The following is a 201,009-nucleotide window of genomic DNA, read 5'->3' on the forward strand; positions in this document are numbered from 1 at the left end:
TGCTGGTCTCGCACGAGTACATCATCGACCCGCAGAACGCGAAAGCGTTTTTGCAGGCCGTGCACGAGCTACGCCGGGTGCGCCGCCGCGCCGGGGCGATGAGCTGGGCGGTATACGAGGATATTGAGCGCCCCGGCCAGTTTATCGAGACCTTCCTGATGGGCTCGTGGATTGAGCATCTGCGCCAGCAGGAACGCCACACCATGAATGACCTCCTGCTGCAGAGCCGCGTTCTGGCTTTTCATCAGGGCACAACATCACCGGCTATTCGCTACCTGGTCGCGCCGGTATAACCACAACCATCACCTGCACAGGAACACACTATGGCAACGTTTAAGGCAAAAGACGGCACGCAGATTTACTACAAAGACTGCGGCGCGGGCAAACCGGTTCTCTTCAGCCACGGCTGGCCGCTGGACGGCGACATGTGGGACAGCCAGCTGAACTACCTGGCCGAGCGCGGCTTCCGCGCCATCGCCTTTGACCGTCGCGGCTTTGGCCGCTCGGATCAGCCGTGGAACGGCTACGACTACGACACCTTTGCGTCCGACATTAACGACCTGATCACCACCCTGGACCTCCAGGACGTGACGCTGGTGGGCTTCTCCATGGGGGGCGGCGACGTGACCCGCTACATCAACAACTACGGCAGCGCGCGCGTGGCCGGTCTGGCGCTGCTGGGCGCGGTCACTCCGATCTTTGGTAAATCTGAGACCTTCCCGCAGGGTGTGGATCAGAGCGTGTTCGACGGCATTCGCGACGGGCTGCGTAAAGATCGCGCCCAGTTCATCAGCGACTTCGCCACCCCGTTCTACGGCATCAACGCCGGGCAGACCGTTTCCGCCGGTGCCCTGACCCAGACGCTGAACATCGCCCTGTTGGCGTCCCTGAAGGGCACCATCGACTGCGTGACCGCGTTCGGCGAAACCGACTTCCGCCCGGATATGGCGAAAATCGACGTGCCGACGCTGGTGATCCACGGCAGCAACGACCAGATCGTGCCGTTTGAAACGACCGGCAAGCTGGCGGCAGAGATGATCAAAAACGCCACGCTGAAGGTGTACGACAACGCGCCGCACGGCTTCGCGCTGACCCACCAGGATCAGCTCAACGAAGATCTGCTGGCGTTTGTGAAGGTGCTGTAATGTCGTCCAGGGGCATGTTGATCCGGCATGCCCTTATAGATCACTGTTTTAGGTAGTTATTCACTCAGGCTTACAATCCCGTAAAATTCATTCGCCAGGTTACTGAAGCCTGTAATTTTACTGGAGAGCATATGGACGCAGTTGAGCAAGACGTCAGATTCGAATGGGCAGACTTTTATCAGGCTTTTGCCTCTCAGCTACTGACCTGGCGAAATCGAAGAGAGGAGTTGGTGGCGGGTATTCACCGCATTGCTGCTGAGATTGGTAGTATGTCACACCTACAGGACAAGCCCGCTAATGGCGTCCCCCATCCTTTGAAAGACATTTGTCCTTTCACCACTATGGGCTTGTTTAATCGCTCGCTTACCGTTACCAACCGAAGAAATATCGCAGCCAGCCTGGCAAAACTGATAGGCGTACGCGAAAAGGTTCCTGAATCGTTCGACGGTATTCCGCTACTGAACAATCAGAAATCATGGTTCTTTGGCTATGAGAAATCACGTAAGCCTGAAGACATCGATACGCTGTGGGAAATGTTTTCTCAGGCAATCTCCTTCGCCGACACCCCAAACGCCGATCCCGCTGACTTCCTCTTTTCTTATGACGCCGCATCTAACGTGCGCAATGTGGGCTGGAACCTGACGATGGGATTGTACTGGCTACGCCCCTGGTTCTACCCTACGCTGGATAGCCAGTCTCAGTACTACATCCAGAAAGTCCTGAACATTAAAATCATTAAAAAAGGTGCCAAAGGGCGCTGTAGCGGACACAACTATCAGACCGTAGCCCTGGCGCTCAAAAAGGCTTTTACCCAGCCAAACTATCCGGTTCACTCCTTCCCTGAACTCTCTCTGGCGGCATGGAATATCGATTTGCAACAGTCAAATGATGAAGTCGAGCGGCTGACATGGAAAGCGTATTTGCTCAATAAGATCAAGGTGCTGTGCCTACGAAAAGACAGCCCCTTTTTCTCTTTGAGGGAGTTAAAAGAGGCCTATCTGGATGAGATTAAGGCGGATTATCCCAATAACAATACTATTGAATCATCCATTTCATATTATCTGCAAAAACTACGTGACGATGATGAACTGGAGTTTCAGACCCCCGGCAATTATGAATACCTCAACTTCGATAAAGGTGAATTGCAGAGCATCACCGAGGAAACGGTTGAAGAGAACGTGCCCGCGGAAATCCCCCACAAGCCTTACACGATAAGCAATTTGATCGATGAGGGCTGCTTTTTAGAAGAGGAAAAAATCCAATTCATCCTTCAGCGGTTACAGGCCAAAAAAAACCTGATCCTTCAGGGCCCGCCGGGAACCGGTAAAACCTGGCTTGCGCGCCGTCTGGCGTATTGTCTGATGGGCGAGGAAACCTCTAAGCGCATCAGCGCGGTGCAGTTCCACCCTACCCTCTCCTACGAAGACTTTATTCGAGGCTGGCGTCCTAACAATGAAGGACGTTTAGCACTGGTAGACGGGCCTTTTCTCCATGCAATCGACAAAGCAGTAAACGATCCGACAACTAAGTACGTGGTCATTATTGAGGAGATTAACCGGGGCAATCCTGCGCAAATTTTTGGCGAAACGCTGACGCTGATGGAGGCGGATAAACGTACGCCGAACGAGGCGCTTGAGCTCTCATATCGATCTGATATGGATGAAAAAACCTACATTCCTGAAAACCTGTATATCATCGGGACGATGAATATCGCTGACCGCTCGCTTGCTCTGCTAGACCTGGCCTTACGGCGCCGCTTTGCGTTTATTGATCTAAAGCCCGAGTTTAACGACGCGTGGAAAAAATGGGTTAACCAACGGTTTAATGTGAGCCTGGAAACATTAGCCCTTATCGAATCCAAATTAACCGCGTTAAATGAAAAATTGTCCAGGGATGCGGCCCTGGGACCTCAATTTTGTATCGGGCATAGCTATGTTACCCCACCTGCGGGGTTGAAAATTGACGACGGGATGGCCTGGTACGAGCAGGTTGTCGAAACCGAAATCTGCCCTTTACTTGCCGAATACTGGTTTGATGCGCCGGAGAAAGTCCAGGATTCCAGAAAGGAACTTCTCAGCGTATGACCGATCTTGCTGAACGTGACGATACGCATGCTCGGGCAGCTGTTTCGCGTATTCCTTTGCGGAATATCTGGCTATTGATGCTGTACGCCTCCAGTCTGTTTCGCCACCACGGGCGCAGCATGGTTGCCGCTGAAAACAATCCGGAGGAGATCCCGGCGCTGGTGGCCAGGATCCTGCTTCACGAAGTGGAGCAGCGGCTGTTAAGGCATTTAAGTATGGGATACCAAACTCGCCGCGCCACGCTTAACAGGGTAAGGGGACGCATTGATGTTCTGCGCACAACCAGTCGACAATTGCTTGAGCGGGCACAGGTAGCCTGCCAGTTTCAGGAAATGACGCTGGACACACCACGAAATCGCTATGTTCGCTCTGCGTTAGAGCACCTTGTTCCGCTGCTCAGCAACGGCCCGCTGGCTGCGCAATGTCGCGCAATGGCAATCAATTTGCGTCGTCGTGGTATTGAGGGGGGTATGCCCAGTAAAGGTGAACTGCCGTCAATCACACGTTTTGGCCGCCACGATGCGGCGGATAAAGCCATGGTCGATGCCGCGAAGCTGGCATTTGAATTATGGCTACCAACCCAAACTGCGGGGCAAAAACTGTTGCCAACGCCGTCTAATGATCCTTACTGGATGCGCAAGCTGTTCGAGAAAAGTATGGCGGGTTTCTATCACTTCCATCTTCCCAAAAAAGACTGGACAGTCGCTGCCGGAAAAGAGTTGAAATGGGGATTAACGTCTCAAAGTGCAGGGAGCGAAAGTATTTTCCCAACCATGAACTCGGACATTATTCTTGAGCACAAGCAACCTGCACAGCGCGTCATCATCGACACCAAATTCAATAACATTCTGACTAAAGGCTGGTATCGCGATAAGAGCTTGCGCAGCGGTTATATCTACCAGATTTATACCTATCTGCGAACGCAGGAGAACCGAACAGATCCATTATCTCTCCGTTCAGCTGGATTATTACTTCATCCAGCCGTCGATGTAATGCTCTACGAATTCGTTGAGGTACAGGGGCATAAAATCCACTTTGCCACCGTAGATTTAGCAGCAGATGCCGCCACAATGACTCAGCAATTATTGAAATTAGCGCGTGATTGCTGTGGGATAACTGACGTGAATTAAGTTCTGAAGTGGACGCCTGCATGACAGGCGCCCATTTCTCTTAGTTCGCCGGAGCCGGACGCTCATTCTCTGCACGGCTATTTTCTACATGATGCCGACGCTCCGCCAGCAGCCGACAAACCTCCGCATGCTTCTCCTCGGTAAAGGTAAAGCGCGACATAAACCCCATTCGGATCAGCGAGCCTATCGCCGGTAACAAACAAATGCCGAAGAACAGCCCCGACAGCACGCTATCGCTCTGGGCCTGCGCCTGCGGCACATAGTCGATCATCGTCAGAAACACGCCGATTAACCCGCCGCCCACCGCCACCGACATCTTGCCGGTAAAGGTCTGCCCGGAGAAAGTGATCGCCGCGCAGCGCTTGTTAGTGTGGTACTCCGCGTACTCGATGGTGTCGGCAATCATCGACGAGGTGAGGATGTTAGTCATCATCACGAACAGCGTGCTCAGGCCGAGCAGAATAAACAGCATCGTCACCTGCTGATACCCGACAAACCACATCACCACGCGCACCGCTACGTCCAGCCCGCAGAGGATCATAAACAGCTTTCGCTTCTGCATCCGGCGCGTCAGCATCGGCGCGACCAGGCACAGCACCGCCGCCACGATCCCCATCACGCCAATCGCCATTTGCAGGCTGCCGTCGCCCATATTGTTGATAAAGAAGTAGATATAAAGACCGCCCGCCACGTTGTGGAACACGCAGAAAAAGAACGACAGCAGGACGATAAACAGCGGCTTGTTCTGGCGCAGGTTGTGGAAGGTGTCGCGGATGGTCACCTTTTCCGGGCTCGGCGGCACGCGCTCTTTGATCTGCATGAAGCCGTTAAGCATCAGCGGCAGGCCCACCAGCATCATCACCAGCGCCGCCATAAAGTAGCCTTTATCGTTGCTGTACTGGGCGAAGAACGCCGCCAGCTTCGGGAAGAAGATGTTGGCGCAGGCAATCCCCGCGTTCACCCCGAGCATCGCCGCCGTCACCGCGCGGGTGCGCTGGGCGGAGTCGTTGGTCATCACCGACGACATCGACCAGAACGGGATATCGGAGATGGCGTACAGCGTCCCCCACAGGATATACGTCACCCCGGCGTAGAGGATTTTGGTGGTCATGTCCGCTTCGATTTTATAGAACGACAGCAGCGTGACGCCGGTAATCAGCAGCGGCGCAATCAGTAAAAAGTGGCGAAACTTGCCGAACCGGCTGTTAATGGTGTCCATAATGCTGGCAAACAGCGGATCGTGAACCGCGTCCCACGCGCGGGCAATCAGGAAGATGGTACTGGCCGCCAGCGCCGAGATCCCCAGCACGTCGGTGTAAAAATAGTTAATAAACGAACCCACTAAACCAAAGCTAAAACACTGACCTAAACCATAGCCAAAATAAGACCACAGCTCGCGAGACGGTATTTTCATTGTCATTGCCATTGTTATATGCCTGCCTGGTTGCCCGGCGGTCGGCCGCCGGGTCGATATTATTAGTCCTGCGCCTGCGGGGCGATCTTGCGCAGCTGCTGCATCAGGGCGATTTCACGGCGCGAGAACGGAATGCCGTTCTCCTCAAACACGTCGTGGAACCAGAGGCGGCAGTAGTCCGTGGACTCCTTCATCACCACCGGCCACGGCAGCCAGGTCTGGGTTTTGCCGCGCACCAGCCCCCACTGGTACGGCGCGACCTTCGCCGCGTACATCAGCGGGAGCTGCTCTTCGATGGTGCTGCCCACGTGGCGCGCCAGCCATTCGGTGCAGAACAGCGGACGGCCAAGCTGTTGCAGCTGCTGAATAATCGCCGTCATGCGCCCCGTGTGGGTGTAGGCGTGGAAGCTCACCACGTCCGAGAGCGCCAGCGCGGTCTGGTCCAGCGGATGCTGGAAGAACGTCTCGCCCTCCTCTTCCGGCGGCAGGCGCCACGCGCAGACGGTGAGCGGCTGGGTCGGGTCCTCCTCACGCACCCACCGGAACGCCAGCTTCATCAGCTCATGGGCGCAGGTCTCCAGCTTCGCGTCGTACTGCACCTCCTGCGTGCCCGTCGCGAAAATGCCGCGGTTGCCCGGCTCGTTGTAGAGATCCCACAACAGCACGCGCTTATCGTCGCGGAACTGGCGCACAACGTCGCGGATATAGCGCTCAATCTGCGGCCAGCAGTCGGGATCGCACACTTTGTCGCGCCCCGGGCTCGCCGCCGCCTGGCTGTTGTGCTTGCCCGGCACGGGCGGCTTTTGCGGGCCGAGATACGGCTCGTCGCCGGAGAAGCCGCAGTCGTCCATCAGGGTCAGCATGGTGCTGAACCCGTGATCGTCGGCAATCGTTAAAAACCGGTCGATGCGGGCCATCAGCCCGTCGCGGTCGTGCTCCCAGACGATAAACGGCAGGTTGATGCGCAGGGTGTTGTAGCCCGCGTCCGCCGCCCAGCCCAGCTCGCGCTCGATGGTAGCGGCATCAAAGGTCTCTGCCTGCCAGATATCGGTCCAGTTCACCGCCGTTGACGGCAGATAGTTAAACCCGCACAGCCAGCCTTTTTGCTGATACCACGCCTGTGCCTGCTCCCTGCTCCACTGCTCTTTCATTACGCGTCCTCTTACTGATAATATTTAGCTAATAAATATTAGTTGCGGGATAAATGCGCAAATCACGGCGTTGAGAAAAGCGACGGCCCTCACAAAGTTCACGCTTCGATGATTGAGAAACGTGATCGACGGCGCTAAAGCGTGCGGTTAGGGTATGATGCGAAATCGCGAAAGGGAGAGGACGGATGAAGCGAAAAACGAAAGTGACGATGAACGATATTGCGCGGGCGGCAGGGGTGTCGCAGGCGACGGTATCGCTGGTGCTTAACCAGTCCCGCAACATCAAGCTCAGCGACGACACCCGCCAGCGGGTGATTAACGTCGCTACCGAGCTCGGCTACGACCGCCTCCCCGCCGTTCACGCCCCGCGCAACCAGGAAGAGATCGCCCTGCTGGTGAGCTCCATGCAGAGCTTCGACCCGTTTATCGACGCCATCAGCCAGGCGCGGGAGGCCGCGTGGCGCAATGAGACGTTGCTCACCGTCTACGACTACGGCGACGACATCGAGCTGGCGCTGAACATCATCCGCCAGCTGGAGAAGCGCAACTGCATCGGGATTGTCCTCGCCTCACCGGTCACCACGCTGGTGGACATGACGGCATTCCAGGACTGCACCCGCATCCCGCTGGTGCTGCTTAACCAGCGCGACCCCGGCTCGCCGCTGCTGCCGTCGTTTATCCCGGACGACTACGCCAACGCCTTCCAGGTGACTAAACACCTCATCGCCTGCGGGGCCACGCGCATCGCCCACATCACCGGCGAGAGCTGGATGGAGGCTTCCCGCCAGCGTCTGGCGGGCTACCAGGCCGCGCTGCAGCAGGCCGGACTCGCGTGCGACGACGGCCTGGTGCGCCAGACCAACTGGCAGTTCAGCGAGTCCTTTACCGCGACGGCTTCCCTGCTGGAACTGGCCGAGCGCCCGGACGCCATCTTCTGCGCCAGCGACTGGCTGGCGATTGGCTGCTATCAGGCGCTGGCGGTGAACGGTGTACGCATCCCAGAGGACATGCTGCTGGCGGGCTACGACGACCAGAAGATCTCCGAGCAGCTCACCCCGCCACTGACCAGTATTCAGCTGCCCTACAGCGAGCTGGGACGGCTGGCGGTGGAGTACCTGTGCAATCAGGAAGATGCCGCCACGCACGTGACGCTGGCGGGCAGGCTGAAGGTGCGCGCCTCAAGCCCCGTCTGAGGTAAACACCATCCCCGCGTAGGGCTTCTCGCGGCACGCCGCCAGCCGCGCGGCGAGGCTGCCCACGTGCAGCTCCAGCTTGTGCCCATCCGGGTCGAGAAAATAGAACGACGCCCCCTCGCTTTTGTTCTGCTTCCAGACGGTGACGCCCGCCTGCTCAAGCCTTTGCGAGAACGGTTCAAAATCCTCTTCCGCCACGGTAAACGCGTAGTGGGTGTAGTCGCTCTCCTGCGGCGGCACATACTGGCGCGCCTCATCGTACGACAGGCAGACCCACAGATCGCCACAGGTGAGATAGGCCCCGGTATTCCAGCGGGCGTGCAGCGCAAGCCCCAGCAGCTCGTGCCAGAAGGTGACGCTTTTTTGCAGGTCGCTGACCGCGAGGGTCAGATGGTTGAGTGATTGCAGCATGACGTGCCCTTTTGTTTTTCGCGCCGGACGTGGTACGGTAAAGAGATGAACATAAACCACGCCGTGCTCACCGTAAACCGCTGGTGGCTGCCTTCTTAAAGGCGGCACGGAGTAGTTTTCCCCATTTTCAGATAGCCGCCGAAAGGCGGCTTTCACTTTTCTAAGACCCCTTTCGGCAACTGCACATTAAGGAGTCTTTATGAACGCACCCACCATCCTCACCGGCGACCGCCCAACCGGCCCGCTGCACCTCGGCCACTTCGTCGGATCGCTGCGCCAGCGCGTAGCGCTCCAGCAGACGCACAGCCAGTTTGTGCTGATTGCCGACCTGCAGGGGTTGACCGACAACGGCAGCAACCCGCAGAAGATCCGCGACAACATCCCAGAAGTGCTGGCCGACTACCTCGCCGCGGGCATCGACCCGAACCTGACCACCATCTGCCTGCAGTCCGCCCTGCCCGCCCTCGCCGAGCTGACGATGCTGTATATGAACATCGTCACCGTCGCCCGCGTGGAGCGTAACCCGACGGTGAAAAACGAGATTGCGCAGAAGGGCTTCGCCCGCTCGCTGCCGGTCGGGTTTATGGCCTACCCCATCAGCCAGGCGGCGGACATCACCGCGTTTAAGGCCGAGTGCGTGCCCGTCGGCGACGACCAGCTGCCGATGATTGAGCAGACCAACGAGATTGTGCACAAGATGAACAGCCTGCTGCCCGCCCCGGTGCTGCGCCACTGCAAGGCGATGCTGAGCGACACCAGCCGCCTGCCCGGCATCGACGGCAGCGCCAAGATGTCGAAATCGCTGGGCAACACGCTGCACCTTTCAGCCAGCGAAGAGACCATTCACCGTGCGGTGAGCGCCATGTACACCGACCCGCACCACCTGAAGGTGAGCGACCCGGGGCAGATTGAGGGGAACGTTGTGTTTACGTACCTCGACGCGTTTCATCCGGACAAGGAGAAAGTGGCGGCGATGAAGGCGCACTATCAGGCAGGCGGGCTGGGTGACCGGGCGTGCAAGAACGAGCTGGAGGCGTGCCTGCAGGAGCTGATTGCGCCGATGCGGGAGCGCAGGGCGATGTATATGCAGGACAAGGGAGAGTTGATGGCGATGCTGAAGCGCGGGACCGAACGGGCGCAGGGGGTGACGCAGGAGACGTTGAGGGAGGTGAAGGTGGGGCTGGGGGTGCCGGTGTTTTGAAATAACGTCATGCAGCGTATATATTCAAATAATACATGCGCTGCATAATATTATTTATCGGCAATTCAGCGAATATTACATTTATAATTAACAGGAACCATTACTATCCCTACTTTAAAAGATGACCGATATCAATCTGGATATTTATTTCGGATTTTAGCCCGACTTATTAACCACTTTATGTATATTCGTCTTACACGCTAAAGCCTAGCATTGCTGCATTTACTCTTCTGCCCCTACAAGGAATTGTCATGCAGCTTTATACCAATGAATTTACCGCTGAATTAAAAGCGGAAATAGATCGTTCGCCTTTCTCCGATGAACAACTGGCCGCCATGCCCGAGGACGCGCGCGCCATTATTGCTGAACAGGAAGCCTTTCATCGACAACATCCCGTCACCGCCATCTGGCGGATCGCCACGGCTGGCAGCCAGACCCGAATGGGCGGCATGGTACTTCCCGTCGATCGTGAAGCCACAATGCTCATGGACGATGGGAGTTACACCAGCCTGATTGTCGAAGGAGACTGTGTGGCCTATCCGGATGGAACGCTCGCCACGATTATGACCTCATCAGGAACCGCTTTTACCTGGAAAGGACACGGCGTTGCCCTGGTAGGCAGCCTGCTTGATAACGATGACGAGATTATCAGCACACCGCTCGGCAGTACTTATCTGGTCACCCGCGAAGGGATTCCACCTCAAGAGGATTTCTTAACCTGGCCCGGAGAATAGGCCATGGGCTACCGTTCCACGAACTACGGCCGCGGTCAGGCGCTGCACGGCGACAGAACGACCACCGGCGCAATATGTTGTAGCACCCTGCCCAACTGCACCGAGCACGGGCGCGGCGTTATCCGCGTTGGCGATAAAACTACGGCATGCCCTAAATGCGGCAAACAGGGCGTTGTTGCAGACGGCGAACCTCGCGTTAACTGGATGGGACAAACCTCAGCCGTCGATGGTTCTGTCGTCATTTGTGGCTGCCCGCACGGAACCAACCGCGTGATCGCCACATCGGGAGAGTGGCTCGGCTCCGGTCCCTCTCCTGAACAGATCGCACAGGAAAAGCATCAGGCCATGCTCGCAGCACGCCGAAAAGAGCAAGAGGCCGAAGCGCAGCGACAAGCAGAAGAACGTGATCGCAACCGGGTCTTTGCGAAATCCTGCCTGCGCGGTGAAGGCTGTAACGATGCAGGCACCGGAAGTGAGCCGCACACCAACTTCGCTGAAATGGCATTTTACCAGGCCATGCCCACCGACACCCCGCAGCGCGCCCAGGCGGCAAAGCGTAAGGCGCTCCCAAAACCAAAGCAACGCAGCGCGCTTTATCTCTGGTGGAATGGGCATCACGAGGAGATGGACTATCAGGCTGCCGTTGCAGCCGATGAAAAGGCTTGGACCGCGCGGAACGCGATAGCCGATGCCAGCGAACTCGCACTGGTTAGCGGGCGTACTGTCATTTCCGGCACATGGGCCGTGCGCGGCGCTACACTTGGCGAGATAGCCACGGGAGGCCTTGGTGCACCTGTCGCAGGGCTGCTGATAGGGATGTATCCCGGCAAGCTGAACGACGGCGAGCAGGATTTTATCGACAGGATGCGCGCCGAGCAGATGCGGGAAGCCCCTACCCGCGTTCGCTTCACCTGGGAGAACGACGCCAGCGGCAACCCGACACCGCGAGGCTGGCATACGCCGCCCGGCAAAGACAGAGTGCGCGTTCGCAGGATGGAGTGGGATAGCCGACGCCAGGCTTACACCTTTACTACCGAAGAAAACCCCGGCATCACCCTCATCTGGACACCGGACCGCACCGGAGAGAGTAAGTCGTGGGATACGGGCAATCAGAATCCGGTACGGATACCGAACCCGGTTGTGGTTGATCCGCTGCCGGAGGATACGGGGATTGGTGCGACGACCAGCCCGACACCGGAAGAGAAGACGTTTGCGGATTATATTCTGATTCTGCCGGTGGGCGGGATGCCGCCGATTTATGTCTATATTAATTCAGATCACAAATACCATTCACCTCCTAAAGGAAACCCTCCTTTATCTGCATTTCCTGATGCTAAGAAAGCTCAAGCGAAAACACCAATTAAGGGGGGAGGAAAACTGCGTACCCGTTGGAAGGATTCAAAAGGTAAAATTTACGAATGGGACTCTCAACACGGTACAGTTGAGGTATATGATCGTTCAGGACGCAATCACCTCGGTGAGTTTGATCCCACTACGGGTAAGCAAACTAAACCAGCAGACCCAACCAGAAAGGTAGAAAAATAATGATCATTTACACAATTGATGCATACAGCAAAACAGATGAAGATTTGCTTTTCGAAATCGAAATACCTCATCAAAACCTCAATGATCTATGTATGATTATGGAGATGAATGCTGAAGATAGAAGCGATTTTTCGCATGGTATTGGCGTCTATAATATCAATGAGCATCAGGCACATCTTTTAGAAAGCCTTCTTGGAAGAACATTTTATTCTGATGATTTAACCTTTCAGCTTTCTGGAGGGGAAATTTAACCTAACTTTAGAATCAATAATTTAAAAAAAGAGGGCTGCCAGGGTTTGAAGATTAGATTGCAATGGTATGACATGAGGACTGAACTAGGTGAAGGTACAGAATTTTCTAACGATTTCGGCGAAAACATGGAGTTCATGACCATAGGTCTTCGTATACCGACTAAGAACAATGTGAATAATGGTTTTTTTGATGTTGAAGCCGAATGGATACCAGTTCTTCAGCCCCACTTATTACATAAAATAACCCCCACTGTTTATGACTATCAGGTTTCTTTCGACTATAGGGATAACTGGTGAGAGGCATTGCCCGATAATCGTATCGGGCATACTAAAAGATCTCATCTAAGATGAAAAAATGGATAAAATTGAAGATTACACAGAAGAAAAATTTTTGGAGTTTGTAAGAAAAATTTTTGATGTATCTGCCACCACTGAAGCTGAAGATATAAAAAATATCCTCGAATTCAAACGATTGACTGAGCACCCTGATGGTTCCGATCTTATTTACTATCCACGAGAAGATAGAGAAGACAGCCCCGAAGGTGTAGTTCAGGAAGTAAAGGAGTGGCGGAGGGAAAATGGTAAATCCGGTTTCAAACCATAGCAAAGATAATCATGCTTTCTGGACCAGTACTCTACTTCGCACCTTATCGAATAGCGGGTGACTGTTAAGTTCCGGAAAGCCAATTGAATCTAACGAATACGGAATATTTTGTAAATGGAACCTACTCTCGCACAAGTTATTGAGGTCGTACGTGAGTCATCTGGGATACATCGTAAACCTATAGATAGCAACACCTGGATTGAGGCCGATTTGCATATTTGCGGTATCGACGGTGAAGACCTACTGGAAGACTGCGAAGAAGCGTTTGGCGTTCAGCTTGCCACGGAAGAAGATGGCTATATGAAAACATTCTCTCTCGCAGAGAATGAGTATCTGTTTACGGGTGAAGGTATAGACTTTTTTGGCATCTGTCGGTTTATCCGCTGGGTACGTGGCATACCCGAACCTGTTATACGCGATTTAACCGTCGGCGAACTTCACGCTGTGCTGGTTAAGGTTGTGAAAGAGCAGATAAAGCACGAGTGATTTCTGAAGATTACGGGCATGGGATAACATGCCCGTATCGTTTTATTGCTTCAAGTATTACATGAGGTGGGAAGCACGGTTACTCGGACATCGCCTGCCCTGTTCCACGCTTAACAGCCGGTATATCGCCTGTATCATTTAACGCCCCCGGAAATGTCTTCAACCACTGCGCGACTTTCTGCTTATTTATATTCACCACGCTCATACCTTCCAGGCATCCCCATAATTCTCTTGTATGCTGGGGTGTAATCACAATGCAGTCTTTCATGGCGCTGATTTTTACGGGCATGCCGTTGATAAAGCCCGCGCGGGTTAACCAGTCTCCGCCCAGGAGAAGGTATTTCATATCTATGCGCGCATACAGCTCGCAGCAGGCCGCACTGTCCTGCGGCGTTTCCGCGCGGGGATGAACTGGCGCCGAGTTGGGCGGGTTGCCGTGCAGACGGCGGGCGCTGTTTTTGCGTACCAGCTCGCGGTTTTCAATCATGCCGGTGAAAGCGTCTGATTCTGTTTTGCAAACAGTAAACTCTGGCTTAAAATTCGTCGCAGCCATTTTCAACTCCTTTTCAGTTGCTAGTGGTTAGCGGTATGGGGGTGTTGCAGCACCTTCATATCGCGAATTCTTCTTTAAATTTTCTTTGATACTTCCTTTGCCGTTCGGCGTAATTTCTGGTGACCATTATACAGGGCTGAATATAAATACAGCGGTTTTGGGTGGGGGAAATTTGGAATTTGCGAGGGGGATTCAGGAAATCGCGTAGTGTGCGGTAAGGTCATGTTTTTGTTAGTTGCGGGTTGATTGATCTGAGTTTTGCGAGCATCATCGCAATTATTTACCTTCTTCCGTAACGCGATGGCTTCCAGCAAAACTCTCGCACAGGCAATTGCCGACATCACCTTCTGGCGCAAAGGCGAACAGCGTGCGCCGCATAAGCCTTTATTGCTTCTGTACGTGCTGGCGAACTATCAGCAGGGGCATGCGAGACTGTTTGATTACGGTACAGAAGTCCACGAGCAGCTGCTTAGCCTATTAGAACGCTTTGGCCCACAGCGGAAGGCGCATTACCCGAATATGCCTTTCTGGCGGCTTAAGGGGGATGGGTTTTGGGATCTGAAGAATACTGAGCTCTGTTCGACCACGGGTAGCAAACAGCCGCCCGTTAAAGAACTTGTGGAACATAACGTCGCAGGCGGGTTTGATGAAGAGCACTTTGCGCTGCTGAATAAGAACAAAAATCTGATCGGCTCGCTGGCGCAGCAGATTCTTGAAGCGCACTTTCCTGAAAGCATTCAGGAAGAGATCGCGGATGAGATGGGTTTTGATATTCAACAGATCCGTAAGGTTCGCGATCCGCTGTTCCGCCAGCAGGTGCTGCGAGCTTATAACTATGAGTGTGCAATCTGCGGGTTTAACATGCGACATGATAACTCCTCTGTTGGACTTGAAGCTGCACATATTAAATGGAAGCAGTTTGGTGGACCGTGTGAGATCCAGAATGGACTGGCGTTGTGTGCGATTCATCATAAGGCGTTTGATAAAGGATCGATTGGCCTAGATGAAAGTATGCGGGTGCTGGTGTCTGAGGCGGTGAATGGGGGCGGGATTGTTGGGCGGCTGTTCTGGGATTTTGCCGGGAAGCAGATTGCGCTGCCGATGGTGAAAGGGAATTATCCAAAGGAGGGATATGTGGAGTGGCATCGTAGGGAGGTGTTTAGAGGATGAGTGCGAAGGCCGGACTCGACAATAAACAGTAATCAACTGAATTTTAAGTGATTAATAACCAATGAGTTTCATATGTATACTCAGTTGTATACTCAACTACTTTTTTTGAAAATCAGCGAATAACAAAGTATCTGAATCAACTCAAAGATGATGCAGCGATTATACTGGGTAGCATCATTTCAGCCAGGGATGTTTTAACTATCGGGAGGATACCCGCAAGTTTCACATTGCTGCAGTGTGGTTGCAGCCTCGCAACAGCCCAATGTCCCGACGCATTCGCAGAATGTCTACAGCTCGCAAGTATGGAGATGGTTCCAACCAGCCAAACGCCCTGCGTTCGATACGAACCAGCTCGTACTTTTCCACCAAGAAGTTAACGGCATCAACGAGTGTAATACCGGACTCGATATGTCCCTGAATGACGCTTTCATCACCGAACGGTGTGTCGTTCAGCGCCAGCCCGTAGTGTTGTTCCAGTAAACGAGTTAGCAACGTTTGCCAGATAGTTACGGGCGACGGGCATAACTGAACAGCCCGCTGGTTTATTGCAGGTAAAGTATTCATGAGTTGTTCTCGTAAAAGTGAGTTCTAAAGTTAATTAGCGTTGAGTAGGATAAATGGAGATATAGACGTGACCACAGGAACCCAGCGTATCAGCTTCGCAGGTCAGCCCCTTTGCATAGAGGGTGACGCAATGCTGGTGTCGGGGATTCAGTTCGCCGCTGGTAAGCATGAGCTCCGCCAGCTTTAGCAGAACAGGAAATGCTTGGTCAAGGCGGAGCAAATCCGCTTTATTGAATAGGCCTATTATGCTGGCGCGGTCAGACAGGTAATGTAGGCGGTTACCTTCCTGGACCAGACGCGCACCAAAACAAGGAATGACATTACGATTCAGCCCCCACCAAAGCTCAGCGGTATCATCATTCACTGTCAGTGTCTTACTCAACATCTGAAGCTCCTTTAATAAGGTTAATTGAGAGTGACGCTGCCCAGAGAGACATACGGTCCGTTCCGGTCCTTACGTCGCTCGGCAAAGACAGCCAGAACACCCTTGATATCCGGAACTTCACGACCGTAGTAATGGCAGACGCTCCCGGACCAGCAATATTTCCCGTTACAGAATTGAAACAATCGGGATTCAGGATGCAGACGATAAATTGCCATCGCCTGACGCTTACTGATGATTTTCATTAGCCCTTCCTCTTCTTATAGCCATCCATGCTCAGCAAACGACAACGCTTCACCATCACCAATGATGAAATGATCCAGTAGCCGGACATCGACGAGCCCCAGAGCCTCTATAATCCTGAACGTAATGGCTCTATCAGCTTTACTGGCATCGGTAATGCCAGAGGGGTGGTTATGAGAGATGATTACCGCAGCTGCATTATGACGTAGTGCAGATTTCACAATTTCGCGAGGATGAATTTCGGTATGGTTAATCGTGCCGAGGAAGAGCGTTTCATGCTCCAGCAGACGATGTTGATTATCGAGATAGATAACAACAAAGATTTCGCGCTCCTGCTTTGCCAAATAGAGCTGTAACCATTTTTTCGCGAAACTAGCGGCTAGGAACGACTCACTGGGCTGCCGCTGATATTTCTCCAGTAATCGCAGGGCACGACGGATGGTACGTTGCTCATTCATCGGGAAGACCGAAGGTAAAATCAGTTCGGACATGGTGGCTCCTTAAAAGAAAAAGCCCCGTAACAACCAGCTACAGGGCTATAAACAAACACGGAGATATCGTTCATGAGGCGAGTTGCAGCATATTATCTGCCATCACCCACAGAGCTCGATTCAGCTTCACATCACCATCAATACCTTTAATTGCACGTGTATGTGTGCGTCCTCCTTTTGCATTGTGACCGTTCAAACCACCTTTGATTAGGTTCTCCTGAATACGCTGATAAGTTGTCCAGAGATCTCCGGACTCATCCTGCCAGCGACGAGGGGCCAATAGCTGTGATTCCGTCACAGGTTGATGCTCCTCGCCAAAGCGATATGTCAGTGCAGCTTTTGCCAGTGCCTGTTGTGCTGGTGGCGGAAGCATTAGTGACTGCATGGCGTCGCGTTTTTCCTCTACCCTGTCAAACACCCCAAGCACCTCGTAAGCCCCTTCGATAACCTTTTCCACCACGTTGCCCTTATGGGGTACTCGCACCTCTCCAAAGCTCTCGCCGCAAATCAGTCCGTTCTGACAGACCGAGCGGAACAGTCCCGGCAGCATCTGGTATGAACTAGAACCGTCATGGCTGTTAAGCAGGATAATTTCCGGCACCTGTTTACCGGTAATCTGCCCTTCGCGGCGCAGACGTAGCATATGTTTGGTGTGTTCCCGCTTGTCGGGGTTACGCACACGGGTCTGGCAGGCAAAGAACGGCTGAAAACCTTCGCGCTGCAGGTTATCCAACAGAGTGATGGTCGGGATGCAGGTATAGCGCTCGCTGCGCGATTCATGCTTTTCCTCACTGAACACGCTGGGAACATAGTGAGCAAGTTCATCACGGGTTAAGGGACGGTCACGGCGAACAAGGTTCACCGCACCAAAGCGGGATGCTAATCGCATAATTCACTCCTTTGTGTGTTTATCGGTATAAAAAGAAAAGGCCACGCTCCCGAAGGAACATGGCCTTTAACATTAAAAATGGCGTGGCGATAAGACGTTATTGCCCCATGTATTCAACCCTGGCACCGGTGGCCTTACCATCAGCACCAACGGTCACCACCACCTTATCGTAGGTACGATACCCGGCATTGTAGACCTCATAAACCACAGTATTTCCCTCCACTTTGTAGCTGCCAAAATCAGCGGCCTCAGCCGTGTCACGGTCATACTCTTTCGTGTACGCTTCTTTGGCCGCTTTCATGACTGAGCCTTTGTTAATCTCCGGCGCTCGACTCCCAGCACTGGCAGCAAGGCCAGAAACGTATTTCGGGCAGACCGTCATCATGTCCCCACGGGTGAATGTCAGTTGCGCACCAAAGACCTGAAGGGTCGATGTTTCCTGACCTGCAATCGAAGCAATTGCCTTTCTGGCGGCTGCAGGTGCCTGCCCACCTTCAACCTCAACAGCCTTAAATCCTGTTTGCTGGTTGCACAACTGAGATGTAGGTACCAGATTGCCGTTTACACTGATGCGACTCCCCATCAGCTCCTGCGGGCCATTGGGGCAGCCCTGCAACTGACCAAAGATGCCAATGGTGTTGTTTTTCAGCATCACCAGTGCCTGACCATTATCGGTCAGCGTCTGGCACCAGCCGTTTTTCACAGCCCAGTTACCCGCCTGAGCAGAAACCGAAATGGCTGACAAAACAAGTGCAATCACGGTCTGAATTTTCATATGTCACCTTATTAATGAATCAGAAGCGGCAACGGAGGACGCGGTACACAGAACCTGATGCATCTTTGTATCCGGACCATCACGTCAACGTCCCTGTTCGTCGTGCTCATGAACACTTTTGAGAAAGAAATATCCCTTTGCTTTGATAGGTAAAAGCGATCAATAGGGGGCTTATACATCGATATTTTAATAGATAAAAACGATCGATATTCTATTATCGATCGTTTTTACAGATCAATATACTGTTTTTTGAATGTGGTAATTGAGAGGGTAAAGCGGCGGATTTCAGCCAAATATTCGGTCCCATAATGCCGTGGTAAGTTGCACTAACTTCTGTCGGATACTCCTTAACAGAGCAGTCCAGACAGAAGGCAGGTGGTCAGGATTAATCACCGTGTCAAAAGCCTTACCCGCAGCCTCACCGAACTGCTGCCGTACAGCGGCGTCAGTGTCCGGGGTCTGATGCTCTGGTTTCAGCTGGCAATACACGGCACTGCTGGCCTGTACGGGCAAGGCATGCACAATCAACTCCACCAGGGCGGGCAGGTTATAGCCGGTATGTGCAGAGACAGCCATGACCGGGAAAGAGGACGGCAACTGACCGGCAACCTGCGCACTGACTGCAGCCAGTGAAAGGCATTGCTCAGAAGAAGGTGATGCCTGCCAGGGCTCACCATCCCTGAGGGGTGGAATGCGGTCGGCCTGAGTCAGTACAAACAGGAAACGTGAAGGGTCGGCACCGGCTTCCATCAGTGCCCTGTATGCCGTGATATCCGTTGCCCTGGCACGGTCATCGGCACGCAGTACCCAGATAATCAAATCCAGCTCTACCAGCAACGCCTTATAGAGCGCCAGATATTCCTCGTCGTATTCCGGTGTCTCGCCCACCCCAGGCAAATCCACCAGTGTCATGCTGCGCTCACCAACGGTGAGTAACAGACGCTGGGGTTCCCGGGTGCAGCCTAGCAAATTACTGGTCAGACAGACGGGTTGCTGAAAAAGCGCGTTGCATAATGAACTCTTGCCCGCACCACTTTTGCCCATGATGCCTATAACGGGTTCATAGTTAATCGCCTCCTTGAGGCGGGACAGAATACGTTCAGTAGCCTGCCGGGGTAAGAGATTGAGACAGGTACGCACCGCATCACTGGTATCCTGCGGATCGGGGATTTGAGGCATGATTTACTCCTGTGAAAAAACTATGCCGGGAAATTTTTCTCCCGGCGACTCACATGAGTAATGTAGGCGTTATATTTTTTGGAGTTATCGTTACCTATTTAGGATGGATTTTTGTAATCAAAAAGCTTGCTTTTATATCTTAGATACTCATCATGAATAAGTTTTTCAATAACTTTAATCTTTTTTTTATCAAGTGCCACTGCTAACTCAGATAATTCCTTGCTGGCTTTGGCAGAGATTGTCAAATCATTTTTTCCAGACCTTCTTTTTCGTTGCTTAAAGGAATCCCTCATATTTTTTAGAAGTGCATCTTTGTCATCCAGAAATTTTCTATAATTTCCCACATCCAATTTATTCGGGATAGCCCAGCAATCAATCGCGCCCATTACACCAATATATCGCTCATTAAGATCTGCTGGTTTGAACCATGACAGAACATTTCTTTTTATATCCTTTTTCTTTGACAAATATGACCACGCCCACTCAATGGCTTCGTTATCATTTTTCTTTAACCATTTGGGGCTTTGAACCTGACTATTAAAAACAAGCCAGATACCACGAATATAATCGAATGTTTTCTTACTTTGTTCTGGACTGAGGGAACAAGAAAGTTCATTCATGAAGGTAATAATCACCCGGCTTCTTTCAGCTGAACTAGTTGGATTACCAGGGAGTCTGAAAAAAGAGTATAAGTTTTCCTCTTTTCGATCCCATTCCGGAATTAACCCCGCAGTGTTTTCAGGTAAACAAAGCTCCCGCGCAGAGGCTTTTCGTATATACGCCCAAAACCAAAAAATAGCACGTGAATTAACCGCCCCCTTCAACCACTTTAAATCGACGTCTTGTAGACATGAAGAATCTCCACCATGAAGACTTTTACTTTTAACATTGCGTTTTTCCCCAGCCTGTATATTTTGCATCAAACGCTTAATAGCTTCATCAGCCCCAGTGGCGTTTTTGCTGCTTTCAGATATCGGATTGCCTGAGGCCGTTTCTCCTGTCCTGTCTTCAATATCACAATCCTCGGCTGCCTGCGCAGACTCGTCTTCTGGCAAAGAATCGACACTAAATTTGCTCTCAGGACTGGTGAAGCGGTTCCCTCCCTCATAAGGAGATTCTTCTTGCCTTGCTAATTCTTCAGCGCCCAGTTTACCAATCCTTTTTAGATAATAATTCTCATTATCGCTATCACTCACCGTTACCTCCTGTAGTAAAATCCACCATAAATAGTACTTACAATGAATCGATTATGAAGTAAACAAGTTTTTATTTTGAATGAAAATAGCTCGAAAATTGTAAGTTTTTTGTAAGAGTAAAATCGACGAAAACCTCTTAAAAAGGGATTTTCAGCGGTTTGCCAGGTAAAAATGATCATTCATAAAACTTGTACAGCATACAGAAATTTGTGGCAGGCATTCACTATGTTCTACATTGTCACATGCTCCGCGAACGTAGCTCACGGCAGTTCTGTTCTTATTATCAGACGTTACAGAGCTGGACACGTTGTGTCCTGACAGCACGACTAGCTGGTGAGAACCCGCTGATGTAATTTTCTACTCCTCAGCTGATGGTATGAGAAGGATGCCCGTTACTCCATCGATGGCAACAGGCCCTCTCCCGAACTCACACTAAATTGCGGGAGCATTACCATGACAAACAAAACTCATCCGATATCATCCAGCACCCAGACAACCACATCTTTACTGAATGATCAGCTCGTTGATATGACGTTCATCACTGGCTATACAAACATGACCGATAAATGGTTCTACCGATTAATTTCAGAAAATGCGTTCCCTGCACCAATTAAACTGGGTCGCAGTTCACGCTGGCTAAAAAGCGAAGTGGAAAAATGGGTGCTGGAAAGAATACAAGCATCCCGAGGTTAGAATCTTTAATATTGGTGTTTAACACAGGAAGGTTACGTAATTTAATATAGGTTTTTTAATATAATTACAGGCACTATCATTCCTTCGTACATTAACAGATATCACTAAGTATTATTAATATTTCCACTATTTATTTTCAAAATCCGAGCCCCTCGTAAACAATATTGCAGTAACCACCATCCACTTTTAAAAGTGATAATTATTTTATATATCAGCTTAATATCTTTTAAAAGCAAGGATACCTATGAAACTTTACTATCTTAGTGGTTGTAATGCCCCCCCCTTCATCATCTGCAGTGGAATAATCATGCTCAAAAATACCGTCAAAAACTTTAATGAAGACTGGTTTCTGGCTTCAGTTCTTAATGCACACATCGATGCAATGATAAACAGATACTCATGCCTTTTGGCATTACGTATGGATTTTTTCTACAAAAAGGAAAGTGCCAGGTATTCACACTTAAATCACCAAACACTTGAACATGACTTGCGTGTATTAATGGAGAAAATGACAAAAGAGAAAGGTGTGGTGGGCTATTTCTGGGTTGTCGAATGGACTGAACGACATAGATACCATGCGCATGTCGTATTCTGGCTGGACAGACAAAAAACACAGCACTCTTATCCCTTTGCCCTTACAGCAAATACATTTTGGGAGGAAATAACGCACCGGGACGGCGTATCGCACAGATGTGAATATCGGCCGCAGTATTCTAGAAATATCAATATACCTGTTCGGTATAATGATCCGGAAAGCATTAACAATATCCGTCATGTTCTGAGCTATCTGGCTAAGGAAGAACAAAAAGAAGGTTTGTGTGCATACGGCTGTAATGACGTTCCTCCACGATCAGCGGCAGGTCGTCCACGTAAGCCAGGCCCCTGATCCTACGGCTACGCAACTGGCTCTGCATCCTGTACAAACCCCGTTATTACGGCGACAAATAATGTCCTCGCAGTCGTGACTGAACCTGCCCCTGGAAGCCTGACGTTCCGACCTTTACTGAATCAACAATTCCACAACTCCATTTATACCCGGCAGCTTACCTGTCGGGTATTTCTCAGACCTGTCAAACAAGGGAAATCAAAAATGAAACAGCCAGAGAACATGATCGCGGTAAAAGTGGCGGAATACCGTTTACACATCACCCGGCTAAGGGTCTGCCAGGATAGCCTGGCTGGATGTTGCAGTGATGCCGAGCGGCGTGGCTGGCGCTTGAGAGCCCTTGGGCAGTTAAGTAAAGCCTCATCGCTTTACTGCCAACGGGCAAGTTCTGCCGATACCTGCAAGTTTCAACAGGCCTGTGAAGGTCTCCAGCAACACATCAGCAGAGTTTTACCAGAAGGCCAGTGGTGCGGTGATTTGCTTGGGCAGGGGATGCAGGCAAAATTTTGAGGTATCGATATGAAACAACAACCTGCTTAATGCGCGGTCGATGAATGGGGTATTGTCTACGATTGTGATGTCTGCCCACATTTACTTAAGGAAAGATTATCTTTGTTTTCAGTTGTTTCCTATGTTTTTCTTCACAATCAGTACATTTATCCATATAGATGTTATCTTCATGATTTTATAAACTATCTAATTAAGAATACCCCTTTCAGGAAATTGAACGATGTCTCGTTTCAGTAATGCTATTTTATGGTCAGGTCATGAGCACTAAAACCACCACGAGTGACAATCATTTAACGGAACCTCACGAGGCGGGATTTTGTTTCTATGAGTTTTTCGCGGGTGGCGGTATGGCCAGGGTCGGGCTGGGAAAACAGTGGCAATGCCTGTTTGCCAACGACATGGACCCGATAAAAGTATCGACCTATATCGACAACTGGGGAGATGAACATTTCGACACACGCGATGTACGCGAAATTGCCCCCAGTGATCTGCCGCACCATGCTGATTTAAGCTGGGCATCGTTCCCCTGTCAGGATTTATCGCTGGCCGGTAATGGCCTGGGGATCGGCGAAAAAGATTCCAGTATAGATAAAACCACGCGTTCCGGCGCGGTATGGCCGTTCCTCGATTTAATAAGCAGGCTCGGCGAGGAAAACCGTAAGCCGCCGATTCTTGTTCTTGAAAATGTTCTTGGGTTGCTGACGTTGGATCAAGGGAGCCACTTCGCCGCGATATGCCATCAGTTAAGTAAAACAGGTTACCGCTATGGCGCAATAATCATTGATGCAAAGCACTTTCTTCCACAATCTAGGCCCCGCGTATTTCTTGTGGCGATTAGTCGTCATGTTTCCATTCCTGCATGTTTAGTTTCAGAAGAACCTTTATCGCAATGGCATTCGTCGTCACTTCTTCGCGCCTGCGATGCGCTGGCGGAAGATGCCCGTAATGACTGGATCTGGTGGTCGCCAGGCAATATGCCAGACGCCAGAACGAAGGAGCTGGAAGACTTAATCGATTTTGAAGACGAAAACGCGTTATGGAATTCTGCCGATGAAACACGACGTCTCATCAGTATGATGGCACCGGCGAACCTAGCGCGTCTGGCGAACGCACAGGCATCCGGCGAGACAATAACAGGCAGCCTTTATTTACGTATGCGTAAGGAAAAAGGCATCAACAGGCAACGGACCGAAATTACGTTCTCCGCAGTTCTTGGTTGTCTGAGAACACCGAAAGGTGGCGCTTCTCGTCCTCGCATTATCGTCGTCAAGGGCAACCAGGTGAAAACGCGTTTGTTGTCGGTCAAAGAAGCGGCGGCGTTAATGGGGTTGCCGGATGATTTCATCCTCCCGACAGCGTATCAATCGGCATTTAAAGTGATTGGCGACGGACTTGCAGTTCCTTCCGTTCGTTTTCTGGCCGAACGTATTCTGGAGCCACTTGCGATGATCGCCCAAAACAATACCCACAGGACGGGGGATACACGCGAATGAACTGGACGTTGCTTGTTACGCCCGACTGCTGGGAAAAGAAACTGATTGATTATTTTCTCCGATTCGGTGCCAACGGCGACGCGCAGGATATTCGCTGGTTTGAAGTTACACCGGTGACGCTCGCTGAGGCATTCGCCGACAGCGGCGTTAGCGGGGATGAAGTTGAAGAGGCATTTCGAACCTACATGTCGAAAATACCGGACCTGCCGCAGCGCCTTGAAGGCGGGATGATGGAAAAGTCGACTCGTCGATCGCCTGGATATTTTACGTATCTGGTCATGACGTTGCTTATTAGCAGTCAATTCGACGTACAGGAAGAACGCAATGACTTTCGACTGAAACTACAGAGCTGGTTGCAGACCACGCATAGTTTTCAGAACTTATCCGGCGTCAACAAGATGTGGGAGGCATTAGCCGAATGGCTTAAACAACGCATCCACGAAGGCGAACCCTACAGGCGTCTTATCTTGCCGCCGCGGGATGGCTGGGTCCAGATCGGTCACACACTGCGATTGGCATTCCCGAATAAAGCCGATCTACGCCTGATGAGCGAATGTCTTGAAAGCTATCCACAAGCCGCCGCGAACCCACGCCAGTTAATTGAATACTTTCAAATCGTTATTCAGAGACACGGCGTTTCTCATCCTCTGAAGGAGGCTTTTGCCGAATTCAGAGACGCGTGGTTGTTGGGACGTCGCGCGCTGTTCGATATGCCTTTTTGGCGCTTGCGCCAACGAGCGATCCAGATATCGTCATGTGTAACACCACATCAGACCATCATAGATATGTACGTTGATTTCGATGGCTCGCGATGCTATTTCAGCGTCGCTGGCGAGAGCGACGAAAGTGTCTTTCATCCTACATTATCTGAAGCCCTTAGAGCCAGCGACGCAGGGAGCAGCGAAAATCTGGGGAAGGCGATGCAGATCGGCTTACTCTTTTTTTATGAGATCGGACACGGACGCTGGAGAACTAAGCCATCACCCGATGTAGACTCGCAACGGTTTCATATCGCTTTATCCAGTAAACACTCTGTACAGACGAGCAAGCGCCTTAACGAATATATCGCAGAGGACGAGTGGATTTTAACGGCACAACCGATGAACAGGGTTTCAGCGGTCGATATATTCCGCTCAGTAAGATCCTCTTCGGTTATTCAGGATAATGACGTTACGCGCCCTCAACTATACGGTGGAATACGCGTCCCCGGAGGATGGCTGGGATTACCGGCGTTTTTGCCTTCTGTTGAGTCAGATACGCGACGCTACAAAATATATTCATTCGGGAATGATGAAGCTGGAATCAATATTTCTGTAATAGATGGTCGGCTGAATTCTTCTGTGCCGCTTAACGGTGAATTTTTCATCGAGCCAGCCCTCGAGGCGGGTGAAAAAATGCCGCCGTGGCGGCGTCGCGCGCGTTTTTTCACCCACGCCATACCGCACCCAACTTTAGGCGAAAGCGCAAGATACCAGTTTGAGCCACTTTGCGATTGGTTGACGCCTTCACTAAAGGCACCGACGTTTAATTTAGAAGGACTGTTTGAGTGGGAAGATAGTGAAGCGTGTTGCGATCATCTTCTTGAAGCGATTTACGCGAGTGGTGCTAGCGGCTGGGAAGAGGCCGAGTTAATCGAGCTTCTCAGGCGTATGACCGGCGATATCAACGTATGGCATTTGATTCGGTGTTTACATCATGCGGGTCTAATCGAGCCACGCCTGCGCCCTGGGTGGAAAGGTCGGGCATGGACGCTGATTAAACCTTCATTACTTCATATTCGCTACGGAGAAAATTCTCTGGTCGTTGTGGAAGGCTCGGTCTGCGCCTGTCTGATGGATGATTTTCGAAAAGTGGTCGCCGGGCTGGGTGGAGAAAGTTTCCGTCGTCGCGGCGTAAGCCTCTGGTCGCCACCTGTATTTGGGGCCTTACTCACCAACCCTGTTGCGTTATCCCTGCGACTAGGATGGCCACTTATCGAAGCCCCATCGTCATCTGATACAACGCCGCTTGCACTAACCACGACAGAACACGCCGCTGAACTACACGAGTCAAAGGCAGTCTGGAATTGGCATTCAGGAAGATTTCAGCGACATGATACCCTAGATAAAAAATCTGCGTCGCTGTCACTTCATATTCATCCAGGTGGTCGAGATCATGATATCTATCGGGTCGTTTCTGGGAGAAAAACGACACATTATCTTTCCCGAACTGCCGCTATTATCGCCGCTAGCGCGAAAAACCGTACCCCCATATTTGAACTCGTCGCCAACAATCATTTGTTATGTCTTATCACTGATTGCGGCCTACCTGACGCGCTGGCCGCGGGAATACGGCGCCACACGCTCAGAAACGGAGGCCCAACGGATTCTGGTTATGTTTATCCTGTCAATGACGCCTCTTTCCTCTGGCTGAAATCGCTGCTTCCGGGGTGTATTTCTTCCCTCGTGCCGGACGGTGAGAGGGATGTAAGCAATCTGGTTTCCTCCGCTCGCCATTCCGGCGGGAAAATACGTTTGGCATGGCGAGACGGGCAACTCATGCTGGGTCCGAGATAATAAGGAAAAAAATAATGAGCGAAATTCCCTGGTATCTTGGTCAATATGACCGCAGAAATTATCAGTCCTACCTTAAAGCCGTCGCGCAGGAAACCCCGAATGGCTGGCGTACGATCGATTCTAAGAAGTTATTTCCTCGAACGGGAGAAGTTGAATTTAACGATGCTGACGAATTACGGCTTCGTAAAGGCGAATGGGCCGCTTTTCAGGTGGGTCCTGGCCCCCGCCGAAAGGTGCAGGCGAAACGCTCCCGTCGTATTTATCCCTATTACGATTTATCTTTCGGGCAGTCTCTATTGGAAGCACGTCGCCTATTGAGTTTCGAGGGCATAACGGTAGGCGGCGAACCAGGGCTATGGGCTATCCGCTTCGGGTCGGATGCGCTTATTCTGGTTAATCTGGCAGAATCGAAATCCGGGAGCCTTATCCTGTCCAGAAACCAGAACGTTTACGAATATGATTTCAACGAAAACGGCGTAATTATCGTATCCGACATGTCTGAGAGTGGAAAAGCGTTTTATATGCCTGATGTCGGTGCTTCGCCTGCTCAGATCCATGACTGGACGCCAGATAAGCAGTACATTGAAAACGTCATTCAGCGTCTTTCCTGCGCTAACTCAACAGCAATGGTCGCTGAATGGCTTCAGAAATATGCCGACGAACAAACCGGAAAATTAACCTCCGGCATCAACGACATGCTGACCGCCGCTCAAACACTCCGGGCAGGAGAGTTGGCGAAGACGTTGGAGGAGGAGGATTCTCTAGCCCGTCAGTTCGCTGAAGCGGCATTGAAGGACCATAATATCGCCGACCTGCTCGAACGACAGATACAAAATATCGCGGAAGAAGAGCGAGTAGCATTACGCGCCGAACACCATAAGTTGCTCGATAACGAGTTTTCTGCTGAACGCCAGCGACGTCGTGAAGCTGTTGAAACGGAAATAGCCGCTTTTGAGAAAACAAGGAAAAACGAGTTCGAAGAGGAGATCGCGCAATTACGGCAGCTCGAACAAGAAAAATTACACATTGATTTTACAGAAAAGCAAGCAGACATAGAACGAACACTTAAACAGGAAAAAGCGGATCTTGAAAGTGAAATTAATCGTCTGAAAGACGCTAACTCTGATTTATGCGCTCAGAACGAAAGACAGCGTCAAATACTGGCTTCCCTGACCTGCGAGCGTGAAGTGTGTTTGGCATCTTTAACAGATGTCGAAGAACGTACCGCCCAAGCACAAATTGAACTCGAAAAAATAAATATCGCCATTGCTGAGAAGACTCGTCGTATGACTTATTCAGCGCTCCCCGAAGTTCGTCTCCCGGCACAAGCGAGAGTTGTATCCTGCGAAGAATTCGGTCATATCGTCAGAGAGAACAAGTTGCTGACGCCTGACGGAAAGATACTCATGACGCAATTTCTGGCGTTGATGTTGGCAGGAGAATGTCCATTGTTATCTGGTCCTGAAACGCCGGACTTCCTTGCTATTGCCGAATCGCTAATTTCCTCAGGCCGCTCCATCCGACAGATCGCCGATCCAACGATGATTACCTGCGAAGATCTTTGGGTTCGTGCAGGAAATAATATGGCGACGCCGCTTTATCAGGGGTTATTGTTGAGCGAGGCCTCTTGTCCACGAACGATTCTCGCCATCATTGAACGTGTCGAATGTTCCGCTGCACGTTTCTGGCTGCCAGCGCTGAAAGGCCGATTACACGGCGGCGATTTGCCCAGACGATTTCTGATTTGCGGCACCATTGAAAACGAAGATTGTGAAGAAGCGGAGAAAATGAAGGAACAACATCTTCGCCTGCGGATGGAAAACGTCGTCATTCAGAATGCGATTGCGCTGTCCCCTTTGCATCTTTCCTCAGAAAATCATAGTGAACTGGATCCTGGCGTAGCATCGCAAGGTTCGCTACCGGATCAACTCGCTATCTCGGATAAAATGTCAGCCGGACGTTTGGATCTGGCAAATACCCTACGGGCGATGCGAACGGCACATGAAGTCGCGCCGTTCGACGATGAAAACAAAGCGACACATCAGAAGCGGTTAATCGACTTATACGCCGATTTACAGAATAACGAGCTATGCGCCCAATAGATTATAGGAGAGGGAAATCATGTTAGATCCCATTGGTGGTTTTCGCCGCATTCAGGACTTCTTCGTTTCATATATAGAAACTAACTTCCGCATCGCTGATCCTTCTGTTGCGACAGCGAGACGCGAGTTGCTTAACAGTAGTGGGGAGTTTGCCGCAGAGCCTTATATTGAACCTGTCTTACGGTATGAATCTTCAAATAAAACCCTCGAAGATCTGGCTGATATGGATGGTGGACCGCTGAATAGCCTGTCTCCTGAAGGTCGAAAGGCGTTTGTTGAACTAGCGTTGTCCGGCCTGTTCGATTCCAAGCCCGGCGATGCGGCTTGGCCGCGTCAGTCAGTTCATGCACCGTATAGCCACCAGACTCAAATGCTGGAGCGCGGCATTCGTCCCGGTTGCCCAAGCATTGTGACATCAGGAACAGGTTCGGGAAAAACGGAAAGCTTTATGTTGCCTATCCTGGCCGCATTATCGAATGAGGCCGTCCGTTGGGCCCGACCTGGCGGCGGCTATCTGCAAAACCGATGGTGGAATAGCTCAGAAACGAACTGGGTTTCTCGTCGCGAAGGCGAAGAACGCCCAGCTGCGGTCAGGGCACTGGTGCTTTATCCGATGAACGCTTTGGTTGAAGATCAAATGGCGCGTTTGCGTAAAACGCTGGATTCTGCTGACGCACGACAGGTTATGGAGGATCGTTTCGCCGGAAACAGGATCTTCTTCGGGCAATATACTAGCGCCACTCCGGTTACCGGCTACGCCAGCCATCCCCGTCTCTCCAAAATTAGTTCAGAAAAAAGCCGTCGCGTTCGTAATCTTGAGAAATTACGTAAGGCGTTGAACAGAATTGATAGTGATCAACAAGCAGCACGCGCATTCGACGAAAAAGAAAATCCTTCGGAAAAGACCCGATATATATTCCCTTCAGCGGACGGCGGAGAGATGGTTTCTCGCTGGGATATGCAGTCCGCCCCGCCTGATGTTCTCGTCACTAACGCCTCAATGCTGGGAGCAATGCTTTCGCGTGAAGTCGAAGACAAGATTTTTAGCGCTACGCATGACTGGCTCATGAACAATGATGACGCATACTTCTATCTGGTATTCGACGAATTGCATTTAATGCGAGGTTCCGCTGGCACAGAAACCGCTATGCTGATTAAGTCTTTGATTATTCGGCTCGGGCTGGATGATCCGAAACACCGCTACAAATTGCGTTTACTGGCATCTTCAGCATCGCTGCCGATGGATGGCGCGGATGGAGAGCAATCCCGGAAATACCTGCGTGATCTCTTTGCGCCCTTCGGCACTTGCTGCCATGCACTGGATCCCGGCAGCGATAAGCCGGATTTCTGGCATAACTGCGTCATTCAGGGAAAACCCTTCATACCTTTGAAGCCGTCAGGGAAAATCCCCGTGCGGCCTTTTGCCGCATTAATGCGCGCCGCCCTTGCAGACCAGGGCAATGTCGTCCGCAATCTGGATATGACGGAAGCTCTAAATCAGGCTTTACTTGATGTCTTCCAAGCTCTTGGCGTAAAAGAGCAAAATATCAAACAGGGCATAAAACAGGCAGCGGAAATCGCTGCTGCGTTATTGACAAACGCCTGTATTGAAAATGACGGCGAAATGCCACGGGCGATGCCGCCAGGACTTATCATCGATAAAGTCTTCTTGAAGGAGGAGCCAAGTAAACCGAGTGAGTCAGAACTGGCATTACGCGGATTAATGCTGACGCGCGCGCTGCCGGAGTCCGGGATAGATTGCGATAAGCCAACCAATGTTACACCAGCCTTTCGCGTGCATACTTTCGTTAGAAATATTGAAGGTTTCTTCGCTTCCGTATCATCGGGAGAGAGAAAGGCAAAATTCGCCGATTTTTGCCTTGAGCGAGGCTTGTCGCACGCGGCATCAACTCTAGACGGAAAACGCGGTCGCCGTCTGTTCGAAATGTTGTACTGCGAAGCGTGCGGCGAGTTACTGCTCGGTGGTCAGAAGGGACAAAATGAAGGCTCGACGGTAGAGCTATTGCCTTCAGCGACTAATCTGGAAAATCTTCCGGAACGCCCCGGCTCAGAATATTACGATGATATGACACTGGATGAGTTTGCGGTTTTCTGGCCTGTCGATATAGTTGATAAAAATCCAGCAGGCAGCGAAAAAGGTTGGGATGTATGGGAAAAGGCGACGCTTAATCCTGTTACCGGAATTGTGACTGTCGGACAAGACTCATCGGCGGCAAATGCCGATTCGGTTCGCGGATATCTCTATTTTCAGAAGCCGGCCCCGAGCAAAAAAGGCGAACCGGCGAAAAAACCTTCCGCGCAACCTTTTTGTTGCCCTAATTGCGGTATCGATTATTCCAGTCGACCAGCCAGCAATCGTTCCAGAACACCCATTCGCGCATTTCGTACTGGTGTGACTAAGTCATCCCAGCTGGTGGCGACAGAGTTATTTGAATTGCTACATGCGATCGGCGCGGAGGCCAAGAGTATTGTTTTTTCCGATAGTCGACAGGATGCAGCATCGATGGCGCTGGAAATCGAACGATTGCATTTACGCGACCTGCGAAGGGAAATTTTGGTCGCAGCCGCCAGAGAAATGCTCCGAGAGGCTGAAAGCGAGTATATTTCTGAAGACAGTATTAATGAAAAAATGGATTTAGCCCTACAAGCCAAAGACATGGATACGTTTGGTAAATTATATGAACTCAAAAAAAACCAAGCTGATATTGCTGACTTATGTAAGTACAGGCGAGTAAAAATTGATAAATTGCTGGAACCAGAAGGCGATTCTATCGGAAAAATATCGTCCGATTTGGCAGGACTGGGAATATCACCTTATAAATATCGCCCATGCTCTGATGGGGATGACAGCGACGTCTGGCACGCCAATTTTACAAAAGACAAGAACATCGTTAAATATCATGAGAAACTTTCTTCATCTGACCGATTGGTACTCAAAAAAAAGATATTTGATACCCAGTCCGAATTAATTGATGATGTCATTTTCGCCAACACCTTCTTCGCGCTGGAAGAGACGGGATTAGCATATCCGTGTGTTTCAGATAGAGAGGATACGAGCGAGCTCGATGCCTGGCTAAGGGTATTCGCTGGTGTTTATCGCGTCAAAGAAAATAAATATTTTGATCCCGAAAACTCTGTCGAATGGAAAACAGGGAAAGATGTTACCAAAGAAAAAGTAAAACGTATTGCTAAAGCTTTATTTGGTGAAAAAAATTATCTGGATAATTTAACACAAATCTTAGATCAATTCGCAACCCGAGGGCATTTAGCTGGTTTATTCAATATCGGTAAACTATTCCTCAAGGTAGCCAAACCAGGCGATCCTTATTGGCAATGCAGCAACTGTGAACGGATCCACTTACATTTAGGGTTTAAACGTTGTACCCGTTGCACGGAACTGCTTGATATCAAGCCCAGGGGTGTCGTTGAAACGCTATGGGAAGACAATTTTCTTGGCAAACGTATAGTGCGAGGCGAACGCGATGGCGTTAAACGCTTCCGGTTGAACGTCGAGGAGTTGACGGGACAGACAGATGATTTCTCCGATCGACTACGCAAATTCAAGGGGATCTTCGTCGATGAGATGAGCGAGCTTGAAAAACTTGATGCGGAAATCGATATGCTCGCCGTCACCACGACGATGGAGGTCGGTATTGATATAGGTTCGCTTCAGTCAGTTTATCAGGCCAACATGCCGCCCCAACGATTTAATTATCAGCAACGTGTCGGTCGTGCCGGACGGCGCGGCCAGGCATTTTCTTTTGTGATCACATTCTGTCGTGGACGTACTCACGATGCTTATTATTTTGCCCATCCTCATGCGATCACTGGCGATCCGCCCCCTCCGCCTTTCCTAGCGGTCGATCACGACGCTATTCCCAAAAGACTTTTGCGGAAAATCTGGCTTAAGAGCGCCTTTAACTATTTGCGCGAAGAATGTCACAAAAACAAAACGACTTTCCCTGGCGATAAGCTCGTTCCGCCTGATGTTCATGGCGAATATGTTTCAACGCATGATTACTACCATGATGATAAAGCGAACTGGGCCAAACTATTGTATCGCGCGCTAAAAGCAAATCAGGACATACGAGAACGCTTTATTGATGCAGCAACCTTTGATCCCGATCAGCGGCGACGCCTTTATTCCGAAATTAACGCCGAAAAAATAATTGAAGAAATTGGAAAACTAGGGCCTTCTGCGCCTGATGACAACACGGGACTTGCTCGCTTTCTGGCCGAGCGAGGTCTGTTGCCGATGTATGGAATGCCGACTCGGGTACGTAACCTTTATCTGGGGCTGCGCAAAACAAAAGGGCTAAATGGTCAGACTGAATACGAATGGTCAACAATGGACCGCGATCTTGATCTTGCGGTTTTTGAGTATGCTCCTGGTTCGGTATTAATTAAGGATAAAAAAAAGCATCAGGTGATCGGTTTCACAGGTAATTACCGAGAACCTCAACTTCGCGACAATCGAGTTTCTGATCTCTCAACTGCATGTTCATGGGATGAATCGAGCCACTACATTGCAACTTGCCAGTCATGCGGCTCCGCAAAACTTGAACAAAATAAACCTGTTAAAATGATTAATTGCGAGGATTGCGATACACCTATAAGTTCAGATGAATTCGAACTTTATATTACTCCTGCCGCTTTCCGTACGGATTTCGAGCCAAAAGATGACATGGACAGCTTCACTCGTATGTCGTTAAAAACTACGGCAACCGTATTGCATAAGGGTATCCCGGAAAATTGTGGACCTTTTAAAGTACGGCGCGGCGGCGTTACTATTTTGCGTCTTAATAATGGGCCGATTAACGGAGAGAAGGAAGGCGAACGTTTTACTGTTGATTTAGCGACGGACCAAAAGGCACCGATTCCATTAGCTACCTACTACTCGCCCATTAAAGGGGAGCAAGCGATTGATTCAAACTGGGCCGGATTACGCAATAACTTTAGATGGCGGTGTTCTGGCGAAAAGCAAAAGTTTGGACTTGTATCAAGCAAAGAGACTGAGTCGCTTCACCTAGAATTAATGCATTTTGATGCTCGCCTTAATCTGAATATGATCGCCAGATACGGCGAATATATGAATTTGCCTACACGCGCGGCGGCTGTTAGTGCAACACAGATATTGACGCATAAGGCTGCGCTCTATCTGGATGTTTCGCCAGATGAATTCGAAACGCTTGAGCCCCGACTACATCATGAGAAACCTATATTGCAAATCGCAGATGCGTTGATCAACGGTTCAGGGTTATGCCGACGGCTTGCCGAGCCAACCGTCGTTGGGGCCCCGCCTTTGATAGTCACATTATTACATGAGATTCTGGAGGATAAGCGCGCCTGGCCAATGGTTGATTTTCTTAAGAAGGATCATCCAGCTCAGTGTCAAACAGCCTGTTACAAGTGCATACAGCGCTATGGTAACCGCCGATATCACGGTTTACTTGACTGGCGTTTAGGAATGGCATATTTACGATCAATGGTTATGCCTGAATTTGCCTGCGGTTTGAACGATGATGACTGGAGTTATCCTGAAATGGTAGGGTGGCGAGACAGAGCATTTGAGCTGGCGGAAGACGTCGCGGCTTTAAGGCCAGGAACAATCAAATTATCAAAAGAGTACTCATTACCGGTTCTTACTGAAATTCAGGATGGAAAAGAGCTCTGGCGCGCAGCCGTTACGCATCCCCTTTGGCAATGGAGAGAACCTGAGCGAAACGCTCTGATTGACACCCTGGGACTAGCTGATGGAAGATCTTCGCTGCGATTCATCGATACATTTGAGCTGGAAAGGCGGCCATTGCGCGCGCTTGCCAATCTTAAACGGAATTAATGTGTCGCAATAATGCTGATAATTACTGGCTGATATTTTTTGCTGAATGCGCTTTCGGCTTTCGATACGAAAGCGCATTTACGCAATGACATGACATAGCAAGGTTTTATGATAGCTGCGATTACTCAAGTTCAACGAGGCTATGTGATATCCGGGATAAAAGGAAGAGATGCCTGTGCGGAACGAATTATCAGGAGTCTCGTCACTCATGCCGGATTTCGTTATCGTTTATGCGATCCGAGATCAACGGGTAAACGAGATTTAGTACTTTGGTGAAAATGTAAAGTTATCTTTGTGCATGGTTGTTTTTGGCATGGTCATGAGGAATGTCGGCGAAATAATATGCCAAAGTCAAACTAGGAATACTGGTTTGTTAAGTTGTGGAAAAACGAGGTCAGAGATGTTTTGCATTCATCAAAACTACATGAAATGGGCTGGAAGGTATTGGTGGTTTGAGAGAGCGGGATTAAAGAAACAGATATCCTTCTGGAAAAATTGAAAATATTCTTAGATAAATGATCGACAGAACTAATTCTACTAAAACGTTGCGCATTAATATAGATAAATGGTATTTTTGTAGAAACCTTCACATAAGATCAATTTGATGCATATTTTTGATAATAACGGCACCGAACTGAACGCAGAGTGCTCAGTCGATGAAGAGGATGGAGTTTATGGACTAATCCTTGAGTCTTGGGGACCAGCGCACAGAAACAAAGACTACAATATTGCCCTAGATTGTATCATTGAGCGACTGATTGATTCTAATATTGAAAATGTCGTTGTGTACCTTGCCTCATCGACAGCCAGAAAACATATGCCGTCCATAGCTCAAAGAAAAATCCATCCTGATGAGTACTTCCCTTTAGTGGGTAGTAGTACTCAGGATATTCGCAAAGTAATGTGTAGTTATCAGGCTCATTTCAGTCGTACAGGTAGAAAAGAAGTTCCTTCCGGTAACAGGACTAAACGAATAATAATAAGTGTTCCCCAAGTCAATAATGACAAATTTTGGGAACCTATAATACATGGAGAATCATCAGAACTCTTTCAACCAACAGTTGACGATAGTGTTCTGAATACAAGAGTTAGTAGATTAATAAAAAAAAATTTGAACGAGCCCAAAGGATGTAAAGCACCAGAGGCGGTAGAGCGACTTCAAAAGGCCTATATTAGAGATCCTATGGTGAAAGCATGGATCTTGCAGCAGAGTAAAGGTATTTGTGAAAACTGTGGTTCAAAGGCACCATTTTATTTAAATGATGGTAGTCCGTATCTTGAAGTACATCACGTGATACCTCTATCTTCAGCAGGTGCTGATACCATAAGCAACAGTGTTGCCCTTTGTCCTAATTGCCATAGAGCCTTACATTACAGTCACAATGCAAAAGAACTAATTGAGGCACTTTACATTAATATCGATAGGTTACAGAAGTGACAGAGTCCTTAACCCAGTACAGTACTAAATCATAGGCCTACATCTTTCTGGATATTTAGGAAAAATACAGCTGGAGCATGTCATTTAATGATGAATGATTAGCTCACTATCATAATGAGTAAACTCATCAGAGGAAAATATGCTTTGGTTAGATACAAATGGAAATATCACTTGATAGAAAATATATCTTGAGTGCATAAAGACTTAAGCCAAGTATAACTTGGCAGATAAACAGGAAGATGTAAAACAAGATTTATAAAATATATTTCATTAATAAAATCACGCTTGCCTTTCAAGAGAAACACCAATATCTGAAGCCATTTTTTGTATGATTTTCCATTCTAACGGCCATTCCTTCTGTAAAATATTTTTGCGTCTTTTAATCAGCCAATATACGAAAATGATAATACTCTGTTCATAGAAACTGCTTTTAGTTTTACCATCACGGATCAATGATTCCAGCTCTGGCATATCTTCAACAAATTTATATAAATTTCTTATAATGTCATCGTCAAGGACTTTTTTGAAGGTATCCAATATTAATATAGCTGATTTCTGATTGTTAGGCTTTTCTTTTATCAAGGTCATGTAAAGTTGGTCGAGAGTTTTCTGAGCTCCTGTATAGGCATCAGGTGAATTATTTAGGGCTTTCGCAACCGAACAAAAAAAATCATCAGTTGTTTCAATTAATGCCATACTTCTTGCTACCGTTCTATGTATATCAGGTTCAACGATAGTTTTAGCTTTATAAATAGCGTCATGCGTCAATTCTGCATAAGCATGCTGCAATAGAGTTCTCACCTGTATTTCACAAGGAATGCCTTCCTCAATGAATACTCCATTATGATCAAATGAACGTTTTGCTGTCACGATAAAATGGACAGATTGATATGTAAAGATTAACGGCGTATTTAGCCGTTCTTCGTCGTAATGCCTTGATGTCTTATAAATCCATTTATCACTTCTTTTTATTACATCGCATACATCATCTATATCTGATGTAAGCAATACAACAAATCTAACACCAACTTTATCCTCAATTTCCTTATAAGGGTCTTCATATGACTTTTCACGTCTATGAAAGGCTTTATCGATTAGAGATTCTTTTTCTTTAACTCTTGGAGTTGCTGGCTGTTTCAAAAAGCTTTTAAGATTGCGGCATTTGTTATCTACGAGTTCCGTACATATGCTGGAAACGACAAAATCCCCCCATGCTCTATACATAGGCTCCTCTTGGTTCCAGCGTTGCAAAAACTCTGATTCATTCATGATGTTATTCTTGAAGTATTATTTTATCTTTAATAAGAATAGTTGTCCATTCTGCAGGTTTTCCATCCTTATCTAGATCACCCGTGGCAGATTCAATAACTACATGATTCTTAAAAACTTCTGCTGGAGCCGTGATTTTTATGTTTTTGCTAAAATTTAGCTTTCTTGTTTTTAATTTACTTTCGATATGTTCATTATCCCTTGTAAATGATGTCTGCGGAATTCCACATTCGCTTGCATATTCAAGATAAATGTCTTTAACCTCATCGTCGAAAAATCTATCTGCATATTCTCTTGCTGAAATAACATCAGATTTTTCATGCTTTAAATAAGTAACTAATGCATTTTTCAAGTCATTTCTTTTTTCTGAGCTTATATCAAGTTCATTTAGAAAATCACTGGTTTTCTCATAGAAATTTTTTGTTGTGCGTGCACTTGTTTCAGGATATCCACAGCCTAAAAAATGTTGATAAAAATACTGAGCCGCAGCTTTACCATCAGCTTTACTTATTTGATAATCAGAGATCATAATATCCCATGATTTGTTCAAATCATCTTTTTCAGTAATATTAGTTGATTGAAAAAAACCTGCTGTCTTATAGAGTTTTGTTGAAGGTGTAAGAAGTATTTCCTCAACAAATTTTAAAGAAATATTACCAGTATTTGAATCAATAATTTTCTCGTATGCACTGTATATGTCAGCTTTAATTATTCCGATGAATTTTCTTTTATTTACACCATAGTCACCTGTAAATATAACAACAATGCCTCCGGGTATGGCTCTTCTTGTTTGGGCATCAGCTAACTTTTTTGCAATATTATAAGTTTCATCGATGTATTCATCACCTTCTTTACCAAATAAATTGGTTGCTATAAAAGGCACATATCCTTCGCCGTGTTCTATAATTTTCATCTTGACGGCTTTTGATCCATCACCTAAAGCGTCTATTACCCGAGATTTAAAGCCCTGCAAGGCCTCTTCATCAAATTTTATAAAAGACGAACCACGTGTAGGCTCAACTTTTAAACCTTCTTCATCTCGCTGGTGAACTTGATGTATAATTATTTTATCGATGTTCAACTTACTAATATTCATTGTGGTGTAGTTCCATCATTTTTATAGACTGAAAGATTGGTTTTACTTTCAATATATTCCCTATTGATATTACTCCATTCTTGACTATCTTTTTCCCAAATAGCTTTATATTCATTAAAAAGTTCATCTACATCAAGTTGATTTATATCTAATTTTATTTTTAAATAATTAACTTTGTTTTTTAGTTGATACATCGATAATAATGTAGCTTTTTGTCTAAACCATAATTTTTGATAATCAAATCTTGCAGTCCAGCCACTTGCCAATGTAAGCGCAGCGCTAAAAATAAGCGCAATGTTTTTTTGCGTTTTCTCATATCCGACAAAGTCAAAGGCCAATATCAATGTTGTTGTCGTACTGAAAAGTAGAGATATAAAGAAAAAGAACTTCAATTTTCTTTTATTACTCTTAGCCTTGATTTTTATTATTTCAATACTTTTATCTATTTCCTCTAATAAAAATCGCAAAGAAGTTTCTTTTGGCAATTATTTCACCTGAAATATTTCATAAGTAATATCATTTTAACACACCAACTGGTAGGAGCTCATACCAGTTGGTGTGTGGCATGGCTACCGCACTCAATACACTTGTACTCATGCATTGAGTTGCCCAGCTCAGCGAATCGTGGATTTTTTAAAAACTATAAATCATAAATGGCGGAAAATCGAGCATTCATATCAAAGCATATTCTCAAATATAAGAGAATAAAATCGTATAGATCAAGAAATTAGAAATGCTCGCTTTTGAAACCAGCATCGGGATGTAACTTCTACAAATCTCCCCCTACCACTGCATCATTTCACTTCTTTCATCCAGATATTGTACATGGCTTTAAGTACTACGAATTTAATTCTTATCCGCATGCGCTGGCTGTATTTCAATCCACGCCAAGTTAAAATGCTCTTCATGGGTAGTGGAAACCATGTCCTGTAACCCCCAGCAAGTCTATCCGCTGATTAACGCTTTCCCTTGAAATCAAATGCGCTAATCATTTTTTCCTTATTCGTATCTAAATAATCAGCCCACCACTGCAACATCAGCCTACGCTCGTCCAGATGCTCTGCTTTATGAATGTATGCTGCACGTACAGAGTTGCGCTCCATATGACTCATCTGCCTTTCGACAGCATCCCTGGACCACAGCCCTGATTCAATCAACGAGCTACATGCCATAGTCCTGAAACCATGCCCACAAACCTCTACCTTAGTGTCATACCCCATCAAGCGCAGCGCCTTGTTTACCGTGTTTTCACTCATCGGTTTACGAGGGTTGTGATCTCCAACAAAAACAAAATCGCGCTCGCCACTAAGCTTGTGAACCTGTTTGAGGATTGCTAGAGCCTGGTGAGACAATGGCACCAGATGAGGTGTGCGCATTTTAGAACCACGTTGAGAGTGCTTCACTCCTGCGATAGCTTCTCGTTCTGCCGGTATCGTCCACATTGCCGTATCGAAATCGATCTCAGACCAGCGGGCAAAGCGCAATTCACTGGAACGAATGAAGATTAACAAGGTGAGCTCAACAGCCAAGCGGGTCAAAGGGCGTCCCGTGTAACCGTCAATTCGGCGGAGCAGTTCAGGTAGGCGTTTCAGCTCAAGTGCAGGGCGATGGACACGGTTACTGGAAGCAACTGCACCGGCCATCTCTTGGGCTGGGTTGTAATCAATCAAGCCACTTTGGACGGCATACCGCATGATGGCGGTTGTTCGCTGCTGGAGACGAGAAGCAATTTCAAGGCGGCCTGTTGCTTCTACAACTTTAATAGGTGCAAGCAGGTCGCGAGTTTTTAGCTCTTCGATACTGCGTTTGCCAATTGCGGAGAACAGATTATCTTCCAGGCTTTTCAGCACCCGTCTGCTATGTTCTTCTGACCATTTTTTATTAGTGGCATGCCACTCTCTGGCAACTGACTCGAAGGTAATAGCCTCTTTCGCCTGTTCTTCTTTCACAACACGTTTATGCTCGCGAGGATCGATTCCTGCAGCAACAAGCCTTCTGGCCTCTTCTCTTTTTTGACGAGCATCAGCCAAGGATGTTTCGGGATAAACACCAAACGCCATCAGGTGTTGCTTACCGCCAAAGCGAAAGCGGAACCGCCAGTATTTTGAGCCGTTGGGGTGAATCAGCAAAAACATGCCATCCCCATCAACTAGGGTGTACTCCTTTTCCTGCGGTTTTGCAGAACGCACTTTGATATCTGTCAGAGCCATAACAGTTCTCCTTCCATGTGCCGCTGTGAGTATACAACCATTATCGAACCAGCATATATACTCGGTTCTATACTCACAAGCGACTTGATGTGGGTTGACTCAGATTGACTTCTGTTGAAAGGAAAATCGCGAAAAACCTTGTGTGGCGCGGATTTCATGCACAAAAAAAGACGTCCGTTGACGTCTATTGATGTTCCGATGGTGCGAAGGCCGGACTCAAAACGCACCATAATTAATTGATACAAAAGGATTTAATATTACAAACTCAAAAATATGCCCCTTTTTGTGCCCCCAGACATTTTGTTGCCATTGTATGGATAACGAGTTAAAGCATGTACCTTTTATGGATAGTTATTCTTAACCGGTTAGGTTCCGTCATACGGATCCTTACCAGAACAAAACTTAACAATCCATTAAGTTAAAAGCCGCCCTGATATAACTCTCTTCAGGTTTGAATCGTGACATGTGTCGCACGCAGATAACCGGGATCTTTCTACTGTTAAGATTGGCCATAAACGCGAAAGTAGTGTGGTAGCCTTTCGGCTGAGAAAATTTGAGAGTAGTTGCATCGCCAAAGTGCTTTAGCAACAAACTCGCGGCTGAGAGTGACTGTAGACTGTTGCTATATGCAACGATCAAATCTGGTTCGCTCAAATGGGCTGTTACATGCTCAAAAAATGCCATTGAGTTTGCTTCGATTTCATTCATTGTAGTGTGGTGACAAGCTGCCTCTTTTCTCAGGGTTGCAGCATTCTGAGAACACATCATTAATGCGTTGGTATAAATAACATCCTCCCAGCTATAACCGAGACAAGAAGGTATTTGCTGGAGTCTTTTAGCAAGATGAGTGATCCCCCATTTTCCTTGTATCCCTTCTTGGATACCTGAAATAAAAGGATGTTCATAATCTTGCAGAATAGACTGGCGGTTAGTCATACACGAATCAGCTAACGAGCCATTAAAGCCCATCATAATCAGCCTTTTTCTCGATGGCGTTGCAGCCAAGAGGCCAAAAGCGCAGTCATAAGGTCGACCAGGCAAATCAGCCAAGTCAAAGCGGGAGAGTCCTTCTAGAATGAAATCTCTGGTCTTATCCATTGTTTAAATTTTCTCATGAAGTTGCAAAGCAATATCATATGCAAAAAAAGTTTTTTTGCATTTAACTGTTCACACTGTTCACCTCCTAATTTTTCTTTTTAATATCATAATTATAGATGGTGATCAGTTGGTGAAGAGTGAACAGTCAACTCTTCACCTCAGCGTATTTCTGGCCTGTTTCCGGCAACCATCACCGTAATACGATGGTGATGAGGGGGGATGAAAAGTTTTTTTGGGTTTTACTGTTCACACTGTTCACCTTTGATTTTTTATCAATAATTTCAAAGCGATATAGGGTGAATATACGGTGAAGGGTGAACAGTGGAGTGTTCACCTTATGATAATGGTCGGAAAGAAAAAGACCGGCTGTAGCCGGTCTGGAGTGGGTTAAGTCGCTGCGGGTTCGTCACATTTCGGCAGCCAGTCGCCGTAGCTTTCCTCTTTCAGTGAAAGGTTAGTCTGTATCCCCTGCTTTGTGTGCCGCTTCTCATAATTCAGTCCGTACTCTTTTAGCATCATGGGCAGCCCCAGTCCGAACATTTTCAGGCTGAGCACGTTCCTGTATCCGTTAGCCTCCATATAGGCCAGATACGCGTGATAAAGATATTTACGGTAATTACGCGGGACGATGCTGGCATTACCCATAAACATCCCGTTGGTCTGCGGCAGCATTTCCAGATAACCGCAAAAATCAAACGTCGGGTCAGCATCGCGCTTGATGCTGAGCGCCTCGTCGGAATTCTGCTGCGACTGGAGCAGTGCGCGGGCGGTCATCGGGTTGCTGAATTTCTGCATAAGCTGGCGCACTATAACGGCCAGCTCGCGCGCAATTTTATCCCTGAGCTGCGGGTCGCGCTCTTCCGGGGCAATCTGCTCGGGGAAGTGAATAATTACCCGGCGGCGCGACACACCGCCGCTGCGGTCAGTGAAGCGCATCGGGTTATTGTTCACGGCCAGAATCACCGCCGGAATATGTGTTGAATACGGATTCTGGTATTTCGGGTCAACCGAAACCGCATCACCACCGGTAATGGCCTTCAGCCCTGCACCGTCACCGCTCCATTTTTCCTGGTCAGGCAGACGTATCAGCGAGAAGCCAATCAGGGAGGCACGCTTGCGCGGGTCTTCCAGCGTATCGATATCGGCCGACGTGGCGTTATCCTCTCCGGCGAGCAGGGTCGCAATTTCGGCCAGAATACTTTTGCCGCTCCCGCCGGGACCGGTGACTTCGAGAAAGAGCTGCCAGTCGTAGCGGTTCGCCAGCACCATAAAAAGCGCAGCCAGTATCACGTCGCGCTTTTGTGGATTTTTACCGGCCGCCCGGTCGAGCCAGCGCCAGAAGTTCGGCGCGTGAGTCCCCAGCGTTTCCCCCTCGACCGGCGGAGTAAAATCCACGTCGCACAGCGTGCGCAGCCAGTGCGATTTGCTGTGTGGGCTGAACAGGCCGCTCTGGGTATCGAGTACCCCGTTGCGAAAACCAATCAGACGGCGTGCCGGTGCCTCCTGCTGCGGAATAATCAGCTTCAGGGTTTCCACCACCGAGGCAATTTTCCCGGATGAGAACGGGGCGCGTAAGCGCTGGAATAAATCTGCCACATTCCGTGAAAAAGTGGCGGCAGGAATATTTTTCCAGATGCCGTTTTCATAGCGGGACAGGAGCTGGCCGTTCGCATCCACCGCCAGCGCTTCGCCGTAATGCTCATGCACCCGCAGAGCCTTGTCACTGGCGCTCATGGCGGTAAATTCCGCCTCGCTCATGGTATCAAACGGACTTTGCGCCGGTGGCCGGAGGTTGTCATAAATCGCTTTCCGCGTGGCCTCCTCGCCGTGCTGCATAAAAGCATCATTCCAGTCACCGAACACCGGCGGCAGGGCAACAACGCCCTCACAGGCTCCTGCGGCCGCAGCGGCTTTTATCTGACCATCGCCGTTAAGGTCACGGTCAGCTGCGAGGACAATCTGACAGGCCGGGTGTTTCTGACGGGCTAGGCTCGCCAGAGAAAGGAGGTTCACGGACGACAGTGCCACCATGACGGTTTCCCCGGTCAGGTGATGCACGGTGAGTGCGGTTGCATAGCCTTCCGCTATCCACAGCCGCTTTCCTGCCTCTTTTTTCCCTTCGAGGGTGTGACATGCCCCTTTAACCTGACCGCCTTTCAGGGTGCGTTTGAGACCGTCAGAACTGATAAGCTGAAGGTTTACCAGCGCGCCGGTATCGTCATACAGCGGGACAACCACATCCCCGGCGCGGAACGTCACGCCGCCGGTTTTGTGTGTGGCCGACAGTACCGGACATTCCCGGTCGGGGAAGCCCTTGCGGGTCAGGTAGGCGTTGCCGCTGGCCGGTCGGGTGTTCTCCATGAGCCTGACGGCCAGCGCGGCCGCAGCCTGGCGGTCAGCCTCCGTTTCGGCCTCTGCGGCCGCAATCACTTCCGGGGCAACCGGCGGCAGGTTGCCGGTCACGGCGTTCACCTTTTTGGCTGCCTCTGATGGTTTTACACCGAACACCTTTTCGACCAGTTTCAGGCCATCCCCCGCGCCGCACTGATTACAGAGCCACGTCCCTCGCCCCTCTTTATCGTCAAAGCGGAAACGGTCAGAGCCGCCGCACACCGGACAGGCCTGATGCCGGTTTTTCATGACCTTCACACCAAGCGCCGGGAGAATGCGCGGCCAGTGGCCGCACGCCTGTTTTACGGTTTCCGTTACGTTCATTTTCATCGTTATTTTCTCCCTCAGTGCACAACAGGCGATTGCAGGTGACGGGCGCAGAGTTCATCCATCACGGCCAGCCCGAGGAAGGACAGCGACGGCGCGGCTTTGAGTGGTCCGGCTTCCATTAAATCTTCCAGCAGTGCACAGGCAATCTGGCGGCCTTTTTCCTCGCCGTGCTGGCGCAGGTAGAAGCCCTCCAGCTCGGCGGCAATGGCGCTTTCCAGCGCGTCAAGGGTGAGGTGCGGATAGCGGTGCTGGCGTTCGCACAGGGTCAGCCATGCACAGGCCACGGCGCGCCGATATAGCGCGGCGCGTAATACGGGGGGTAATGGCTTTTTCATACGTTGCCCTCCCCGGTCAGCCAGCGCTGATTGCAGCGCTCTACCACGCCGTCGAGCTGGGCGGTCATAAGGTAAATCACGGAGGTGAGTTGCGACTGCTGCGCAGGGTCACGACGAACGGTGGCGCAGTCCTGCACCTGCATCAGCTCATTGACGAGCTGGCCGACGTTGCGCATATGCTCCAGACATTCGAGGTCACGGGCGGTAATGGTGGTATGTCTCATGCGCGCACCTCCGCAACCGGCAGACGGCCAGCAAACGAGAGGACGTAGTCGCGAACGAGCGACAGGCGTGCGGCGTGTTCATCACCGGCAACGGTGCGGAGCATACAGATACGGGGTTTACGGTCTGCACGACGAACGGCGGCAAACACAAAGACAAACTGCGGGTGTGACGGGGTTAGGGTAGTAGCCATGATGGCAACCTCCATTGAGTAGCGGTTATTGCCACCACCGGAGTTCCTACGCTCATGGGTGGTGACCCGGACGGGGGTAGGAATACCGGCCTCAATGAATACCGGCCAGCCCGAAGGCTGCCCCGCCCGGATCACCATTATCTGACAGGGGCTAAGGTATAAGCACCACAGCCCGAAAAATGGGTGTGCCTGAGCAACGACGTAAAAAAAGACGCATGGCGCGTCTGGTGTCGCCATTGAGTAACTCGGGTTCCTACGCCCGGCTGCCGATTTTGCGACAGCGTGAAAACTATACCTGGAAACGACGACAGGAAGCAAGCCAGAAAAAGGGGCTGAACGCTGAACGGTCATCATCATGCGTCATAGCCCCGGTTGCGTTCGGCAATGCGATCTGCCATCCATGCGGTGATTTCAGACTGCGCCCACGCCACGTTTTTGCCGCCCAGGCTGATTTGTTTCGGGAAGGCCTCGCGGCTGATGAGGTCGTAAATGGTTGACCGGGACAGGCCGCACAGATGCATCACTTCGGGCAGGCGGAGAAAGCGTTCCTGAACGGCATCAGAAACCGGCATCAGTGGGGTGGCAGGGGCAGAAGACGGGGAAGAAAAAGCGGTGTGCATCGGGCTACCTCATAAAGTCCATACAGTGCCGGTCATGTCCGTCCGGCTTCGGGTAGCTCCTTATTATGTCTATATTTTTCCTCAGGTCATGTGAGATTTTCGGGGAAACAAACATTGACTTTTCGCTCTGGCAAACAAAGGCAAACACTGGCAAATATATGCAAATCACTGCATTACAATGCAGCAATTTCTATTGCTTTTAGTTATACATTTTTCATTTTTAATCGAAATAAAATCTAAGTGGTTTGGACAGAGCAAAACAGGAGGGTGAACAGTGGTGAACAGAGGGTGAACAGTCATGCCCTCAACTGTTCACCCTTTATCTTACTGTATTACTTATATTTTTATTTTAGGTTAACAGTGGTGAATAGTTATAAGTAAAAAAACAAACGGTGAGTAAGGTTTTGCTGAGACCTTTCTCTGGCAAGCCGGGTTTTAAGTGCTGTTTGTGCCAGAACTGCCACAACTGCAATGAATCGAGATGTTGTGTGATGAAGGGCAGAATCATTTCAGGTTGAATAAACGGAGAGCCTGAACATGAAACCCGAAACACTCATCACCGTCCTGCAAGATGTTGCCGCTAGGCAGTCCGCAGAGAACAGCCAGCACATCACCGACAAGCTGAGCGCATTCACTGCGGCCAGAGACACCCACGCTGCCAGCATGCAGGTACTGAAAGAGATTAATAAGTCCATTGAACGCTGTAAGCAGGAGCGACAGACCGCCCTCAATGAGAGCGCAGAGGCTGAGCAGGACTGGCGCAGCCGCTTTCGCACCCTGCGCGGCAGTCTCACCCCTGAAATGAAAGCTGAGCACAGCAGGCGTATCGCCAGTCGCGAGCTGGCCGACGAGTTCACCGGCCTGATAGCGGAGCTGGAGAACGACCGGACACGCGCCATGCTGAATGCCTGCTCCACCGGCAATAAATACCTTTCAGCGCATGACGATGCCTTTACCGCTTACGCCGATGCTGAATGGACTCAGGCTGTCAATGCGGTTCCTGTCGCCCTTATCCGCGCTTTCCTGCTGCGTGTTCGTGCCCTCGAAATGAAGGGAGAAAGTGCCCCGCAGTCCGTGGCCATCAGTGAGCTACGCGATGCGCTGAGCCGTCAGGGCAGCCTGTATCACTTCGATATGACGCAGGAGCCGGTGTTGTCCGTGACGGGCATGCACCGACCGCAGATTACAGGCGTGGATACGGAGCTGTTACGCAGCCCTGCGAAGAGAATGATGCTCGCCAGAAAGCTGGCTGAAAATGGCGAGACAGAAGCGGAGGGGTAAGCATGTTTCACTGCCCGTTCTGCAAAACCAGCGCGCATTCCCGCACCAGTCGTTATCTGTCCGATAACGTCAAACAGCGCTATCACCAGTGCATGAACATCGAATGCTCGGCCACGTTCCGTACGCTTGAATCCATCGACGGGGTTATTCGTTCACCGGTGACAGAGCCGGTTATCCCTGTACCCGCACCGGCGGCCACCGTTAACCGTGCCGGTGCGTAAGCACGGCCAGTCATCAGGAGAAACATACGTGACAACACTGACGCTACAGAAAGCCTTTGAGGCCTGTCAGGCAAACAAATCCGCCTGGCTGCAACGCCGGGATGAACTGAAGCAGGCCGAGCAGGCATACCGCGAACAGCTTGCCGGCAGCGGCCACAGCGGCCGGAGCCTGCAAACGCTGCGCGAGATTATCGACGTGAAAAAGTGGGAAATTAATCAGGCTGCCGGTCGCTATATCCGCTCGCATGAGGAGGTGCAGCGCATCAGCATCCGCGACCGATTAAATGATTTTATGCAGGCGCACGGCGCGGAGCTGGCCGCCGCCCTCGCCCCGGAGCTGATGAATTATCCCGGGCAACACCCCGCCATTCAGCGCTGCGCCATACAGCACTCACTCGACTGTCTGCGTGAGGCGCTACAGGTCTGGCTGGCCGCCGGTGAAAAAATTAATTATTCGGCGCAGGACAATGACATTTTAACGGCCATCGGATTCAGGCCTGACGCGGCTTCGCGCGATGATAGCCGTGAAAAATTCACACCCGCACAGAACCTGAATTACTCCCGCCGCCGTGCAGAACTGGCCGTGCAGTAGTCCGCTTAAAAATCCCCGAAAATCCCGCCATTTTTACGTATAAAAGCCATGCATTCATAAGGTGCATGGTTTTGCATGCGTTTTACCGACGCTGGATCGCCCGCCAGCGCCAGCACTGGCGCACCCTGAGGCCGGTCATGCACCTGCATTAAAAGCGCCCCCTTAAGCGGGCAGGCGGGGCGGGGAGAGCATTGCGCGCTAAGTGAATCAAAAAAGTTTGCAAAACAAGGTATTGCAGGTGATATTCATAACCATAAAACTAACTCAAGGGGATCATGGTGAAAGTATTTATCGGAAAAATTCAACAAAAGGTTGAAACATCCAAAAGCGAATCCGACTTCACTTTCTTTTTTAATTTACTAGTTGCCGGTGAAGCAATTACAAAGCTAATAACATTATTAATCACTGCCAGCTTGAAAAATGATAAAGATAGACACCAGTATAGAATATTACACGGTTTAGTTCGTGCAAGCGGAATTGGTGAATGGAGTAGAGCCATAGATGACCTATTGATAGGAACAGCTTCGCAACACCTTCCTGAAGGAATGAGAGTATATCAAGCAGAAATCACAAAGAAATGCAACAATACCGAATGGCAATATAATGCAGTACAAGAATTATATACAGCGATGGCTTTTTTCAATCTGACTATAGATTCTAATACAGCAAAACGAGACCTAAAGTCGTGGTTTAAAGGATTTACTGAACTACGAAATAAAACCAGAGGGCATGGAGCGACCTTAAGTAAAGCCGCTTCAGCAGCAGCTCCACATCTAGAAAAAAGCATAAATTGCATCATTGAAAATCTGTCATTATTAAATATCCCTTCAGCTTATTTGAAAAGAAATATGAGCGGAAAATTCAGAGTGACAGCGATATCAAATCTAAGCCCTCAACTGGAAGAGCTAAAGAAAAAAGATACATATAACTATGAAGAAGGGATCTATTTCCAATTAGATAAGCCAATAATAATCCCACTTATTAAAAGCGATCCAGACTTATCAGACTTTTATATTTCAAATGGTGGTTTCACTAACACAAGCTATGAAATGCTTTCATATATTACAGATGACAAAATACATGTTGACAATAGTAGCTACACGGCTCCTAAGGGACAACTCCCCCCGAGTGAATCAGAAGGTTTGGGGGAATTAATTCCTTACGAAAACTGTTTTTCTAACGTACCAAGACTCACATATGATTATATAAACAGGAGAGATTTAGAGGATGAACTCTACGATCTTTTAATTGACGATAGACATATAGCGATTACACTTTTGGGTCGCGGTGGTATAGGGAAAACATCATTGGCTCTGCGCGTCATACCGCGCCTTTATGAAGTAAATAGATTTGATGCGATAGTTTGGTTCAGCTCTCGTGATATCGACTTATCATCCAATGGCGCAAAATTAGTTCATGCTAATGTAGTTACAAATAAAGATATAGCGAATTATTACTCTCGTTTATTCAAATCTACAGAAGAACTAAAAAAGAAAGATTTTGACTCCATTTCTTACTTTCAAAACCAATTAACGCAGTCTGATGCTGGCTCAACTCTATTTATTTTTGACAACTTTGAGACTGTCGATAACCCTATCGAAACTTACAAATGGGTTGATACTTTCATCAGAAGCCCAAATAAACTTTTAGTAACGACAAGACTTCGAGATTTCAAAGGAGACTATCCACTCCAAGTACAAGGAATGAGTCAAGAGGAGTCTATGGAGCTAATTGAGAAAACCTCAGACAACTTAAAAATAGAGCCATTATCGCTAGAAAACAAAGAAAGAATTTACAGAATTTCAGCAGGCCATCCATATATAATGAAAGTGTTGCTTGGTGATTTCTCTCGTAAAAAAATGAAAGGCAACATTGAGCGCCTTATTGCAGGCAGCGATGAGATTTTAGTAGCCCTATTTGAAAGGACTTACTCTGCTCTATCTCCATGTGCACAAAGAATTTTTCTCACATTATCATCATGGAATTCAGCAGTTCCCAGGTTAGGCTTAGAGTCGATACTCATGTATTCTTTAGATGATCCACTTGATGTAGAGAAATCTATAGAAACACTTATACAATACTCTATGATTGAAGAAATCAAGGGAGATGATGGACATTATTTCTTACAATTACCTTATGTAGCTTATGCCTTTGGTAATAAGAAGCTAAAAATAAGCCCTTTACAACACATTATTAGCTCTGATGTTTCATTGATGAGAAAATTCGGGGTTTCAAGTATTGACGACAAAAGAATATCCTTGAAACAAAACTTCACAAGATATATATCAACTATTTACCACAATGATGATTTTTTCAAAATTCATAAGATAATATTAGAGCGAATCTGTTATACCTTTAATGAAGGATGGCAACTGCTTTCCATATGGGCTCTAGAGGCAAACTCCGAGAAATTCAATAATTTCGCAGAGGACTGCATTAAACGCTACCTCGAAAATGAGAGATCTGAAAAAAATAAACGTAATGCTTGGAGCATTTTTACTACTATCTCAGAACGACTTGGTCACCCTTATGAGCAAATATTAGGCTTAACACAAATCGCATCTTATGAATCAATATCAATTGACGAATTATCTAACATAACGAATAAAATAAATCGTCTTTTTAAACTACATGAAGTATCTCTCGGTGAAAATATTAAGCAAGAACTACTAATTAAATTATTTAACGTAGTGTATGGCAGAAGAAATGAGGCGGATGCCAACGCTTGTTCAAGATTCGCATGGTTGGCGTTACATATTAACAAAGAGAATGAAGCAAAAACATTAGTCGAAATCGGATTGAAAAATGATCCAGAAAATCAATATTGCTTAGGCTTGAATAAGAAATTTGAAAGAAACTAAAACACAAACTTTAAAATAGAACGTTGGCAAGGATGCCAACGTTCTATTATGAGTAACAGACTCACAAGTTAAACCTCATAAATAATTACATTTAAGAAACCTTATAATTATGAATGAAGTTTCAAAACCAGATCTGCGATTACTACAATAAACAATATCAATGAAGACTAACTGTTTTTTGCAAACTCAAAAGCTGTTATATGTCCATGAGCATTGTAATCTAAATAGTCAGCCCACCACTGCACCATCAAACGACGCTCATCCAAATGCTCAGAAGTATGAATATAAGCCGCACGTACATTATTACGCTCTGAGTGGCTCAACTGCCGTTCTATAGCGTCATCACTCCATAATCCCGACTCACCTAAAGCCCCACGCGCCATCGTTCTAAATCCGTGCCCGCAGACCTCGGTTTTCGTGTCATAGCCCATCGCACGCAATGCACTATTTACCGTGTTTTCACTCATGACCTTAGTTGCATCATGATCCCCCGGGAACAGCAGCTCTTTATCACCACTAATCTGCTTAAGTTGCTCTAACAAAATCATCGCCTGTCGACTGAGAGGAACGATATGCTCCTCTTTCATCTTCATGCCACGGTATGAGTAACGCACGCCTTTAATTTCTTCTCGCTTTGCCGGTATACGCCAAAGAGATTTATCGAAATCAAATTCATCCCAACGCGCAAAACGTAGCTCACTGGAACGCACAAAGGTCAGTAAAGAAAGTTCGACCGCGATCCGTGTCATCACACGGCCACGATACGCCTCAAGACGAGCGAGGAACTCAGGGAACCGGCTAGAGGGTAGCGCTGGATAGTGACGCGCTTTAGTTGTCGACAACGCACCGGCCATATCACTCGCCGGGTTAGAATCGATGTAATCATTCTGAACTGCATAACGCATGATGCCGGTTACGCGCTGCTGAAGACGCTGCGCGACGTCATGCTTACCACTGGCATCAACTTTTTTAATCGGTGCTAACAGGTGGCTGGTTTTGAGCTGGCGAATGTCGGACGAACCGATATGAGGGAAGATATAAAGCTCAAGATAGCGTAGAACGCGCGAACGATGGTCTTCACTCCAGCGCTTGTTACTTGCATGCCATTCACGAGCAATGGTTTCAAAAGCGTATGCCCCCGAATTCTCGGCCTGAGCTTCTTTCTGTTCGGCTTTTGGGTCGATGCCCTGCACTAACAGCTTTTTTGCTTCATCGCGCTTTGCTCTTGCTTGAGCAAGCGTCACAGTCGGCCAAACACCAAAAGCGAGGCGATCCTCTTTTTTGTCAGAGGGGCGTCTGTACTTCATGCGCCAGTATTTAGAACCTTTTGCAGAAATCTCAAGATACAAACCACCGCCATCGGCCATTTTGTAGGTTTTGTCTTTTGGCTTTGCGGTCTCGACCTGTCTGGCGTTGAGCTTCATTTGGGGGGCACATTTCTAATCGAAGTTAAGATGCCCCCAATTATGCCCCCAATGACACCCGGATTTCAACGGACAACCTCGGACGACTCAGGACATAAAAATCGCTGTAAGCGTTGATTTTAAAGGGTTTAGTGGACTTTCTCGGATGGTCTGGGAAGAAGTCTTGGTGCCGAAGGCCGGACTCGAACCGGCACGTATTTCTACGGTTGATTTTGAATCAACTGCGTCTACCGATTTCGCCACTTCGGCACTGAAGGGGATGCGGAAACGTTGTGGATTATACCTGTCGCGCGCCGCCATGCAAGCGACGACGCGCTAAACCTGCGCTAAGTGCCCAAAAAACCAGCGCCCTTCGTCAGTCCAGCTCAGACACCGCCAGCCGAATCACCCTCGCCGCCTTCTGCTCCGGCAGCGCCAGCACCTTCGCCCACATCTCCTGCACCATATCGCAGGAGAGCTTCTCCTTGCCCACCGCCTTCTCCGGCATCTGCAACAGCTGGATGTCCTCGCCGTACTTATCGGCTAGTTGTTTCATAATCGGCCGCACATCCTCGACAGCCGCCTCGCGTTCGGCTTGCGTCACGGTGTGGCGGTTTTTGCCGTAGGCCGCACGCATCATGTCGGCATCGGCCTGCATGCGCCGCGTCATCAGGTCTTTATCCAGCATGCGCATCGGATTCACGCCGCCCTTCACCGTCGGGTAGAGGAAGCGGAAGCAGGCGTCGTCGCTCACCTTCTGGATGGCGGCGGTCTGCTCCATATTGATGGTCATGTAGTTCACCACGTTGGCGTCCGGGGCGTTCTGCAGGCGCGACATCTGCAGATGCAGGATCTGCGGCTGGATGGTGTCGATAATCTGCTGCTCCGGCTCGCCCGCTTTTTGCAGGGCGGCCATCTGGTCGAGGATGCGCTGATGCAGCGCGGGCTCCTGCTCCTTAATCACCTGCCAGGCGGGCATCGCGTTGAGGGCGTTATCCATCTGCCGTTCCGGGGCGCGCTGCCTGTCGAAAAACACCCAGAACGCCACGGCGGCAGCCGCAATGACGACAATCACAATACGGGTCCACGTTTTATTCATCTCGCATCCTTATCCTTGAGTTATGCCGGTTTACACCGGCACGCCGCTGTGGAAGCGAAACTCGTTGTCCGGTGTCGAGATAAGTGTGGCTTCAATTTCGCCAAAAAGCTTTATGCGCGGTGAGATATCGTCGTCGCTCACCTGCCGGGCGAGCGTCAGGTAGTCCTGATAGTGGCGCGCTTCCGAGCGCAGCAGCGAGAGATAGAACTTCTGCAAGTCGTCGTCGAGGAACGGGGCCAGCGCGGCGAAGCGTTCGCAGGAGCGGGCTTCGATGTAGGCGCCGCAGATGAGCTTGTCGATCAGGGTTAGCGGCTCGTGGGTGCGCACGTCCTTCAGCATCCCTTTGGCGTAGCGGCTGGCGGTGATTTTGACGTACGGAATGTCGCGGGCCAGCATCGCCTCTCGCACCTGCCAGAAGTGGTGCAGCTCCTCTTTAATCAGCAGCACCATGCTGTCGATGAGCGCCTGGCCCCACGGGTCGTCGGTTTTGGGCATCACGCTTTTGCCAATCTGCCTGTGCAGGGCGATGAAGTCCGGCTCCGGGCCGTCGCGGAAGGTGAACTGTTCGTAGGGTTTGAGCCAGTCGAGCAGCGCGTCGGCACCGCTTTCGTCGGCGACGTATTTACGTACCAGCAGCAGCGCGGTCTGGGCGGCCTTGAGCTCGCACACCATGTGGTCGGTGAGCAGCAGCGGCAGGTTCGCCGGGTCGCGGGCTTTATCAATCCATGCTTGCGGGGTCGGGCACTGGAGGAAGTTGAGTACGGGGGCGAGTATCTGCGGGTAATCCATGGTTCTGCCTTGAAAAAGCGGTGGCGCGCGCCACCGCCTGAAACGCTTAGTGACGCACGCCGTCGTCGTCTTCGTCGACGTAATCTTCGTCGTCGCCTTCTTCGCCGTTCGGATCTTCGAAGTAGGTTCCCCAGCCGTCGTATTCCACATCAAACTTCTCGGCCAGGTTCATCAGCTGTTCGACCTGCGCGTCGATCAGCTCCGCCTTCAGCGCGCCTTCGCTCAGGATGTCGCAGCAGATGACGGTGTCGCCCTCTTCCACTTCCAGCTCTTCCGGCTCGGTCACTTCGTAACCCAGCTTGAAGGCTTCCACGGCCATTTTTTCCAGCGCGTCGAAATCATCCGCAGAGAAATGGTGCTCGATGGTGTACAGCGCGTCCGGATCGCTACCGTCTTCCAGCAGCTCTTCAATAATCAGACGCGTCTCTTCGCGTTGCTCTTCCAGTAATTCCGGGTTTGCCATGGCTCAATCCTCTTTAAAGTGCGGCAGATACTTCTATTTTCACACACGGACGGGTTTGCCTCCACCTTTGTTGGAAAGATTTGTGAAACGGGGTTGCAAATGAATAATTACACATATAAAGTGAATTTTAATTCAATAAGTGGCGTTCGCCATGTGAGGATAAAATGTCTGATCTGTACAAGAAACACTTTCTGAAATTGCTCGACTTTACCCCTGCACAGTTCACTTCTCTGCTGACCCTTGCCGCACAGCTCAAAGCCGATAAAAAAAATGGCAAGGAAGTACAAAAGCTTACCGGTAAAAACATCGCGCTCATCTTCGAAAAAGACTCGACCCGTACACGTTGCTCTTTCGAAGTTGCCGCATTTGACCAGGGCGCACGCGTCACGTATTTAGGGCCGAGCGGCAGCCAGATTGGGCATAAAGAGTCAATTAAGGATACCGCGCGCGTGCTCGGGCGGATGTACGACGGCATTCAGTATCGCGGCCACGGCCAGGAAGTGGTCGAAACGCTGGCGCAGTATGCGGGCGTGCCGGTGTGGAACGGGCTGACCAACGAGTTCCACCCGACGCAGCTGCTGGCGGACCTGCTGACCATGCAGGAGCACCTGCCGGGCAAGGCGTTTAACGAGATGACGCTGGTTTACGCGGGCGACGCGCGCAACAACATGGGCAACTCGATGCTGGAAGCGGCGGCGCTGACCGGGCTGGATCTGCGCCTGGTGGCCCCGAAGGCCTGCTGGCCGGAAGAGAGCCTGGTGGCGGAGTGCAGCGCGCTGGCAGAGAAGCACGGCGGGAAAATTACCCTGACGGAAGACGTGGCGGCGGGCGTGAAGGGCGCGGACTTTATCTATACCGACGTGTGGGTGTCCATGGGCGAAGCCAAAGAGAAGTGGGCGGAGCGTATCGCGCTGCTGCGCGGGTATCAGGTGAATGCGCAGATGATGGCGCTGACCGGCAACCCGGACGTGAAGTTCCTGCACTGTCTGCCGGCGTTCCATGACGACCAGACCACGCTCGGCAAGCAGATGGCGAAGGAGTTCGATCTGCACGGCGGGATGGAAGTGACGGACGAGGTGTTTGAGTCGGCGGCGAGCATCGTGTTCGACCAGGCGGAAAACCGAATGCATACGATTAAGGCGGTGATGGTGGCGACGCTTGGGGAGTGATTGACTCCTCTGCGGTCTGGTGCCCTCACCCCGGCCCTCTCCCACGGGGAGAGGGAGAAAACCCTAAAAACGACAACAGCGTTATCGTCAGGCAGAAAAATTCATTTTAGTGATGCTTTCTCAGATAGGCATTAACCATAATAAGAATTTATGTTTTTATTAACCATTATTTACTGAGTAGATAATGGTTAATATCAGGTCATTATCAATTACAAAACACCGTATATTATCGGCGTAATATTTCCTTATTGCTGCATTTCGTTAATAAGGATTATTCATGTCATGGAATAAGCATGAAGCTGTGTCATACGCCCGTAGCCACGCACTAACCCATACTGGACACGATTGCGCTCGAGCAATCGCCGCCACCATTCGAGCCGGAGGGCTTAAAATCGAAGGGGCAAACCTATCGCCAACTCCAGCCAGCAATAACCTTATACAGGCATTATTAAAATGAATAAACTCATTTTTCTTGTGTTATTCAGCACAGCCGCATTGGGGGCCGAAGATTTTCAGATACCGATGCAGCGCGCCCTTGAATTCAATCGCTGGTACGTCAAACAAGTGAACAACGATCGTTATCCCATCCAACAGGGAAATGAAATCGATGAGTTCGTTACGGCCAGCACCATGAAAAAATTACGTCATGCAGCCGATCCCCGTTATGCCGACGCTGAATTTTACGAGGCTGATTTTTTTATGAAATCGCAATATATCGGCGAGGACTGGGCTGAGAATGTGGCTATTGATTCGTATGATTCAGACCCGGTCTGTGTAAACGTGAATATCACGTTTGGCAAAAAGACCCAGCACACAGTCATTGATTGCATGATTAATGAAGATGGGGTCTGGAAAATCCAGTCTGTCGCCGCTCGGGATAATAATTGATGTCCCCCGCTAACAATAATGTAGCCGCCTTTGTTGCCGGATGGCGCTGCGGCCTGATGCCCTCACCCCGGCCCTCTCCCACGGGGAGAGGGAGAACACCGGCTCCATTTCATTGATTTTTCACCCCGAAAAAGGTACGTTTTCGCCTTCATTCCAGCGTGGACATGCCAGCATTATGCCGATTATTCAGTCTGTTGAACGTGCGTTGCAGATCCTCGACCTGTTCAACGAGCAGGCCACCGAGCTTAAGATCACTGACATCAGCAAACTGATGGGGCTGAGCAAGAGTACCCTCCACTCGCTGCTGAAAACACTCCAGCTTCACGGCTATATCGATCAGAACCCGGAGAACGGCAAATATCGCCTCGGCATGAAGCTGGTCGAGCGCGGCCATTTTGTCGTGGGCTCCATCGATATTCGACAGAAGGCGAAAGGCTGGCTGGCGGAGCTGTCCCGGCGGACCGGGCAGACCACCCATCTGGGGATCCTGGACGGGAGTGAAGGGGTCTATATCGAGAAGATTGAAGGCAAGCTGGCCGCCATCGCCTATTCGCGCATCGGCCGCCGCCTGCCGGTTCACGCCACCGCCATCGGCAAGGTGTTGATTGCCTGGCTGGGCGAGGCCGAGCTGAACGCCCTGCTGGAGGGTTATCAGTACACCACCTTTACTCCCGCGACCCTCGCCTCTCGTGAAGCCTTAATGATCGCCCTGGCGCAGACCCGCGAGCAGGGCTATGCCCTGGACAGCGAAGAGAACGAGCAGGGCGTGCGCTGCGTGGCGGTGCCGGTGTGGAACCATGAATCCCGCGTCATCGCCGCCCTGAGCCTGTCGACCCTGACCTCGCGCGTGGACGACGCAGAGCTGGCTAATTTCCGCGAACAGCTTCAGCAGGCCGGGCTCGCGCTGTCACGCGCGCTGGGCTACCCGGCCTGAGCCGTTAAACCGGCTCGTAGGTGAAGTAGTCGAAGTCCGCATGACAGCCGTCACCGCTGATGTCCTCGCAGTGCAGCCCCACAAACGCGCCGGTAAAGAAGCCGCGCCCGCCGATGTAGTCATCCGACAGCTTCCAGGCCTCATACGTCACCGGCACGGCGTGCCACGTCTCGCCGTCGAACGAGTAGCTGTAGCGGTAGACCAGCCTATCCACGTCCACCCGGAGCCATACGCTCTCAGCACTCTCCGGCACGGGAATCGGCTGCTCGTGCAGCGGCCATGACGGCACGTTGTGGTCAAGCTGGATCACCTTAATCGTTCTGCCCTGCCCCTCCTCGTAATCCACAAAGCAGTAGCTCCAGTTTTTGCTGTTGTAGTAGCAGGTCAGCCCCGCGCTCTGCTGGAAGTGAACCGGCGAGAACTGCATCCGCGTCTCCGCCCGGAAGGTGAAGTGCTGCCAGCGGCGCGCCACGGTCGACTGTGTAAAGGTCGAGTTGAGCGAGTCGTTGCCGTACAACCGTAAGTAGCCCGGGCGCGCGGTGAGCGAGCCGAGGGTGTCGTCGAACGGAATGCGCAGGGTCTGCAGCTCTGGATCAAGCGTGTTGCCGTCGAAATCGTCCCGCCAGGTGGCCTGAACGGCTGCTGGCTGCTCGGCCATCTGCGGGCCGGGCACGGTCAGCTGCGCGTGCTTGCCGCCTTCCACGTACGGCCAGCCGTCGCGCCATTCAATGCGGGCGATGCCGGTCTCGCGGCCCAGCGGGCAGTAGCCGCGCCCGCCGGAGGCCAGCAGCGGCACGCCGGGCAGACGAAGCGGGCGGCTGGTGAGGTAGGCCATGTACCACTCCCCCGTGTGGGTCTGCAGCAGCGAGCCGTGGCCGCTCTTTTGCAGCGGGTTCTCCGGCAGGTGCCAGCTGGTCATCATCGTTACGTCCGGGTGCAGCTCGTACGGCCCGTCGATATTTTTGGAACGCAGTACCACGACGGCGTGCTCGTAGCTGGTGCCGCCTTCGGCCACCATCAGGTAGTACCATCCCGCGTGGCGATACAGGTGCGCCCCCTCGGTGTAGCAGAGCGGCGTGCCGGTAAACAGGGTTTTGCGCTCGGGCGAGAGCGTGCCGGTCTGCGGATCAAACTCCTGCATGACGATGGTGTTGTGCGGGTTGCTGTGGTGGCGCGGCCCCCACGGGCGGTAGAGGTAATATTTGCGGCCATTGTCGTCGTGGAACAGGGACGGGTCAAACCCGCCGTTGCCCATCGGGATCGGCTCGCTCCACGGTCCCTCAATGGAGGGCGCAGTGACAAGGAAGTTACGGCCGTTTTTCCACGGCGAGTCGACAATCTTCACGTCGGTGTAGAGCAGCCAGAATTTGCCGTCGGCGTAGCTCAGGCACGGCGCCCAGATGCCGCCGGAGTCCGGATTGCCCTTCATGTCCAGCATCGACACGCGGTCCAGCGGGGTGCTGACCAGCGACCAGTTTTTCAGGTCGCGGGAGTGGTAGATGCGCACGCCGGGGAACCACTCGAAGGTCGAGGTGGCGATGTAGTAGTCCTCGCCCTGACGGCACAGGGACGGGTCCGGGTTGAAGCCGGTCAGAATAGGGTTAGTGATTTCCATAGTGCCTCCGGTTAATGGGATGCGGCTGTCGCAGCGTCGGGAACGGCCTCGCCCTGCGCCGCGCGGTGCTTGATCAGCTGCTGGCTGATGGCCTCCACGCGGGCATCGGTGAGCTTATAGAACGACAGCATGATGAACATGCCCGCGTAGAGCACCACCGGCACCACGCAGAACAGGATTTTGATGGTGGTCAGCACCTCGACCGGCTGCACGCTGCTGCTGGCGGAGTAGTTCACGTACGCCAGGATCCAGCCCACCACCGCCCCGCCAATCGCCAGGCCAATCTTCAGGCTGAACAGGTAGGTGGAGAACACCAGCCCGTCGAGGCGGCGCCCGCTGCGGCTCTCCTCGTAGTCCACCACGTCAGAGGCCATAAGCCACTGCAGCGGCGTGGTGGTGTTAAAGACGAACAGGAACAGGATGTTAAGGGCGAAAATCAGGGCAATATGCTCCGCCGGGGTGACGAAAATCAGCAGGCTGATCAGCGAGTAGGCGACGATGATCCACTTGAAGGCGGTGACGCGATCGAAGCGGCCCAGCAGTCGGGAGGAGCAGAGCGAGCCAAACATGGTGGCGAGGCTGCCGTAGAGTAAGAACTGGGTCGCCATCTCCGGGTGATCCATCACGTATTTCACGAAGTAGAGCGTCGCCCCGCCGCGCACCACGTTGGAGCAGGTCGCCATCATCTTGAACGCGCACATGATCCGCCACTGGCCGTTGCCCAGCAGCAGCTTGAGGTCTTTCGCCACCGACGAGCCCGGCTGCACTTCAAAGGTGTAGCGCTCTTTGGTGGTGAAGAAGCAGACGTAGAGCAGCACCACGCCGGTCAGGCCCAGCACGCACATGGCACCGAAATAGCCCACCTGCTCGTTCCCCTTGCCGATGATGCTCACCAGCGGCAGCGCGATGCCGCTGATGGCGAGCGATCCCGCCGCCGCCAGGAAGAAACGCCACGACTGCAGGGCGTGACGCTCTTTCGGGTCGGCGGTAATGACGCCCGGCATGGCACAGTACGGCACGTTAACGAAGGTGTAGACCAGGGTCAGGAGAATGTAGGTCGCGCAGGCGTAGATGATTTTGCCCTGCGCGGAGAAGTCCGGCGTGTAGAAGGTCAGCACGCAGACGATGCCAAACGGGATGGCGCCCCACAGCAGGAACGGGCGGAACTGGCCGTGCCGCGTGCGGGTGCGGTCGACCAGCAGCCCCATCAGCGGGTCGGTCACGGCGTCGAGCACGCGGGAGACCAAAAACAGCGTACCCATAATGCCCGCCGACAGGCCGAAGACGTCGGTGTAGAAATAGGCCAGCAGGAACATCGTGGCCTGCCAGACGAAGCCGCAGGCGGTGTCACCCAGCCCGTAGCCAATTTTGTCTTTCATGGTTAATTGCGTCATCAGAATTACACCCTTATGTAGTGTGCTGAATTACAACATCGTGTTAATGGAGTGTAATGAGCTGTTCAATTAACCAGCAATGGTCATATCTTATTTCCGAATTACGTTATTTTGCTTTTGTGACGCCAACGATATATCACAACTTATTGTTTAAATTAGCAAATTACAGACATGCGAAAACCGTCCGCGGAATATTTCCCGCAGACGGTTTTATCTTAGAAAATAATTAAATGCCGAGCGCTTTTTTACCGGCGTTAATTACCTCGATAATTTTATCGGTGTCATAAATACAGCCTTTCCAGGTGCCGCCGCTCACCGACTGCAGCGCCGCCCACAGCCGGGTATCGTCCGGCAAAAAGTCGTGGGCGTGCAGGTCCGGGTGCGTCTGCCGCATTGCCAGCTCGCGTGCGCCCTCCTCCGGCGTCAGCGGGTTATCCGCGGTGCCGATAAAGTTCACGCTGCCCGTTAATGTCAGTCGGTCGACGGCTATCTCAATGATGTCGTTATCGCGCAGCTTGCCAATCGGCCCGCCCGCCAGCGCCTCCGGCGATACGTGGCCGAAGCAGGCCCCCGTCGACACGCCCGAGAATCGCGCATCGGTGATGAGCGATACCGTCTTGCCCCACGAGATATGCTTCAGCGCGGAGGTAAGCTGGTAGGTCTCTTCCATGCCGGTGCCGGACGGCCCGCCGCCGATCACCACCATGATATCGCCCTGCTTGATCTCTTCCCGCTTGATGGCCTTGATTGCCTGCGCTTCCGAGACAAACACCCGCGCCCGGCCGGTGTGGCGGTAAACGCCATCTTCACCGACGACCGACGGGTCGATCGCCGTGGCCTTGATCACCGAGCCTTCCGGCGCGATGTTGCCCGTCGGGAAGCAAACCGTTGAGGTCAGCCCTTTCGCTTTTGCCTTCTCCGGCGGCAGGATCACGTCATCCGGATCCACGCCATCCTGCTCGCGCAGGCACTGGCGGAAGCGCTTACGGCGCTCGGATGCCTGCCACCAGTCGAGGTTCTCGCCCACCGTCTGGCCGGTGACGGTCATGGCGTCCAGGTGCAGCAGACCGAGATCGCGCAGGTGGAGCATCACCTCCGGCACGCCGCCCGCGAGGAAGGCGCGCACGGTCGGGTGATAGTCCGGGCCGTTGGGCAGCACGCTGACCAGGCGCGGCACCTTACGGTTGACGCGCGTCCAGTGCTCTACGTCCGGGATCGTGCAGCCCGCCGCGTGGGCGATGGCCGGGATGTGCAGCAGTAAATTCGTCGAGCCGCCGAACGCCGCGTGGATCACCATGGCGTTTTCGATGGCTTTGTCGGTGAGGATATCGCGCGTGGTGATGCCGCGGTTATCCAGCTCGCTCACCGCCCGCGCCGACTGGCGGGCGATCTCCAGCCACACCGCCTGCCCGGACGGCGCGAGCGCGGAGTGCGGCAGCGCCAGACCCAGCGCTTCCGCCACTACCTGCGAGGTGCCCGCCGTGCCGAGGAACTGACACCCGCCGCCCGGCGACGCGCAGGCGCGACAGCCCAGCTCGGCGGCCTCCTGCAAGGAGAGTTCATGGTTGGCGAAGCGCGCGCCGATGGTCTGCACTTTGCCCGCGTCTTCCCCCACGGTCGGCGGCAGCGTCGCCCCGCCCGGCACCAGAATGGTCGGCAGGTCGTGCATGGAGGCCAGCGCGATCATGGTGGCGGGCAGCCCTTTATCGCAGGTTGCCACGCCGATCACCGCCCGGCGTGTCGGCAGGGAGCGGATCAGGCGGCGAAACACGATCGCCGCGTCGTTGCGGTACGGCAGGGAGTCGAACATGCCGTGCGTGCCCTGAGAGCGCCCGTCGCACGGATCGCTGACGAAGGCGGCGAACGGGATCCCGCCGTTGCGGGTGATCTCCTTCGCCGCCGCCTGCATCTGCATGCCGATCTCCCAGTGCCCGGTGTGGTAGCCCAGCGCGACCGGGCGTCCGTCCCCGGCGCGGATCCCGCCCTGGGTGCCGATAATCAGCACCTCTTTGCCGGTCAGCTTGTTGGCATCCCAGCCCATCCCGGCGTTCTGCGTCATGCCGAACAGGTTGCCGCTGGGGGATTCCATCAGCATCTGCGGGGTCAGCGGCAGCGCGCCCTGCGGCCCCGCCGCGTGGGTGATGACGGCATAAAACGCCTCGTCCTGCGGGGTGAAAATCTTCTCGATGGTCATGGTTATCGTCCGGCTCAGCAGAGCTTGAGCTGTTGCAGCAGGGTTTTCAGCTGCGCCTTGCGCGGCTCGTCCAGCGCAGAGGCGGGAGGCAGCACGTGCGTGGAAATCGGGCGGCCGCAGAGCACTATCGCCTCTTTAATCACATTCACAAACGGCGTATCCAGCTGATACATCTGCGGTATTTGCAGTAAGGTCTGATGATACTCAGCCGCTTTCGCCACGTCTTTATCCCGCCAGGCTTTCAGAAGATTCACCGACACCTGCGGGGCAAAGTTACCGCTCGCCGAGATCGCCCCGTCGCCGCCGAGCAGCAGGGTATTAAACAAATGATCGTCGTAGCCGCACAGCACGGTGAAGTGCGGATGGGCGGCTTTGACGGTGTGGATCATGCTGCGCAGGTGGGCGACGGAGTCGATGGTGTCTTTGATGCCGACGATGTTGCTGCGCGAGTCGGCGAGGGTTTTCACCAGCGCCGGGGTCAGATCCTGCCCGGTCAGCGCCGGGAAGTTATAGAGCATCACCGGCAGCGTGACGCTGTCGGCCACCTGCTCGAAATAGCGGATCAGGTTCGCTTCTGACACTTTCCAGTAATAGGGGTTGATCACCACGATGCCGTCCGCGCCCGCCTGCTGCGCGTGCTGGCTGAGCGCAATGGTTTCCCGGGCGTTGGTGCCGCCGGTGCCGATCAGGACCGGCACGCGACGATCGACATGATCCATCGCAAATTGGGCAATGGTTTTACGCTCTTCGGCGCCGAGCTGGGAGAACTCGCCGCCGCTGCCCAGGAAGAACAGGCCGTCAACGCCTGCTTTGATGAGATCGTCGATCAGCGCGGCGGTGCCCTGCTTATCGAGCTGGCCATCGGCAGTAAAAATGGTGGAGACAGGGGGAATGATACCCGTGAACAACGCGGACTGCGGCATGAGATCTCCTTGCTGAATCATTTTGTTCTACATTATAGAACAGCGTTCGTTAAATTAACGATCATACTATGACGCAGGAAAAGCGCAGGTAAATGAGAGATGGAGAGGGAGTGCGGGAAGTTTAAGCTGGATCACATTATGCGTGGGTGCGGTCTGGTGCCCTCACCCCGGCCCTCTCCCACGGGGAGAGGGTGTAAAAGTTCCCTCTCCCCGTGGGAGAGGGTTAGGGTGAGGGAAAATTACTCCACCAGCATTTTAACAACCACTTTCCTGACCTTAGCAGGTGCCCCCACCGCGCACAGCGGCTTATGCACCTCACCCGGCCAGAACACCACAAAATCCCCTTCGCTCAGCACCACGGTTTTCTCCTGCTCGCCTTCCGGCAGGAACGCGATGTCTTTGTCCGCCAGCCAGTCGGTGTCCGGCGTACCGTGCGGCAGGGTACTGAAGGTCATCCCTTCCTGCCCCTTCAGCACAATCTGAATATCCAGATAGCGTGCATGGTATTCAGCACGACGCTCGGCGAACGGCTGGGTCATGTCCTCCGAAACCAAATAAAACAGGCTGTTGCCGTTGATGTCGTGCTTGCCGGTCGGCGTCGCGTCGGTGACGTGGGCCTTAACGTGCTCAATGGCCTGACGCAGCTCTTCTGGCAGCCAGGACTGGAGATGATGAATATTGCCAATAATCATGATACAACCCTCAGATTAAAACATTGTTTCATTTTCATGTTTTATACGAGAATTGCTTCTTCCATACCAGCCCTTTTTTGACAAGATTTGCGTCAGCGCATGTTTATCGGGAAATGTGTTAATCCACTGTTAATTGCACACAGGCATTTATGCAGTGGTTATGCATAACCTCATTTCATGCACTTTGCACATAGGGTCTAACTCACTGAATTTAAAACGTAACTCACAAAACCTGTTGGCATATCACACTTTATCACTTTGGTTATTTCCTTTAAAAATCCATAATTATTTATTGATTTATCTTAAGTGAAAAATAGTTAACTGTCATTATTGCATAGCTATTCCCGAATCAACATTTTATCTATTAAAATCAACCATATAACTAAACATTTCAAAACGTGTAATTCTACAAAATAATAACAAACTCAAATATTGCCACCCGTTCCTGCTTAGCTATTCATCCCGTAATAATATGAAATTAATCATTATCTGATACGAATCATGCAATTGAAAACAAACTCATCAATATCGGTTTTCGCGTGAGCAATGTCACAATAACCATTATTTAAGCGCCTACTATAACTCACGAAATCTATTGAGCTTAGCCGCCATGAAATTAAACACCTCACATGGCGCATGCCCTTTTTATTCTGAAAAAAGTTAAAGGAATAATTATGGAAAAGCATTACGTCGGTTCTGAAATTGGTCAATTGCGTAGCGTTATGCTGCACCGTCCTAATTTAAGTCTGAAACGGTTAACCCCCTCAAACTGTCAGGAGCTGTTATTTGATGACGTGCTCTCGGTTGAACGGGCGGGTGAAGAGCATGACATCTTCGCAAACACGCTGCGCGAGCAGGGTGTGGAAGTCCTCCTGTTGACCGACCTTCTTACGCAAACGCTTGATATTGCGGAAGCAAAAGCCTGGCTTCTTGAAACACAAATCTCCGACTATCGCCTGGGGCCAACCTTCGCCGCCGACGTACGCGGCTGGCTGGCGGATATGCCGCACCGCGAACTGGCGCGCAGGTTAAGCGGCGGATTAACCTACGGTGAAATTCCGGCGGCCATTAAAAATATGGTGGTCGATACCCACACGGCAAATGATTTTATTATGAAGCCGCTGCCGAACCACTTATTTACCCGCGATACCTCCTGCTGGATATATAACGGCGTCTCCATTAATCCGATGGCGAAACCCGCCCGCCAGCGTGAAACGAATAACCTGCGGGCAATATATCGCTGGCATCCCGCATTTGCCGACGGCGAGTTTATTAAGTATTTCGGCGACGAGAATATTAATTACGACCACGCCACTTTAGAAGGCGGCGACGTATTAGTCATTGGTCGCGGGGCGGTATTGATCGGCATGTCCGAACGCACCACCCCGCAGGGCGTGGAGTTCCTCGCTAACAGCCTGTTTAAACACCGCCAGGCCGAGCGCGTGATTGCCGTTGAGCTGCCAAAACACCGCTCCTGCATGCACCTCGACACCGTCATGACCCACATCGACGTGGATACCTTCTCCGTCTACCCGGAAGTGGTGCGCAAAGACGCCCAGTGCTGGACGCTCACCCCGGACGGCCGCGGCGGCCTGCTGCGCACCCAGGAAACCGACCTGCTGCACGCCATCGAGAAAGCGCTCGGCATTAACCAGGTACGTCTGATCACCACCGGCGGCGATGCCTTTGAAGCCGAACGCGAGCAGTGGAACGACGCTAACAACGTCCTGACCATCCGCCCGGGCGTGGTGATCGGCTACGAGCGCAACGTCTGGACCAACGAGAAGTACGACAAGGCGGGCATCACCGTGCTGCCGATCCCGGGCGACGAGCTGGGACGCGGTCGCGGCGGCGCACGCTGCATGAGCTGCCCACTGGAACGCGACGGAATTTAAAGGAGCCATCATGGAACGTAAACCCACTCTGGTTGTGGCCCTTGGCGGCAACGCGCTGCTCAAGCGCGGCGAACCGCTTGAAGCGGACATCCAGCGCCAGAACATCGAGCAGGCCGCCCGCACCATCGCCGGCTTAACGGAGCAGTGGCGCGTGGTGCTGGTGCACGGCAACGGCCCGCAGGTCGGACTGCTGGCGCTGCAAAACAGCGCCTACGACAAAGTCACGCCCTACCCGCTGGACGTTCTCGGCGCCGAAAGCCAGGGGATGATCGGCTACATGCTCCAGCAGGCGCTGAAAAACAATCTGCCCCAGCGCGAGGTCAGCGTCCTGCTCACGCAGGTGGAAGTGGACGCCGCCGACCCGGCCTTCAGTAACCCGACCAAGTACATCGGCCCGGTCTACAGCGAAGCCCAGGCAAAAACGCTGGCCGCGGAGAAAGGCTGGGTGTTTAAGGCCGACGGCAGCTACTTCCGCCGCGTGGTGCCCTCTCCGCAGCCGAAGCGCATTGTCGAGAGCGACGCCATCACGGCGCTTATCCAGCGCGACCATCTGGTGATCTGCAACGGCGGCGGCGGCGTGCCGGTGGTGGAAAACGCCAACGGCTATCGCGGCATTGAGGCGGTGATCGACAAAGACCTCTCCGCCGCCCTGCTGGCGCGCCAGATCGAGGCCGACGCCCTGCTGATCCTCACCGATGCCGACGCGGTGTACCTCGACTGGGGCAAGCCAACCCAACGTCCGCTGGCGCAGGTGACGCCGGAGCTGCTCAGAGGCATGCAGTTCGACGCCGGATCGATGGGGCCGAAAGTAGCCGCCTGCCGCGAGTTTGTTGAGGCCTGCGGCGGCATTGCCGGGATCGGCGCGCTGAATGACGGCGCGGAGATCCTGGCGGGCGAGAAAGGCACGTTGATTCGTAACTAAACCCCTCCCCTCACCCTAACCCTCTCCCGGAGGGAGAGGGAATGTAAGCCCCCCTCTCCCCGTGGGAGAGGGCCGGGGTGAGGGCATCAGACAGCTAACAATTTAAAAAGGATTTCCCCATGACCATTAACCTGAAAAACCGCAACTTCCTGAAACTGCTGGACTACACCCCGGCGGAGATCCAGTACCTGATTGACCTCGCCATCGAGCTCAAGGCCGCCAAAAAAGCCGGGCGCGAGAAGCAAACCCTGGTCGGGAAAAACATCGCCCTGATCTTTGAAAAAACCTCCACCCGCACCCGCTGCGCCTTCGAAGTGGGCGCGTTCGACCAGGGCGCGCAGGTCACCTATCTCGGCCCAAGCGGCTCGCAGATTGGCCATAAAGAGTCGATGAAAGACACCGCCCGCGTGCTGGGCCGCATGTATGACGGCATCGAATATCGCGGCTACGGCCAGGCCATCGTTGAAGAGCTGGGCGAGTACGCGGGGGTGCCGGTGTGGAACGGCCTGACCGACGAGTTCCACCCGACCCAAATTCTCGCCGATCTGATGACCATGCTGGAGCACTCCCCGGGCAAAACCCTGCCGGAGCTGAGCTTTGCCTATCTCGGCGACGCGCGCAACAACATGGGCAACTCGCTGATGGTCGGTGCGGCCAAGATGGGGATGGATATCCGCCTCGTGGCGCCGAAATCCTTCTGGCCGGAGGCAGGCCTGGTTGAGCAGTGCCGCGCCATTGCGAAAGAGACGGGCGCGCGCATCACCCTCACCGACGACGTGGAAGAAGGCGTGCAGGGGACCGATTTTCTCTACACCGACGTGTGGGTCTCCATGGGCGAGCCGAAGGAAGCCTGGGCCGAGCGCGTCAGCCTGATGAAGCCATATCAGATTAACGCGGACGTGATGAAGGCCACCGGTAACCCGAACGTCAAGTTCATGCACTGCCTGCCGGCATTCCACAACGAGCACACTAAGGTGGGCCGCGAAATCGAGATGGCGTACGGGCTGAAGGGGCTGGAGGTGACGGAAGAGGTCTTCGAATCACCGAACTCCATCGTCTTCGACGAAGCAGAGAACCGCATGCACACCATTAAGGCGGTCATGGTGGCGACACTCGGCGACTAATCACCGCCCGGCGCGCCGCGGGGTGCGCCGGGTTCAGGAGAACATCATGGGCAAGTTCAAGTTTCCCTCCGCTTACACCATTCTCTTTTTTCTGATTGCCGTGGTTGCCGTGCTGACGTGGATTGTTCCGGCCGGGCAGTACCATATGGCAATGAACGAGGCGCTCGGTAAAGAAGTGCCGGTTGCTGGCACCTACGCGCACGTGGCAGCGCACCCGCAAGGTCTGGTCTCCGTGCTGATGGCGCCGATTGCCGGGCTGTACGATCCGGAATCCGGCCAGGCCGGAGCCATCGACGTGGCGCTGTTTATTCTGATCATCGGCGGATTCCTCGGGATCGTTACCAAAACCGGGGCGATAGACGCCGGGATCGAGCGCGTCACCACCCGGCTGCGCGGCCGCGAAGAGTGGATGATCCCGATCCTGATGGCGCTGTTTGCCGCGGGCGGCACGATTTACGGCATGGCAGAAGAGTCGCTGCCCTTCTATACCTTACTGGTGCCGGTGATGCTGGCGGCGCGGTTCGATCCGGTGGTTGCGGCCTCTACCGTGCTGCTCGGCGCGGGGATCGGCACCCTCGGCTCCACCATCAACCCGTTCGCCACGGTGATCGCCGCCAACGCCGCCGGGATTCCCTTCACCAACGGCATCATGTTGCGCATCGCGCTGCTGGTGATCGGCTGGATCATCTGCGTGGCGTGGGTAATGCGTTACGCCCGTAAGGTGCGCAAGGATCCGTCGCTGTCGATCGTGGCGGATAAGCAGGAAGAGAACCGCGCCCACTTCCTCGGCAACAAGGGCGAGCAGTCGCTGGAGTTTACCCCGGTGCGCAAACTCATCCTGGTGATCTTCGCCCTCGCCTTCGCGGTGATGATCTACGGCGTGGCGGTGCTGGGCTGGTGGATGGCGGAGATCTCGGCGGTGTTCCTCGCCAGCGCCATTATCGTCGGGCTGATCGCCCGCATGAGCGAAGAGGAGCTGACCTCAACCTTTATCAACGGCGCGCGAGATTTGCTGGGCGTCGCGCTGATTATCGGCATCGCGCGCGGTATCGTAGTGATCATGGATAAGGGCATGATTACCCACACCATTTTGCACAGCGCCGAGGGAATGGTCACCGGATTGTCGACGGTGGCGTTCATCAACGTGATGTACTGGCTGGAAGTGGTGCTGTCGTTTCTTGTGCCTTCTTCGTCCGGCCTGGCCGTTCTGACGATGCCGATCATGGCGCCCCTTGCCGATTTCGCTAACGTCAACCGCGACCTGGTGGTTACGGCTTACCAGTCGGCGTCCGGCATCGTTAACCTGATCACTCCCACCTCTGCCGTCGTGATGGGCGGGCTGGCTATCGCCCGCGTGCCCTACGTGCGTTATCTGAAATGGGTCGCGCCGCTGCTGGGGATTTTAACGGTGGTGATTATGGTGGCGTTAAGCCTGGGCGCTTTGTTGTGATTTGCCGGATGGCGCTGCGCTTATCCGGCCTACGGATCGGTGCGGTGCCACCGGTTATTTCGGGAACTGATATGGGAACTATGATGGATTACGAAGAGTACTCTCCCAAAGAGCAACTACAGCTAACGGTCTGCCAGCGTCTGATCGCGGAAAAGAGCTATCTCTCCCAGGAAGAGATCCGCCGCGACTTACAGGAGCGGGGTTTTGAGACCATCAGCCAGTCCACCGTTTCACGTCTGCTCAAGTTGCTTGGTGTCATAAAAATTCGCAATGCCAAAGGGCTAAAGATTTATTCGCTGAATCCCCAGCTGCGCCCGGCCCCCGATGCGGCGCGTACCGTCTCTGAAATGGTGGTGAGCGTGGAGCACAACAGCGAATTTATCCTTATCCATACCGTCGCCGGATATGGCCGCGCGGTGGCGCGTATTCTGGATTATCACCAGTTACCGGAAATTTTAGGCGTGGTGGCCGGAAGCAGTATTGTCTGGGTCGCGCCCCGCGTAGTGAAGCGCACCGCGCTGGTGCATAAGCAAATTAATTATTTACTCAGAACGCATTAATATTCACAAAGAACCGTTTGCATTGAGTAAAGCGTGCATTAAATCGCTTGATCCCAAAAGCGAGCTGCGTATAATGCCCGACAATTTGCCGGGAGGAAGCATGGTCAAGCGTGTACGACACAACGTCTTACCGCGTCTGAAATCAGACGCTGGCCTGCCGTTTTTCTTCCCGTTGCTAAACCTATTCCCAGAGCCCCTCATTTGAGGGGCTTTTTTTTGCCCGGCGTCAGGAGATAAACATGAATCCGCTTTATCAAAAACACATCATTTCCATAAACGACCTCAGCCGCGAAGAGCTGGAACTGGTTCTGGAAACCGCGGCAAAACTGAAGGCCAATCCGCAACCGGAGCTGTTGAAGCACAAGGTGATTGCGAGCTGCTTCTTCGAAGCCTCGACCCGCACGCGCCTCTCCTTTGAAACCTCCATGCACCGCCTGGGCGCGAGCGTGGTGGGCTTCTCAGACAGCAGCAACACGTCGCTGGGTAAAAAAGGCGAGACCCTGGCGGATACCATTTCGGTTATCAGCACCTACGTCGACGCGATTGTGATGCGCCACCCGCAGGAGGGCGCGGCGCGTCTGGCGACCGAGTTTTCCGGCGGCATTCCGGTGCTGAACGCCGGTGACGGTGCCAACCAGCACCCGACGCAGACCCTGCTGGATCTGTTCACCATTCAGGAGACGCAGGGCACGCTTGAGAACCTGAACATCGCCATGGTCGGCGACCTGAAGTATGGCCGCACCGTCCATTCCCTGACCCAGGCGCTGGCGAAATTTAACGGCAACCGCTTCTTCTTCATCGCGCCGGACGCGCTGGCGATGCCGCAGTACATTCTCGATATGCTGGACGAAAAAGGCATCGCGTGGAGCCTGCATGCCAGCATCGAAGAGGTGATGGGCAACGTGGATATTCTCTACATGACCCGCGTGCAGAAAGAGCGTCTTGACCCATCCGAGTACGCCAACGTGAAGGCGCAGTTCGTGCTGCGCGCCGGCGACCTCGAAGGCGCGCGCGACAACATGAAGGTGCTGCACCCGCTGCCGCGCATCGATGAGATCACCACAGACGTGGATAAAACGCCGCACGCCTGGTACTTCCAGCAGGCCGGGAACGGCATCTTCGCTCGCCAGGCGTTACTGGCACTGGTTCTGAATCGCGAATTAGCTCTGTAAGGGGAGACGACCATGACACACGATAACAAACTCCAGGTTGAAGCCATCAAGCGTGGCACCGTGATTGACCACATCCCTGCGCAGGTGGGCTTTAAGCTGCTGACGCTGTTCAAACTGACCGAAACCGACCAGCGCATCACCATCGGCCTGAACCTGCCGTCGGGCGAGATGGGCCGCAAAGACCTGATCAAAATCGAGAACACCTTCCTGACCGACGAGCAGGTTAACCAGCTGTCGCTGTACGCGCCGGACGCCACCGTCAACCGCATCGACGAGTACGACGTGGTGGGCAAATCCCGCCCAAGCCTGCCGGATCGCATCGAAAGCGTGCTGGTCTGCCCGAACAGCAACTGCATCAGTCATGCTGAGCCGGTTTCCTCCAGCTTTGCAGTGAAAAAGCGCGCCAATGACATCGCACTCAAATGCAAATACTGCGAAAAAGAGTTTTCTCATTATGTGGTGCTGGCCAACTAATTGAGGTTGGTAATGAAATCCCGGCTGTTATAATGGCCGGGAACATTCTTAACGCTGTAATTCTGGAGAAAAAATGAGCAAAGTACTCGCGACGGAAAATGCACCAGCGGCTATCGGCCCATACGTTCAGGGCGTTGATCTGGGCAGCATGATCATCACTTCTGGTCAGATCCCGGTGAACCCAAAAACCGGTGAAGTACCAGCCGACGTAGCGGCGCAGGCGCGTCAGTCGCTGGAAAACGTGCAGGCGATCGTCGAATCTGCCGGTCTGAAAGTGGGCGACATCGTCAAAACCACCGTGTTCGTGAAAGATCTGAATGATTTTGCGACCGTTAACGCTACCTACGAAGCGTTCTTCACCGAGCACAACGCCACCTTCCCGGCGCGCTCCTGCGTGGAAGTGGCGCGTCTGCCAAAAGACGTGAAAATTGAAATTGAAGCGATTGCCGTACGTCGCTAATTTATTACAGGAAAGAGAAGGCAGCTCAGGCTGCCTTTTTTTATTTCGACCATTTTTACTCTCTCCGGGAAATGACGCATCCGCCACTCCATTAATAGACTGACGCTGCCTTGCTCTATTCTAATTAATGGATGATGAATGAAACTCTCTAAAATTGCGCTGGCGGTTACCACATTAACGGTTGCGTCTTCCGCACTTGCACACGGATATATAGAATCCCCTGCCAGCCGCGCTTATATGTGTAAGCTCGGCCAGAATACTGACTGTGGCTCTGTACAATATGAACCGCAGAGCGTAGAAAAGACCTCCGGCTTCCCGACGGGTGCGATGCCGCCTGACGGCCAGCTTGCCAGCGCCGGTATTGCCAGCTACTCCCAGCTTGATAAGCAGAGCCTGAACGCCTGGACCAAAAATCCCATGACGGCAGGCCCGCATGAATTTGTCTGGCACCATACCGCGCCGCATAAAACCTCCAACTGGCGTTATTACATTACCAAACAAAACTGGGACCCCAATAAACCGCTGACCCGTGACCAGTTCGAATTAACGCCGTTCTGTACTATTAACGGAAATGGTCAGGCACCGGCGATGACAAAATCCATGACCTGTAATGTCCCGGAACGTACGGGCTACCAGGTTATTTATGGCGTGTGGGAAATTGCGGATACCGCAAACAGTTTCTATCAGGCCATTGACGTTGATTTCGGTAACGGCGGCAACGTCACGCCGGACGACACCCCAGCGGTGATATCCCAGTGGAGTAAAACCCTGAGCGGACAGATTGCCGGGAATAACCTGAACACGGGCGATAAAGTGATTGCACGCTTCTTCGACGCCAACGGGGAAGTTGCCGCCCTGCGTACCGAGCTGACCATCGGCTCCGTTGCCCAGGGGGATGCGAACCAGTGGTCCTACGATCTGGCGCAGAAGATCAACGCCGCGTACAGCGATGTGCGTGTCGGGGTGAAGGATGAAGCGGGCGAAATTAGCCCGGTTCACGGCGCGAACAGCGTCTTCGTCAAAGACGGCAGCGCCCTCCAGTCCGTTGCGATTTCGTACGAAGAGCAGAAGGCGGAAGTGAATGAAACCATCGCGGTATCTAACCTGCACTACAGCAAAATCGAGAATGGCAAGGCGTCCGTCACCTTCCACGTGAACACCAAAGGCGACGTGAACGTTGAAGCGCACGTGATGAACCACAGCGGTGCGGAAAAGGGGTATCTGAAGCAGGAGATGAATAACGCCAGCCAGGACGTGACCATGACCCTGACTGACGTCACGGCGGGTCACCATATGCTGAAATACTACGCCACCAACAAAGACGGCACCCTGTTCGCGCAGGACGTGCTGGATCTGATGCTGGAAAGCGACGCGGCGGACAGCAACGGCCCGCATGACTTTATCTTCCCGAATAACGTCGCGTCCTACAAAGCGGGCACCGTAGTGCTACAGCCGAAAGACGGTAAGACCTACGAATGCAGGCCTGTCCCGTTCAGCGGCTACTGCGTGCAGTACAGCCCAACCGCAAACCAGTTTGAACCAGGCGTGGGCGCGCACTGGAGAGAGGCATGGGTGTTGAAGGACTGAGTGATCTGATTCCCTCACCCTAACCCTCTCCCAAAGGGAGAGGGAATTTATACACCCTCTCCCTTTGGGAGAGGGCTGGGGTGAGGGTTCTTTACTACTGATTCCGCGTCGCGCGCAGCAGCGTTTCCAGCGGGTACACCGCCGCAATCACCACCTCGTCCTGAACCTTCGCCGCGTTATCCAGTTCGCTCTGGATCGACGCAATCTCTTTATCATCCAGCGTGCCCTGGCGCGCCACCAGATCCGTCAGCCTCAGGCCAATCGCGGCCAGCTTATCCACCTCCTGGATCACCGGCTTAATGGCCTTCAACTGATAGCTGTTTTCGCTTAGCGCCAGCGCGTCGCTGGTGTTGTTCTGCCAGCGGTTAAAGACGTGGCGCAGCGCGTCGGCGCTTTCCGTGTCTTCCGCGTCGCTCACCAGACGGTCCGCCCATTTATTCATCTGACGCCCGGTCGCACTTTCCGGGTTTAGCGCATCAGCGAGCCGGTTGAGCGGCTCAAACTGATGATAGTTTCCAGCCTGGAACTTAAGATGCTGGCGGGTGTAATACTGCGCCGGTTCAAGCGCCTGGGCGAGAATTTGCAGCGGCAGGGTATCCGCATTGTTGGCGAGGCGCGTGAACTGCACCTGCTGCTGGGTATGCTGCTGTAGTCCAACCGACACCGTCGACCAGCTGTCCATCGCCTGGAGCCGGGTATACATGTTGTCGATGTCGTTGACGTCCTTCGCCGACCATAGCCGCTCCGCCACCGCAAAGGCGCGCGGCCACAGACGGATATCCAGCACCGGCGCGACCACGTTTTCCGCCCACAGCGCGGCTTCACCGCCGAGCAGATTGGCCTCGTTCGCCGGGTCCGGCACCACCGGCGGTATGCCTTTTGGGACCGCGTCCAGACGCGTGCCGCTAATCGGGTAGCGGGCGTTACCCACCAGGAAATAGCCGCTGAGCTTATCGTTCTCAACAGAAACGACCGGACGCGTTTCACCCATCCAGGTATCAACGGTAAACGTTACCTGATTGTCGTCCCGCCATTGAATGTTATCCACCGCCCGACGCGATTTCCCGGCAAAATCAATAAATCCGCGCCAGCCAGCATCGCCTTTCACCAGCGTAAAGCTACCTTCCACCGGCTTGCCCTTCAGGCGCGGCATGGAGAAAGCCCAGCTCTGGACGCTGTCGGTGTCCGCTATCACATCCACGCCGTTCAGCCCCTGCGGCACAATTTCATTGCGGTAGTGGTAGGCGGTGGATTGCGGCTGATCGAGGTAGAAACCGGTTGAGAGAATGCCCTTATAGCCGTTCTGCGCCACCTGCCCCAGCGCGTCCTGTCCCTGCCAGGACTGGATCAGAATGCTTTTCGGCAGATCGGGATGGTAGATCTCATCCCAGCCAACCATCTGCCGGTGGTGCTTCTCAAGGATCGTCTCCAGCTTGCGGTTGAAATGCGCCTGCAACGCGTGGCTGTCCGCCAGTTTATTGTCGCGCATGAATCTCTGGATCGCAGCGTTCGCTTTCCACTGGCTGTCGTCAACCTCATCGCCGCCAATATGCAGATATGGATCCGGGAAGATCGCCACCAGTTCGCTGACCATCGCGTCGGCAAAGGTATAAGTTGCCTCTTTGGTGGGATCCAGCACTGGCTTCAGCACGCCCCAGTGGCGCTCCATGGCGTACGGCCCCGGCGCGCTCATCAGCTCCGGGTAGGCGACGGCAATCGCCGAGGCGTGGCCCGGCATATCAATTTCCGGCACCACGCGTATGCCGCGCTCGGCAGCGTAACGCACAATCTCGCGCATCTGCTCAGGGGTGTAGAACAGCCCGTCGCTGGCAAGCTGGGTCAGCTTAGGGTAGCGCTTTGAGCTGAAGCGCCAGCCCTGATCGTCGGTCAAATGCCAGTGCAGCACGTTGAGCTTCGCCGCGGCCATGCCGTCGATCTGGCGTTTAATATCCGGAATCGGGAGGAAGTGGCGCGCCGAATCGAGCAGCAGCCCGCGCCACGGGAAGCGCGGCGAATCTTCAATGGTCACCCACGGGATCGAGGTGTTTTCGGCGCCGTTCTGCATCAGCTGAAGCAAGGTTTCCATGGCGCGCAGCGCGCCGAAGCGGGTATTGGCGGAGATATTTACGCCGTTGGCGTCCACCGTGAGTTTATAGCTCTCATCGCTGTCCGGCAGCGGCTGCGGCTTCACCTTTTTGGCGATGGCGATGCGGATGGTCGGCTTGTCAGGTTTTTCGGCCTGCGGCTGTAGCGTCCAGCCGGTTTGAAGGGCGATGCGCTGGCGCAGGCGGTTGACCGCATCCCCCAGATCGTCGCCACTTACGCTCACGGTGAGTTGATTGTTAAGCTCCAGCGCGCCCTGAGTGGTCGGGCGTTCAACCTTCGCAGGCCAGGGCATTAAGGGAAGGTCGCCTGCCGGTGCGGCAAAGGCGGAGGCGCCGAGCATAAGCCCGGCGGTTAAGAGACTGTACCGTAACATGAATGTTCCTTATCTGACGGGCCAAATACAGGCAAAACATTCTGTTAACATGCGCTCAAATTGTCGTCAAGCGAATGCGCCGACGGAGATCACAGGTTGTTGAATTTGGGAGGAAAGCCAGCTGCCGGGTGGCGGCTTCGCCTTACCCGGCCTACGTTCGGATCGTAGGCCCGGTAAGCGCAGCGCCACCGGGCTTGCCGTTACTGCCACCCATACCGACGGCTATAAAACCCCTTCACCATCTGCGTCAGCACCATGTAACCCGCGAGGATCGCCACCAGCCATGGGAAGTAGCTCAGCGGTAGCGCCTGAAGTTGTAGGTAGCTTGCCAGCGGCGAGAACGGCAGCGCGATCCCGAGCGCCATCACAATGCCCGTCATCACAATCAGCGGCCACGCGGCACGGCTCTGAATGAACGGAATGCGGCGGGTGCGGATCATGTGCACAATCAGCGTCTGAGACAGCAGCCCCACCACGAACCAGCCGGACTGGAACAGCGTCTGGTGTTCCGGGGTGTTGGCGTGGAACACAAACCACATCAGGCAGAAGGTCAGAATGTCGAAGATGGAGCTGATCGGCCCAAAGAACAGCATAAAGCGCCCCAGATCGGCGGGGTTCCAGCGCTGCGGCTTCTGGATCTGCTCGTCGTCGACGTTATCAAACGGGATGGCGACCTGAGAGACATCGTACATCAGGTTCTGGATCAGCAGATGCAGCGGCAGCATCGGCAGAAACGGCAGAAACGCGCTCGCCACCAGCACGCTGAAGACGTTGCCGAAGTTCGAGCTGGCGGTCATTTTGATGTATTTGAGCATATTGGCGAAGGTGCGACGCCCTTCGATGACGCCCTCCTCCAGCACCATCAGGCTCTTTTCCAGCAGAATGATATCCGCTGCTTCGCGGGCAATATCCACCGCGCCGTCTACGGAGATACCGATATCCGCCGCACGCAGGGCCGGCGCATCGTTGATGCCGTCGCCCATAAAGCCCACTACATGCCCTTCGCGACGCAGCAGAGTGACGATGCGTTCTTTATGCATCGGCGTCAGGCGGGCAAACAGCGTGGTGCGCTGGGCAAGCTGCGCCAGTTCGTCGTCAGAAAGCGTTTCGATGTCGCTCCCCACCACCACGTCGCCTGCGTCCAGCCCCACTTCGGCGCACACTTTTGCCGCCACCAGCTCGCTGTCGCCGGTGAGAATTTTGACGGTGATACCGCTCGCTTTCAGCGCTTTCAGCGCAGGTGCGGTGGTCTCTTTCGGCGGATCGAGGAATGCGATGTACCCCTCGAGGATCAAATCAGATTCATCGATACGCTGGTAGTCCCCTTCCCGCGCGGGCAGGAACTTGCTGGCTACCGCCACCACGCGCAGCCCCTGGCGGTTCAGGTTATCGGTGACGCGTTTGATGCGGCGCAGCATGGTCTCATCCAGCGGCACGATCTCGCCGTTATGGCGCACCTGCGTGGAAACATTCAGGATCTCCTGGAATGCCCCTTTGCAGATCAGCTGATGCACGTCCGGCTGCTCGCTGACCACCACCGACATGCGGCGTCGTTCAAAGTCGAACGGAATTTCGTCCACCTTCTGCCAGCGCCCGGAGAGCATGCGGGCAGACTCTTCATCCACACCTTCCAGCACCGCCACGTCGAGCAGGTTTTTCAGCCCGGTCTGGTAGTGGCTGTTCAGCCACGCGCTGTACAGCACCCGTTCGCTGGTCTTTCCGGCGATATCGGTGTGGTTCTCCAGCACGATTTTGTCCTGGGTCAGGGTGCCGGTTTTATCGGTGCAAAGAATGTCCATCGCGCCAAAGTTCTGGATGGCGTCGAGGTGTTTAACAATCACCTTTTGTTTAGAGAGTTTAACCGCCCCGCGCGCCAGCGTGGAGGTGACAATCATCGGCAGCATTTCCGGCGTTAAGCCCACAGCCACGGAGAGCGCGAACAGCGCCGCTTCCCACCAGTCGCCTTTGGTGTAGCCGTTGATCAGCAGGACAATCGGCGTCATGACCATCATAAAGCGGATCAGCAGCATGCTGACGCGGCCAATGCCTTTCTGGAACGCATTCGGCTCGCTCTCCTGCTCGCTGACGCGTCCGGCAAGCTGTCCAAACCAGGTATTGCCGCCGGTGGCGGTGACAATCGCCTGCGCGGTGCCACTAACCACCGTGGTGCCCATAAAGCACAGGGTGTCGCACTCCAGCGGGTTCATCTGCTGCGGATCGCGGGTCCGCGCTACCTTCTCTACGGGCAGGGACTCACCGGTGAGTGACGCCTGCGCGACGAACAGATCCCGCGCCTGGATGATACGTAAATCCGCCGGGATCATGTCCCCCGCCGCCAGCTTCACCAGATCGCCCGGCACCAGCTGGTCAATGGGAAGCTCAATCCAGGCGTTTTCGCCGAGGTCGTTAATCACGCGCGACACGGTGGCGGTGTTGCTGACCATCGCTTTCAGCGCATCCGCCGCTTTGGTGGAGCGCGCTTCCTGAATAAAGTTCAGCAGCGTGGAGATCCCTACCATCAGGGCAATCACGCCTGCGGCAAACAGATCTTCAGTGGCGTAAGAGATAATCCCGAGCACCGTCAGCAGCAGGTTGAACGGATTGCGGTAGCAGAGCCACAGGTGGACCCACCAGGGAGAGGGTTTCTGCGCCGGGATCTGGTTATCGCCATGTTCCGCGCGGATTTTTGACACTTCTTGCGCGTTCAGCCCTTCCGGGTGGCCGCCAAAGGCGCGCCAGACTTCGTTTTCATCCATCGCCGCCACGTTCAGGCAGCGCTCGGTCAGGGAAGCGGGGATTGCCGCTCCCGCCATGGTGTTGGCATTTGGCAGCGGATCGCGCGCAATCAGGTGATGTGGCAGGTGACGGCTCAGCAGCGCTTGCAGCTGCCGGGTGATATTTTTCAGCATAGTCATTCCCCCGCATCCGCAAAGGCGGACGCAGTCTTTCCCGCAGGCGTGGCAAAGCCGTACCTGTCAGGCACTTAATTTATCAAGCAGGAACGTATGAACGTTGCTGCCTCACGCCGGTGAGACAGCAAAAAGCTGGCTTACCGGTAAGAAGGTTTTCTCCGGGTCAGGAGAGGTGTGGGATCGGGATCCATGTGGCCTCCGGTAAGTAAAAAGTTGGGTATCGGCGCGCAGTATAGAGATTTATCCATACCGTTTGTGACTAATCGGGCGGTATTATAACACCCTGCAAATAAACCGAACGTAAACCAGACTTTGCCCATAGCGAATTCGCAGGATAGCATTAGGCTCAATTGATGATTTTATCGTTGTTACAGGGAATACAGCATGCAGAACCGCCTTACGATTAAAGACATCGCGCGTTTAAGCGGCGTGGGGAAATCGACTGTCTCACGCGTGCTGAACAACGAAAGCGGTGTCAGCGAGCGCACACGCGAGCGCGTCGAGGCGGTGATGAATCAGCACGGTTTTTCCCCTTCCCGCTCCGCGCGCGCCATGCGCGGGCAGAGCGATAAAGTGGTCGCCATTATCGTCTCGCGTCTGGATTCCCTCTCCGAAAACCTCGCCGTACAGACGATGCTGCCCGCGTTCTACGAGCAGGGCTACGATCCGATCATGATGGAGAGCAAGTTCTCCGCGCAAATGGTGGAGGAGCATCTCGGTATGCTTCAGCGCCGTAATATTGATGGGGTGGTGCTGTTCGGATTTACCGGCCTAAAAGAGGACGTGCTTAAACCCTGGCAGCCGTCACTGGTGCTGCTGGCGCGCGACGCAAGCGGGTTTGCCTCTGTCTGTTACGATGACGAAGGGGCGATCGTGATCCTGATGCAGCGCCTGTATGAACAGGGCCATCGGCATATTAGCTATCTCGGCGTGCCGCATGCCGACATCACCACCGGCAAGCGTCGCCATGAAGCGTACCTGGCGTTTTGTAAAAAACACAATCTCCCCGCCGTGGCCGCGCTGCCCGGTCTGGGTATGAAACAGGGATATGAACAGGTCGCCAGCGTGCTGACGCCACAAACCACCGCCCTGGTATGCGCCACGGATACCCTTGCATTGGGTGCGAGCAAATATTTGCAGGAGCAGCGCATCGGGGAGCTGCAATTAGCGAGCGTGGGAAGCACGCCGCTGATGAAGTTCTTACACCCGGAGATTATCAGCGTTGATCCGGGTTACGCCGAATCTGGCCGGCAGGCTGCCGCGCAGCTGATAGAGCAGATCAACGGGCGCGCTGAGCCGCGTCAGATCGTTATTCCTGCCCGTCTCTCATAGTCCTTTCGCTTTCATGCGCAACAGCGATCGTTCCATGAATCACGGTACAGGATATTGCCTTCGGTATACTTCCAGGTAATTGCCTCATAGCGCAGCTCCAGCGTTTCCAGGTGGGTACTGGTCATACTGCCGGGGGAGAGATACGGCGCTACCGTTGTGAACTTGACGTTTTCCAGAATAATATTGAAATACTCAGCCTCAATCCCAGACTCAAGAATACGGTACATTTTAATTGTCGCCTTCTTCATGGTTCGCCCTTCGCAAACTGCCCGGTAAAGAAGCGGCGTTGTCTGATCAAATTCTTTGACTATTGTTATAGGCCGATGTACGCGTGTACCAGTGAGTTTTCCCCAGCTTGGGTCAACCGGAATAGTTACGCCATGGGAAAAGGATTTTAATTCAATAGATCCAAGACGCAGTGGCATTGCACAACAACCGACAATCGGCGAGCCATTCTCATCTTCAAGCCATAAATGTGCGGGAGCAGACATAGAAATACCTTATTAGTGGTTATCTTTATTGAAATGTTTGGCCTTTTACCATTTCACATAGCAGCCAAAAACAATCATGACCACAATGAAGAAAAGCCCAATTGGCCAGACAGGACTGCCGGGGAAGAAATGGGCCTGTATCAGGGCAAACAGGATTGTTAACGCGGCCGGGCCGTAGACCGAAAATATAATTCGCCCCTGCCAACGTAAAAAACGTTTGATGTAATTCATCATTGTTATCTGATCAACCTGGTGATGATATCCGCAATGTCGTCATCAGATGCCCATTGCGCACGTGTCGCGTCCGTCCTGCGAAACACAGGCTCAATGAGAAAATAAAGCATTTCAAGCCCTTGAGCATAAAGTGCCGAGTACCAGGCGGGAAATTCAACGTACAGACGATGCGCGCTATCGGCGGCTTGCTGTACTACCCCATACAGCCCAATAAAAGCAATACCTCGGGAAGCCCATCTTCCGGTAATGGCGTCGAGGCTGATATTTAATCCAAGGCGAACGCAGGCGGCAACGGCTAATGTAAACCCGGCACCGGTAAGGCTAACCGCAGCGATGTGGACATTTACAGCCATTAGCCGCTGTTTAATATACTCTAACTGTTTAGGATTTTTGTATTTGAAAACTTCCTCAAAATACAGTCTAAGCATTTCATAGACTACATCCACACCGCTTACTAATTTATAAACGGCATCTCTGAAGCGTAGGTCTTCGCTCTTCTGTCTCAGGCAAACATCATTGTATTCATCAGTGAAACATGAGGCGTAATACAACAGCCGAGTGGCGCCTTTCCCTATCATATTCACCTGTGTTTTGACGTTCTGGCCGACCGCAGTAACAGCATGGTCGAGTTTAAGCGCAAGTATTTTATTGGCCTGTAAATAACTGACGATCTCGTTGTTCCCGTACATTACTGCTCTACGTTTATTTCAGTATATGAAGACAAGCTTATGCCTGAAACCGACTGTAAAGTTCCGGCCAGATCATGTTTAAGATCTTCCCTGTATTTTTAAGATATTGACCTGATATTTTTTAAACACTCTTGAGAAGAAATTCATAAAAACTGCGAGTGAAATGCAATCCAGTGTGCCCTCACACAGCGGATTATTGTGATCTTCGCCCGATTTCGGGAACGTTCCCATTTTCGCCGTCACGTTGAAGGAGTAGGCTTGCGCACAGGTCATAACCCCTATCACCATCTGTCATGAGGTTTCATGATGAGTAAAGTCAAACAAACAGATATCGATCAGCTGATCGTCCTGGTCGGCGGACGCGACAACATCGCCACCGTCAGCCATTGCATTACCCGCCTGCGCTTCGTGCTGAACGATCCGGCCAAAGCCAACCCGAAGGCCATTGAAGAGCTTTCCATGGTTAAAGGCTGCTTCACCAATGCCGGGCAGTTCCAGGTGGTGATTGGTACCGAAGTGGGCGATTACTATCAGGCTCTGCTGGCGACTACCGGGCACTCTTCCGCAGATAAAGAGCAGGCGAAGAAGGCCGCGCGTCAGAATATGAAATGGCATGAGCAGCTGATTTCCCATTTTGCGGAGATCTTCTTCCCGCTGCTGCCAGCGCTGATCAGCGGGGGCTTAATTCTGGGCTTCCGTAACGTCATCGGCGATGTGCCAATGAGCGACGGCAAAACCCTGGCGCAGATGTACCCGGCGCTGCAAAGTATCTATGACTTCCTGTGGCTGATTGGCGAAGCGATCTTCTTCTATCTGCCGGTCGGGATCTGCTGGTCCGCGGTGCGCAAGATGGGCGGAACGCCAATTCTCGGTATCGTGCTCGGCGTGACGCTGGTCTCTCCGCAGTTAATGAACGCTTACTTACTTGGTCAGCAAACGCCAGAGATGTGGAACTTCGGCCTGTTTACCATCGCCAAAGTGGGCTATCAGGCGCAGGTGATCCCGGCATTGCTGGCGGGTCTGGCGCTGGGCTTTATTGAGACGCGCCTGAAGCGCATCGTGCCGGATTACCTGTATCTGGTGGTGGTCCCGGTCTGCTCGCTGATCCTGGCGGTGTTCCTGGCGCACGCCTTTATCGGTCCGTTTGGCCGCATGATTGGCGACGGCGTGGCCTTCGCGGTCCGTCACCTGATGACCGGCAGCTTCGCGCCAATCGGTGCCGCGCTGTTTGGCTTCCTCTACGCTCCGCTGGTGATCACCGGCGTGCACCAGACCACGCTGGCGATCGATATGCAAATGATCCAGAGCCTCGGCGGTACGCCTGTCTGGCCGATCATCGCCCTGTCTAACATTGCGCAGGCCTCGGCGGTAACCGGCATCATCATCGTCAGCCGTAAGCACAACGAGCGTGAGATCTCCGTTCCGGCTGCTATCTCCGCTTACCTCGGCGTCACTGAACCGGCGATGTACGGTATCAACCTGAAATACCGCTTCCCGATGCTCTGCGCGATGATCGGCTCCGGTCTGGCGGGCTTGCTGTGCGGCCTGAACGGCGTGATGGCAAACGGGATTGGCGTCGGCGGCCTGCCGGGGATCCTCTCCATTCAGCCCGCTTTCTGGCAGGTATTTGCGCTGGCGATGGCGGTGGCGATTATCATCCCAATGGCGCTGACTACCGTGGTTTATCAGCGTAAGTTCCGTCAGGGCACGTTGCAGATTGTTTAATTCTCTCTTTCGGGGCGCAGTTGCGCCCCTTCGCATTTGCAGGAACGCACTATGAATACCCTTCCTCACTGGTGGCAGAACGGCGTCATCTATCAGATTTACCCAAAGAGTTTCCAGGATACCACCGGCAGCGGCACGGGCGATCTACGCGGCGTAACGCAGCGCCTGGACTACCTGAAAACCCTCGGCATTGACGCTATCTGGCTGACGCCGTTTTATATCTCGCCGCAGGTGGATAACGGCTACGACGTGGCGAACTACACTGCCATTGACCCGACCTACGGCACGCTGGACGACTTTGACGAACTGGTTGCCCGGGCGCATGAACGCGGCATCCGCATCGTGCTGGATATGGTCTTTAACCACACGTCCACGCAGCACGCCTGGTTCCGCGAGTCGCTGGATAAAGCGAGTCCGTACCGCCAGTTCTATATCTGGCGGGACGGTACGCCGGATACGCTTCCCAACAACTGGCGCTCCAAATTTGGCGGCAACGCCTGGCGCTGGCACGCCGAAAGCGAACAGTATTATCTGCACCTGTTCGCACCGGAGCAGGCGGATCTCAACTGGGAAAACCCGGCGGTGCGCGCCGAGCTGAAAAAAGTGTGCGAGTTCTGGGCCGATCGCGGCGTGGACGGCTTGCGTCTGGACGTCATCAACCTGGTTTCAAAAGATCAGGATTTCCCGGACGATACCCTCGGCGACGGTCGCCGCTTCTACACTGACGGGCCGCGCATCCACGAATATCTTCAGGAGATGAGCCGGGACGTCTTTACCCCGCGTAACCTGATGACGGTGGGCGAGATGTCCTCCACCTCGCTGGAGAACTGCCAGCAGTACGCGTCTCTTGATGGCCGCGAGCTGTCGATGACCTTTAACTTCCACCACCTCAAGGTGGACTACCCCGGCGGCGAAAAATGGACGAAGGCAAAGCCGGACTTCGTGGCGCTGAAAACCCTTTTCCGCCACTGGCAGCAGGGGATGCACAATAAAGCCTGGAACGCGCTGTTCTGGTGTAACCATGACCAGCCGCGCATCGTGTCGCGCTTTGGTGACGAAGGGGAACACCGCGTGGCGGCGGCGAAAATGCTCGGCATGGTGCTGCACGGGATGCAGGGCACGCCGTATATCTACCAGGGTGAAGAGCTGGGTATGACCAACCCGCATTTCAGCCGTATCACCGACTACCGCGACGTGGAAAGTCTGAACATGTTCGCCGAACAGCGGGCTAACGGACGCGATACCGATGAACTACTGGCGATTCTGGCGAGTAAGTCACGCGACAATGGCCGCACGCCGATGCAGTGGGACGCCTCGCATAATGCGGGCTTTACCGAGGCCGAGCCGTGGATCGGCGTTTGCGACAACTACGAAACCGTGAATGTCCGCGCGGCGCTGGACGACCCCGATTCGGTGTTCTACACCTATCAGTCGCTGATTCGCCTGCGCAAAACCCTGCCGGTACTGACGTGGGGGGATTATGAGGATCTCCTGCCTGACCACCCTTCCCTGTGGTGCTATCGCCGCCAGTGGCAGGGGCAAACGCTGATGGTGGTGGCGAACCTGAGCCATTTGCCTCAGGAATGGCAAGCGGACGCTCTCAGCGGCGAGTCGCAGGTGGTGATAAGCAACTACCCCGCCCCTCAAACCTCAATGCTTCGTCCGTTTGAAGCCGTGTGGTGGCTAAAGCAGTAATTCCTCCGCCGGGCACGATGCCGTGTCCGGCTTACTTTGCTGTTTTTGTTGAATAATTAATCAGATTTTTCCTTCGCGTCTTTACAATTGCCCCAGCGCCCGCCGTTTGTACTCTCGTCTTTTTACTTTGTCCTGCATCAAAAAAATCGCAAACATGTTTGATGCAAATCACTATATGTAGCACTTAAAATGCACGCCGACCCAACATCTTGTATTTATCGTCTACTATTCCAACAACAAGACGGCGCTTACGCTGGCCGGAATTGTGGATAACACGGGCTGGGCACGCGGGAAGTCTTTGCCGCGGCGAGGAATACGCCCGGTGAATACTTCTCCACCTCTGTGGATAACCTGTTTTTAAAATGGAGTGATCATGACACCGCATGTGATGAAACGTGATGGCTGTAAAGTGCCGTTTAAATCAGAGCGCATCAAAGAAGCCATTCTGCGTGCAGCTAAAGCAGCGGGAGTCGATGACGCAGATTACTGCGCCACCGTCGCAGAAGTCGTTAGCAGCCAGATGCACGAACGCAGCCAGGTGGATATCAGCGAGATCCAGACCGCGGTTGAAAACCAGCTGATGTCTGGTCCGTACAAGCAGCTGGCGCGCGCCTACATTGAGTATCGTCACGACCGTGACGTCCAGCGTGAGAAACGGGGTCGCCTTAACCAGGAGATCCGCGGCCTGGTAGAGCAAACCAACTCGTCGCTGCTCAATGAAAATGCCAATAAAGACAGCAAAGTGATCCCGACCCAGCGCGACCTGCTGGCCGGTATCGTCGCCAAGCACTATGCCCGTCAGCATCTGCTGCCGCGCGATGTAGTCTCGGCGCACGAGCGCGGTGAGATCCACTATCACGATCTCGACTACTCGCCGTTCTTCCCGATGTTTAACTGCATGCTGATCGACCTGAAAGGCATGCTGACCCACGGTTTTAAAATGGGTAACGCCGAGATTGAGCCGCCGAAATCCATCTCCACCGCGACGGCGGTCACGGCGCAGATCATCGCCCAGGTGGCGAGCCACATCTATGGCGGCACCACCATTAACCGCATTGATGAAGTGCTGGCCCCGTTCGTGACCGAGAGCTTCAACAAACACCGTAAAACGGCGGAAGAGTGGCAGATCCCGGATGCTGACGGTTACGCCCGTTCCCGCACCGAGAAAGAGTGCTACGACGCCTTCCAGTCGCTGGAATATGAGGTAAACACGCTGCACACCGCCAACGGCCAGACGCCGTTTGTGACCTTCGGGTTTGGCCTCGGCACCAGCTGGGAATCACGCCTGATCCAGCAGTCTATTCTGCGCAACCGTATCTCCGGCCTCGGTAAAAACCGTAAAACGGCGGTGTTCCCGAAACTGGTGTTCGCCATTCGCGACGGCCTGAACCACAAGTTTGGCGATCCGAACTACGACATCAAACAGCTGGCGCTGGAGTGCGCGAGCAAGCGTATGTACCCGGATATCCTCAACTACGACCAGGTGGTAAAAGTCACGGGTTCGTTTAAAACGCCAATGGGCTGCCGCAGCTTCCTCGGCGTGTACGAGGATGAGAACGGCGAGCAGATCCACGACGGGCGCAACAACCTGGGCGTCATCAGCCTGAACCTGCCGCGCATCGCGCTGGAAGCCAAAGGGAATGAAGCGGCCTTCTGGACGCTGCTGGATGAACGTTTACAGCTGGCACGTAAGGCGCTGATGACCCGCATCGCCCGTCTTGAAGGGGTGAAAGCCCGCGTCGCGCCAATTCTCTATATGGAAGGGGCCTGCGGCGTGCGCCTGAAAGCGGACGATGATGTGTCGGAGATCTTCAAAAACGGTCGCGCGTCGATCTCTCTTGGCTATATCGGCATTCACGAAACGATTAACGCGCTGTTTGGCGACAAGCATATCTATGACAACGACGCCCTGCGTGAGAAGGGTATCGCGATTGTGCAGCGCCTGCGCGATGCGGTAGACCAGTGGAAAGAGGAAACTGGTTACGGTTTCAGCCTGTACAGCACGCCGAGTGAAAACCTCTGCGATCGCTTCTGCCGCCTGGACACCGCCGAATTCGGCATCGTGGAAGGCGTGACCGACAAAGGTTACTACACCAACAGCTTCCACCTCGATGTGGAGAAGAAGGTGAACCCGTACGACAAGATCGACTTCGAAGCGGCTTATCCGCCCATCGCGAACGGCGGTTTTATCTGCTATGGCGAGTACCCGAACATTCAGCACAACCTGAAGGCGCTGGAAGACGTGTGGGATTACAGCTATCAGCACGTGCCGTACTACGGAACCAACACGCCAATTGACGAGTGCTACGAGTGCGGCTTTACCGGTGAGTTCGAGTGCACCAGCAAAGGCTTCACCTGTCCGAAATGCGGTAACCACGATGCAGCCCGCGTCTCCGTGACCCGCCGCGTGTGCGGCTACCTCGGCAGCCCGGATGCCCGTCCGTTTAACGCCGGTAAGCAGGAAGAGGTGAAGCGCAGGGTGAAACATCTGGGGAATGGGCAGATCGGGTAAGTTCTGCGCAGGGTGTCCCCCTCACCCTACCCCTCTCCCTCAAGGGAGAGGGAACCGATCGAGCACATTGTTATTCCGGCCACCGGTGTTCTCCCTCTCCCTGTGGGAGAGGGCCGGGGTGAGGGCATCAGGTTAACGCTATGAATTATCACCAGTACTACCCCGTCGACATCGTCAACGGCCCCGGCACCCGCTGTACCCTGTTTGTATCAGGCTGCGTTCACGAGTGCCCCGGCTGCTACAACAAAAGCACCTGGCGCCTGAACTCGGGTATGCCGTTTACCGCTGAGATGGAAGACCGCATCATCAACGACCTGAACGACACGCGCATCAAACGCCAGGGGATCTCGCTCTCCGGCGGCGACCCGCTCCATCCGCAAAACGTGCCGGAGATCCTGAAGCTGGTAAAACGCATCCACCACGAGTGCGCGGGAAAAGACATCTGGGTCTGGACGGGCTATAAGCTGGATGAACTGAATGCGCAGCAGATGGAAGTGGTGGATCTAATTAACGTCCTGGTCGACGGCAAGTTCATGCAGGATCTAAAAGATCCTATGCTTATCTGGCGCGGCAGCAGCAACCAGGTTGTGCATCATCTGCGTTGAATGAAGGCGGATATCCTCTGTCCGCCTGAACGTCAAAACCGACTCAAACTCTCCATCGCCTCAGTCTTAAACGCCGCAAAATTCTCGCACTGGCACAGGCGCGCCATCGCGCGTTCACGCAGGAAAGTGACAAAGATGTCGTAAATCGCCATTGCCTCTTCGTACTCGCTTTTGCTGATGGCGAGCAGGAAGATGACATGGGCGGTTTCATCTCCCCACGGAATGCCCTGCGGCGCCAGCACGGTGTAGACCACCGTTTTTTGCGCCAGCAGGCCGAGGGAGTGCGGCAGCGCAATGCCGTCGCCGAGCATGGTGCTGACGATGGCTTCACGCTCGATAACCGAATCCAGAAACTCCGCACCGACAAAGCCCTCTGCTTCAAGCTGTTTACACAGCTCGCGGAACAGCGTTTGCTGGTCGACAGGCTTGTCGATAATGCGGAAATGGGCCGCGTCGAAGTATTTTTCCAGCATCCACGGCCGGGTGCGGTCCACCAGCACCAGCTTGCCGATCTGCTCTAACTGATAATCGGTCGGGAACGGGGCGATCATCACCACCGGTTTGGATTTTTCGCTCACACGGGCGGTGGAGATCACAAAGTCTTCGCCAATGGCATCGGCAAGCTCGTACTCGCGAAGGGTGAGCGTGCGCGTCACCTCAATCTGCGGGTATTTACGCTGAAGTACCGCCTCGATCATGCGCACCATCGCGTTACCTGCGTCGCATACCAGCAGCACCCGCGGCTGGCGCTGGTAGCCGATATTGTAATGGCGCTCCAGCCCGACGCCGATATGCAACACCAGAAAACCAATTTCGTTTTCGCTGATCACATACGGGGTGTATTTGCCCCAGCTCGACACCGCCGCGAGGGTCATATCCCACGCCATCGGGTAGTGCTGCTTGATGTTATCCAGCAACGGATTGGGGATCATGATTTGATACCGCACGCGGGTAATCATGGTTTTGATGTGCGTGAGCAGATCTGCATGCAGTTGCTCGTCGCTCAACAGGTTGTAGTTATAGTGGGTGTTGATGTAGCGCAGAATGTAGTTGACCAGGGCTTCGTCGTCGTCAGCATTAATGGCGCTCGGGGCGATCTCCTGGATCTGCCGCGCCGCAATGTGCACGCACAGCCAGCTCTCTTCTGACGGCGACAGCGCTTTGCCCGCCAGTTCCTGGATAGCCACCGCGATATCTTTCGCCGCCTCATGCACGTTCTCTTCCACGTCTTCCGCGTGGAATTCCGGCAGCGGATACCCTTCGCTGATGCGCCGCACCGACACCGCGCAGTACAGGCGCAGGAACAGCTCGCCTTCGTCGGTCAGGCGAATGTGATGGCGCGTCAGCGCATCGTGCAGCACCGGCACCATCTTTTCCGCCACGCCCGCGTTCAGCGCCACGTCGGTCACCAGCGGGTTCAGGCTGTCCTGCTGCGCCAGCTCCCACAGGAGGTCGGTCAGGCAGGCGCGTATCGCCATCTCGCTGCCAAACAGCTTCATGCCGTGGCGAGGGCGGGTTTCCAGCGTCAGGTTGTAACGGTGAAACCACTCGCGCACTTCCACCATGTCGCTCTGCAACGTGGCCCGGCTGACGAACCACTCATCGGCCAGATCCTCCAGCTTGATGGAAAAGGCTGACGTCAGAAAACGCACCACCAGATAGTGCACGCGCTCAGGTCCGGTTCGCGGAATACGCAGCGCGCGCGGGTGGGACGCCTGCAATTGCTGATAGCGCGCCACATCATTAATTTTGAGCTGATAGCCGTTGCCCCGGCTCAAAATGAACTGCGCGCCGTGGCTAGCCAGCAGCGCGTTCAGGGCGGTGATATCCGCCCGGACGGTTCGCGTGGAAACCGACAGCCGCTGCGCCAGCTCGTCCTGCGGCAGCGTCTCGTTTTGCAACAGATCGAAAAGTTGCGCTAAACGTTGGTTCGGAAATCGCACGTCGTTGTCCTCTTACGGCTTAAGGTGAAATGACCATCTGGGATGGGCTGCCGACCGGGGTATAGTCTGGCTCGGCGCTCAGCTTGCCGTCCGGCGCCACGCGGAAACGGGAAATGTTGTCGCTGCGCTGGTTCATGACGTACAGCCAGCGACCCTGCTTATCGAGCGTCAGGGTGCGCGGATAGTCGCCGCGCGTCCAGACATCATCCTGATGCGTCAGCGTACCCTCTGCCGTTACGGTAAAGTGCCCGATGCTGTTATGCAAACGGTTAGCGACATACAGCTGTTTCCCGTCGGCACTTAGCGCCAGCCCGGCAGCAAAACTGGTGCCTTTATAACCGTCCGGCAGGGCTGAAACCGTTTTACCCTCTTTCAGCCTGCCATTACTGTCCAGCGCATAATGGGTGAGCGTAGACGCCTCTTCGTTAATCAGCCACAGGGCATCACCTTTCGGCGTAAAGACGAAGTGGCGCGGCCCGGCCCCTTTTGAGGAGGCGCTGATAAGCGGCGGATCGTTCGGAGTCAGCTTCCCGGTTTGATCGTCAAAACGGTACTGATAGATGCGATCCAGCCCCAGATCGGTGGAAAAAACGTATTTCCCGCTCGGATCGGCGGCGATCATGTGCGCATGCGGGCCGTTATGATCGCTGATGGCGAAACTGCCCTCGACGGCAGCTTCCGGCTTCGCCGCGCCCGGTTCGCCTTTGTCCTGATGGGTGTCCGTAGCATCGCTCAGGCTGCCGTCTGCGTTAACGGGCAGCACCGCGACAGTTCCGCTGATGTAGTTTGCCACCAGCAGATGTTTACCGTTCGGCGTCAGGGAAAGATATACCGGCCCCGCGCCGCCGGAGGCCACCTGATTCAGCTCGCTCAGCGTGCCGTTATCGCCGATGCGCAGCGCCTGCACCACGCCCTGCTCCACTTCGCTTGCCAGATAGAGCGTTTTGCCGTCGTGTGAGACGGTTAACTGCGCGGCGTTCGGCAGCTTGCTCACCAGCGTTTTATCGTTCAGCGCACCGGTTTGCGGGTCGACGGTAAAGCGGTACAGCCCTTCGCCGTTGGGGTTGTAGGTGCCCACCCAGGCGTACTGGTTTTGAGCAATAGCAGAGGTAGCAAGTAAAGAGAGTGAAGCAACAAGCAGGGTACGGGTGTGCATGGTGGCTCCTTCGGGTGTGTGCGGTTTGTTTCCCCTCACCCTAACCCTCTCCCCAAAGGGGAGAGGGGACGATTACACCCTCTCCCCTTTGGGGAGAGGGCTGGGGTGAGGGGCAGGTTTTACTTCACCAGCTTCTTCGTCATCGCCAGCAGCGTGCGCACATCTTCTGGGCGCGTATCACCGCTGGTTTTATCGATTATCGAGCTGTAGATATGCGGGATGATTTTGCTCACGCCCGCATCCAGGGCGATCTGCAAGATCGCCTCGAAGTTCTCCAGATCGATTCCCCCGGTCGGCTCCAGCCAGAAGTCGTGACGGGCGCAGGCTTCCGCCACCGCCTGGTATTCGTCACGGCACTTCAGGCCGCCCATCGGGAAATATTTGATGGAGCTGCCGCCGAAATCTTTCAGCAGGGCAATCGCCGTTTCAACCGGCACGATGGCGTCCGGCGCTTTGCTGCTCAGCGGTCCGGTGGAGATTTTCACCATCCCGACGGTGCCGGTCGGAGAGACCAGACCGTTGACTACGGAGTCATTCTGCCCCAGCAGCGCGCGGCTGGTGGCCACGCCGGTAAAGACCTGATTAACGTGCTGCGGCTGCACCTGGCGGGAGATTTCACTCACCATCGCCGACTGGTTCGGATCGCCCGCGCCCAGGCCAACGGAGAGCGCGTTATCAATCAGCTTCGCGTATTCACGCATATCCGCGACCGCGCTCGCCACGTCCGGGTAATTTTTGGAGAGCACGCCCACCAGCACGTGGCCTTCCGCCGCCTCATAGATGGCGCTGGCGTTGGCCTTTGAGCCTGCCAGCACGTTCAGACAGACGCGGTCACGGTAAAAGTTGGGGGTCAGTTTCATGCGTTTTTCTCCTGTCCTAATACTTCACTAATGCGGCGGTACACAATGTTCAGCTGGTCAGCGTTTACGCTGCGCACGTCCGCCTCAATAATCCCTTCGTTGGCCTTGTAGCCACGGAAATAGATGGCGTATTCGCCCTGCTTGAGCGCATTCACCAGGTCACCCGTGCCGACGCCGGTGGTGGCTTCGTCGAACTTAATTTCGGTGCGGGCGATGTCGCGTCCGGCGCTGTCCCAGACCACGCGCGCGGTCACACCGTTAAGGGTGTTGAGCGCCTCGATAAACGGCGTCATTTTCGCCACCATCTCGGCGCCGCTCTCCTTGGTGGCCGTCAGGTAGTGTTCGATGGCGCAGGTCAGGCCAAGAATGCCCTCTTTGCCCACCTTCATCGCGCGGCCAATGCCCGCCGTCTGGCGCTTCACCCACTCAACGTACTGGGTTTTGCCAATCACCAGGCCGCTGGTTGGGCCTTCGATCGCCTTCGCGCCGCTGTAGATCACCAGATCGGCGCCGGATCGGTAATAGGTATGCAGATCTTCTTCCGCCGCGGCATCAACGATCAGCGGCAAGTCGTGTTTACGCGCGACAACCGCCGCCTGCTCGACGCTGAGCATGCTTTTCTGCACGCAGTGGTGCGATTTAATGTAGAGGATAGCCGCCGTGCGCGGGGTGATCGCCGCCGCCAGCTGATCGGCGGAACATTCGTTGGCGTAGCCCGCTTCCACCAGCTTGCCGCCGCCAAGCGCCACCATGGTGCCCACCGGCGCGCCAAAATTCACGTTGTGGCCTTTCGGCAGGACGATCTCGTTATTTTCAATCGGTGTGACGTGCAGGTTTTCCAGCAGCCAGTCGCTGTCTTTCACCAGCACAGCCGCCACGGACTGGGCAATGCCCGCCGACGCGCAGGAGACCACCGTCGCCCCTTCCACCTCCAGCAGCTTCGCGATGTATTCCCCGGTTTTATTGACCAGATCCTTCATCTCGAAATAGTGATTCATGCCGTCCATCGCCGCCTGCACCACTTCCGGGCGCGGCGTGGAGACGCCCAGCGCCGTCATGCGGCCAGAGGTGTTGATAACCTGCTTTAAGTTGTACTTCTCATAAATCGAAGGCATGTTCCGTGCTCCCTTGTTCGGTCATGTAGCCCTTGCCCGCGCGGATCGCGGCAAGCGGCACCAGAATGTGTTCAGCCTGTAGGCTGTCGTTTTCGGCATCCGTCAGCACCGTCGGCTGGCGCTTGAGGGTAAACAGCGTCAGATCGGCGTCGAGGCCAGGCTGAATGCGGCCTTTGCGCGTCAGGCGCAGGCCGTCGGCGGCGTTGGCGGTGACGCAGTCAATCACCTGCGGCAATGACATGCCGATGGCGAGGAATTTCGACATCACGCTTGCCAGCGAGCCGACCGGACCGTTGATGCGGTTGCGGCAGTAAATATCCGAGCTGATGGTGTGCGGCAGAATGCCCATCGCAATAGCGCGCTTCGCCACTTCAAAGCTGAAGCTCGCCGTACCGTGGCCAACGTCCAGACGCACGCCGCGCTTCAGGGCGGAGGTAATGGAGGCACGCAGCTCGCCGGAGGGCGTCAGGATGCGGTTTGGCTTGCCGTTGTAGCAGTGGGTAATGATGTCGCCGGAGCTCAGCAGCTCGGCGATTTCGTCGAGGTTCGGCGGGTTGTTGCCAATGTGCACCATCAGCGGCAGGTCGCCGTTCTCTTTCTGGATCGCTTTCGCGCGCGCCAGCGGGGTGATGCCGTTTTCACCGACCACGCTGCTGCTCATGCGCGCCTTCAGGCCGACGATAAAATCAGGATGGCGTTTCACCGCCTCTTTCACCGCGTCGGCGTCAATATTGGCCATATTGGCCAGCTCGTTCTGGGCGATCAGCCCCACGCGGGAGATGTTCAGCAGGGCAAACACCTCGGTGGAGGCTTTGCGGGTGATGGCGTAGAAATCGTCCACGTCGTCGGCCCCGGTGCTGCCCGCGTCCACCACGGTGGTGACGCCGGTGGCAATGCCCACGCTGTCCGGCTCGTCGTGGTAAATCGGGGAGTTCGGGTAGCAGTGGACGTGGGAGTCAATCCAGCCCGCGCTGACGAACACATCACCGTTAAGCTCAACCGTTTTACGGGCGGGAGCGTCAATTTCGCCCGTCGCGGCGATCTTCCCGTCCTGAATGGCGATATCGGTCAGGGTATCGTCGGCGAGGCGCGCACGGCGCAGGAGTAAATCAAACATGGGGTTCTCCTGATAGGGCGGGCGCCGGAGCGCCCGCGGGTATTAAAGGGCGACCGGGAACAGCCATCCCAAAATCATTGCGCCGAGGATGGCGCCACCGGTTATCGGCTTCTGCCAGATGTAGAACAGCAGCGCGCCTACCAGGGAACCGACGCCGATTGGAATGGAGGCGGTCATGGCGCTGAGGATAATCAACGGCCCGAGGAAGCGGCCGGAGGCGTTACCCGCGCCCATCATCACGTCTGCGCCGTAGGTGGAGTTGCTCTGGTTGATGGTGAACTTACGCGCCAGGATGATGACGTAGCCAATCGCCAGACCAATCACCAGGCCGGTAATCAGCGAGGCAATGAAGTTGGTCACCGGGAACATGATCCCCGCGCCCAGCAGCAGCGCCGGTACGCCGAGGCCCACGCCGGTCTGGATCGCCCCGCCGATATCAAGAATACCTACCAGCGACCCTTCGATAATTCGGGCGAACAGGAAGCTCGCGCCAAATGCCGCCACTGCGCCGTAAACGCCGGTATCAATGCCCGCTTTCAGCATCGCCACGAAGGCCACTTCGTTAAACGCGCCGATGCCGTAGAGGTAGTACATGTGCGTCCCGGCAAACACGCCGGAGGAGAGCAGGCCAACGAAGATCGGGAACGACCAGTCGGCATACCAAAAACCTTTATTCTGTTCCATGTCGAGGCTCCTGTTATTTACCGCTGAGCGAGTTGTGGATCATGTCGAGCCAGTTCGGCACGGTCAGATGGAAGGATTCGATCATCTTCATGTCGAAGCCGCGGAAGAAGCCGCTCAGCACGAAGAGCAGAACGATCGCCGCCATCATCACTTTGGTGACGTGGTTCCAGCCGCTCTCCTCCACGCCTTTACCGATCAGAATACCCAGTACCAGACCCGGTACGGCGTTACCCATGATCAGCTGTGCCGCGCCGCCAAAGATGGTGGCCCAGAAGCCCGATTTTTTACCCGCGTCGATGGCCGCCAGCCAGAAGATCACCGGCATCACGGTGTTGACCAGCAGGTTAGCCGCCGGTACAAGCACCTTCACGGCGGTGACCTGAAGCGCTGCGGGCACGGAGGAGGCGGTCAGGTTAAGGAAGGTCACGACAATCATGCCGATGATGCCGCAGGCAATCGCCATTTTGCGCGGGTCATGCAGCGTTTCACCGACATTACGGTTTTTGATCATCAGTGCAGCAGCACCCCAGTTCGGGATGATGCGGTGGTCAACGTCCTGTGTGAAGGCACCTGCGGCCACGGAAGAGGCCCAGGCGTTAAAGAAGAAACCTAACCCAAAAGAGAAGTGGGACGCCGGATCCCCTTCGCAGGAGTTCAGTTCCCCCAACGTACGAAACGCGCCCATACCCTGAGTGGTAGGCGCATGAAACATGCGTGCAGCCCCGGCCCCGACACCGACGCCTACCAGGCCGCCGATGATGAGCGATTTTATTAATATAATTAAGAACATCAGTCTGCCCTTTTATGAATAATCAGCGTTGCGTGACGAAATCCACCTGGTCGAGATTGATGGCTGTCACGTTGACGGTCACATCCAGCTCCACGCTGTAGGTGCGTCTTTCCCGGCGCAGAAAGAAGAACAGAAACGCTTCTTTTCGCACCGCTTCTTGCGCCTGAACGACCTGCACATCCTGTGGCTCAATACGCAGTAAGATATGCGGTGAGGTTTTCATCACCGCGGCCTGAACGTGGTTGAGCGCGTCGGCAAAGGCGCGCGCTTTGGCGTCGCCCTTCCCCTTCACTCTCACCGTGGTTGTGAACTGTTCTTTCATGCTTACGCGCCGTATTTCTTCTGCCACGCCTGTACCAGACGCTCGCCCAGCTCTTCTTTATCCATAAAGCCAAAGCCCAGCACGTTGCAGCCTTCGTTGATGGCGGTCACACCCTCATCCACGGAGCGCATTCCGTATTTGGCCTTGTAGCCATATTTGGTCTGAGCGGTGATGGCGCCCGCGCCGCCGCTGCCGCAGAAGGAGATGCCGAAGGTGGCGTTTTCCGCTTTCATCACGTCACCGAGCTTCATATCCGCTGCCATGCCCGGTACGACAACCGCGCGTCCGCCGGCTTTTTCCACACCCGCAGCCACTTTCTGACCTTTACCCAGGCGATCGCCAATCACGACTGTAATCTGTTCCATGTGTTGCTCCTTAAAGGTTGTCTTTCGCGACTTCGAAGTGAACGGAGAGCAGCCAGGCCTCTTCATCAGGAAGGTTGCCGAACTGCGCTACCACTTCACGGGCAAGTTGCATTGAATCTGGTGAAATTTCGTCGAACAGCTCTGCTTCAACCTCCGGCAGCGGCTCGCCGGTCACGGACCGGTGCGCCATTGCGCGAACGTGGGAGGTCAGCATCTGCTCCTGTACCGCGTTGGGGATGATGTTGTGCCGGGCCAGCAGGGCGTAGACCTGCTGAAGCATGGTGTTCGCGAGCTGTTCTGTTTGCACCGCCTGTTCCCCAACGTCGTTCATTACCGCTCCGTTAATCACTCGTCTTACCCCGTTAATGGCTCTGGAATAAAACTAACGTCGAGGGGGAATTGTTTGTAGCGAGTTGTTTTCCACTTCGAAGTGGAAAGGCGAGCAGCGGCAGTGATCTGTGCCACATAAATGCGGTGAATCTGTATAAATCGCTGGATTTACGTGATGAATATCACGCTATTACGCGGTATTAGACTGCTAAGCGGAGTGGAAAAGATTATGAGCAGGCTCGTAGAAATGTGACGTGGATAAGGTTTTCTTATGGAGATTCGCTAGAGTGGCGGCGGGTGCTTGAGACTGACCGTCTCAGGCATGGGACGGAAAGTGGAAAGCCCCGCCTGATAAAAAATCAGGGCGGGGGCTCGAAACGACACGTCACACCGTGGAGTTCGCTACCTCGCCCGCTTTAAAGCAAGGAGGCATCCATGAAACGCAGAAACCCAAGTATCGGGGTTTTGATGATTATTTCTTTGACAATAATCATCTTAACGCTGGTAACGAGGAAAACACTGTGCGAGATCCGTTTTCGTAATGGCTCGCTTGAAGTGACAGCGCGGATGGATTGTCGCTCCGGCAAGTAGGGAGCAACGATGCGGGGGCGCATCATACGCCTCCGCATACGGAGAGAGGACGTACAGCTCAGGCACCCAATTAACGATACTTCTTGTGATACGCGTTGCGGGTCGCCGCAAACTGGTCGGCTGCCGCCTGGGCTTCCTTCACTTTGCCTTCGTTCGCCAGCTTCAGCGCGCCGTCAATCTGGCCGACCAGCACGTCAAAGCCGTGGCGGTAGTCTTTCATCTCGGCGCTGTCTGCCGCTTTGCTTTCCAGCTTCGGCGGCGTCGCTTTTTGCGCATCCAGCGCAGCTTCACGCATCTTCGTCAGTGCGTCTTTCATTTCCGCCGCATTGTCGGTTTTCTGCACCACCTTCAGATTTTGACTGAGGATGTCCATGTTGTCTTCGAGATCGGCAGCAAACGCAGATGAGCCAAGAACCAGCGTTGAAGCCGCGACGATCGCTAACAGGTGTTTACGCATTGCTCACTTCCTTTTTTATTATTAATCACGCTTTTACGGGGATTATTGCCCGGCGATTTTCATCTCAGGCAGTAATACAGAACCACACTGAATATTGCTGCGTGTTTCAATATCGTTACCGACCGTAACAATATTGCGCCACATGTCCTTGAGGTTGCCGGCGATGGTGATTTCGCTCACCGGATACTGAATTTCACCGTTTTCGACCCAGAAGCCCGCTGCACCGCGAGAGTAATCGCCGGTGATACCGCTCACGCCCTGCCCCATCAACTCGGTGACCACCAGGCCGGTGCCCATCTCTTTCAGCATCTGTTCAAAATTCAGGCCCTGTCCGGCAATGCGCCAGTTGTGGATGCCACCCGCGTGCCCGGTGCTTTTCAGCCCCAGCTTACGCGCAGAGTAGTTGGTCAGCAGCCACTGGGTCAGAATGCCGTCTTTCACGATATCCCGGCGTTCCGTGCGTACGCCTTCGCTGTCGAACGGCGTGGAGGCCAGCCCTTTCAGCAGGTGTGGGTGCTCTTCGATGGTCAGCCATTCCGGCAGGATCTGCTTGCCCAGCGAGTCGAGCAGGAAGGTCGATTTACGGTACACCGAACCGCCCGCGATAGCGCCTACCAGATGGCCAAACAGACCGGTCGCCACTTCGTTGGCAAAAATCACCGGGGCTTTCATGGTGGAGAGCTTGCGCGGCGACAGGCGTGACAGCGTGCGTTCGGCGCACGCTTTTCCCACCCACTCCGGAGACTGCAAATCCCCCAGCGCGCGGCCAATGGTATAGGCGTAGTCGCGCTCCATGTCGCCGTTTTCTTCGGCGATGACACAGCTGGAAAGCGAGTGGCGGGTTGAGCAGTACCCCTGCAACATGCCATGGGAGTTACCAAACACTTTAATGCCGTAGTGGCTGTTAAAGCTGCCGCCTTCGGTATTGGTGATGCGTTTGTCAGCCTGCAAAGAGGCCTGCTCGGCACGCGCGGCCAGCTCAATGGCTTCGTCCGGCGTCACTTCCGCCGGATGGAACAGATCGAGATCCGGCGCGTCAAACGCCAGCAGCTCTTTATCGGCCACACCAGCGTAAGGGTCCGGGGAGGTGTACCGCGCGATATCCAGCGCCGCCTGCACCGTACGGGCGATGGCATCCGGGCTGAGATCGGTAGACGACGCGCTGCCTTTGCGATTCTGGTGATACACGGTGATCCCCAGCGCGCCATCGCTGTTAAATTCTACATTCTCCACTTCGCCATAGCGGGTGCTCACGCTAATGCCAGTGGTTTTGCTGACCGCCACTTCGGCGCCATCTGATTTACCTGAAGCGAGCGTCAGCGCGGTGGAGACGGCTTCTTCCAGGATCTTACGCTGCGCTTCAACTTGTGAGGTTACTTTCATCGCAAATGCCATACTGTAAGAGAGAGTTAAGTGAAGTCTAACAGAGAACCGTTTTTCAGTGCGCGTCTTAACTGGTAACATTAGCCTCTTTTTTTAAGGAGCCTGACATGACTAAGCAGCCCGAAGACTGGCTCGACGACGTTCCCGGTGATGACATCGAAGACGAAGATGATGAGATCATCTGGGTCAGTAAAAGTGAAATTAAACGTGACGCCGAAGAGTTAAAACAGCTTGGCGCAGAAATGGTAGAACTGGGTAAAAACGCGCTGGATAAGATCCCGCTCGACCAGGATCTGCGTGATGCCATTGAACTGGCACAGAAAATCAAGAAAGAAGGGCGTCGCCGCCAGCTTCAGCTTATCGGGAAACTGCTGCGTCAGCGCGATGTTGAGCCGATCCGTCAGGCGCTGGATAAACTGAAGAACCGCCACAACCAGCAGGTTGCGCTGTTCCATAAGCTGGAGCAGATCCGCGACCGTTTGATCGAGCAAGGTGATGACGCGGTACCTGAAGTGCTGAACCTGTGGCCGAATGCCGACCGCCAGCAGCTGCGTTCTTTGATCCGTAACGCGAAGAAAGAGAAAGAAGGGAATAAGCCGCCGAAGTCAGCGCGTCTGATTTTCCAGTATCTGCGCGAGCTGTCTGAGAACGAAGAGTAAACCCCTCACCCCAGCCCTCTCTCCAAAGGGGAGAGGGAGAAGAGATAATGTAGGCCCGGTAAGCGATAGCGCCACCGGGTCTTTTTTTACTCTGCGGCCGCGGCTTTCTTCGCCAGACCGTCCAGCAGCTTCTGATGGATCCCGCCAAACCCGCCGTTGCTCATCACCAGAATGTGATCGCCAGGCTGTGCGGCTTTCACCACCATATCCGCTAAGACATCCACGTCCGCACTCCAGTGCGCTGGCTGAATGCAGGCGTCGGCCACTTCGGCCACCTGCCACGGAATATGCTGCGGTTGCAGCAGGAAGACCTCGTCGGCACGCCCTAAGGACGGCGCGAGGTCGTCTTTGCAGATGCCCATTTTCATGGTGTTCGAACGCGGTTCCAGCACGGCCAGAATGCGCGCGGTGCCGCCAACTTTGCCACGCAATGCGGCAAGCGTCGCCAGAATGGCCGTTGGGTGGTGCGCGAAATCGTCATACACCGTCACACCGTGGGCTTCGCCACGCAGCTCCAGACGGCGACGGGCGTTGATAAACGTGCCCAGCGCATTGGCGGCATCCGCAGGCAGTACGCCAACGTGACGCGCCGCGGCGATCGCCATCAGGCCGTTGTGCATGTTGTGCTCGCCCACCAGGCCCCACTTCACCTCGCCCACTTTCTCACCGTCGAGCAGCACTTCCCATTCGGAGGCATCCGCGTTGAGCTTTTTCGCCTGCCAGTGCCCCTGCTCGCCAACCAGCTCCTGCTCGCTCCAGCACCCCATCGCCAGGGTCTGCTTCAGGTTGATGTCGTTCTCCGGCAGGATAATGCGGCCCTGACCCGGAACAATGCGCACCAGATGGTGGAACTGTTTCTGAATCGCTTTCAGGTCGTCAAAGATATCCGCGTGATCGAACTCAAGGTTGTTGAGGATCAGCGTGCGTGGGCAGTAATGCACGAATTTAGATCGCTTGTCGAAGAACGCGCAGTCGTATTCATCCGCTTCAATCACAAAGAACGGGCTGTCGCCCAGACGCGCGGAGACGTCGAAATTGCCCGGCACGCCGCCGATCACAAAGCCCGGCTTGTAGCCGCAGGCTTCGAGGATCCAGGTCGCCATACCGGCGGTGGTGGTTTTGCCATGCGTCCCGGCAACGGCGACAACCCAGCGGTCGCGCAGGACAAAATCATGCAGCCACTGCGGGCCAGACATGTACGGGATATTGCGCTCCAGCACCGCTTCAACGCATGGATTCCCACGGGTCATGGCGTTACCCACGATCACCAGATCCGGCTGCGGCTCCAGCTGGCTGGCGTCATATCCCTGAATCAGAGAAATTCCCTGCTTCTCGAGCAGCGTGCTCATCGGCGGATACACATTGGCGTCCGAACCTGTCACTTCATGGCCCAGCGAGCGCGCCAGCATTGCCAGTCCGCCCATGAAAGTGCCACAAATCCCCAATATATGAATGCGCATACGTCACTATCCTTCTTCAATGTGGCGCACATTTTACTCACATGTCAGCGGCTGTGAAACGCATTTCAGGTAAATCCGTATTTTGCTGGCGCGATTCACCTCTGCGCTAATATTTGAATGTTTGTTAAGATTGTTGGACATCAACCGCTTTACTCAACATAAGATGCAGGGAAAGTGTTATGAAAACGTTAGGTGAATTTATTGTCGAGAAGCAGCACGAGTTCTCTCATGCTACGGGTGAGCTCACTGCTTTGCTGTCGGCAATAAAGCTGGGCGCTAAGATCATCCACCGCGATATCAACAAGGCCGGTCTGGTCGATATCCTGGGTGCCAGCGGTGCCGAGAACGTTCAGGGTGAGGTTCAGCAGAAACTCGACCTGTTCGCCAATGAAAAACTGAAAGCAGCACTGCGCGCGCGCGACATCGTTGCGGGTATCGCCTCTGAAGAAGAAGATGAGATCGTCGTATTCGAAGGGTGTGAACACGCGAAATACGTTGTTCTGATGGATCCGCTGGACGGCTCCTCCAACATCGACGTTAACGTTTCTGTCGGTACCATTTTCTCCATCTACCGTCGCGTCACGCCGGTTGGCACGCCGGTGACGGAAGAAGACTTCCTGCAACCGGGCAGTAAACAGGTTGCTGCCGGTTATGTGGTGTATGGCTCGTCCACCATGCTGGTGTACACCACCGGCTGCGGCGTACACGCCTTTACCTACGATCCGTCCCTGGGCGTGTTCTGCCTGTGCCAGGAGCGTATGCGCTTCCCGGAGAAGGGCAACACCTACTCCATCAACGAAGGCAACTACATCAAATTCCCGAACGGCGTGAAGAAGTACATCAAATTCTGCCAGGAAGAGGATAAAGCCACCCAGCGCCCGTACACCTCACGCTATATCGGCTCGCTGGTGGCGGATTTCCACCGTAACCTGCTGAAGGGCGGTATTTACCTCTACCCAAGCACCGCCAGCCACCCGGACGGAAAACTGCGTCTGCTGTACGAGTGCAACCCAATGGCATTCCTGGCCGAACAGGCAGGCGGCAAGGCGAGCGACGGTAAAGAGCGTATTCTGGATATCGTGCCAGAAAGCCTGCACCAGCGCCGTTCGTTCTTCGTCGGCAACCGCCATATGGTGGATGACGTTGAACGCATGATCCGCGAATTCCCGGACGCGTAACGCACGAAAAGGGGAGCCCGTCAGGCTCCCCTTTTTTTCGTCATGCCGTTTGCGTCGTCAATTTGAAGGAGGCCATCGCTTCCATCAGCTCGCGAGACTGCTCCTCCAGGGAACGTGTTGCCGCAGATGATTGCTGGACCAGCGCCGCATTTTGCTGCGCCGTTTCATCCATCTGATTGACAGCGATATTCACCTGCTCAATACCGCGGCTTTGCTCCTGAGAGGCCGTCGCAATTTCACGCATCAGTTTGGTCATACGCAGTACTTCGGTGGCGATCTCGTCCATCGTCTCACCGGCCTGCTGCGCCAGCTCGCTGCCCTCGTTCACGTGGGTTTGCGAATCGCTGATAAGCGAGCGGATCTCTTTCGCCGCATCAGCACTGCGGCTGGCGAGATTACGCACCTCACCCGCCACGACCGCAAAACCTCGCCCCTGCTCACCCGCACGCGCCGCTTCAACGGAGGCGTTCAGCGCCAGAATATTGGTCTGGAAGGCAATGCCGTCGATGACGCTCAGGATATCGGCGATGCGTGCCGAGCTGCCGGAGATGTCGCGCATCTTCTCAATGACATAGCAGACCATTTCGCTGCCGTGATCGGCGGTATCGGAGACCGACTTCGCCAGCTGGTGCGCCTGCTCGGCGTTATCGGCGTTAAGTTTCACCGTGGCGGTGATCTCTTCCATGCTGGCGGCCGTCTGCTCCAGCGAGGTGGCGGTGGATTCCGTGCGCTGAGCCAGGTTCATATTCCCGGCCGTCAGCTCGCGGCTGCCGGTATCAATCTGCGAGCTGGCGTCACGCACCCGCAGAACGGAGTCCATCAGCGACTGGCGCATCCCTTCGATCGCCGCGTTAAGGCGATTAAATTCCTGGCTCGCCGGCGCGTTCAGGGTATGGGTTAAATCCCCGGCCGCCACATGTTCCAGCTGGGCAATCGAGGCTGAAAGCGGCTTGAGCAGCATATGGCGCAGAACCAGCCAGGCCAGCACGATAATGCCAGCCGTCAGCAGCGCCGCGACGATAATCAGGATCAGCACGCGGGTTTTACTCGCCTGCACGGCGCTCACCTCCGCTTTGCCGCGCGCCTCGCTCCATGCCTGGAACGCCTGCATATCGTTATCAAACTGCTTCGCCACCGGGACCAGCTTGTTTTCCAGCAGATCGTAATAGCTGTCCGCGCTTTGCTCGTTCAGGGCTTTCAGCATCGGGCTGATACCCTGCTGGTTGTACACCGCCAGGCTCGCGGCGACGTTATCCAGCAGCTTTTGCCCCTGCTCATCCGCCACGCCGCTGCCGATCACGCCCTTCAGCGTTTTCTGTGCCAGCGCCACTTCCTGGTTAATGGTTTTGACCGCCCTGGCCGCATCGTCCAGCAGGCCGACCTCCATCATGCGGACGGCCTGCCCCGCTTCGTTACGCGCGCGCAGGATCAGCGTATAGCCGGCATTCAGCTGCACCATCTGTTCACCCTGAAGATGATTGATGCGCTGGAGAGAAGCGGAACTTTGTGTAAGGGCATAAATGCCGATGCCGCTGACAATCAGCAGCAGAAGGGTCATAACGGCCAGTAAAGAGAGCAAGCCGGTACGAATCGATAGCGTTTTAAGCATGATGTTATTTCCGGTAGCGAGATATTTCTGGGCATAAAAAAAGAGTATCGGCCGCTACCGGAAAATGTTTAGAGTTTAAGCAATTTCAGCATGTTATCGCCCTGTTACAGAGGTATTCACCCGGGTAACAGGCGAGCTCTGGCGGTTCTCCCACAGCACCGTCAGGCCGCGCTGGAGCGCGATAAAAATAAACAGCAGAATGCCGATGGCGATTTTGGTCCACCAGGAGCTGAGCGTGCCGTCGAAGTTGATATAGGTCTGAATCAGCCCCTGGATCGCCACGCCAAACAGCGTGCCGAGCACCGTCCCCACCCCGCCGCTGAGCAGCGTACCGCCAATCACCACCGAGGCAATGGCGTCCAGCTCAACGCCCACCCCCGCCAGCGCATAGCCTGCCTGGGTATAAACCGAGAATACAATCCCCGCGAGCGTGGCCAGCCCGGTCGAAAGCATGTAGATGCGGATAGTGGTGCTGCGCGTGGAAATTCCCATCAGGTTCGCGGACGTGGCGCTGCCGCCAATGGCATAAACCTGGTTACCAAACCGGGTACGGTGGGCGAGGAAGATCCCGATCACCACCACGCCCAGCATCAGCAGCCCCATTGCGCTCAGGCGCCCCCCGCCGGGGATTTTCCACGCCAGGCTGGAGAGCGTGTCGTAGATCGGGTGGTTAATGGGAATTGACTCCTCCGACACCAGATAGCTCACGCCGCGCAGGAAGAACATCCCGGCGAGGGTGATAATAAAGGCCGGGATTTTCAGCGCATCGATCAAAAGCCCCATAAAGGCGCCGAACGCGCAGCCCATAACCAGCACCAGCGGAAAAGCCAGCAGCGGCGAAATGCCCCAAAAGCCAATCGCCTTGGCAAGGAACACGCCGGTAAAGGCGATCACCGACCCAACGGAGAGATCGATCCCGCCGGAGAGGATCACAAACGTCATGCCGACGGCGATAATGCCTAAAAAGGCATTGTCGGTCAGGATGTTGCAAATCACCCGCGTGGAGGCGAAGCCCGGGAACTGGGTCAGGCAGTAAAGGTATCCCAGCACGAACACGCCCAGCGTGATCATTAACGGCAAATTACGTTTTATCATGACCGCGGAACCTCTTAATGAGAGTGATAAAGCGCGGCGACTGCACGATAAGCACGATAAGCACCACGACCGCTTTGACGACCTGATTCAGCTCCGGCTGGAACCCGGAGAGCAAAATACCGGTATTCATACCCTGAATAATCAACGCCCCCACCACCGAGAGCAGCAGATTAAAACGTCCGCCCATCAGCGATCCACCGCCGATAACCACCGCGAGGATCGCATCCAGCTCGAGCCAGAGTCCGGCGTTATTGGCATCCGCTCCGCGAATATCGGCGGCCACGATCACCCCGGCAATCGCAGCACAGACGCCGCTCAGCACGTAAGTCAGCATCACCATCAGCCGCGTATTTACCCCGGCGTTTTTCGCGGCCCGAATGTTAATCCCCACCGCTTCGATGAACATCCCGAGCGCCGTTTTGCGGGTGAAAAGCCAGAACACCACCAGCGTCACCAGCGCGACGATCACCGGCGTCGGGAAGAACAGAAAATTACCGCTGCCGATCCACGCCAGGCTCGGGGAGTTAAAGGTGACGATTTGACCGGAGGTAATAAGCTGCGCCACACCGCGCCCGGCCACCATCAAAATCAACGTCGCGACAAACGGCTGGATCTTGAGCACCGCGACCAGAATGCCGTTCCACAGCCCGGCTAGCACGCCGGAGCCCAGCGCGGCCAGCAGAACCACCGGCAGGCTGTGCCCGGCGACGGTCATCGAGGCGGCGGTGGCGCCCGCAATCGCCATTACCGCACCGACGGAGAGGTCGATCCCGCCGGTGGCAATGACCAGCGTCATACCAATCGCCAGCAGCGCCACGGGCGCGGCACGGTTTAAGATGTCGATCGGGCTACCAAACAGGCGGCCATCCTGCACGACGATCTGGAAAAAATGCGGAGCCACCAGGCTATCCACCAGCAGCACCAGCAGCAGCGCCACGATTTGCGGCGTGCCGGTCGGCCAGGTGAAGCGGCGCTTCGCTTCGCCAGTTTGCGAAAGAGAACGGGACATCACATTTGACTCCTTACGCCGCGATGGCATTCATGATCGCCGGAACCGACAGTTTATCCAGCGGGATCTCTGCCACCTGCCTGCGATCGCGCATGATGATGACGCGATCGGCATAGCCGACCAGCTCCTCCAGCTCAGACGAGATCACCAGCAGCGCCAGACCGTCGGCGCAGAGCGTTTCGATAAGCCGGATGATTTCGGCGTGCGCGCCCACGTCGATACCGCGCGTGGGCTCGTCGAGGATCAGGAATTGCGGTTTGGTCAGCAGCCAGCGCGAGAGGAGAACCTTCTGCTGGTTACCGCCCGAGAGGAACTCGATGGGCTGTTCCGCGCTCGGGGTACGTATACCGAGCTGGCGGATGAAGCGCTCGGCAATCGCGTTCTGCTCGCGCTTAGGGATCGGACGCAGCCAGCCGCGCTGGGCCTGTAGCGCCAGAATGATGTTTTCCCGCACCGAGGCGGCGGCAATAATACCGTCCGTTTTCCTGTCCTCCGGGCAGAAGCCCACGCCGAGGCACGACGCCTGATGCGGTGAACGTAACGTTTGTGGTTTGCCTTTGATCAGCGCCGTTCCGCTGTCGGCAGGTTTGATCCCGAAGATCACTTCGGCGGTTTCGGTGCGCCCGGAGCCTAACAGACCCGCCAGTCCCACAATTTCACCGGGGCGTACCTCGAGGTTAAACGGCGCGATGGTCCCTTTTCTGCCGTAATCGTGAAACGCGGCGATCGGTTTTTCGCTCAGCAGCGTACGGCCCGCGCGCTGAAGCGCGTTGGTCTCCAGCTCGCGGCCCAGCATCATTTTGACCAGCTCTATCTGCGGCAGCTCGCGGGTTTCCCGGCAGCCGACAAAGCTGCCGTTGCGCAGCACCGTTATACGGTCGCTCACCTCGTAAACCTGATCGAGGAAATGCGTCACGAAAATCAGGCTAACGCCCTGATTACGCAGCTGGCGCATCAGGGTAAAAAGCATCTCCACTTCCTGGGTATCGAGGCTGGCGGTGGGTTCATCGAGGATCAGCACTTTCGCCGAGAGATCGATAGCGCGACAGATCGCCACGATCTGCTGCATCGCCACGGAGAAACGGTTCAGCGGTTCGCGCACGTCGAGAGAGAAGCCATACGATTCCATCAGCTTCGCGGCGCGCGCTTCCATCTCTTTGCGGCGCAGCAGGCCAAAACGTCTGGGCTCGCGGCCAATAAACAGGTTGTCCGCTACCGACATGTTTGGCAGCAGGTTCACTTCCTGGTAGACCGTGCCGATCCCCAGTTGCTGCGCATGCGCGGTGTTTTTGGGCGAAATGGCGTTACCTTCCAGCCAGATAGCGCCGCGATCGGCGTGATAGACCCCGGTCAGGGTTTTAATCAGCGTCGACTTCCCCGCCCCGTTTTCGCCGAGCAACGCCATGATCTCCCCCCGCCGCAGGCTGAAATCAACGTTATCCAGCGCCTTAACGCCAGGGAAAAATTTACTCAGGCCCTCTGTGCGAAGGATTTCCTGGTGTTGTTCGGTGGTCATGGTTTTCCCCTCACCCTGACCCTCTCCCCGGAGGGGAGAGGGGACTATGTCGTGCCCATCTTTAATTTTCTGCCCAACCCGCCCTTTTCCCTCTCCCCTCCGGGGAGAGGGCTAGGGTGAGGGGGCGAGGGCTTAGTAGCCCATATTTTTCTTCTTCTCTAACTCTTCTTTCGCCGTGTCCGGCAGGTAGAGCGTGGATTTGGTGATGGTCAACTTCTCAGGCTGGGTGCCGTCTTTCTTGAATTTCTCCAGCGCATCGAATGCCGGGCCCGCCATATTTGGCGTCAGCTCCACGCTGGCGTTCGCTTCGCCGTCAATCATTGCTTTGTAGATGTCCGGTACGCCGTCGATCGAGCCGGTGAGGATATCTTTGCCCGGCTTCAGGCCCGCTTCTTTGATGGCCTGGATGGCGCCGATCACCATGTCGTCGTTGTGGGCGTAAACCATGCAAATATTTTTGCCGTTATTTTCTGCCTTGATGAAGCTTTCCATGACCTCTTTACCCTTGCTGCGGGTGAAGTCGCCGGACTGAGAACGGATGATTTTGATGTTTGGTGCTTTGGCGATGGCCTCCGCGAAACCTTTCTTACGGTCGATAGCCACGCTCGCTCCGACGGTGCCCTGCAACTCAACCACGTTACACGGCTTGCCATCCACCTGCTTCACCAGCCAGTCACCAATCAGTTTGCCTTCCAGCACGTTATCGGCGGTGACGGTGGTCATATAGAGAGATTTGTCTTTTACGTCGATGGAACGGTCGAGCAGGAAGACCGGAATTTCAGCATCTTTGGCTTCCTTCAGCACCGGCTCCCAGCCCGTAGCGACAACCGGGGCAATAAAGATGGCATCCACGCCCTGAGCGATAAACGAGCGCACCGCTTTAATCTGGTTCTCTTGCTTTTGCTGACCATCGGCGATTTTCAGCGTAATACCGCGCTTTTCGGCCTCACTTTTCGCCACATTCGTTTCAGCGGCGCGCCAGCCGGATTCAGATCCGACTTGCGAAAATCCCACGGTTAAAGGTGCGGCCATCGCCATAGACGACATGGCTGCCGAAACTGCTGTAACAAGAAGTAAGCGCTTCCACATATGAACGTCCTCGTAGGGTAGGTTATTGTTGGTTAAAAGATGTTCCGCGGATGAACTATAGCCAATGGAATATGTTACGGATTGCGTTACATCACACTTCAGAAAAGTGAATAAAACGTTAATCACAAGTTTGTAATCGCTTTCATTTCAACATTTAAAATGCGGCTGAGTTTATGGATTATCCTGTCATGGAAACGGTCTGAAAAGTGAAGGCGCGAGGGAGAGAAGTCGAAAACAGGCGGAGACTTTCAGCGCCAGTTGGCTATAATACCTGCCACTTGTTTACCATCCATTTTAAAGGACACCGACATGAGCTTACTCAACGTCCCTGCGGGTAAAGAACTGCCAGAAGACATCTACGTTGTGATCGAAATCCCGGCCAACGCAGATCCAATCAAATACGAAATCGACAAAGACACCGGTGCGCTGTTCGTTGACCGTTTCATGTCTACCGCCATGTTCTATCCGTGCAACTACGGCTACATCAACCACACTCTGTCTCTGGACGGTGACCCGGTTGACGTACTGGTCCCGACGCCATACCCATTGCAGCCAGGCTCCGTCATTCGCTGCCGTCCTGTTGGCGTGCTGAAAATGACTGACGAAGCGGGTGAAGATGCGAAACTGGTTGCTGTACCGCACACCAAGCTGAGCAAAGAGTACGATCACATTAAAGATGTGAACGACCTGCCAGAGCTGCTGAAAGCGCAGATCGCCCACTTCTTCGAGCACTACAAAGATCTCGAAAAAGGCAAATGGGTTAAAGTTGAAGGCTGGGATAACGCAGAAGCGGCGAAAGCAGAAATCATCGCCTCTTTCGAGCGTGCTGCTAAGAAGTAATTCTTACTGCTGATACTAAGCCCCGCGCGTCGGGGCTTTTTTGTGCCTTTCGCTCCCGGTAACCCGTGCGAATGGGCGCAAAAAAACAACGCCACCTTACGGTGGCGTTGTCGTTTTTCAGAACTGGTCTCTGTCTAACCAGTTACCGCTTTCAATCAGCGTTAACCCGTCGACCGAACGTTGGTACACGTACATCCATGCACTGCCGTAAGGTGTCTGGATCAACTGGCGAGCGTATTCACCGCCCCTGGTGCGCAAGGCATCAAGTTCGGCCAGCGTGGCATTATCAATACGATAAACCTCACCCTGTACCGTTCCGTTCCCCGGAACTGCGCCTGGATAGTGGCCCAGACTGTACAACTGGTAGTTTTCGATTGTGTAATTTCCCAGCAACTGGGCGTTGGTCATCCAGTGGCTGTTGCCTTGCCTGGTTCGTAAACTGCCGTAAACAAATATTCGCATTGCTAAAACTCAAACTGATAGAGCAGATCAAGTGCCTGGTCTACGCCGGACACTGCTTCCAGATATAGCTTAGGCATCAGGCGATAACGTAACGTGAGTGTAGCCAGTGAGTCAAAGATCCCCACGCCATATTTTACCTGTAGACCCGGCAGTACATAGCCGCTGACCACTACCTGCGAAGAGTCACCCACGCCCTGAGTGTCCAGCGCCAGATTGCTTACGCCAAACGTCTCGCCGATTTTACCCACAACCTGACCACTTTGTGCAACCCCCAGACCGACTAACATTGATGTCATTGCCGCACCATCGCCCTGTTGGCTATCCAGACCCTGGCCGCGCAGCAGGTAAGAGAGCGCTTCCTGTTGCGACATGGCCGGGTCAGAGAAGATCTCTGCCTTAGGTTCATCGGCGGAGCCCGTCACGCGCACGCCCGCAATCACATCATCTTCGGTGGCTTCCGGGTTACGTATCGCTTCGATATTGAGTACCGGCTGATCCGGTGGACCGGAGAACAGCAGCTCGCCTTTACGCACAATCAAATCCTGACCGTAGGCATGGAAGCGCCCTTCAGGAATATTGATTTGTCCATTGAGGCCAAGCCCCTGTTGATCCTGCGCCACTTTCAGGTCACCTGTGAGTCTCGCCTTCAGCCCAAACGCGTCCAAACGCACGTTATTCCCCACGTGCACGATAAGATTACTATTGATCGGTATGCCCGCGCTCTTCTGTTCAACAGGTTTCAGATTTTCATTGAGCATAACTTCATCACTGGAGACGCCAACCGCGCTTTCCGGCACTTCGTGAACCACGATGCGCGCCCACGGTACGTCAACACGGCCGTCCAGGGTGAAGAGACTCGGCGTTGCCTCAAAGACCACGTCTGGCGACACGTCCAGGCGCACCATCGGCGGTACCGTGATACGCACCCTGCTGCCCTTGGCCGCAATACGGGCGCGCCAGTTGTCGAGCTGGCTCCAGTCTGCGTCACCGCTCAGGTTGATTTGTCCCTGCTGCGTCAGCACTGAGCCACTGAGGGTTGAGCTTTGGCCGTTAAAGTTCATCGTCAGCTGGCTTGGCTGCATATCGAACGGCATAAAGTTACCGTCAATGTCCACGCCGTTTAACCGCATCTGGCCAAACAGCTGCGGGCTTTGCGCATCCCCCGCCAGACGCAGGTTGGCGCTGAGCATCCCCGCCGCCTTTTCTCCCCGCGAGAAGATCGGATTCACCATCGCCAGGTTGAAGTTGCGAATATTGACGTTGCCGCCGAGATTGCGCCGCCCTTGCGGATCGGTAATTTGCACCTGTCCGTCAAACTGACCGTTGTTGGTCAGGCGGATCAGCCATCCCAGTTCAGCACGATTGTTACGCAGGTCAGCGTTCACATTCAGGGTGTCGAACGCTACCGGCAGCGGCGCGTCATTGACCTCCTGCGTCACCTTCACGTTACGCCCGGAGAGCGTAACGCTGCCCTGCGGCAGCCCCTCTTTGGTGGTGTCCCACGCGACGTCCGCTTTACCGCTGAAGACCCCGCTGGCCTGGGTGGTTTCCGGCATAAACGGTTTCAGCATCGCCAGGTCGAAACGGTTGAGGTTGATCTGCGCGCGTCCTTCCGCGCCCGCATCAATGGTCTGCGGCACACACAGCTCAGCATTCGGGTTGGTCCAGCAGTGTGGCCCAATGCTTAACTTTTGCTCCGCATTGCGGTAGTCCAGCGCGATGGATCGGGACAGCATCAGCGGGCCGACCGGCGTGCTGAAGCGGGTGTTATCCAGTACGCCCTTCCAGCGCGTTGCCTGGCGATCAAAACTGCCCGTCAGGTGCAGCTGCCCGGAGACCGGCTCGCCCTGCACGCGCAGCTGGAGATCGTGCTGCTTTTCGTTACCTTTTGCCGCCAGCGTGACCAGACTGATGTTCACGTCCGGCTGGGAGATACGCTCCACGCGCAGGTCCAGGCTTCCGCCGATCTGATCGGTGGATTTCACGTCCCCTTCGACGCGCACGCGGGCAATGGAAAGTTCCTGCCAGCGCAGGTTATTAGCGGTGATGTCCGCCAGCAGCTGCGGCGCCTCCACCGTACCGCGAACCTTCACTAACCCCTTCGCCGTGCCGCCAAGACCCGGCAGGGCGTTATCGAGATTTGGCGCGTCGATGGTGGCATCCAGATCGAGATCTTTCACCCCCAGCTCGCCTTTGATATCTGCCGTGTTGCGGCCCAGCGCCACGTGCAGGTCCGGGATCACCCACTGGAGATAGCTGTTGCCCTTAAGCGAGCCCTCTACGTTGACTTTGTTCTGCTTCACGTTGCCGGTGAGCTTGAGTTCCGGCACGTCCATCTGCCAGGTGCCACCGTACAGGCTACCGCGGGTTTTGATCAGGCCATCCAGTTTTGACGGCCAGTCCGGGACCTCTTTAGCGGTGTTGATCCCGGTCAGCTTCAGCTCGCCGCGCCAGCTGATCGCCTGCTGCCAGTCGAGCAGCGCGGTCAGCTCTGTTTTTCCTTCCAGCGCCGCCACGGTCAGCTTGTCGAGGTTAACCTGCAACTCGTTACCCTTCGCATCCAGGGTGATATCGGCGGGCGGTACCCCCTGCCCCTTCACTGCCGTGCGGAACGACAGCGTGTAGTCGGTCATTTTGCCACTCAGCTTCAGCTTCAGATCGTCAGCCTGGAACTGTTTTTCGCCGGTGAACGGCCAGTAAAGCTGCTTGCTGACAACCTCAAGGTTGAGCGGTAAACCGGCCTCTGCCAGCTGGGTTTGCCCGCGCAGCACCATATCCACCGCTCCGGAAAGGTTCACGCCGAACTCCAGCTTCTCACGCAGCGCGCCGCCGACCTTCACCTTCACCTTTTCGCCCTTCAGCGGATCGATGTTCAGGGCGCTGTTCAGCGTAATATCAACCGGCCAGTTGTCGCGCAGCTGCGCGTTGCCTGAGGCGTTCACCGAGCCCTGACTGGAGTCGATATCCAGCGCGTCGAGCTTCATGTTGCCGTCGATGCTGCTGACTTTAAGCAGCATGTTGAAGACTGTCAGATCGGTATCACCCGTCAGACGCAGCTGCTCGCCCTTAAACTCTTCGATATTGAGGTTCAGCGGCAGATGCACGTCGGTCATCTCCGGCAGAACCGGTTTCGAGAAGAGATCTTTCAGCGTTTCGCCCAGCGGTTTTTCTTCCGGCTGCGGGTTCTGGATCTTCGGCTCGACGATCTCTTCCTGCGCCACGTCGGCCACCTTCGGCAGCGCAATCAGCAGCCCTTGCAGGGAGGTTGGGGTCAGGGTGAGGTTTTTCTCCTGCCAGCGCAGACCGGAGGTGAAATCCATCACGGATACCGTCGTATCGTCGATTTTGATATTGACGTTATCCAGCGCAACCCGGTAGAGCGCAATCGGGTACGGCGTGGAGAGATTCAGCGGGCCGCTGTCCTCTTCTTCGACAGGCTCAGACTTCGGCATTTTTTTGGAATCTATCGCCACGTTAACGTCTTTTAGCGACAGATCGTTTACGCACAGTTGGCTGTCACGCAGGCAGCCGAGCTTGACCGCCAGATGAAACTCGCCCGCGTTCACCGCCACGCCGGGCTGTTCGTAACGGATATTTTTCAGGCGCAGATCGCGCCAGCCGCCCGTCACCTGGCCGATTTCCAGCCCCGGCACCCAGCGGTTCGCGGCGTTAAACAGCAGATGCAGGCCCGTGGTGGTGCCCACCAGAAACGCCACCGTACCGAGCAGTAATACGATAAAAATCAGCACCCCGAGGCTTATCTTCTTCCATAAACTCATAATTCAGGCCCCAGACCGATGTAAAACTGTAAACCGTGTTCGTCTTTGTCGCCCACCGGAACGGCGAAATCGAGCTTGATGGGCCCGACCGGTGACTGCCAGCGCACGCCTACGCCCGCGCCGGTTTTGAAATCGCTGCGGCGGATATCGTTCACCGCTTCACCGCCGTCAACGAACATCGCCCCCCACCACTTGCCGCTGACGTTGTACTGGTACTCCAGCGAGCCGGTCGCCAGTTTTGACGCCCCGGTCAACTGGCCTTTGTCGTTTTCAGGTGAGATCGATTTGTACTTATACCCGCGAATGCTGCGGTCGCCCCCGGCGAAGAAGCGCAGATCCGGCGGGACGCGTTCGAAATCACCGGTTTCGATCCAGCCGAGATTACCGCGCATCACAAAGCGGTGTTTGTCGTACAGCGTGCGGATCCAGACGTTTTGCGCCTGAAAGACGGAGAAGTCTACGTCGGAGCCCCAGGCAGTGTTGGAGTAATCGATGGAGTAGCGCTGAGAGTCGCCCCAGGTCGGCATCAGGCCACCGCGCGAGCGGGTACGGCTGATCATCACGCCCGGATAAAGCAGCATGGTGGTGTTAGTGACGTTTGCCTGGGTAAAGTGGTCGAGGCTCCAGCGCAGGTTAATGGCGCGCTGCCAGCCGCTGGAGAGATCCCAGAAGCGTGATACCGCAAGCGTCGTCGAGTCCTGCTCGGTATCGTTCAAATCGGTACGCTTAAAGCCGCCCTGCACGAGGTAGTATTGCTCAAGCGGATTTTTCAGCAGCGGCATTTTATAGCTGAAGTCCAGCTGCTGTTCAGGCGCAGACAGGCTCACGCTGGTGGTCAGGCTGTGGCCGTAGGAGTTCATCCACGGTTTTTTCCACGAGGCTTTCACGCGCGGGCCGACGTCCGTGGAGTAGCCGACACCGGTCTCAATGGTGTTTTCGGTGCGCGGAGAGACCACGCCATGCAGCGGTAACACTTTCGTTTTACGGGATTTATCAAATTCCGGCGCCACCACCACGGAGTTAAACCAGCCCGTCGCGGACAAACGACGGTTCAGCTCGCCCAGGTCGCTGGACTGGTAGTAGTCGCCCTTTTTAAACGGCACCAGGTTTTGCAGATACTCATCACGGATTTGCGATCCTTCGAAGGTCACATCGCCAAACCGGTAGCGCTCGCCGCTGTCGTAATCGATATCCCAGAATGCCTGACGTCGCTCAAGCGCAACGCCTAGCTGGCTTTTGTTGAACTGGCTGTCGAAGTAGCCTTTGCGCAGCGAAACGCTGGTTAATGATTTTTTAAAACGATCGTAATCCCCGTGATTGAGCACAGTGCCCACTTTCGGACGGGTGCTGAGCAGATCCAGGTAGTCACGATCCGTGCGCGCGCCGCCGCGCAGCACCACGTTCGTGCCGCCAATCAGGACGGGTTCGCCCGGCGAGACGCGGGCAATCAACACCTGACGTCCTTTTGCCGGCGGCGGGCGTAAATCGAAATCGATGGTGGGTTCGTAGTACCCCAACGCCTTTAAGCCTTCGCGAATGGCGTCATCCACGCGCGCGCGAAAACGCCGATCCGGCGTGACCTCATCGCTCTGGATAGTAGAAAGCTGCGCACGCACGTTTTTTTCCAGCGCCCCGGATAACCCCTCAACCTGCAAACGGACATTCGCCGCGCTGGCAATCCCGCTGGTCAGCAGTAAGCTGACTAAACATAACTGGCGGATCTTTGTCACGTTTTCTCCTGAATATCCCTGTTTCCACCCTGGAAGCAAATGCAGTGCCGCTCCGCGGCAAAATACGGCCTGAAAGCCAAAAACCCAAATTACGGGTTGAAAAAGGGTGTAACACCCAAATATTTCTTATGATTAAATCTAGACTCATTCATCGCATTTATTGTGTTCAATTAAACGCTTCGTGACAACCTTAACCGAAACAACGCTACCCCGGAGGCCCCACCGTGAGTTTATTTGATAAAAAGCATCTGGTATCACAAGCCGATGCGTTACCGGGACGCAACACCCCTATGCCAGTGGCGACATTACACGCCGTAAACAACCATTCAATGACAAACGTTCCTGATGGAATGGAGATCGCCCTGTTTGCCATGGGCTGCTTCTGGGGCGTAGAACGCCTGTTCTGGCAACTGCCGGGCGTGTACAGCACCGCTGCGGGCTACACCGGAGGATATACGCCTAACCCAACCTACCGCGAAGTCTGTTCCGGTGAGACCGGTCATGCTGAAGCGGTGCGTGTGGTGTATGACCCGAGCGTCATTAGCTATGAACAGCTGCTCCAGGTGTTCTGGGAAAACCATGACCCGGCGCAGGGCATGCGTCAGGGTAACGATCACGGCACCCAATACCGTTCGGCCATCTACCCGCTCACCCCAGAGCAGGAGGCCGCGGCCCACGCCAGCCTGACGCGTTTCCAGGAAGCGATGCAGGCGGCCGGTGATAAACGTCAGGTCACGACGGAAATCGCTACCGCGAAACCGTTCTACTATGCCGAAGACGACCACCAGCAGTACCTGCATAAAAATCCGTACGGCTACTGCGGCATTGGCGGCATCGGCGTCTGTCTGCCTCCACAACAGGACTGATTACGGCTTCAGCGCCACGCGAGCCGCGTGGCGCACAGCCTCTCCCTCCGGCCACTTTTTGCCGAAAACGTGACCTCTGGCAGGTTTACACGTCTTTACGCTATACTACCGCTGAAATAATCGGCTCAACGCTACGAGCTGACTTCAATGTGTCTTCACACGAATGGTATCAACTCCCCTTCTGAGGATCTGGCGAGAAGCCGGATAAACTATGTTAAACAGTATTTTAGTAATACTTTGTCTTATTGCCGTCAGTGCATTTTTCTCGATATCGGAGATCTCGCTGGCTGCCTCCCGTAAAATCAAACTGAAGCTGCTTGCCGACGAGGGCAACATCAACGCATCACGCATTCTGAAAATGCAGGAAAACCCCGGCATGTTCTTTACCGTGGTGCAGATTGGCCTGAACGCAGTCGCCATTCTTGGCGGTATCGTGGGCGATGCAGCGTTTTCTCCGGCGTTTTATGGCCTCTTTGTTAAGTACATGTCCGTAGAGCTGGCCGAGCAGTTGAGCTTCATCCTCTCCTTCTCCCTGGTGACCGGCTTGTTCATTTTATTCGCGGACCTGACCCCGAAACGCATCGGTATGATTGCGCCAGAAGCTGTGGCTTTGCGTATCATCAACCCGATGCGCTTCTGCCTTTATGTCTTCCGTCCGCTGGTGTGGTTCTTTAACGGCCTGGCGAACGTCATTTTCCGCATCTTCAAGCTGCCGATGGTGCGTAAAGACGACATCACCTCCGATGATATTTATGCCGTGGTGGAAGCCGGGGCGCTGGCAGGCGTGCTGCGCAAGCAGGAGCACGAGCTGATTGAGAACGTTTTCGAACTGGAATCCCGTACCGTGCCGTCCTCCATGACCGGCCGTGAAAACATCATCTGGTTCGATCTGCATGAAGACGAGCAGAGCCTGAAGACCAAAGTGGCGCAGCATCCACATTCCAAGTTCCTGGTCTGTAACGAAGATATCGACCATATCATCGGCTATGTGGACTCCAAAGACCTGCTGAACCGCGTGCTGGCAAACCAGAGCCTGGCGCTGAACAGCGGCGTGCAGATCCGCAACACCCTGATTGTGCCGGACACCCTGACGCTCTCCGAAGCGCTGGAAAGTTTCAAAACCGCCGGGGAAGACTTCGCGGTGATCATGAACGAATACGCGCTGGTGGTGGGCATTATCACCCTCAACGACGTTATGACGACCCTGATGGGCGACCTGGTCGGCCAGGGGCTGGAAGAGCAGATTGTTCAGCGTGACGAAAATTCATGGCTCATCGATGGCGGTACGCCGATTGAAGACGTCATGCGCGTGCTCGACATCGACGAGTTCCCGCAGTCCGGCAACTACGAGACCATCGGCGGCTTTATGATGTTTATGCTGCGTAAAATCCCGAAACGTACCGACTCGGTGAAGTTCTCCGGCTTCAAGTTTGAAGTGGTGGATATCGATAACTACCGCATCGATCAGCTGCTGGTAACGCGTATTGATAGCAAACCGACCGTGCTGGTGCCGAAACTGCCGGATGCGGAAGAGAAGGTGTCGGCGTAATCCTTTGTGTGCCCCACAAACATCAACGGCTCCCATCGGGAGCCGTCTTTTTAACTACTACTGCATAGCACGTTGGTTAAGCCATCTCAGTTTGCAGACGCATAACCTGACGGTTGACTTCGGACATCACAGACAAGTGCTGTTTGTCCTTCACTTTCGGGATAAGGATTTTGCCCTTATCGAACTCAAAAGCGCCAACATCCTTGATGTACAACCGTCCACGGAACAGGATCTTCACGTACTTCGCCACCTGAAGCGGGTTGTAGCGTTGGAAAATTTTCATTCTTGTATCTCCTGCGAATCATACGCTCTTGCGGTGCCACAATCGGCCCGACTGTCCTGAGCGCAAATTTTGATGCCCAATGACTATAGACCAGAACCTCGTACTTACCCAGTGTGCATAAGTTTATTTACCGTTTGATTACAATTATTCAGAATAATCTTTGCAAAGCGTGATACAGCGCAGTATATGCCGTCGTTTTTGCGTGGATATGTGCGTTCGCCCGCAAACTGGCATCGGGATTGCGGGAAAAGCCTATTGATCGCACTTATGATTAAAAGCGCATGACCAAGTGGTCGGATCACCTGCTAACAATAAGGAAACACCATGACCCTACGTAACCTCCTGGCAGCAGCTTGCCTGTTGCTGCCGCTGATGGCTTCCGCACACAACATTGAAAAAGGACAACGTGTCCCGCCGGTCGGGATTGCTGACCGGGGAGAATTGATTCTCGACAATGATAAGTTTAGCTATAAAGCCTGGAATAGCGCGCAGCTTGCGGGCAAAGTGAGAGTTGTACAACATATTGCCGGACGTACATCCGCTAAAGAGAAAAACGCTACCCTCGTGGAGGCGATCAAGGCCGCAAAACTCCCGCACGATCGCTACCAGACCACTACCATCGTGAACACCGACGACGCCATTCCCGGCTCCGGCATGTTTGTGCGCTCAAGCCTTGAGAGCAATAAGAAGCTCTATCCCTGGTCGCAGTTTATTGTCGACAGCAACGGCGTGACGCGTAAGGCGTGGCAGCTGGAAGAGGAGAGTTCAGCGATTGTCGTGCTGGACAAAAACGGTCGCGTAGAGTGGGTTAAAGACGGCGCGCTGACGCAGGATGAGGTGCAGCAGGTGGTTGCCCTGCTGCATAAGCTGCTGACTCAGTAAAGTGACACCCGGAAGCCCGGATTCAGGAATGACTCGCGCGGGGTGTAGTCCAGTGGCTTACCCTGCCAGTCATGCACATGCGCGCCAGCGGCCGCCGCCACCGCATGCCCTGCCGCCGTATCCCAGACGTTCGTCGGCCCGAAACGTGGGTACAGCTGCGCCTGCCCTTCCGCCACCAGACAGAACTTCAGCGACGAGCCAATCGACGTCGTCTGGTGTTCACCCAGCTGTTGCAGATACTCCTCCAGCTCGCTGTCACTGTGCGAGCGGCTGATCACCACCAGCGGAGGACGGGCATCACGCACCTGGATCTGCTTACGCACGCCGCACTCTTCCTTCCAGGCTTTACCTTCCGCCGCGCTGTACATCACCTTCATCACCGGGGCATAAACCACGCCCAGTACCGCTTTCCCGTTTTCAATCAGAGCGATGTTGACGGTGAATTCACCGTTACGCTTGATAAACTCTTTCGTGCCGTCCAGCGGGTCGACAAGCCAGTAACGCTGCCAGTGCTGACGTTCATCCCAGCTCTGGGGCGCTTCTTCAGAAAGGACCGGAATATCCGGCGTCAGGGCCTGCAAACCTTTCAGGATCACTGCATGCGCCGCGATATCCGCCGCCGTCACCGGGGAGTCATCCGCTTTGCTGACAACATCCATCGGTTTCGCACCGTCGTACACCTGCATAATGGCATCACCCGCATCCCGTGCGAGCTGACAAATTTTATCTAACATTCTCCACCTCTTCGTTAACGCAGTGGGCATAACTTATTGTTTTAGTTATATCGTAATGTGAACAATTCCGCTATCTGTGAAGCAATTCTGGTTTCAGCGCCCTTTTTTCTGGCAGCATTCACACTTCTGTAAGCAACAAATACTACATACATATTCTTTTGTGGCTTGGATCGAAAAAAGGACTCCTCAGATGATTAAGTTTAGCGCAACGCTCCTGGCAACGCTGATTGCGGCAAGCGTTCAGGCAGCGACGGTGGATCTCCGTATTCTGGAAACCACCGATCTGCACAGCAATATGATGGACTTCGATTACTACAAAGATACCCCTACGGAAAAATTCGGACTGGTACGCACGGCAAGTTTGATCAACGCCGCCCGCGGTGAAGTGAAAAACAGCGTGCTGGTTGATAACGGGGACTTAATTCAGGGCAGCCCGCTCGGCGACTACATGGCGGCGAAGGGGCTGAAAAAAGGCGAGATCCACCCTGTCTATAAAGCGATGAACACCCTGGATTATGCGGTTGGCAACCTGGGCAACCACGAATTTAACTACGGCCTGAAATACCTGCACGACGCGCTGGCAGGGGCAAAATTCCCGTACGTTAACGCCAATATCATCGACGTTAAGACGAAGAAGCCGCGCTTCACCCCTTATCTGATTAAAGAGACCGAGGTTGTCGACCAGGACGGTAAAAAACAGACGCTGAAAATCGGCTATATCGGTTTTGTACCGCCGCAGATCATGACGTGGGATAAAGCCAACCTCGACGGGAAAGTAACCGTCAACGACATTACCGAAACCGCGCGCAAATACGTGCCGGAGATGCGGGCGAAAGGGGCGGATGTGGTGGTCGTCGTGGCCCACTCCGGCCTCTCGGCCGACCCGTATCAGGTGATGGCTGAGAACTCCGTGTACTATCTCAGCCAGGTGCCGGGCGTGGATGCGATCCTGTTTGGTCACGCCCATGCCGTTTTCCCGGGCAAAGATTTCGCTGATATCAAAGGCGCGGACATCGAAAAAGGGACGCTCAACGGTGTGCCATCGGTGATGCCGGGCATGTGGGGTGACCACCTTGGCGTGGTGGATCTGGTGCTGAATAACGACAGCGGAAGCTGGAAAGTCACGCAGTCGAAAGCGGAAGCGCGTCCGATCTACGACGCAGCGGCCAAAAAATCTCTGGCAGGGGAAGATAAAAAGCTGGTCGACGTCCTGAAGCATGACCACGACGCGACGCGTGAATTTGTCAGCAAGCCGATCGGTAAATCGGCTGATAACATGTACAGCTTCCTCGCGCTGGTACAGGATGATCCGACCGTGCAGGTAGTCAACATGGCGCAGAAAGCCTATGCGGAGCACTATATTCAGGGCGATCCGGATCTGGCAAATCTGCCGGTACTGTCTGCCGCGGCGCCATTCAAAGTGGGCGGACGTAAGAACGATCCGGCCAGTTACGTTGAGGTGGAAAAAGGCCAGCTGACCTTCCGTAATGCCGCCGATCTCTACCTCTATCCCAACACACTCGTGGTGGTGAAAGCCACCGGGAAAGAGGTGAAGGAGTGGCTGGAGTGCTCTGCCGGACAGTTCAACCAGATCGATCCGCACAGCAGCAAACCGCAGTCGCTGATTAACTGGGACGGTTTCCGCACCTACAACTTCGACGTGATCGACGGCGTGGATTATCAGATTGACGTTACCCAGCCCGCGAAATATGACGGCGAATGTCAGGCCATTAATCCGCAGGCAGAACGCATCAAAAACCTGACCTTCAACGGCAAAGCGATTGATCCTAATGCCACTTTCCTGGTGGTGACCAACAACTACCGCGCCTATGGCGGCAAGTTTGCCGGTACGGGTGACAGCCATATCGCCTTTGCCTCACCGGATGAGAACCGTTCGGTGCTGGCGGCGTGGATCAGCGCGGAGTCGAAAAAGGCGGGTGAAATTCATCCGGCGGTGGATAACAACTGGCGTCTGGCACCGATCCACAGCGACACTAAGCTGGATATTCGCTTTGAGACATCTCCGTCCGATAAAGCAGCCGCGTTTATCAAGGATAAGGCGCAGTATCCGATGCAAAAGGTCGCGACGGATGATATTGGGTTCGCGATTTATCAGGTGGATTTGAGCAGGTAGCGATGATTGTGCCGGGTGGCGGCTTCGCCTTACCCGGCCTACCCGCAATCCTCGATCCCGTAGGCCGGGTAAGCGCAAGCGCCACCCGGCATTTCATGCCGCACGCTCGTCCCTATTCGCCATCACCTGCGGCGTATTGACCTCAATCCAGTCGGCCAGCGCGGCCACCTTCTCGCTTACCTCCCGCCCCAGCGGCGTCAGGCTATACTCCACATGCGGCGGTACGACCGGATACGACACGCGATCGACAAACCCATCATGCTCCAGCGCCTGTAAAGACTGAGCCAGCATCTTCTCGCTGACGCCGCCCATCTTGCGGCGCAGATCGCTGAAACGATGCGTCCCCTGACGTAACGCCACCAGGATCAGCACGCCCCAGCGGCTGGTTACGTGTTTGAGCACCTCCCGTGACGGGCACTGTTCCGCAAAGAGGTTGCCATCGCGCATTTGCTCGCTGAGCGTCGGTATTGTTGTTTTCATACTTACCTTTTTGTACGTACTTACTAAAAGTTAGTTATGGTGATAGTGTGCCACAACACCAGACAAACACGAAGGAGATTCATCATGATCGCGATTACCGGCGCAACCGGCCAGCTTGGCCAACATGTTATTGAAGAACTGCTGAAAACCGTTCCGGCCAGCCAGATCGTGGCTATTGTGCGTAACCTGGCGAAAGCCGAAGCGTTGCGTCAGCAAGGGGTCGTTGTGCGTCAGGCGGATTACACCGATGAAGCCGCATTTACCACCGCGCTGAACGGCGTGGATAAACTGCTGCTCATCTCCTCCAGCGAAGTGGGCCAGCGCGCCGTACAGCACCAGAACGTGATAAACGCCGCCAAAGCCGCCGGGGTGAAATTCATCGCCTATACCAGCCTGCTGCATGCTGACAAATCTCCGCTGGGTCTGCACGTTGAGCACGTCGAAACCGAAAATGCCCTGGCGGCCTCCGGCGTGCCTTACGCCCTGCTGCGCAACGGCTGGTACACCGAAAACTACCTGGCAAGCGCGCCGCCAGCGCTGGAACACGGCGTATTTATGGGGGCCGCAGGCGAAGGCAAAATTGCCTCTGCGACCCGTGCGGATTACGCGGCGGCGGCAGCGAAAGTGATTTCTGAAGAGGGTCATGCCGGCAAGGTGTATGAACTGGCGGGTGATAATGCCTGGACGCTGAGCGAACTGGCTGCGGAACTGAGCAAGCAGAGCGGTAAGCCGGTAACGTATCAGAACCTCAGCGAAGCCGATTTCGCCGCTGCGCTGAAGGGCGTTGGTCTGCCTGCCGGGCTGGCGGAAATGCTGGCGGACTCCGACACCGGCGCGTCCAAAGGCGGCCTGTTCGACGACAGCCATACCCTGAGCAAGCTCATTGGCCGCCCAACCACACCGCTGGCGGAAAGCGTCAAAGCCATCCTGTAGTTGTTAAAAATTGGTTATTTTTTGTGGCGTCCCCTCGGGTCATCTCTGATAATGAAGCGATGACCCACAAGGAGGCTCACTGTGCAAGGCGTACCGGAACAGTTCACTGATGAGAGAGACAGCGCGCGCTTTCGCCATCTGGCGCAGCTGCCGGGCCTGGAGCTTTATCACGCCCATATCTCTGACTACGCCTTCGAGCCGCACACTCATGAAGCCTTCGGTATCGGCACCATCGAAACCGGTGCCGAACGCTTCCGCTATCGCGGTACCCAGCATCTTGCCGCGGAAAAATCCGTCGTGACCATGAACCCGGACGAGATCCACACCGGGGAATCCGCCACTGAAGGCGGCTGGCGCTACCGGATGGTCTACATCGAACCCGACCTGCTGGAAGAGGTCACTGGCCTGCGTCACTGGTGGTTTAGCGACGTCACGCGTCACGATCCGCTGCGCTCGCAACAGATAGGCCAGTTGATTTATGGCCTGTGGCACACGGACGATCCGCTGACGCAGAAGGGGCTGCTACTGGATTTGATTCAGACTTTTCAGCCGCTGGCCCACCATGCGCCGGTGGTGCAGGAGGCCACGCACCGCTTCGAACGCGTTCGCGACTACCTGCACGACAACTATATGCGCTCGCTGACCCTGGACGAGCTGGCTAACGTTGTCTCGCTCAGCCCGTACCATTTTCAGCGCCAGTTCAAAGCCCATTTCCACGTTACGCCCCACCAGATGCTGATGGCCATCCGGCTGTGGCGCGCCAAAGCATTCCTCACCCATGGCATGCCTGCCGCCGAGGTGGCCGCCGCGACCGGGCTGACCGATCAGTCGCACCTGACCCGCGCCTTCACCCGTCGCTACGGCATCACACCCGTGCGCTACCAGAAACAGGTTATGCCGCGCTAATGCGCAACCTCATACAATACGCGCCCGTTTTGCCCTCCTACACTGAGCGCAAAGTGAATCAAGATGGATGGAAAAATGATTAGCGGCGTGTTGTATGCCCTGCTTGCGGGTTTGATGTGGGGGCTGATTTTTGTCGGCCCGCTGATTGTGCCGGAGTACCCGGCAATATTGCAGTCGACCGGACGTTACCTGGCGCTGGGGCTGATTGCCGTGCCGCTGGCGTGGCTGGGGCGCACGCGTCTGCGTCAGCTGGGCCGCCAGGACTGGCTCACCGCGCTGGCGCTGACCATGATGGGTAATCTGATCTACTACGTCTGTCTGGCGAGCGCCATTCAGCGCACCGGTGCGCCGGTGTCGACCATGATTATCGGCACGCTGCCGGTGGTCATCCCGGTTTTCGCGAACCTGCTTTACAGCCAGCGTGACGGAAAACTGGCGTGGTCAAAAATGGCGCCGGCGCTGGTCTGCATTGCCGTGGGGCTGGTGTGCGTGAATATTGCCGAGCTTCGCCATGGTCTGGAAAATTTCAGCGTGTGGCGTTACGGTTCAGGGATCTTTCTGGCGTTTATTTCGGTTGTCTGTTGGGCCTGGTATGCCCTGCGCAACGCACGCTGGCTGCGGGAAAACCCGGATAAGCATCCGATGATGTGGGCCACGGCGCAGGCGCTGGTCACCCTCCCTGTCTCGTTGCTGGGCTATGTGGGCGCGTGTGTCTGGCTGGGTAGCCAGCAACCGGCATTTACCCTGCCCTTCGGACCGCGCCCGTGGGTATTCGTCGGGTTAATGGTCGCCATTGCCGTGCTCTGTTCGTGGGTGGGCGCGCTGTGCTGGAACATTGCCAGCCAGAAGCTGCCGACGGTGATATTAGGGCCGCTGATTGTCTTTGAGACACTGGCCGGGCTGCTCTATACCTTCCTGATGCGCCAGAGCGTGCCGCCGTTGCTAACGGCCTGCGGGATCGCGCTACTGGTCGTTGGGGTGGTGATTGCGGTGAGAGCGAAGCCGGAAAAACCGATGGTCGTTCCGGCGTCGGAGGGGTGAGCTTTTCGCCCGGCGGCGCTTCGCTTGCAGGGCCTACAAAACCGTAGGCCGGGTAAGCGTCAGCGCCACCCGGCACAGTATCAGAACGTTTCCCAGTTCGCTTCAGACGCCGCCGCGACGGGCTGCGCTTTAGGTGCATAGGTCTTTACCGGCGCGGCTTTCACCGCCTGATTGCGGGTGATCTTAAACACTGCCACCGCGTCGTTCAGGCGTGCAGCCTGATCTTCCAGCGCCGCCGCCGCCGCCGCAGACTCTTCCACCAGCGAGGCATTCTGCTGGGTGACGCGATCCATCTCCGCCACCGCCTGACCCACCTGGTCGATACCGCGGCTCTGTTCGTCGGAGGCCGACGCAATCTCACCCATGATGTCCGTCACGCGCGTAACCGCATTGACGATCTCCGCCATCGTCGCGCCCGCCTCATTCACCAGCTGAGAGCCCGCGTTAACACGCTCGCCGGAATCATCGATCAGCGCTTTGATCTCTTTCGCCGCCTGCGCACTGCGCTGGGCAAGGGTACGCACCTCGCCCGCGACAACCGCGAAGCCACGTCCCTGCTCGCCCGCGCGCGCCGCTTCTACCGCCGCGTTCAGCGCCAGAATATTGGTCTGGAAAGCAATGCCGTCGATCACGTTAGTAATTTGCGCGATTTTGCTGGAACTGGTGGCGATTTCGTCCATCGTCCGCACCACGCCTTCCACCACGTTACCACCCTTCTTCGCGGTGGAGGAGGCGTCCAGCGCCAGGCGTGACGCCTGACGCGCGTTATCGGCGTTTTGCTTCACGGTAGCGGTTAACTGTTCCATGCTGGCTGCCGTCTCTTCCAGAGAAGCGGCCTGCTGCTCGGTACGGGAGGAGAGATCGTTGCTGCCCGCCGAGATTTCACCCGCGCCGGTGTAGATGGTATCTGCGCCTTCACGCACCACGCCCACCGTGTTGGCCAGCGCAGTCTGCATCTCCTGAACGTTGCGCGCCAGGATCGCCATTTCATTTTTACCCTCAGCCTGAATCGGCTGGGTTAAATCCCCTGCGGCAATGGCGCGGATATGGTTGATCACCTCTTCCAGCGGCAGCAGCAGCACGCGGCGCATCGCAATCCAGCTGGAAATAATCACCGCGATCACCAGCAGCATCACCGCAGAAAGGATCCACAGAATGCGTTTGTAGTCGCTTTCATTGTCCTGGATACCTTTGGCGGTCAGCGCGGCCTGCGCCTCACGCCACTCGCGATAAACCTTTTGCATCGCGGTCTGCTTCTGTTCGGCATTTTGTTTGAACATATCTTCCAGATTGCCCTGCCCCAGCAGAACGTTCATTTGCGTCAGCGTGGCGGAGTAGACGCGGTACTGCTCTTCCAGGCGATCGGCCAGGTGCTCGTCCATACCCGGCGTTTCCGGCAGCGCATAGTATTTATCGTAATGGGTCTGGGCATCGGCCAGCAGGTTTTTCGCGGTATTGACCAGCTCGTTCAGCTGCCCGCCGTTAATCTGCGACGCCATGCTGCTTTGCAGGCGCAGCATGCCGCGGTTGAGGGTGACGCGCGCCTGGTTCAGGCTGATCCAGGCGTCGGTAAACTCAGCGACGTTCTGGCTGGAAAGCTGAGAAACGGTGAAGTTCTCTTTATCGTTATTGAGTGCATTAATGAAAATGCCAGCGGAGATCAGCTGCATGATGCCGAGCACAAGCAGCACCGAAATCAAAAGAGTAATGACTTTTATACGTTTAAACATGCGTTGCCTTTTTTATATACAGGTATTGTCTGACCTGTATCTATCGGCACGCGCGGCGGGTTGTTTACTGTTTCTCCACCTTTAAAAACTTTCGAAAGCCCTTTTCTGCATTCAATCAGCAAGTTAAAAGCATGCTTTTTTTGTGATCCCTTTCTCGTTTTCACCCTTGCCTCTAAAGGGTTATAGTATCCACTTAAAGATGCATTTAAAATGCATCTTATATTTCTGATGATGAGGTAACTGCTATGGCCTTCCGCGACCAACCCTTAGGCGAGCTGGCGCTCTCCATCCCTCGCGCTTCTGCGCTGTTCCGTAAATATGATATGGATTACTGCTGCGGCGGTAAGCAAACGCTGGCGCGCGCAGCGTCGCGTAAAGAGCTGGATGTAGAGGCTATCGAAGCGGAGCTGGCTCAGCTGGCTGAACAGCCCGTCGACAAAGACTGGCGCACTGCGCCGCTGGCTGAAATCATCGACCATATCATTGTGCGTTACCACGATCGTCACCGCGAGCAGCTGCCGGAGCTGATTTTACAGGCGACCAAAGTTGAACGCGTTCATGCCGATAAACCTTCCGTACCGCGCGGCCTGGCGAAATACCTGACCATGCTGCACGAAGAACTTTCCAGCCACATGATGAAAGAGGAGCAGATCCTCTTCCCGATGATCAAACAGGGCATGGGCAGCCAGGCCATGGGGCCCATCAGCGTGATGGAAAGCGAACATGATGACGCCGGCGAACTGCTGGAAGTGATTAAACACACCACCGACAACGTCACACCGCCGCCAGAGGCGTGCACCACCTGGAAAGCCATGTACAACGGCATTAACGAGATGATCGACGATCTGATGGAACACATCAGTCTTGAGAATAACGTTCTGTTCCCGCGTGCATTAGCGGGGGAATAAAAAAGCCCGGCGGCGCTAGCGCTTACCGGGCCTACAACGTCCGCGAACGTAGGCCGGGTAAGCGTCAGCGCCACCCGGCAACATGCTTAACGCATGCCCGCCATACGTTTCTTACCGATAAACAGCCAGCCCAGCCCCAGCGCAATAAACCACAGCGGCGTGACGATCAGCGCCTGGCGGGTATCTTCTTCCAGCGTCAGCAGCACCAGCACGAAGACGAAGAACGCCATGCACACCCAGCACATCAGCTTGCCCAGCGGCATCTTGTAGATCGACTTCTCATGCAGGTGTGGACGCTGTTTGCGGTACACCAGGTATGAGCAGAGGATAATGGTCCAGACGAACATGAACAGGATCGCCGACACCGTAGTGATCATGGTGAACGCGCCGATTACGCTCGGGTTGACGTAGAGCATCACCACACCGCCCAGCAGACAGATGCAGGAGAAGGTCAGCCCTTTCGCCGGTACCGCGCGTTTAGACAGTTTGGCAAACGCGCTCGGAGCAACGCCCTCCTGCGCCAGACCGAACAGCATACGGCTGGTGGAGAAGACGCCGCTGTTCGCGGAAGAGGCCGCAGAGGTCAGCACCACGAAGTTAATCAGGCTCGCGGCAGCAGGCAGCCCCACCAGCACGAACAGCTCGACGAACGGGCTCTTGGTTGGCACCACCGAACTCCATGGCGTCACGGACATAATGACGATCAGCGCGAACACGTAGAACATGATGATACGCAGCGGAATGGAGTTGATCGCGCGCGGCAGGGATTTCTCCGGATCTTTGGTTTCCGCCGCCGTGGTACCGACCAGCTCAATCCCGACAAACGCGAACACCGCAATCTGGAAGCCGGCAAAGAAGCCGCTGATCCCTTTCGGGAACCAGCCGCCGTCATTCCACAGATGGGCAAACGACGCCTGTACGCCGGTTGGCGACTGGAAGTGCGTCAGCACCATCACCAGCCCGACGACAATCAGCGCGATGATGGCGACGATTTTGATCATCGCGAACCAGAACTCCATCTCACCGAACATTTTAACGGTGGCGAGGTTCAGGCTCAGCAGCAGGACAATCACCGCCAGCGAAGCCACCCAGTCCGATAGCCCTGGGAACCAGAATTGCGCGTACGCCGTGATGGCCACAACGTCAGCCATGCCGGTGACCACCCAGCAGAACCAGTAGGTCCAGCCGGTAAAATAGCCCGCCCACGGGCCGAGCAGGTCTGACGCGAAGTCGCTGAAGGATTTGTATTCAAGATTCGAGAGCAGCAATTCACCCATTGCACGCATCACGAAAAAGAGCATAAAACCGATGATCATATAAACGAAGATGATCGACGGGCCGGCAAGACTGATGGTTTTGCCCGAGCCCATAAACAGCCCTGTGCCGATGGCTCCGCCAATGGCAATAAGCTGAATGTGACGGTTCGTGAGATTTCGCCGTAGCGACTGTTCAGACGTCGCCTCTTCTGCGGCGGCGACTTTGACCTGATCTACCATGTGATATTTTCCTGTTTATGCCTGTCTGTGTTGTTAAGGCTCTTCTGGCCTTTATTTACGCCAAATAAATGACGGCCCCTGTGTAAGGACTAATCGATAGTAGGTAAGAATCGGCGGGATGAATACTATGATTTGAATATTATGTTAATAATATGTTGAAAGTGAGTGTCATATCACTCATACAGCGCGAAACAGCTCACAAAAATACACGTAACAGTTTCGTTTGCAATACAAAATGTTGATTCCGTCGTAACTCCGGGTTTTATCGCTATTTTCCTCTCCCCGATCGGAGAGAGGAAAATAAGAAAAACCGATTACAGGATTTCCAGCAGCTCGACTTCAAACACCAGGGTGCTGAATGGCGGAATGGACGCGCCAGCGCCACGCTCGCCGTAAGCCAGGTTGTGCGGGATAGTCAGTTCCCATTTGGAACCTACTGGCATCAGGGTCAGGGCTTCGATCCAGCCTGCGATAACGCCGTTGACCGGGAACTCAGCCGGTTCGCCACGCGCGACGGAGCTGTCGAACACGGTACCGTCGATCAGCTTACCGGTGTAGTGTACGCGAACGTGGTCGGTACGCGCCGGGATTGCGCCATCACCCTGATTGATTACGCGGAACTGCAAGCCGGACTCGGTGCTGTTCACGCCTTCACGCTCACGGTTCTCTTCCAGATATTTCACGCCTTCTGCCGCCATCTCTTCGAAACGCGCGCGACGCACGGCGTCAGCACGTTCGTGGATTTCACGCAGCGCACGGTGCACAACGTCAACCGGCACAGCGGGCTGCTTGCCTTCCAGCGCGTCAGCGATACCCGCCACCAGCGCTTCCGGTAACAGACCTTCCAGGCCGGATTCGCTCAGCTGCTGTCCTACCTGCAAGCCGATGCCGTAGCTTGCCTGCGCTTCGATAGTGTCAAAAGTCGGGGTGGTCATGGGTTTTCCTTCCATCACATTTAAAGTAGCGGGCAGCATATCAGCCATGCCCTTATGGGTAAAACTTTGTCTTAAGTAAAGGTGACAAACTGCGACGAAACGGAAACAATAGTAGCCGTCAGGATTTTCCCTAATATATGTCACGAAAGCTGGCTTTGTTACGCCCATCAGGCAGTTAGCAAACTACACTTCTCAGGACAGGATAAAAAGACGCGGAGCAGGAGGAGAGCCATGCCCGGGCGATTTGAACTGAAACCTACCCTGGCGAAAATCTGGCATGCGCCGGATAACTTTCGCATCATGGACCCGCTGCCGCCTTTGCATCGCAGAGGCATTATCATCGGCGCGTTGCTGATCGTCATCGGCTTCCTGCTTCCTTCCGGCAGTGACAACGTTGATACCGCGCCGGTCAGCCGGAATGCTGAGCTGGATATCCAGTCGCAAAGCCAGCCGCAGCCTGGTTCACAGCCGATGCAGACGCAGCTGGTCACACCGTCTAACGATCCGGGCCAGGTTGCGCCGGTTGAACCTGAACCTGTTCAGGAAGATCAGGAGCAGGCCGCCGCCCCTTCAGAGCCACAGGCGCAACAGCCCACCGGCATTGAGCAGCAGTGGCGTTCGTATCGCGTAGAGCCTGGGAAAACTCTTGCCCAGCTGTTCCGCGACCACAATTTGCCAGCAACGGATGTGTATGCCATGGCGCAAGTCGAGGGGGCAGGCAAGCCGCTCAGCAACCTGCAAAATGGTCAGATGGTGCAGATCCGTCAGAACGCCAGCGGCGTGGTGACCGGGTTAACGATCGATACCGGAAACGGGCAGCAGGTACTGTTTACCCGCCAGCCGGACGGCAGTTTCATCAGAGCACGTTAATGGCCCAGGCCGGGTAAGGCGATGCCGCCACCCGGCACTTTTGTTCTCAGGCACGCCGTTTATTCACCCACCAGATCCCCGAGCAGACCAGCACCAGCGCAATCGCGTATTTGATGTCCAGAATGTTTTCGCCGAGGAAGATGGCGGAGAGCACCGTCCCTGCTACAGGTATGACAAAGTTGAACGGGGCAATCATACTCACGCGGTTTACTTTCAGCAGCGCGCTCCACAGGGCGAACGCCACGGATGAGAGCAGCGTCAGATACCCCAGCACGGCGACGGCTTTCATGCTGTGCACCTCCAGCGTCCCGCCCGTGGCATAGCCTCCCGCAACCAGTGCCGCCCCGCCTATCCCCAGCTGCCATCCCGTCATCACCGTCGGGTCAACGGTCTGGGAAATGCGTTTCCCGTAAAGCGTGGCCGCAGAGAGAATAAAGGCGGCCAGCACCACAAATCCGTCACCTTTCCACACAAACTGGAACTCACTTAACCCGCTGTGGAAGTTCACCAGCATCACCCCGGCAAAGCCCAGAACACACCCCAGCGTTTTGTTATAGCTGAGTTTGTCGTTGTGGTAGATAAAGTGCGCCAGCAGCACGCTGAAGAAGGTCCCGGTGGCATTCATGATGGAGCCGTTCACCCCGGTCGTGTAGGCCAGGCCGATATAAAAGAAGGTGTACTGGAGGGAGGTCTGGGTCAGTCCGAGGATCGTGAGCTGGCCAAACTGCGTGGGCGTGAGCCTGCCAATCGGTTTTCGCTGGGCCAGGGCAAAAAGCAGCAGCAACGCGCCGGCAAACAGAAAACGGTATCCGGCAAAGACGACTTTGGAGGGGATATCATCGGTCGCGATCTGAAAGAGTTCGTAGCCACTTTTAATGGCCGGGTACGAGCTTCCCCAAAGCAGACAGCAGAGCGTGGCGCAGGCATAGGCCACATTTCGACGGGCAAAGACGGGCGTGGGCAGAGCAGTATCCATGACAAATCTCATAAATAAAATTGCGTTTCAATTTATTATCAGAGAATGCGTCAGGAATAGCGACCTTACAAGAGCAAAAGATGACGCAGGGTCACGCTAAAAAGCAAAACGCCGGCACAAGGCCGGCGCTTCGACGCGAGCAGAGTAAAAAATTACTCAGCTACTACGTTAACAACCAGTTTAGCGAACACTTCGCTGTGAACCTGGAAGTCAACTTCGTGCTCACCAGTGGTACGCAGAACGCCGTTCGGCAGACGAACTTCGCTCTTAGCCACTTTAACGCCTGCCGCAGTAACTGCATCAGCGATATCGCGGGTACCGATGGAACCGAACAGTTTACCTTCGTCGCCAGCTTTGGACGCGATGGTAACGGTGCCCAGTGCGTTGATTGCTTCAGCGCGAGCGTTAGCAGCCGCCAGAACGTCAGCCAGTTTGGCTTCCAGTTCAGCACGACGTGCTTCGAAAAACTCTACGTTTTTCTTAGTAGCTGGAACAGCTTTACCCTGTGGAACCAGGAAGTTACGAGCGTAACCCGCTTTAACGTTTACCTGATCACCCAGGCTGCCCAGGTTTGCTACTTTATCAAGCAGAATAACTTGCATTACCTTATCCTCTTAAAGTCGTATTAATGGACCGTGCCCGATTACTGATGACGATCAGTGTACGGCAGCAGAGACAGGTAGCGAGCGCGTTTGATAGCGCGAGCCAGCTGACGCTGATATTTTGCACGAGTACCGGTGATACGGCTTGGGACAATCTTACCGCTTTCGGTGATGTAGTTTTTCAGCGTTGCGATATCTTTATAGTCGATCTCTTGAACGCCTTCCGCGGTGAAACGGCAGAACTTGCGACGACGGAAATAACGTGCCATATGGCTAGTCTCCAGAATCTATCAAATCAATCTGCTCGGCATGCAGAACCATTTTGCTCAGGCCGTTCTTTGCCTTGTGGCAAGAAATGAACCCCTGAACGATTACTGCGCTACCGACCGTTAAACTGTGAGTAATGGCCTGGTTTTCGTGTCCGCTAATAATTACGGGCATTTGGCACCACGCCTGCCGGTGAAACCCGGCTTCCTCTTGCACAGAACGATGCTCAAGCACGAACTGGCAATGCGGAATTCCTGATGGGCTGACCTTTCGAAGGGGGGTCCTGCACACGGTGCCGGACAACACCAGACGGTTGGTCATCAGAAATTACTCTTCAGAATCCCCAGCATCAGAATCATCTGCGGTTTCGTTTGCGAAATCATCGCGACGCTCACGGCGCTCGTCTTTCGCTTTAACCATCGGAGATGCTTCGGTCACTGCGTGTTTGGTACGCATAACCATGCTGCGGATAACGGCATCGTTGAAGCGGAAGGTAGTTTCCAGCTCATCGATCACTTCCTGCGGAGCTTCAACGTTCATCAGAACGTAGTGTGCTTTGTGCAGTTTGTTGATCGGGTAAGCCAGCTGACGGCGGCCCCAGTCTTCCAGACGGTGGATCGTGCCTTCTGCACCAGTGATGGCAGCAGAGTAACGCTCGATCATGCCCGGAACCTGTTCGCTCTGGTCAGGGTGGACCATAAAAACGATTTCGTAATGACGCATCGAATTGCTCCTTACGGATTATTCAGCCTCCTGTCTGGGTCAGCCGAGGCCCGGGGAGGCAAGGAACGTGTTAAAGGTCGGCTGAAAAATTGACGCGTCATAATACTTGCGCCCCCCAGGAAACTCAAGCTGATTGCACAAATAATTCGCACAAAGGGTAAAGCTGTTCTAAGTGGGTGATTTAAAATCGCACTCATCAGAAGCGCTGTTTTTTTGAACAACATCATCAGAAATGGTCACCCATCCCAACCCGGGTAGCGATTACACTTTAATCAGAAACCCTGAACAGAGAAGGAGAGCATTCCCCCGTATCACAGCACGCAGTCGTGGAGCGCATATCATGAAAAGAATCGCAATCGCCATTTTGGCTGCGCTTTTGCTCAGTGCAAACGCGATGGCAGCCATCAGAATAGACAGCCAACAGGCCAGAAACATGGATGATGTGCAGAGCTTAGGCGTTATTTACATCAATCATAACTTCGCCACTGAAAGTGAAGCAGATCAGGCGCTTAATGAAGAAACCGATGCGCAGGGCGCAAAATACTATCACGTCATGCTGACACGTGAGCCCGGCAGCAACGGTAATATGCACGCCAGTGCAGATATTTACCAGTAACGCTTTATCGCTAGCACCAGGAAAGCCAAAGAAAATCAAAGGCATATATAATTTGCCCCCTGCCCGGGGGCTTTTTTATGAATGGCTCCGGAATACCACCGGTTACAACTGTTTCGGTATTCCAGAGCACTTATTCACTTCTGCCCGTAATAAGCATTCGGGCCGTGCTTACGCATGAAATGCTTGTTCATCAGATAATCATCAATGCCCTGAAGCTGTGGGTTAATGCCGCGCGCAATCCACGCCATTCTGGCCACCTCTTCCATCACCACCGCGTTATGCACGGCGTCATGCGCATCTTTACCCCAGGAGAATGGACCATGCTGGTACACCACAATACCCGGCGTATGCAGTGGTTCCGTCTCACCCAGCGTTTCGATAATGACCCTGCCGGTGTTAAGTTCGTACTCGCCTTCGACCTCAGTCTGCGTTAACGCCCGCGTGCAGGGAATATCACCGAAGAAGTAGTCCGCGTGCGTTGTACCCAAAGCAGGGATCGCCAGCCCGGCCTGTGCCCAGGCGGTGGCGTGCGTGGAATGGGTATGTACAATCCCCCCCAAGGACGGGTAACGCTGGTACAGCGCCAGATGGGTTGCCGTATCAGAAGAAGGACGCCATTTGCCTTCAACGACCAGTCCTTCCAGGTCAACCACCACCATATCGTCCGCTTTCATGGCGTCATAGGCCACGCCGCTCGGCTTAATCACCACCAGCCCCTGCTCGCGATCGATGGCGCTTACGTTGCCCCACGTAAACGTCACCAGTCCATAGCGCGGGAGATCCATATTGGCTTCAAAGACCTGCTGTTTCAGCTTAAGCATGTTCCGCCTCCATCAGTCCTGCCCGCGCCATGCGCTCGCACACCCAGTCCCGGGCTTTCGCCACTTCTGCCGCCGGATCGTCCGCGGTTTCGCTCCACATCTCAATCAGGTAAGGCCCGCAATAACCTGTCTGTTTGAGCGTCTGGAAGCACCGTTCGAAATCCACCACCCCGGTGCCGAACGGTACGTTTTTAAACACGCCGGGACGGGTATCTTTAACGTGCACCGCCACGATATGCCCGATGCCCGCCTGAAGCTCCATCTGTACGTCGTTATCCCATGCCGACAGGTTGCCGATATCCGGATAAAGCTGGAACCACGGGTTATTCAGATAGTGCGCGTAGCCCAGCGCCTTGCTGATGGAGTTCATCAACGGATAATCCATGATCTCCATCGCCAGCGTCACCTGCGCACGGCTTGCCATCTCAACGCTCTCTTTCAGGCCGTCACGGAAACGACGGCGCGTTTCATCATTGGCTTCCTGATAGTAAACATCATAACCCGCCAGTTGGATCACGCGGATGCCGACATCCTGTGCGAAGCGAATAGCTTTACGCATGATCTCCAGCCCTTCGGCGCGTACGGCATCATCTTCGCTGCCAAGCGGAAAACGACGATGAGCGCTCAGGCACATGGATGGCACGCGCACGCCGGTTTCGGCAATGGCGCTCACCAGCGCCAGACGCTGGTCGCGGCTCCAGTCCAGGCGAGCAAGACGCTCGTCCGTCTCATCCAGCGACATTTCGACAAAATCGAAACCCAGCTGCTTCGCCAGCTGTAACCGCTCCAGCCAGCACTCCCCCGCAGGGAGTGCCTTTTCATAGATGCCAAGCGGGACCTGTTTTGACAACATACCCGCTCCTTAACCCCAAAGCTGAGCGATTGAGCGTTTAAACTGACGCGCCGCTTCCACCGGAGATTCCGCATCGCGAATGCTACGACCGGCAATAAAGACGTGAATTGGAATCCCCTTGAACAGCGGCAGATCTTCCAGCGCCAGGCCACCGGTTACGGTCACTTTGAAGCCCATATCGGCCAGACGTTTGATCGCGCTGATATCGGCTTCACCCCACGCCACGCCTGCGGCCTGCGCATCACGGCTGCGGTGATAAACCACCTGCTGGATACCTGCTTCGCGCCACTCCTGCGCCTGCTCCCAGGTCCAGAAACCGGTCAGTTCAATCTGCACGTCGCCATTGAACTCCTTCGCCACGTCCAGCGCGCCTTTCGCAGTGTTGATATCCGCACAGCAGATCACGGTGACCCAGTCGGCGTTGGCTTCAAAGCACATGCGAGAGAGAATTTTGCCCGCATCGGCGATTTTGGCATCCGCCAGCACGATTTTATGCGGATAGAGCGCCTTCAGGTCACGAACCGCACGAACGCCTTCGCCCACGCACAGAATGGTGCCGACTTCGATGATGTCCACTTCTTCCGCAATCAGACGGGTGGTTTCGTAAGCGTGAGACAGAGTCTGGTTATCCAGCGCGACCTGCAACATTGGTAATGACATTTTAAATTCCTCTTAAACGGCCGCCGCAGTGGCGTTATCAATTAAATCCAGCACGTCCTGCGCGGTACGGCAGGCGCGTAAACGGTCAAAATTAGCTTCATCATCAAACAGATTGACGATCTGCATGATGCCCACCTCCTGGTGGGTATTGGCATCGACAGCCGCCATAGTGATAAGGATGTCGACCGGGTCGTTATCTTCGTGGTTAAACACCAGCGGCGTTTTCAACGTCACCAGCGCGAAGCCGGTTTTCTTGACGCCCTCTTCCGGGCGGCCATGCGGCATCGCCAGGCCTGGCGCAATCACAAAGTAAGGGCCATGCTGCGCCACGCCATCCAGAATCGCCTGGTAGTAACGCGGCTCGACAACGTCAGCCTTAACCAGCAGATCCACGCTCAGCTTCACCGCTTCCTGCCAGGTGCTGGCTTCGGCCTGTAAAAGGATGGAGTTATTCTCTGCCAGCGAATCACGTAGTTTCATGTGGCATCCTTACTTCACGTCTTGTGGGAAGTGTTCTTTGATCACTTCCAGCAGCTTTGGTCCGAAATCCGCAGGCGACAGCATGTTGCGTACGCCTACCACGTATTTGTTGCCCGACACGCTAATCTCGCCGGCAATGTGCGTTGAGGCGATGATGATGTCCGCGCCGTTCAGTTCACTTTTGTATTCACCCACTGCGCAGCTGTTCACCGTGTGGTCAATGTTTGACTGGGTTAAAAACTGGTCCACTTTCATCTTCATGATCATGGAGCTACCTTGCCCATTGCCACACACAGCCAGGATACGTACGGTCATAATCGAAACTCCTTAATGAGCAGACACTTCTGCTGTTTGTTTTTCTGCATCTTCTTCAGCCCGCAGCGAACGGCCAGCGAAGAACATATAAGCCAGGGCAATCAGGATGATGACGGCCATAAAGACCAGCCCGACGGACGCAAAGCCCTGCATCATCGGCGGCGCCAGAATTGACCAGTCCGCCATGCCCATCCAGGCGCTCATGCCGGTGAGCTTGACCGCCCACACGCACCCGAAGATTTCAACCATGCCCATCACCAGGCAGATCTTGAGCGCTGCGCGCCATCCGCCGAAGTGGTTAGCAAACACGCCGATAGTGGCGTTGGAGAAGAACATCGGGATAAAGCCAGGAATAATCAGGATTGAGGAGCCACAGCCCACCAGAATGCCGACCGCAATCAGCTGGCCGATGGTGCCCCACATAAAGCCCCAGACAACGGCGTTTGGCGCAAAGCTATAGATAGCCGCACAGTCAATCGCCAGCACCGCGCCAGGGATCAGGCGCTGGGAGATGCCATTAAACGCTTCCGACAGTTCGGCGACGAACATACGCACGCCCTGGGTGATGATGAAAATAGCAACAGCGAAGGAGAAACCGGTTTGCAGGATATAGACCGTCCAGTGGGTTTTACCCGCCATCGCCTGCACCACGTCAATGCCAAAGGAGAGCAGGATAGCGCCGAAGAAGATGGTCATCACAATTGCCGTGGAGACGATGTTGTCGTGGAAGATATTCAGCCAGCCAGGCAATTTGAGATCTTCAACACTCTCCTCTTTTTTGCCCAGGTACGGCGCGACTTTGTAAGCAATCCAGGAGGCGAACTGCTGCTGGTGACCGATGGAGAAACCGCAGCCGTCCGTAACGTCCTGCGTTGGCTTATACATCATGTTGGAGGTGATGCCCCAGTAAAGTGAGACCAGCACTGCCGTGCAGATGACCGTGGTCCACATTGGGTAGCCGAAGATATAGAGAGAAACGGCAATCAGACCCGCCTGCTGGAACATGATGTGCCCGGTGAGCATGATGGTGCGAATACCGGTGATACGGCGCAGGAGCACGTAAATGATGTTCAGCGCCAGCGCGAGCAGTACCGCATACCCAACCCAGCTGTATGCATCTCCCATGCGATCGATGGTGGCCATCATGGACGCGTAAGTGTCAGAGATGGCGCCGTTAATGCCGTACACCTCTGACATTTTGGCAACAACCGGCTTAAACGTGCTGGTCAGAATGCCAGACCCCGCCTGCAACAGCATAAAACCAATGATGGTTTTGATGGTGCCTTTGATAATCACGCTGACGCTTTTGCGCAGCAGGATGTACCCCAGGCACGTCACGATACCCAGCAACAGCGGGGCGTTGGTCATTACCTGATTAAAGAAAACGGTAAAGACGTTGTAGAGGATCTCCATAACTCTCTCCAGAAAATGAGAACACGAGGGGCAATCCCTGTGTGGTTGGTGTCATCACTCTATTAATCACAAATAATCATCACAAGATTGCATTTGATTATTTGTGACGGATCACGCAATTTATTTCCATGGCGTTAGTAATGATTTTCACTACCGAACCAATCCAATAAATAAATTCTTAATTTTCAGTATATTAATCATTTATAGCGGTTATCTTATCAACGTCATGATGTTTTTTCTGTGATGTGACGAGGGGAATTTTCCGTAAATAAGCCATTGCAAATCGGTTTAAACAGTGCCAGCATTAATCACAACAAGTCACAGTATGATTAATTTTGATTAAAACCAGGAGTCAAACGATGAGTAAAGTGAAAACCATCACCCGTGAATCATGGATTCTGAGTACCTTTCCGGAGTGGGGTAGCTGGCTGAACGAAGAGATCGAGCAGGAACAGGTTGCTCCTGGCACATTTGCGATGTGGTGGCTGGGCTGCACCGGGATCTGGCTGAAATCAGAAGGCGGCGCCAACATTTGTGTTGATTTCTGGTGCGGCACCGGCAAACAGAGCCACGGCAATCCACTGATGAAAAAAGGCCACCAGATGCAGCGTATGGCCGGCGTTGAAAAGCTCCAGCCGAACCTGCGCACCACGCCTTTTGTGCTTGATCCTTTTGCCATTCGCCAGATCGACGCCGTTCTCTCTACCCACGATCACAACGATCATATCGACGTGAACGTGGCGGCAGCGGTAATGCAAAACTGCGCGGACGACGTACCGTTTATCGGGCCGCAGACCTGCGTGGATTTGTGGATTGGCTGGGGCGTGCCAAAAGAGCGCTGCATCGTGATGAAGCCGGGCGACGTGGTGAAAATCAAAGACATTGAGATTCACGCGCTGGATGCCTTTGACCGCACCGCGCTGATCACCCTGCCTGCCGATCAGAAAGCCGCAGGCGTACTGCCAGACGGGATGGACGAGCGCGCAGTGAACTATCTGTTCAAAACGCCTGGCGGTTCCCTGTATCACAGCGGTGACTCCCACTACTCCAACTACTACGCGAAGCACGGTAACGAGCACCAGATTGACGTGGCGCTTGGCTCTTACGGTGAAAACCCGCGCGGGATCACCGACAAAATGACCAGCGCGGATATGCTGCGTATGGCCGAAGCGCTGAACACCAAAGTGGTGATCCCGTTCCACCATGATATCTGGTCAAACTTCCAGGCCGATCCGCAAGAGATCCGCGTCCTGTGGGAGATGAAAAAAGACCGCCTCAAGTTTGGCTTCAAGCCGTTCATCTGGCAGGTTGGCGGCAAGTTCACCTGGCCGCTGGATAAAGACAATCTTGAGTATCACTACCCGCGTGGTTTCGATGATTGCTTTACGATTGAACCCGATCTGCCGTTCAAGTCCTTCCTCTGATACCGAGGCCCAATCGCCAGACCCTGCGTCTGGCGATGTCATTTTTATTTTAGTAATTTCACGCTATTTCAAATATCATCTTTTCAAATCAATTCTTATCGGAATAGCTCATGACGGAAGCGCAACGGCATCAAATTTTACTGGAACTCCTGGCGCAAACAGGGTTTATCACCGTCGAGAAAGTGATCGAACGTTTAGGGATCTCCCCCGCTACCGCGCGACGGGATATCAACAAGCTGGATGAGAGCGGCAAGCTGAAAAAAGTCCGCAATGGCGCAGAGGCCATCAGCCAGCAGCGTCCACGCTGGACGCCGATGAACATCCACCAGGCGCAGAATCACGATGAAAAGGTGCGGATTGCCAGAGCGGCGTCACAGCTGGTGAATCCCGGGGAGAGCGTGGTGATCAACTGCGGTTCGACGGCGTTTCTGCTGGGCCGTGAAATGTGCGGCAAGCCGGTGCAAATCATTACCAACTATCTGCCGCTGGCCAATTATCTCATTGACCAGGAACATGAAAGCGTGGTGATCATGGGCGGCCAGTATAACAAGAGCCAGTCCATCACCCTGAGCCCGCAGGACAGTGAAAACAGCCTCTACGCCGGGCACTGGATGTTTACCAGCGGCAAAGGCCTGACGGCGGATGGACTGTATAAAACCGATATGCTCACCGCAATGGCAGAGCAGAACATGCTTAACGTGGTGGGCAAGCTGGTGGTGCTGGTCGACAGCAGCAAGGTCGGTGAACGCGCCGGCATGCTTTTCAGCCGCGCCGAGCAAATCAGCATGGTGATCACCGGCAAAAACGCCAACCCCGAGATCCTCAGCAAGCTGGAGGATCAGGGTGTCACGGTGCTGCGCGTTTAAAGGTGCTGGCGGAAGAATTCCACGGTTGCTTCCAGCGCGGCCGGGGTAATACGGTGCCGGACACCCGCTCCCCACAGGCAGGTCAGATTACTGTCCAGCCCTTCGCGCTGTAGCGCCTGTTGCAGGCGGAACGTTTCACCGGGCGGTACGACGTCGTCGGCATCCCCATGCCACAGCAGCAGCGGACGATCGGCCAGCTGCGAAAGCGCATGGCTGACGTCCCATTCAGACAACAGGGTCTCAATCTCCTGAGGGGCCTGCGGCGGGAATAGCGTCTTTGCCAGCGACGTAAAGTAGCCCGATCCCATCAGGCAAGCCACGGACGTCACCTCCGGATGCCTGGCCATGATCCCCAGCGCCGTCATTCCGCCCATTGATGCGCCTGCGACCGCCAGCCGTTTCCCCTCCACCAGCCCGGCCTGCAAGAGCGCGTCACGCAGCCCGGCGAACTCGGTCAGATTGCCGTGCAGCGTTTGCCAGAACAGCCCCAGCCGCGCCTGCTCATCGCCCGTAAAGCGTGCCCCATGATTCGGCGCATCAGGCATGACCACCCGGAAACCGGCCTGCGCCAGCGCGACGGCAAAATAGCTGTAGACCAGCTTCGAGGAGAGAAAGCCATGATAGAAAACTACCGTCGGCAGCGGCTGTTCACCTTTACCAGCCGGAAAAGCATGGATGATTTCATGCTCACTCAGCTGGCGAGTTTCAATTTCAATCATTGTCGATCCTGTGCTGATGAATGATTCATAATGTTGAGAGCTGGATTACGGTTTCACGATATTTTCATTCGAAATCTACGTCCCAGATAACACTTCGGGAACATTCCCCCAAAACTAAATTCGCAGACAACTACACTATGGCTATCAGGAAAAGAGACAGGTTTATGCGCAGGCTTACCGCTTTATTGCTGGTCTCGCTGCTCAGCGGATGTTCCGTATTGCAGGGTACGCCAGAACCGGCGCCGCCGGTTACCGATCATCCTCAGGAAATTCGTCGTAATCAGACGGAAGGATTACAACGCCTGGGTACCGTATCCGCGATGGTTCGTGGTTCCCCGGATGATGCAGAAGACGCAATTGAAGCGCAGGCCGTTGCCGCAAAAGCAGATTATTACGTCATCACGATGATTGATGAAACCATTATTACGGGACAGTGGTACGCCCAGGGCATTTTGTACCGTAAGTAAGCATCATCATTTGAACGACTTTTACACTGCTTTGCGTCCGTAGACATTTTCCTGTCCACAATAAACTCCATGCCAGCAACAATGGAAATGAGTTTATTCGCGAAGGATTGCCCGGCGGATACCGGAGACACGTGAAAAGGAGCTGACGATGAAACGAACCCTTGCTTTAACGACGCTATTGCTTTCAGCGGGCCTGCTGAGCACCACGGCGCAGTCGGCCGAATTTGCCAGCGCGGATTGCGTCACGGGCCTGAACGAGATTGGTCAGATCTCCGTCAATAATATCACGGGGAGTCCGCAAGACGTTGAACGTGTCGTCGCTCTGAAGGCCGATGAACAGGGCGCATCCTGGTATCGCATCGTCCAGATGCAGGAAGATCACCATGTTAATCACTGGCGCGTGCAGGCCATTCTTTATGCCTAATCCCTTCCGATAAAAGCCACTTAATTTTAGTGGCTTTTCACTTTTGCAAATTTTTTATCTTTCCCAAAACCTAACGAAAACAAACATGTAACATTAGGTTACATTAAAAAGGTAAACGTTATCTCTGCTCTGCCGTTGAACAGCCATCACTTTTCAATAATGAGCAATTTATGATCACCTTTTTCCGCCGGGCAGGTCTGGGCACGAAGCTATCGCTGCTAACAGGTGCCAGTGTCGCCACGCTTTTTTTGCTGTTCACTTTTCTGTTGAGCCACAACGCCAGCCAGCAGCTTGAAGATCTTGCGGTTGAAGACCTGCATAACCAGTCTACCGGCATGGTGGATATGGTAGAGATGTTCAACACCAGCCTGAGCGAAGAGGTCGAGAGCTATACCCGCCTGTTCACCACCTTTTTGCCACAGCCATTGAACAGCGACAGCAGCCAGAGCCGCACCATTAACGGCCTTACCGTTCCTCTGCTGAAGGGCGGTGAAACGGAGTTGCATGAAAACAATACGCTTTCTGATGACTTCCTGAGCCGAACGGGGGCCATCTCGACGCTGTTTGTCCGCAGCGGTAACGATTTTATCCGCGTGGCCACGTCGCTGCGCAAAGAGAATGGCGACCGCGCCATCGGAACCGTTCTTGATAGCACCAGCCCGGCATTTGCGGCTGTCACCAAAGGGGAGGTCTATCGCGGCCTCGCGCTGCTGTTCGGCAAGCGCTATATCACGCAGTACCAGCCTGTTAAAAATGCGGAAGGCCAGGTTATCGGGATTATCTTTGTTGGCGTCGACATCACCCATTCCTGGAACGTCATGCGCGAGAAAATCCTTAACCGTCGTCTGGGCGAGAGCGGTCACTTCTTTGTACTGGATCGCAGCAGCGGTAAAACGCGCGGACAGTATCTGTTCCATGCCAGCGAAGAGGGCAAACTGCCCAACTGGGACACGGCGACACAGCAGCAGCTTCTGAGTGATAAAGCCGGCACGCTGGAACGCGTGAGCGCGGATGGCCGTACGCTCAAAGTCGCCTACACGCCGCTGCCGGGCTGGAACTGGACCATCGTGGGTGAAGTGGATAAAGCCGTACTGCTTTCAAGCGTCACCACGCTGCGCGATCGCTTCCTGATGGCGGGCGTGGTGCTATCCGCGCTCTTCGCGGGCCTGTTCGTTATCCTCATTCGCCGGATGCTAACCCGCCCACTGCGCGCAGTGATCGCGCTTGCCCGGCAGTATGCCGCAGGCGATCTGCGCGCCAGCCTGCCGGTAACCCGCCAGGATGAAGTCGGCCAGCTGATTGATGCCATCAATGGGATCGGGGGCGGCCTGCAAAAAATTGTGTTGCAGGTCCGCGAGGCCGCAAGCGAAATCCATCTGGGGACTAACGCGCTGGCTTCAGATACCGGCGAGATCTCTGAACAGATCAACAAACAGGCCAGCAGCGTTGAGGAGACCTCCGCCAGTATGGAGCAATTAGCCGCCACCGTGCAGCAAAATGCCGCCAACATGGAGCAAACTCAGCAGCTGGTGGGGGAAACCTCGCGCGCGGTGCATCAGGGTGGAGAGACGGTGACCCACGCAGTTTCCACCATGGATGATATTCGTGATGCATCGAAACGCATTGAAGACATCACCCGCGTGATTGAGTCCATCGCTTTCCAGACCAATATCCTGGCGCTCAATGCGGCGGTTGAAGCGGCGCGGGCGGGCGAGCACGGGAAAGGTTTCGCAGTGGTGGCGCAAGAGGTGCGCGCCCTGGCCGCACGCAGCGCCAACGCGGTAAAAGAGATTGAGCAGCTGATTGGCGACACGCTGAACAAGGTGAGCGAAGGCCATGCGCTTTCTGAGCAGACGCGTCTGGCGATGGATGCCATCATTGTTCATATCGATAACATCAGCCAGCTTGTTACCGAGATCAACCACGCCTCCCGCGAGCAGTCTGCGGGGATTGGTCAGGTGAATCTGGCGATGACGCACATCGGTGAGGCATCGCACATCAATGCCGATCGTATCTCACGCAGCGAGCAGACGGCGCAGACGCTGCGCGAGAAGGGTTCACATCTCACCCGGCTGGTGAGCCTGTTCCAGCTTAAAGCTTAACCGACCCGGCCCGTGGCGCGCAGCAGCAGGTCGTTTTGCACCTGTTCGCTCATCAGCGTGCCGCCCCGGGTATCCAGCATCATGCGGCACCACGCCTGCGCCACGGGCGGCGTTGCGTGCCGCAGCATCTGGCTTCCGGCCCCGAGTAAAAAGAGCTGCCGCGCGATCTCCCTGCCCTGCGCTTCCTGCGGTTTACGCAGCTTCTGCTGTAGCTGCCGCCAGCTGCGATCGAAGTGCCTGTCCTGGCCTTTTACCTGCGCGAAATCATCGGCGAGCAGGTCGAGAATGCCCGACTGCTTCGCCAGTACGCGCAGTACATCCAGGCACATAATATTGCCAGAGCCTTCCCAGATGCTGTTGACGGGCATTTCACGGTACAACCGCGGAAGCTCACTCTCTTCGCAATAGCCTGCACCGCCCAGCACCTCCATTGCCTCTGCCACAAACGGTATGCCCGCTTTGCAGACGCTGTATTTTGCCGCCGGAGTGAATAGCCGCGCCCATGCGGCTTCCTGCGGGTCGGTGCGGTTATCCCACGCCCGGGCGAGTCGGAACAGCAGTGCCGTGTGTCCCTCCAGCACCAGCGCCATACGGCTTAGCACGTCGCGCATTAACGGCTGGTCGATAAGATTTTTGCCGAAGGTCTGCCGCTGATGGGCATGATAAAGCGCCACTGAGAGCGCACGGCGCATCAGTCCGTGGCTGCCAAGCGCACAGTCAAAGCGCGTCAGCCCGCCCATCTTCAGAATTTGCCGGACACCTTCACCCTCTTCGCCCAGCAGCCAGCCGTAAGCATCAAGGAACTCAGCCTCACTGCTGGCATTTGAACGGTTACCGAGCTTGTCCTTCAGACGCTCAAGGCGCACGGCATTGCGTTGCCCGTCGGGTAAGAAACGCGGGACAAAAAAGCAGGACAACCCGCCCTTCGCCTGTGCCAGCACCAGATGCGCATCGCTCTGCGGCACGGAGAAAAACCATTTGTGCCCCACCAGCCGGTAACTGCCATCACTGCATTTCTCTGCTTTGGTGGTATTACTGAGTACGTCCGAACCGCCCTGCTTTTCCGTCATCCCCATGCCGATCAGCAGGCCGCGCTTTTGCGCCCCCGGTGCGAGATGGGGATCGTAGCGATCGCTCATCAGCGGCGTTAACCAGTCGTGAAACGGTTTGGGCAGCGACTGTAGCAACAGCGGCGTGGCCGCAAAGGTCATGGTCACCGGACATAGCGTTCCCGCCTCCACCTGAGCATGCAGCACAAAACGCGCGGCCCTGGCGACGAACGATCCTTTCCGCGCCTCCTCCTCCCACGCCAGGTTGTGCACCCGGTTGGCGCAAAGCCCCTGCATCAGAAGATGCCATGCCGGATGAAAGCGGACGTCGTCCAGCCGCACTCCCGTGGCGTCATAACGCAGCAGCTCCGGCGGATTAACGTTCGCCAGCCTGCCCAGCTCCAGCGACTCCGCCGTACCCAACTGCTGTCCGATGCTGGCAAGAAGATCCACATCCCACTCAGCCCCTTCGCGCGCTACCGCATCGCGCAGGGCGCAATCAGAGAGAAAAAGGTTGCTGTTCGATAGCGGTGCAGGTTGATTAAAAACGGTATGTGTCTGCCAGTGCATGCTGTCTCCCTCCTTTCATTGGCAATAAAGGTAAGTATGGACAGAGGGCATGCACGCTGCATGGGAGGGGGGTCACACGATGACGATCGTGTTGATATCATTCGTGAAATAGCTCACAGAACATAAGAATAAACTATTTCATTACTTCACTAATGCTGAATAATTTATTCTTACCCCGTTTTTGTGAGGATCGTTATGCAACAGGATGCGCACAAGCGTGCATTAATTGCAGGCTCCATCGGTAATTTCATCGAGTGGTATGAATTTGCGGTCTACGGTTTTCTGGCAACGGTGATTGCCAGAAACTTCTTCCAGCTTGAGGGGGAAGCGGAGCTCACCAGCCTGATCCTTACCTGGGCCTCGTTCGCCATCGCTTTCTTCTTCCGTCCGCTGGGTGCGGTGGTCTTTGGCCGCATTGGCGACAGGATTGGCCGCAAACCGACGCTGATTATCGTGCTGGTATTGATGACGCTCGCCACCGCTGCCATCGGTATTGTGCCGGTCTACGCCAGTATCGGGATTGCCGCGCCGCTGATCGTTACACTCCTGCGTATTCTGCAAGGACTGTTCGCGGGCGGTGAGTATGGCGGTGCGGTCTCATTGATGACGGAGTTCGCCCCGCGCGGCAAGCGCGGTCTTTACGGGGCATGGCAGTCCTTCACCGTGGCGCTCGGGCTGTTAGCGGGAGCAGGCATTGTCGCGTTGCTCTCTGCCCTGCTCTCCCCTGAAGCCTTGCACGACTGGGGCTGGCGCATTCCGTTCTTCCTGGCGTTGCCGATGGGTGCGGTCGCGCTATGGCTGCGGGTGAGCATGGAAGAGACGCCGAGCTTTGTGCAGCAACGGGAAAAACCGGTTGTTACTCAGGCCACCACCGCCGCCACGTTCAAAACCATCCTGATGGGCATTGGCCGCGTGATGGTCTGGTCTGCGGCGGGCTATACCTATCTGGTGATTATGCCGACCTATCTGCAATCTGCGCTGCACACCGGTTTTAACCAGGCGCTGCTGATTGCGGTGATTTCTAACATTGGGTTTGCGCTCACGATCATTCCGTCGGGCATGCTGAGCGACAGGATCGGGCGGCGGACGGTGATGATTATCGCCACCGTGCTCCTGCTGATCCTCGCCCTGCCGCTGCTGAAAATTTTGCAGGCGGAGTCCAGCACGCTGGCGGTTAAAGCGATTGTGGTGCTGATTGCGGGAGGTCTGGTTGGGATGCTGGCAGGGCCGGGGCCGGCAATGCTGTCTGAGATGTTCCCGACGCGCGTGCGTTATACCGGGCTGGGGCTGGCCTATTCTCTGTCGAATGCGATCTTCTCGGGCTGCGCGGGGCTGATCATTACCGGGCTGATTAAAGAGACGGGCAATCTGGATATTCCGGCGTACTACGTGATGGCAACGGCGGTGGTGAGTATTTTCGCGCTGATGACGCTGAGGAAGGATGACCATTTACGGTCGTTAGAGGAGTGAGATTGTTGCCCGGTGGCGCTGCGCTTAGCGGGCCTACGTTACCATGCTTTTGTAGGCCGGGTGAGGCGAAGCCGCCACCCGGCACAACAGGCTACCCGCGCTGACGCACCGCTTCGAACAGGCAGATACCCGTCGCAACAGAAACGTTCAGGGACGACACGCTGCCTGCCATCGGGATGCTGATCAGCTCGTCGCAGTGCTCGCGCGTCAGACGACGCATGCCTTCACCTTCTGCCCCCATCACCAGCGCCATGCGGCCGGTCATTTTGCTCTGATACAGGGTGTGATCCGCTTCACCGGCTGTGCCGACGATCCAGATATTCTCTTCCTGCAACAGACGCATGGTGCGCGCCAGGTTAGTCACGCGGATCAGCGGAACGTTTTCCGCCGCGCCGCAGGCAACTTTTTTAGCGGTAGCGTTAAGCTGCGCGGAACGATCTCTTGGCACAATCACCGCATGCACGCCTGCTGCATCGGCGCTACGCAGGCACGCGCCCAGGTTATGCGGGTCGGTTACGCCATCAAGGATCAGGAAGAACGGGTTATCCAGCTCAGCGATCAGATCCGGCAGATCGTTCTCCTGATACTGACGGCCTGGCTTCACGCGCGCGATAATGCCCTGGTGTACAGCTCCTTCGCTTTTCTCATCCAGATACTGGCGGTTCGCCAGTTGGATCACTACGCCCTGCGCTTCCAGCGCGTGGATCAGCGGCATCAGACGTTTATCTTCTCGCCCTTTCAGAATAAAAACTTCCTGAAAACGCTCCGGCGCGCGCTCCAGCAGGGCCTGCACCGCGTGGATGCCGTAAATCATTTCACTCATTGATGGTTCTCGTAATAAATATTTTCCCTCTCCCGTTGGGGAGAGGGTCAGGGTGAGGGGAAATTACTCCGCCTGCTGTTTCTTCGCCGCGCGCTTCGCTTTGGTCGCGGCCGCTATTTTTTGGGTCTTGGTCGACGGTTTTTTCGCTTTACGAGCGTCTTTTTTTGCCGCCTTGGGCTTCTGTTTCTTCTCGCCACGGAAAGCGCTGTCTGGCTCAAAGTTTACTCTTTTACCTGCCTGACGTCGCTTGCCGCCCGCTTTACCGTTGCCACCTTTTTTCGCTTTCTCACGCTCGGTTTTCCCGACGTTACGCGGAGCACGCTCGCTGGAGATGAGGCTGAAGTCGATTTTACGGTCGTCCATATTCACGGCTTCAACCTTCACTTCCACCCGATCTCCCAGACGGTAGGTCTGGCCGCCGGATTCGCCGATCAGACGTTGTCCGACCTGGTCGAAGCGGTAGTAATCGTTATCGAGGCTGGAAACGTGCACCAGACCGTCGATAAACAGCTCATCCAGACGCACGAAGAAGCCAAAGCCGGTGACGCTGGCAATCACGCCTTTAAAGATATTACCCACCTGATCCAGCATAAAGTCACACTTCAGCCAGTCCGCCACGTCGCGCGTTGCTTCATCCGCACGACGCTCGGTCATGGAACAGTGCTGGCCCAGTTGCAGCATCTCTTCCATGGAGTAGTGATACCCTCCGGTTTCGGTCGTATTGCCTTTATGACCCTGCTCGTGCGCCAGCAGATACTTGATCGCACGGTGCAGGGACAGATCCGGATAACGGCGGATCGGCGAGGTAAAGTGCGCGTACGACTGTAAGGCCAGGCCAAAGTGGCCCCGGTTTTCCGGATCGTAAATCGCCTGCTTCATGGAGCGCAGCAGCATGGTTTGCAGCATTTCCGCGTCAGGACGATCGCTGATGGATTCCAGCAGCTCGGCGTAATCGCGTGGCTCAGGCTTATTACCGCCAGGCAGCTCCAGGCCGAGTTCAGCCAGCACGGAGCGGAACGAGGTTACGGCTTCCGTGGTTGGCTTGTCGTGAATACGGAACAGCGCAGGCTCTTTGGCTTTCTCAACGAAACGTGCCGCCGAGATGTTTGCCAGGATCATACACTCTTCAATCAGCTTGTGCGCATCGTTACGCTGGGTCTGCTCGATACGCTCGATACGACGCTCAGCGTTGAAGATAAACTTCGCTTCTTCGCTCTCAAAGGAGATCCCGCCGCGCTCTTCGCGCGCCTGATCCAGCGTTTTGTAGAGGTTGTGCAGCTCTTCGATGTGTTTGACCAGCGGCGCGTACTGTTCGCGCAGATCCTGATCGCCCTGCAACATATGCCAGACCTTGGTATAGGTCAGGCGCGCATGGGAACTCATCACTGCTTCGTAGAACTTATAGCCCGTCAGACGTCCCTTGCTGGAGATGGTCATTTCGCAGACCATACACAGGCGGTCCACCTGCGGGTTGAGGGAACACAGGCCGTTGGAGAGCACTTCTGGCAGCATCGGTACAACCTGCGACGGGAAGTAGACCGATGTACCGCGGCTGCGCGCTTCGTTATCCAGCGGCGTGTGTGGACGTACGTAGTAGCTCACATCCGCGATAGCCACCCACAGACGCCAGCCACCACCACGTTTTTTCTCACAGTACACGGCATCATCGAAGTCACGGGCGTCTTCACCATCAATGGTGACCAGCGGCAGATCGCGCAGATCCACGCGGCCTGCTTTGGACTCTTCCGGCACTTCTTCACGCAGGTTTTCGATCTGGTCTTCAACCGCTTTCGGCCAGACGTACGGAATTTCATGGGTGCGCAGCGCCATATCGACGGCCATGCCGGTGCCCATGTTATCGCCCAGCACTTCAACGATTTTACCCACCGCTTTGGTACGGCGGGTCGGGCGCTGGGTGAGTTCAACCACCACCACAAAGCCCATGCGTGCGCCCATTACCTCTTCAGGCGGGATGAGAATGTCGAAGCTCAGACGGCTGTCGTCCGGCACCACAAAGCCTACGCCCGCATCGGTAAAGTAACGGCCAACGATCTGGCTGGTTTTCGGCACCAGCACGCGGACCACGCGCGCTTCGCGGCGGCCTTTACGGTCTGCACCCAGCGGCTGCGCCAGGATCTGGTCGCCGTGAATACACATCTTCATCTGTTCGGATGAGAGGTACAGGTCGTCTTTACGGCCTTCCACGCGCAGGAAGCCGAAGCCATCGCGGTGACCAATAACGGTGCCTTTCAGCAGGTCGAGGCGTTCTGGCAGCGCGTAGCACTGGCGACGAGTAAAGACCAGCTGCCCGTCACGCTCCATGGCGCGCAGGCGGCGGCGAAGGGCTTCAATTTGCTCTTCACCTTCAATGTTTAATTCAACGGCAAGTTCTTCACGATTGGCGGGTTTTTCGCGTTTTGTTAAGTGTTCAATGATGAACTCGCGGCTGGGGATAGGATTCGCGTATTTTTCGGCTTCGCGTTCCTGGAAAGGATCTTGTGACATGTCGGTTCCTCCGTTGTCAGCTCCGGTGGAAATTTTCTTCATTCCACCAGCAATAATTTATAAAGCGGTTGATTCTCTTCAACCAAATCGGCCAGCGTGTAGTTATCCAGTTCCTTGAGAAAACTTTGCACGGCCTTTGAAAGCGCCTGCTTCAGGCGGCAAGCGGGCGTAATGTGGCAGAACGCGCTGCTACAGTTCACCAGAGAGAGCGGCTCCAGTTCACGTACCACATCGCCAATACGGATACTCTGTGCCGGTTTACCGAGACGGATCCCTCCATTCTTCCCGCGGACGGCAGCAACGTATCCGGCACGACTAAGTTGATTGATTATTTTGACCATATGATTACGGGACACACCGTACACCTCTGTGACTTCAGAGATGCTGGTCATCTTCCCATCGGGTAACGACGCCATGTAAATCAGCGCGCGTAAGCCGTAATCGGTGAAACTTGTTAACTGCACATCAACCTCAGGAAAAAGGGAAAACGCGGTTAAACCGCAGAGATATTCATTAATGATGATAAACCAGCCAGATAGTTAGCGGCTAATTTATTTGACAGACGGGGCGAAAAAGCGGAGATCCAGGAGCGGTCGCCGGATGGCGCTGCGCTTATCCGGCCTACGGGTTTCCCCGCAGGCCAGCAGTCACGAAGATTATGCGTCGAACGGGTCGCGCAGGATCATCGTTTCAGTACGATCCGGGCCGGTAGAAATAATATCGATCGGCACTTCGGTCAGTTCTTCAATGCGCTTGATGTAGTCCAGCGCGGCTTTTGGCAGGCCACTACGCTCTTTCACACCGAAGGTGGTCTCAGACCAGCCCGGCATGGTTTCGTAGATTGGCTCAATGCCTTCCCAGTCGTCAGCAGCCAGCGGAGTGGTGGTCACTTCGCGGCCATCTGGCATGCGGTAGCCTACGCAGATTTTCACTTCTTTCAGGCCGTCCAGTACGTCCAGCTTGGTCAGGCAGAAGCCAGACAGGGAGTTGATCTGCACTGCGCGACGTACGGCAACGGCGTCCAGCCAGCCGGTACGACGACGACGACCGGTGGTCGCGCCAAACTCGTTACCCTGCTTGCACAGGAACTCGCCGGTTTCATCAAACAGTTCGGTCGGGAATGGACCCGCACCCACGCGAGTGGAGTACGCTTTGATGATGCCCAGAACGTAATCCACATAACGTGGACCCAGGCCAGAGCCGGTCGCCACGCCACCCGCGGTGGTGTTAGAGGACGTAACGTACGGATAGGTACCGTGGTCGATGTCCAGCAGCGTACCCTGCGCACCTTCGAACATGACGAAATCGCCACGCTTGCGCGCCTGGTCCAGCAGATCGGACACATCAACAACCATACCGGTCAGAATGTCTGCAATCGCCATGACGTCATCCAGCACTTTCTGGTAGTCAACAGCGTCAGCTTTGTAGAAGTTCACCAGCTGGAAGTTGTGATATTCCATCACTTCTTTCAGTTTTTCAGCGAAGGTCGCTTTGTCGAAGAGGTCACCGACGCGCAGACCGCGACGAGCCACTTTATCTTCGTATGCCGGGCCGATGCCACGACCGGTAGTGCCGATCGCTTTCGCGCCACGCGCTTTTTCACGCGCCACGTCCAGCGCCACGTGATAGTCCAGGATCAGCGGGCAGGCTTCGGAGAGCAGCAGACGCTCACGAACAGGGATACCACGGTCTTCCAGACCTTTCATCTCTTTCATCAGCGCAGCAGGAGACAGCACAACGCCGTTACCGATGATGCTGGTGACGTTTTCGCGAAGAATGCCTGATGGAATAAGATGGAGGACGGTTTTTTCACCGTTGATTACGAGAGTATGGCCTGCGTTGTGACCGCCCTGGTAGCGTACAACATATTTAGCCCGTTCAGTCAGAAGATCAACAATCTTCCCTTTACCTTCGTCACCCCATTGGGTGCCCAGTACGACGACGTTGTTACCCATTTTTTTCAAAATCACCGTTTGCTTAAAAATGGATTCTACCATCGCTTTTTCAGATATACAGCACTTTTTGACCCTAAAATATGCCAATTGCGGTTAGTTTTTGATCAGCCAATCGTTTTCCTCAACATGTAGTAGATAACGATACCAGCAACCACAAGACCACCGCCAAAACGACGCAAAATATTATCCGGCAGTTGGCTCATGGTGGCGATCATCCGGCGCCATGCGCGCGGATAAAGCATCGGGCCGAGGCCTTCCAGCACCAAAACCAGGGCCAGCGCGAGCCAGATCGTTGAATTCATTTTTGTTCCTTATAAAAGAAAACCACCGCTCCGTGAAGAGCGGTGGTTTGAATACTCAAACGAGCCTGAGTTTATCGCGTTGCGTTGGTCGGCGTCTTCATATAACGGAAGAAATCGCTGTCCGGGCTGAGCACCATCACATCCTGGTTGCTCTTGAAGCTATTCTCGTAAGCGCGCAGGCTACGAATGAAGGCATAGAAGTCCGGATCCTGGCTGAATGCATCAGCAAACAGTTTCGCGGCTTCGGCATCACCTTCACCGCGCAGGATACGACCCTGGCGCTCAGATTCCGCCAGCGTCTTGGTGACTTCATAGTCCGCTGCCGCGCGCAGTTTTTCCGCTTCTTCCTGACCCTGTGAACGGTGACGACGGGCTACCGCTTCACGCTCGGCGCGCATACGGTTGTAGATCGCCTCGGACACTTCCGCTGGCAGGTTGATCTGCTTGATGCGCACATCAACCACTTCGATGCCCAGCGCCGCCATACTGTTCGGGTTGATCACCGGCACTTTACCGTTGGTTTCAGCCTGAACACGTTCAGCCGCTTTGGCAATCGCATCGTCTGCCGCCGGGGTTTCAACTTCATCCTCGGTGCCCGCAGAGCCGGAGTTCAGCGCATCACGCACTTCCAGCGTCAGACGACCACGGGAGTCGGTCACAATATCTTTCACATCCAGACGACCAATTTCAGAACGCAGACGGTCAGAGAACTTACGTTTCAGCAGCACTTCTGCCTGAGAAACGTCGCCACCCCCGGTTGCCAGGAAGTAGCGGCTGAAATCGCTGATGCGCCATTTGATATAGGAATCAACGATCAGGTCTTTCTTCTCTTTGGTCACGAAACGATCGGCCTGGTTATCCATGGTCTGGATACGCGCATCGAGCGTTTTCACTGACTGAATGAACGGGATCTTAAAGTGCAGACCCGGCTCATAAATCACCGGACGCTTGTCGCCGTCACGCACGACGCTGCTGAACTGGAACTTGATCCCACGCTCGCCCTCTTTCACCACAAAGATGGAGGTGTAGAGCACGACCAGTACAATGATGATGATCGCAATAACTGACTTACGCATCCTTATTCCCCCTGACGCTGGTAGTCGTTACGCTGCGCGTTGGCACGGCGTTGGTCCATAATGTCACCATCGTTCGAAGAAGGCGTTGTGTTCGCGCTGGCGCTGCCAGACGAGGCCGGTGGCAGACGCAGCAGGTTGTTCGCACCGCTGTTGTCTTTTGCTGCCGGTGCAGAACCGCCTTTCAGCATCTGATCCAGCGGCAGGACCATCAGGTTTCCGCCTTTGTTGTCGTTAACCAGCACTTTACGCGTATGGCTCAGCACTTTTTCCATGGTCTCGATATAGAGACGCTCACGGGTAATTTCCGGCGCGGCTTTATATTCCGGCAGGATCTTCGCGAAGCGAGCCACTTCACCCTGTGCTTCCAGGATGGTCTGGGTCTTATACGCACGCGCTTCTTCCAGAATACGCTGCGCCTGACCGTTTGCACGCGGCTGAACTTCGTTGGTGTACGCTTCCGCTTCACGGATGTACTGCTGTTCGTTTTCACGCGCGGCAATCGCATCGTCAAAGGCGGCTTTCACCTCTTCCGGCGGACGTGCAGCCTGGAAGTTGACGTCCAGCAGGGTGATACCCATGTTGTACGGACGGATGGTCTCTTCCAGCTCACGCTGGGTATCGCTACGAATAACGGTACGACCTTCGGTCAGGATACGGTCCATGGTGTATTTACCGATCACACCACGCAGGGCGCTGTCGGTCGCCTGACGCAGGCTGTCATCGGCGCTGGTCACGCTAAACAGATAACGTTCCGGATCGGTCACGCGGTACTGTACGTTCATCTCAACGCGCACCACGTTCTCGTCAGAGGTCAGCATCACGCCAGAGGCGGCCAGTTCACGGACGGACTCCACGTTAACCGCGGTCACGTCATCAATGAAGGTCGGCTTCCAGTTCAGGCCCGGTTCAACCAGATGGCTGAACTTACCGAAACGGGTGACCACGCCGCGTTCTGCTTCTTTAATGGTGTAGAACCCGCTGGCTGCCCAGATGATTACTACCGCAGCGGCGACAATGCCCACCACGCGGCCACCCATTGGCGGGCGCGGACTCTGAGTGGAATTGCCACCCGAGCCAGAACCTTTTCCTCCGCCAAGGCCACCAAGCTTTTTGCTCAGTTTGCGGAAGATATCATCCAGATCCGGCGGCCCCTGCTCGCGACCACCTTTGTTGCCATTTCCCCCAGAGTTGCCGCCTTGATTATTGCTGCTTCCCCACGGGTCGCGGTCTTGTCCGTTATTACCGGGCTGATTCCACGCCATGTATATGCTCCATATTTGTTATGCAAGGGCGAATTTTTCAGGCTTCCCCTTTCTGATCAGACGATATAGTCCGCCAGCGCAGGTTCTTGTTTACAGAGGCGACGCCAGTCAACGATCGGCATACGCACCTGCATCCCCACGCTGCCGTCATCCTCCATCCACTCTTTTTCTATCGCCTGAAGCTGATAAAACCGGCTGCGCAGCCTGCCTTCCTGTGGCGGCAGTCGCAGCGTGTGCTGAGCTACCTCACCGGAAAGACGTTCTGTCAAAGCCTGGAAAAGCAGTGGCACACCAATCCCGGCCTGAGCAGACAGCCAGACCCGAATCGGTTTGTTCTCTTCGTCTCGGTCAATACGCGGTTCAAAATCGTCCAGCATATCGATCTTGTTCATCACCAACAGGGTAGGAATTTCGTGGGCGTCGATCTCTTCGAGCACCACGTTCACCGCGTCGATGTTCTCCTGCACGCGTACGTCAGCCGCATCAATCACATGCAGTAGCAGGGTCGCCTGACGCGTCTCCTGCAACGTCGCTTTAAACGCCGCGACCAGATCGTGCGGCAGATGGCGAATAAACCCTACGGTATCCGCCAGCACAGTTTCACCCACGTCTGCGACGTCAATACGGCGCAGGGTTGGGTCCAGGGTCGCAAACAGCTGGTCTGCGGCATATACCTGGGCCTCGGTTATCTGGTTAAACAGGGTGGATTTACCGGCGTTGGTATAACCCACCAGCGACACCGTTGGGATATCGGCTTTCGTTCGCGCCCGACGCCCCTGTTCGCGCTGTTTCTCTACACGTTCCAGACGTGAAAGGATCTGGGTTATACGCCCACGCAGCAAACGGCGGTCGGTTTCGAGCTGGGTTTCACCCGGGCCGCGCAAACCAATCCCGCCTTTTTGTCTTTCAAGGTGTGTCCAGCCACGCACCAGACGCGTCGCCAGATGGCGCAACTGCGCCAGCTCAACCTGCAACTTACCCTCGTGGGTACGCGCACGCTGAGCAAAAATATCTAAGATCAACCCCGTGCGATCGATAACACGGCATTCGCAGAGAGCTTCCAGGTTACGTTCCTGAGCCGGAGACAGCGCATGATCAAACAGCACAACGGATGCGCCGGTTGCTTTTACGGCATCCGCAATTTCAACTGCTTTACCTTCACCAACAAAATACTTCGGGTGCGGCGCTTTACGGCTACCGGTAATCACCTGCATTGCTTCGACACCGGCGGAAGAGACCAGAGATTCAAACTCCTGGAGGTCTTCCATATCTTTGTCTTGCGAAAAATAGATGTGTACCAGCACCGCCTGCTCACCGGCGTCATAACGGTCAAACAAGCGTAAACCTCTCTAAAAAGATCAGCGGGGAACGCAGGATCCCTGGCTCCCCGTGTGGAAAACAGCCCAAAACCTTATTCGGTTTCTTCGCTGTCCTGCGCTGGTGTTGAAGAACCCTGCGCGTTGCTGCCGTGATGGTAGTTACTGCCAGTGCCGCCGCCAGCGTTATTGCTGTGATGAGATACCGGACGGGACGGAACAACAGTAGAAATCGCGTGCTTGTAGACCATCTGGCTGACCGTGTTTTTCAACAGGATCACGAACTGATCGAAAGACTCAATCTGACCTTGCAGCTTAATACCATTCACCAAATAAATAGAAACTGGAACACGCTCCCGACGCAATGCGTTCAGGAACGGATCTTGTAAAGATTGCCCCTTAGCCATTCTATCTTTTCCTTATATGCTTGTTTTGTACTTAGAACCTTGCGATTCTGAAAAATTGCGCACGATACGGCTTAATTGTACACATTCAGTCAGCGATATCACCAATAACCTCAATCACTTCGTTTAACGCCTGTTGTGGTTTTTCACTGTCTAACCAGTGAACCCCCTCCCAACCGCGTAACCAGGTGATCTGGCGCTTCGCTAACTGTCTCGTGGCGCAAACACCTCGATAAACCATTTCATCGTATGAAATCTCGCCTTCAAGATACGACCACATCTGGCGGTATCCCACACAACGAATGGAAGGCATGTCCGTATGCAAATCTCCACGGGCAAAAAGCGCCCGCACTTCTGCTTCAAAATCTGAAGCCAACATCTGATGAAAACGCTGCTCAATTCGTTGATGGAGCAGTTCACGGCTCGCCGGGGCGATGGCGAACTGATGCACCTGATACGGCAGAGCGTCTCCTGACGTTTGCGTCAGTTCCGTTAAAGTTTTACCCGAAATGAAAAAAACTTCCAGTGCCCGGGAAAGCCTTTGCGGATCGTTTGGGTGGATCCGCGCTGCGGCAACCGGGTCAATCTCTTCCAGTTGCCTGTGCAAAACGTCCCACCCCTGCTCTGCCGCCTGCCGCTCAATCTTCGCTCTCACTTCCGGATCGGCCGATGGCAGAGGCGATAACCCCTCCAGCAGCGCCTTAAAGTAGAGCATCGTGCCGCCAACTAACAGCGGTATGCGTCCCGCGGCGGTAATCTCGGCCATCTCGGCTAAGGCGTCGCGGCGAAAATCTGCCGCGGAGTAAGCCTGTGCCGGGTCGAGAATATCCAGTAAACGGTGCGGTGCCGCACGCAGTTCGTCTGCGTTGGGCTTCGCCGTGCCGATGTCCATCCCTCGGTAGATGAGGGCTGAATCAACGCTAATCAACTCTACTGGCAAAACTTTACGTAACTCAATGGCTAATGCCGTTTTACCGGAGGCCGTTGGCCCCATTAGAAAAATCGCCTTTGGCAGGCTCGCCTTACTTACATCAGTCATGTTTCAGGGCGGTCATCGCCGTTTGTAAATCAACAGGTTGTAACAAGCCACCTGGAGGCGCTTTCACCAGCTGTGGACAGAGGCGCTCCACCTCCGCCAGAACGGTAATCGCCTGCGCCATACTCCACGGTGCATGCTCGCTGGCCAGATGGCGGGCGATCCACTGCGCGGTATCGGCGGCATCAAACGTCGTTTGCTGCGCCAGGTAGCCTATCAGTTCAGGAATCAAGTTTTGTAAATTTTGTTGGCGTAAGGGTAAAGGCACTGCGCGAATTGTCACATGCTGCGCGTCCAGTACGATTTCAATCCCCATTTCGGCCAGTTGCGTCTGCACGCGCCGCAAAACCCCTGTTTCTTCAGGGGATATTTTCAGGCGAACGGGGATCAACAGCGGCTGCGCGCAGGCGGCATTCACCCCCGGGGTTAACTGCGCCTGTTTGAGCCAGCGCTCCGCCACGGAAAGCGCCAGCAACAGAAGTTTACCTTCGCGTTCAAGCAACGCCATGTCGGGAGCAATAATGGTCAATACCCGACCAAAACTCTGGCTATGCCCATCCAGAGAGGGGGTTGAAACCGTGATGTGATCTTTATGCTCCACCGCCGGCGTATCCAGCAGTTTGCGGTACAGCGCCCCCTGCTGTTTGTGGTAGCCCGGCTGAGCGTTGGGATAGTTGGCACCGGTTGGTCGCGGCGCGTTGCCCGCCGGGGATAAACGTGGAGCAGCCGGCTCGCGCGCGACCGCCGGTTCGGCAAAATGGTTACGCCCGGCCGCCACGCGGTTTTCCGGCAGTGGGCGCGGCGCGGGCTCTTCTTTTGCCAGCGGCAACTCTGGCTCTGCCTGCTGCTGCAATACAGCGGCAACGCCCTGGTAGATGAAATCATGCACCAGGCGCGACTGGTGGAAACGCACCTCGTGCTTGGCGGGGTGCACGTTAACGTCAACCTGGTGCGGGTCGATCTCCAGATAAAGCACAAAGGCGGGCTGTTGATCGGCGCCGAGCTTATCTTCGCAGGCCTGTCGAATAGCGTGGTTAATCAGGCGGTCGCGCATCATGCGGCCGTTGACGTAGCAATACTGAATTTCTGCGAACGCGGCGCTGCTGGCGTTCGGATCGGCAACCCAGCCACGCAGGGCCAGATCGCCATGCTGCCACTCAATGGCCAGCGCCTTTTCCAGAAACGGTGTGCCGCAGATGGCGCCCAACCGACGCTCCTTTTGTCCACCCTCCGCCACCGCGCGATACTGGCGCATCACCTTACCGTTATGGCTGAGGTTGAGGGTGACATCAAAGCGCGCCAGCGCGATGCGGCGGATGATCTCGTCGATATGTCCGAATTCGGTCTTCTCGGTTCGCATAAACTTGCGCCGGGCGGGCGTGTTATAGAAGAGATCCAGCACTTCAAGCGTGGTGCCTACCGGGTGCGCCGCAGGTTTAACCGTGACGTCCATATCGCGCCCTTCGGCGTAGGCCTGCCAGGCTTCCTGCTGGTCGGCCGTGCGGGAGGTCAACGTTAAGCGGGAAACGGAGCTGATACTGGCCAGCGCTTCGCCGCGAAAACCCAGGCTTATAATCGCTTCCAGATCGTCAAGTGAGGCAATTTTACTGGTGGCATGACGCGCCAGCGCCAGCGCCAGTTCGTCCTTTTTGATGCCACAGCCGTTATCACGAATGCGAATAAGCTTTGCGCCCCCGCGTTCGATATCGATATCAATGCGGGTCGCCCCTGCATCGAGGCTGTTTTCCACCAGTTCCTTCACCACCGACGCAGGGCGTTCCACCACCTCACCGGCGGCGATTTGGTTCGCGAGCTGCGGCGGTAGAACCTGAATCGGCATGAACTCTCCTTAATTAGTCGCGGTCATTTCACCCGGCAGCGCGGCGCTTGCCGTCTGGGCTGCCCCGCCCTGCGGCGCAGACTGAAGCGGATGCGCGTCAAAGTATTTACGCAGACCGTTATAAATCGCTTCGGCAATTTGCTGCTGATAGCTGTCGCTTCCCAGTAAACGCTCTTCACCATGGTTACTGATAAAGCCCGTCTCTACCAGAATCGACGGGATATCCGGCGAACGCAGGACACCAAGGCTTGCATGCTCCGGGCGACGCTTATGCAGCGATCCAATGCTTTGCAGCTGGCTCAGTACGTTAGTGGCGACATCATACCCGACGCGCTGAGAATGACCGAACTGTAAATCCAGTACCGCCTGGCTGAGATACGGATCGGCCTGGCTGTTTGCCAGCACATCGCCTGCCCCGCCTAACAGTTCAGACTGCTTCTCGTGCTCTTCAAGCCAGTTCGCCATTTCACTGTTGGCTCGACGGTTCGACAGCACCCATACCGACGCGCCGGTGGCGTTACGGTTCGGCGCAGCATCCGCGTGAATCGACACCAGGAAGTTGGCGTTTTGCTTACGCGCCACATCCGAGCGTCCCATCACTGAAATAAAGTAATCTCCGTCGCGGGTCATGACCCCTTTAAACATCGGATCGTCATTCAGAAGCGCACGCAGCTTACGGGCAATGGCGATAGTGACGTTTTTCTCCCGCGTGCCGCCCGGGCCAATCGCGCCAGGATCTTGCCCGCCGTGTCCGGCGTCGATGGCGATAATCACTTTGTCGCCACTGACCGGTGTTCGCCGCGCGCTGACCGCCGGACGCGTCACCGTGTTGCTGCTGGTCACGGCGGTAAGTCGGTCATTTTGTGATTTAAACGGATTACGGGCTGGCTCAGACGGCCTTGGGGTATAAACCGGCGCTTCCACGCGTTTTGCTACAACAGGTGCAGGCGGTGGCGGCGGCGGCGGAACATCAGCATTAATGGTAAAGACCACCGTATAATTGGCGCCGTTTTGCTGCTTAACCGCCTTCGTTTTGCCCTTTTCAGTGAGATCGACCACCAGACGCAGAGACTGCGTATCCTTCGGCGTTCCCGAACGGATGCTTTTCACCAGATTGTTGCCGCTGAACTGGAGCGGCAGCCCCTGGATCACCCCGGTCTGTTTAATATCGAGCGCCACGCTGCGGCTGTCGATTTGTGAGAAAGCATATTCAGGATCGCCCATAAAGCTGAACGTAATGCGGGCCTGGCTATCGCCATTCGACACCTGAATATCCGAGAGGCTGGCCGCCCCGACCTGCGCGCACAGCAGGACCGTGGCAGCCAGCACCCAACCTTTAACGCGATTAATCATCCCGTTATCCCTACGCTCAACCGGCTAAACGCGCCAGTAAGGAACAGCCTGATGAGGAAACCGCACTGATGCGTGCCTCACGCCCTTGTGCCTGGTAATCTAAGTGAATTTCGACATCCGGGTCAGGCAGCACACCCGCACCTTGTTGCGGCCACTCCACCAGGCAGATGGCGTCGTTGGCAAAGTAATCGCGGATCCCCATAAATTCCAGCTCCTCCGGGTCCGCAAGACGATATAAATCAAAGTGGTACACCATGATATTTTCAAGCGTGTACGGTTCCACCAGCGTGTAGGTCGGGCTTTTTACGTTCCCGTTATGGCCTAACGCCTGCAAAAAGCCACGGCTGAAGGTTGTTTTACCCGCGCCTAAATCACCATACAGATAAATGACGGTCGCCCCCTGACAGGCCTGCGCCACGCGCTTGCCGAGATCTAAAGTGGCTTGTTCATCAGGTAAAGGAATCGCTCGATTAGTCATTTTCTACGTCAATCACATCCGGGTTAACAACACGCCGCAGCGTGCAAAAAAGATCGGTGGCCAGCATACCGCGCGTTCCGTAACGAGCAGCCAGCCTGTCAGCCGCCGTACCGTGGGCCACGCAGCCCGCACAGGCTGCATCATAAAGGGGAAGTTTCTGTCCGAGCAATGCGCCAATGATGCCAGAGAGCACATCGCCCATGCCGCCGCTCGCCATGCCTGCATTACCGGCATCAACGATGCCCATCGCATCATCGCTGGCGATAACGGTTCCCGCCCCTTTCAAAACGGCAACACCTCCGTAACGTTTTACCAGACGTTGGGCTGAAAGTAAGCGATCGCTTTCAATTTCTGCCACGCTACAGTTAAGCAGCCGTGCGGCTTCGCCGGGGTGCGGCGTCAGAATGCGATTGTGACGCTTATCCGGGTTTATTGCCAGAAGGTTAAGCGCGTCGGCATCCCAGAGCATCGGTTTACGAAAATTCTCGGCCTTTTGCAGGGCCTGTTTACCCCACTCCTGCTGACCCAGGCCCGGACCAACGACCACCACGTCCGCCCACTCAAGACCCTTTTCAATCGCCTGCGGGGTAAGCTCGTGGACCATCAGCTCCGGCCGCGCGGTAATAATGGGCGGAATGTTTTCGCTGCGGGTCAGCACGCGTATTAATCCGCCGCCGCTGCGCAACGCGGCCTCTCCGGTCATTCGAATCGCACCTGCCGTGCCATGATCGCCACCAATAATCAGCAGTCGGCCATGGTCACCCTTATGGGAGGTGGGACGACGCGGCGGTAGCCACTGTGCAAGCTGGGAGGCATCAAAGCGGGTGATGTGGGTATCCTGTCCGATCAGCCAGTTTTCCAGCCCCAGGGCGTTGTGGTGTAACGTGCCCACGACATCCCGCGCTTTCCCGGTAAGCAGCCCCGGCTTCAGGGCGATAAAGGTCACGGTGTGCGCCGCCTCAATCGACACGCCCGGCGTCGCGCCGGTTTGCGCCATCAGGCCGGAGGGAATATCCAGCGCTACCACCGGGGCGGGGTGCGCATTAGCGCGCGTAATCAGCGCGGCGACGTCATCGCGAGGCGCGCGCATCAGTCCCGTCCCCAGCAGACCATCAACAATCACGTCGACATCCTCGGGCCAGATAATATCAGGCGCATGAATAATGCCCCCCGCATTCAGCCAGGCCTCTCTCGCCATGCCAGCCTCTTCCGGTAGCGGCTTGTCGCTCTCCAGCGCCATCAGGGTGACGCGCAGCCCCGCCGCCACCGCAAGACGAGCCACCACATAGCCATCGCCACCGTTATTGCCGTGCCCGCACAGGATCAGATAGTGCGAGGCATCCGGATAAGCCGTGCGCGCCACGTTAAACGCCGCCTCGCCCGCGCGCTGCATCAGTTCGTAAAGGGTAATGCCGAGGCTATCTGCGGCCTCTTTCTCGGCCCGACGGAGGTCATCCGCATGCCAGATGGAATGTGGTATACTTGCGAGGTTTTTCTTCACAGTATGGTCCGTCATGTCACAGCCCCTCGATCTCAATGAATTAGCGCAAAAAATAAAACAGTGGGGTGCTGAACTGGGCTTCCAGAAGGTCGGTATTACTGACACCGACCTCTCTGCCAGTGAGCCTAAGCTCCAGGCATGGCTGGATAAACAATACCACGGCGAGATGGAGTGGATGGCGCGTCACGGTATGATGCGTGCCCGCCCCCACGAGCTGTTGCCGGGTACGCTGCGCGTTATTAGCGTACGCATGAACTATCTGCCTGCTAACGCGGCCTTTGCGCGCACGCTAAAAAATCCTTCGCTGGGTTACGTCAGCCGATACGCGCTGGGGCGTGATTACCATAAACTTCTACGCAACCGTCTAAAAAAGCTCGGGGAAACCATTCAGCAGCACTGTGTTTCGCTGAATTTTAGACCCTTTGTCGATTCTGCGCCTATTCTTGAGCGCCCGATCGCCGAAAAAGCCGGGCTCGGCTGGACAGGTAAGCACTCACTTATCTTAAGCCGCGACGCGGGCTCATTCTTTTTCCTGGGTGAACTACTGATTGATTTACCTCTGCCGGTAGACAGTCCGGTGGAAGAAGGTTGTGGTCGCTGTGTGGCCTGTATGACCATCTGCCCGACGGGCGCGATTGTCGAACCGTATACCGTTGATGCGCGCCGCTGTATCTCTTATCTCACTATCGAGCTGGAAGGCGCTATTCCAGAGAAGTTTCGTCCGCTTATTGGCAACCGCATCTACGGCTGTGATGACTGTCAGCTGATTTGTCCGTGGAACCGTTATTCACAGTTGACGGACGAAGAAGACTTCAGTCCGCGCAAGGCGTTACATGCCCCGCAGTTGATCGAACTGTTCGCCTGGAGCGAAGCCTGGTTCCTGAAGGTGACGGAGGGTTCCGCCATACGTCGTATCGGCCACCTGCGCTGGCTGCGTAATGTGGCCGTTGCGCTGGGGAATGCCCCGTGGGATGAGGCAAATCTTCAGGCGCTCGAAAGCCGTAGAGGTGAGCACCCACTTCTTGATGAGCACATAGAATGGGCGATTGCGCAGCAAATTGAGAAGCGAAATGCCGGCGTGGTTGAAGTGCAGTTACCGAAGAAACAGCGCCTGGTCAGGGTGATTGAAAAAGGACTGCCGCGGGATGTGTGATATATTCACAGGCTGTGAATAAAAATAAGAATTCAGGCGCCATCAGCTCTGGCAAACAGGTCAAGTGATCTCAATAACATTTTGAAATCAAATTTTCTTCATAAATTACAGGTAATTACGAAGATATTATTCACCCTGCTAACATTTCGTAGAGACTGGTTTTATCACGGTTTCTGTGGATAACTCTGTTCACAAGAGTATTTCAGACATAATAGAAAACGTCCCCAACGAAGCACTTCGCTGTGGATAATCTGGAGATGAAGAAGAATTTGGAGCGGGAAACGAGACTCGAACTCGCGACCCCGACCTTGGCAAGGTCGTGCTCTACCAACTGAGCTATTCCCGCTTGGGTGTTCTGGTGCTATGCGTATCTTGCGATACTTTCAAATTTTGGAGCGGGAAACGAGACTCGAACTCGCGACCCCGACCTTGGCAAGGTCGTGCTCTACCAACTGAGCTATTCCCGCTTGGGTGTTCTGGTGCTATGCGTATCTTGCGATACTTTCAAATTTTGGAGCGGGAAACGAGACTCGAACTCGCGACCCCGACCTTGGCAAGGTCGTGCTCTACCAACTGAGCTATTCCCGCTTGGGTGTTCTGGTGCTGGCGTATCTTGCGATACTTTTCAAATTTTGGAGCGGGAAACGAGACTCGAACTCGCGACCCCGACCTTGGCAAGGTCGTGCTCTACCAACTGAGCTATTCCCGCTTGGGTGTTCTGGTGCTGGCGTATCTTGCGATACTTTTCAAATTTTGGAGCGGGAAACGAGACTCGAACTCGCGACCCCGACCTTGGCAAGGTCGTGCTCTACCAACTGAGCTATTCCCGCAAATCTGTACTGCTTTTGTTGCTGTCGTAACGTGTAATTCTCTGTCGTTACGGGAGGCGCATTATACGAGAAATCCGTTTAGCTGCAACCCCCCTCAAAGCGATTTTTTTGAAATTCAGTTCAAGTGCTTATTTAATCGGCAAGCTGAACAATTTAGCGACAAAAACCCGGCCACGCAAGGCGCCGGATCGCAAAATCAGAGCTTAATAAAGTTTTCGCGATAGTACGCCAGCTCCGCAACAGACTCACGGATGTCATCCATCGCCTGGTGCGTCCCCTGCTTTGTGAAGCCGTCGAGAATTTCCGGTTTCCAGCGGCGGGCCAGCTCTTTCAGGGTGCTCACATCCAGATAGCGGTAGTGGAAGTAGGACTCCAGCTCCGGCATGTACTTAAACAGGAAACGACGATCCTGACCAATGCTGTTGCCACAGATAGGCGATTTTCCTGCCGGCACCCACTGCTTCAGAAATTCAAGCGTCGCCAGCTCCGCTTCGCGGTCGCCCAGGGTGCTGGCCTTCACGCGTTCCACCAGCCCGCTGCCGGTATGGGTACGCACGTTCCACTCATCCATCAGCGCAAGCTGGTCATCGGACTGGTGCACGGCAATCGTTGGGCCTTCCGCCAGAATATTGAGGTTGGCATCGGTGACCAGTGTGGCGATCTCAATAATGCGATCGCGCTCGGGATCAAGGCCGGTCATCTCCAGATCGATCCAAATCAGGTTGTTTTCGTCCGCGCTCATGTTATTTTCCACCCTTCTCGCATAACCGGCAGTAGCAGGTTAACTAGTATTAATTAGAGTGTATCATAGAGGTTTTGCCCGCTACGGGCGACCAGGAGCCAGCGCGATTGAGTAAAAATAAACTCTCCAAAGGGCAGCAGCGCCGCGTGAATGCAAATCACCAGCGCCGTCTTAAAACCACTACGGAGAAGCCCGATTACGACGACAACCTGTTTGGCGAAGCGACAGAAGGCGTTGTGATTAGCCGCTTCGGCATGCACGCCGATGTCGAATCTGCCGACGGGGATATCCACCGTTGCAATATCCGTCGCACCATCCGTTCCCTGGTGACCGGTGACCGCGTGGTCTGGCGTCCGGGCAAGGAGGCGGCGGAAGGGGTAACGGTTAAAGGCATCGTTGAAGCCGTGCATGAACGCACGTCGGTTCTGACCCGTCCGGATTTCTACGACGGCGTGAAGCCCATTGCCGCCAACATTAACCAGATCGTGATCGTTTCGGCGATTTTGCCTGAGCTTTCACTCAACATTATTGACCGTTATCTGGTGGCCTGCGAAACGCTACAGGTTGAGCCGCTTATCGTGCTGAATAAAATCGATCTGCTGGATGACGAGGCCATGGCCTTTGTCAATGAGCAGATGGATATTTACCGCAACATTGGCTATCGCGTGTTGATGGTGTCCAGCCGCACCAAAGACGGCCTGAAGCCGCTGGAAGATGCGCTAACCGACCGCATCAGCATCTTTGCAGGGCAGTCCGGCGTGGGTAAATCCAGTCTGCTTAACAATTTGCTCGGCCTTCAGCAGGAGATCCTGACCAACGATGTGTCGGACGTCTCCGGGCTGGGCCAGCACACCACCACCGCCTCACGTCTCTATCACTTCCCGCACGGCGGCGATGTGATTGACTCCCCGGGCGTGCGTGAATTTGGTCTCTGGCACCTCGAGCCGGAACAAATCTTTAACGGATTTGTCGAATTCCATGACTATTTAGGCGCTTGCAAATACCGCGACTGTAAACATGACAACGATCCGGGCTGCGCCATCCGCGAAGCGGTGGAGAACGGTGAAATTGCGGAAACCCGTTTCGAAAATTACCACCGCATTCTCGAAAGCATGGATCAGGTAAAAACGCGTAAAAACTTTTCTGATTCTGATAACTGACAACTAAGCTAAGCGTCGCTAAAATCGTCCCCTTTTTTCAGGTTCCGGCAGCGTAATGCCGGATCAGGAACGACAAAACAATGGCCTGGAGGCTACCTTGTTAAACTCATTTAAACTTTCGCTTCAATACATTCTGCCGAAACTGTGGCTCACTCGCCTGGCGGGCTGGGGCGCGAGCAAACGAGCGGGCTGGCTGACCAAACTGGTCATCGACCTGTTCGTGAAATACTACAAGGTCGACATGAAAGAAGCGCAGAAGCCGGATACGGCAAGCTATCGTACCTTCAACGAATTTTTTGTGCGTCCGCTGCGCGACGAAGTGCGCCCGCTGAATACCGACCCGAACGTGCTGGTGATGCCAGCGGACGGCGTGATCAGCCAGCTGGGTAAAATTGAAAACGACAAAATTTTGCAGGCGAAAGGCCATAACTACAGCCTGGAAGCGCTGCTGGCCGGTAACTACATAATGGCCGATCTGTTCCGTAACGGGACTTTCGCGACCACCTATCTCTCCCCGCGCGATTACCACCGCGTGCATATGCCGTGTAACGGTATTCTGCGCGAGATGATCTACGTGCCGGGGGATCTGTTCTCCGTCAATCACCTGACGGCGCAAAACGTTCCTAACCTGTTTGCCCGTAACGAGCGCGTCATCTGCCTGTTTGATACTGAATTTGGCCCAATGGCGCAGATTCTGGTGGGTGCTACCATTGTAGGCAGCATCGAAACCGTCTGGGCGGGCACCATTACTCCGCCACGCGAAGGCGTGATCAAGCGCTGGACCTGGCCTGCCGGCGAAGAAGAAGGTTCTGTGGCCCTGCTGAAAGGTCAGGAAATGGGCCGCTTCAAGCTGGGCTCAACGGTCATCAACCTGTTCGCTCCGGGCAAAGTTAACCTGGTCGACGAGCTGGAAAGCCTGTCCGTGACCAAACTCGGCCAGCCTCTGGCAGTATCGACGGAGGTCTTTGCAACACCAGACGTTGCGCCAGCCCCGTTGCCGGAAGATGAGATCAAAGCCGAGCACGACGCCAGCCCGCTGGTTGACGACAAAAAAGACGAAGGCTAACAACAGAAGGATCGCTGACGTGCGCCCGATTATCGTATTACTGATGGCCTGGTGCCTCAGCATGGGGGCGTACGCAGCGACGGCCCCCGACGCCAAACAGATAACCCAGGAGCTGGAGCAGGCAAAAGCGGCAAAACCCGCTCAGCCGGAGACCGTTGAGTCACTCCAGTCTGCACTGAACGCGCTTGAGGAACGAAAGGGTTCCCTTGAGCGCGCGCAGCAGTATCAACAGGTTATCGACAATTTCCCCAAACTCTCTCAGACCCTGCGCTCGCAGCTAAACAACCTGCGCGATGAACCACGCCAGGTCCCCGCGGGGATGACGTCCGAGGCGCTGAATCAGGAGATCCTGCAAGTCAGCAGCCAGCTGCTAGAAAAAAGCCGTCTGGCGCAGCAGGAGCAGGAACGGGCGCGTGAAATTGCCGATTCCCTCAGTCAGCTTCCACAGCAGCAAACCGATGCCCGCCGTCAGTTAAATGAGGTGGAACGCCGCATCGGGACGCAGACGGGCAGCACACCGCAGAATCAGGCGCAAAATCTTGGGTTGCAGGCGGAATCCGCCAGACTAAAAGCCCTGGTTGATGAACTGGAGCTGGCGCAGCTTTCCGCTAACAACCGCCAGGAGCTGTCGCGGATGCGTTCCGAGCTGGCGCAGAAGCAGAGCCAGCAGCTGGATGCGTATCTCCAGGCGCTGAGAAATCAACTCAACAGCCAGCGTCAGCGTGAAGCTGAACGTGCTCTGGAAAGCACAGAGTTACTGGCCGAAAACAGCGCTAACCTGCCCGACAGCATCGTCGCCCAGTTTAAGGTTAACCGCGAGCTTTCTGCTGCGCTGAATCAGCAGGCGCAGCGCATGGATTTGGTGGCCTCGCAGCAGCGTCAGGCTACCAATCAAACCCTTCAGGTTCGTCAGGCACTCAACACGCTGCGTGAACAGTCCCAGTGGCTTGGCTCGTCTAACCTGTTGGGCGAAGCGTTACGCGCGCAGGTGGCCCGTCTGCCAGAGATGCCAAAACCACAGCAGCTTGATACGGAGATGGCGCAGCTGCGTGTTCAGCGTCTTCATTATGAAGATCTCCTCAACAAGCAGCCGCAAATCCGCCAGATCCGTCAGGCTGACGGACAGCCGCTCACCGGCGAGCAAAGTCGTATTCTGGAAGCGCAGCTGCGCACCCAACGCGAACTGCTCAATTCCCTGTTGCAGGGGGGCGATACGCTGATCCTTGAGCTGACCAAGCTGAAAGTCTCGAATAGCCAGCTGGAGGATGCGCTGAAAGAGGTCAACGAAGCCACGCACCGTTACCTTTTCTGGACGTCCGACGTGCGGCCGATGACCTTCGCCTGGCCGATTGAGATCGTGCAGGATCTGCGCCGCCTCATTTCGCTGGACACCTTTAGCCAGCTGGGCCTCGCCAGCGTAATGATGATAACCAGCAAGGAGACTATCTTCCCGTTGCTGGGGGCGCTGATTCTGGTGGGCTTCAGTATTTATTCCCGTCGTCACTTTACCCGTTTCCTTGAGCGCTCCAGCGCCCGAGTGGGAAAAGTAACCCAGGATCACTTCTGGCTGACGTTGCGTACGGTGTTCTGGTCAATTCTGGTCGCGTCTCCGCTGCCGGTGCTGTGGATGACGCTCGGATACGGACTGCGTGAAGCCTGGCCCTACCCGCTTGCCGTCGCGATTGGCGATGGCGTGACCGCCACCGTCCCGCTGCTGTGGGTGGTGATGATTTGCGCCACGTTTGCGCGGCCAAATGGTCTGTTCATCGCTCACTTTGGCTGGCCGCGTAATCGCGTTGCGCGGGCGATGCGTTACTACCTGATGAGTATCGGGCTGATTGTGCCGCTGATTATGGCGTTGATCATGTTCGATAATCTCAATGACCGGGAGTTCTCCGGCTCGTTGGGACGGCTGTGCTTTATGCTGATCTGCGGGGCGTTAGCGGTAGTGACGCTCAGCCTGAAACGCGCCGGGATCCCGCTCTATCTCGACAAGACCGGCAGCGGCGATAACATGTTAAACCGTCTGCTGTGGAACCTGCTGCTCAGCGCGCCGCTGGCGGCGATGCTGGCGGCAGCGGTCGGTTATCTCGCCACGTCGCAGGCGCTGCTCGCCCGACTGGAAACGTCGGTGGCCATCTGGTTCCTGCTGCTGGTGGTCTACCATGTTATCCGCCGCGGCATGCTGATCCAGCGTCGTCGTCTGGCGTTTGACCGTGCTAAACATCGTCGCGCAGAAATTCTGGCCCAGCGCGCGCGGGGTGAGGAAGAGCCAAACCACGTCAACAGCACCGAAGGGACTACAGACGCTGATGACGTCGAACTGGATCTGGATGCGATAAGTACTCAGTCCCTGCGGCTGGTACGCTCAATTCTGATGCTGGTTGCCCTGCTGTCGGTGATCTACCTGTGGTCAGAAATCCACTCCGCGTTTGGCTTCCTGGAGAACATCTCTTTATGGGATGTGACATCCACGGTGCAGGGAGTCGAAAGCCTGGAGCCCATCACCTTAGGGGCCGTGCTGATTGCGATTCTGGTGCTGATCATCACCACCCAGCTGATACGTAACTTCCCTGCCTTGCTGGAGCTGGCGCTGTTGCAGCATCTGGATTTAACCCCAGGCACAGGCTATGCCATCACCACCATCACCAAGTATTTAATCATGCTGTTTGGTGGGCTGGTCGGCTTCTCGATGATTGGTATCGAATGGTCAAAACTGCAATGGCTGGTTGCCGCCCTGACCGTAGGCCTGGGCTTTGGTTTACAGGAGATTTTTGCCAACTTCGTTTCTGGTCTGATCATTCTGTTTGAAAAGCCGATTCGAATTGGTGATACGGTGACCATCCGCGATCTCACCGGCAGCGTCACCAGGATCAACACCCGTGCCACCACCATCAGCGACTGGGACCGTAAAGAGATCATCGTCCCGAACAAGGCATTTATCACCGAGCAGTTTATCAACTGGTCGCTGTCCGACTCCGTCACGCGTGTGGTGCTGACCGTACCCGCTCCGTCGGATGCCAACAGCGAAGAGGTGACGCAGATCCTGTATACGGCTGCTGAACGCTGTTCGCTGGTAATCGACAACCCACCGCCGGAAGTCTTCCTGGTTGATTTGCAGCAGGGGATCCAGATTTTCGAGCTGCGTATCTACGCCGCCGAGATGGGACACCGTATGCCGCTGCGCCATGAGATCCACCAGCTGATTCTGGCTGGCTTCCGCGAGCACGGAATTGATATGCCGTTCCCACCGTTCCAGATGCGTCTGGAAACGCTGGACGGACGTAAGACGGGAAGAACGTTGACGTCAGCGGCGCGTACGCGCCCGGCGGGAAGTTTGTAATCCTTTCCCCCTCCCCATCGGGAGGGGGTCAATCCTTTATGCCACTTCTGCTACACAGGCCGTCGAGCGACGACGGTAATGCTCATAAATCCCCATTGCCAGCAGCGAGAAGAAGATCGGTCCGCCAACCATCCACAGCGTGCTGTTCCAGTCATTTGCCTCAACAACGGGCTGAATGACGGTAAAAATGTTAGCGAACGCGACGACCAGCACCACAACAGTGGTCGCCAGCAGCGTCGCCGCACGGGTTTTGAAGATCACAAACGGTCGTTCCAGATCCTGCTTCGCCTTAAAGAACGGGAACGCCAGGCTCAGGAACAGATACGGAAGCGTCATCGATACGTTTGCCATCAGGGTCAGCTTGTTATAGAACGCCGACGCGGTATCACCGCCGAAGGACACCAGCAGAATGAACACGCACACCAGCATGCACTGCATCCACATCGCGTTGGCAGGCATACCGGCAGCGTTCAGCTGAGTCATACGTGCAGGCCACAGCGCCTTTGGCGTCCCCTGAATAATCGCTTTCAGCGGCGAGTAGATCAGCGTGAAGAACGCGCCAGTATAGGCGAGGAACATCGACAAACCGGTAATCCGCGCAAACCAGATCCCCAGGGTGGCCGACGTTTCCGGCGCGAGATCCATGGCGTTGCCCAGCGTCACCCCCAGGCTTTTCATCAACACGTAGGTAATGTTGCCGAGGTTGGTAGTGTTATTGCTCAGTACCTGCTGCCAGTTGGTGCTGACGCCCCAGAGGAAAATCGCCAGTGAGTAGCCAATGGATATGACGATGGCGGCAAAGATAATGCCTTTGGCGAAGTTCTTTTCCGGATTTTCGGTTTTGTCGACCAGGCCGCCCACGGCTTCAATTCCACCGTAAGCAAAGATGGCAAACACCACGAAGGAGAGCATGGCCAGTCCGGACTGGTAACCCGGATTAGGCGATGAAACGAAGTTGACTTCCTGTGCGAAATGCCCGCCGTTCAGGCACAGAATGGCGATGCTGACCAGCAGCAGCACCAGGTTCAGGCACATCACGGAAATACCGCCAACGGCAGTGATACGGGCAATTTTGTTGATGCCTTTCGAGGCCACCAGCGTGACCACCACCATCCAGCACACCGCCAGAATACCGACCACCTGCGTGGAGCTCAGCCCCGCCAGAGACCAGACCTGCGTTTTATCCGCACCGAAGAGAAACGTTGAGAACGGCACCCAGACCTTGGCCGCCGTGCTGACCATCCAGACGACGTAGGATGAAAACCACATGAACGTACCGATAAACGCGTAACGGGGGCCGACGCCGTTGTTCATCCACGAATAGATGCCACCCTCTTCTTTCCGGTACGCCGAGCCCATCTCCGCCATCATCAGCGCAAACGGGATAAAGAAGAACAGAGCGGAAACGATATAAAACGGCGTCGCGCTGTAGCCCATCAGATAAAACGCGGACGGGCTATTGGCAAAGCCAAAGACTGACGTAAAAATCATCAGAATGAGCCCGGTAAGGGTCATTTTTTTGAGTGAGTGAGACATATAACCATCCGAAACGGAATTAAACTGCGCGGATGGTAGCAGATGACCAGACAAATATTGTGGCTATCCGAGTCAATTTAAGAAAAAGACCCGTGCATAGCGAAAAGAGCAGTTTTTAATGTGGCAGAGTTAAATGACCGAGTAGGCCGGGTAAGCGACAGCGCCACCCGGCATTTTTTCAGGCGCGATCGACCGTAAAGGCAATCACATCGCCCAGTTGCTCGGCACCCAGCGCCAGCATGACCAGACGATCCACACCCAGCGCCACGCCGGAGCAGTCCGGCAAACCGGCCTTAAGCGCTTCCAGCAGGTTGGTGTCAATCGGCTGCTGCGGCAGACCGCGCGCGTTGCGCTTGCGGTTATCCTGCTCGAAACGCTGCTGCTGTTCGCGCGCGTCGGTCAGCTCGTGGAAACCGTTCGCCAGCTCAATGCCTTTGAAGTACACCTCAAACCGTTCCGCCACGCGGTGATCTTCGGTGCTGATCTGCGCCAGCGAGGCCTGGCTGGCCGGGAAGTGATAGACAAACGTCGGGCGATCTTTACCAATTTGCGGTTCAACGCCAAAGGTGAACAGCAGTTGCAACAGCGTGTCGCGGTCCTCTTCGTTATCCGCCACGTTGCTCAGATCCAGTTTTGCCGCCACTTCACGCAGCTGTGTTTTATCAGCCGACAGCGGATCGATTTCCAGATGGCGCTGGAAGGCCTGCTGATAGGAGAGCGTTTCAGCTTCCGCGCAATCCAGCACCTGTTGCAGCAGATCGTCGACTTCGTTCATCAGACGATACATGTCGTAGTGCGGGCGGTACCACTCCAGCATGGTGAATTCCGGATTATGGTGTCGGCCCATCTCTTCATTACGGAAGCTACGGCACAGCTGATAGACCGGACCACACCCGGCCGCCAGCAGACGCTTCATATGGTATTCCGGGCTGGTCATCAGATACAGATTCATGCCCTGAGAGTGGCCTGGGCCAACAAAACGGGTTTCAAACGGGACCAGATGAATATCCGTGACCGTCGCCTGACTCATGCACGGCGTTTCCACCTCCAGGACGCCGCGGTCGGCAAAGAAACGGCGGATCTCCGCCATAATTGCTGCGCGCTTTAGCAGGTTTGGAATGGATGCGCTCGGCTGCCAGGTGGCCGTTTCGCTCATGAGTTATTTCTCCGTTTTCAGACAAGGGCACGAAGTCTACTCGTAAGCCGGGGCAGAGACAAATTTTGCACAGTAAAAGTCCCTTTTCATTGCACAGAGAAATACTGTGACGCCATTCATTAATCACGATGATAAATCACCGCACAGAACAGCAAAAAAATCGAACACGTCAAATTTCCCTCCCTTCTACGCGGTTATACTGTTTTACCCATAAAGGAGCAGTGGAATCGCTTCCGCAATCGCCCGTTCGGGCAGGTGAACGTCCTTTAGTTCATCGCGTTGCGGGAAAACAAAAATCTGGAGGAATGTCGTGCAAACTTTTCAAGCCGATCTTGCCGTAATAGGCGCTGGCGGGGCTGGATTACGGGCTGCAATTGCTGCGGCACAAGCCAATCCGAACGCTAAAATCGCATTGATTTCAAAAGTCTATCCGATGCGCAGCCACACGGTAGCCGCAGAAGGAGGATCCGCTGCCGTCGCGCAGGATCATGACAGCTTTGAATACCATTTCCACGACACGGTTGCAGGGGGCGACTGGCTTTGCGAACAGGATGTCGTTGATTACTTCGTGCATCATTGCCCAACGGAGATGACCCAGCTGGAACAGTGGGGATGCCCGTGGAGCCGCCGTCCGGACGGGAGCGTCAACGTCCGCCGCTTCGGTGGCATGAAGATCGAACGCACCTGGTTTGCCGCCGATAAGACCGGCTTCCACATGCTGCACACCCTGTTCCAGACCTCCCTCCAGTTCCCACAAATCCAGCGCTTTGACGAACATTTCGTTCTCGACATTCTGGTCGACGACGGTCATGCGCGCGGACTGGTGGCGATGAACATGATGGAAGGCACGCTTGTCCAGATCCGCGCTAATGCGGTGGTGATGGCAACGGGCGGCGCGGGCCGCGTATACCGCTACAACACCAACGGCGGCATCGTCACCGGTGACGGTATGGGCATGGCGCTCAGCCACGGCGTCCCGCTGCGTGATATGGAGTTCGTCCAGTATCACCCAACCGGCCTACCGGGCTCCGGCATACTGATGACGGAAGGCTGCCGCGGCGAAGGCGGAATTCTGGTCAACAAAAACGGCTATCGCTATTTGCAGGATTACGGCATGGGTCCGGAAACCCCGCTTGGCGAGCCGAAAAACAAATACATGGAACTCGGCCCACGCGACAAAGTCTCTCAGGCTTTCTGGCACGAGTGGCGCAAAGGCAACACCATCTCAACGCCGCGCGGCGACGTGGTGCATCTCGACCTGCGTCATCTCGGCGAGAAGAAACTGCTGGAGCGTCTGCCGTTTATCTGCGAGCTGGCGAAAGCGTATGTGGGCGTCGATCCGGTGAAAGAACCGATCCCGGTGCGTCCAACCGCGCACTACACCATGGGCGGCATCGAAACCGATCAGCAGTGCGAAACCCGCATCAAAGGGCTGTTTGCGGTGGGCGAGTGTTCCTCCGTCGGTCTGCACGGCGCAAACCGTCTGGGCTCGAACTCGCTGGCTGAGCTGGTGGTCTTTGGCCGCATGGCGGGCGAACGTGCGGTGGAGCGTGCCGCAACGGCAGGTGAAGCTAACAGCACGGCGCTGGATGCGCAGGTTGTAGACGTCGAAAAACGCCTGAAAGACCTGGTGAACCAGGAAGGTAACGAAAACTGGTCGAAGATCCGCGACGAAATGGGGCTGTCGATGGAAGAAGGCTGCGGGATCTACCGTACGCCAGAGCTGATGCAGAAAACCGTCGATAAGCTGGCGGAGTTGCAGGAGCGCTTCAAGCGCGTGCGTATCACCGACACTTCCAGCGTCTTCAATACCGATCTGCTTTATACCATTGAACTGGGCCACGGCCTGAACGTCGCAGAATGTATGGCCCATTCCGCCCTGGCGCGTAAAGAGTCCCGCGGCGCGCACCAGCGTCTGGATGAGGGCTGCACTGAACGTGACGACGTCAATTTCCTTAAACACACTCTCGCCTGGCGCGATGCGGATGGCACCACCCGTCTGGACTACAGCGACGTGAAAATCACCACGCTGCCACCGGCGAAACGCGTGTACGGTGCAGAAGCAGAAGCCGCCGATAAGAAGGAGAAGGCGAATGGCTGAGATGCAAAAACTGAAAGTTGAAGTGGTGCGCTACAATCCGGAAGTGGACGCCGCGCCGCATAGCGCTTTCTATGAAGTCCCTTACGACGAGCAAACCTCCCTGCTGGATGCGCTCGGCTATATCAAAGATAACCTGGCCCCAGACCTGAGCTACCGCTGGTCCTGCCGCATGGCAATTTGCGGCTCCTGCGGCATGATGGTCAACAAGGTGCCAAAGCTGGCGTGTAAAACCTTCCTGCGTGATTACACCAAAGGCATCAAGGTTGAAGCGCTGGGCAATTTCCCGATTGAGCGCGATCTGGTGGTCGACATGACCCACTTTATCGAAAGCCTCGAAGCGATTAAGCCGTACATCATCGGCAACCCGCGCACACCGGATCAGGGGCCAAACACCCAGACGCCCGCGCAGATGGCGAAATACCATCAGTTCTCCGGCTGCATCAACTGCGGCCTGTGCTACGCCGCCTGTCCACAGTTTGGCCTGAACCCTGAGTTTATCGGCCCGGCCGCCATTACCCTGGCGCACCGCTATAACGAAGACAGCCGCGACCACGGCAAAAAAGAACGTATGGCCCAGTTGAACAGCCAGAACGGGGTCTGGACCTGCACGTTTGTCGGTTACTGCTCCGAAGTCTGTCCGAAGCATGTCGACCCGGCCGCCGCCATTCAGCAGGGTAAGGTGGAAAGCTCGAAAGACTTTCTTATCGCTACCCTGAAACCACGCTAAGGAGTGCATGATGACGACTAAACGCAAAGCCTACGTGCGACCAATGCCGTCCACCTGGTGGAAAAAACTGCCGTTTTATCGCTTCTATATGCTGCGTGAAGGCACGGCAATTCCCGCGGTCTGGTTCAGCCTCGAACTGATGTACGGGGTGTATGCCCTCAAGCACGGCCCGGAAGCCTGGGCCAGTTTTGTGGGCTTCCTGCAAAACCCAATCATCGTAGTACTGAACCTGATTGTGCTCGCCGCCGCGCTGCTTCATACCAAAACCTGGTTTGAACTGGCGCCAAAAGCAGCGAACATCATTGTAAAAGGCGAAAAAATGGGGCCAGAGCCGGTCATTAAAGGGCTCTGGGCAGTGACAGCAGTTGTCTCTGTGGTCATTCTGTTTGTCGCACTGTTTTGGTAAGGAGACTACTGTGATCAATCCAAATCCTAAACGTTCAGACGAGCCGGTTTTCTGGGGGCTGTTTGGCGCAGGCGGCATGTGGAGCGCCATTATTGCCCCGGTCATTATCCTGCTGGTCGGGATCATGCTGCCGCTGGGGTTGTTCCCGGGCGATGCGCTGAGCTATGAGCGCGTACTGGCCTTTGCGAGCAGCTTTATTGGCCGCGTGTTCATCTTCCTGATGATCGTCCTGCCGCTGTGGTGTGGTCTGCACCGTATCCACCATGCGATGCACGATCTGAAAATCCATGTGCCAAGCGGTAAATGGATCTTCTACGGTCTGGCGACCATTCTGACGGTCGTCACGTTGATTGCCGTGGTCACCATCTGACTGAACAGGCCCGCCATCCGGCGGGCTTTTTACTTTTTCATCTTCTCCACCAGCCACCGGGAAAATTCGCGCATGGCTGGCGTTTCTGCCCGGGACTGCAATCGGGTCAGCCAGTAGCTGCCGAGCTCAATCTGCGTCGCAAAGGGCTGTACAATGCGCTCGCTGGCTAACAGATGGGTAAACATATCGACAGGCGCAATGGCAATGCCCACCCCTGCCTGAGCGGCCTCCAGCATGGTCACGGACGAATCAAATACCATCACGCGGTGCGTTGGCGAAGGGGGATGCTCGCCGGCCGCCTGCATCCACGCGGTCCATTCATCGCGTCGGTAAGAGCGCAGCAGCGTAAACCTGAGGATGTCGGCCGGACTGTGCAGACTGGCGGCGATATCGGGCGTACACAGCGGCGCGAGCGGCGCATGACAAAGGAATTCAGCCTCGGTGCCGTGCCACGCCCCGCCACCGTAGCGGATCGTATAGTCAAGCCCTTCGGCAGCCGGATCAACGCGGTTGTTATGGGTGGAAAGCTGAAGATCGATGTGCGGATAGCCACGGCGAAAATCCTCCAGCTGCGAGAATAAAACCCCGGTGGCAAATGTACCCACCACGCCGATTTTCAGCTTCTCCTGCGCACGATGGTTAGCGAAGCGATCCAGCATTCCGGCTATACGATCGAAAGAATCATTCAACACCGGCAGTAAATTTTCACCCTCGGTAGTCAACATCAGCCCGCGCGACACGCGAACGAACAGCTGACAGTTCAGGTGCTGCTCCAGCGTTTTCACATGCTGGCTAATGGCTGAATGGGTCACGTTCAGCTCAATGGCCGCATGCGTAAAGCTGAGATGTCTCGCGGCGGCTTCAAAAGCTCGAAGCGAATTGAGGGGGAGATAGCTTCGCGTCATGGTCTCTTCCGTTAGAAAAATTAACAGCTAATGCTAAATTTAACCGTTTGTCAGGCACAGTCAAATCCAACAGACTACGCCTGTCTGATGGGCCCGGACACCCCCTTGACTCGCTATTACGGAAGATTACTGATGATGAAAAAATCCCTTTGCTGCGCCCTGCTGCTGGGCCTCTCTTGCTCTGCTCTCGCCGCGCCAGTGTCAGAAAAACAGCTGGCGGAGGTGGTCGCGAATACGGTTACCCCGCTGATGAAAGCCCAGTCTGTTCCAGGCATGGCGGTGGCCGTTATTTATCAGGGAAAATCGCACTATTACACGTTTGGCAAGGCCGATATCGCGGCGAATAAACCCGTTACGCCTCAGACCCTGTTCGAGCTGGGCTCTATAAGTAAAACCTTCACCGGCGTTTTAGGTGGGGATGCCATTGCTCGCGGTGAAATTTCGCTGGACGATCCGGTGACCAGATACTGGCCACAGCTGACGGGCAAGCAGTGGCAGGGTATTCGTATGCTGGATCTCGCCACCTACACCGCTGGCGGCCTGCCGCTACAGGTACCGGATGAGGTCACGGATAACGCCTCCCTGCTGCGCTTTTATCAAAACTGGCAGCCGCAGTGGAAGCCTGGCACAACGCGTCTTTACGCCAACGCCAGCATCGGTCTTTTTGGTGCGCTGGCGGTCAAACCTTCTGGCATGCCCTATGAGCAGGCCATGACGACGCGGGTCCTTAAGCCGCTCAAGCTGGACCATACCTGGATTAACGTTCCGAAAGCGGAAGAGGCGCATTACGCCTGGGGCTATCGTGACGGTAAAGCGGTGCGCGTTTCGCCGGGAATGCTGGATGCACAAGCCTATGGCGTGAAAACCAACGTGCAGGATATGGCGAACTGGGTCATGGCAAACATGGCGCCGGAGAAGGTTGCCGATGCCTCACTTAAGCAGGGCATCGCGCTGGCGCAGTCGCGCTACTGGCGTATCGGGTCAATGTATCAGGGTCTGGGCTGGGAGATGCTCAACTGGCCCGTGGAGGCCAACACGGTGGTCGAAGGCAGCGACAGTAAGGTAGCGCTGGCGCCGTTACCCGTGGCAGAAGTGAATCCACCGGCTCCCCCGGTCAAAGCGTCCTGGGTCCATAAAACGGGTTCTACCGGCGGGTTTGGCAGCTACGTGGCCTTTATTCCTGAAAAGCAGATCGGTATTGTGATGCTCGCGAATAAAAGCTATCCGAACCCGGCACGCGTTGAGGCGGCATACCATATCCTCGAGGCGCTACAGTAAAACATTGCCGGGTGGCGCTGCGCTTACCCGGCCTACACAACGCGTGAACTTTGTAGGCCGGGTAAGGCGAAGCCGCCACCCGGCAAAACACCCTACACAATCTCCCGCATTTTCCCTGCTGTCATCTACACTTAACAAAAAACAGTAAGGAAACTCCTATGCGCATTCTGCCTGTTATTGCCGCAGTAACAGCCGCGTTTTTAGTGGTTGCTTGCAGTTCCCCTACTCCTCCGCCTGGCGTCACGGTAGTCAGTAATTTCGACGCACAGCGCTTCCTCGGCACCTGGTATGAAATCGCCCGAATGGACCATCAGTTCGAACGGGGCTTAGAAAAAGTCACGGTCAACTACAGCGCGATGGATGACGGCGGGATCCAGGTCATTAACCGCGGCTATAACCCGGATCGCCAGATGTGGCAGCAGTCAGTTGGTCAGGCCTATTTCACCGGCGCGTCTAACCGCGCGGCCATGAAAGTCTCTTTCATCGGCCCATTCTACGGCGGGTATAACGTCATTGCGCTGGACAGAGAGTACCGCCATGCGCTGGTGTGTGGGCCGGATCGCAACTATCTGTGGATCCTCTCCCGCACGCCAACGATCCCGGCGGAAATGAAACAGCAGATGCTGGACATAGCGACCCGGCAAGGGTTTGACGTGACGAAATTACTCTGGGTAAAACAGCCGCATTAGTGGGTACTGAGTTTTAACCCGATGATACCCGCGACGATTAACGCGAGGCTGGCGATGCGCGCCAGGCTCGCAGACTCCCCCAGCAGCAGAATACCGGTAATGGCAGCCCCTACCGCGCCAATTCCCGTCCAGACAGCGTAAGCCGTTCCGACTGGCAAGCTTCGCATCGCCCATGACAACATGACGATACTGACAATCATTGCGGCGATAGTGATGACGCTGGGCGTCAGGCGGGTAAAACCATGGGTATATTTCAGGCCAATTGCCCATACCACTTCGAGCAAACCGGCAATAACAAGAACGATCCAGGACATATCAGGCTCCTTAACTTAACGACAAGTTGGGGCCGTCCCCGATGAATGAAGCGCTTACGGGTCGTCCCGCAAGGCTGAGGTTGCGCCTTATATTTTGGTTAGCATGGAATTTTTTTTCAAACTTTTTCTGCTGAACATGTTAAGGCAAGAAATAGCCTCAGTAAGACACGGAGTTCAGGCATTTATGACTCATCCGACTTCTCTATGATGATAGGCTTTCTGATGGCAGGAAGCCAAACCACTAGCCGACTGCGAAAATTTTATGTTTAAAATTCTTTTGATTGACCGTTGTCACTTCACCCGCACGGGATTTGAAGCCTGGGTCAATCATTCAGACCTGTTTTCGGGTCATTTCGTCGTAACCGGGGTAAATAATCTTTTCCTCGCCAGAGAGCATATCCTGCAATGGAAACCTGCGCTGGTCATCGCTGATTTATCTGGCTTCCGGCAGGATTTACATCATTTTCAGCAGCTATCCTCCCTGCTGATTGCCAGCGAAACATTGCCTTTTATTATGCTGCAATCAGGCCAGGAGCAAGAGATGACAGATTATCTGGCGCAGTTCCCGATATGGTCTTCTCTTTCCAAAAATACCGATCTGGAAAAACTGGCGGCGGTGATAAATGACGCGCTAACGTCATGCGCAAGCGCGGAGCTTCCGGAGATAGCAGCACCGTTACTGACGCGTCAGGAAGAGAGAGTTCTTAGCCTGTGGATGGATGGCGCGAGCAACCAGAAAATTGCCAGCAATCTGCGCATTAACGGAAAAACGGTGTACACGTACAAACGCAATATCCGCATGAAGCTACATATGGATACGCGCTACTCCCCGTTTTTATCGCTACAGGAAGTGGAGAATTGACGGTACGGTGAAATGACCTGCCGTACCGTCGCTTTCATTAGTTCTGAGCTTTAGTTGCTGCGCCAGAAATCGCGTTACCACCGTCGGAGATATCTTCCCCTACGCCACGGGTGGTGTTACATGCAGTCAGTACCGAAGAAAGCACCAGAACAGAAAAGATCGCTGCAATTGTTTTCTTAACCATAATATCTTCCTTTTATAGCCAAAGTTATTTTGTGTATAGCAACTTAAGAATAGACAAGATCTTGTCGTTTGACGGAAAAGGAAGAATTTTTAGGAAAATTAGACGGAATTAGCTGGCCGCATGGGAAATGATATGGCCGAGATCCTGGATATCTTCACCCACGCCACGCGCGGTGTTGCAACCGGAGAGAATTGCGCTGGAGAGCGCTAACAGAAGCAGAATTTTAACGGTACGTTTCATCTTCCCTGCCTGCAAAATCAGGCGCAGCGGGCGCTGCGCCTTACATCATGACGTAAATTACTTCACGCGGGATACGTATTCGCCGGAGCGGGTATCCACTTTGATCACTTCACCGATCTGTACGAACAGTGGCACTTTCACCACAGCGCCGGTAGACAGGGTGGCAGGCTTGCCGCCAGTACCTGCGGTATCACCTTTCAGACCTGGATCGGTTTCAACGATTTCCAGCTCAACGAAGTTCGGAGGCGTAACCGCGATAGGCTGACCGTTCCACAGGGTCACGATGCACTCAGCCTGATCCAGCAGCCACTTGGCGTTGTCACCAATCGCTTTTGCGTCCGCAGACAGCTGCTCGAAGGTTTCGTTGTTCATGAAGTGCCAGAACTCACCGTCGTTGTACAGGTAAGTCAGGTTCATATCGACAACATCAGCGCCTTCAGCGGAGTCAGTAGATTTGAAGGTTTTCTCAACACGGGTACCGGTCAGCAGGCGGCGCAGCTTTACGCGTGCGAATGCCTGGCCTTTACCTGGTTTAACGAATTCGCTGGCTTCAACCGCGTACGGTTCGCCGTCCATCATGATTTTAAGACCAGCACGAAAATCGTTGCTATAGTACGTTGCCATAAGGCCCTCTAAATTTGTTAACTGGTAGCTAAGCCACAAAATGGCGCATATTGTAACCCTAAACACCCCGTCCAGAGAAGATTGGTTATCGCAACTTGCCGATGTAATCACCAGTCCTGATGAATTGCTGCGTCTTTTAGACCTCGAACAGCACGAAGCGTTGCGTGCAGGTCGTGAGGCGAAACGCCTTTTCGCCCTGCGCGTTCCCCGCGCGTTTGTTGCCCGAATGGAAAAGGGTAATCCTGATGATCCGTTATTAAAACAAACGCTTACCTCTCAGGATGAGTTTATTACCGCCCCCGGCTACAGCACCGATCCGCTGCAAGAGCAGAACAGTGTCGTACCGGGTTTGCTGCATAAATACCGCAATCGTGCCCTGCTGCTGGTTAAGGGCGGTTGCGCGGTAAATTGCCGCTATTGCTTCCGTCGCCACTTCCCGTACGCCGAAAACCAGGGCAATAAGCGCAACTGGCAGGTGGCGCTGGACTACATCACGGCGCACCCGGAACTGGATGAAATCATCTTTTCCGGCGGCGACCCGCTGATGGCAAAAGATCATGAGCTGGACTGGCTGCTGACTCAGCTTGAGACCATCCCGCACATTAAGCGTCTGCGCATTCACAGCCGTTTACCGATCGTCATCCCGGCGCGTATCACCGACGCCCTGGTCACGCGCCTGGAGCAGTCCCGTTTGCAGGTGCTGCTGGTGAATCATATCAACCACGCGAATGAAATTGACGCGGACTTTCGTGCGGCGATGGCGCGTATGCGAAAGGCAGGCGTGACGCTGCTCAACCAGAGCGTATTACTGCGCGGCGTGAACGACAGCGCCCGCGTGCTGGCCGATCTCAGCAATGCCTTATTTGATGCGGGCGTTATGCCCTATTACCTGCATGTTCTGGATCGCGTCCAGGGCGCGGCGCACTTCATGGTGACAGATGAAGAGGCCCGGAAGATTATGCGCGAGCTGTTAACGCTGGTTTCAGGTTATATGGTGCCGAAGCTGGCACGTGAGATTGGCGGAGAGCCGAGTAAGACGCCGCTGGATTTGCAGCTGCGTCAGCAGTAAAAAGGCAGGTGGCGCTACGCTTACCTGCCCTGGAGATAAAGCGGCAGCGCCATCAAACGGTTATATCAGTTCGGGCACTTATAGACCTGGCCGTTCATCTGGCTGGCGGTTGGCACAAAGCTGGACAGCATCCCCTGCGTCGGGCTGCTTACCCCGTAAATCACGTTGCCGCCCATTGCCGCAGCCTGATTACGCAGGGCATTGGCCGCACCGCGCATAGAGCCGCCCTCTTCGCCGTGCTGCCCCGACATCCAGTTGCTTTGCTCGCCAGTGGCGGTGCCTAACAGCTGGCATTCGCTGCCCGGCTTATCTTCCACAAAGCGAACGCTCTGGCCCGCTGCCGTCAGCTCATTGCTGGTGCTACAACCCGCCAGCAGCAATGCTGCACCTACAATCCCTGCACAGACTTTTATGCGCATGTTATTCCTCGTTTTCAATAAGCTGGACAGTAGTTGTCCGCGTGTAAACCTTATACTAAAAAGATGACCAAAAGAAAAATGCTGAGCATTTCTGCGAGCCAGATTCCGCTGGCACTCCTCCGACATCTTAAATGAATTCTGATAATAACCTTTGGGATATCGTGTTTTAGCCCCCGATCGTTTTTAGTGATGCGACGTACAACTTTTGTACGCGACTCAAAAAAGGGGGTTTCATGAGTGCATCATCCTCAGGAGAGGAAAAAGTAACCTGGGTGGGCTATCTGGCGTTCGTGCTCACCATCGTATTTTTCTCAGGTTTTTTCGCCAAAAGTACCGAATGGTGGCGCGTGCTGGATTTTACCGTCCTGAACGGCAGCTTTGGACCGGTGAACGGTGCGCTGACGTTTCGCGGCGAGGGCGGCACGGGAGCGAAAGATGGTTTTTTGTTTGCCCTTGAACTGGCGCCCTCGGTCATTTTATCGCTCGGGATCATTGCCGTTACCGAGGGGCTGGGCGGGCTGCGCGCCGCACAACAGCTTATGACGCCCATTCTGCGCCCGCTGCTCGGCGTGCCGGGCATTTGCTCTCTGGCGCTTATCGCCAACCTGCAAAATACTGATGCTGCCGCAGGGATGACCAAAGAGTTGACCAAAGAAGGGGCAATTACTGACCATGAGCGCGCCATTTTCGCCACCTTCCAGACCAGCGGTAGCGCCATTATTACCAACTATTTTTCTTCCGGCGCCGCACTCTTTACCTTTATTACCGTCCCCGTAATCACGCCGCTTGCCGTCATTCTGGTGTTCAAATTTGTTGGCGCGAACTTTCTGCGACTGTGGATCGCCCACATGGAAGTTCGCTGCGCTCAGGAGGAAAAATGATCGCCCGGTCGCGTAAAAATATCATGGACTTGTTTATCGATGGCGCCCGCCGCGGCTTTACCATCGCCACCACCAGCCTGCTGCCGAACGTGGTCATGGCGTTTGTTATCATTCAGGCGCTCAAGGTAACCGGCCTGCTGGATATTGTCGGCAGGGTATGCGAGCCCATCATGGCTCTGTGGGGACTTCCGGGTGCGGCGGCAACGGTTCTTCTGGCCTCGGTGATGAGCATGGGGGGCGGTGTGGGGGTCTGCGCCAGTCTGGTCGCTGCCGGCACGCTCAACGGTCACGATGCCACCATCCTGCTGCCCGCCATCTATCTGATGGGTAATCCGGTGCAAAACACGGGTCGTTGCCTTGGCACCGCAGGCGTCAACCCGAAGTATTATCCGCACATCATCGCTGTCTGCGTCATTAACGCCCTGCTCTCAATGTGGGTGATGCAACTACTCTTCTGAGGAGATAAAAATGGATTTTTCAGTGCTGGAACCGCACCTTTTCCGCAATGCGCAGCTTTACGCTCCCGAGGATCTTGGGCATTGCGATCTGCTGATTGCCGGAGGAAAAATCGTCGCAGTCGAAAAAGCGGGCCACGCCACAATGAGGCCAGACTGTCCTGAAAGCGATCTCGCCGGAGCGGTGGTTTGCCCGGGGTTTATCGATCAGCATGTACACCTGATTGGCGGCGGCGGTGAAGCCGGTCCCCACACCCGGACGCCAGAGGTACGATTGTCTGCGCTGGTGGCGGCTGGCATCACCTCCGTTGTAGGCCTGCTGGGCACCGACGGCGTGACCCGCCATCCCGAGTCGCTGCTGGCGAAAACGCGGGCACTTGAGCATGAAGGGATCAGCGCATGGATGCTGACAGGCGCGTATGGCCTGCCTTCTCCGACGATCACTGGCAGTATCGAAAAGGATGTGGCGCTAATTGATAAAATCATTGGCGTGAAATGCGCGATTTCTGACCATCGCTCTTCCGCACCGGCAGATGACCAGCTCGCGAATATGGCCGCCCAGTCACGCGTCGGCGGGCTGCTGGGCGCCAAAGCGGGGATATCCGTATTTCACCTCGGCAACAGCCCTAAACTGCTGGAGCCACTGCTTAACATCCTGAATAACGCCGACGTGCCTCGCACGAAGCTGCTGCCAACCCACGTCAACCGCGCCCAGGCACTGTTCCACGCCGCACTGGACTATGCCCGCGAAGGGGGGTACATCGACATCACCACCAGCATCAGTGAGCCCATTGATGCCGCTACCGCCATCGCGACGGCCCGTGACGCGCAGGTGCCGTTTAACCGGCTCACGCTCAGCTCGGATGGCAACGGCAGCCAGCCGAATTTTGACGCAAACGGTAATCTTGTTGGCATTGGCGTGGCGGGTTTTGAGTCCCTGCTTGATACGCTACAGCAGCTGGTCGGCCGGTATCACCTGCCTCTGGAGGAGGCACTTCTGCCATTTACGCGTAACGTGGCGGAGTTTCTCGGTCTGGAGCATAAAGGGCGGATCGCGCCCGGATGCGATGCCGATTTCCTGGTGCTGACGGATGACCTGAAGCTCCGTGAGGTCTGGGCGAAAGGCCGCCAGATGGTGCGTGAAGGCGTGGTGTGCGTGAAAGGCACGTTTGAGTAGAAGATAATAAAAAACCCCGGGCATTGCTGCCCGGGGCTCGTTCTGAGAGGTTCAGAACAGCATGATTACATCATGCCGCCCATGCCACCCATGCCGCCCATACCACCAGCAGCACCTAAGTCAGGCGCGTCGCCTTTAGGCAGGTCGGTCACCATGCACTCGGTCGTGATCATCAGGCCAGCTACAGATGCCGCGTATTGCAGAGCAGAACGGGTCACTTTAGTTGGATCCAGGATACCGAAGTCGATCATGTTGCCGTATTCTTCAGTTGCCGCGTTGTAACCGTAGTTACCTTCACCCGCTTTCACCTTGTTCGCAACCACAGACGGCTCTTCACCGGCGTTGGACACGATCTGACGCAGCGGAGCTTCCATTGCGCGCAGCGCAACTTTGATACCCACGTTCTGGTCTTCGTTCTGAGCAGTCAGGCCAGCCAGTTTAGCGGCTACACGCACCAGCGCGACACCACCACCAGCAACCACGCCTTCTTCTACCGCAGCACGGGTCGCGTGCAGGGCGTCGTCAACGCGTGCTTTCTTCTCTTTCATTTCAACTTCGGTAGCCGCACCGACTTTGATTACCGCTACGCCACCTGCCAGTTTCGCTACGCGCTCCTGGAGTTTTTCACGGTCGTAATCGGAAGTTGCTTCTTCGATCTGCTTACGGATCTGACCAACACGGCCCTGAATAGCGGCTTCTTCACCCACACCGTCGATGATGGTGGTGGTGTCTTTGTTGATCACAACGCGTTTCGCCTGGCCCAGGTCTTCCAGAGTCGCTTTTTCCAGCTCCATACCGATCTCTTCGGAGATCACGGTACCGCCGGTCAGGGTAGCGATATCCTGGAGCATCGCCTTACGACGATCGCCGAAGCCAGGTGCTTTAACCGCTGCCACTTTCACGATGCCACGCATGGTGTTAACCACCAGGGTCGCCAGCGCTTCGCCTTCAACGTCTTCAGCAATGATTACCAGCGGCTTGCCTGCTTTCGCAACGGCTTCCAGCACTGGCAGCATTTCGCGGATGTTGGAGATTTTCTTGTCAGCCAGCAGGATGAACGGGCTTTCCAGCTCAACAGCGCCAGTTTCTGGCTTGTTGATGAAGTATGGGGACAGGTAACCGCGGTCGAACTGCATACCTTCAACCACGTCCAGTTCGTCTTCCAGACCAGTACCGTCTTCAACGGTGATCACGCCTTCTTTACCGACTTTATCCATCGCTTCAGCGATCAGTTTACCTACGGTTTCGTCGGAGTTAGCGGAGATAGTACCAACCTGAGCAATGGCTTTAGAGTCAGAGCACGGTACGGACAGCGCTTTCAGTTCTTCAACAGCGGAAGCGACGGCTTTGTCGATACCACGTTTCAGATCCATTGGGTTCATGCCCGCAGCAACGGCTTTCAGGCCTTCGGTGATGATCGCCTGCGCCAGTACGGTCGCGGTGGTGGTACCGTCACCGGCAGCGTCGTTCGCTTTAGAGGCAACTTCTTTCACCATCTGTGCGCCCATGTTTTCGAACTTGTCTTCCAGCTCGATTTCACGTGCAACAGAAACACCATCTTTGGTGATGGTTGGCGCGCCGAAGGATTTGTCCAGCACTACGTTACGGCCTTTCGGGCCGAGAGTGACTTTCACTGCGTCTGCCAGTACGTTTACGCCGCGGAGCATTTTTACACGAGCGTCGTTACCGAATTTTACGTCTTTAGCTGCCATGTTCTTATTTCCTCAAATTCGTACAGTTTTCGTGCGTTAATTACGCTTCAACAATTGCCAGAATGTCGCTCTCGGACATGATCAACACTTCTTCATTGTCGATCTTCTCGGATTTCACGCCGTAGCCATCGTTGAAAATGACGATGTCACCAACTTTAACGTCCAGTGGCTGCACAGTTCCGTTTTCCAGGATGCGGCCCTTACCGACAGCGATGATTTCGCCACGCGTTGATTTTGCTGCTGCTGAACCGGTCAGAACGATGCCGCCAGCAGACTTGGTTTCAACTTCTTTACGTTTGACGATCACACGATCATGTAACGGACGAATACTCATTGATAGCTCTCCTTTGAGAAAGTCATTATCAGTTATGGATGACGCCGGCCCGCATGCGGTTTTCCGGCTAGTGCCCTGAGAGATGGGGATAGCTTTTTACCCCTTCAAGGGGTAATCGAAAAAAAATTTGCGAAAGTGTTACCATCCACTCTCTTTTGATGGTGGCGGGACGAGGTAAATGAGTGGACTCAGGCAGGAGTTGGGGCTGGCGCAGGGCATTGGCTTACTCTCAACGTCTTTATTAGGCACGGGGGTATTTGCGGTTCCCGCGCTGGCGGCGTTGGTTGCCGGCAATAACAGTCTTTGGGCATGGCCGGTGCTGATCGTGCTGGTGTTTCCGGTGGCGATTGTCTTTGCCATACTCGGGCGGCACTTCCCGAGCGCAGGCGGCGTAGCGCATTTTGTCGGCATGGCGTTTGGGCCGCGGATGGAGCGTGTCACCGGCTGGCTATTTTTGTCGGTGATACCCGTTGGCCTTCCGGCAGCCCTGCATATCGCAACCGGCTTCGGACAGGCGCTGTTTGGCTGGCACGATGAACAACTGCTGCTGGCTGAAATCGGTACGCTGGCGATTGTCTGGTGGGTTGGCTCGCGAGGGGCCAGTTCCAGCGCCAATCTGCAAACGCTGGTCGCCGTGTTAATTGTCGCGCTGATCGTCGCCATCTGGTTTGCGGGTGACATTACGGTGGCGGATATCCCTTTCCCCGCGATTAACGACATCGACCACGCACAGCTTTTCGCTGCACTATCCGTCATGTTCTGGTGTTTCGTCGGTCTGGAGGCGTTCGCTCATCTGGCATCCGAGTTTAAACAGCCCGAGCGTGACTTTCCCCGCGCTCTGATGATTGGCCTGCTGCTGGCGGGCACCGTGTACTGGGCCTGTACCGTACTGGTGCTGCACTTCAACGCGTTCAGTGAAGAGAAAGCCGCCGCCGCGTCGCTGCCGGGCATCGTGGTGCAGCTGTTTGGTGTTAAAGCCCTGTGGGTAGCCTGCGTGATTGGCTATCTCGCCTGCTTTGCCAGCCTCAACATTTATATTCAGAGCTTCGCCCGGCTGGTGTGGTCTCAGGCACTTTATAAACCGGATAGCCCCCTCTCACGCCTGTCAAAGCGTCAGCTTCCGGTGAATGCGCTGAATACCGTACTGGGCTGCTGCGTGGTGAGTTCCCTGGCCATTTATCTCCTCGACATCAACCTTGACGCGCTGATTGTCTACGCCAACGGTATTTTCATCATGATCTACCTGCTGTGCATGCTGGCGGGCTGTCGGCTACTGAAAGGACGCTTTAAGGCGCTGGCGGCTGTCGGGTGTGTCCTGTGCCTGATGCTGCTGGCGATGGTGGGATGGAAGAGTGTGTACGCCATCGTCATGCTGGCGGGGCTGTGGGTGTTTTTACCGAAGCGGCAAGCTCCGCAGGCCCGGTGAGCGAGCGCCACCGGGCCAGAAACTCACCGATCGTCTTTATGATCTAACCGGTCGCGCTGCTCATCCTTACGCTGGTATTCCCCTTCAAAGGTATCCCCCGGGCCGGTGCTGAAACCACCGCCTGGCATACGGCTGAAACGCAGATGCGGTAGCAGCTTCATGGTCAGGTGCTTCTGCACCGGAGGCAACAGCAACAGCAGGCCGAGGAAGTCTGTAAAGAAGCCCGGCAGGATCAGCAGCAAACCAGCAATAATCAGCGACACGCTTTTGATCATCTCGGCGGCCGGGCTTTCGCCTGCGGCCATCTTCTGCTGCATTAACAGGAAATTTTTGAAACCCTGATTGCGCACCAGCGACATGCCGATGACGGAGGTGAAGATCACCAGAATCAGCGTCAGCAGGACGCCCAGCACATGGGCAACCTGGATGAAAATCGAAATTTCAATGTAAACATAAAGAAAGAAAGCAATAAATGGTATCCAGCGCACTGGCATCTCCTGTATGGCAGGTGCCTTCTGGCCCCTGACTGAATGTGTTCGCGAAGCGCGTAGATAAGAGATGGCGACGGTTAGCCAAATTTCAATCGGTTTGCACGGATATTTTTTCTGGAAATATTAAAGCGGTGACATATTTCACAGATTAATAATTATCATGAAATCGGGTCGATAATAAGTGATCCAGCTTACGGCAATTCGCTATCATCAGCATATGATCTCGAACATCTGGCCGATTGAGGGAATAATCGTCGGTCATAAAATATTCAAAACCACATATATACTGTGTGTTTAGTACAATCCATCGGCAGCTTGAAAAGAAGGTTCACATGTTAAACAACATTCGTATCGAAGAAGATTTGTTGGGTACCAGGGAAGTTCCAGCGGATGCCTACTATGGTGTTCACACTCTGAGAGCGATTGAAAACTTCTACATCAGCAACAGCAAAATCAGCGACATCCCTGAATTTGTGCGTGGCATGGTGATGGTAAAAAAAGCCGCGGCTCTGGCGAACAAAGAGCTGCAAACCATTCCTAAAAGCGCTGCAAATGCGATTATCGCCGCGTGCGATGAAGTGCTGAACAACGGCAAATGCATGGATCAGTTCCCGGTCGACGTCTATCAGGGCGGCGCGGGCACCTCTGTCAACATGAACACCAACGAAGTGCTGGCAAACATCGGCCTGGAGCTGATGGGTCATCAGAAAGGTGAATACCAGTACCTGAACCCGAACGACCACGTTAACAAATGTCAATCCACCAACGACGCCTACCCAACCGGCTTTCGCATCGCGGTGTATGCCTCTGTCGTCAAACTGGTCGACGCGATTAATCAGCTGGGCGATGGCTTCCAGCGTAAAGCCGTTGAGTTCCAGGACATCCTGAAAATGGGCCGTACCCAGTTGCAGGACGCGGTGCCAATGACCCTCGGACAGGAATTCCACGCGTTTAACGTGCTGCTGAACGAAGAGACGAAAAACCTGCTGCGTACGTCCGAACTGCTGCTGGAAGTGAACCTGGGCGCAACCGCCATCGGTACACGCCTGAACACGCCAGATGGCTATCAGCAACTGGCGGTACAGAAGCTGGCTGAAGTGTCCAACCTGCCGGTTGTGCCTGCGGAAGACCTGATTGAAGCTACCTCAGACTGCGGCGCCTATGTGATGGTGCACAGCGCCCTGAAACGTCTGGCGGTGAAACTGTCCAAAATCTGTAACGACCTACGCCTGCTCTCCTCCGGTCCGCGCGCTGGCCTGAATGAAATCAACCTGCCAGAGTTGCAGGCGGGTTCATCCATCATGCCAGCTAAAGTGAACCCGGTGGTGCCAGAAGTGGTGAACCAGGTTTGCTTCAAGGTTATTGGTAACGATACGACCGTCACCATGGCCTCCGAAGCCGGTCAGCTCCAGCTGAACGTGATGGAGCCGGTGATTGGCCAGGCGATGTTTGAATCTATCCATATTCTGACCAACGCCTGCTACAACCTGCTGGAAAAATGCATTAACGGCATCACCGCGAATAAAGAAGTGTGTGAAGGCTACGTCTATAACTCCATCGGCATCGTCACCTACCTCAACCCCTTCATCGGCCACCACAACGGCGATATCGTCGGGAAGATTTGTGCCGAAACCGGTAAGAGCGTACGTGAGGTGGTTCTCGAGCGAGGATTGTTGACCGAAGCCGAACTGGACGATATCTTCTCCGCCCAGAACCTGATGCACCCGGCATATAAAGCGAAACGATATACCGATGAAAGCGAACAGTAACCGTTCAGGCTAAGCTTCCGAAAGGCACGTCACTTGTGACGTGCCTTTTTTCTTTATGGGCGTTACCAAAACACAACAATTCAATATCAACTTGTTAATGAGCAAGGCAGGTCTTTATGTTTGGAGCAGAACTCGTCATCGTCCTGTTGGCGATTTATTTGGGCGCACGACTCGGGGGAATCGGCATCGGTTTTGCTGGCGGTCTCGGAGTGCTTGTTCTTACCCTGATCTTTCAGATTAAACCCGGCGCAATCCCTTTTGACGTTATCGAAATCATCATGGCGGTTATTGCTGCTATCGCGGCCATGCAGGTCGCTGGCGGTATGGACTACCTGGTGAGCCTGGCGGAGCGTATGCTGCGTCGCCATCCGAAATACATCACCTTCCTTGCCCCGCTGGTGACCTGGTTTATGACCATTCTCGCCGGTACTGGCCATACTGCCTTCTCCACGCTGCCGGTCATCACCGAAGTGGCGAAAGAGCAGGGTATTCGCCCGTCTCGCCCTCTTTCTATTGCCGTGGTCGCCTCCCAGATTGCGATTACCGCCTCGCCTATTTCCGCGGCGGTGGTCTTCTTCGCGGGCATCCTTGAGCCAATGGGCGTAAGTTACCTGACGCTGCTGGCAATCTGTATTCCGGTCACGTTGATTGCGGTAATGATCACTGCCGTGCTGTGTAACTTCCTCGGTGCCGAGCTGAAAGACGATCCGGTTTACCAGGAGCGTCTGGCAAAAGGTGAAGTGAGCCTGCGCGGTAGCCAGGTCTTCGAGCTGAAGCCGCATGCAAAACGCTCCGTGCTGCTGTTTCTGATTGGTATCGTCGCCGTGATGTTCTACGCGACCGCCATCAGCGACACGGTAGGTTTGATCCAGAACCCGGTTCTGCCGCGTAACGAAGCCATTGTGGTGTTTATGCTGACCATCGCGACGCTGATCAGCATCACCTGTAAAATCGACACCAGCGAAGTGCTGAACGCCAGCACCTTCAAATCCGGTATGAGCGCCTGCGTGTGCGTGCTGGGCGTGGCGTGGCTCGGTGATACCTTTGTGAAAGCGCACATCAGCGATATCCAGACCGTTGCAGGCGACCTGCTGCACAACTATCCGTGGCTGCTGGCAGTAGTGCTGTTCTTTGCCGCGACGCTGCTGTACTCCCAGGCTGCGACCACCAAAGCGCTGATGCCTGCGGCACTGATGCTGGGCGTGACGCCGCTGACGGCGATTGCCTCTTTTGCAGCGGTTTCCGCCCTGTTCGTGCTGCCAACCTACCCAACCCTGCTGGCCGCAGTTGAGATGGATGACACCGGCTCAACCCGTATTGGTAAGTACGTGTTTAACCACGCGTTCCTCATCCCGGGCGTGGTGGCGATTACGCTCTGCGTGATCCTCGGCTTTATCATCGGCGGCATTGTGCTGTAAACGATTAGCCGTTGTAAAAATAGTTAAAAACGGGCCGCTCTGCGGCCCGTTTCATTAATGACCAACCGCCTTGCGTGATATAGTGAAGACTTTCGTGATGAGGAGGTCGACTTGTGAACACGCCTGATGCTGTTGTTGTACTGTGCACCGCCCCTGATGAAGCTTCTGCCCAGGATCTGGCCGCCAAAGTGCTGGCCGAAAAACTGGCTGCCTGTGTCACGCTTCTTCCCGGCGCCACCTCCCTTTATTACTGGGAAGGCAAGCTGGAGCAAGAGTACGAAGTCCAGATGTTGCTCAAAACCAACCTGACAAACCAGCAGGCGCTCCTCGACTGCCTCAAGTCTCATCATCCATACCAAACCCCGGAGCTGCTGGTGCTGCCAGTGGTCCACGGCGATAACGATTATCTCTCATGGCTCAACGCTTCATTACGCTGATCCTGCTGCTGTGCAGCACGTCAGTTTTTGCCGGGTTGTTTGACGCACCCGGCCGTTCGAACTTTATTCCTGCCGACCAGGCATTCGTTTTCGACTTTCAGCAAAACCAGCACGATCTCCGTCTCACCTGGCAGATGAAAGAGGGTTACTACCTCTATCGCAAGCAGGTCAGCATCACGCCGACAAAGGCGAACGTCGGCGCATTGCAGATGCCCGCTGGCGTGTGGCACGAGGACGAGTTCTACGGTAAGAGTGAAATTTATCGCCAGCGCTTAAGCGTGCCCGTCACGGTGAACCATGCCGATAAAGGTGCCACATTAACGGTCACCTATCAGGGCTGCGCAGACGCCGGATTCTGTTACCCACCTGAAACAAAGGTCGTTCCGCTTAGCGAAGTGAAAGGCGCTGCCTCCCCTCTCCCATCAGGGGAGAGGGCCAGGATGAAGGGTGAAGGCGCAGGCGAAGCCACTTCAGACCTTCCGTTCTCAGCACTTTGGGCGTTATTGATTGGTATCGGCATCGCCTTTACGCCCTGCGTACTGCCTATGTACCCGCTTATCTCTGGCATCGTGCTGGGCGGTAAACAACGCCTTTCCACCGCCCGTGCGCTGTTGCTGGCCTTTATCTATGTACAGGGCATGGCGTTAACCTATACGGCGCTCGGCCTAGTGGTCGCCGCTGCCGGGTTGCAGTTCCAGGCCGCCCTTCAGCATCCTTATGTGCTTATCGGACTGTCAGCGGTGTTTATTCTGCTGGCGCTGTCGATGTTTGGCCTGTTCACCCTGCAACTGCCCTCTTCCCTGCAAACCCGTCTGACGCTGATGAGCAACCGTCAGCAGGGTGGCTCTGCGGGCGGCGTGTTCGCCATGGGTGCCATCGCCGGGCTGATTTGCTCCCCCTGCACCACTGCGCCGTTGAGCGCCATCCTGTTATACATTGCTCAGAGCGGCAACCTGTGGCTCGGCGGCGGCACGCTGTACCTCTACGCGCTCGGCATGGGCCTGCCGCTGATCCTGGTGACGGTGTTTGGCAATCGTCTGCTGCCGAAAAGCGGCCCGTGGATGGAGACGGTGAAAACCGCGTTTGGTTTTGTCATTCTGGCGCTGCCGGTATTTCTGCTGGAGCGCATCATCGGTGATGTATGGGGTACACGTCTTTGGGCGATGCTCGGCGTGGCCTTCTTCAGCTGGGCGTTTATCGTGAGTCTGGGGGCGAAGAAACCGTGGATGCGCCTGCTACAGATCCTTCTGCTGGCGGCCGCGCTGGTGAGCGTCCGTCCGCTACAGGACTGGGCGTTTGGCACCCCGGCAGGTCAAACACAGGCTCATCTGAATTTTATACAGATTAAAAACGTGGATGACCTTAACCACGCCCTGGCGCAGGCGAAAGGCAAACCGGTCTTGCTCGATCTCTATGCCGACTGGTGCGTGGCCTGCAAAGAGTTTGAAAAATACACCTTCAGCGATCCGCAGGTACAACATGCGCTGAGCGATACCGTTCTGCTCCAGGCGAACGTTACCGCCAACAGCACGCAGGATAAGGCTCTGCTGAAGCAACTTAACGTGCTCGGGTTGCCTACCATCCTGTTCTTCAATGAACAGGGGGAAGAACAGCCGACGCAGCGTGTAACCGGGTTTATGGACGCGACGGCATTCAACGCGCATTTGCGCAATCGCCAACCGTAAACAACACTTTAGACGGGACAAACCGTTGGGAATAGCGGAGGAGATAACCGTGCAACGCGAAGACGTACTGGGACAAGCCCTGCAATTGCTTGAGATTCAAGGGATCGCCAGCACCACGCTTGAGATGGTCGCCGACCGTATCGATTACCCTCTGGATGAACTTAAGCGCTTCTGGCCGGATAAAGAGGCGCTGCTGTACGATGCCCTGCGCTATCTCAGCCAGCAGGTGGATATCTGGCGCAGGCAGCTGATGCTGAATGAAGAACTGACCACCGAGCAAAAGCTGCTGGCGCGCTATACCGCACTGACGGAGTGTGTTACCAACAACCGTTACCCAGGTTGTCTGTTTATCGCCGCCTGCACCTACTATCCGGATCCTGGGCACCCCATCCATCAACTGGCAGATCAGCAAAAACGAGCCGCGCACGAGTTCACACATGAGCTGCTGACCACACTTGAAGTGGATGATCCGGCAATGGTCGCGAAGCAGATGGAGCTGGTGCTGGAAGGTTGCCTGAGCCGCATGCTGGTGAACCGTAGCCAGGCGGATGTGGATACGGCGCACCGTCTGGCGGAAGATATTTTGCGGTTCGCGCAGTGTCGTATGGGTGGTGCACTGACCTAAGCCAGCATTCCCATCCAGGCGGAAATAAACAAACACAGCGCCATCGCGCGCTGAAATCGCACCATCGCCACGGTGGTGCGGAAAATCCGGTTCACCGCCTTCCCCAGCCACGCCCAGCACAACAAACAGACCACGGAGATCGCCAGAAACCATAGCGCCATCAGCGTAATATCCCGTAATGCATGGTCGCTTGCCGGAGCAAACAGGCTGACAACTGCCAGCGCCATCATCCATGTTTTTGGGTTTACAACCTGTAGTAACGCCGCCGCCCGCGCGGTAAATCGGACGTGACTTCTGGAGGAGAGATTCGCGGCCGGGGCGCTAAACAGCTGCCAGCTCATCCAGGAAAGCCACAGCACACCCGCCCAGCTCATTACCTGACGTATCAATGGATACTGGCGTAACACTTCTCCTGCCCCAGCGCCTGAAACCAGAACAATAGCGCTGGCGGCAATACACCCGCCCAGGATCGCAGGAACCGTATTTTTTACGCCAAAGTGCTGACTGTTAGCCAGTACCAGAATGTTGGTTGGCCCCGGTGTAATCGAGGCGACAAATGCAAACAGCAGGAAGGGTAATAAATTCACAGGTGACTCCTTTTTTATTAGAGCCACGAATGTGCCGTTATTTTCTGGAAACGTCTGGAAGGTTTGTGCACAACCGGCGGTAGTGTGCCGGAGAAATACGGTATGCACGCTGGAACCAGCGACCAAGATGGCTTTGATCGGCAAAACCCACTGCCGTCGCAACATCAACAGGCAGTTCCCCACACGCCAGCATCTGTCGGGCCTTTGCCAGTCGCAGCTGGATAAGCCAGGCGTGCGGTGCCAGGTGAAATTCGCGTTTAAAACAGCGGGTGAGGGTAAAGCGATCCGTACCCGTCTCGCGGGCAAGGTCTGATAGCCCCACGTTCTCGCCGATATGCGCATAGAGATAGTCGCGGGCACGATGCGCCACAGCGGAGCTTTGTAATTGCGACGGGAGTTTCTTACGCCAGTGGCAGTGGGTAGTTATCTGAGAGAGCAGGTTATCCATTGTGCTCTGTTGGACGATCTTCATCTCATCGTTATGCAACGAGGCAAATGTATCACCGATAGCGCGCACCAACTGAGGCTCTCGCGTCAGCGTTTGGGCAAAGTGGAGAGTGTAACTCCCGGGAGTAGAGTCATACAGGCCTTGAAGCGTATGGGTGAGCCAGTGTTCATCCAGATAAAAGGTCAGATAAGTAAAGCCGCCCTCTACCGGCGCATCACCGTCATGGATCTCCCCGGGCTCAAGTAAAAAAGCATCGCCCGGCTGGCTACGGTGGCGTTCACGGCGACAGTGGAACTGCTGCGTACCGGAAAGGGTTATTCCGACCAGATAGCTATCATGCCAGTGGGGATCAAAGGCATGTCCTTCGAAATGCGCCTTAATTGTCTCAATACCTGTTTCTGCATGCTGACGCAGCTCAAGCCAGTCGTTTGCCATACTGCCCTCCTCTTACCGTCAGCATCGTCACATCTTGCCTGAACTGTCTGGAAGATTAGTGCAATTCCAGGGCACAAACGGACAGATTGCCGCAAACTTAAGCAGTTGAACAGCTTTTCCCGAAATAATGTTGACGATCGCGCGCGATTGCGGTTTAATGCGCTCCGTTGCCCGGATAGCTCAGTCGGTAGAGCAGGGGATTGAAAATCCCCGTGTCCTTGGTTCGATTCCGAGTCCGGGCACCACTATTTAAAGAACCCAGCCTATGGCTGGGTTTTTGCTTTTCTGTCCCCGCTACGCATTGAATTTTCCCTTCTGTCAGGTAATAGTGATTTTTTTTCCTGACAATGAAAATGATATGACCTTATCTGCTTTAAAAGCCGGGTCACTGCTCCTGCTGATGATCCTGTTTTATACCGGCCTGTTCACGAGCGATCGCGTCACCTGGTTGATGGAGGTGACGCCCGTCATTATCATCCCACTTCTGCTTGCCACACACCGGCGATACCCTTTGACTCCCCTTCTCTATACTCTGGTTTTCTTCCACGCCATCATTCTGATGGTTGGTGGAATGTACACCTACGCAAAGGTTCCGGTTGGTTTTGAGGTTCAGGAGATGCTCGGGCTTAGCCGAAATCCGTATGACAAGCTCGGTCACTTCTTCCAGGGGCTGGTTCCCGCACTGGCAGCGCGAGAAATTCTGCTGCGCGGTGGGTATGTTCGTGGACATAAGATGACGGGGTTTCTGGTGTGCTGTGTTGCTCTGGCCATTAGCGCCACCTATGAACTCATTGAGTGGTGGGCTGCTTTGGCGATGGGACAGGGTGCGGATGATTTTCTGGGGACGCAGGGCGATCCATGGGATACCCAGTCTGATATGTTTTGCGCGCTGCTTGGTGCGTTAACGACGGTGCTGATCCTTGGGCGTTTCCATCAGCGGCAATTGCGTCGTTTGAATGTGGATAGTGCGCTCTGAGTTGCCGGATGGCGGCTTCGCCTTACGGCCTGCCGTTTTTCAGCAAACAAACGCAAAAAGGCCATCCTTGCGGATGGCCTCTTCACTTGTTTGATGC

At 54.6% G+C, this 201,009-nt stretch carries 189 protein-coding genes, 7 tRNA genes and 2 pseudogenes (1 of these 198 cut by a window edge); 88 read left to right on the top strand and 110 right to left on the bottom strand.

The genetic code is table 11. The features are described 5' to 3' along the window. From ACOTZD_RS08325 to mcrC, 4 genes are all read left to right on the top strand, one after another. A protein-coding gene (locus tag ACOTZD_RS08325) for an MFS transporter (protein ID WP_174402436.1) crosses the window boundary here: on the top strand, positions 1-293 show its final stretch. 1,327 nt of this gene lie to the left of the window's left edge; only the last 293 of its 1,620 coding nucleotides appear in the window; the start codon falls outside the window, past its left edge; it ends in the stop codon at positions 291-293. Between the two features lie 30 nt (positions 294-323). After that, a complete protein-coding gene (locus tag ACOTZD_RS08330; protein WP_003863045.1) occupies positions 324-1,145 on the top strand; it encodes an alpha/beta fold hydrolase in 822 nt (273 codons plus the stop codon). Positions 1,146-1,276: 131 nt separating this feature from the next. Beyond that, entirely contained in the window at positions 1,277-3,229 is a 1,953-nt protein-coding gene (locus tag ACOTZD_RS08335; protein ID WP_022650329.1) for an AAA family ATPase, read from the top strand. After that, positions 3,226-4,359 (top strand): 5-methylcytosine-specific restriction endonuclease system specificity protein McrC, encoded by a 1,134-nt coding sequence (gene mcrC / locus ACOTZD_RS08340; protein WP_129329723.1) that lies wholly within the window; start codon positions 3,226-3,228, stop codon positions 4,357-4,359. Before ACOTZD_RS08335 ends, mcrC begins: the two co-directional genes overlap by 4 nt. A 40-nt stretch (positions 4,360-4,399) precedes the next feature. On the opposite strand, the gene ACOTZD_RS08345 is transcribed toward mcrC, so the two are convergent. Together ACOTZD_RS08345 and ACOTZD_RS08350 are read right to left on the bottom strand one after the other, a co-directional pair. After that, positions 4,400-5,785 (bottom strand): MFS transporter, encoded by a 1,386-nt coding sequence (locus tag ACOTZD_RS08345; RefSeq protein WP_174402437.1) that lies wholly within the window; start codon positions 5,783-5,785, stop codon positions 4,400-4,402. A gap of 50 nt (positions 5,786-5,835) precedes the next feature. Then, positions 5,836-6,924 carry a cellulase family glycosylhydrolase gene (locus tag ACOTZD_RS08350; RefSeq protein WP_174402438.1) on the bottom strand — a complete coding sequence of 363 codons (1,089 nt, stop codon included), beginning with the start codon at positions 6,922-6,924 and terminating at the stop codon, positions 5,836-5,838. A 185-nt stretch (positions 6,925-7,109) separates the two neighbouring features. On the opposite strand from ACOTZD_RS08350, the gene ACOTZD_RS08355 reads away from it, so the two are divergent. After that, entirely contained in the window at positions 7,110-8,117 is a 1,008-nt protein-coding gene (locus tag ACOTZD_RS08355; RefSeq protein ID WP_174402439.1) for a LacI family DNA-binding transcriptional regulator, read from the top strand. Here ACOTZD_RS08355 and fosA read toward each other — a convergent pair. Further along, positions 8,103-8,528 (bottom strand): FosA/FosA2 family fosfomycin resistance glutathione transferase, encoded by a 426-nt coding sequence (gene fosA, locus ACOTZD_RS08360; RefSeq protein WP_040020209.1) that lies wholly within the window; start codon positions 8,526-8,528, stop codon positions 8,103-8,105. The genes ACOTZD_RS08355 and fosA overlap by 15 nt on opposite strands. A gap of 199 nt (positions 8,529-8,727) precedes the next feature. Here fosA and trpS point away from each other — a divergent pair, with 199 nt between their 5' ends. The 7 genes from trpS to ACOTZD_RS08395 all read left to right on the top strand — a co-directional run bounded on the left by trpS (position 8,728) and on the right by ACOTZD_RS08395 (position 13,349). Beyond that, positions 8,728-9,729 (top strand): tryptophan--tRNA ligase, encoded by a 1,002-nt coding sequence (gene trpS / locus ACOTZD_RS08365; RefSeq protein ID WP_174402440.1) that lies wholly within the window; start codon positions 8,728-8,730, stop codon positions 9,727-9,729. Positions 9,730-9,980: 251 nt separating this feature from the next. Next, entirely contained in the window at positions 9,981-10,463 is a 483-nt protein-coding gene (locus ACOTZD_RS08370; RefSeq protein ID WP_148769085.1) for a hypothetical protein, read from the top strand. Positions 10,464-10,466: 3 nt separating this feature from the next. Next, complete coding sequence (locus ACOTZD_RS08375) at positions 10,467-12,008, top strand: colicin E3/pyocin S6 family cytotoxin (RefSeq protein WP_174402441.1); 1,542 nt, start codon at positions 10,467-10,469, stop codon at positions 12,006-12,008. Continuing rightward, the gene (locus ACOTZD_RS08380) at positions 12,008-12,259 is read left to right on the top strand and encodes a DUF7683 domain-containing protein (RefSeq protein WP_047056623.1); all 252 of its coding nucleotides are present in this window, start codon (positions 12,008-12,010) and stop codon (positions 12,257-12,259) included. The genes ACOTZD_RS08375 and ACOTZD_RS08380 overlap by 1 nt, the downstream gene beginning before the upstream one ends. A 45-nt stretch (positions 12,260-12,304) precedes the next feature. Beyond that, positions 12,305-12,556, top strand: coding sequence for a colicin E3-like toxin immunity protein (locus ACOTZD_RS08385; RefSeq protein WP_395306230.1), 252 nt, complete (start codon positions 12,305-12,307; stop codon positions 12,554-12,556). A 58-nt stretch (positions 12,557-12,614) separates the two neighbouring features. Then, positions 12,615-12,863 carry a bacteriocin immunity protein gene (locus ACOTZD_RS08390; protein WP_163278557.1) on the top strand — a complete coding sequence of 83 codons (249 nt, stop codon included), beginning with the start codon at positions 12,615-12,617 and terminating at the stop codon, positions 12,861-12,863. Between the two features lie 114 nt (positions 12,864-12,977). After that, the gene (locus ACOTZD_RS08395; protein ID WP_174402466.1) at positions 12,978-13,349 is read left to right on the top strand and encodes a hypothetical protein; all 372 of its coding nucleotides are present in this window, start codon (positions 12,978-12,980) and stop codon (positions 13,347-13,349) included. Positions 13,350-13,428: 79 nt separating this feature from the next. Here the strand turns inward: ACOTZD_RS08395 and ACOTZD_RS08400 are convergent, their stop codons facing one another. After that, on the bottom strand, positions 13,429-13,902 hold the full coding sequence (locus ACOTZD_RS08400) for a SymE family type I addiction module toxin (protein WP_174402467.1): 474 nt from the start codon (positions 13,900-13,902) through the stop codon (positions 13,429-13,431). A 300-nt stretch (positions 13,903-14,202) separates the two neighbouring features. Between ACOTZD_RS08400 and ACOTZD_RS08405 the strand changes: the two genes are divergently transcribed. Continuing rightward, entirely contained in the window at positions 14,203-15,072 is an 870-nt protein-coding gene (locus ACOTZD_RS08405) for a phosphorothioated DNA-binding restriction endonuclease (RefSeq protein ID WP_174402468.1), read from the top strand. A gap of 222 nt (positions 15,073-15,294) precedes the next feature. Here the strand turns inward: ACOTZD_RS08405 and ACOTZD_RS08410 are convergent, their stop codons facing one another. From ACOTZD_RS08410 to ACOTZD_RS08445, 8 genes are all read right to left on the bottom strand, one after another. Then, entirely contained in the window at positions 15,295-15,636 is a 342-nt protein-coding gene (locus ACOTZD_RS08410; protein WP_117103321.1) for a TA system toxin CbtA family protein, read from the bottom strand. A gap of 34 nt (positions 15,637-15,670) precedes the next feature. Further along, positions 15,671-16,021: a type IV toxin-antitoxin system YeeU family antitoxin gene (locus ACOTZD_RS08415; protein WP_117137821.1), complete on the bottom strand. Its 351-nt coding sequence runs from the start codon at positions 16,019-16,021 to the stop codon at positions 15,671-15,673. A 20-nt stretch (positions 16,022-16,041) separates the two neighbouring features. Further along, positions 16,042-16,263 (bottom strand): DUF987 domain-containing protein, encoded by a 222-nt coding sequence (locus ACOTZD_RS08420; RefSeq protein WP_117103319.1) that lies wholly within the window; start codon positions 16,261-16,263, stop codon positions 16,042-16,044. A gap of 15 nt (positions 16,264-16,278) precedes the next feature. After that, on the bottom strand, positions 16,279-16,752 hold the full coding sequence (gene radC / locus ACOTZD_RS08425; RefSeq protein ID WP_117103318.1) for a RadC family protein: 474 nt from the start codon (positions 16,750-16,752) through the stop codon (positions 16,279-16,281). A gap of 70 nt (positions 16,753-16,822) precedes the next feature. Next, on the bottom strand, positions 16,823-17,644 hold the full coding sequence (locus ACOTZD_RS08430) for a DUF932 domain-containing protein (RefSeq protein ID WP_174402473.1): 822 nt from the start codon (positions 17,642-17,644) through the stop codon (positions 16,823-16,825). A gap of 94 nt (positions 17,645-17,738) precedes the next feature. Beyond that, entirely contained in the window at positions 17,739-18,416 is a 678-nt protein-coding gene (locus ACOTZD_RS08435) for a hypothetical protein (RefSeq protein WP_085017549.1), read from the bottom strand. A gap of 285 nt (positions 18,417-18,701) precedes the next feature. Continuing rightward, positions 18,702-19,595, bottom strand: coding sequence for a GTPase family protein (locus ACOTZD_RS08440; RefSeq protein WP_117137829.1), 894 nt, complete (start codon positions 19,593-19,595; stop codon positions 18,702-18,704). 98 nt (positions 19,596-19,693) lie between these two features. After that, entirely contained in the window at positions 19,694-20,791 is a 1,098-nt protein-coding gene (locus tag ACOTZD_RS08445) for a hypothetical protein (protein ID WP_117137830.1), read from the bottom strand. 453 nt (positions 20,792-21,244) lie between these two features. On the opposite strand from ACOTZD_RS08445, the gene ACOTZD_RS08450 reads away from it, so the two are divergent. From ACOTZD_RS08450 to ACOTZD_RS08490, 9 genes and pseudogenes are all read left to right on the top strand, one after another. Continuing rightward, on the top strand, positions 21,245-21,484 hold the full coding sequence (locus ACOTZD_RS08450; protein WP_050870304.1) for a helix-turn-helix transcriptional regulator: 240 nt from the start codon (positions 21,245-21,247) through the stop codon (positions 21,482-21,484). Between the two features lie 307 nt (positions 21,485-21,791). Next, a complete protein-coding gene (locus ACOTZD_RS08455) occupies positions 21,792-22,370 on the top strand; it encodes a rolling circle replication-associated protein (RefSeq protein ID WP_174402474.1) in 579 nt (192 codons plus the stop codon). Between the two features lie 204 nt (positions 22,371-22,574). Beyond that, on the top strand, positions 22,575-22,880 hold the full coding sequence (locus ACOTZD_RS08460; RefSeq protein ID WP_117103312.1) for a hypothetical protein: 306 nt from the start codon (positions 22,575-22,577) through the stop codon (positions 22,878-22,880). A 257-nt stretch (positions 22,881-23,137) separates the two neighbouring features. Beyond that, positions 23,138-24,373, top strand: a complete 1,236-nt coding sequence (locus ACOTZD_RS08465) for a DNA cytosine methyltransferase (RefSeq protein ID WP_117103323.1) — start codon at positions 23,138-23,140, stop codon at positions 24,371-24,373. After that, positions 24,370-26,928, top strand: a complete 2,559-nt coding sequence (locus ACOTZD_RS08470; protein ID WP_174402469.1) for a hypothetical protein — start codon at positions 24,370-24,372, stop codon at positions 26,926-26,928. Before ACOTZD_RS08465 ends, ACOTZD_RS08470 begins: the two co-directional genes overlap by 4 nt. 14 nt (positions 26,929-26,942) lie before the next feature. Continuing rightward, a complete protein-coding gene (locus ACOTZD_RS08475) occupies positions 26,943-29,030 on the top strand; it encodes a hypothetical protein (protein ID WP_174402470.1) in 2,088 nt (695 codons plus the stop codon). A gap of 19 nt (positions 29,031-29,049) precedes the next feature. Continuing rightward, positions 29,050-34,890: a DEAD/DEAH box helicase gene (locus ACOTZD_RS08480; protein ID WP_174402471.1), complete on the top strand. Its 5,841-nt coding sequence runs from the start codon at positions 29,050-29,052 to the stop codon at positions 34,888-34,890. Between the two features lie 108 nt (positions 34,891-34,998). Further along, positions 34,999-35,250, top strand: a pseudogene (locus ACOTZD_RS08485) (hypothetical protein). A gap of 244 nt (positions 35,251-35,494) precedes the next feature. Then, on the top strand, positions 35,495-36,328 hold the full coding sequence (locus ACOTZD_RS08490) for an HNH endonuclease (RefSeq protein ID WP_174402472.1): 834 nt from the start codon (positions 35,495-35,497) through the stop codon (positions 36,326-36,328). Positions 36,329-36,607: 279 nt separating this feature from the next. On the opposite strand, the gene ACOTZD_RS08495 is transcribed toward ACOTZD_RS08490, so the two are convergent. The 10 genes from ACOTZD_RS08495 to ACOTZD_RS08540 form a co-directional block, all read right to left on the bottom strand. Next, positions 36,608-37,597, bottom strand: coding sequence for a GTP pyrophosphokinase (locus ACOTZD_RS08495; protein WP_117103307.1), 990 nt, complete (start codon positions 37,595-37,597; stop codon positions 36,608-36,610). A 4-nt stretch (positions 37,598-37,601) separates the two neighbouring features. After that, complete coding sequence (locus ACOTZD_RS08500) at positions 37,602-38,693, bottom strand: nucleoid-associated protein (RefSeq protein ID WP_117137782.1); 1,092 nt, start codon at positions 38,691-38,693, stop codon at positions 37,602-37,604. Then, entirely contained in the window at positions 38,690-39,178 is a 489-nt protein-coding gene (locus ACOTZD_RS08505; RefSeq protein ID WP_117103305.1) for an SLATT domain-containing protein, read from the bottom strand. Before ACOTZD_RS08505 ends, ACOTZD_RS08500 begins: the two co-directional genes overlap by 4 nt. A 471-nt stretch (positions 39,179-39,649) precedes the next feature. After that, entirely contained in the window at positions 39,650-40,903 is a 1,254-nt protein-coding gene (locus ACOTZD_RS08510; protein WP_117103304.1) for a tyrosine-type recombinase/integrase, read from the bottom strand. A gap of 402 nt (positions 40,904-41,305) precedes the next feature. Beyond that, a complete protein-coding gene (locus tag ACOTZD_RS08515; protein WP_126497761.1) occupies positions 41,306-42,001 on the bottom strand; it encodes a hypothetical protein in 696 nt (231 codons plus the stop codon). Between the two features lie 387 nt (positions 42,002-42,388). Beyond that, positions 42,389-44,722, bottom strand: coding sequence for a primase-helicase zinc-binding domain-containing protein (locus ACOTZD_RS08520; RefSeq protein WP_174402498.1), 2,334 nt, complete (start codon positions 44,720-44,722; stop codon positions 42,389-42,391). Between the two features lie 14 nt (positions 44,723-44,736). Further along, positions 44,737-45,057 (bottom strand): DUF5375 domain-containing protein, encoded by a 321-nt coding sequence (locus ACOTZD_RS08525; protein WP_174402499.1) that lies wholly within the window; start codon positions 45,055-45,057, stop codon positions 44,737-44,739. Then, on the bottom strand, positions 45,054-45,281 hold the full coding sequence (locus ACOTZD_RS08530; RefSeq protein ID WP_017692848.1) for a hypothetical protein: 228 nt from the start codon (positions 45,279-45,281) through the stop codon (positions 45,054-45,056). The genes ACOTZD_RS08525 and ACOTZD_RS08530 overlap by 4 nt, the downstream gene beginning before the upstream one ends. Beyond that, a complete protein-coding gene (locus tag ACOTZD_RS08535; protein ID WP_174402500.1) occupies positions 45,278-45,829 on the bottom strand; it encodes a host cell division inhibitor Icd-like protein in 552 nt (183 codons plus the stop codon). The genes ACOTZD_RS08530 and ACOTZD_RS08535 overlap by 4 nt, the downstream gene beginning before the upstream one ends. Continuing rightward, positions 45,826-46,092, bottom strand: a complete 267-nt coding sequence (locus ACOTZD_RS08540) for a helix-turn-helix transcriptional regulator (RefSeq protein ID WP_023323954.1) — start codon at positions 46,090-46,092, stop codon at positions 45,826-45,828. Before ACOTZD_RS08540 ends, ACOTZD_RS08535 begins: the two co-directional genes overlap by 4 nt. A 537-nt stretch (positions 46,093-46,629) precedes the next feature. Here ACOTZD_RS08540 and ACOTZD_RS08545 point away from each other — a divergent pair. The 4 genes from ACOTZD_RS08545 to ACOTZD_RS08560 all read left to right on the top strand — a co-directional run bounded on the left by ACOTZD_RS08545 (position 46,630) and on the right by ACOTZD_RS08560 (position 51,047). Further along, complete coding sequence (locus ACOTZD_RS08545; RefSeq protein ID WP_126545570.1) at positions 46,630-47,373, top strand: capsid protein; 744 nt, start codon at positions 46,630-46,632, stop codon at positions 47,371-47,373. Positions 47,374-47,375: 2 nt separating this feature from the next. Further along, on the top strand, positions 47,376-47,594 hold the full coding sequence (locus ACOTZD_RS08550; protein ID WP_015570058.1) for an ogr/Delta-like zinc finger family protein: 219 nt from the start codon (positions 47,376-47,378) through the stop codon (positions 47,592-47,594). A gap of 28 nt (positions 47,595-47,622) precedes the next feature. After that, positions 47,623-48,186 carry a phage polarity suppression protein gene (locus ACOTZD_RS08555; RefSeq protein WP_174402200.1) on the top strand — a complete coding sequence of 188 codons (564 nt, stop codon included), beginning with the start codon at positions 47,623-47,625 and terminating at the stop codon, positions 48,184-48,186. 275 nt (positions 48,187-48,461) lie between these two features. Next, positions 48,462-51,047 (top strand): NB-ARC domain-containing protein, encoded by a 2,586-nt coding sequence (locus ACOTZD_RS08560; RefSeq protein WP_174402199.1) that lies wholly within the window; start codon positions 48,462-48,464, stop codon positions 51,045-51,047. A 167-nt stretch (positions 51,048-51,214) separates the two neighbouring features. On the opposite strand, the gene ACOTZD_RS08565 is transcribed toward ACOTZD_RS08560, so the two are convergent. From ACOTZD_RS08565 to rraB, 5 genes are all read right to left on the bottom strand, one after another. Further along, on the bottom strand, positions 51,215-52,471 hold the full coding sequence (locus tag ACOTZD_RS08565; protein WP_089617699.1) for a tyrosine-type recombinase/integrase: 1,257 nt from the start codon (positions 52,469-52,471) through the stop codon (positions 51,215-51,217). Between the two features lie 164 nt (positions 52,472-52,635). Continuing rightward, positions 52,636-52,720 (bottom strand) — tRNA-Leu (locus tag ACOTZD_RS08570). A gap of 106 nt (positions 52,721-52,826) precedes the next feature. After that, a complete protein-coding gene (locus ACOTZD_RS08575) occupies positions 52,827-53,549 on the bottom strand; it encodes a topoisomerase II (protein ID WP_174402198.1) in 723 nt (240 codons plus the stop codon). Positions 53,550-53,579: 30 nt separating this feature from the next. Further along, complete coding sequence (gene miaE / locus ACOTZD_RS08580; RefSeq protein ID WP_174402197.1) at positions 53,580-54,338, bottom strand: tRNA isopentenyl-2-thiomethyl-A-37 hydroxylase MiaE; 759 nt, start codon at positions 54,336-54,338, stop codon at positions 53,580-53,582. A 46-nt stretch (positions 54,339-54,384) separates the two neighbouring features. After that, positions 54,385-54,801, bottom strand: coding sequence for a ribonuclease E inhibitor RraB (gene rraB, locus ACOTZD_RS08585; RefSeq protein WP_023315306.1), 417 nt, complete (start codon positions 54,799-54,801; stop codon positions 54,385-54,387). Between the two features lie 99 nt (positions 54,802-54,900). Here rraB and argL point away from each other — a divergent pair, with 99 nt between their 5' ends. The 4 genes from argL (at position 54,901) to xynR (ending at position 57,792) form a co-directional block, all read left to right on the top strand. Beyond that, complete coding sequence (gene argL, locus ACOTZD_RS08590) at positions 54,901-54,996, top strand: putative translational regulatory protein ArgL (RefSeq protein WP_213014347.1); 96 nt, start codon at positions 54,901-54,903, stop codon at positions 54,994-54,996. After that, positions 54,966-55,970 carry an ornithine carbamoyltransferase gene (gene argF, locus ACOTZD_RS08595; RefSeq protein ID WP_010427327.1) on the top strand — a complete coding sequence of 335 codons (1,005 nt, stop codon included), beginning with the start codon at positions 54,966-54,968 and terminating at the stop codon, positions 55,968-55,970. Before argL ends, argF (ACOTZD_RS08595) begins: the two co-directional genes overlap by 31 nt. 453 nt (positions 55,971-56,423) lie before the next feature. Beyond that, a complete protein-coding gene (locus ACOTZD_RS08600) occupies positions 56,424-56,858 on the top strand; it encodes a DUF3828 domain-containing protein (protein ID WP_045350679.1) in 435 nt (144 codons plus the stop codon). Positions 56,859-57,033: 175 nt separating this feature from the next. Further along, the gene (gene xynR, locus ACOTZD_RS08605; protein ID WP_174402196.1) at positions 57,034-57,792 is read left to right on the top strand and encodes a DNA-binding transcriptional repressor XynR; all 759 of its coding nucleotides are present in this window, start codon (positions 57,034-57,036) and stop codon (positions 57,790-57,792) included. Between the two features lie 4 nt (positions 57,793-57,796). Here xynR and ACOTZD_RS08610 read toward each other — a convergent pair whose 3' ends face one another. The 5 genes from ACOTZD_RS08610 to ACOTZD_RS08630 form a co-directional block, all read right to left on the bottom strand. Next, positions 57,797-59,407: a glycoside hydrolase family 43 protein gene (locus ACOTZD_RS08610; protein ID WP_174402195.1), complete on the bottom strand. Its 1,611-nt coding sequence runs from the start codon at positions 59,405-59,407 to the stop codon at positions 57,797-57,799. An 11-nt stretch (positions 59,408-59,418) separates the two neighbouring features. Continuing rightward, the gene (locus tag ACOTZD_RS08615; protein ID WP_023324072.1) at positions 59,419-60,801 is read right to left on the bottom strand and encodes an MFS transporter; all 1,383 of its coding nucleotides are present in this window, start codon (positions 60,799-60,801) and stop codon (positions 59,419-59,421) included. A gap of 226 nt (positions 60,802-61,027) precedes the next feature. Further along, on the bottom strand, positions 61,028-62,995 hold the full coding sequence (gene yagF / locus ACOTZD_RS08620) for a xylonate dehydratase YagF (RefSeq protein WP_023324071.1): 1,968 nt from the start codon (positions 62,993-62,995) through the stop codon (positions 61,028-61,030). Positions 62,996-63,009: 14 nt separating this feature from the next. Beyond that, positions 63,010-63,918 (bottom strand): 2-keto-3-deoxygluconate aldolase, encoded by a 909-nt coding sequence (gene yagE, locus ACOTZD_RS08625; protein ID WP_023324070.1) that lies wholly within the window; start codon positions 63,916-63,918, stop codon positions 63,010-63,012. Positions 63,919-64,157: 239 nt separating this feature from the next. Further along, on the bottom strand, positions 64,158-64,610 hold the full coding sequence (locus ACOTZD_RS08630) for a YhcH/YjgK/YiaL family protein (RefSeq protein WP_023315297.1): 453 nt from the start codon (positions 64,608-64,610) through the stop codon (positions 64,158-64,160). A gap of 674 nt (positions 64,611-65,284) precedes the next feature. Between ACOTZD_RS08630 and arcA the strand changes: the two genes are divergently transcribed. From arcA to ACOTZD_RS08655, 5 genes are all read left to right on the top strand, one after another. After that, positions 65,285-66,505, top strand: a complete 1,221-nt coding sequence (gene arcA / locus ACOTZD_RS08635; protein WP_023305333.1) for an arginine deiminase — start codon at positions 65,285-65,287, stop codon at positions 66,503-66,505. Positions 66,506-66,515: 10 nt separating this feature from the next. Then, positions 66,516-67,427, top strand: a complete 912-nt coding sequence (locus ACOTZD_RS08640; RefSeq protein WP_003862918.1) for a carbamate kinase — start codon at positions 66,516-66,518, stop codon at positions 67,425-67,427. A gap of 119 nt (positions 67,428-67,546) precedes the next feature. Further along, positions 67,547-68,551: an ornithine carbamoyltransferase gene (argF, locus tag ACOTZD_RS08645; RefSeq protein WP_003863360.1), complete on the top strand. Its 1,005-nt coding sequence runs from the start codon at positions 67,547-67,549 to the stop codon at positions 68,549-68,551. 46 nt (positions 68,552-68,597) lie between these two features. Further along, positions 68,598-70,001 (top strand): YfcC family protein, encoded by a 1,404-nt coding sequence (locus ACOTZD_RS08650; RefSeq protein ID WP_003863365.1) that lies wholly within the window; start codon positions 68,598-68,600, stop codon positions 69,999-70,001. A gap of 80 nt (positions 70,002-70,081) precedes the next feature. Next, positions 70,082-70,561, top strand: a complete 480-nt coding sequence (locus ACOTZD_RS08655) for an arginine repressor (protein ID WP_003863366.1) — start codon at positions 70,082-70,084, stop codon at positions 70,559-70,561. 3 nt (positions 70,562-70,564) lie between these two features. Here ACOTZD_RS08655 and ACOTZD_RS08660 read toward each other — a convergent pair. After that, a pseudogene (locus ACOTZD_RS08660) lies at positions 70,565-70,682 on the bottom strand (hypothetical protein). Between ACOTZD_RS08660 and ACOTZD_RS08665 the strand changes: the two are divergent. From ACOTZD_RS08665 to gbpA, 5 genes are all read left to right on the top strand, one after another. Next, the gene (locus ACOTZD_RS08665) at positions 70,662-70,766 is read left to right on the top strand and encodes a pyrBI operon leader peptide (RefSeq protein WP_022646880.1); all 105 of its coding nucleotides are present in this window, start codon (positions 70,662-70,664) and stop codon (positions 70,764-70,766) included. The pseudogene ACOTZD_RS08660 and the gene ACOTZD_RS08665 sit on opposite strands and share 21 nt — an antisense overlap. 34 nt (positions 70,767-70,800) lie before the next feature. Beyond that, a complete protein-coding gene (gene pyrB / locus ACOTZD_RS08670; protein WP_022650292.1) occupies positions 70,801-71,733 on the top strand; it encodes an aspartate carbamoyltransferase in 933 nt (310 codons plus the stop codon). 12 nt (positions 71,734-71,745) lie between these two features. After that, positions 71,746-72,207, top strand: coding sequence for an aspartate carbamoyltransferase regulatory subunit (gene pyrI / locus ACOTZD_RS08675; protein WP_174402193.1), 462 nt, complete (start codon positions 71,746-71,748; stop codon positions 72,205-72,207). Positions 72,208-72,280: 73 nt separating this feature from the next. Then, positions 72,281-72,667 carry a 2-iminobutanoate/2-iminopropanoate deaminase gene (gene ridA, locus ACOTZD_RS08680; RefSeq protein ID WP_003863373.1) on the top strand — a complete coding sequence of 129 codons (387 nt, stop codon included), beginning with the start codon at positions 72,281-72,283 and terminating at the stop codon, positions 72,665-72,667. A 138-nt stretch (positions 72,668-72,805) separates the two neighbouring features. Then, a complete protein-coding gene (gbpA, locus tag ACOTZD_RS08685) occupies positions 72,806-74,254 on the top strand; it encodes an N-acetylglucosamine-binding protein GbpA (RefSeq protein WP_174402192.1) in 1,449 nt (482 codons plus the stop codon). Positions 74,255-74,348: 94 nt separating this feature from the next. Here gbpA and ACOTZD_RS08690 read toward each other — a convergent pair whose 3' ends face one another. Both ACOTZD_RS08690 and mgtA read right to left on the bottom strand, forming a co-directional pair. Continuing rightward, positions 74,349-76,733: a beta-N-acetylhexosaminidase gene (locus ACOTZD_RS08690; RefSeq protein ID WP_174402191.1), complete on the bottom strand. Its 2,385-nt coding sequence runs from the start codon at positions 76,731-76,733 to the stop codon at positions 74,349-74,351. A 200-nt stretch (positions 76,734-76,933) separates the two neighbouring features. Beyond that, positions 76,934-79,642, bottom strand: coding sequence for a magnesium-translocating P-type ATPase (gene mgtA, locus ACOTZD_RS08695; protein WP_174402190.1), 2,709 nt, complete (start codon positions 79,640-79,642; stop codon positions 76,934-76,936). A 387-nt stretch (positions 79,643-80,029) separates the two neighbouring features. Here mgtA and treR point away from each other — a divergent pair, with 387 nt between their 5' ends. Further along, positions 80,030-80,977 (top strand): trehalose operon repressor TreR, encoded by a 948-nt coding sequence (gene treR, locus ACOTZD_RS08700; RefSeq protein WP_032608379.1) that lies wholly within the window; start codon positions 80,030-80,032, stop codon positions 80,975-80,977. 11 nt (positions 80,978-80,988) lie between these two features. Here the strand turns inward: treR and ACOTZD_RS08705 are convergent, their stop codons facing one another. After that, complete coding sequence (locus ACOTZD_RS08705) at positions 80,989-81,468, bottom strand: Hcp family type VI secretion system effector (protein WP_003863398.1); 480 nt, start codon at positions 81,466-81,468, stop codon at positions 80,989-80,991. Between the two features lie 236 nt (positions 81,469-81,704). Then, on the bottom strand, positions 81,705-82,391 hold the full coding sequence (locus ACOTZD_RS08710; RefSeq protein WP_045336787.1) for a hypothetical protein: 687 nt from the start codon (positions 82,389-82,391) through the stop codon (positions 81,705-81,707). A gap of 306 nt (positions 82,392-82,697) precedes the next feature. Here ACOTZD_RS08710 and treB point away from each other — a divergent pair, with 306 nt between their 5' ends. The 4 genes from treB (at position 82,698) to nrdG (ending at position 88,928) form a co-directional block, all read left to right on the top strand. Then, positions 82,698-84,116, top strand: a complete 1,419-nt coding sequence (gene treB, locus ACOTZD_RS08715; RefSeq protein ID WP_174402201.1) for a PTS trehalose transporter subunit IIBC — start codon at positions 82,698-82,700, stop codon at positions 84,114-84,116. A 51-nt stretch (positions 84,117-84,167) separates the two neighbouring features. Then, the gene (gene treC, locus ACOTZD_RS08720; protein WP_032608377.1) at positions 84,168-85,811 is read left to right on the top strand and encodes an alpha,alpha-phosphotrehalase; all 1,644 of its coding nucleotides are present in this window, start codon (positions 84,168-84,170) and stop codon (positions 85,809-85,811) included. Between the two features lie 373 nt (positions 85,812-86,184). Then, positions 86,185-88,323, top strand: coding sequence for an anaerobic ribonucleoside-triphosphate reductase (nrdD, locus tag ACOTZD_RS08725; protein ID WP_032608376.1), 2,139 nt, complete (start codon positions 86,185-86,187; stop codon positions 88,321-88,323). 140 nt (positions 88,324-88,463) lie between these two features. Beyond that, positions 88,464-88,928: an anaerobic ribonucleoside-triphosphate reductase-activating protein gene (gene nrdG / locus ACOTZD_RS08730; RefSeq protein ID WP_003856093.1), complete on the top strand. Its 465-nt coding sequence runs from the start codon at positions 88,464-88,466 to the stop codon at positions 88,926-88,928. A 32-nt stretch (positions 88,929-88,960) separates the two neighbouring features. Here nrdG and ACOTZD_RS08735 read toward each other — a convergent pair whose 3' ends face one another. The 10 genes from ACOTZD_RS08735 to ACOTZD_RS08780 form a co-directional block, all read right to left on the bottom strand. After that, positions 88,961-90,871 carry a BglG family transcription antiterminator gene (locus ACOTZD_RS08735; RefSeq protein ID WP_164474342.1) on the bottom strand — a complete coding sequence of 637 codons (1,911 nt, stop codon included), beginning with the start codon at positions 90,869-90,871 and terminating at the stop codon, positions 88,961-88,963. 19 nt (positions 90,872-90,890) lie between these two features. Continuing rightward, positions 90,891-92,027, bottom strand: coding sequence for a lactonase family protein (locus ACOTZD_RS08740; protein WP_174402189.1), 1,137 nt, complete (start codon positions 92,025-92,027; stop codon positions 90,891-90,893). 119 nt (positions 92,028-92,146) lie between these two features. Next, complete coding sequence (gene dagF / locus ACOTZD_RS08745; protein ID WP_063868793.1) at positions 92,147-92,887, bottom strand: 2-dehydro-3-deoxy-phosphogluconate aldolase; 741 nt, start codon at positions 92,885-92,887, stop codon at positions 92,147-92,149. Continuing rightward, positions 92,884-94,002 carry a DgaE family pyridoxal phosphate-dependent ammonia lyase gene (locus ACOTZD_RS08750; RefSeq protein ID WP_032608372.1) on the bottom strand — a complete coding sequence of 373 codons (1,119 nt, stop codon included), beginning with the start codon at positions 94,000-94,002 and terminating at the stop codon, positions 92,884-92,886. Before ACOTZD_RS08750 ends, dagF begins: the two co-directional genes overlap by 4 nt. Continuing rightward, positions 93,986-95,119, bottom strand: a complete 1,134-nt coding sequence (locus ACOTZD_RS08755) for an amidohydrolase/deacetylase family metallohydrolase (protein WP_023315282.1) — start codon at positions 95,117-95,119, stop codon at positions 93,986-93,988. The genes ACOTZD_RS08750 and ACOTZD_RS08755 overlap by 17 nt, the downstream gene beginning before the upstream one ends. A gap of 42 nt (positions 95,120-95,161) precedes the next feature. Continuing rightward, on the bottom strand, positions 95,162-95,803 hold the full coding sequence (locus ACOTZD_RS08760) for a DUF4310 family protein (RefSeq protein ID WP_003856081.1): 642 nt from the start codon (positions 95,801-95,803) through the stop codon (positions 95,162-95,164). A gap of 13 nt (positions 95,804-95,816) precedes the next feature. Then, positions 95,817-96,593, bottom strand: coding sequence for a DUF4311 domain-containing protein (locus tag ACOTZD_RS08765; protein WP_006810337.1), 777 nt, complete (start codon positions 96,591-96,593; stop codon positions 95,817-95,819). Positions 96,594-96,615: 22 nt separating this feature from the next. Beyond that, on the bottom strand, positions 96,616-96,915 hold the full coding sequence (locus tag ACOTZD_RS08770; protein WP_023324060.1) for a DUF4312 family protein: 300 nt from the start codon (positions 96,913-96,915) through the stop codon (positions 96,616-96,618). Between the two features lie 2 nt (positions 96,916-96,917). Then, positions 96,918-97,280: an SFCGS family glycine-rich protein gene (locus tag ACOTZD_RS08775; RefSeq protein ID WP_006810339.1), complete on the bottom strand. Its 363-nt coding sequence runs from the start codon at positions 97,278-97,280 to the stop codon at positions 96,918-96,920. 10 nt (positions 97,281-97,290) lie between these two features. Continuing rightward, entirely contained in the window at positions 97,291-97,629 is a 339-nt protein-coding gene (locus ACOTZD_RS08780; protein WP_026080657.1) for a PRD domain-containing protein, read from the bottom strand. A gap of 449 nt (positions 97,630-98,078) precedes the next feature. Here ACOTZD_RS08780 and ACOTZD_RS08785 point away from each other — a divergent pair, with 449 nt between their 5' ends. After that, a complete protein-coding gene (locus ACOTZD_RS08785; RefSeq protein WP_227011084.1) occupies positions 98,079-98,201 on the top strand; it encodes a Hok/Gef family protein in 123 nt (40 codons plus the stop codon). 70 nt (positions 98,202-98,271) lie between these two features. Here the strand turns inward: ACOTZD_RS08785 and cybC are convergent, their stop codons facing one another. Further along, on the bottom strand, positions 98,272-98,658 hold the full coding sequence (cybC, locus tag ACOTZD_RS08790) for a cytochrome b562 (RefSeq protein ID WP_022650280.1): 387 nt from the start codon (positions 98,656-98,658) through the stop codon (positions 98,272-98,274). Between the two features lie 42 nt (positions 98,659-98,700). Next, on the bottom strand, positions 98,701-100,053 hold the full coding sequence (pmbA, locus tag ACOTZD_RS08795; protein WP_015572506.1) for a metalloprotease PmbA: 1,353 nt from the start codon (positions 100,051-100,053) through the stop codon (positions 98,701-98,703). A 95-nt stretch (positions 100,054-100,148) separates the two neighbouring features. On the opposite strand from pmbA, the gene yjgA reads away from it, so the two are divergent. After that, on the top strand, positions 100,149-100,700 hold the full coding sequence (gene yjgA, locus ACOTZD_RS08800) for a ribosome biogenesis factor YjgA (protein ID WP_003856072.1): 552 nt from the start codon (positions 100,149-100,151) through the stop codon (positions 100,698-100,700). A gap of 86 nt (positions 100,701-100,786) precedes the next feature. Here yjgA and mpl read toward each other — a convergent pair whose 3' ends face one another. Next, entirely contained in the window at positions 100,787-102,160 is a 1,374-nt protein-coding gene (gene mpl, locus ACOTZD_RS08805) for a UDP-N-acetylmuramate:L-alanyl-gamma-D-glutamyl-meso-diaminopimelate ligase (protein ID WP_023315280.1), read from the bottom strand. Between the two features lie 179 nt (positions 102,161-102,339). On the opposite strand from mpl, the gene fbp reads away from it, so the two are divergent. Then, positions 102,340-103,338 (top strand): class 1 fructose-bisphosphatase, encoded by a 999-nt coding sequence (gene fbp / locus ACOTZD_RS08810; RefSeq protein ID WP_003856070.1) that lies wholly within the window; start codon positions 102,340-102,342, stop codon positions 103,336-103,338. Positions 103,339-103,378: 40 nt separating this feature from the next. On the opposite strand, the gene ACOTZD_RS08815 is transcribed toward fbp, so the two are convergent. The 5 genes from ACOTZD_RS08815 to ytfQ form a co-directional block, all read right to left on the bottom strand. Continuing rightward, positions 103,379-104,947, bottom strand: coding sequence for a methyl-accepting chemotaxis protein (locus tag ACOTZD_RS08815; protein ID WP_044704215.1), 1,569 nt, complete (start codon positions 104,945-104,947; stop codon positions 103,379-103,381). Positions 104,948-105,040: 93 nt separating this feature from the next. Then, complete coding sequence (gene yjfF / locus ACOTZD_RS08820; RefSeq protein ID WP_023302976.1) at positions 105,041-106,042, bottom strand: galactofuranose ABC transporter, permease protein YjfF; 1,002 nt, start codon at positions 106,040-106,042, stop codon at positions 105,041-105,043. Then, complete coding sequence (ytfT, locus tag ACOTZD_RS08825) at positions 106,029-107,054, bottom strand: galactofuranose ABC transporter, ATP-binding protein YtfT (RefSeq protein WP_162270440.1); 1,026 nt, start codon at positions 107,052-107,054, stop codon at positions 106,029-106,031. Before ytfT ends, yjfF begins: the two co-directional genes overlap by 14 nt. 10 nt (positions 107,055-107,064) lie before the next feature. Then, on the bottom strand, positions 107,065-108,567 hold the full coding sequence (gene ytfR, locus ACOTZD_RS08830) for a galactofuranose ABC transporter, ATP-binding protein YtfR (protein WP_017383923.1): 1,503 nt from the start codon (positions 108,565-108,567) through the stop codon (positions 107,065-107,067). 132 nt (positions 108,568-108,699) lie between these two features. Continuing rightward, a complete protein-coding gene (gene ytfQ, locus ACOTZD_RS08835) occupies positions 108,700-109,656 on the bottom strand; it encodes a galactofuranose ABC transporter substrate-binding protein YtfQ (protein WP_017383924.1) in 957 nt (318 codons plus the stop codon). A gap of 309 nt (positions 109,657-109,965) precedes the next feature. On the opposite strand from ytfQ, the gene ppa reads away from it, so the two are divergent. Then, positions 109,966-110,496 carry an inorganic diphosphatase gene (gene ppa / locus ACOTZD_RS08840; RefSeq protein WP_006810347.1) on the top strand — a complete coding sequence of 177 codons (531 nt, stop codon included), beginning with the start codon at positions 109,966-109,968 and terminating at the stop codon, positions 110,494-110,496. Between the two features lie 117 nt (positions 110,497-110,613). On the opposite strand, the gene ACOTZD_RS08845 is transcribed toward ppa, so the two are convergent. Genes ACOTZD_RS08845 through tamA form a run of 3 tightly spaced genes read right to left on the bottom strand, consistent with a single transcriptional unit; the run spans position 110,614 to position 116,467 of the window. Further along, positions 110,614-110,958: a gamma-glutamylcyclotransferase family protein gene (locus ACOTZD_RS08845; protein WP_017383925.1), complete on the bottom strand. Its 345-nt coding sequence runs from the start codon at positions 110,956-110,958 to the stop codon at positions 110,614-110,616. Positions 110,959-110,960: 2 nt separating this feature from the next. Then, a complete protein-coding gene (gene tamB, locus ACOTZD_RS08850; RefSeq protein WP_421636266.1) occupies positions 110,961-114,737 on the bottom strand; it encodes an autotransporter assembly complex protein TamB in 3,777 nt (1,258 codons plus the stop codon). Then, a complete protein-coding gene (gene tamA / locus ACOTZD_RS08855; protein WP_022650273.1) occupies positions 114,734-116,467 on the bottom strand; it encodes an autotransporter assembly complex protein TamA in 1,734 nt (577 codons plus the stop codon). Before tamA ends, tamB begins: the two co-directional genes overlap by 4 nt. A gap of 224 nt (positions 116,468-116,691) precedes the next feature. On the opposite strand from tamA, the gene msrA reads away from it, so the two are divergent. Then, positions 116,692-117,333 carry a peptide-methionine (S)-S-oxide reductase MsrA gene (gene msrA / locus ACOTZD_RS08860; RefSeq protein WP_003856057.1) on the top strand — a complete coding sequence of 214 codons (642 nt, stop codon included), beginning with the start codon at positions 116,692-116,694 and terminating at the stop codon, positions 117,331-117,333. A 211-nt stretch (positions 117,334-117,544) separates the two neighbouring features. After that, on the top strand, positions 117,545-118,882 hold the full coding sequence (locus ACOTZD_RS08865) for a hemolysin family protein (protein WP_022650272.1): 1,338 nt from the start codon (positions 117,545-117,547) through the stop codon (positions 118,880-118,882). A gap of 76 nt (positions 118,883-118,958) precedes the next feature. On the opposite strand, the gene ACOTZD_RS08870 is transcribed toward ACOTZD_RS08865, so the two are convergent. Then, complete coding sequence (locus ACOTZD_RS08870; RefSeq protein WP_003856054.1) at positions 118,959-119,165, bottom strand: DUF1107 domain-containing protein; 207 nt, start codon at positions 119,163-119,165, stop codon at positions 118,959-118,961. A gap of 324 nt (positions 119,166-119,489) precedes the next feature. On the opposite strand from ACOTZD_RS08870, the gene ACOTZD_RS08875 reads away from it, so the two are divergent. Further along, complete coding sequence (locus tag ACOTZD_RS08875; RefSeq protein WP_022650270.1) at positions 119,490-120,047, top strand: YtfJ family protein; 558 nt, start codon at positions 119,490-119,492, stop codon at positions 120,045-120,047. Here the strand turns inward: ACOTZD_RS08875 and cysQ are convergent. Next, on the bottom strand, positions 120,041-120,781 hold the full coding sequence (cysQ, locus tag ACOTZD_RS08880) for a 3'(2'),5'-bisphosphate nucleotidase CysQ (RefSeq protein WP_003856050.1): 741 nt from the start codon (positions 120,779-120,781) through the stop codon (positions 120,041-120,043). The genes ACOTZD_RS08875 and cysQ overlap by 7 nt on opposite strands. A 190-nt stretch (positions 120,782-120,971) precedes the next feature. Here cysQ and ACOTZD_RS08885 point away from each other — a divergent pair, with 190 nt between their 5' ends. Further along, positions 120,972-122,915 carry a bifunctional 2',3'-cyclic-nucleotide 2'-phosphodiesterase/3'-nucleotidase gene (locus ACOTZD_RS08885; protein ID WP_023324053.1) on the top strand — a complete coding sequence of 648 codons (1,944 nt, stop codon included), beginning with the start codon at positions 120,972-120,974 and terminating at the stop codon, positions 122,913-122,915. Positions 122,916-123,008: 93 nt separating this feature from the next. Here ACOTZD_RS08885 and ACOTZD_RS08890 read toward each other — a convergent pair whose 3' ends face one another. Next, the gene (locus ACOTZD_RS08890; RefSeq protein ID WP_022650268.1) at positions 123,009-123,395 is read right to left on the bottom strand and encodes a winged helix-turn-helix transcriptional regulator; all 387 of its coding nucleotides are present in this window, start codon (positions 123,393-123,395) and stop codon (positions 123,009-123,011) included. Between the two features lie 84 nt (positions 123,396-123,479). Between ACOTZD_RS08890 and ACOTZD_RS08895 the strand changes: the two genes are divergently transcribed. The 3 genes from ACOTZD_RS08895 to ACOTZD_RS08905 all read left to right on the top strand — a co-directional run bounded on the left by ACOTZD_RS08895 (position 123,480) and on the right by ACOTZD_RS08905 (position 126,275). Beyond that, the gene (locus ACOTZD_RS08895) at positions 123,480-124,328 is read left to right on the top strand and encodes an SDR family oxidoreductase (protein ID WP_022650267.1); all 849 of its coding nucleotides are present in this window, start codon (positions 123,480-123,482) and stop codon (positions 124,326-124,328) included. An 81-nt stretch (positions 124,329-124,409) separates the two neighbouring features. Then, complete coding sequence (locus ACOTZD_RS08900; RefSeq protein ID WP_063864480.1) at positions 124,410-125,234, top strand: AraC family transcriptional regulator; 825 nt, start codon at positions 124,410-124,412, stop codon at positions 125,232-125,234. A 75-nt stretch (positions 125,235-125,309) separates the two neighbouring features. Next, a complete protein-coding gene (locus tag ACOTZD_RS08905; protein WP_022650265.1) occupies positions 125,310-126,275 on the top strand; it encodes a DMT family transporter in 966 nt (321 codons plus the stop codon). Between the two features lie 80 nt (positions 126,276-126,355). Here ACOTZD_RS08905 and ACOTZD_RS08910 read toward each other — a convergent pair whose 3' ends face one another. Continuing rightward, on the bottom strand, positions 126,356-128,005 hold the full coding sequence (locus ACOTZD_RS08910; protein ID WP_003856047.1) for a methyl-accepting chemotaxis protein: 1,650 nt from the start codon (positions 128,003-128,005) through the stop codon (positions 126,356-126,358). Between the two features lie 245 nt (positions 128,006-128,250). Between ACOTZD_RS08910 and ytfE the strand changes: the two genes are divergently transcribed. Next, a complete protein-coding gene (ytfE, locus tag ACOTZD_RS08915) occupies positions 128,251-128,913 on the top strand; it encodes an iron-sulfur cluster repair protein YtfE (RefSeq protein WP_003856046.1) in 663 nt (220 codons plus the stop codon). Positions 128,914-128,999: 86 nt separating this feature from the next. Here ytfE and cycA read toward each other — a convergent pair whose 3' ends face one another. Then, positions 129,000-130,409, bottom strand: coding sequence for a D-serine/D-alanine/glycine transporter (cycA, locus tag ACOTZD_RS08920; RefSeq protein ID WP_045336773.1), 1,410 nt, complete (start codon positions 130,407-130,409; stop codon positions 129,000-129,002). A gap of 314 nt (positions 130,410-130,723) precedes the next feature. Beyond that, entirely contained in the window at positions 130,724-131,344 is a 621-nt protein-coding gene (gene fklB, locus ACOTZD_RS08925; RefSeq protein WP_008502892.1) for an FKBP-type peptidyl-prolyl cis-trans isomerase, read from the bottom strand. 231 nt (positions 131,345-131,575) lie between these two features. On the opposite strand from fklB, the gene ACOTZD_RS08930 reads away from it, so the two are divergent. Continuing rightward, positions 131,576-132,214: an OapA family protein gene (locus ACOTZD_RS08930; RefSeq protein WP_045330822.1), complete on the top strand. Its 639-nt coding sequence runs from the start codon at positions 131,576-131,578 to the stop codon at positions 132,212-132,214. Between the two features lie 46 nt (positions 132,215-132,260). Here ACOTZD_RS08930 and ACOTZD_RS08935 read toward each other — a convergent pair whose 3' ends face one another. The 5 genes from ACOTZD_RS08935 to rpsF all read right to left on the bottom strand — a co-directional run bounded on the left by ACOTZD_RS08935 (position 132,261) and on the right by rpsF (position 134,782). Beyond that, positions 132,261-133,190, bottom strand: coding sequence for a DMT family transporter (locus ACOTZD_RS08935; protein ID WP_017383942.1), 930 nt, complete (start codon positions 133,188-133,190; stop codon positions 132,261-132,263). Between the two features lie 152 nt (positions 133,191-133,342). Continuing rightward, on the bottom strand, positions 133,343-133,792 hold the full coding sequence (gene rplI / locus ACOTZD_RS08940; RefSeq protein ID WP_003856039.1) for a 50S ribosomal protein L9: 450 nt from the start codon (positions 133,790-133,792) through the stop codon (positions 133,343-133,345). A 41-nt stretch (positions 133,793-133,833) separates the two neighbouring features. Further along, the gene (gene rpsR, locus ACOTZD_RS08945; RefSeq protein WP_000135199.1) at positions 133,834-134,061 is read right to left on the bottom strand and encodes a 30S ribosomal protein S18; all 228 of its coding nucleotides are present in this window, start codon (positions 134,059-134,061) and stop codon (positions 133,834-133,836) included. Between the two features lie 4 nt (positions 134,062-134,065). After that, complete coding sequence (gene priB, locus ACOTZD_RS08950) at positions 134,066-134,380, bottom strand: primosomal replication protein N (RefSeq protein ID WP_003856035.1); 315 nt, start codon at positions 134,378-134,380, stop codon at positions 134,066-134,068. A gap of 6 nt (positions 134,381-134,386) precedes the next feature. Continuing rightward, entirely contained in the window at positions 134,387-134,782 is a 396-nt protein-coding gene (gene rpsF, locus ACOTZD_RS08955; protein ID WP_003856034.1) for a 30S ribosomal protein S6, read from the bottom strand. A gap of 340 nt (positions 134,783-135,122) precedes the next feature. On the opposite strand from rpsF, the gene yjfY reads away from it, so the two are divergent. Beyond that, positions 135,123-135,398 (top strand): DUF1471 family protein YjfY, encoded by a 276-nt coding sequence (yjfY, locus tag ACOTZD_RS08960; RefSeq protein ID WP_017383944.1) that lies wholly within the window; start codon positions 135,123-135,125, stop codon positions 135,396-135,398. Between the two features lie 134 nt (positions 135,399-135,532). Here yjfY and ACOTZD_RS08965 read toward each other — a convergent pair whose 3' ends face one another. The 6 genes from ACOTZD_RS08965 to ulaA are packed head-to-tail and all read right to left on the bottom strand — an operon-like array spanning position 135,533 to position 139,940. Next, a complete protein-coding gene (locus tag ACOTZD_RS08965) occupies positions 135,533-136,219 on the bottom strand; it encodes an L-ribulose-5-phosphate 4-epimerase (protein ID WP_003856029.1) in 687 nt (228 codons plus the stop codon). Next, on the bottom strand, positions 136,212-137,072 hold the full coding sequence (locus ACOTZD_RS08970; protein ID WP_003856027.1) for an L-ribulose-5-phosphate 3-epimerase: 861 nt from the start codon (positions 137,070-137,072) through the stop codon (positions 136,212-136,214). Before ACOTZD_RS08970 ends, ACOTZD_RS08965 begins: the two co-directional genes overlap by 8 nt. Positions 137,073-137,081: 9 nt before the next feature. Next, the gene (gene ulaD / locus ACOTZD_RS08975) at positions 137,082-137,732 is read right to left on the bottom strand and encodes a 3-keto-L-gulonate-6-phosphate decarboxylase UlaD (RefSeq protein WP_003856025.1); all 651 of its coding nucleotides are present in this window, start codon (positions 137,730-137,732) and stop codon (positions 137,082-137,084) included. 12 nt (positions 137,733-137,744) lie between these two features. After that, positions 137,745-138,212, bottom strand: a complete 468-nt coding sequence (ulaC, locus tag ACOTZD_RS08980; RefSeq protein ID WP_003856024.1) for a PTS ascorbate transporter subunit IIA — start codon at positions 138,210-138,212, stop codon at positions 137,745-137,747. A gap of 9 nt (positions 138,213-138,221) precedes the next feature. Next, the gene (gene ulaB, locus ACOTZD_RS08985; RefSeq protein ID WP_003856022.1) at positions 138,222-138,527 is read right to left on the bottom strand and encodes a PTS ascorbate transporter subunit IIB; all 306 of its coding nucleotides are present in this window, start codon (positions 138,525-138,527) and stop codon (positions 138,222-138,224) included. A gap of 12 nt (positions 138,528-138,539) precedes the next feature. Then, positions 138,540-139,940, bottom strand: coding sequence for a PTS ascorbate transporter subunit IIC (gene ulaA, locus ACOTZD_RS08990; RefSeq protein WP_003856019.1), 1,401 nt, complete (start codon positions 139,938-139,940; stop codon positions 138,540-138,542). Positions 139,941-140,299: 359 nt separating this feature from the next. Here ulaA and ulaG point away from each other — a divergent pair, with 359 nt between their 5' ends. After that, a complete protein-coding gene (gene ulaG / locus ACOTZD_RS08995; RefSeq protein ID WP_032661276.1) occupies positions 140,300-141,364 on the top strand; it encodes an L-ascorbate 6-phosphate lactonase in 1,065 nt (354 codons plus the stop codon). Between the two features lie 110 nt (positions 141,365-141,474). Further along, positions 141,475-142,230 carry an HTH-type transcriptional regulator UlaR gene (gene ulaR / locus ACOTZD_RS09000; RefSeq protein WP_003856014.1) on the top strand — a complete coding sequence of 252 codons (756 nt, stop codon included), beginning with the start codon at positions 141,475-141,477 and terminating at the stop codon, positions 142,228-142,230. Here the strand turns inward: ulaR and yjfP are convergent. Next, positions 142,227-142,949, bottom strand: coding sequence for an esterase (yjfP, locus tag ACOTZD_RS09005; protein WP_023315265.1), 723 nt, complete (start codon positions 142,947-142,949; stop codon positions 142,227-142,229). The genes ulaR and yjfP overlap by 4 nt on opposite strands. Before the next feature lie 137 nt (positions 142,950-143,086). On the opposite strand from yjfP, the gene bsmA reads away from it, so the two are divergent. From bsmA to ACOTZD_RS09020, 3 genes are all read left to right on the top strand, one after another. After that, complete coding sequence (gene bsmA / locus ACOTZD_RS09010; RefSeq protein ID WP_003856011.1) at positions 143,087-143,416, top strand: biofilm peroxide resistance protein BsmA; 330 nt, start codon at positions 143,087-143,089, stop codon at positions 143,414-143,416. A 148-nt stretch (positions 143,417-143,564) separates the two neighbouring features. Then, positions 143,565-143,840, top strand: a complete 276-nt coding sequence (gene yjfN / locus ACOTZD_RS09015; protein ID WP_003856009.1) for a DUF1471 family protease activator YjfN — start codon at positions 143,565-143,567, stop codon at positions 143,838-143,840. A gap of 170 nt (positions 143,841-144,010) precedes the next feature. Then, positions 144,011-145,942 carry a methyl-accepting chemotaxis protein gene (locus tag ACOTZD_RS09020; RefSeq protein ID WP_063401552.1) on the top strand — a complete coding sequence of 644 codons (1,932 nt, stop codon included), beginning with the start codon at positions 144,011-144,013 and terminating at the stop codon, positions 145,940-145,942. Here the strand turns inward: ACOTZD_RS09020 and ACOTZD_RS09025 are convergent. After that, positions 145,939-147,561 (bottom strand): isovaleryl-CoA dehydrogenase, encoded by a 1,623-nt coding sequence (locus tag ACOTZD_RS09025; protein ID WP_032661267.1) that lies wholly within the window; start codon positions 147,559-147,561, stop codon positions 145,939-145,941. The genes ACOTZD_RS09020 and ACOTZD_RS09025 overlap by 4 nt on opposite strands. A 195-nt stretch (positions 147,562-147,756) precedes the next feature. On the opposite strand from ACOTZD_RS09025, the gene ACOTZD_RS09030 reads away from it, so the two are divergent. Further along, the gene (locus ACOTZD_RS09030) at positions 147,757-149,031 is read left to right on the top strand and encodes an MFS transporter (RefSeq protein WP_032661264.1); all 1,275 of its coding nucleotides are present in this window, start codon (positions 147,757-147,759) and stop codon (positions 149,029-149,031) included. A 91-nt stretch (positions 149,032-149,122) separates the two neighbouring features. Here the strand turns inward: ACOTZD_RS09030 and rlmB are convergent, their stop codons facing one another. The 14 genes from rlmB to nnr all read right to left on the bottom strand — a co-directional run bounded on the left by rlmB (position 149,123) and on the right by nnr (position 164,897). Next, on the bottom strand, positions 149,123-149,854 hold the full coding sequence (gene rlmB / locus ACOTZD_RS09035; RefSeq protein ID WP_003856001.1) for a 23S rRNA (guanosine(2251)-2'-O)-methyltransferase RlmB: 732 nt from the start codon (positions 149,852-149,854) through the stop codon (positions 149,123-149,125). A gap of 63 nt (positions 149,855-149,917) precedes the next feature. Next, a complete protein-coding gene (rnr, locus tag ACOTZD_RS09040; RefSeq protein WP_023315260.1) occupies positions 149,918-152,359 on the bottom strand; it encodes a ribonuclease R in 2,442 nt (813 codons plus the stop codon). 38 nt (positions 152,360-152,397) lie between these two features. Continuing rightward, a complete protein-coding gene (nsrR, locus tag ACOTZD_RS09045; protein WP_003855998.1) occupies positions 152,398-152,823 on the bottom strand; it encodes a nitric oxide-sensing transcriptional repressor NsrR in 426 nt (141 codons plus the stop codon). Positions 152,824-153,015: 192 nt separating this feature from the next. Continuing rightward, on the bottom strand, positions 153,016-154,314 hold the full coding sequence (locus ACOTZD_RS09050; RefSeq protein ID WP_032628076.1) for an adenylosuccinate synthase: 1,299 nt from the start codon (positions 154,312-154,314) through the stop codon (positions 153,016-153,018). 104 nt (positions 154,315-154,418) lie between these two features. Continuing rightward, complete coding sequence (locus tag ACOTZD_RS09055; RefSeq protein WP_003855996.1) at positions 154,419-154,616, bottom strand: DUF2065 domain-containing protein; 198 nt, start codon at positions 154,614-154,616, stop codon at positions 154,419-154,421. 71 nt (positions 154,617-154,687) lie between these two features. Next, positions 154,688-155,692, bottom strand: coding sequence for a protease modulator HflC (gene hflC / locus ACOTZD_RS09060; RefSeq protein ID WP_003855994.1), 1,005 nt, complete (start codon positions 155,690-155,692; stop codon positions 154,688-154,690). A 2-nt stretch (positions 155,693-155,694) separates the two neighbouring features. Beyond that, a complete protein-coding gene (gene hflK, locus ACOTZD_RS09065) occupies positions 155,695-156,954 on the bottom strand; it encodes an FtsH protease activity modulator HflK (protein ID WP_003855992.1) in 1,260 nt (419 codons plus the stop codon). Between the two features lie 56 nt (positions 156,955-157,010). Next, positions 157,011-158,291 (bottom strand): ribosome rescue GTPase HflX, encoded by a 1,281-nt coding sequence (hflX, locus tag ACOTZD_RS09070; RefSeq protein ID WP_003855991.1) that lies wholly within the window; start codon positions 158,289-158,291, stop codon positions 157,011-157,013. A 74-nt stretch (positions 158,292-158,365) separates the two neighbouring features. Next, positions 158,366-158,677 (bottom strand): RNA chaperone Hfq, encoded by a 312-nt coding sequence (gene hfq / locus ACOTZD_RS09075; protein ID WP_003855990.1) that lies wholly within the window; start codon positions 158,675-158,677, stop codon positions 158,366-158,368. A gap of 85 nt (positions 158,678-158,762) precedes the next feature. Next, on the bottom strand, positions 158,763-159,713 hold the full coding sequence (gene miaA / locus ACOTZD_RS09080) for a tRNA (adenosine(37)-N6)-dimethylallyltransferase MiaA (protein WP_023299133.1): 951 nt from the start codon (positions 159,711-159,713) through the stop codon (positions 158,763-158,765). Next, positions 159,706-161,550: a DNA mismatch repair endonuclease MutL gene (gene mutL / locus ACOTZD_RS09085; protein WP_421636267.1), complete on the bottom strand. Its 1,845-nt coding sequence runs from the start codon at positions 161,548-161,550 to the stop codon at positions 159,706-159,708. Before mutL ends, miaA begins: the two co-directional genes overlap by 8 nt. A 9-nt stretch (positions 161,551-161,559) precedes the next feature. Then, entirely contained in the window at positions 161,560-162,903 is a 1,344-nt protein-coding gene (gene amiB, locus ACOTZD_RS09090; RefSeq protein WP_023315257.1) for an N-acetylmuramoyl-L-alanine amidase AmiB, read from the bottom strand. Positions 162,904-162,919: 16 nt separating this feature from the next. Next, positions 162,920-163,381, bottom strand: a complete 462-nt coding sequence (gene tsaE, locus ACOTZD_RS09095; protein WP_003855970.1) for a tRNA (adenosine(37)-N6)-threonylcarbamoyltransferase complex ATPase subunit type 1 TsaE — start codon at positions 163,379-163,381, stop codon at positions 162,920-162,922. Next, on the bottom strand, positions 163,374-164,897 hold the full coding sequence (gene nnr, locus ACOTZD_RS09100; RefSeq protein WP_174402188.1) for a bifunctional ADP-dependent NAD(P)H-hydrate dehydratase/NAD(P)H-hydrate epimerase: 1,524 nt from the start codon (positions 164,895-164,897) through the stop codon (positions 163,374-163,376). Before nnr ends, tsaE begins: the two co-directional genes overlap by 8 nt. On the opposite strand from nnr, the gene queG reads away from it, so the two are divergent. Then, a complete protein-coding gene (gene queG / locus ACOTZD_RS09105) occupies positions 164,896-166,035 on the top strand; it encodes a tRNA epoxyqueuosine(34) reductase QueG (RefSeq protein ID WP_174402187.1) in 1,140 nt (379 codons plus the stop codon). The genes nnr and queG overlap by 2 nt on opposite strands. A gap of 270 nt (positions 166,036-166,305) precedes the next feature. On the opposite strand, the gene ACOTZD_RS09110 is transcribed toward queG, so the two are convergent. From ACOTZD_RS09110 to orn, 6 genes are all read right to left on the bottom strand, one after another. Next, a tRNA-Gly gene (locus tag ACOTZD_RS09110) sits at positions 166,306-166,381 on the bottom strand. Positions 166,382-166,426: 45 nt separating this feature from the next. Further along, positions 166,427-166,502 (bottom strand) — tRNA-Gly (locus tag ACOTZD_RS09115). Between the two features lie 45 nt (positions 166,503-166,547). Further along, positions 166,548-166,623 (bottom strand) — tRNA-Gly (locus ACOTZD_RS09120). 45 nt (positions 166,624-166,668) lie between these two features. Beyond that, positions 166,669-166,744, bottom strand: a tRNA-Gly gene (locus ACOTZD_RS09125). A gap of 45 nt (positions 166,745-166,789) precedes the next feature. Beyond that, positions 166,790-166,865 (bottom strand) — tRNA-Gly (locus ACOTZD_RS09130). 196 nt (positions 166,866-167,061) lie between these two features. Continuing rightward, positions 167,062-167,607 carry an oligoribonuclease gene (gene orn, locus ACOTZD_RS09135; protein WP_003855965.1) on the bottom strand — a complete coding sequence of 182 codons (546 nt, stop codon included), beginning with the start codon at positions 167,605-167,607 and terminating at the stop codon, positions 167,062-167,064. 107 nt (positions 167,608-167,714) lie between these two features. Between orn and rsgA the strand changes: the two genes are divergently transcribed. The 3 genes from rsgA to mscM all read left to right on the top strand — a co-directional run bounded on the left by rsgA (position 167,715) and on the right by mscM (position 173,176). Next, the gene (gene rsgA, locus ACOTZD_RS09140; protein ID WP_003855964.1) at positions 167,715-168,767 is read left to right on the top strand and encodes a small ribosomal subunit biogenesis GTPase RsgA; all 1,053 of its coding nucleotides are present in this window, start codon (positions 167,715-167,717) and stop codon (positions 168,765-168,767) included. Between the two features lie 97 nt (positions 168,768-168,864). Beyond that, positions 168,865-169,833: an archaetidylserine decarboxylase gene (gene asd / locus ACOTZD_RS09145; RefSeq protein WP_003855963.1), complete on the top strand. Its 969-nt coding sequence runs from the start codon at positions 168,865-168,867 to the stop codon at positions 169,831-169,833. Between the two features lie 19 nt (positions 169,834-169,852). Next, positions 169,853-173,176: a miniconductance mechanosensitive channel MscM gene (gene mscM, locus ACOTZD_RS09150; protein WP_003855962.1), complete on the top strand. Its 3,324-nt coding sequence runs from the start codon at positions 169,853-169,855 to the stop codon at positions 173,174-173,176. A gap of 36 nt (positions 173,177-173,212) precedes the next feature. Here mscM and yjeM read toward each other — a convergent pair whose 3' ends face one another. Beyond that, the gene (gene yjeM, locus ACOTZD_RS09155; RefSeq protein WP_174402186.1) at positions 173,213-174,712 is read right to left on the bottom strand and encodes a glutamate/gamma-aminobutyrate family transporter YjeM; all 1,500 of its coding nucleotides are present in this window, start codon (positions 174,710-174,712) and stop codon (positions 173,213-173,215) included. Positions 174,713-174,890: 178 nt separating this feature from the next. Next, on the bottom strand, positions 174,891-175,868 hold the full coding sequence (gene epmA, locus ACOTZD_RS09160; protein ID WP_003855960.1) for an elongation factor P--(R)-beta-lysine ligase: 978 nt from the start codon (positions 175,866-175,868) through the stop codon (positions 174,891-174,893). Positions 175,869-176,178: 310 nt separating this feature from the next. On the opposite strand from epmA, the gene frdA reads away from it, so the two are divergent. The 4 genes from frdA to frdD are packed head-to-tail and all read left to right on the top strand — an operon-like array spanning position 176,179 to position 179,472. Further along, positions 176,179-177,969, top strand: a complete 1,791-nt coding sequence (gene frdA, locus ACOTZD_RS09165; protein ID WP_058672825.1) for a fumarate reductase (quinol) flavoprotein subunit — start codon at positions 176,179-176,181, stop codon at positions 177,967-177,969. Beyond that, positions 177,962-178,696: a succinate dehydrogenase/fumarate reductase iron-sulfur subunit gene (locus ACOTZD_RS09170; protein WP_003855955.1), complete on the top strand. Its 735-nt coding sequence runs from the start codon at positions 177,962-177,964 to the stop codon at positions 178,694-178,696. Before frdA ends, ACOTZD_RS09170 begins: the two co-directional genes overlap by 8 nt. Positions 178,697-178,706: 10 nt before the next feature. Further along, the gene (gene frdC, locus ACOTZD_RS09175; protein WP_023324035.1) at positions 178,707-179,102 is read left to right on the top strand and encodes a fumarate reductase subunit FrdC; all 396 of its coding nucleotides are present in this window, start codon (positions 178,707-178,709) and stop codon (positions 179,100-179,102) included. 10 nt (positions 179,103-179,112) lie between these two features. Next, complete coding sequence (gene frdD / locus ACOTZD_RS09180; RefSeq protein WP_174402185.1) at positions 179,113-179,472, top strand: fumarate reductase subunit FrdD; 360 nt, start codon at positions 179,113-179,115, stop codon at positions 179,470-179,472. A gap of 29 nt (positions 179,473-179,501) precedes the next feature. Here frdD and ampR read toward each other — a convergent pair whose 3' ends face one another. Beyond that, entirely contained in the window at positions 179,502-180,377 is an 876-nt protein-coding gene (gene ampR / locus ACOTZD_RS09185) for a LysR family transcriptional regulator AmpR (protein WP_003855952.1), read from the bottom strand. Positions 180,378-180,509: 132 nt separating this feature from the next. Here ampR and ACOTZD_RS09190 point away from each other — a divergent pair, with 132 nt between their 5' ends. Beyond that, on the top strand, positions 180,510-181,655 hold the full coding sequence (locus tag ACOTZD_RS09190; RefSeq protein WP_023315250.1) for a cephalosporin-hydrolyzing class C beta-lactamase ACT-16: 1,146 nt from the start codon (positions 180,510-180,512) through the stop codon (positions 181,653-181,655). Positions 181,656-181,813: 158 nt separating this feature from the next. Next, positions 181,814-182,344, top strand: coding sequence for a lipocalin family protein (locus ACOTZD_RS09195; protein WP_058662686.1), 531 nt, complete (start codon positions 181,814-181,816; stop codon positions 182,342-182,344). On the opposite strand, the gene sugE is transcribed toward ACOTZD_RS09195, so the two are convergent. Then, positions 182,341-182,658: a quaternary ammonium compound efflux SMR transporter SugE gene (gene sugE, locus ACOTZD_RS09200; protein WP_003855944.1), complete on the bottom strand. Its 318-nt coding sequence runs from the start codon at positions 182,656-182,658 to the stop codon at positions 182,341-182,343. The genes ACOTZD_RS09195 and sugE overlap by 4 nt on opposite strands. A 262-nt stretch (positions 182,659-182,920) precedes the next feature. Between sugE and ACOTZD_RS09205 the strand changes: the two genes are divergently transcribed. Next, positions 182,921-183,520 (top strand): helix-turn-helix transcriptional regulator, encoded by a 600-nt coding sequence (locus tag ACOTZD_RS09205; RefSeq protein ID WP_100154559.1) that lies wholly within the window; start codon positions 182,921-182,923, stop codon positions 183,518-183,520. Positions 183,521-183,557: 37 nt separating this feature from the next. Here ACOTZD_RS09205 and ecnB read toward each other — a convergent pair whose 3' ends face one another. The 3 genes from ecnB to efp form a co-directional block, all read right to left on the bottom strand. After that, positions 183,558-183,704, bottom strand: coding sequence for a lipoprotein toxin entericidin B (gene ecnB / locus ACOTZD_RS09210; RefSeq protein WP_003855942.1), 147 nt, complete (start codon positions 183,702-183,704; stop codon positions 183,558-183,560). Between the two features lie 108 nt (positions 183,705-183,812). Then, positions 183,813-183,944 carry an entericidin A/B family lipoprotein gene (locus tag ACOTZD_RS09215; RefSeq protein ID WP_006810410.1) on the bottom strand — a complete coding sequence of 44 codons (132 nt, stop codon included), beginning with the start codon at positions 183,942-183,944 and terminating at the stop codon, positions 183,813-183,815. Between the two features lie 57 nt (positions 183,945-184,001). Next, the gene (gene efp, locus ACOTZD_RS09220; protein WP_003855940.1) at positions 184,002-184,568 is read right to left on the bottom strand and encodes an elongation factor P; all 567 of its coding nucleotides are present in this window, start codon (positions 184,566-184,568) and stop codon (positions 184,002-184,004) included. A gap of 40 nt (positions 184,569-184,608) precedes the next feature. Here efp and epmB point away from each other — a divergent pair, with 40 nt between their 5' ends. Continuing rightward, positions 184,609-185,637, top strand: coding sequence for an EF-P beta-lysylation protein EpmB (epmB, locus tag ACOTZD_RS09225; RefSeq protein WP_003855939.1), 1,029 nt, complete (start codon positions 184,609-184,611; stop codon positions 185,635-185,637). Between the two features lie 65 nt (positions 185,638-185,702). On the opposite strand, the gene ACOTZD_RS09230 is transcribed toward epmB, so the two are convergent. Then, the gene (locus tag ACOTZD_RS09230; protein WP_003855938.1) at positions 185,703-186,056 is read right to left on the bottom strand and encodes a DUF4156 domain-containing protein; all 354 of its coding nucleotides are present in this window, start codon (positions 186,054-186,056) and stop codon (positions 185,703-185,705) included. A gap of 233 nt (positions 186,057-186,289) precedes the next feature. Here ACOTZD_RS09230 and ACOTZD_RS09235 point away from each other — a divergent pair, with 233 nt between their 5' ends. Genes ACOTZD_RS09235 through iadA form a run of 3 tightly spaced genes read left to right on the top strand, consistent with a single transcriptional unit; the run spans position 186,290 to position 188,569 of the window. Then, positions 186,290-186,937: a nucleoside recognition domain-containing protein gene (locus ACOTZD_RS09235; RefSeq protein WP_174402184.1), complete on the top strand. Its 648-nt coding sequence runs from the start codon at positions 186,290-186,292 to the stop codon at positions 186,935-186,937. After that, entirely contained in the window at positions 186,934-187,395 is a 462-nt protein-coding gene (locus ACOTZD_RS09240; RefSeq protein WP_023315248.1) for a YjiG family protein, read from the top strand. The genes ACOTZD_RS09235 and ACOTZD_RS09240 overlap by 4 nt, the downstream gene beginning before the upstream one ends. A 10-nt stretch (positions 187,396-187,405) precedes the next feature. After that, positions 187,406-188,569, top strand: coding sequence for a beta-aspartyl-peptidase (gene iadA, locus ACOTZD_RS09245; protein ID WP_045331816.1), 1,164 nt, complete (start codon positions 187,406-187,408; stop codon positions 188,567-188,569). Positions 188,570-188,634: 65 nt separating this feature from the next. Here iadA and groL read toward each other — a convergent pair whose 3' ends face one another. Then, the gene (gene groL, locus ACOTZD_RS09250) at positions 188,635-190,281 is read right to left on the bottom strand and encodes a chaperonin GroEL (protein ID WP_003855930.1); all 1,647 of its coding nucleotides are present in this window, start codon (positions 190,279-190,281) and stop codon (positions 188,635-188,637) included. 40 nt (positions 190,282-190,321) lie between these two features. After that, positions 190,322-190,615, bottom strand: coding sequence for a co-chaperone GroES (locus ACOTZD_RS09255; protein ID WP_003855929.1), 294 nt, complete (start codon positions 190,613-190,615; stop codon positions 190,322-190,324). A gap of 178 nt (positions 190,616-190,793) precedes the next feature. On the opposite strand from ACOTZD_RS09255, the gene yjeH reads away from it, so the two are divergent. Next, on the top strand, positions 190,794-192,041 hold the full coding sequence (gene yjeH, locus ACOTZD_RS09260) for an L-methionine/branched-chain amino acid transporter (protein WP_003855927.1): 1,248 nt from the start codon (positions 190,794-190,796) through the stop codon (positions 192,039-192,041). A 23-nt stretch (positions 192,042-192,064) separates the two neighbouring features. Here the strand turns inward: yjeH and ACOTZD_RS09265 are convergent, their stop codons facing one another. Beyond that, positions 192,065-192,529, bottom strand: coding sequence for an FxsA family protein (locus ACOTZD_RS09265; protein ID WP_003855925.1), 465 nt, complete (start codon positions 192,527-192,529; stop codon positions 192,065-192,067). Positions 192,530-192,864: 335 nt separating this feature from the next. Here ACOTZD_RS09265 and aspA point away from each other — a divergent pair, with 335 nt between their 5' ends. The 5 genes from aspA (at position 192,865) to ACOTZD_RS09290 (ending at position 198,466) form a co-directional block, all read left to right on the top strand. Continuing rightward, positions 192,865-194,301 (top strand): aspartate ammonia-lyase, encoded by a 1,437-nt coding sequence (gene aspA / locus ACOTZD_RS09270; protein WP_003855923.1) that lies wholly within the window; start codon positions 192,865-192,867, stop codon positions 194,299-194,301. Positions 194,302-194,417: 116 nt separating this feature from the next. Beyond that, positions 194,418-195,719 carry an anaerobic C4-dicarboxylate transporter gene (locus ACOTZD_RS09275; RefSeq protein ID WP_003855921.1) on the top strand — a complete coding sequence of 434 codons (1,302 nt, stop codon included), beginning with the start codon at positions 194,418-194,420 and terminating at the stop codon, positions 195,717-195,719. Between the two features lie 113 nt (positions 195,720-195,832). Next, positions 195,833-196,156, top strand: coding sequence for a divalent cation tolerance protein CutA (gene cutA, locus ACOTZD_RS09280; RefSeq protein WP_003855908.1), 324 nt, complete (start codon positions 195,833-195,835; stop codon positions 196,154-196,156). Beyond that, entirely contained in the window at positions 196,132-197,841 is a 1,710-nt protein-coding gene (locus tag ACOTZD_RS09285; protein WP_063159213.1) for a protein-disulfide reductase DsbD, read from the top strand. The genes cutA and ACOTZD_RS09285 overlap by 25 nt, the downstream gene beginning before the upstream one ends. Before the next feature lie 49 nt (positions 197,842-197,890). After that, positions 197,891-198,466 (top strand): transcriptional regulator, encoded by a 576-nt coding sequence (locus tag ACOTZD_RS09290; RefSeq protein WP_017383972.1) that lies wholly within the window; start codon positions 197,891-197,893, stop codon positions 198,464-198,466. Here the strand turns inward: ACOTZD_RS09290 and ACOTZD_RS09295 are convergent. Both ACOTZD_RS09295 and ACOTZD_RS09300 read right to left on the bottom strand, forming a co-directional pair. Next, a complete protein-coding gene (locus ACOTZD_RS09295; RefSeq protein WP_003855903.1) occupies positions 198,463-199,053 on the bottom strand; it encodes a LysE family translocator in 591 nt (196 codons plus the stop codon). The genes ACOTZD_RS09290 and ACOTZD_RS09295 overlap by 4 nt on opposite strands. A gap of 37 nt (positions 199,054-199,090) precedes the next feature. Then, positions 199,091-199,936 carry an AraC family transcriptional regulator gene (locus ACOTZD_RS09300; protein ID WP_003855901.1) on the bottom strand — a complete coding sequence of 282 codons (846 nt, stop codon included), beginning with the start codon at positions 199,934-199,936 and terminating at the stop codon, positions 199,091-199,093. A 169-nt stretch (positions 199,937-200,105) separates the two neighbouring features. On the opposite strand from ACOTZD_RS09300, the gene ACOTZD_RS09305 reads away from it, so the two are divergent. Then, positions 200,106-200,181 (top strand) — tRNA-Phe (locus ACOTZD_RS09305). 113 nt (positions 200,182-200,294) lie between these two features. Next, on the top strand, positions 200,295-200,912 hold the full coding sequence (locus tag ACOTZD_RS09310) for a DUF2238 domain-containing protein (RefSeq protein WP_174402183.1): 618 nt from the start codon (positions 200,295-200,297) through the stop codon (positions 200,910-200,912). Positions 200,913-201,009 lie beyond the last annotated feature (97 nt).

It is taken from the genome of Enterobacter cloacae complex sp. SHL022, from assembly GCF_049237785.1.
Lineage (GTDB): Bacteria > Pseudomonadota > Gammaproteobacteria > Enterobacterales > Enterobacteriaceae > Enterobacter > Enterobacter hormaechei_C.

Bases quoted from the DNA above. Each gene is read 5' to 3' on its own strand.
- ACOTZD_RS08330 (WP_003863045.1), top strand. From the start codon at position 324: ATGGCAACGTTTAAGGCAAAAGACGGCACGCAGATTTACTACAAAGAC.
- ACOTZD_RS08335 (WP_022650329.1), top strand. From the start codon at position 1,277: ATGGACGCAGTTGAGCAAGACGTCAGATTCGAATGGGCAGACTTTTAT.
- mcrC (WP_129329723.1), top strand. From the start codon at position 3,226: ATGACCGATCTTGCTGAACGTGACGATACGCATGCTCGGGCAGCTGTT.
- ACOTZD_RS08345 (WP_174402437.1), bottom strand. From the start codon at position 5,785: ATGGCAATGACAATGAAAATACCGTCTCGCGAGCTGTGGTCTTATTTT.
- ACOTZD_RS08350 (WP_174402438.1), bottom strand. From the start codon at position 6,924: ATGAAAGAGCAGTGGAGCAGGGAGCAGGCACAGGCGTGGTATCAGCAA.
- ACOTZD_RS08355 (WP_174402439.1), top strand. From the start codon at position 7,110: ATGAAGCGAAAAACGAAAGTGACGATGAACGATATTGCGCGGGCGGCA.
- fosA (WP_040020209.1), bottom strand. From the start codon at position 8,528: ATGCTGCAATCACTCAACCATCTGACCCTCGCGGTCAGCGACCTGCAA.
- trpS (WP_174402440.1), top strand. From the start codon at position 8,728: ATGAACGCACCCACCATCCTCACCGGCGACCGCCCAACCGGCCCGCTG.
- ACOTZD_RS08370 (WP_148769085.1), top strand. From the start codon at position 9,981: ATGCAGCTTTATACCAATGAATTTACCGCTGAATTAAAAGCGGAAATA.
- ACOTZD_RS08375 (WP_174402441.1), top strand. From the start codon at position 10,467: ATGGGCTACCGTTCCACGAACTACGGCCGCGGTCAGGCGCTGCACGGC.
- ACOTZD_RS08380 (WP_047056623.1), top strand. From the start codon at position 12,008: ATGATCATTTACACAATTGATGCATACAGCAAAACAGATGAAGATTTG.
- ACOTZD_RS08390 (WP_163278557.1), top strand. From the start codon at position 12,615: ATGGATAAAATTGAAGATTACACAGAAGAAAAATTTTTGGAGTTTGTA.
- ACOTZD_RS08395 (WP_174402466.1), top strand. From the start codon at position 12,978: ATGGAACCTACTCTCGCACAAGTTATTGAGGTCGTACGTGAGTCATCT.
- ACOTZD_RS08400 (WP_174402467.1), bottom strand. From the start codon at position 13,902: ATGGCTGCGACGAATTTTAAGCCAGAGTTTACTGTTTGCAAAACAGAA.
- ACOTZD_RS08405 (WP_174402468.1), top strand. From the start codon at position 14,203: ATGGCTTCCAGCAAAACTCTCGCACAGGCAATTGCCGACATCACCTTC.
- ACOTZD_RS08410 (WP_117103321.1), bottom strand. From the start codon at position 15,636: ATGAATACTTTACCTGCAATAAACCAGCGGGCTGTTCAGTTATGCCCG.
- ACOTZD_RS08415 (WP_117137821.1), bottom strand. From the start codon at position 16,021: ATGTTGAGTAAGACACTGACAGTGAATGATGATACCGCTGAGCTTTGG.
- ACOTZD_RS08420 (WP_117103319.1), bottom strand. From the start codon at position 16,263: ATGAAAATCATCAGTAAGCGTCAGGCGATGGCAATTTATCGTCTGCAT.
- radC (WP_117103318.1), bottom strand. From the start codon at position 16,752: ATGTCCGAACTGATTTTACCTTCGGTCTTCCCGATGAATGAGCAACGT.
- ACOTZD_RS08435 (WP_085017549.1), bottom strand. From the start codon at position 18,416: ATGAAAATTCAGACCGTGATTGCACTTGTTTTGTCAGCCATTTCGGTT.
- ACOTZD_RS08440 (WP_117137829.1), bottom strand. From the start codon at position 19,595: ATGCCTCAAATCCCCGATCCGCAGGATACCAGTGATGCGGTGCGTACC.
- ACOTZD_RS08450 (WP_050870304.1), top strand. From the start codon at position 21,245: ATGACAAACAAAACTCATCCGATATCATCCAGCACCCAGACAACCACA.
- ACOTZD_RS08455 (WP_174402474.1), top strand. From the start codon at position 21,792: ATGCTCAAAAATACCGTCAAAAACTTTAATGAAGACTGGTTTCTGGCT.
- ACOTZD_RS08460 (WP_117103312.1), top strand. From the start codon at position 22,575: ATGAAACAGCCAGAGAACATGATCGCGGTAAAAGTGGCGGAATACCGT.
- ACOTZD_RS08465 (WP_117103323.1), top strand. From the start codon at position 23,138: ATGAGCACTAAAACCACCACGAGTGACAATCATTTAACGGAACCTCAC.
- ACOTZD_RS08470 (WP_174402469.1), top strand. From the start codon at position 24,370: ATGAACTGGACGTTGCTTGTTACGCCCGACTGCTGGGAAAAGAAACTG.
- ACOTZD_RS08475 (WP_174402470.1), top strand. From the start codon at position 26,943: ATGAGCGAAATTCCCTGGTATCTTGGTCAATATGACCGCAGAAATTAT.
- ACOTZD_RS08480 (WP_174402471.1), top strand. From the start codon at position 29,050: ATGTTAGATCCCATTGGTGGTTTTCGCCGCATTCAGGACTTCTTCGTT.
- ACOTZD_RS08490 (WP_174402472.1), top strand. From the start codon at position 35,495: ATGCATATTTTTGATAATAACGGCACCGAACTGAACGCAGAGTGCTCA.
- ACOTZD_RS08495 (WP_117103307.1), bottom strand. From the start codon at position 37,597: ATGAATGAATCAGAGTTTTTGCAACGCTGGAACCAAGAGGAGCCTATG.
- ACOTZD_RS08500 (WP_117137782.1), bottom strand. From the start codon at position 38,693: ATGAATATTAGTAAGTTGAACATCGATAAAATAATTATACATCAAGTT.
- ACOTZD_RS08510 (WP_117103304.1), bottom strand. From the start codon at position 40,903: ATGGCTCTGACAGATATCAAAGTGCGTTCTGCAAAACCGCAGGAAAAG.
- ACOTZD_RS08515 (WP_126497761.1), bottom strand. From the start codon at position 42,001: ATGGATAAGACCAGAGATTTCATTCTAGAAGGACTCTCCCGCTTTGAC.
- ACOTZD_RS08520 (WP_174402498.1), bottom strand. From the start codon at position 44,722: ATGAAAATGAACGTAACGGAAACCGTAAAACAGGCGTGCGGCCACTGG.
- ACOTZD_RS08525 (WP_174402499.1), bottom strand. From the start codon at position 45,057: ATGAAAAAGCCATTACCCCCCGTATTACGCGCCGCGCTATATCGGCGC.
- ACOTZD_RS08530 (WP_017692848.1), bottom strand. From the start codon at position 45,281: ATGAGACATACCACCATTACCGCCCGTGACCTCGAATGTCTGGAGCAT.
- ACOTZD_RS08535 (WP_174402500.1), bottom strand. From the start codon at position 45,829: ATGATGATGACCGTTCAGCGTTCAGCCCCTTTTTCTGGCTTGCTTCCT.
- ACOTZD_RS08540 (WP_023323954.1), bottom strand. From the start codon at position 46,092: ATGCACACCGCTTTTTCTTCCCCGTCTTCTGCCCCTGCCACCCCACTG.
- ACOTZD_RS08545 (WP_126545570.1), top strand. From the start codon at position 46,630: ATGAAACCCGAAACACTCATCACCGTCCTGCAAGATGTTGCCGCTAGG.
- ACOTZD_RS08550 (WP_015570058.1), top strand. From the start codon at position 47,376: ATGTTTCACTGCCCGTTCTGCAAAACCAGCGCGCATTCCCGCACCAGT.
- ACOTZD_RS08560 (WP_174402199.1), top strand. From the start codon at position 48,462: ATGGTGAAAGTATTTATCGGAAAAATTCAACAAAAGGTTGAAACATCC.
- ACOTZD_RS08565 (WP_089617699.1), bottom strand. From the start codon at position 52,471: ATGAAGCTCAACGCCAGACAGGTCGAGACCGCAAAGCCAAAAGACAAA.
- ACOTZD_RS08575 (WP_174402198.1), bottom strand. From the start codon at position 53,549: ATGAATAAAACGTGGACCCGTATTGTGATTGTCGTCATTGCGGCTGCC.
- miaE (WP_174402197.1), bottom strand. From the start codon at position 54,338: ATGGATTACCCGCAGATACTCGCCCCCGTACTCAACTTCCTCCAGTGC.
- rraB (WP_023315306.1), bottom strand. From the start codon at position 54,801: ATGGCAAACCCGGAATTACTGGAAGAGCAACGCGAAGAGACGCGTCTG.
- argL (WP_213014347.1), top strand. From the start codon at position 54,901: ATGAATAATTACACATATAAAGTGAATTTTAATTCAATAAGTGGCGTT.
- argF (WP_010427327.1), top strand. From the start codon at position 54,966: ATGTCTGATCTGTACAAGAAACACTTTCTGAAATTGCTCGACTTTACC.
- ACOTZD_RS08600 (WP_045350679.1), top strand. From the start codon at position 56,424: ATGAATAAACTCATTTTTCTTGTGTTATTCAGCACAGCCGCATTGGGG.
- xynR (WP_174402196.1), top strand. From the start codon at position 57,034: ATGCCGATTATTCAGTCTGTTGAACGTGCGTTGCAGATCCTCGACCTG.
- ACOTZD_RS08610 (WP_174402195.1), bottom strand. From the start codon at position 59,407: ATGGAAATCACTAACCCTATTCTGACCGGCTTCAACCCGGACCCGTCC.
- ACOTZD_RS08615 (WP_023324072.1), bottom strand. From the start codon at position 60,801: ATGACGCAATTAACCATGAAAGACAAAATTGGCTACGGGCTGGGTGAC.
- yagF (WP_023324071.1), bottom strand. From the start codon at position 62,995: ATGACCATCGAGAAGATTTTCACCCCGCAGGACGAGGCGTTTTATGCC.
- yagE (WP_023324070.1), bottom strand. From the start codon at position 63,918: ATGCCGCAGTCCGCGTTGTTCACGGGTATCATTCCCCCTGTCTCCACC.
- ACOTZD_RS08630 (WP_023315297.1), bottom strand. From the start codon at position 64,610: ATGATTATTGGCAATATTCATCATCTCCAGTCCTGGCTGCCAGAAGAG.
- arcA (WP_023305333.1), top strand. From the start codon at position 65,285: ATGGAAAAGCATTACGTCGGTTCTGAAATTGGTCAATTGCGTAGCGTT.
- ACOTZD_RS08640 (WP_003862918.1), top strand. From the start codon at position 66,516: ATGGAACGTAAACCCACTCTGGTTGTGGCCCTTGGCGGCAACGCGCTG.
- argF (WP_003863360.1), top strand. From the start codon at position 67,547: ATGACCATTAACCTGAAAAACCGCAACTTCCTGAAACTGCTGGACTAC.
- ACOTZD_RS08650 (WP_003863365.1), top strand. From the start codon at position 68,598: ATGGGCAAGTTCAAGTTTCCCTCCGCTTACACCATTCTCTTTTTTCTG.
- ACOTZD_RS08655 (WP_003863366.1), top strand. From the start codon at position 70,082: ATGATGGATTACGAAGAGTACTCTCCCAAAGAGCAACTACAGCTAACG.
- ACOTZD_RS08665 (WP_022646880.1), top strand. From the start codon at position 70,662: ATGGTCAAGCGTGTACGACACAACGTCTTACCGCGTCTGAAATCAGAC.
- pyrB (WP_022650292.1), top strand. From the start codon at position 70,801: ATGAATCCGCTTTATCAAAAACACATCATTTCCATAAACGACCTCAGC.
- pyrI (WP_174402193.1), top strand. From the start codon at position 71,746: ATGACACACGATAACAAACTCCAGGTTGAAGCCATCAAGCGTGGCACC.
- ridA (WP_003863373.1), top strand. From the start codon at position 72,281: ATGAGCAAAGTACTCGCGACGGAAAATGCACCAGCGGCTATCGGCCCA.
- gbpA (WP_174402192.1), top strand. From the start codon at position 72,806: ATGAAACTCTCTAAAATTGCGCTGGCGGTTACCACATTAACGGTTGCG.
- ACOTZD_RS08690 (WP_174402191.1), bottom strand. From the start codon at position 76,733: ATGTTACGGTACAGTCTCTTAACCGCCGGGCTTATGCTCGGCGCCTCC.
- mgtA (WP_174402190.1), bottom strand. From the start codon at position 79,642: ATGCTGAAAAATATCACCCGGCAGCTGCAAGCGCTGCTGAGCCGTCAC.
- treR (WP_032608379.1), top strand. From the start codon at position 80,030: ATGCAGAACCGCCTTACGATTAAAGACATCGCGCGTTTAAGCGGCGTG.
- ACOTZD_RS08705 (WP_003863398.1), bottom strand. From the start codon at position 81,468: ATGTCTGCTCCCGCACATTTATGGCTTGAAGATGAGAATGGCTCGCCG.
- ACOTZD_RS08710 (WP_045336787.1), bottom strand. From the start codon at position 82,391: ATGTACGGGAACAACGAGATCGTCAGTTATTTACAGGCCAATAAAATA.
- treB (WP_174402201.1), top strand. From the start codon at position 82,698: ATGAGTAAAGTCAAACAAACAGATATCGATCAGCTGATCGTCCTGGTC.
- treC (WP_032608377.1), top strand. From the start codon at position 84,168: ATGAATACCCTTCCTCACTGGTGGCAGAACGGCGTCATCTATCAGATT.
- nrdD (WP_032608376.1), top strand. From the start codon at position 86,185: ATGACACCGCATGTGATGAAACGTGATGGCTGTAAAGTGCCGTTTAAA.
- nrdG (WP_003856093.1), top strand. From the start codon at position 88,464: ATGAATTATCACCAGTACTACCCCGTCGACATCGTCAACGGCCCCGGC.
- ACOTZD_RS08740 (WP_174402189.1), bottom strand. From the start codon at position 92,027: ATGCACACCCGTACCCTGCTTGTTGCTTCACTCTCTTTACTTGCTACC.
- dagF (WP_063868793.1), bottom strand. From the start codon at position 92,887: ATGAAACTGACCCCCAACTTTTACCGTGACCGCGTCTGTCTGAACGTG.
- ACOTZD_RS08750 (WP_032608372.1), bottom strand. From the start codon at position 94,002: ATGCCTTCGATTTATGAGAAGTACAACTTAAAGCAGGTTATCAACACC.
- ACOTZD_RS08755 (WP_023315282.1), bottom strand. From the start codon at position 95,119: ATGTTTGATTTACTCCTGCGCCGTGCGCGCCTCGCCGACGATACCCTG.
- ACOTZD_RS08760 (WP_003856081.1), bottom strand. From the start codon at position 95,803: ATGGAACAGAATAAAGGTTTTTGGTATGCCGACTGGTCGTTCCCGATC.
- ACOTZD_RS08765 (WP_006810337.1), bottom strand. From the start codon at position 96,593: ATGTTCTTAATTATATTAATAAAATCGCTCATCATCGGCGGCCTGGTA.
- ACOTZD_RS08770 (WP_023324060.1), bottom strand. From the start codon at position 96,915: ATGAAAGAACAGTTCACAACCACGGTGAGAGTGAAGGGGAAGGGCGAC.
- ACOTZD_RS08775 (WP_006810339.1), bottom strand. From the start codon at position 97,280: ATGGAACAGATTACAGTCGTGATTGGCGATCGCCTGGGTAAAGGTCAG.
- ACOTZD_RS08785 (WP_227011084.1), top strand. From the start codon at position 98,079: ATGATTATTTCTTTGACAATAATCATCTTAACGCTGGTAACGAGGAAA.
- cybC (WP_022650280.1), bottom strand. From the start codon at position 98,658: ATGCGTAAACACCTGTTAGCGATCGTCGCGGCTTCAACGCTGGTTCTT.
- pmbA (WP_015572506.1), bottom strand. From the start codon at position 100,053: ATGGCATTTGCGATGAAAGTAACCTCACAAGTTGAAGCGCAGCGTAAG.
- yjgA (WP_003856072.1), top strand. From the start codon at position 100,149: ATGACTAAGCAGCCCGAAGACTGGCTCGACGACGTTCCCGGTGATGAC.
- mpl (WP_023315280.1), bottom strand. From the start codon at position 102,160: ATGCGCATTCATATATTGGGGATTTGTGGCACTTTCATGGGCGGACTG.
- fbp (WP_003856070.1), top strand. From the start codon at position 102,340: ATGAAAACGTTAGGTGAATTTATTGTCGAGAAGCAGCACGAGTTCTCT.
- ACOTZD_RS08815 (WP_044704215.1), bottom strand. From the start codon at position 104,947: ATGCTTAAAACGCTATCGATTCGTACCGGCTTGCTCTCTTTACTGGCC.
- yjfF (WP_023302976.1), bottom strand. From the start codon at position 106,042: ATGATAAAACGTAATTTGCCGTTAATGATCACGCTGGGCGTGTTCGTG.
- ytfR (WP_017383923.1), bottom strand. From the start codon at position 108,567: ATGACCACCGAACAACACCAGGAAATCCTTCGCACAGAGGGCCTGAGT.
- ytfQ (WP_017383924.1), bottom strand. From the start codon at position 109,656: ATGTGGAAGCGCTTACTTCTTGTTACAGCAGTTTCGGCAGCCATGTCG.
- ppa (WP_006810347.1), top strand. From the start codon at position 109,966: ATGAGCTTACTCAACGTCCCTGCGGGTAAAGAACTGCCAGAAGACATC.
- ACOTZD_RS08845 (WP_017383925.1), bottom strand. From the start codon at position 110,958: ATGCGAATATTTGTTTACGGCAGTTTACGAACCAGGCAAGGCAACAGC.
- tamB (WP_421636266.1), bottom strand. From the start codon at position 114,737: ATGAGTTTATGGAAGAAGATAAGCCTCGGGGTGCTGATTTTTATCGTA.
- ACOTZD_RS08865 (WP_022650272.1), top strand. From the start codon at position 117,545: ATGTTAAACAGTATTTTAGTAATACTTTGTCTTATTGCCGTCAGTGCA.
- ACOTZD_RS08870 (WP_003856054.1), bottom strand. From the start codon at position 119,165: ATGAAAATTTTCCAACGCTACAACCCGCTTCAGGTGGCGAAGTACGTG.
- ACOTZD_RS08875 (WP_022650270.1), top strand. From the start codon at position 119,490: ATGACCCTACGTAACCTCCTGGCAGCAGCTTGCCTGTTGCTGCCGCTG.
- cysQ (WP_003856050.1), bottom strand. From the start codon at position 120,781: ATGTTAGATAAAATTTGTCAGCTCGCACGGGATGCGGGTGATGCCATT.
- ACOTZD_RS08885 (WP_023324053.1), top strand. From the start codon at position 120,972: ATGATTAAGTTTAGCGCAACGCTCCTGGCAACGCTGATTGCGGCAAGC.
- ACOTZD_RS08890 (WP_022650268.1), bottom strand. From the start codon at position 123,395: ATGAAAACAACAATACCGACGCTCAGCGAGCAAATGCGCGATGGCAAC.
- ACOTZD_RS08895 (WP_022650267.1), top strand. From the start codon at position 123,480: ATGATCGCGATTACCGGCGCAACCGGCCAGCTTGGCCAACATGTTATT.
- ACOTZD_RS08905 (WP_022650265.1), top strand. From the start codon at position 125,310: ATGATTAGCGGCGTGTTGTATGCCCTGCTTGCGGGTTTGATGTGGGGG.
- ACOTZD_RS08910 (WP_003856047.1), bottom strand. From the start codon at position 128,005: ATGTTTAAACGTATAAAAGTCATTACTCTTTTGATTTCGGTGCTGCTT.
- ytfE (WP_003856046.1), top strand. From the start codon at position 128,251: ATGGCCTTCCGCGACCAACCCTTAGGCGAGCTGGCGCTCTCCATCCCT.
- cycA (WP_045336773.1), bottom strand. From the start codon at position 130,409: ATGGTAGATCAGGTCAAAGTCGCCGCCGCAGAAGAGGCGACGTCTGAA.
- fklB (WP_008502892.1), bottom strand. From the start codon at position 131,344: ATGACCACCCCGACTTTTGACACTATCGAAGCGCAGGCAAGCTACGGC.
- ACOTZD_RS08930 (WP_045330822.1), top strand. From the start codon at position 131,576: ATGCCCGGGCGATTTGAACTGAAACCTACCCTGGCGAAAATCTGGCAT.
- ACOTZD_RS08935 (WP_017383942.1), bottom strand. From the start codon at position 133,190: ATGGATACTGCTCTGCCCACGCCCGTCTTTGCCCGTCGAAATGTGGCC.
- rplI (WP_003856039.1), bottom strand. From the start codon at position 133,792: ATGCAAGTTATTCTGCTTGATAAAGTAGCAAACCTGGGCAGCCTGGGT.
- rpsR (WP_000135199.1), bottom strand. From the start codon at position 134,061: ATGGCACGTTATTTCCGTCGTCGCAAGTTCTGCCGTTTCACCGCGGAA.
- priB (WP_003856035.1), bottom strand. From the start codon at position 134,380: ATGACCAACCGTCTGGTGTTGTCCGGCACCGTGTGCAGGACCCCCCTT.
- rpsF (WP_003856034.1), bottom strand. From the start codon at position 134,782: ATGCGTCATTACGAAATCGTTTTTATGGTCCACCCTGACCAGAGCGAA.
- yjfY (WP_017383944.1), top strand. From the start codon at position 135,123: ATGAAAAGAATCGCAATCGCCATTTTGGCTGCGCTTTTGCTCAGTGCA.
- ACOTZD_RS08965 (WP_003856029.1), bottom strand. From the start codon at position 136,219: ATGCTTAAGCTGAAACAGCAGGTCTTTGAAGCCAATATGGATCTCCCG.
- ACOTZD_RS08970 (WP_003856027.1), bottom strand. From the start codon at position 137,072: ATGTTGTCAAAACAGGTCCCGCTTGGCATCTATGAAAAGGCACTCCCT.
- ulaD (WP_003856025.1), bottom strand. From the start codon at position 137,732: ATGTCATTACCAATGTTGCAGGTCGCGCTGGATAACCAGACTCTGTCT.
- ulaC (WP_003856024.1), bottom strand. From the start codon at position 138,212: ATGAAACTACGTGATTCGCTGGCAGAGAATAACTCCATCCTTTTACAG.
- ulaB (WP_003856022.1), bottom strand. From the start codon at position 138,527: ATGACCGTACGTATCCTGGCTGTGTGTGGCAATGGGCAAGGTAGCTCC.
- ulaA (WP_003856019.1), bottom strand. From the start codon at position 139,940: ATGGAGATCCTCTACAACGTCTTTACCGTTTTCTTTAATCAGGTAATG.
- ulaG (WP_032661276.1), top strand. From the start codon at position 140,300: ATGAGTAAAGTGAAAACCATCACCCGTGAATCATGGATTCTGAGTACC.
- ulaR (WP_003856014.1), top strand. From the start codon at position 141,475: ATGACGGAAGCGCAACGGCATCAAATTTTACTGGAACTCCTGGCGCAA.
- yjfP (WP_023315265.1), bottom strand. From the start codon at position 142,949: ATGATTGAAATTGAAACTCGCCAGCTGAGTGAGCATGAAATCATCCAT.
- bsmA (WP_003856011.1), top strand. From the start codon at position 143,087: ATGGCTATCAGGAAAAGAGACAGGTTTATGCGCAGGCTTACCGCTTTA.
- yjfN (WP_003856009.1), top strand. From the start codon at position 143,565: ATGAAACGAACCCTTGCTTTAACGACGCTATTGCTTTCAGCGGGCCTG.
- ACOTZD_RS09020 (WP_063401552.1), top strand. From the start codon at position 144,011: ATGATCACCTTTTTCCGCCGGGCAGGTCTGGGCACGAAGCTATCGCTG.
- ACOTZD_RS09025 (WP_032661267.1), bottom strand. From the start codon at position 147,561: ATGCACTGGCAGACACATACCGTTTTTAATCAACCTGCACCGCTATCG.
- ACOTZD_RS09030 (WP_032661264.1), top strand. From the start codon at position 147,757: ATGCAACAGGATGCGCACAAGCGTGCATTAATTGCAGGCTCCATCGGT.
- rlmB (WP_003856001.1), bottom strand. From the start codon at position 149,854: ATGAGTGAAATGATTTACGGCATCCACGCGGTGCAGGCCCTGCTGGAG.
- rnr (WP_023315260.1), bottom strand. From the start codon at position 152,359: ATGTCACAAGATCCTTTCCAGGAACGCGAAGCCGAAAAATACGCGAAT.
- ACOTZD_RS09050 (WP_032628076.1), bottom strand. From the start codon at position 154,314: ATGGGTAACAACGTCGTCGTACTGGGCACCCAATGGGGTGACGAAGGT.
- ACOTZD_RS09055 (WP_003855996.1), bottom strand. From the start codon at position 154,616: ATGAATTCAACGATCTGGCTCGCGCTGGCCCTGGTTTTGGTGCTGGAA.
- hflC (WP_003855994.1), bottom strand. From the start codon at position 155,692: ATGCGTAAGTCAGTTATTGCGATCATCATCATTGTACTGGTCGTGCTC.
- hflK (WP_003855992.1), bottom strand. From the start codon at position 156,954: ATGGCGTGGAATCAGCCCGGTAATAACGGACAAGACCGCGACCCGTGG.
- hfq (WP_003855990.1), bottom strand. From the start codon at position 158,677: ATGGCTAAGGGGCAATCTTTACAAGATCCGTTCCTGAACGCATTGCGT.
- miaA (WP_023299133.1), bottom strand. From the start codon at position 159,713: ATGACTGATGTAAGTAAGGCGAGCCTGCCAAAGGCGATTTTTCTAATG.
- mutL (WP_421636267.1), bottom strand. From the start codon at position 161,550: ATGCCGATTCAGGTTCTACCGCCGCAGCTCGCGAACCAAATCGCCGCC.
- amiB (WP_023315257.1), bottom strand. From the start codon at position 162,903: ATGATTAATCGCGTTAAAGGTTGGGTGCTGGCTGCCACGGTCCTGCTG.
- tsaE (WP_003855970.1), bottom strand. From the start codon at position 163,381: ATGACTAATCGAGCGATTCCTTTACCTGATGAACAAGCCACTTTAGAT.
- queG (WP_174402187.1), top strand. From the start codon at position 164,896: ATGTCACAGCCCCTCGATCTCAATGAATTAGCGCAAAAAATAAAACAG.
- nnr (WP_174402188.1), bottom strand. From the start codon at position 164,897: ATGACGGACCATACTGTGAAGAAAAACCTCGCAAGTATACCACATTCC.
- orn (WP_003855965.1), bottom strand. From the start codon at position 167,607: ATGAGCGCGGACGAAAACAACCTGATTTGGATCGATCTGGAGATGACC.
- yjeM (WP_174402186.1), bottom strand. From the start codon at position 174,712: ATGTCTCACTCACTCAAAAAAATGACCCTTACCGGGCTCATTCTGATG.
- epmA (WP_003855960.1), bottom strand. From the start codon at position 175,868: ATGAGCGAAACGGCCACCTGGCAGCCGAGCGCATCCATTCCAAACCTG.
- ACOTZD_RS09170 (WP_003855955.1), top strand. From the start codon at position 177,962: ATGGCTGAGATGCAAAAACTGAAAGTTGAAGTGGTGCGCTACAATCCG.
- frdC (WP_023324035.1), top strand. From the start codon at position 178,707: ATGACGACTAAACGCAAAGCCTACGTGCGACCAATGCCGTCCACCTGG.
- ampR (WP_003855952.1), bottom strand. From the start codon at position 180,377: ATGACGCGAAGCTATCTCCCCCTCAATTCGCTTCGAGCTTTTGAAGCC.
- ACOTZD_RS09190 (WP_023315250.1), top strand. From the start codon at position 180,510: ATGATGAAAAAATCCCTTTGCTGCGCCCTGCTGCTGGGCCTCTCTTGC.
- ACOTZD_RS09195 (WP_058662686.1), top strand. From the start codon at position 181,814: ATGCGCATTCTGCCTGTTATTGCCGCAGTAACAGCCGCGTTTTTAGTG.
- sugE (WP_003855944.1), bottom strand. From the start codon at position 182,658: ATGTCCTGGATCGTTCTTGTTATTGCCGGTTTGCTCGAAGTGGTATGG.
- ACOTZD_RS09205 (WP_100154559.1), top strand. From the start codon at position 182,921: ATGTTTAAAATTCTTTTGATTGACCGTTGTCACTTCACCCGCACGGGA.
- ecnB (WP_003855942.1), bottom strand. From the start codon at position 183,704: ATGGTTAAGAAAACAATTGCAGCGATCTTTTCTGTTCTGGTGCTTTCT.
- ACOTZD_RS09215 (WP_006810410.1), bottom strand. From the start codon at position 183,944: ATGAAACGTACCGTTAAAATTCTGCTTCTGTTAGCGCTCTCCAGCGCA.
- efp (WP_003855940.1), bottom strand. From the start codon at position 184,568: ATGGCAACGTACTATAGCAACGATTTTCGTGCTGGTCTTAAAATCATG.
- epmB (WP_003855939.1), top strand. From the start codon at position 184,609: ATGGCGCATATTGTAACCCTAAACACCCCGTCCAGAGAAGATTGGTTA.
- ACOTZD_RS09230 (WP_003855938.1), bottom strand. From the start codon at position 186,056: ATGCGCATAAAAGTCTGTGCAGGGATTGTAGGTGCAGCATTGCTGCTG.
- ACOTZD_RS09235 (WP_174402184.1), top strand. From the start codon at position 186,290: ATGAGTGCATCATCCTCAGGAGAGGAAAAAGTAACCTGGGTGGGCTAT.
- ACOTZD_RS09240 (WP_023315248.1), top strand. From the start codon at position 186,934: ATGATCGCCCGGTCGCGTAAAAATATCATGGACTTGTTTATCGATGGC.
- iadA (WP_045331816.1), top strand. From the start codon at position 187,406: ATGGATTTTTCAGTGCTGGAACCGCACCTTTTCCGCAATGCGCAGCTT.
- groL (WP_003855930.1), bottom strand. From the start codon at position 190,281: ATGGCAGCTAAAGACGTAAAATTCGGTAACGACGCTCGTGTAAAAATG.
- ACOTZD_RS09255 (WP_003855929.1), bottom strand. From the start codon at position 190,615: ATGAGTATTCGTCCGTTACATGATCGTGTGATCGTCAAACGTAAAGAA.
- yjeH (WP_003855927.1), top strand. From the start codon at position 190,794: ATGAGTGGACTCAGGCAGGAGTTGGGGCTGGCGCAGGGCATTGGCTTA.
- aspA (WP_003855923.1), top strand. From the start codon at position 192,865: ATGTTAAACAACATTCGTATCGAAGAAGATTTGTTGGGTACCAGGGAA.
- ACOTZD_RS09275 (WP_003855921.1), top strand. From the start codon at position 194,418: ATGTTTGGAGCAGAACTCGTCATCGTCCTGTTGGCGATTTATTTGGGC.
- ACOTZD_RS09285 (WP_063159213.1), top strand. From the start codon at position 196,132: ATGGCTCAACGCTTCATTACGCTGATCCTGCTGCTGTGCAGCACGTCA.
- ACOTZD_RS09300 (WP_003855901.1), bottom strand. From the start codon at position 199,936: ATGGCAAACGACTGGCTTGAGCTGCGTCAGCATGCAGAAACAGGTATT.
- ACOTZD_RS09310 (WP_174402183.1), top strand. From the start codon at position 200,295: ATGACCTTATCTGCTTTAAAAGCCGGGTCACTGCTCCTGCTGATGATC.